The sequence below is a fragment of the Microvirga sp. TS319 genome, assembly GCF_041276405.1.
GTDB lineage: Bacteria > Pseudomonadota > Alphaproteobacteria > Rhizobiales > Beijerinckiaceae > Microvirga.
Map to the genome: position 1 here is coordinate 1,078,719 of NZ_JBGGGT010000001.1, position 230,686 is coordinate 1,309,404.

Here is a 230,686-nt window from a genome sequence, read left to right on the forward strand (position 1 = left end):
TCCGCAGACCGTCCAGAGTGCCGTGCATTTCTGGGCGATAGTCGCGCTGGTGAAGTTTCGAGGACACCATGTCAGCGCCCCTCCCCGGTCCGATCGGGATTGAATTGCTCGGCGAGGGCAACGACGGCCCGCGCACTGACGAGGAATGGTTCGTCGATCATCTGTCCGTCTACCACGAAGGCTCCGACGCCCTTTGCGGCGGCCTCCTCCCCGGCAGCCAGGATCCGGCGGGCCCTTTCGACCTCGGCCCGACGGGGCATGAAGCACTCGTTGGCAATGGGAATCTGCGTGGGATGGATGCAGCTCTTGCCCGAAAATCCGAGACTGCGCGCTTCCTCACATTCTTCGCGATACCTCTCCGGCTTGGCCACGACGGCATAAGCTCCGTCGTAAGCCGGAACCTTCGCCTCTGCCGCAGCCAACCGAATCGCCATTCGAACATAGCCCAAGGCCTTCGGATCAGATCGGTCGATGCCGCATGGCTCGAACAGATCCGCATAGCCGACCTGAAGTCCGACGATACGTGGGTCCGCGGTCGCGATGTCGGCGGCACGACGCAAGCCTTTCGGCGTCTCGATATTGGCGAGAATCCCGATGGGACGCTCCATGCCCGCAGCAGCCTCGAGACGGGCAAGCGCACGGGCAGCCTCCCGGACTTCGTCACTGCTCTCCACCATCGGCAGGTTCAGGACATCAAGGCCGGGTCCGACGATCACTTCGAGGTCGTCCTCGAACAATCCACTCGAAAGACCGTTCGAACGCACGACGACGATCTGGCGATCCTCCGCCAAGCGGCCTCGCAGGAACGATCCTACAGCGGTTCGCGCCTCGGCCTTGCAATCCGCTGCGACCGCATCCTCGAGGTCGAACGACAGTGCATCGGCTGCGGACGCGGCCGCCTTGGCGAAGAGTTCCGGGCGTGAGCCGGGCACGAAAAGCTTGCTCCGCATCAGACGTTGCATGGGTCTTTCCCGAGATCCGAATGGACGACATCACCACGTTGGCCGATGATGTCTTGGGTGCCGAACCTGAGGCGGGATGCGGTGGGTTTGCAACCGCGGCTGCCTGCCTCAGGTTTGTTTTCAATCGATCAGCAACCGCTATTTCAGGAGGCCGAGCTCTCCCAGCGCGGTCTTCATCATGGCCTGCTGCTCTTGCAGGAAGGCACCGAACCCTTCCCCGTTCCGATAGGCGCCGATCCAGCCGTTCCGCTCGAGGGCCGCCTTCCAGGTCGGGGTTTCAATCATCTTCTCGATTGCCGCGCTCAGTTCCCGCTTCTCGGCGTCACTGGCCTGCTTCCGGGCCAACAGCCCGCGCCAGGTTCCGATCTCGACATCGACGCCCTGCTCTTTCAGCGTCGGAACATCGAGGTCGGCGAGACGCTCACCGGATGACACCGCGAGAGCCCGCACCTTGCCGGACTTGATCTGCGATGCGAATTCCGGCACGCCACCGATGCCGGCCGTCACGTGACCGCCCAGAATGGCTGCAACCTGTTCGCCACCGCCGGCATAGTTGATCGCGTTGGTCTTGCTGGCGTCCCCCGCGACCGCTTTCGTGATCTGTCCTGCGATGACGTGATCGAGCCCGCCTGCGGATCCCACGGCCCATGTGACAGAGGCGGGATTGGCCTTCACCTTGGCGGTGAGATCGGCCAGCGTCTTGATATCGGAATTGGTCGGCACCACCACCACACTGTACTCGCGCAGAAGCAGGGCGAGAGGTGCGGCGTCCTCCAGCGTGACCGGTGGCTTGGTCGTCAGGATCGCCCCGACCGTGGTGACGCCGATCGTAAGAAGCCCGGGACCACGGTTCTGTCCGTTCACGAACTGAGCGAGCCCGATAGCCCCGCCGGCGCCGGGAACGTTCAAGACCTGGATGCCGGAAGCAAGGCCAGCCTCCATCAGAGCCTCTCTGACGGCTCGGGAGGTCTGGTCAAAGCCACTGCCCGGATTGGCCGGGGCGATAATCTCAAGACCTTTGATCTGCGCATGGGCTGGTGCAGTAGCTGCAATGGCCAGGGCAGCGAGGGCGAACAAAGCGGTTCGACGGCGAACGAACGTCATGATTTCTCTCCCATGTGGCTGAGGCCTTTCAAGTAGACCTCTTTACAGGCTGGCTCCGGAACGGACGATCCAACGGAGGAAGAATAACGATCGCCGATATGATGGGAAAAGCTGGCCTTTTCCAACTTAAGAAGATAGTTTTTCCATCTTATGGATACCGAATTTCTCAGGACCTTCGTGATTGTCGTCGAGGGCGGCTCGATCGCAGAGGCGGCTCGCCGCCTCAATCTGACGCCGGCCTCCGTAGCCCTGCGCATGCGCACGTTGGAAAAGGAGTTTGGAGCACGCCTTCTCGTCCGCTCCGGCCGGACCGTGACGCCAACGGAAGCCGGACGCGCCCTGACCGAACTGGGGCGCAACCTGCTGCGCGACGTCGGCAATCTCAAGTCGGCCCTGACGACCGAAACGCCCTCCGGAGAGATCCGGATCGGCGCAGTTCCAACTGCCATTACGGGATTGATGCCCAAAATCCTGACGGCCGTGCAGGACGCCTATCCGGGCCTGGAGATCCACATCGTTCCGGGCCAGTCGGCCGAGCTCCATTCCAAGGTGCTGAACGGCGAAGTCGATGGAGCCATCATCATCGAGCCCTATTTCGCACTGCCCAAGGCCTGCGGCTGGACGGTGCTGCGAGAGGAGCCCTTGCTGGTGATCGTGCCGTCGTCGATGGGTGGCCTGGACGCCCATACAGTCCTGGAGGCCGAACCGTTCATCCGCTATGGCCGCAGCTTATGGGGCGGCCGTCTGGTGGACAATTATCTCGCTCAGGCCAAGCTCCGGCCCCGCGAACGGTTCGAGCTTTCGACTCTCGATGCGATTGCAGTCATGGTGGATCGGGGACTGGGGGTTTCGCTCGTTCCCGACTGGTCTCCGCCTTGGCCCGAAGGCCTTTCGTTGGCGAAACTGCCGCTTCCCTTGCCGGCCGAGCCGAGGCGGCTCGGCTTTCTGTGGATGAAGGGTTCGGCACGGATCCGCCTGTTGCGGATCTTTCTCGAACAGGCCGTCGCATCGCTCTCATAGGCCTTTGGACCTTGCGCCATGGCCCGGGCGCGAGCATCGAACGCGGGAAGTGGGAACCGGTTTCGCGTGAAAAGATGCTCGAAACATGGACTCGATGAGCGCATCGTTCGAGCGGACCCGAAGGGCCGCACGATCCTGTTCTTGTCACTGCCTCTCTATTGTCCCATGAACGGGCCGAACCGCTCGTGTTCCCCAACTCCCCAGGAGACGAGAAGCGCATGGTATCAGCAGATCATGGCTCAGACCCGTCGGGCCAGGACGGCCCCTTCGATCCTGCCGCCCACGGATGGGAGGCACTTTCGGACGATGGATATATCGGCCTCGTAGGCCCAATCTGGCAAAAGCCCGACGGGAATGGAATGCGCTTCGCTTTCCTGGCGGATTCCAAGCACCGCAATCGTCTCGGAATCGTGCATGGCGGAATGATCATGACCTTCGCGGACCGTGTCCTGGGAATGACCGCCCACTCCGCGATCGGCGGCAAACCGCACGCGACGATACAACTCGATGTTCATTTCGTCGCTGCCATCCAGATCGGCCAGCTTGTCGAGGCCCGTGCCGACGTCGTGCGGCGGACACGCGACTTGATCTTCATGAAAGGCGATCTCGTGGTGGATGGTCGCATCGTTGCGACCGCCAACGGGATCTGGAAAATCCTGACAAGCGGATGACGTGACAAGGATCCGCCGCAGACTCGGTCGAGGAAATGGTGCCCGAGTGTTGACTTGCTGCGCCCTATGAAGCGCCCCGCCGCGAGCGGACCGAGACGTCCACTGCGCGTGCCTGGATGCGCGATTTCCTGGCGACGTGCGGCATCTCCCGACACCGGCCCCGCGGGCCCGCTCCTGCGGAAGCTTGGAAGCCCGCAGGGCACAGGCCGCGGGCAAGCGGCCGCTATCCGATCTGAGCGATCACGATTCTGCGGATCTCCTCGCGGGTGAGCGGGTTGGGCTGCGGAGCCCATGCCGCAACGACGGCCGCCTTGGCTTCGGTCGGACGCTCGATGCGCGGCTTTCTGGTGGTGGTCATCTTGTTTTCAGCTTTCATTTTTCTTCTCCTTGGCCGCTTTTGCGGCGTATTTTCGTTTTGGCTCAGGCAGGAATGCACCTGCCTTTACGTTAACCAAGACCGTCAGCAGACGATGACCGAGACAGGGTCACTGGCCGGGAAGGTCTCCATCAGAGCATCGTCCAGCCGGCGGTCGAGATCGGCCCGCGAATTGTCGTCCCCGTTTCCTGAACGATCGGGTGCCTTCGAGGCGCCCTCTGCGTCATCCGGCAGGAGCCTGAACCGGACATCCTCTACCACGACCTCGTGCCATGGCCCGCCCGGACTCGTCCGGAACGGCATGCGGTCGCCGACCCGAAGGCCGAGCAAGGCGATCCCCAGGGGAGTCGTCACGGACAATTCCGCACCCGGCCAGAGCAGGTCCTCAGGGTAGACCAGAACATGCGCCATCGACCGTCCGCTGCCATCGATCCGGTACGTGACCTTCGCGTTGGTGGAAACTACGTCCTCCGGCAACGCGTCGGGATGACAGAGGGAAGCCCGTCGCAGCTCCGACATCAGGAACTGCCTGTGGGGCTTCCGCCGGTTCTGGTCCATGGCCGCGACCGACATGAGACGGTTGAAATCATGGGTCGCGATGGTGACGTGCGGCAATTCAAAGATTGTGTTCATGAAATCCTCCGAGGCAGCGCCGATCCGGCTCGCACGCGAGCCGCACGGCGGCAGACACACCCGGTATCGGGTCTGCTGACTTCGATTTTTGCGCGATTGGTCATGACCCCGAACGACGGCGGCGCCATGCGCCCGCACGGGTTCGGGGTTCAGCTGCCTGCGAAGAGGCGGCCTCCGCGGAGGATGAGGATGTGACGCGATGTAATCATGACAGTATGCATATAAGTATCGAAAGAGAGGATTCAAGCCCGTGGACGCCAGAGAAGACCTTTGAGCTTGTTTTCCTCTCTGCCGAGTGCGCATCTGTCGGAACGAATGCCCTCGATCGTCGTGCGCTCGTCAATCGGTTCGAAGCCGGAAACTGTCCTGTCCGGCAATGCTCATGTGTTTGTCTCGAGATTGCACGCGGATCAATATGTCCTATCATGGTGGCAGAGCCGCTTTGAGGAGGCGGGTGCGCGTATCCGGCAGCCTTGCTCCAACCATGGACAGGCAATGTCATCTCCCGCTTCATTCCGTCAGGCGCAGTCGCAGCCTGACACGCCGACCTTCGCGAAGAGATCGAGACATGAAAGCACTGGTTCTTGAACGTAAGGATGAACTCACTCTGCGTGATCTCCCTCTCCAGGAGACGCTCGGACCACGGGATGTCCGGATTGCCCTGCGCACGGTCGGCGTATGTGGCAGCGACGTGCATTACTATACGCACGGCGCCATCGGCCCGTTCGTGGTTCGAGAGCCCATGATCCTCGGTCATGAGGCCGCCGGCGAGATCGTCGAGGTCGGATCGGCGGTGACCGAGTTCAAACCGGGCGACAGGGTCTGCATGGAACCAGGCATTCCCGATCCGACGAGCCGCGCGACGCGGCTCGGCAAGTACAACCTCGATCCGGCGGTGCAGTTCTGGGCAACCCCACCGGTGCACGGGGTGCTGCGCCCGACGGTGGTTCACCCGGCGGACTTCACGTTCAAATTGCCCGACCATGTCAGCTATGCCGAGGGCGCGATGGTCGAGCCGCTGGCCGTGGGCGTGCACGCCGCCACCAAGCTTCAGGTGCAGCCGGGCGATCTCGCCGTCGTGATCGGCGCCGGGCCCATCGGGATGGTGACGATCCTGGCGGCTCTTGCGGCAGGGTGCTCGCGTGTCATCGTCAGCGATGTCCACGAACCGAAACTAGAACTGGCGAGAAAGCTCGGACCCGTCCTGCCGGTCAATGTCAGAAGCCGGAAACTTCAGGATGTGGTCGCGCGCGAGACCGACGGATGGGGTGCGGATGTGCTCTTCGAGTGTTCAGGCTATGCGCCCGCCATGGCGGAGATGTTCGACCTCGTCTGCCCGGCCGGAAAAGTCGCGCTGGTGGGCATTCCGCTCGAACCGTTCGCCTATGATGTCAGCAAAGCGCAGATGAAGGAGGTTCGCGTCGAGAACGTCTTCCGCTACGCCCATGTCTATCCTCGCGCGGTGGCAATGATTGCTTCAGGCAAGATCGACGTGAAGCCGCTGATCACCGATCGCTTCGCGTTCGAGGACAGCATCGCGGCCTTCGACTTCGCCAAGGCCATGCCGCCGACCTCGGTCAAGGTGCAGATCGAAATGTCGACCTGATCGCATTACCGGATCGAGGCCGGAAATGTCGACCTCAGGTCGGCATAAAGGCGCCGATAAAGGATCTGCCGTGATTTGAGGACGTCCACCGACGCGGCCTCCGGTTCGATGACATGGGACAGCGGCGGTGGAGGGCAGGCCTCGTCCAGGCTGACGCCCGACGTGGCGATGCGGGCGAGGCGAGCCGCCCCGAGGGCGGGCCCGACTTCGCCCCCATGATGGTATTTGAGAGGGCGCTCGAGCGCAGCGGCCAGGATCCGGCCCCACAGCCTGGAACGCGCGCCTCCGCCGATGACCGAGAACGTCTCGATCCTGCCTCCTTCGGCCTCCAGCGCCTGCAATCCGTCGGCAAGGGCGAACGCCACCCCTTCGAGCACCGCACGCCCCAGATCCGCACGGCTCGCCGATGCATCGAGGCCGAAGACGACGCCCGTCGCAGTCGGATCGTTGTGGGGCGTGCGCTCGCCGCTCAGGTATGGGAGGAACACGAGACGGCTATGCTTCGGCGCCTGAATGCCGGCGCTCTCGATGTCCGACAGGAGTTCCGCCTCGCTGGCGGCACCGACGAGACGCGCTGCAAAGGAGAGAGCGCTCGCGGCGGACAGGATCACGGCCATGCGGTGCCACATGTCCGGGACGCAATGGCAGAACGCATGAACGCCTCGCTCCGGATCCTTCCGGAGTGTCGCGTCCGCAACGAAGATGACGCCCGAGGTGCCGAGCGACAGGAAAGCCATGCCGGGACGGATGACGCCGATGCCGACGGCTCCGGCCGCGTTGTCGCCGCCCCCTCCCGCCACCGGAACCCCTGGCCTCAGGCCCAGCGCGCCGGCGGCTTCGCGCGTGAGCCGACCGGACACGTCGGTTCCCTCGACAAGACGAGGCATGTGCCGTTCGTCCAGTCCTGTGGCCGCCAGCATTGCGGGCGACCAGTCTCGCTTCTCCACGTCGAGCCAGAGGGTACCGGCGGCATCGGACGGCTCGCTGACCGCCTCCCCGGTCAGGCGCAGCCTGATCCAGTCCTTCGGAAGCAGGATGCGGGCCGTGCGTGCGAAGATGTCGGGCTCGTGTTTGGCGACCCACAGAAGTTTCGGCGCCGTGAAGCCCGGCATCGCCATGTTGCCCGTGATGGCTCGGCTCGCAGGCTCCCTTTGTTCCAACTCGGCGCATTCCGCTCCGGCGCGGCCGTCGTTCCACAAGATCGCGGGACGCAGGACCTGTCCGCTTTCGTCGAGAAGGACGGCCCCGTGCATTTGGCCCGACAACCCGATGCCCTTGACCGCCTCAAGGGAATGCGCGGCTCCGAGCCTGCTCACGGCCGCCCTGGTCGCCTGCCACCACGCCTCAGGATCCTGTTCCGACCAGAGCGGATGAGGTCGGGACACCGCCAGCGGCGCCGTCGCTTCGCCGATGAGCGCGCCGTCCCCGTCGATGAGGACCGCCTTGACGCCTGACGTTCCCAGGTCGATTCCCACATACATCGATCAACCGCCTCGATCAGGTGGTCCTGGAGCATCGGACGTGAAAAATGGAATCCACTTTTGGGATTCATTCGGATGCTCCCCTATAGAACAGCGCATCGGTCTTGCGAAAAACCGGGGCCACTTTTTCGCAAGACCGATGCGCTTGTGTGACCTTCGGAAAGGCCCCGCCTCACAGAGCCCCCCCGTCCAGATAGCGCTGCAGCGTGACGCGGGTTCCTTCGCGCCAGAGACTTCTCAGCGCCGTCTCGAAGGATGCGCGGAACGATGGCGCATCCGCGACGTCGCCGAAGATGTCACGAAGACTTAAGAATGCGGCGGGATCGTCCTTTGCCGTGAGGGCCGCCGGCGTCAGGCGTGCGGCATTCGGATCGTTGAGGACGATGGGGGCCCCCGCATCGTCGGTAGCCGCGCAGTAACGGCACCACAACGCCGATTCCAGCGCCAGCCCCGTCACGTCCGCACCGGCCTTCAGACGATCGCGCGTCGACGGCAGAATGAATTTCGGCTGCCGGTTGGAGCCGTCCTGCGCCAGGCGCGGGATCGTGTCGCCAACATCCGGATTGGCGAAGCGCCTTGCGATGAGCTCGTAATACGCCATCAGATTGACGCCTGGCACCGGCGGCACCTGAGGGATGATCTCCCGGGTCTCGAGCTTGTCGAGAAAGCCTCGGACATGCGGGTCCGCCATGGCGTCGTGGACGAAATGAATGCCCAACAGGGCAGCCGGATAAGCGATGGCAGCATGCCCGCCGTTGAGGATACGCAGCTTCATCAGCTCGAAGGCGGCGACCTCGGACGTGAAGGTGACGCCCACCTCTTCCAACGCAGGGCGCCCTGCCGTGAAATTGTCTTCGAGCACCCATTGCCGGAACGGCTCGCAGAAGACGGGCCAGTTGTCCTGGATGCCGAAGCTGTCCCTCAGGATGGCGCGCTCTCTGTCGGTCGTAGCCGGCGTGATGCGGTCGACCATGCTGTTGGGGAACGCCACGCTCTCGCGGATATAGGCCGCGAGAGCCGGGTCGACGAGATCGGCCAAGCCCGCCACCGCATCCAGCGTGACATGGCCGTTATGGGGAATGTTGTCGCATGACATCACCGTGAAAGGGACCTGCCCCCGCTCGCGGCGGCGCTTGAGAGCAGCCACGAGCACGCCGAACACGCCCTTGGGCGCATCCGGATGCGCCGCGTCGTAGCGGATTTCAGGATGCTCCGGATTGAAGGCCCCCGTCGCGGGATCGATGCAGTAGCCGCCCTCCGTGACGGTCAGGGACACGATCCTCAGGGCCGGGTCATCGAGAGCCGCGACGATCGCGCGGGCATCCTCGCCGACCGGCACGAAATCCGCCATGGATCCGGACACGCGCGCCCTGTTGGCTCCGGGCTCCAGCTCCACCACGGTGGTGAGCCAGTCCTGAGGCGCGAGAGCACGCCGCATGGCTTCATCCCCTGACCGGACGCCGGCCCCCAGCAGCGCCCAATCCAGATCCTTGCCCGCGTTGAAGAGATCGTCGAGATAGATCGCCTGATGGGCACGGTGGAAGTTTCCCACGCCGATATGCAGGATGCCGGGAGACAAGGCCTCGCGCGCGTAGTTCGGCCGGTCGACCGCGGCAGGAAGGGCTCCGAGGGTTGCAAGGCTGAGAGGCTGGCTCATGGCAGTTGGACCTGATTGGCAGGGAGGATGGATTGTCTCGTCGGAGCGGGCTCTTGCGCATCGCCCGGCCGGACGTAGCCGGTCATGATGTCGACAGCCTTGTCGGCGATGGCGAGCACGGGAGCATTGGTGTTTCCGCTGGGAATCGCCGGCATGATCGAGGCGTCGACGATCCGCAGACCCGCAACGCCGCGCGTTCGCAGATCCGGGGTCACGACGGCATGCTCGTCGGTCTCGCGGCCCATCCGGCAGGTGCCGACGGGATGATAGTTCGTCTTGACGGTCCGCCGGCAATGGGCGGCGAGTGCCTCGTCGGAGGAACGATCGGATCCGGGGAAGATCTCCCGTGCGATCATGTCTCTGACCGGGCTCGTCGCCAGAACATCCCGGGCATAGCGCAATCCCGCGATGGTGAGCCGGAGATCGTCCGAATCCCCGAAGAATTGCGGATCGACCTGCGGCGCCTCCAGCGGGTCGGCCGATGCGAGCCGGACCGATCCCCGTGCCTTGGGACGCAGCAGGCAAGGATTGAGCGTCACACCATGCGTCGGCTCGACGCCGGAGACGTCGCGGTCGAGATAGACGGTCGGAACGCAATAGAGCTGGAGGGTCGGCCGCTCGCTTCCATTGGGGTCGACGAAGGCGCAGGCCTCCACGCCCGTCGTGGTGACCGCCCCCGATTTGAAGAGCATGTATTGCAACCCGTGGCTCAGCATGGCCAGGCCACGGTCCTGACCGAAATAGCCGAAGGCTCCGGTCGTCGTCGCTACGATGGGAACTTCGTGATGATCCTGCAGGTTCCGGCCGACGCCCGGCAGATCCACTTCGACCGCAATGTCGTGGCGGGACAGTTCTCCGGCCGGCCCGATCCCAGACAGCATCAGGAGCTTCGGCGTCATATAGGTGCCGGCGGCAAGAACCACTTCCGTGTCGGCATAAAAGGTTTCCGGCCCCGATCGCCCTTTCACCTCCACGCCCGTTGCCCGCCCCTTCTCGATCCGAATGCAGGTTACCACGGTATCCGTCAGAAGGGTCAACTTCGGGTTGCTCAGTACGGGCGGGAGGAATGCATCGACCGCACTGCACCGGCGCTGTGTCGTTCGGTCGATCGTATGCTGCATGAAGCCGACGCCCGCCTGACGCGCGCCGTTGAAATCCGGATTGTAGGGCACCCCTTTCTCCTGCAGCGCCTGTACGAAGGCGCGGCTCATCGCGGAGTGCTGCCCGAGATGGGATACCTTCAGGGGCCCGCTGAGCCCGTGATAGGGCCTGCCGAGATGGTCGTTTCCTTCCTGCCTGATGAAATAAGGCAGAAGGTCTTCATAGCTCCACCCTGCCCCGCCGAGCGCCGCATCCCAGGCATCGTAATCCTGTGCTTGCCCCCGGATGTAGACCATGGCGTTGACCGCGCTGCCTCCGCCGAGAACTTTGGCCTGCGGCACAACCGGGGCGCGACCGCCGAGCTGCGGCTGAGGGACGACATTGTGCATCGTGAGATAGGTATCCCGTGCGAGAAACTTCATATAGCCTGCGGGCATCGCAAGAATGCGGCTGGCCCTGCGCGGCCCGGCCTCGATCAGCAGGACTCGAGCGCCGTGTTCCGCCACCAGGCGGCTGGCGACGACACAACCGGCACTGCCTCCGCCGACGATGATAAAGTCGAACCGCTTTAAGGGCATGAGCCTTCCTCGCCTAAGGCTTCAGCTCGCTTTGCGGGTGGGCAATCGGCGCAGGTTAGCCAAGGGATGGCGCCGGATGCGCTCGACCGCGAGGCCCTCGGCATCGAACAGATGGCAGGTGACCGGATCGAGCTTGATCGCGATGCGCTCATGCACTCCGGTCGGGATCTCTCCATCAGCCTGGACAATCACGGTGGGGCCGCCCTGCAACTGAGTGTAGAGAAATGTCTCACCGCCGAGCCGCTCGACCACCATGACCTCTCCGGTCAACTCCCCCTCTCCCGCCAGATGCATGTGCTCGGGCCGGACGCCGAGGGTCACGGCATCGCCGACCTTTTGACGGCCGGGACGAACGGGGACCGTCAGACTGGCGCCATTGGCGAGTTGAACGGTGGTGCCGGCCTCGTCGACCGAAGCGACCTTGGCCGGAAGAAAGTTCATCTTCGGACTGCCGATGAAGCCCGCCACGAACAGGTTGCGGGGATGATGGTAGAGTTCGAGCGGTGAGCCCGCCTGCTCGACGAGGCCCGCTTGAAGCACCACGATCTTGTCGGCCATCGTCATCGCCTCGACCTGATCATGCGTCACATAGATCATGGTCGCCGCCAGTTCGTCGTGCAGCCGGGCAAGTTCGATGCGCATCTGGACGCGCAAAGCAGCGTCCAGGTTTGATAACGGCTCGTCGAACAGGAAGACTTTCGGCTTGCGCACGATGGCCCGACCGATGGCCACACGCTGCCTCTGCCCACCCGAGAGCTCCTTGGGCTTGCGGTCGAGCAACGCGTCGAGGTGCAGGATGCGTGCGGCCTCGGCGACCTTGGCGCGGCGTTCCTCCTTCGAAACGCCGGCGAGCCGAAGCGAGAAACCCATGTTGTCGGCAACGGACATATGGGGGTAAAGCGCATAGGATTGGAACACCATGGCCAATCCGCGCTCCGATGGTGGCACGTCGTTGACGCGCTGTCCGTCGATCATCAGTTCGCCGGCGGTGATCTCCTCGAGCCCGGCGATCATCCGCAGAAGTGTGGACTTGCCGCAGCCCGACGGGCCGACGAAGACGCAGAACTCGCGGTCGTCGATGGAGAGGTTGACTCCCTTGATGACCGGCACGGCACCGTAGTTCTTCTGAATATCCTTGAGCGTGACGGTCGCCATTGCGACTCTCCCTTTTACTTCACGGCGCCGAAGGTCAGGCCGCGCACCAGCTGGCGCTGGCTCATCCAGCCGAACACGAGGATCGGCGCGATGGCGATCGTCGAGGCGGCCGAGAGCTTGGCCCAGAACAGTCCTTCAGGGGCAGAGAACGAGGCGATAAACGTCGTCAGCGGCGCTGCCGCGGAGGTGGTGAGATTCAAGCTCCAGAACGCCTCGTTCCAGCACAGGATAATCGACAATAGAGCCGTGGACGCGATACCGGGCAGGGACAGAGGCATCAGGAGCATCCAGACTTCCTGCTTCGGCTTGGCGCCGTCCATTCGCCCTGCTTCGAGGATGTCCTTCGGGACCTCCTTGAAGAAGGTGTACAGCATCCACACCACGATCGGCAGGTTCATGAGCGTATAGACCACGATCAATCCCCAGCGGGTGTCGATCGCGCCGATATCCCGGAAGAGCAGGTAGATCGGGATCAGCACGCCCACGGCAGGCATCATCTTGGTGGAGAGCATCCACAGCAGCAGATCCTTGGTCTTCCGGCCCGGAAAGAAAGCCATGGCGTAGGCGGCCGGCACGGCGATCACCGTTGCCAGGAACGTGGCGCCGACCGAAATGATCACGCTGTTGAGCGCGAAGTGAACGTAATCGGCGCGCTCGCGCACGGTGATGTAGTTCTCCAATGTCGGCGTGAAGAAGAGCTTGGGCGGCGTCGCAATCGCTTCGACTTCGGGCTTGAAGCTCGTCAGGACCATCCAGAAGATCGGGAAGAAGATCAGCCCGGCGGCGATCCAGCCGACCAGCGTCATGATGAGCCTTTCGCGCGTTTTTGGGTGCATGGCCCTCTCCTCAATCGGCAATGTTCTTGGCGATCGACCGGACAAGGAAGATCGCGACGATGTTTGCCAGGATGACGGCGATCACACCCGCGGCTGAGGCTCCACCGACGTCGTATTCACGCAACGCACGCAGGTAGATCAGGAAGGCCAAGTTGGTCGAGGCTAGCCCCGGGCCACCCGAAGTAGTGACGTAGATCTCCGCGAAGACCGAGAGCAGGAAGATCGTCTCGATCATGATCACCACGCTGATCGCGCGGCCGAGATGCGGCAGGATGATGAAGAAGAACATGGCGAACGGCCCGGCGCCATCCATTCGCGCGGCTTCCTTCTGCTCGCCGTCGAGGGATTGAATGGCCGTCAGCAGGATGAGCAACGCGAAGGGGAGCCATTGCCACGCGACGATGATGATCACGGAGGTCAGCGGGAGGCTGCCGAAGAAATCGATCACGGGCAGACCCAGGGACCGCGAGAAGAAAGCAAACAGCCCGTTGACGGGGTGCATCAGCATGTTCTTCCAGATCAGCGCGCTCACTGTCGGCATGACGAAGAAGGGCGCGATGGCGAGCAGGCGGGCAACGCCGCGGCCGTAGAAGTCCTGATCGAACAGAACGGCCAGCAGCGTCCCGAACCCGACGGTGATGACCAGGACCCAAAAGACCAGAAAGATCGTGTTGGCCATAGCCGTCCAAAGGGACGGATCGGTCAGCAGATAGGTATAGTTCTCGATCCCGGCGAAGCCGCCGACCGACGGGTCGAGCAGATTGTAGTATTGGAACGAGAACCACAGCGTCATCGCCAGCGGCACGATCATCCATAAGAACAGGACGATGACGGACGGCGCGATCAGGGGAAGGGTTTTGACGTTGCGTTGACTGCGCCTGCCGACGACGGCCGTCGTCGTCGGGACAGGAGCGGTTGTGGTTGTGCCTACCATTGTACCGACTCACAATTGGAGTGAGCAGCCGGCGAGCTCGAAGGCTCGCCGGTTGCATGGCACTTGACTTACTTCGGATAGCCTGCCTGCTTCATCGTCCGCTCGGTGGAACGTTGCGCATTCTCGAGGGCCTGATCGACCGTTACCTGTCCTGCAAGGGCGGCGGCGATCTGCTGGCCGACGGCGGTGCCAATCCCCTGGAACTCCGGAATCGCCACATACTGGATTCCCACATAAGGAACGGGATCCTTCGTCGGCTTGGTGATGTCCGCATTGACGATCGCGTCATAGACAATCTTCGCGAAGGGCGCGGCCTTCTGGTATTCAGGATTGTCGTAGGTCGACTTGCGCGTCCCAGGCGGGACCGAAACCCAGCCGACCTCGTTGCCGACCAGCGTGATATAGTCCTTCGACGTCGCCCATTTCAAAAACGACTTGGCGGCGTCCACCTTCTTCGACGAAGCAGGGATGGCCAGAGCCCAGGACCAGAACCAGGCCGAACCGTTGCTGGTGACTTCGATTGGCGCCGGAGCGAAAGCCGTCTTGTCCGCGACCTGGCTTTCCTTCGGATTGTAGATATAGCCCGCCGCCGACGTGGCATCGACCCACAAGCCGCAGTGTCCGGTCGCGAACAGAGCGCGATTCTCGTTGTGGCCGTTGGCCGTGGCCCCGGGCGGGCCATAATCCCTCATGTTCTTGACGTAATAATTGATCGCATTCTTCCACGGCTCGGTGGTGAGCTGCGGTTCCCATTTCTCATTGAACCAGCGCCCGCCGAATGCATTCACCATGGGGCCAATGAAGGCCATGTTCTCGCCCCAACCGGGCTTGCCGCGCTGGCAGAAGCCATACTGCTCCTTGGACTTGTCAGTGAGCTTAGCGGCATATTCGGAGATCTGGTCGTAGGTCGGCTTATCCGGCATCTTGAGGCCTGCCTGATCGAACAGGTCCTTCCGGTAGTATGTAAACGAACTTTCGGCATAGAACGGCACGGAATAGAGCTTGCCATTGGCCGAAAGGGCGCTCTTCACCGTCGGAATGAGGTCGCCGTAGTCGTAATCAGCGCCAAGATCGTCGAGAGACACCAGCCAGTTCTGCTTGCCCCAGATCGGCGTCTCATAGGAACCGATGGTGATGATGTCGAACTGCCCGCCCTTGGTGGCGATATCGGTCGTCGCCCGCTGACGCAGAACGTTCTCCTCCAGTACGACCCAATTCAACTTGTTACCGGTCGCCTGCTCCCACTTGGGCGCCAGTCGCTGCATGATGATCATGTCGGCATTGTTGACGGTAGCAATCGTCAAGGTTTGACCTTGAGCAAAGGCATAACTTGTGCCAGCAACCAAGCAGGCTGCCGACAATAGGGCGATATTCCTGAACTGCATTGCTTCCTCCAAGATTGTAATTTGTTATTTTATGAATGCTCTCATGACCGATTTTCGGCGTCAATTGCAGCATATTTCATGCCGAAGCTTCTTTTTATGGGAGGATTTCTTGAAGCGTACCTTATTCTTTATAACCGTTACTTCTAACCGCGGGAGGTATTGCGACCCTCCCCGCACGCCCTAGATAACGACGCTCTCCATATCTTTGAACTTCGGTGCGCTCCTCCACTGGATCAACAGCGACGGAACTCGCGCCTGTCCTGAATTCGCGTTGAAGGCGAAGGATGGTCCGCGACAGAACGGACCGTCATGCGCAGAAGCGCAGAACCTCCGACGAGCAAGGACGGTGCTGGTCAGCGGGCTGTTGTCGTCCAGGCCGTGTTTGTGGATGTGCCGGCCTGATGGCGCAGTGAAAAGCCACGCCGGCCCAGTTGGCTGAAGCATCGTTCTTGCGAAAAACCGGGGCCACTTATTCGCCCGATGCGCTAGGCGGACTCATCCCCCGCCAGCCAGGATGGATCAAGCGTGAACAGCTCCTGCGGCCGGTTGACCCCTCTCAGGGCATAGCGGCCGACGGAGACCAGGCAGTCCTGCTCAGCCGTCGAAGCCGCCGCGAAGAATGTCGAGGAGACGAGAAGATCCCTCTCGACGGAGCGACAGAGGGCGGCGATCCGGCTCACCTCGTTCACGGCCGGGCCGACCACCGTGAAGTCGAGGCGGTCCTGACTGCCGATATTGCCGTAAAAGACCTCGCCGATGTGAAGGGCCAGATAGGCATCGGCGACAGGCACGTTCAAGTCTGCGCGGTCCCGGTTGAGGGCGCGGATCCGCGACCGCATCAATTGGTCGGCGCGAAGAGCGGATCGGCAAGCCAGGCTCGGATCCTCTTCCTTGAAGATTGCCAGGGTACCGTCCCCGATCAGCTTCAGCACGTCGCCGCCGGCGTCACAGATCGACGAGATGATGGCCTCGGAATAATCGTTCAGGAATGGAATGATCTGCTCCGGATCCGCAGTCTCGGTGATGTGGGTGAAGCTGCGCAGGTCGCTATACCAGAGAACAGCCTGGATCCGGTCGGTGACGCCCCGGGCGATCCGCCCTTTCAAGACGAGGCGGCCCGCATCACGGCCGAGATAAGTCTCGACGAGGGTCTTGGCGATGCGCGCGAGCGAGGCGCATTTCAGGGCCAGCATCAGGGACGATGCCAATTCGCGGACAAGGGAGATCTGCTCGTCCGTAAAGCCGGAATCGACGTCCGTCGTCCAGGATGAATAAAAGGAATCCATCTCTCCGATGATGCCTTCGGCCTCGAAGCGATGGATCAGGGCGAGATAATCCGTCTGCCCCTCTGCCCGAAGATCCGCAAGAACGGAAAAATCCTCGACATGCCCTGGGCCGATCCGCCGCCGCAGGAAATCCTCCCCGCTCATCAGAAGATGGTAATAGGTGCTCCGTCGCCAATTGGCGGCGGCCTCGCCCTCGACGTTGGTGCGACCATACTCGACCACATGATCGAGATCGCCCTGGTCGTCGCGGCGCCAGCGAAAGACGCGCCCCTCGTGGATCGGGTGCAGCGTATCGATGACGATGTTCACCCGCGCAATCGGAAGCCCCTCGGCCACAAGGCGATGGCAGAAGCCATGGAGAAGTTCCAGCTCCGTCATGCCCGTCAACCCGGCCTCCGTCACCCATCTGGCGGTGCCAGAGGCCTGCCTCCCATCCATGCTATCCCTCACGATCACGAATTCGCCGCCGATTGTTGGCCGTCGGCAGACGGAATCCATCATACCAGCCGCCGATCAATGGGCACACGCCCTTCCCTCGCGGTGGCGGAGAAAGAATGAGCGCCCCAGGCGCTGGGGCACGGCGTTCAGCCGGGAACCTTAGCAACCTGTCCGCGGGCCGTGAGGACAATCCCATTCCGTTGAGGCGATTTTGGGATCGCACCGCGGCGTCTAGGCAGCCCTGGGAAGAACGGCCCCGGCCGCCCTCTCGGCGTTGGAACATCGTCCCACGGACAGTGTTCTCTGTCCGACAGCCAGACGACCCAAAGCGGCTCAGAGAACCTCCGGCCTTAGGGAGGAGAACATGACGAACATTCTGAAATCCCTTGACGAACAGTTCTCGGACAATCTGGAACAGCATGGTCATTACCTGACGGATCCAGAGGCCCGCGACGAAGAGCAATTGGACATGGCGATCAGCCACCTCGCTCCCTTCATCCCCGAGGATCGATGGCCCCAGACCCGGGAAGAGCTGCTGCGCGTCGTCCGCGCCAGCCGGCAACCCCGCTGACAGGTCACAGGCGGTATCTCCGAGCCTCCGGCCCGTGTGGGCCCCTGCCATGGTGTGGCTTCAGGTCCGGTCACGCCTCGATCCATCGCGACGTTCAGGCGAGCGCCGTCGATGTGCCTTGAAACGGGATCGATGCGGCCGTGAGACTTCCCTTATGCGGTGGCGACATCGCTCTGGGGCACGTCGTCGAAGCGCCATTTCAGTCGGACGCCGCCGCTTGCCGTGGCTTCAAGGGCCGGAATCGCGGAAAGAAGCTTGACCGTGTAGGGATTCCGAGGCCGGTCGAAGATCGCGTCGCGATCACCCTCCTCCACGATCCGGCCGTCCTGCATGACGATGACCCTGTCCGCGATCTGCTCGACGACTCCGAGATCGTGACTGATGAAGAGGCAGGAGAACCCATGCCGGAGCTGTAGGTCCGCGAACAGGTCGAGGACCTGGGCCCGCACCGTGACGTCGAGGGCGGAGACAGGTTCGTCGGCGATGACGAAGGCGGGCCGGCGCACGAGAGCGCGCGCGATCGCAACGCGTTGGCGCTGGCCGCCGGACAGTTCGTGGGGATAACGCCTGGCGAAGGTATCGTCGAGACCGACATCATGCAGGATCTCGCGCACGCGATCCGTCTTTTCGCGATGCCCCATCGACGGCACCAGACGCAGGGCTTCACGCACGAGGTCGGCGATGGTCATACGGGGATCGAGAGACGAATACGGGTCCTGGAACACCATCTGACAGTTGAGGCGGTAATGCGTCCAACTCTCGGAGCCTCGACGAACGGGACGCCCGGCAAAGCGGATTTCTCCGTCCGAGGGATCGAGGAGACCAGCAATGGCGCGCCCCAGCGTCGTCTTGCCGGATCCTGATCCGCCGACAAGCGCAACGACCTCCCGTGGCCGAACCGTCAGGTTGACGCCGTGAAGCGCACGCTTGCCCGGCTCCTTACGGAAGAAGCCCTGGCGTCCGCGATACTCCACCATGAGGTCGCGCACGTCCACGATCGGTTCAGCGGATGTGGGGAGATCGCGCTTGGGCAGGCGCCGCGGCATCGCGGCCAGCAGCTTCTGCGTATAGGGATGCCGGGGATGACGCAGCAGATCCTGCGTGTTCCCCTGCTCGACGATTTCACCCCTGCACATGACGATGATGCGATCGGTGTAGCGGGCGACCATCGAAAGATCATGGCTGATCATGAGCACGGCCGTCCCGTGCTCCCGCGTAAGCTCCACCATGAGTTCGAGGACATCGCGTTGGACGACTGCATCGAGCGCCGTCGTCGGCTCGTCGGCGATGAGAAGAGCCGGCTGAAGGAGCATGACCGAAGCGAGCATGATCCGCTGGCGCATGCCGCCCGAGAATTGGTGCGGGTAGGACTCGAGCGCTCCCTCGGGATCCTTGATCCCGACACGGCGGAGCATGTCGAGGATGAGAGCGAGGCGTTTCTCGGCATTCAGGCTGCGATGAAGTGCCAGACCTTCGTCCAGCTGACGGCCGATGAGCATCGACGGGTTGAGCGACGTCATGGGCTCCTGGAACACCATCCCGATGCGCGAGCCTCTCAGCCGCCTCAACTCTCCCGGTGGGAGTTGAGCGATGTCTTTCCCGTCGAAGACGATGCTGCCGGAAGTTCTGCGGATCGCCGGCGGCTCAAGTGCCATGATGGACCGGGCTGCGAGCGTCTTTCCGCTTCCGGATTCGCCGACAATGCCGACGATTTCGCCCGGTGCGAGGGAGAAGTTCACGTTCTTGACGACTTCCAGATCCGTTCGCGAGACTACGAGGCGCAGTCCCTCAACCCGGAGCAGTTCGGTCCCGGCCATGATCAGACTCCTCGCATTCTCGGATCGAGCTTGTCGCGCAGGGCATCGCCGAGCAGGTTGATGCCGAGCAGGGTCAGCGAGATGCACAGGCCTGGAAAGATGCCGAGCCATACGGCCTGGGCGATGAAGGAACGGCTGCTTGCCAGCATGTTGCCCCATGTGGGCGCTGGCGGCGGCACCCCGAGGCCTAGAAAGCTCAGGGCGCTTTCCGCCAGGAGCACCCAGCCGAACATGGAGGTGGCGAGCACCGTCAGGGGAGCCATGCAGTTTGGCAGGATATGCCGTGCCATGGTATAGGCCTCGGAATTGCCCATCACCCTGGATGCATCGACATATTCCTTTTCCCGCAGGGACAGAACGGTGCCGCGGACGACGCGGGCCACGGAAGGCGTGTAGGCAAGCCCCAGGGCCAGGATGATGCCGTACTTGTTGGCGCCCATGACGGCCAGAAGGCCAAGAGCCAGCAGGATTCCCGGGAAGGCCAGCAGGGCATCGTTGAAGGTCATCAGAATCCGATCCGTCCAGCCGCGCAGATATCCCGTCAGAAGACCGATCGCGGTTCCGGCTGCGATCGCGGTCGTCACGGTGAGAAGGCTGATCCACACGCTGGTCGCGGCGGCCGCCATCAGTCGGCTGAGGACGTCCCGGCCGAATTCATCGGTCCCCAGCCAATAGACGGGCCCGGGTGGCTGGAGACGGGTTGCGAAGTTGATCTTCAAGGGGTCGAAAGGCGTCCAGATCGACCCGCACAGGGCGCAGAGGCCGAGAACGCCGACGATGAGGACGCCGAGAAGGGCGTTGGGGGCAATGGATTTCATTCTGCCGTCACTCTCGGATCGAAGACGGGGTAAAGCAGATCGACGACGATGTTCACGACCACATAGACGAAGGCGATGAAGAGGAGGCATCCCTGGATGACCGGGTAGTCGCGGGCGAAGATCGAATCCACGAGGAGGCGGCCGAGGCCGGGAATCGTGAAGACGGTTTCGACGACGGCTATTCCGCCGAGAAGATTTCCGAGCACCAGACCGATGAGCGTCCAGGTCGGGCCGAAGGCGTTCTTGAACGCGTGGTGCATCAGCACAGCGCCTTCGGAAAGGCCCTTCGCCCGGGCATGAGTGATGTAGTCGAGCCGCAGGACTTCGAGCGTGCTCGCACGCGACATCCGGATCAGCACGCCCATCTCGTGCAGGAACAGGGTCGCGACCGGCATGACGATGTAGAGCAGTGCCGCCGTGGGTTCCTCCGAGAACGAGACGTAGCCGACGATGGGAAGCCATTCGAGCTTGAGACCGAACAGGATCAGCAGCAGAAGCCCCAGCCAGAACGTCGGAATCGACAGCAGGATCGTCGCGGTCCCCACCAGAACCAGATCGAGCAGGCTGTTCTGGCGCCAGGCCGCGATCATCCCGGCCGGTACGGCGAACAGGGTGGCGAACAGGACTGCGATCAGCACGATCTTGGCGCTGATCCAGAAGCGGTCGACGACGAGAGGAAGGACGGGCTGGCTCGACGTGATCGATTGTCCGAGATCGCCCTGGAGGATGTTGCCGAACCAGATTGCGAACTGCACCGGCAAGCTGTGATCGAGCCCGAGCCGCTCCCGCAAGTCCGCAAGGCTCGCCGGATCGGCCATGTCGCCGAGCATCAATGCCGCGGGGTCGCCCGGGATCAGGCGGATGAGCACGAACACCGAGACCGCCATGATGAGGAGCGTCGGAACCGCCATGACAATCCGCTTGGCTATGAAGCGCAGCATTGCGTCGCTCTCCTCAGATCGGCCACGGCGAGGTCATGCCGAGGGCATTCCTGCCGAACGCCTGTTGTTCATAACGTCGGCGAAGAAGTCCTGCACCTGGGGCACGACCTGGTTTCCATCGTGCGGCACGTTCGGCACCACATCGAAGCGGACGCGGATGCCGGCGTCTTCGAAGGAGCGGCGAAGGCTTTCGAGCCGCTCCGGGCGCGTCCGGCCGGCATCGTTGGCGCCGGACATCCAATGCGGGCTGCCCTCATGATGGGTGATTTCCCAGGTTTCGAGGTCGGCAGCGCCGACGATCATCTGCACAGGCACCTGCCGCATGGCGGCGAGATCGACCGTAACCCCGAACCTTTCCTTGACGTCGCGGATGCCGACCCACCAGTCGCGTGTCGGATCCAGGAGCGTCACCGAGCCGGGAGCCCCGATGGATGCGGCCCACAGACGCTTCGGATGAAGGAGGAGGAAGCGGTGGGTGAAGTGACCGCCGCCGGAGAATCCGAACAGCGCGAAGCGGGCGACGTCCATCCCGTAGCGTTCGCCGACCTCCTCGACGATGGACAGCAGGACCCGGTCATAGCGGATCTCGGCCTCCTGAATGTACTTGAAACCATCACGATTGCCGTCGCCCCTGATCCCCACGGGGAAGAGCGGGCACAGGATGATGCAGTTGTTCCAGCGGCCGAACTCGGCGAACCCTTCGCAATACGTCATGAATGCCCGGCCGGTTCCGTGCATCGCAACTACGAGTTCGGGAGTCCCCCTGCGCCCCAGATCCGGGGGCACGTAGAGGCAATAGGAAAAGCGCGGATCGTGACGACTCGCGAAAACTGTGGTCAGACCGCGATCATAGATCTGCCGCCCGAGATCCTCGGGCCGGATATTGTCGGCTGGCGTGGGTGTATCGGCGCGATCCAACGAGAAACTCCGCATGAAACCTGAGTGATGCCATGGACCGGCCGACGCAGATGCCGGCCGGTCCGCTGCCGGAGCCGAATGCGATCAATCGGCGATGTGAACCTCCCAAGCCCGCGGCTTGGAGAGGACGGAGGCGGTGTAGCCCCGAACCTTCTTGCGGAAGGCGCTGGCCTCGATGCCGTTGTAGAGCATCACGAAGGGCACTTCGTTCAGGAAGCGGGCGTGCAGTTCGTCGAAGACTTTCTGACGCTCGGCTTTGTCGGAGATCAGCATCGACTTCTCGAGCAGAGCCTGCGCCTCGGGATTGTCCCAGACCTTCCGGGGCTGCTTGTCCTTCGGGCCCATGACGGAATCATAGCTCAGGGACGGGTCGAGACGAGCCGAGTACGGGAACGCCATGACCTGGTAATTGCCCTTGTTGTACCGGTCGAGCTGAGTGCCCCATTCCAGCACCTCCAGGTTGGCGTTGATGCCGACCGCCTGGAGCATGGCCTGGATGAGCACGGACGATGCGAAGGTCTGGGGATAGCGCTTGTTCGTCAGGATCGTGATCGGCTCGCCCTTGTAGCCCGCCTCCTTCAGGAGACTCTGCGCGGCTTGTGCGTCGTACGTATAGCCCTTGTCATGCGCGGCGGTGTGATACGAAGAGCTCAACGGCACAATGGAGTTGTTGTGCTTGGCGAGACCCTCCGTGACGGCGGCGGTGATCTGGGGCGTATCGAGCGCCGCCGCAATGGCCTGGCGCAGCTTGACGTTCGACAGAAGCGGATCCCGCGTCTGGATCAGCAGCGCGCTCAGACCCATGTTCTGTGCGATCGAAAGCTCCAGCGCCGGATTGGCCTTGATCTCCTTCACATCCGCATTGGTGATATCGGGCACGACGTCGATATCCCCCCGCAGCAGAGCCGCCTTCGCGGCCGCATTGTCAGGGACCACCACGAAGCGAACCTCGTTCACGAGAGGACGCTTCGAGCCGGCATAGCCATCGCTCTTGCCTTCGGCCGGGTTCGCATAGGCGTCGAACTTGGACAGCTTGACGAACTCGCCGCGCCGCCACTCCTCGAGCTTGAACGGACCGGTTCCGATCGGCTTGTCCCACGATCCGTCAGCCTTCACGGAATCCTTGTGGATGATCCCGGTCATGCCGCAATCGGTGCGCGCCAGGGTCGCGAGGAACAGGGCATCCGGCCTGTCGAGACGAAACACGACCGTCTGGGCGTCGGGCGTTTCGACCGCCTGTACTTTCGACCGCCCGCGGCCATCGAATTCGGAGAGGCAGCGCCATTCCGTCTTGGGGTCCGTGTAGCGCTTCCAGCTCCAGGCGACATCCTCAGGGGTCAGAGGTGCGCCATTGTGAAACGTGACTCCGCTGCGGAGCTTGAACGTGTAGGTGAGACCATCCTCGGAAACCGAGACCGACTGCGCCAGAAGCGGTTTGATGCTCGCATCCTCGCCATAGGCGACCAGCCCTTCGACCACATGCAGGACGACAGCGTCTGTGTTGTCGTCCCGGTTGACGCCCGGATTGGTGCTGCGGATGTCCGCATTGAGCGAAATCCGCAGCGGGGTCTGCTGGGCCAGCGCCGGAAGCGCCGCCGTCAAGGCTCCCGTCATGCAGCCCGCCAATAGAATCCTTGCCTTCACCTTCATCATTATCCTCCGACAATCGTCCTTGTTCCCACGCCGTCTTCTTTGTTGTCGCAGCTCGTGGCGGCTGCTTAGAGGGCCTTCACATACGGTGTCGCAGGGGCCGCTCCGGGCCCGGACTGAAAGGCCGGACGCTGAATCTCCATGTCGAGCCTATATGTGATGAACGTCCGGTCGAGCGCCGGAAGCATGGCAACCTCCATGAGGCCGCTCATCGGCTCCATCACGATCATCGCCACCGTCGCGCTCAGATTGCTGCTGAGATTCTTGCGCGGCGGGCGGCAGACCGACCACGGCGTCTCGAAGTCGTCGAATAGCGCGTTCTTGACCACGTCACGCGTCACGCTGCCGAGGTGAGGCTCGATCAGCGCTCGGACGCGCAGGTCCCGATAGAGGCTGTCCGGCGTGTTCGCGATACCGGTGTCCTTGAGCTTCGTGAGAGCGATCGGGCTCTGGAAGTGATTGGCATGAACGACGAGGCCGCGCTCCGGCAGCACCTGAAACGTTTCGTCGGGCGCACATTCGAAATCGATAGCGATGCCGTTGGCATGGCTGACGATCATGTTGTTCGCCGCCGACTTGCGGGTCGTGTAGACGGCCTGCATCGAGGCCGCCAGCTGCCTCTGCTCCAGAACCTTCCGGCGGATCAAGGCGAGCGGGACGCCGAGTCTTTGATAGTCGCGATCCGTCTCAAGGTAGTTCGCCGTGATTGCAATCCCGGCCGCGTTGAAACCCGACCGCGCGAGCGCTCCGGCCTCCGTGAAGGTCAGGATGTCAGGACCGTCTTCGCGCCTGATCTTGAGAACCACCGCCGTTTCCGCGCATTCCGCCTTCCAGTCCCAGTTCTGGGCGTGAATGAGGCGCCCCTCGGCCGTCATCTCGGGCAGGACGACGACGCCTGTGCATCCATCGGGCTCTTCGTCGAGCGCCTCCCACTCGGCGACAGGGCGGCGGGCCAGCTTCAGGATCTCGGTCCTGGCATTCAGGAGCACGACGGATTCCAGCGCCACCCCTGCGCCCTCGGCAATGCCACGCATCTCCTCGAGATAGGTTGGATCGAACCGGTCGATGGCGGGCAGAAACTTATCCACGAGCGCCGCGATGTCGTCCTTGAACGGCTTTTGACCGGCGATCTGTGACGAATAATGCTCGATTCCGAGCCGCACCCTGCCCGCCGCCTGCTCGCCATACTGGCGCCCGCGTTCACGAGGGGCGCCGGACACTTCAATGAGCGGACAAGGCGTGGCCATCTGGAAATTCTCTTTCGGTAACTCGGCTGTTCGACTGGACTAAGTGTATTTCATAGTGATAGAATACAATCAATAGGGAAGTTCGGAATGTTTCAACCCACTCGCCTGCAGCAGGAATTGGCCGATCGCATCGTTCGCCTCGTGAACGAAGATGGACTTCAGGTCGGCACGTTTCTGAATGAGAACAACCTGGCGAAGCGGCTGGAGGTCTCACGAACTCCCGTACGAGGAGCCCTTCAGTACCTCGAGCATCGGGGAATTGTCGTGCGGCGCCCGAATCGGGGGATGGAGCTCATTGCCCTCCCAGAACAGGCGCCCGCTGCAGCGTCAGTGAACACGGATGAGGAATGGCTGGTGCGGATTGCCCGCGATCATCGCAGGGGCGAGCTCTCCCAGGACTTCTCCGAGGTCGAGATCATGCGGCGCTACAGCCTGAACCGCCCGACGGTCCAACGCATCCTGTCGCGCCTCTCTGATCTCGAGATGGTGGAGCGCAAACCGGGTTACGGCTGGAGGTTTGCAACCGGATTCCGCGACCCTGCCGCCCGCGACGAAAGCTATCGTTTTCGTCTGCTCGTCGAGCCTATGGGACTCCTTGAACCAACCTTCCGGCTCGACCGGCACTGGATCGAGGAGATGCGCCGACGCCACGCCGAGACGCTCGAGCGTCCTTGGCAGGAAACCTCGAGCATCGCGTTCTTCGAGATGAATGCGGCCTTCCACGAGGGCCTGGCGGCAGCCTCCGGGAACCGGTTCATCCACTCCGCCATCCGACACCAGAACCAGCTCAGGCGCTTCTCCCAGTACGACTGGAAATTCGGCTTCGAGCGCGTGGTGATCAATTGCCGCGAGCATATGGAGATCCTCGACTATCTCGCCAAAGGCGAGCGCGAGGTCGCCTCGGTTCTGTTGCGCCGGCACCTTGAGAGGGCGAGCCAGGTCAGATCGCGCGACAATCCGGATCCGGGCTAGACCCAATCTGTATTTCATAGCGACAAAAATCTACAGCTCTGCCCAACGAGAGCCCATCCTTCCAGGAGCAAGCCGATGACTGCCTCGACACCGACCGCCAGCCGCCCGTTCACCAATGAGGGGGGCGCCTCCTTTTGGCTGCCCTTCACGGCGATGCGACAGTTTCGCTCGAATCCGATGATGTTCGTCGGCGCAGAAGGCATGCATTACATCGCGGAGGATGGCCGCCGGGTCCTTGATGCCATGGCGGGCCTCTGGTGCGTCAACGCGGGACATGCCCAGCCCCGGATCGTCGAGGCCATCCGTGAAGCTGCGGGCCGTCTAGATTTCGTCTCCTCGTTCAAGATGAGCCATCCGGGCGCATTCGAGCTTGCGGGCCGCCTCACGGGCATCGCTCCCGAAGGCTTCGAGCACGTGTTCTTCACAAATTCCGGCTCCGAGGCGGTGGACAGCGCGCTCAAGATCGCCCGCGCCTATCACCGCGCCCGCGGGGATTCGGGGCGCACGAAGTTCATCGGGCGCGCCAAGGGCTATCACGGCATGGGTTTCGGGGGCCTCTCGGTCGGCGGCATCGGCCGACATAAACGGGATTTCGGCCCTCTCCTCCCGGATGTGGCTCACCTGTCGCTGCCCTATGACCGCTCCGCGATGGGGTTCTCGCGCGGCTGTCCTGAAACGGGAGCCTATTATGCGAGCGAACTGGAGAGCCTTCTGCAGATTCAGGATCCTTCGACGGTTGCAGCCGTGATCGTCGAGCCTGTCATCGGCTCGGGGGGCGTCTATCCACCTCCTCTGCAATATCTCGAACGCCTGCGGTCGATTTGTACGCGACACGGCATCCTTCTTATCTTCGACGAGGTCATCACAGGCTTCGGCCGCCTCGGGACGGCTTTCGCGGCTCAGGCCCTGGGCGTCACGCCGGACATCATCACCTGTGCCAAAGGGATGACCAACGGTGCGGTCCCGATGGGCGGCGTTCTCCTGCGCGACTTCGTGTTCGATGCCTTCATGGCCGGGCCGCCGGAGGTGATCGAGCTCTTCCACGGCTATACCTATTCAGGGCACCCCCTCGCCTGTGCGGCCGGTCTCGCCGCGCTTGACGTGTATCAGGAACTCGGCCTGTTCGAGCGGGCCGCCGCGATCGCCCCTCTCTGGGAGGAGGCGCTGCACAGCCTGAAAGGCGAGCGCCACGTTGCAGATATTCGAAACATCGGGCTTCTCGGCGTGGTGGAGTTCGAACCTCGCGCGGGCGAGCCGGGAGCCCGCGGCACTCTTTGCGCGCAGGCATGTTACGAGGATGGCGTTCTCGTCCGGGCATCGGGCGATCTCATCGTCCTGTCTCCGCCCCTGATCGTCGAAGCCGAGCAGATCGACCAGATGGTCAACAGCATTCGCCGTGCTATCAAACAGATGAACTGACGTTTGCAGACCGCGCATCCGGAGAACGAGACGTGCCACATCACCATGAATTCTACATCGATAGCCAGTGGGTCGCCCCGGCGGGGCAAAATGTCATCGACGTGATCGATCCCGCCACGGAAGAAACGGTCGCGACCATTGCGGCCGGCGAAGCGGCTGACGTGGAACGGGCCGTCGCTGCCGCACGGCGGGCCTTCGCGAGCTATGGCCAGACGCGCCGTGAGGAGCGCCTGGACCTGCTCACGAAGATCATCGCCGTCTATCGCCGGCGCAGCGATGAGCTGGCCGAGGCGATCTCCACCGAGATGGGCGCGCCCCTCGCCTTCGCGCGCGAGCGCCATGTGCCGGCCGGCCTAGGTCATCTTCAGCGCACCGTCGAGGTTCTGAAAACTTACGAGTTCGACGAAGCAGTCAATGAAACATTGATCACCCGCGAGCCCATCGGCGTCTGCGGACTGATCACGCCCTGGAACTGGCCCCTGAACCAGATCGCCTGCAAGGTCGGCCCGGCCCTTGCGGCCGGATGCACGATGGTCCTGAAGCCCAGCGAGGTCGCTCCGCTCTCGGCATTGATCTTCACGGAAATCCTGCACGAGGCGGGCGTTCCGGCAGGAGTGTTCAATCTCGTCAACGGCGATGGGCCTCATGTCGGACAGGCTCTTGCAAGCCATCAGGACGTGGACATGATCTCGTTCACAGGCTCGACCCGAGCCGGAACCCTCGTCGCGAAAGCGGCCGCCGATACGGTCAAGCGCGTTCATCAGGAACTCGGCGGCAAGTCCCCGAACATCCTGCTCGACGACGCGGATGTGGAGGCAGCCGTCACGCACGGCGCTCGGGCCTGCTTTGCCAATAGCGGGCAATCGTGCAACGCGCCGACGCGCCTGCTCGTGCCGTTCGATCGCCAAGACCAGGCCGTGGCGATCGCCAGGCGCATCGCCGAAGAGACCGTCGTCGGGAATCCCCGCTCCGCCTCCACCACCATCGGCCCCGTCGTCAGCGAACTCCAGTTCGCTCGGATCCAGAGCCTGATCGAGGCTGGAATCGCGGAAGGGGCAACCCTCGTCACGGGAGGGTTGGGACGCCCGGCCGGTTTTGACCGCGGCTATTACGTGCGGCCGACCGTGTTCGCGAACGTGCGCAACGACATGAGCATCGCACGGGAGGAAATCTTCGGGCCGGTATTGTCGATTCTGCCCTACAAAGGCGAGGAGGACGCGATCCGGATCGCCAATGAGACGGTCTACGGATTGTCGAGCTATGTGACCTCGGGCGATCCAGAACGCGCCCGCCGGGTGGCCCGCCGCATTCGGGCCGGCATGGTTCATCTGAATGGCGCGCGCGGCGATAACGCGGCCGCTTTCGGCGGGTACAAGCGATCCGGCAACGGACGTGAATGGGGCCGGTTCGGGTTCGAGGAGTTTCTCGAAACCAAGTCGATGTTCGGCTACCTGGCGCAATCACACTAAGGAATGTGCCCCTTGAGCATCGGACCCATAAGTGGACTTGCACTCTTGGGATTGAATCCGATGCTCCCTTCTTGGAACGAGCGCATCGATTGAGCGGACCCGAAGGGCCGCGCCAGCGAATCCCGGGTCCACTTTTCGCGAGCGCGGCCCGCCAGGTCCGTCAGGTCCGCACGCTGCGCTAGAGCATCCGCCGTGAAAAGATGCTCGTGACCATAGACTGACTGCATCGGATGTGGGATCGATTTCACACCCGATGCTGTAGAGAGGCGCATCGTTCTTGCGGAAAGTCGGGTCCACTTCGCCGAAGAACGATCTCATGGGGCACCGGCCGATGTCAGGGTCCGGCGCCCCATCATGAAGGTCAAGCGACGAGGAATCCTGCTCCTACCGGGTCGTTGCGATCGATTACCCAGCGAGCCGTACCGAGGATGCTTGCCGTACCCTTGACGGTAGGTCGGACGGCGCGCGTGCCATTGAGGGTCGTCTCGCCGACCAAGCATCCCTCGAACGTCCCGCTGCCAAGGAGGCCTTCCGACTTGATCGGCTGATCGATCTTCAGCTGGCCTCTTGCCTCGAACATCGCCATCATGGCGCTGGTTCCCGTGCCGCCCGGCGAACGGTCGAGCTGCCCGGCGGAGAATACGTGCACGTTCTTGTAGAATGCGCCCTCGATCGTAGGCTCGTGCCAGAATGTCACGAAGTTGAAGTTGTTGATATGCTTCTCGGCGGGATGCTGGATCGCGACCTTCTCGCGCAGCTGCTCGCGGGCGATAATGCCGAGGCGCGAAAGTTCGGTTCCGTTTTCCGGAGAGATGCGAAGCGACGTGCCCCGAAGGTCGATGATGCCGAAATAGTTTCCGCCCCAGACGATGTCGGCCTTGAGCGGACCGACGCCAGGGAGTTCGAAGGGAACGTCTTGAGCGGCAACATAGGCCGGAACGTTCTCGAACCGCGTCCATCGCACATCCGGCCCGTCATTGGCGACTTCGGCCACCACGAGGCCTGCCGTCGTCTCAAAGCGGATTGTCGTGCGGCCGTTCTCTCCGCGGCGGACGAGGCCAAGCGAGACCATCGCCATTGCGACCGCAATGGTTCCGTGTCCGCACATGTGGGAGTATTGCGTTCCGTCGATATAGATGAGGCCTGCGTCATAGTCGGGGCTCGAGGGCGGTGTCAGGAAGACGCCGAACATGTCCTTGTGACCACGAGGCTCCCGCATGAGAGCGCAGCGCAGCCAATCATAGTTCTGCTCGAGAAAACGGCGCTTCTCCAGAATATCGGATCCTGCGGGATAGGGTATCCCACTATGGATGATGCATAGAGGCTCCCCCTCCGTGTGGGTGTAGATCACGTCGAAAACGTCTTGCTGGCGCATGATAAGGCTCCTTGTCGCTGCAGCTTCCCTCAGCGGCGCTCCGACAGGACGTCGAGACCGAGAGTGAGATCGAGAATGATGATGACGAGGGCCGCCACCAGGATCGTGATCGCCGATACCGCGGCGATGGTGGGGTCAATCGTGTATTGGACGTAGTTGAACAGCTTGACGGGAATCGTCGTCAGTTCGGCCGTCGTGTTGAAGATGCTCAACTCCACGTTGATCCACGAGGCGATGAAGGCAAAGATCGCCCCGCTGAGAACGCCACTCCGGATCTGCGGGAACGTGATCAGGAAGAACGTGACGACGGGCCCGCCTCCAAGATCCGCGGAGGCCTCTTCGAGGCTCTGCTGTTCATGGGTGAACTGAGGCAGCACGGCCCTCAGAACGAACGGCGTGATGATCACGATATGGCCGACCAGCAGTGCCAGGAAACTCCGGGTGAGACCGATCGCGGTTCCATATTGGAGGAGCGCGGCCCCCAGCACGACATGCGGAAGAATGAGGGGTGACATCAGAACGGCGGATAGAAGCCGCTTGCCCGGAAAGCTGTATCGCGCGATCGCCAGGGCAGACGGCACGGCGAAGAGAACCGCCACCGCCGTAGCGCAAGCGGCAAGCACGGTGCTCATCGCGAAGGCGGATAGGTAGGACGCATCCGCAATGACCTTGCCGAACCAGGACAGGGTGAGCCCCTGCGGCGGGAATGCAAGGAAGCTCGTGGTCGTCAGCGATGATCCGATGATCACCACCAGTGGGAGAACGAGATAGGCCAAGGCCATGAAGGACACGATGCGGACCACGAGTTTGATGACCATCTCATGCTCCTCTGGGCGTACCGATGCGCCCTGCGACGGCCACGAGAGCGAGGGTGAGAACGAGCATCGTGATGCTCAGCGCTCCGCCATAATTGAAATCGAAGACGGAGCTGTATTGCTGGAATATCAGCATTGAGAAGACCGTGATGCGTCCGCCGCTGAGCAGGGCCGGCGTCACATAGGCGCTGACCGCGAGCATGAAGACCATCACGGCACCCGCCATGAGACCGGGAAGGCACAATGGGAACGTCACGGTCCAGAAGGTCGTCGCAGGTCGCGCTCCCAGATCGGCCGAAGCCTGCTCCAAAGAGGGGTCAACATCCGCCACGGCATTGCCGACAGCCAGCACGATGAAGGGCAGCAGGATGTAGACCAGGCCGATCACGATGCCGAGTTCGCTTCCGAGGAACCGGACGGGGCGCTCGATGAGGCCCATGGCCTGAAGGCTATCGTTGACGAGACCGTTGCGCCCGAGCAGCACCATCCAGCCGAAGGATCGGACGATATTGCTGGTGAACAGAGGAACGATCAGCAAGATGACGCAGATCCGCCGCCAGGGCGCCCAATCGACGATGCGCACCAGATACCAGGCGAGCGGGTAACCAATCAGGACGCATGCAACGGTCGTCAGCACCCCGATCCGGAAGGTCACCCACAACACATCCCAGTGATACTGATCGAGCAAGATGCGCGTGTAGTTGGCAAGCGTCAGGCTTCCTCTCGAATCCATGATGCTGGCAATCGCCACGACAAACATCGGGAAGAGAAAGAACGCCAGGAAAAACAGGGTCGGAATGCCGACAAGCAGGCCAATTGTGCGAGCGGAAGCAATCATGGCACTATTCCGCGATCAGATGGCTGTCATCCGGTCGGAAGCCCACATGGACATGGGCTCCTTCCACGACCTCGGCAGGCAATTGGCCGCTGACGCGGCTTGTGATCACCGTGTCGCCAACTCGAGCATTGACGATCAGGTGGCTTCCGACATGAATGACATCCTCGACCACGGCCGGAGCGGTGGAGAGACCTTCCGCTGGGCCATTCGGCAGGATGACCACGTTCTCCGGACGAAGGACGGCAATGAGACGATCGCCTTTCGGCCGCATCTTCGGCCTGATCGGAAGGGAGCCGACACTCGTCATCAGGCTGCCATCCGGAAGGTTCGAGCAGAGGAGAAGATTGGCCTCTCCGATAAAGTCCGCCACAAAGCGGGTCGCCGGCGCACGATAGATGTCCTCGCCGCGTCCCACCTGCTCTATGCGCCCGTTACTCATGACGACCACCCGGTCCGCCATGGTCAGCGCCTCCTCCTGATCGTGAGTGACGAACACGAAGGTGATGCCGAGCTTTTCCTGGAGATGCTTAAGCTCGATCTGGACACGTTTGCGCAACTTGAGATCGAGTGCGCTCAGGGGCTCATCCAGCAAAAGGAGCTTGGGCCGATTGACGATCGCCCGGGCGAGAGCAACACGCTGCTGCTGGCCGCCGGAGAGCTGGCGTGGAAAACGATCCCCGAAGCCGGACAACCCAACCAGGTCAAGGGCTTCGACGGCTTGTGAGCGAGCATCTTTCTTATCGACCCCCTTCCGGCGAGGTCCGTATGCCACGTTGTCGGCCACGGACATGTGGGGGAACAGCGCGTAATTCTGAAAGACCGTGTTCAACGGCCGCCGGTAGGGAGGAAGCCGTGTGACGTCCTCTCCCGCAATCCGAATGGATCCGTCGTCCGGCGTCAGAAAACCCGCGATGCAGCGTAGGAGAGTTGTCTTGCCGCATCCCGACGGGCCGAGCAAGGCAATGAACTCGCCTTGCTCAATCTCAAGATTGATGTCCGATAGGGCCGCATGCCCCCCAAAGCGCTTCGAAAGCGTCGCGATGTTCAACAATGGAGCGGTCATGACGAACTCTGTACCCTGCCTCTTGGATCGGCCGTTACTTGCGCGCGATCTCGCGATTCCAAGTGTCGACGATCTTGCTCCGCTGTTCGTTTATCCGCATCCAGTCGAAGAGCTTCAGGCTCTCGACCGAGCCCTTCTCGCCCCATGGCAGCTTTCGCGCTATATCCGCCTTGACTTCGACGCCTTTTACCGACGGACCGAGATATAGCTTCTCGGCAAGGCATGCCGAGGCTTCTCGGGTCAGAGCCTGGTTGATAAACTTTTGGGCTGCTTCCTTCTTGGTGGTGCCCTTCACCAGATGAAGCCTGGCGTCAGTCGCCCAGACGCCCTCCTTCGGCACGACGAAGCCGATCGGCAGCCCTTTGTCGGCCATATCCCAGGCGCCAACGTTGAAGTGCGCGCCGATGACCGCCTCACCGCTCTGGAAGGCGTTGGTGGCGGCACCGGAGGAGTCGAAAAACAGGGCTGCCTTAAGATCCTTGATCTTCTTAAACGTGTCAGAGAGATCGTCGACCGGTCCATTCCACATCTGCGAGAGGAACATCACGAAGGGCACGCCCGCGGAGTTCGACGGGGACGGAATCGTCACCGTGTCCTCGAACTCCTTCTTCCAGAGGTCATTCCACGAGGTGGGCGCCTCCTTCACTTCCTTCGTATTGTAAGTCAGGCCGAGGGAGTAATAGCCGGTGCCGACCGCGTAGGTCGTCGAGCCCGACTTGTAGACGGCTTGAGGAAGAGCATTCGAGAAATTGCCGATCGCGCCGGCATCGAGGTTATCCACCACGTCGGCGGCGAGAGCGAGTTCGCTGATGCCTCCATCCATCCACGCGACATCGATGGTGGGAGACCCCTTCTGCTGCTGAAGCTTGGATAGGGTCACCGTCGAGGTCCCGATTTCCGCATTGACACCGATCCCGGTCGCCTTGGTGAAAGGCTCGGCGACACAAGCACGGAAGGCGTCGCCCCAGTTGCCCCCGTACCAAGCCACTGTGATAGATTGGGACTGCGCGAAGGCAGGCTGGACCAACGCCGTGGAGCAGAGCGCGACTGTTGCAAGATACCGACTGAGTTTCATGATCAACTCCTCTGGGAATGCCTTTTGCAGCTTTTCTGGTTGCCCCGAGATTGACCCAGTATGCAGTCGTTCACTAGAAAGATCTGGTCCAGCAATTGAATATTTCCGACATGCCCGATGATGCATACGAAATAACATGTCGATCACCATCCAAGGCGTCTCCCGGAAGCTTGAGCGAGCCGCGCTTACGCGTCGGATTTATATTGCTCCACCAATTCACGCTCGCTGCGTTCTCAGGTTTCATCGATGCGCTGCGCTTGGCGGCAGATCACGGAGGTCGCAGTCGCCAAGTTCATGCGGCCTGGAAGGTGATGAGTCTCGGCGGACTGCCCCGCCGGTCAAGTTGCGGCGTGGAGGTTCATCCCAGCAGCGACCTCGTCGACCCGGCATCGTTTGATTACATCGCGATATGCGGTGGAAATGACTATCTCAACGTGAAGATTCCGGAGGCTTTGCTGGACTATCTCCGAGAGGCGGCGGCAAACGGTGTCCGTCTCGTCGGGATCTGCACGGGCACTTTTCTCATTGCCCGGGCCAGGCTCGTTGGCGATCGCAAAGTGTGCGTGCACTGGAACGTCCTTGATGCCTTTCGAGAGCGCTTTCCACGAATCAAGGTGGCCGTGGATCGCTTGTTCATCGATGAGGGCGATCTGATCACCTGTGCCGGATCGACGGCTGCGATTGATCTCGGTCTGTACCTCATTGCGCGACATTGCGGGCGCGACAAGGCTCAACAGGCAGTGCGGCACATGATGTTGCAGGACATCAGGCCCGCCGCGATGCCTCAGGCACACTTCTATGCCAATCTCGTTGGGATTCACGACGTTCGTGTGCGACAGGCGGCCCAGTTCATCGAGCAGCGCCTCGATACGCCGCCTTCTATCGATGCTATCGCCCGGTACGTGGGCATCAGCAGCCGTCAGTTGGAAAGGATTTTCCATTCCGCACTGGGAATTGGCCCCGCTGCCTTCCAGCGAAGCCTGAGGCTGGAATATGGACGCTGGCTTCTCAGAAACAGCTCCCGCACCATCACGGAAGTCGCCATCGATACCGGCTTTGCCGACGGCGCGCATTTTTCCCGGGATTTCAAGTCTGCCTTTGGTTGCTCGCCACGGGAGTTCAGGCAAAATGGCACGGTTTGAGAAGCTGCACGCGGTGTCTTGATGGCCATTGAGCTGGTTCCACTGAGGTGGAGCCGGCACTTATCTTTGGGCCTCCGCTTTTTTGGACGACGGACCGGATCCACTTCGCCGAATAAGGCTCTAGCCACCTGACGATCTCCGGATCGTGAAGGCTTGTGCGGGTTCAGGCGATGGCTCGTACCGGGAGCTTTTTGCCCTGCCCGTTGGACTGGGCTCTTTCATGATCCGCAATGAACGACGCTATGGCATCGCGGGACATAGGCTTGGCAATAAGGTAGCCTTGGGCTTGTGAAGCGCCGGCGAGGCGCAGGGCATTGAGTTGCTCTTCTGTTTCGACACCTTCGGCCGTCGTGCTCATCTTGAGATCATTCGCAAGGCCGATCGTCGCTTTGATGATCGCACGACTATCGGGCGAACCCATCATGCCACGCACGAACGACTGATCGATCTTGATCTTGTCGAAGGGAAAGCTTCTCAGATAGCTCATGGACGCATAGCCGGTCCCGAAATCATCGAGTGCGATCGAAACCCCGAGAGCTTTAAGCCGCGTGAGCGTCGCAGTTGCCTCTTCGGTGAGTTTAACCGATTCTGTAATCTCCAGGACCAAGCGGCGGGCCGGCATGCCGGATGTGGCCAAGGCCCTCTTGACGCTGGCGAAAACGTCTCGCCGTTTGAACTGCACCGGGGAGAGATTGATCGCGACCTTCAGGGGACGGTCCCAGGTCATGGCCGCCGAGCAGGCCTCATCGAGAATCCAGTCACCGATCGGGCCGATGAGCCCCGATTCTTCAGCCGTTGGGATGAACTCGAGAGGCGCGACCATTCCTTTCACCGGATGGTTCCAGCGCACCAGGGCTTCACAGCCCCAAATCCGATTTGTCGCCAGATCGAGGATCGGTTGATAAAACAACACGAATTCCTTGTTTTCATGAGCGTTCCTCAGCGCTCCCTCAAGGGCTCGACGCTCCGCCCGAGAATCTTTTATGCCCGTGTCATAGAACCGATAATTGCTGTCGGGATCTGACTTCGCTGCATAGAGGGCGACATCGGCACACTTCATGAGTTCGGTTGAGGTCTTGCCGTCGGAGGGCGCCACCGCAACACCAATGGCAAGCGCGACCTCGACATCCGTGTTGCCGGCTGCGCATGGAACCCTCATGGCAGCCTGGATGGCCGTGATGAGATCTACGGCCTGCTGCCGGCCCACCAATGGCCTTTGAATGACGGCGAACTCATCGCCGCCGATACGAGCGATGAAATCACTCTTTCTGAGGCGCCCCCGCAGGCGCCGCGCCACGGTTTGGATGACCTCGTCCCCCACCGCATGTCCATGATTGTCATTGATGTCCTTGAACCGTCCGAGGTCGAGGAGGTGCAATGCGAAATCCGTGCCGGATCTGTGGGAAGTCAGGAACGTCCGCTTCAATTCCTCGGCGAAGAGAAGCCTGTTGGGAAGCCTGGTCAGGATATCGTGGCGCGACAGGTAGCTCTCGCTCGCGGCCCTGAGAATACCGGTCTTGACATGCCTCAAGCCCAACAGGCTCGTTGTGTCGATGGCGATATCCATGAGATAGGCGATGAACCTGATCACGCGAGCTTCAAGGCGACGTCCGGCCATGATATCCGCGATGGCTCGGCTGACGGCTATTCCCCCCGAATAATGAGCGAGAGGATGAAGAGCGATCAACTGCTCTTTCCCGTCGATCCAGCTGACATCGCGGATGAGCGTCGCGCTGTTCTTCGCAATCATCCGCTGCAGAGGGGTGTCGGGCGTCCAAATCCTGCGCCCGAGCGCTCTCTCGGGCTTTGGACTATGAAGAAGGATGATACCATCGCGCCTGTAGAGGGTCGCTGCCAATGAGCGTGTCTTGAGCTGCTTCTCGTAAATCCCCTCGAGATGACCGAGGTCGATCATGGATACGATGATGCCGAGGAAGTTTCCCTCAGCGTCTTTGATCTTCAGGGCAAGGGAAAAGATCTTCCTGCCGGTCGCTCGGATCCTTCTGGGTTCGCTGAGATACGATATCAGTGACGGATCCGTCGAGAGATCCTGGTAATAGGACGTATCCGTCAGATAAATAGGATCCGACATCGGGTGCGGATTCGATGTCCCGACGATACGACCCCGGGCATTGACGAGATCAATGCGGATAATCTGAGAAAGGGAGTGGGATGCCCCTACCAGGACGGCCTTCGTCGCTTGCGACGCGGCGAACCCATCGAACTCGTTGGCAGTGAGGCAGGCTTGCGGAATTCGGCCGACCACGTCCTGTAGAACGCCCTCGATGGATTGAAGAAAGCCATCCGTCTGCTCCTGAAGGGCAAGTGCGAGGCTGGACAGATCCCCCTCGGCTTTTGCCAGATCGTCACCGTACCCGCGCACGAAAAGGACGGCCGCGCCGAGGACTGCAGCAGCTGCGGCGAAGAGGCTTAGCGAAAGAATCAAATACGCTGACACAGCGAAGTACCGGCTCGGCTCTTCAGGACGATCTCCAGCAGCATGCACCCATAGTTGTCGTTATTTCGTTAATCTCAGCCGCTGAACCCGCGGATCAGGTCGCTGGGCACGAACTTCCTGGGTTCTGAATGGGGCTGTGTGCCCCTCGCACGAGACATTCTGCGGCTCACTCGTGGATAAGGGGCGAAACGACATCGTCTGGAAGGAGCAAGATGTGCCCGTGACGTCCTGGTCCTAGGCAAATTGGAGCAAAGGTGAAGGAGGAGCCGGAGCGGAGGCTGTACAATTGGCCCACCGCGAAACTTCCGACCAGACTATGGAAATCCCGCCGAATACTTCGTATCTTAATGATATCCCGTTTCGATGAGCATCCCCTCGGAACTTGCGACTTGATCTCACTGGCTGGACTTTGTGCACAAAAAGCAGCACACGTCCTGAGGACCAATCGATCGTAAAAACCCTGCTCCTACGGGACTATCGCCTGCGTCAGAGGAAGGCCCATGGTGGTGGCTTACGTTATTGTGGGGCTTATCGGTGCGCTGATCACGATCCCGATCCTCTGGCGGCTTTACGGCCCCCTCCCGGCACTCCTTGGAGCACCATTGGGAGCGAGCCTGCTGGTCCTGGTTGTGGCCCTTCTAGTGGCTTCGCAATCCGATTGCCGCAGCCGTGATGGGGGCGGCGATGAATCATAGGCCGGGGGCCTTGGGCCATCGATAGGGTGGCGCACAATTCGCAGCGGCAACATCGCCCTGAATAGCGGCAGCCTACAATTCCTTGGCAGAAGCGGAATAGCGCGCAAGATGCCATCCGCGGCTAAGGACCGGGCCCCCTCGTCTCATGGCCCGCCTTCTGAAACATCTCAGATCACCCTGAGGCCTATTCCATAAAGAACGAACCAACATTCACGTGGCCGTCACGAAGAGTTGAGCGTGACGCCGCATAGGACTTCTGGTTTATCTCCCGGAATGCAGAAATTCGTTTTCCTGGCCGCCGCCATCGTCGCCGAGGTCATCGCCACCACGGCCTTGCGAGCCTCTCAAGGATTCACGCAGCTTGTCCCGTCCGTGCTTGTGGTTGTTGGCTATGGAGTGGCCTTCTATTTCCTCTCGCTCACACTGAAGGTGATGCCGATCGGCATTGCTTATGCGATCTGGTCGGGACTGGGGATCGTGCTGATTTCGGCGATGGCCTGGGCGCTGTATGGACAGAAGCTCGACCTGCCTGCCGTCATCGGCATGGCCTTGATCGTGGCCGGCGTGCTGGTCATCAATCTTCTGTCGAAGTCTGCGGCCCATTGAAGGCTATCCGATCGACACCCTTATTCGCTGTGAGCGGCAGTCGCGCCTGCAGCCGTACGGCCCCGCGACCGCCGCATCCATCCTCAAGCGCCATCAAAGGGAACCAGGGTGCGCACGACAGTATTTCCGGACCAGCAGGGAATCTTGGTTCAGGATCGTGCACGAGCATCCGGCGCAATGGTGGAGCGAGAGTGAGGAGCGCCTTCGAGCCTTCATCGAACATGCTCCCCGGAAAATGTGGATCAGCCGGACCGATGGTACGGTCGAGTTCTTCAACCGCAAATGGCGCAGCTATACCGGACAAACGGTCGAGAGCAGCGCACGGATCTGGCGCGACGTCGTTCATCCGGAGGACCGTCCGAAGCTGGAGGAAATCCGAACCGGGGCCGTTGCCCGGAACGAGCCCTACGACGTCCAAGTCCGGCTGAGACGCGCCAGCGATGGAGCTTATCGCTGGCATATCGGCCGGGTCGCCCCTGTCCATCTTCATGGCCGGCTCATCGCTTGGATCGGGGCCGCGACCGATATCGACGGGCGGATCCGCGCCGAAACTGCACTGCGGGAGAGCGAGGCCAATTTCCGGACCATGATCGATGCCATCCCCCAGCTGGCTTGGATGCGCGATCCCAACGATCAGACGGCCTGGTTCAATCAACGCTGGTATGCCTACACGGGGACATCCTGGGAGCAGATGCAGGACGACGGGTGGCGCACCGTGATCCATCCGGATCATGTCAAAGCCATGATGGACGTGGTCCAGAGTGCCCGCGCAGGTGGGGAGGGCTGGGAATACACAACCCAGCTGCGCCGCAAGGATGGCAGCTATCGATGGTTTCTCTTTCGTGAAGTTCCGATCCGCGAAGAGGCAAGAGGCACGGTTGCCCGCTGGTTCGGCACCGGTACGGACATCCATGAGCAGCAGAAGGCTCAGGAGCGCCAGCGCCTGATGACGCAAGAGGTCAGCCACCGCGTCAAGAACAGCCTCGCCCTGGTAGCCAGCCAGCTTGCGCTTCAGGCGCGGGCTGCCGACGATGATGCGGCCCGGGATGTCCTGATGGATGCCTATGCCAGGGTCCAGACCATTGCCAGCGTCCATGATCATCTATGGCGCCAGTACGATGCCCGGGTCACCGAGATCAGCGGTTTCCTCCGCGGCCTGTGCCAGAAGCTCCAGGAGACTGCGCCCGAGCATGACGTCATCTTCACCGGCAGCCGGTTCATCGTCCCCACCGATAAGGCGGTTCCCATCGGCCTGCTCGTGAACGAGCTTGTGACCAACGCGCTCAAATATGCCTATCCCGAGGGACGGGGAGGTTCGATCCGGGTCAATCTTCACGGAGCCGAGGATGGCCTCATCCTTGAGGTCATCGATGCCGGTGTCGGGGTGCCGGAGAGCTTCGATCTGTTTGCGCCCACCAAGAGCCTCGGTATGCGGCTCCTCGTGAACACCATCCGCCAACTCGATGCCACAGCGTCGGTGATCCGCACGGAGCCCGGAACCAAGTTCGAGATCCGGATTCCCGTGCAAGGCGGCTGAATATACGTCGTCGGGCCGATCCTGCAGAGTTGATCCGGATCGAGATCGGTATCGTCGTCCGGCACCGCGGGCTCCGATGCTCCCTTCTAGCGCATCGTGCGGACCCAGCGGGCCGCGCCAGCGAAAAGTCGACCAGAAGGGCCGCGTCAGCGACCCAAAAGGCTACGCAGGTGAAAACCGGGTCCACTTTTCGCACGATGCGCGAGCCGGCCTTCCCGAAACTTTTGGACAATTTTCCTCTGTGAATGACACTGCTAAGGAAGTTCAGATGTAAACGATTGCACGGTGAATTGTGCCCCGCCACAGCCCGAACCTGGACGATCAGGGCCGTAAGGCGAGGGAGGCTCTTAACCGCCTCGCCCGACACGAAAGGCATAGCCAGATCGCTCTTGCCCTGCTCATTGTTCTTAACCTTACCCTGCTCGCTCTCGTCGTGAGCTATCTTTCGGAGCACCCCTGGGTGCGGGAAAGCGTCCGACGCGTCACTCCCTAAAGCAGCAGCCGACCTAGCGCATCGTGCGGAAGAGTGGACCCGGTTTTCCGCATCGAACGATGCGCCATTGAAGGAGTGGAGCATCGGATTGGATCCCAAAAGTGGGTCCACTTTTGGGATCCAATCCGATGCTCTAGAGAGCGCATGAAGCGGCAATCGAGCCCGGAACCCGGCAAGGCCCGGCTCAACGGCACCGCCGGCAGGGAACCGATATTCCGGACCTCTGTTGGTCCGTTGCGGTTTCACGGGAGAGTCTCGATGGTCCACTGGCGCAAAGTTCTGCAGGTCACGATTCTTGTTCTTACGGTCCCTGCCGTCGACTCTATATCGGCCATCGCTCAGCAGAGGGACGAGCCGTCGTGCACCGGGACGATGACCCAGCAGTTGAGGCGTTTCAGCGAGCAGTGCCTGTCCGACGTGGTAACCTTCGTGGAATCGCAGCCCGGCATGACGGCCAAGATCTACGGTGAGCAGGAGAAGTATTTCATCACCCTCACCCGAACCGATCAGGGCCTGCTGGCCGAGGCCGTCAGCAAATATAACTATCCTCTCATGAAGCCGGATACGCCCGACATCCTCAAGCAGCTCGGATGGGCGCCGCCGGAGAACGAATCCGACAACTGGACGAAGACGATAGGCCTCGGTCGAGGCGCAAGCGGCGACGCGGCCCAGGAAGTCAGTCGCGCTTTGAGCGCATACGGCCTGAAGCACGGTGAAGCGATCTCTCTCACCGTCGGGCCCAAAATCGCCGACTAGAGCATCGGACGCGGGAAGTGGACTCCACTTTTGGGATTGAATCCGATGCTCCCTTCTTAGGTGAGCGCATCGTCCTTGCGAAAAACCGGGACCACTTTTTCGCACGATGCGCTAGTCGACGAGCGGGTAGCTCGTGCCCCCGCCCCTGCCCTCCAGTGTCATTCCCTCTTGCCGTTCAGGGACGAACCGCAGGAGTCTCGACGAGCATGCCCTTGGCGCGGGTCATGAGAAAGAGTTCAAGATTGATGTATTCGGGTGCCCCGTAGGGATAGGGCTCGGCCCGCACGCCCACCATGCAGTTCCGGAACCGTCGCTGGAGAGAGCCCATGTCCTGCCATTCCAGGCGATAGAGCGGATAGCCGGTCGGATGCGCCTGCGGGATCACGCTGCTCCCGAGCCTGCGCCCCCAATTGTCGTCGTGGCAATTGGCGCAGGAGAAGTTCAATTGTCCCTGCCGCTGCTCGTAGAAAGCCTGCCCCTGCGCGCGAAACGGCTCAAGGCGCGCATCGGTGCCGGGAGTGATCGGCATGCCGCGCGACTGCTTCCCGATGAAGGCCGCAAGCGCCAGAAGCTCGCGACTTTCATAAGGCAGAGCCGTGGTCTTCTGGCGGGCCTGCCGACAGATATTGATGCGGCCCTGAAGATCCACCGGGCGATGCTCCTCCTCGAAATAGGCCGGGTAGCGCGCGGCGACGCCCTTCATGCTCACGGCCGCGTCTCCGTGGCAATCGGCACAGGAACGGTTGTCCGGACCGACTTTCGTGGTCCAGAGCGTCTCGCCCTCGGCAACCCACAGCATGGCCGGATTGGCGGCGTCGTCCATCTGGATGGCCTGGGATTCCGGGCTCATGAATGCGAACCCGGATTTGCGCTCCGATGCGGGAGGAGCCGTCTGAGCGATCGCGAGGGAGACGCCAAGGCCGAGCGCAAGAACCGCTGCGGCTCCCCAACGGGCCCTTGGCGGCGATCTCCTCATTCGACGGTGATCTTTGCGGTTTCCAGCTGCGCCGTCCCGCGGTCGTCGATCCACCGGAACGCGATGGTCCCGCTTTCCGTCGCGATGGTCGTGAAGGAAAAGAACGGGTTGGCCGCAATGGCCGGAAAGAGGTCGGCGCTGAAGATCTCCTCGCCGTTATAAGTGCACAGGAAACGATTGATGATGTCGCGCGGCACCAGCGCCCCGTCGGGCCCGGTCCTGTAGCCGGTCTCCATCGGATGCGCGATGAGAGCCTTGATCTCGATGATGTCGCCGCGTTTGGCGGTGGCCGGAACATTGATGAGGGCGCGTCCCATGGTCAGCTCTCCACGCAGGCAGGCAGGGTCACGACGAGCTCGGCGGAGCCGGACCAGAAGGTGCCGTCGCTCAGTTCGGCGATGGCCACGATGGTTTGGGAATCGCCCAGGCGGATGCGGGTCGACACCACGGCCCGTCCGGCGCGAGGGCTCAGATAAAAATGTGCGATATTGGGCTGCGGATTGCGTTCGTTGAAGACGGCGATCGTCTTCACGAAGTCCTGCGCCGTCATCGGGCTCTCGACCGTGATCTTGAGCGGGACGGAATTGCCGTTCTCCACCAGCGGAGGAATATCGAGCGCAACCTTGCCCTTCTGCACCTTCGCCTCGCCGACGAAAGCCCTGATCGCCGCCGCCATGCTCTCAGACGTCGCCCTGACCGGGCGGGCGACCATGAGCGACAGAGCGCCGGCGCCAGCCGCGAGGACATCGCGCCGCGTGGCACTGATAGGTCCTGATCTCCTGCTCATGGAGCCTCCGTCAACGTCGTGAGGAACGCCACCACATCCTCGATCTGCTCTGCGCTCAACACGGGCTTACCCTGCCAGTTCCGTCCGACCCGGACGAGATCGTCGATAGCATAATAGGGCGGCATGATCGTGGCCGGGTTGAGCTGTCTGCTGTCGACGAGCCGGAGCCTCAGCTCGCCCTCGGAGAGGCGGTTGCCGACGCCCCCCAGATCCGGTGCGAGGTTCCCCTGGAAGCGCTGCTCCGGAAATGGGCCCGTATGGCAGAGCAGGCAGAGGCCCTTCTGCCGATCCACGATGATCGCACGGCCCCGCCCAGGGTCTCCTCTGACACCCGTCAGCGGTTCCGGAATGGCATTCCCGACGACCCTGTAGGAGCGCATATCCTGTGCCCGGACCTGGCCTGGCAGGACCATCGCCAGCGCAAGCACAAGCGCCACCATGGCCCTGCGACCATCACCCGAAGACTTCGGTCGTGATAGTCCGAAACCATGCTTCGGCATAGGCTGCTTCCTGCTCTCGGAAAGAAGGTGGTGCTTTTGCCGGGCTTACTCCGCCGGCGCCCTCCACGTCCGCCAGAACCCCATTCACCGGATGATACACTCCGGCGACCGAGATCCCGTATTCGGGCGCAACCAGGCTGTAGCAGGTGTTGATGAGCTTCGGTGCCGCCGGTGTCTGCCCTCTCAGAAGGCTCGTGACCGCGGCGGCGCAGACCTTGCCCTGAGCGTTTGCGGAAAACGCCGACTTCGGCATGCCGCCGGCGATCGCGGCATCGCCGATCACATGAATGTTCGGCTGCAGGCGCGACTCGAAGGTCACCGGATCGATGGGGCACCACCCGCTCCGATCGGCCACCCCTGCAGCCTGGGCGATCGCGCCGGCCCGCTGCGGAGGGATGACGTTGACGACATCGCCGGTGTGACGGTCGAAATCCGTTATCAGCGTCCTGCTCTTCGCATCGACCTCGATCACCTTGCCGCCGAGCGACAGCGACACCCATTCGATCATGCCCGGATAGAGTTCCTGCCACGCAGCCTGGAACAGGCTCTGCTTGGAGAACGTGTCCTTCGCGTCCAGGATCAGGATCTTGGAGCGGGGCTTGCGTGTCTTGAGGTAGTACGCGATCAGGCTGGCGCGCTCGTAGGGCCCCGGCGGGCATCGGAACGGGTTCGCGGGCGCCGCGATGATGACCGTTCCGCCATCGTCCATCGCCTCGATCTGGCGACGGAGCAGAGTCGTCTGCTCCCCCGCCTTCCAGGCATGAGGCAGCGTTGCGGATGCAGCCTCGTCGTATCCGGGCAGGCCATCGAACCGAATGTCGATGCCGGGCGAGAGCACGAGCCGGTCGTAAGCCAGGGTCGAGCCGTCCGCGAGGACGACATGCCGGGCCTGGGAATCCACGCGGGTCGCCTGTTGGCGGACGATGTCGACCCCCTCCCTCCCGACCGCATCCAACTTGAACTGCTGATCTTCGATCGGACGCAGGCCGGCGATGACGGCATTGCTGAAGGGGCATGCCGTATAGATCTGGCTCGCCTCGACAAGGGTCACGTCGAAGCCGCTGCGCCTCAGCTCGCGGGCGCAGGTCGCACCTCCGAAGCCGCCTCCGACGACGACCACCCGGGGTGAAGTCTGCGCCACGACGCGACGGGAGACGGCGGCAGCGGTCGCTCCGAGCACCGCCGATCCCAAGAACGTCCTGCGGTTCAGCACTCCAGCCATGCCGTCACCTCAGTGCTGCTGACTGACCCAGGCCGCGATGGCGCGGGTCTCGTCGTCGGTGAACCCCTTGGCGATGCGATCCATCACCGTCGCCGGGCGCTGCCCCGTGCGGAAAGCCTGCATCGCCGCCACGATCTCCTCCGCCGACTGTCCCTGAAGCGGGGGAACGACGGCGCCGGACACGGTCGGCGGCGGATGACATCCGGAACAGGCGGCGGCGCCCGGAGGCGCGACGGATTGCGCAGCCGCCGGGAGGACCGCGAGCAGAGCACCGGCTGCGACGATGGACGCGATGCCGCCCCGGCGCACGGCACAGGCCCTATGGGCGCTCTCCACGGCCTCACGCCTTGCTGAGATCCGCATTCGTCAGCGGGCCGGAGCGGATACGTTTTCCGGTCGCTGCGAAAATAGCGTTGAGCACTGCGGGCGCCGCCACGAAGATCGTCGGCTCGCCGACGCCGCCCCAGAAGTCTCCGGACGGCATCACAATGGACTCGACCGCAGGCATCTCGGTCATGCGCATCATAGGATAGGTGTCGAAGTTTTCCTGCTCCACGCGGCCGTTCTTCAGCGTGATCTCACCGTAAAGCAGAGCCGTGAGGCCGAAGACGAAAGAGCCTTCGATCTGCGCGGCGATCTGCTGGGGATTGACCGCATGGCCGCAATCCGTCGCCGCCACGATGCGGTGGATCTTCAGCGCTCCGTCGTCACTGACCGACACCTCCGCGCAGGCCGCGACGTAGCTGCCATAGCCCATATGCTGGGCAAGGCCGCGGTAAACCCCTTGCGGCGCTTGGGTGCCCCAGCCCGCCTTCTCGGCGACGGCGTCAAGCACGGCGAGATGCTTGGGATGGTTCACGAGCAGCTTGCGCCGGAACTCGAGCGGATCCTGGCCCGCCGCATGGGCGAGTTCGTCCATGAAGCATTCGAGATAAAGGGCGTTCTGGTTGTTGTTCACGCCGCGCCAGAAACCCGGCGGAACGGGCGGGTTCCGCATGGCGTGATCGATGAGCAGGTTCGGGACGGTGTAGCCGAAGACGCCCTCCGCCCCGCTCGGGTTCAGGCCCTGAAAGGTCGCGGGATCGCGTCCGTTCTGAAGGCCCTGCGGATTCAGGCCCGCCAGGATCGATTGGCCGGAGATGCGCATGTGCAGTCCGGTCAGATTGCCTTGATCGTCGAGTGCGCCGACCATCCTGGCCTGGGTGATCGGGTGATAGCGGCCGTGAAGCATGTCCTCCTCACGGGACCAGATCAGCTTCACCGGCGTGCCGGGCATCTGCTTGGCGATGAGCACCGCCTGGCGTACGAAATCGTGGCTCGTGGCGCGCCGGCCGAACCCGCCGCCGAGATTGAGGCGATATACATCGCATTTCTCGATGGGCAGGCCTGCGGCATCGACGGCGGTCGCAAGGGCGGCCTCCGCGTTCTGCGTCGCCGTCCAGACCTCGCAGCGGTCGCTGGTCCAGAGAGCGGTCGCGTTCATCGGCTCCATGGTCGCATGGTGCTGATAGGGGAAGCCGTAGACCGCCTCGACCGTCTTGGCTGCATTCGCGATGGCGGCTTTGACGTCACCGGCCCGGTTGCCGACGAAGGCCTGTTCCGCCGTCAGTCCCTCCTTCAGCATCTGGGCGATGACCTCGCTGGAGAGCTGCGCGTTCGGCCCCTCGTCCCATTCGATCGGGAGGGCATCGAGCGCCGATTTCGCGCGCCACCAGGTATCGGCCACGACCGCAACCGCATCGTCGCCGACCCGGACGATCTTCTTGACGCCCGGCATGCCCTCGACGGTGGCGGCATCGAAGCCCTTGAGCTTCCCGCCGAAGACCGGACAGGCCTTGATCGCCGCGTTGAGCATTCCCGGCCGTTTGACATCCATGCTGTAGATCTGCGAGCCGTTGAGCTTGGCGGCCGTATCGAGCCGCTTCACGGGCTTGCCGGCGACCGTCCAGTCCTTCGGGTCCTTGAGCGGGACATCCTTCGGAGGCTCGAGCTTTGACGCTGCATCGGCGACCTTGCCGTAGGTCGTCGTGCGGCCGGACGCGCCGTGGGTGATCACGCCCTTCGCGACCGTGCACTCACCGACCGGCACCCCCCATTGATTGGCGGCGGCCTGGATCAGCATCTGCCGCGCGGCGGCTCCGCCCTTGCGCATGTAATCGTGGGAGTCACGAACGCCCCGGCTGCCCGCGGTCTGGAAATTGCCCCAGACGCGGCTGCGGGCGACGTTCTGGCCCGGCGTCGGGTATTCGGTCGTCACCTTGCTCCAATCGCATTCCAGCTCCTCGGCGACGAGCTGAGCAAGGCCCGTGAGCGTGCCCTGCCCCATCTCGACACGCCCGACCCGGACGACCACAGTGTCGTCCGGCCTCACCACGACCCAGGCGTTGATCTCCGGAGCGCCTTGGGCGAACGCTTCTCCACCGAAGGGAATGTTGAAACCGAGGGCCAGGCCGCCGGCCGCGGCCGCGGAGCCGACGAGAAACGAGCGGCGAGATACGTCGAGTGCAGCAGTCATGGTTTCCTCCCCCCTCGGTCAGCCGTGATTGCTTCCGGCCGCGAGCTTGATGGCGGTCTTGATGCGGTTATAGGTCCCGCACCGGCAGATGTTTGTCATCTCGGCCGCGATTTCGTCATCGGTCGGGTTGGGGTTGGACTGGAGGAGAGCCGCGGCGGCCATGATCTGGCCCGTCTGGCAATAGCCGCATTGCGGGACGTCGATTTCGAGCCAGGCCTTTTGCACGGGATGCGATGCATCGGGCGACAATCCCTCGATGGTCACGATCTTCTGCTCGGGCGTGAAGGACGAGACGGGCAAGCTGCAGGAGCGCGTGGCGGCTCCATCGACGATGACGGTGCAGGCTCCACATTGAGCGATACCGCATCCGTACTTGGTGCCGGTCAGTCCGAGTTGCTCACGGATCACCCACAGGAGAGGCGTATCCGGTTCCGCATCGACTTCGCGAACGACTCCATTCACCGTCAGACTGACCATCCGTTTCCTCCAAGTTTTATTGTATCGGCAACGCTTCGGGCGCCGCACTTGAGTATGAATCCTAGACTTGCTTGACCTCCAGTCAACCATTCGTGATTTCGCAATTGAGTGGCAGGTCGCGTGTGAAGCCGGGATGACCGGTTCCTGAATCCGGTCTCGGTCCTTCTGCCGAGGGGCTTCGTGGCCTGGAACACCACCAGCCGGACGAAGCCACAAAGCGCAGAGCTCGCCCGGAATATGAACCCAACACGATGCCCTTCGTTCTTAGCTGGGAGGCTCTAGCGTCGTTATCTCCCGGGACGAAGCAATCATGGTGAAATACTGGATCGTGGCCGCAGGCACGCTCGCAGCAATCCTGACAGGCTGCCAGGAGCCGGCGCCGCCCGCCCCCGACATTCGACCGGTCCGGACCGTCACCGTCCAGCACAGTGCCGGAGGCGAGCCTGTCTCGCTCACGGGCCAGATCCGGGCGCAGGACGAGGTCAGCCTCGCCTTTCGCCTTGACGGGCGCCTGATCGAGCGGCGCGTCAATGTCGGCGACACCATCAAGCCGGGACAGGTCGTCGGACGCCTCGACCCCCAAATTCAGCAGAACTCTCTCCATCAGGCGCAGGCGGGCCTGTCGGCCGCTCAGGGCCAGCTCACCCAGGCGCGCAACACCTTCGACCGGCAGCAGGAGCTTCTCAACAAGGGCTTCACCACCCGTGCCCAATTCGATCAGGCCCAGCAGGCCCTCCAATCCGCCCAGGCCCAGGTCGATTCCTCCCAGGCGCAGCTTCGCAATGCTCAGGAACAACTGAGCTATACGGAACTCCAGGCCGACGCCGCCGGGACGGTCACGGCGACCGGGGCCGAACCCGGCGAGGTGGTCCGCGCCGGGCAGATGATCGCCCAGGTCGCGCGCCAGGGCGGACGCGACGCCGTCTTCGACGTGCCGGCGCAGCTCATTCGGACGGCACCCCGCGACCCCGTGGTGGAAATCGCCCTCACGGACGAGCCGAATGTGAAGGCGACGGGCCGCGTCCGCGAGGTTTCCCCTCAGGCGGATCCCGCGACCCGCACATTCCAGGTCAAGGTCGGCCTGACCGATCCACCGCCCGCCATGCGGCTCGGGGCGACCGTCGTCGGGCGCATTCGGCTCACGGCGCCTCCCGGGGTGGAGATTCCCGCGAGCGCTCTCACGGAGGCGAACAAACGCCCGGCCGTATGGGTGGTCGACCCGCAGAACCAGACGGTATCCTTGCGCAACGTGGACATCCTGCGGCAAGACCCGGCCAGCATCGTCGTCTCGCAGGGGCTGGAGACCGGCGAGATCGTCGTGACGGCCGGCGTGCAGGTACTCCGCCCAGGCCAGAAGGTCCGCCTGCTCGGGAGCGCCTCGTGAAGGGCTTCAATCTCTCCGAATGGGCGATCCGGCATCGCTCTCTGGTGGCCTATTTCATGCTCGTACTCGTGATTGCCGGCATCGGGTCGTATTTCCGGCTCGGACGCAGCGAGGACCCTGCTTTCACGATCAAGACCATGGTCGTGCAGGCGCTGTGGCCCGGCGCAACGATCGACGACACGCTCCTGCAGGTCACGGAACGTCTCGAGCGCAAGCTCCAGGAAACTCCGAACCTCGATTACCTGCGCAGCTATACGACGGCGGGCCAGACGACGATCTTCGTCAACCTGAAGGGCGCCACGCCGGCCGCTCAGGTGCCCGACATCTGGTACCAGGTGCGCAAGAAGATCGGCGATATCCGCAACACGCTGCCGCAAGGCATCGTCGGCCCGGGGTTCAACGACGAGTTCGGCGACACCTACGGCATCGTCTACGGCTTCACGGCGGACGGTTTCACGCACCGCGAGCTGAGGGACTACGTCGAGGATGTCCGATCCCGACTGCTTCAGGTTCCCGATGTCTCGAAGATCGACGTGATCGGCGCCCAGGACGAACGGATCTATGTCGAGTTCTCGACCGCGCAGCTCGCGGGCCTCGGGATCAACCGGTCCGCGCTCATCACCGCCCTCCAGGCTCAGAACGCCGTGGCGCCGGCGGGCGTGGTGCAGACCGGCGACGAAAAGATCCTCCTGCGGATCTCGGGGGCCTTCCGGTCCGAGCAGGACATTCTGGCCGTCAACTTCGCCGCCAATGGACGTCTCATTCGTCTCGGTGACATCGCGCGCGTGACCCGCGGTCCCGCGGATCCGCCGCAGCCGATCTTCCGGGTGAACGGGCAGGACGCCATCGGGCTCGCCATTGCCATGCGGGAGGGCGGCGACATCCTGGCTCTCGGGCGCAATGTCGGGCAGGCCATGGCCGAGATCACCGCGGACCTGCCGATCGGGATAGAGCCGAAACTCGTGGCCGAGCAGCCGGTGACGGTCGAGAACGCGGTCGACGAATTCATGGAGGCCCTGTGGGAGGCCATCGCCATCGTCCTGGCCGTCAGCTTCATCAGCCTCGGCCTGCGCGCGGGCGCCGTTGTGGCGCTTTCGATCCCGCTGGTTCTCGCCATCGTGTTCGTGGCGATGGAGTTCCTCGGGATCGACCTCCAGCGCGTGTCGCTGGGCGCTCTGATCATCGCTCTCGGCCTCCTGGTCGACGACGCCATGATCACGGTCGAGACCATGATCACGCGGCTGGAGCACGGCGACGACAAGGAGCATGCCGCCACCTTCGCCTATACGTCGACCGCCTTCCCGATGCTCACGGGCACTCTCGTGACGGTCGCCGGATTCGTGCCTATCGGCTTCGCCCGAAGCGCCGCCGGCGAGTACACCTTCTCGATCTTCGCCGTTGTGGCCATCGCCCTGATCGTGTCCTGGATCGTGGCCGTCCTGTTCGCGCCTCTGCTCGGCGTCTGGATTCTCAAGAAGCCCAAGACGATCCATTCCGGCGAGCCCGGCCCGATCATGCGGGCGTTTCGCCGCCTTCTCATCCTCGCGATGCGGGCGCGCTGGGTCACGATCCTTGCCACTCTCGCGCTGTTCGCGGCGGCACTGTACGGCACGCGCTTCGTCCCGCAGCAGTTCTTCCCGTCCTCCGACCGGCCGGAGTTGCTCGCCGACCTGAAGCTCCCCCAGAACGCCTCGATCTATGCCACCCAGTCCGTCTCCGCACGGCTGGACGAAGTGCTGAGGGGCGACGAGGACGTGGAGCGCTGGAGCACCTATGTCGGCCGGGGCGCGGTCCGGTTCTACCTGCCGCTCAACGTGCAGCTCCCGAACGATTTCTTCGCCCAGGCAGTGATCGTCACCAAGGGCCTGGAGCAGCGGGAGCGTCTGAAGGCCAGGCTCGAAAAGCTGATCGAGAACGAGTTTCCCGGCGTCGTCGGGCGTGTCTATCCATTGGAGCTCGGCCCGCCGGTCGGGTGGCCGATCCAGTATCGCATCAGCGGACCGGATGTGGATCAGGTCCGCGATATCGCCTTCAGGCTCGCGCAGGTCATGGCGACGGACAATCGCGTCCAGAAGATCAACTACGACTGGATCGAGCCGGCGCGTACGGTCCAGATCCGCGTCGATCAGGATCAGGCCCGCCTCCTGGGCTTGAGCTCGCAGGATCTCGCTCAAGCTCTCAACACGGTCGTGTCCGGCGCCACGGTGACGCAGATGCGCGACGGGATCTATCTCGTCGACGTGGTGATCCGCGCTTCCGCCGAGCAGCGCGCATCGCTCGCGACGATCCGGACCCTGCAGGTCCCGCTGCCGAACGGCCGGACCGTTCCCTTGAGCCAGATCGCTTCCATCGCGTACGGTCAGGAATATCCGCTGGTCTGGCGCCGCGACCGGAAACCGACGTTGACGGTGCAGGCCGACGTCGCGCCAGGCACTCTGCCCGCCACGGTCGTCCGGGCGCTGTCACCGAAGATCGACGAGCTGAATGCAGGCCTGCCGGCCGGCTACCGGGTCGCGGTCGGCGGGACGGAGGAGGAAAGCGGCAAGTCGCAGGCCTCCGTGATCGCCGTCGTTCCGGTGATGCTGTTCCTGATGCTGACGATCCTGATGATCCAGCTCCAGAGCTTCCACCGCCTGTTCCTGGTGCTCAGCGTCGCCCCCTTGGGCCTCATCGGCGTCGTCGCGGCTCTCCTCGTCTCGGGAAAACCGCTCGGCTTCGTGGCGATCCTCGGCGTTTTGGCCTTGACCGGAATGATCGCCCGCAACTCGGTGATCCTGATCGATCAGGTGGAGACCGAGAAGTCCAAGGGACGCGATCCCTGGAATGCCGTGGTCGAGGCGACGGCGCACCGTTTCAGGCCGATCCTGCTCACGGCCGCCGCCGCGATCCTCGGGATGGTCCCGATTGCGCCGACGATCTTCTGGGGGCCGATGGCCTATGCCATCATGGGCGGACTTGCTGTCGCGACTCTCTTGACCCTGGTGTTTCTGCCTGCGCTCTACGTCGCCTGGTTTCGGATCAGGAGGCCGACTGAAGACGAGCAGATGCCACAGGCATAGCCCTCTCAATCCCTTTGGAGCATCGAGCCTGCGTTCGATGGCGCGTTCGACGTTTGGACGGGGACATCGGCGGAACGGCACGCCCCGATCACTATGAAACCGGACGGAGCAGCGCCTCGCGTATGATCCTCCAGCTGTCCTCGTCAGGAGCGCAGATCATGCCACCCTCGCGAAGGATCGGCCGATAGGACGAACCGTCGAAGCGGGCGGAATAGCCGCCCGCCTCCCGATGGAGCAGCCAGCCTGCCGCATGGTCCCAAGGCATCAGCTTCGCGTAGACAAGGAAGTGGCAATGGCCGGACGCCGCCATTCGGTACTCGTGGGCCGCGCAGCGGTAACATGCAGCGGAACCGAAGCCCGTCAGGTTTGTCGCCACGGTGGACCGCAAGGGTTCGGACATATGGTGCCAGGATGCGCAGCCCGACATGTCGCGGACGGAAGCCGAAGGCGCGACCCGGAGATCGACACGGCCGCCGGCGGAGCGCTCGATCCAGGCCCCCTCCCCGCGAACGGCCATCGCCGTGTCGTTTCCGACAGGATCGTGAATCCAGCCGGCCACGACCTCGCCCCGGATGACGGCCGCCACCATCACCCCGAATAACGGAAGACCCGAGGCGAAATTCTTGGTCCCGTCCACGGGGTCTATCAGGAATGCAAGATCTGCATCCGCCACTCTATCGAGCAGGGACGGATCACGTTCGGTCGCCTCCTCGCCGATCAGGACAGCATGCGGGAAGATCTCTCCCAGCCCCTTGGCGATCACCCGCTCGGCGGCCTCATCGGCATCCGTCACGAGATCGGTGGCCGAAGACTTCTGGCGAACCTCATGGGCCGACAAGTTTCGGAAGCGAGGCATGATCTCGGCTCTCGCGGCCTCCCGAAGAATCCGATCGACAGCTTCGGCGTGACGGGAAGAGAACAGCATAGGGAAACGCTTTCGAAGAATAGAAGGAGTGCAAGCTCCCGCCGCGAGGAATTCGGCCGGTCCATGCAGCCGGTCGGGATCACTCACCCAGGCGAGATCACCCCATCCCGACCAGTCGGCTGAGAGGGGTTTTCAACCCCGATGTGCAGCCAAGCACGAGGTTGCCCTCGCGCAGTCCCGACTGGGCGAGAAAGTCGTTGACCCAGCCTCCCGCCTCCTCGATCAGCAGCAATCCGGCAAGGGCATCCCATGAGTTCATGTGCAGCTCGCAATAGCCGTCGATCCGGCCTGCCGCCACATAGGCGAGGGCCAGGGCACCCGACCCTCCGCGGCGCACGCCCGCTCCGTCCTCCAGGATCCGGCCGACGAGATCGACATAGTGGCTGAGCGGAAGCCGGTTCGACCAGCCCGCCTCGATGGTGGCGGATTGCATGTCGCTCAGCCCACTGACCCGGATCGGCTCGCCGTTCAGGGTCGCGCCCTTGCCGCGCTCCGCCGCGTACAATTCATCGTGCATCGGGTCGTAGATGATCCCGATCTGCGTCCGGCCGTCGCGCACATAGGCGATGGAGATGCAGAATTGCGAGATCCCGCGCACGAAATTCGCGGTGCCGTCGATCGGATCGACCACCCATACGTTGTTGTCGAACGATCCCCCGCCCTCTTCACCGAAGAAAGAATCCTCCGGAAAGCTCTCCAGCAACCGGCCGCGCACCAGTCTCTCGACTTCGGCGTCGACGGCCGAGAGGTAATCCTGGTGGCCCTTGAGGTTGATGCCGGTTGCGCCGGGCCGCCCGTCGAACCGGCGGCGCGCCAAGGCACCGGCCTCCCTGGCGATCGCGCTCGCGACCGACAATCTCAGATCGTGATTCTCCGCTGGAGCCACGGAGGCGGGCTTCGTAAGTCCCGCAAGGCTGGTGACTGGCATGGGAATGTCCTGTTTACTGACTGGAAGAAACGGATTGCGCCACCGGATGCTTCTCGCGCTCTATCCGTTGGATCCACGCGGCGGCGTGTCGCGCCGCTTCGATCAGCATCGGCTTCGGCGTCTCCATCCATTCATCCGGATGGAGTTCGCGCGTGAGGCGCAGATGGGCGATGGCCGCCTCGAGGGTCGGGAAGCGATCAGGCAATTGGACATGGATATACAGGGCAGCCAGGATGACCGATCGGCTGCGCCCGCCACGGCAATGCAGCAGGATGTTGCCCTGACGCCGATGCGGATAGGTGTAACGATCCGGGAGCTTCTGGTGCAGAGCCCCGTCGAGCAGATAATAGCCTGCCAGCAACATCATGTCCGGATTGCCGGCATCGTCGATGAGACCGAGCTTGTAGTTGCGGACGGGCCCGTGGGGCGACGCGATGTCGGAGGCCCCGACGCCGGCCGTATAATCGATGTCGAGATTGACGGCGCAGTTCACCACGATGGCGATGTCATGGCTCTCGAGCATGGCCTTGTCCGATGCCGCATTGGCATCTCCGACGAAGAGCTTCACGCCAAAGGGCGGAAGATCATCGACGATCAGGCTCATGGGAGGGCGTGGAAAGTTGAACTGTGTCGCCATCGATCTGTGGGTCCTGCATTCATGGTTGTGCTGTTGCGGCACACTCGCCGAGTGGCCGCCAGATTCTCTTGCTGGGTTCCTGCGGGCGCGCTTCAGGCCGCGTGGGAGGCTCCGAGACCAGGTTGCGCCAACGGAATCCGCTTTCCGTTGGCCCTGTCGAAGAAGGTCAGCTGGTTGGCGGGGAACTCGATCCAGATGTTCCTCTTCGACAGAGAGGTTTCGAAGCGCGGGATGAGCGCGGTGACGGGATGCCCTTTCACCGACAGCGAGATGATCGTCTGCGATCCGGTGGGCTGAACGATGTCGACTTCCGCCGGAAGACTCGAGGAACTCTGCCGTTCGACGATGGAGATGTTCTCGGGGCGGATTGCGAAGGTCACCGGTCCGTCCACAGCCTGCAGGCCGGCAGGGGCAGGAATGTCCATGTCGTCGAAGCGAAGAACCCGCTCGCCTCCCACCGTGCTCAGGATCCCGTCAAGAAGGTTGATCCTGGGGTCGCCGATGAACTCCGCCACGAACAGATTGGCGGGATTGTGATAGATCTCGTAAGGTGAGCCCTGCTGCTGAATGGCGCCGTCCTTCATGACCACGATGACGTCCGACATGGTCAGAGCCTCGACCTGATCGTGCGTGACGTAGACGGTGGTGGCCTGCAATTCGCGGTGCAGGCGCTTCAGCTCCGTGCGCATCTCCGTTCGAAGTTTCGCGTCCAGGTTGGACAGCGGCTCGTCCATCAGCAGGATCGAGTTGCGCGCCGCGATCAGACGGGCCACCGCCACCCGCTGCTGCTGACCTCCCGAAAGTTCGGACGGATAGCGGCCCGCAAGTCCAGCCAGCTGGACCTTCGCGAGCGCCTCGGCAAGGCGCTCATGGATCACATGCGAGGGCTGCTTCGCCTCGGACAGCGCCAGGGTGATGTTTCGGTCGACCTTCATGTTGGGCCACAGGGCGTAGCTCTGGAAAATGAATCCGAGGCCCCGCCGCTCGGGCGGGACGAAGATTCCGGTCCCGCTCGAATAGACCGTCTTGCCGCCGAGCACGACCTCGCCCGTCGTCGCCTGCTCGAGGCCGGCAATGACCCGCAGGGTCGTGGTCTTGCCGCAGCCCGAGGGCCCGAGCAGGGTCACGAAGCTGCCCTTTGGAATGTCGAGGTCGAGGCTCGGAAGGGCCACATGGCTTCCGTACGACTTCGTGATGTTTCTGAGGGTGATTTCAGACATGGGCACTCTCTCGTGCGGAAGCCATTCAGGGTCGGGTCAGCGGCTCGTCTCGGCCAGCCAGAAGTCGCTGATCTTCGCGATATTGTCCTTCACGAATTCAGGCGATGCGGTGAGTTTATTCGCCTTGGGCCACATCTCGCTGTAGGGCGGAGGCGGAACGTCGGTACGCGGCGAGAAGGTGCCGATCTGGTAGAAGGCGGCCATCCCCTGCAGGAGTTCCAGAGACTTCCCGGACCGGAAGGGCGCCTTCAGCTCCGAATTGCCGTTCAGCTCCTTGCTGCCCATCAGGAACGACACGAAGAGCTTCGCGGCATTCGGATGCGGCGCCTGACCGGCAACCGCCACATAGGTCGGATAGGAGAAGAGAGCCGCAGGCTGCAGGTCGTAGGGAATCGCGTTCGCGTAGTTGTCGCTCTGGTTCTTGGTCAGGTAGTGGATGACCGAAAACGCCATTGGGGGCTTGGCCTGGCCGCGAAGACCCACTGCGGTCGCGATCTTCGAGCTGTTGTCGGAGATGACGATGTCGTTGCCGATCAACCGGTGCAGGAACTCGTAGCCCGCATTCTCGACTCCCGGCGAGAGCTCGAGCTTCTTGCCGTAATGCTGTTCGTAGGCTTTCTGCATCTCGTCGGAATGTTCGACGATGGCCGCCAGCATCATCAGGGTCGTGAGCGAGCCGGCCGGCGACTTCATGGAGAAGCGGCCCTTCCATTGCGGCTCGGTGAGTTCCCAGATCGTCTTGATCGGCGGTTGCGGGTGGGCCTCCGAGTTGTACAAGACGCCATAGGCTTCGATCACATGCGTCAGGAGCGGCTCGCGGTGCTCGGCGGGAATCTTGTCCGTCAGATAGGCCGGAACGTAGTTGACGATCCGATGATTGGGGAGAAGATCGAATACCATCTGCTCGGTGCCGCCCGAATAGATCACGTCGGCCGCGTAGACGCCGGCCTGGTGTTCGCGCACGACCTTCTCGATGGTCTTCTCCGAGCCGAGATCATAGGCCTTGACCTTGATCTCCGGGTAGAACTTCGCGAAATCCTCAGCCACCTTCAGCATCGTGCCGGTGGAGGAATAGACGACGACCTCGCCCTCCTTCTTCGCGTTGGCGACCACCTCGTCCCAGTTCTCGTTCTTCTGGTAGGGGCCGAGCTGGCTTTTCTGAAGCCAGGCATCCCACTTGGGATCGGCCTGCTGCGCCAAGGCCGGCCCCGCCAGGGCGAGGGTCACGGCTCCGGCCGCGAGCCATCCTTTGGCGCCGCGGAAAGTCGATGTCATCATGGGCTTCCTCCTTTGTTTCTCTTTATAGTGACCTGGACGGAGCGGTCAGGCCGCCCCGATCCGGGCCTTCGTCGACAAGGCACGAACGACCAGGTTGACCGCGATCACGATGGCGACGAGCAGCACTGTCGCGACACCGACGAGCTGCGGCATGTCCTGGTTCTGATAGTTGTAGATGACGCCGGCGAGCACGTTGGTCGAAGGCGTGACGAGCAGGATGATGAGCGACAGCTCCCGCATGATGCTGATGAAGCTGAGGAGCATGCCCGAGAGAAGCCCGCCGGCAGCAATCGGCACGATGATCCGCATCATGCGGCGGAACCAGCCGATGCCCTGGACGCGAGCCGCCTCTTCCAACGACTTGTCGATCTGCAGGAGCGCCGCAATGCCGGTGCGCGACGTGAAGGGCAAGGTCTTGACCGAGCAGATCAGGACGAGCAACGCGAAGGTGCCGTAGAGCGCCGGGATCGGCCCGAACGGGCGGGCGAACATGCCGATATAGATCGCCCCGAAGGCCAGGGCCGGGAAAATATACGGCAGGAAAGCCACCATCTCCAGGGCCCGCGAGGTGAGCGAGCCGCGGGTCCTGACCACGACATAGCCGATGAGGAAACCGAAGACTCCGGTCGTCATGGCCGTGAGGAACGCCAGCTTGAGGCTGTTCCAGGTGGCGTCGATGATGTTGCCGTTATCGACGAGCGCCGCCTGCAACTGGTCGACGCCTTCGCCGCCGCCGCCGATCCAGTAGTGCAGTGTCAGATTGCTGAGGCTGTAATTGCCCGCCGTCTTGATCAGCGATTGCAGGACCAGCAGCACGAGCGGGAAGGCGACGGCCGCCGTCATGAGCAGCATCACGAGGATGAAGAGCGGCCAGCGCCAGCCTCCGAGATCGATCTCCTTGCTGCGAAATCCCTTGCCGGAGAGGGTCACGAAGCTCTTGCGGACACCGATGAGGCGTTGATTGATGACGATGAACAGGCAGGCGAGGACCACGAGCACCAGAGCGAGCAGGAAGCCATCGCCCGCATTGCGCGTGCCCATGGCGGCATAGATCTGGGTCGGCAGCACGAAATAGCGCACTGGCATGCCGAGCACGGCGGGCGTCCCGAACGATCCCACCACGCGAATGAAGGTCATTACGACGGCAGACCCGATGGCAGGCAGCAGAAGCGGCGCTGTGATCCACAGGAACTGCTTGATGCGCGAGAGGCCCGCCATCGCGCCCGCCTCCTCGAGCTGACTGTCGACGCTCGTGATCGAGCTCGACACCGAGAGATAGGTGTAGACGTAGTAGTGAAGGGACAGGCAGATGATGATCGGCAAGGGCCCGTAGGCGATCCAGTCCGGCGGCTGCACGCCGAAAAAATACGCGAAAGCGCCCGCTGCCCCGCCGATGCGGTCGTTCTTGAAGAACGTGATCCAGGCCAGCGCCATCACCCAGGACGGCAGCATGTAGGGGATCATCACCAGCGTATGCAGGAAGTTGCGGAAAGGGATGTTCGTGCGCACGATCAGCCATGCAAGACCGGCGCCAAGGACGAGGCAGATGATGGTGGCGGCAAAAGCCGTCACGAGCGAGTTGAGGAAGGGCTTGTAGAACAGCGCCCAGGAAAGGCGGCCGGCAAAGACGCGCTCATAGTGGAAGAGCGTGAGGTCGCCCGGCTGAGCGTTGGGCAAATAGGCGCGATCGTAAGGCTGGACGGTCAGGGTTTCCCGGATCAGCTCGAACAGCGGCACGAGGACCAACGCGCCCAGCAGGACGGCCAGAGCGATCCCGAGAATACGCTCGGGCCGTGTCAGGGTGTGCCAGAGACGGCCCAGGACGGCTCTTCCGGACAATCTGGTGGATGCAGTTTGCACTGGCGCTGCCGAACTCGTCATTCCGTCACGTGCTCCCATGAGCCAGGCATCGGCTCAAAAGCGTTTCCCTCTGCGACCGACACTTTGAATGCTCTCGTCCGGCTCGGCCGGAGGGCTGTCAGTGCGCGCATTCACCCCATCTCGCTGCGGCACGTCTTGCCGTTCGCGGGTCCGTAGGAGCGATGTACAGAGAGCTTTGCACACGTGTGCAAAGCTTGCAAGAGGTATTCTGGGCCGGAAATGGATGATCGGATCAGGCCAGATTGCGGACGGTCGACCGCTCGACGAGTTCGATGGGAAGGACCTCATGCACAAGATCCTTCCCTTTCCCGTGCATTTCCCGGTCAATAGCCGCCAGAACGGAGCCGGTCAGGTCGCTCATCGACTGCCTGACCGTCGTCAGGCGGTAAGGATCCCAGGCCGATTGCGGGATGTCATCGAATCCGATGACCGAGAGGTCCTCGGGGATACGCCGTCCCGTCCCGCGGGCGCCATCGAGGAAGCCGAGAGCCAGAAGATCGGTGACGCAGAAAACGCCATCAAGATCATGGGAGGCGAGAAGCTCTCTCCCCGCCACCAAGCCGGTCTCGTAGGTTGTCTCGCCCGAGGCCCAGGCGATGGGCTCGATCCCTTCTTCGCGAATACAGTCCATGAACGCGACGCGCCGTCGAATCTGGGTCGGCGTGCGGGCGCCGCTGCCGACGACGCCAATTCGCCGGCACCCGGCCGCAATGAGCCGCCGGGCTGCGATGTGGGCGCCGCCGATATCATCGCTAATGATGGTATCCGCTTCGATGTCGTCGTCCTGCCGGTTGACCAGGATCACCCGGACGCCATTGGCGACGCATTCGTCGATGATCGACGAGGGCGGCGAGCCCGACATTACCACGATGGCCCTGACGCGGAACTCCAGAATGAGTTCGATCAACGGTGCGATCCCCTGCTCGGCCTCGGCGGCGTTCAGAAGCAGGCATTGCAGCCCGCGCCTGAGAAGAGCACGGCTCAACTCGTCGAGTTGGCGGGCCATGAAAGGCAAGGAAAGATTGGCGCCAACGACGCCGACGAGGTTGGACTGGTCGCTGATGAGGCTGCTGGCCAGGCGATTGACCCGGTATCCCAGGGTCTTGGCGGCCTCCTGAACCCGATGCCTCACATCGGCCGAAACGCTGGCGCCGGGCGTAAAGGTGCGCGACACGGCCGACCGGGAAACGCCGGCGAGCTTGGCCACGTCTTCCGCCGTCACAAAATTGCGTGTCGCGCGGTCACGTTTCAGATGGTCCTCACGATCCGAAGACGTTGCCATAGGAGCTTGCTCCGCGTCCATTGATGCTCTGCGCGAGTTCGACGGGCTGTGTGCGGACAAGAGGAACCTGCCTCGAACTTGACTCAGGAAGTCTATGCACACGCGTTCAGCTTAAGCAAGCAGCGGGTGACGACTGTCTCGCACCCGAAAGTTCGTCGACCATGACCACAAGGGTGACGGCAAGCCAGTGACGTGGCCGGCGTTCTGAGTGAGATGGATTGAGAGCCTTATGCAGGAGCCGTCGTCAAGCCACACCCGGGAACGAGACCGCCTCCTCGAGGATCTGCTTCTCCAGGAAAAGGTCAGCCACGAGCCGGCGCAAGCGGGCGTTCTCCCGCCCCAGATCCTTCAGGCCGTTGGACTTCTCGATCTGACGGCCGCCCTACACCTTGCGCCGGGGCAAGGAGTTCTGCTCCGAGACAGCGGCGTCCTTGCAGGCGAGCGCGATGTCCTTGCCTTGGGCGAGTTGCACCTCGATCGGGCGCAGAGACAGGCTCTCGGGGCGCTCCGAAGGAGTTCTATTGGCGCTTGATGAGCTGAATGACTCTTCGGCTTTCCGGCTCTACGATCGCAATCTGGTCGCCGGCAATTACGTAATTGTAGCTCGTCACCGTCGGAACAGCGGTGGCGGCATCCTGGGGCAGCTCAAGGAGTTCGACCTCTGGCGGAATGACCATGCCGATCCGGAGGGGCTCCTTCAGATCGGCTTGCGGCAAGTCCGGAGAGGTCCTGACCTGGTCGAGGATCATCGTCTGCTTGTCTGGGGAGAGCTGGATTGGCTCGCCGGTCTCGACAGGGCTCCCTTGCGCCGACTGAGACAGCACAGGGGAGCCAAAGCCGACGGCGGTCATCCCGACCAGGAAAAAAGGCACTGTCGATCTCATCATCACCTCCTAGCGCTCGTGCGAAAAGTGGACCCGGTTTTTCGCCAGAGCGATGCGCTCATCTCAGAAGGGTGCATCGGACCTAAAAGTGGATTCCACTTCCCGCATCCGATGCTTTAGGCTGCCAGGGAACGGCGGGTGTGAGGCCCAGTTGCATATCCTCAGTCGCAGATCCTGATGCGCCGCTCGATCACCTCGCCCCACGGGTTTATCCGGCGCTTGATGATCAGGCGGCAATCCTCGCCGCCCCACCAGGGCCGGACCGCCACGGGATACCCCGGCCGATGCCATCGTGGTCCTGGCCGGCCATAAACCTGCTCTTCCTCGACATACCGCGGCCCGCGCTCGAACCGCTCCTCGCGAAAGCGCTCGCTGAACACAGGCGGCCGGACCTCATAGATCTCTCCCCGGCTCTCGGCCTCCGGTCCCTCGTAGGGCGCAATTCCGTAATCGGCTGCGTCGGCTATGGCGGGCAGGCACAGACCGGCCAGCACTCCCATAACAATTGCCGTGCGTGTTTGCATCGATCCCTCCATCCGGTCAGGTTGCACTCCGAGCCAACCATGACCAGCACAATGACGGAGACAGTGTGACCCTCGTCCGAATGTCTCCTTCAGCTGGGATTCATTTGCGTGAGAGCGGCCCATCGGGGCGATCAGATGCGGGCATGATGCTCAATTCGAGCCAGAATCGTGCTGGGGCCGGGAACTTTATGGGAAGCTTGGCGTTATGTGGGCTCGACCTGAGGCATCAGGCGTCGAGCCACAACGTAGAGCGGCTGCTCCGGCAGCCCATCAAGAACCTGCAAGGGCCTTCATGCACGCGTATCCTCAAACCACCCGGGGCGGAACATCGGGAGCCTTTAGCATCATCCTCGAGCGCCTTTACGCCATGGCGCGACAGACGGATCCCTCGCTCGGCGATCCCGCGGATCTGGAAGCCTCCCTCAGCGCCTTGCCCGCCGAGAACCGCGGTCAGGTCATGCTGGTGCTCGAGAGCGTCGAGAGCCGAGCGGAAGCGCGAGCCGACGGGGAGCTCGCAGAGGCTGCACGGATGGTCCGACATGCGGCCAAGCAGGTCTGGTCTCATGAGGGCTGTGGCAGCTTGCGCTGAGCCTTAGGCGGAGGATACCAAGGCGGGAGTTCAGACCACCTGAGGCCGCACGGGGCGTCTCCTCAAAGGCAATGTCCCGCCTGCCCCCTGAAGTCGGGCCGGCTTGCAGCATTGAAACCATGCTGCACAAGAGAGGTCCCTATGCCCCGTTTCATGATCACGCTCGCGGGACTGGCATGCAGCGCCATGCCGGCCAGTCCCCTTACGACGGAAACCTTGCTCGGGTTCGGCGACGAGCGTTTTACTCCCCGTCCCGATACCCCTCGATTAGAGCGATCTTGATTTCAACGGGATCCGCGAGAATGCTGTTAGGAGTAAGAGCCCGAAGATCCAAGGCGAATTCCTCGAGCCCGGTCAGGGTGGCGCCTTCGGTCAGGTTCCGTTCAGCTATGGGTAAAGCCTCCGTGAATTCCATCGCTACACGCTCCATGTGAATCAGTCAGGAGATGAATGCCCGAATAGGGCAATCATGCGCTCGCAGATGAGCCCTTCGGTGATATTTCGGTTATGCATCGGCAGTCGTAATCGACTGTCGATGCAACGCGACAGATGCAAGACTCCCGCGCATTCTGTTCGTGGCGAGAGATGCTTCGCTGATGAAGAGCAGTGAAGGCCGAATGCCCATGCATGGTGACGGAGTCCAAACAAGCACCGGCACAGACTATAGCTGCCCCTCGACGCGGCGCGGATGACAGCCGGATCGTGTCACAACGATCCAATCACATGGGAATGTTGGATCGAGAGGTTATCCCGATGGAAGGACGTCGCGTCTGCGCTGAGGAGCCGTACGCTGGGCGGGATGACGCACCGGGCGATCACTTCTTCCGGAGCCGATATAAAGGGGCTTCCGATAATGCCGGTATGCTCGAGAGTGTCGGCGGCTGGTCTTCGCCCCGATAACCCGCAGATCACGCCGCCGACTGCGGCTCTGACAGGGCCCCCGACAATGGCGCCCGCCATCGCACCAGCCCCAACGCCAACCATTGTGCGGTTCTATGCCATGGCGAAAGTTGGAAAGATCATGAGCATCGTTAGTGAAGCAAACGCGATGGTGGCCTACCGCACGCAATGAACCCCTTGTTTTTTAACGCCGAACCCAACCCCGAACGGAGTGCATGGTTCCGGCGCATCAAGCTGTCGAGTGGAATACTGACGTGACCGACTGACACCATGCGGCGTGGCTTCGTGTTCATCAGGGAGCTCAAAGCTCAAATCATCACGTCCCATGGGATCATGTCCCAGTCGACCAGAAGCGGCTATTTATCAATAGACCGAACGCAACATTGCACCAATCTAGTGCCGGACGGGACGCTCGGAGGTATTGGAGACTCAGGCCTGCCGTGCCCACCAGACACAAGCGTGCTGAAGGGTGTCGACGAAAGCCTTCGCATTCCAGCCCGTTCATAGCGAGCTTGTTGCTGGGAGCGGCAATTCGTCCGCAACCAAAATATTCAGAAGAGAATACCGAATGTGTACGCGTCGACAAAGCCAACATGCGCCATAGAGTTGCCGCATTCCTTAACCGAAACTTAAGTGGACTGGACAATAAATGGGGAAAGCGAATGGGCAGGCTGTTCACGACGCTCGGGATATCAGTTGTTGCGCTCGGGGCCTTGATGGGAAGCGTGCAGGCGAAAACCGTCTTCTACGAGATCAATGGCGAGCGGTATTCGTACGATACGGGCAACCGCAAGCAGGCAGCGGCAGCCCGCAAACAGATGGATGCCGCGAAGGCTGCTGAGGCCGCTCAAGCCAAGGCGGCAGCAGAACGTGCGAGCAATCCTTTGGTGTCGCTCTTCGGCTCGCAGATCCAACGGGAGGCTGCAGAGGCCCAGGCACAGCTCGAGAAGGTCTTCTCGGATCAGCAAGCTGCGGCTGCGAGCAAAGACCAACGCAATTCCCAAGCCGCCAAGGACGAGACCCTCGCAAGGGCCCCAAAGGACAATTCCAGCGAGCCGACGGGAGCGACCAGGGGCCAACAGAGTGTTGCCGCAGCAGCATCTCCACTAGCGGGACCAGTCGTTCGAGCCTCAGCTGAGACAGCTCGCACCGATAATGCCCCCGTTGCAGCGATCAAGTCGGTTTCCCTCGATGCCGAGACCGGAATTAAAACGATTATCAGGATGGACGGATCGATGCAGGAGGAGTTGTTCGACCCTGGCATTCTCTCCAGGCTCGATCCAGAGCAGCGCTCTGCGCACTCTGTCAGCAGCGTGGTTGGTACCGACCAGTCAGCGACGACCGCGCCGGAGGACACGACCGGATCCACGGGATTGCGGGGAGCGACGCTGGAGGCGCGTTCGCGCTCTGAGGGACGCGGTCCATCTCTGACCAACTAACGCATCGTGCAGACCCGGCGGGCCGCGCGAGCGACAAGTGAACCCGGTTTTCACAAACATGGCCCTTCGGGTCCGCTCAAACGATGCGCTCTTTTCAAGAAGAGAGCATTGGACCCAAAAGTGGAATCCACTTTTGGGTCCAATGCGCCAGCCTGATATTCGACTCAAGGGCCCGGCGGACGTGAACGGGTTCACCTCCGACTTATCGTCTCAGATCGCGAAGGGGCGTCGTGCGCTGCTGCATCAGTAACCGCGTCACCCGCGATCTATGAGCATGACCCGATCCGCCAATCCGGAAGTGGAGGATGGCTGAACATCAACCCTGCCGGAACGCAGTCTGATCGGGTCGCGTCCATCCTCGAGACAGCCTGGGAAGCGATAGACCCGGTCGTTTCCGGATCGGAGATGGTGTCGAATTTCTGGGACCAGAGGTGATGCTGCCATGATGTATCGAGGATAGCGTCCTCTGATCCTGCGCTCTCGGCCGCGGCGACGGAGAGGGTAAGTCCCGCCAGGAATATTGCTGTTGCAGGAAGAATTCTGATGCCTATCATCATAGTCTCCATCATTGGACCAGAGAATAATTCACCTCCATTCAACGGCGTTCCCATCGACAAGAGATATCTCCCGGTCGTGCCGCTTCCCCGCCCAGCAATCTGCCGTCGATGCCCATGCCGCACCGACGTGGAGCTGAGGCAACGCAAGCGTATCGACGAGCACCACCGGTCCAATATGCTCCCATACGGCCAGAGCATCGGACGTGAAAAGTGGAATCCACTTTTGGGATCAATTCGATGCTCCCTTCTTGGAAAGAGCGCATCGTTCTGGCGAAAAACCGGATCCACTTTTCGCTCGCGCGGCCCGCTGGGTCCGCACGATGCTCTAACGTTGCGCCAAAAGTCGTTACCGACGATCAGGTCCAATCCTCTTGGCCCGTGTCGCCGTTGGATGCAGTGGCCTCTCCTCGACGAGCACCGTGTCTTGAAGCGCATCGTCAGCCGAATGGCCCTGGAACGGCATGGCGGCCCATATCTTTGCAGCCTTCAGGTGAAAGAAATTGGCTGCCCGCTGAACCTCGGGATCGGGCGAGAAGGCTTGCAGGCTCTGGAGAGTCAAGATCAAGCGGCGGCGAAATGGCCACGGAAGAGCAGCGAGCGTATCGTCCACGGTCAGGCGCGCGACTCCCTTGACGTCAGCCTGGTCGGCAATGTCATCGATCAGGCTCTGGACCGCACTCAGGCTCGCAGGGGTGGGAACATCGTTCATTGAAACAAGACACGGGTACGCTGGGAACTGACTCGGCAACGGCCGCAGAACCGGATCGGTTCCTAGAACTCGGCTGTTAGGGAGAGCCTCACCCGGCGTAAAACCTCAGCAGGAGCTTAGCACAAAAGGCAAAACGGTTCGGCCAAGCCTGAAAAGCCAAGCTGATCTTGGAAAGGACCGGGCAGTTATCTCGTCGCGATCTGCTTTTAACCAGTCATTAACCATGTTTTTACATCCTCATGCCCGATGAAATTGGGAGATGCCATGACTGATGACAGACGGGATTTTGGAAAAGGACAACTTGGCAGAGCCGCTCAGGTCCGGATCGGCCGCAGGCTGCGACAGGTCTATCGTTCCTTTATTGGCGAGCCGATTCCGGACGACTGCGTTGATCTGCTGCTGGCCCTTCGCCGGAAGGAACGGGAGCACGGTCGGTCGCCATAGAGGTGCATCGGGCGCAGGAGCGGCCTGATCCGATCGAGAGTCGAGAGCCAAAGAACGCAACCGATCTGGTGCAGAACCGCAATGCTCGAAACAGCCCCGCTGAAACCAACCGTGCCAAGCACTGTTAGCTCCGCTGAGTGTTGTCCCATTCTGTAGGAGTAAGATCATGCGTAAACTGGCAGTTCTCTCGGCGGTAGCTCTGGTAGGGCTGGGTTCCATGGCGGCTACGACGGATGCGGAGGCGCGCTCGCGCCGCAATACCGGCGCAGTGGTCGCGGCAGGTGTAGCGGGCCTCGCCGTCGGTGGCTTGGTTGGCGCTGCCACCTCCAACGCCTATGCGGCTGCAGCCTATGGCTACAGCTATCCGGCCTATGGCTATGCGCCTGTGACCACGACCCGTGTGGTGCGGACCTACGATGACTACGACTATATCCCAGCCCCGGTTTATCGCACCACGCGGGTGGTCCGATACGCTGCACCGGCCACGTACGGCTATGCGCCGGTGCGGTATGGTTACCCCTGGGGCGGTTCCGCCTATGGCTACTATGGCTGGTAGAAGCGCAGTCATGCGTGCCGGATGGCAGCGGGCTGTCGGGCCGACAATGCCATCGACAGCCAAAAAGACAGCCGATCTCTTGCGAGGAATGCGGCGCTCATTTGCCTCCTCACTGTAGTCCGCGCGTGAGAAAGGCCCCATCACCGGGGCCTTTCTTTTTAAGAACGGCACCAAGATCTGCGTCAGAGCCGCGACGGCTGATTCCTTTTACAGTGCTACACTCCGCACGGAATCCCAGAACATTCCGCGGACCGCCGACAGGCGCTGAAGCAGATCATCGATGGGGGCGTCACGTTAACGGAGATCGGGCGCATTGAGGCAATCGAGGTCGCCTGACGGGCTGACGCGCATCTGCAGGCTGCAGCCTCCCACGCGGCTATGGCGGTGAAGCGGTGAAGATGGGGGCAAGGGCGGAGCAGCGGGAACGTGGCGGAACGAAGAGGTTGCCGACAGCAGAGAACACGCTGACAAATCTCCGCAGGCCTCCCGGCGATCGACAGCCCTGCATCGCCCGCTCTCGCTTTCGCAACGGGACATGCGAATTCCCGGCCCTGTTATTCAGGCCCGTTAGCGACCAGTGATCGCCCCTTGGCATGACCTCCCGCTTGGCGGCTCCGTAAGCGGCGAGTTTATCGGTGATGATGCGCTTGGGGGCCAGGCCCTGATCCTTCAGCAGGCGCCGCAGCAAGCGCTTAGCCGCCTTGGTGTCGCGGCGTGTCTGGACGATCGCGTCGAGTACAGAGCCATCCTGATCTCCTCGATCAGCCGCAACCTTAGAGGAAAGCGAAAATACAACCAGGCCGCATAGGCAATGATCCGGGGTGGGAACCGATCGACGCCACTGATCGGCACGGATTTTGCCGTATGCTTTGAGAAGGAACCTCTTGCATAAATATATGTCTCCGTATACGAACAGGTATATCGGCGTGTCGATGGCGAGGAGGAGCTCTTTAGGGGCTCACCAAGAGAAGCTCGTTTTACCCTTCCCGCTTTCGGCCCCGATTGGAATCGGTCGTGACACTAGACTGCTGGAGCAACACAAGCAGTCCAGTCCGGCACCTATTGGGACATCAAGGAGAAATACATGTACTATTTCGGTTACTGCACCTGGCTCGACGATCCCGAGCTGCGCCGTTTTATGCCCCAAGCCGAGCTAGTGACGAAGGGCTATGCAACCAACCATAAGCTCCGGTTCCACGCCGCAGCGGATAGGACAGACCGTGGTTGGTGCCACCTATCGGACACCCCAGACGCTTACGGCAATCGCGCGCTCGGCGTCGTGTTCAAGCACGATCCGAAGCACTTCGAAGAAGACTATGACGACTTCGAGCGCTGTCTGCTGACCATCTACGGCGATGATGGTAAAATGTACGACTGCTGGACCTATCGTCTGATTACCCCTGGTATCGCCATGCGGCCACCGAACTTCTATTGGGAACACATCCCGGCTGGCCTGAAGCAGTGGGATTTCCCTGAGGAGTACATCCAGGAGGTTCTCAAGACCTACGAGGAAGCCGCAGAGTGCCCGCGAGCTGACCGCCCGAACCCGTCCGCGATCCCGGGCAAGTCAGCGGCTTCCCGCTAAGCCAATCTGCTCAAGAGACAACCAGAGGGAAATCACAATGTCCGAACGAGTAGTTTCGCGCACGGTTCTCGGAGCCGTTCTGGGGTGCGCCGCCTTCCTGTCGGCAACAACAATGGCGTCTGCGCAAGCGCAATCCGACACCCAAAGCCTCGTGCCTAAGTCAATTCGTGATCGTGGGACCATCCGAGTGGGGTCGCAACAGACCTTCCCGCCCGTAGAGTTCCGGGAGCCCGGAAAAAACGAGGTGGTCGGCGTCAGCGCTGACCTCCTGCACGAAATCGCCAGACGTCTCAACCTCAAGATCGAGTATGTTCATGGTGAGTACGCCGCTCTGATTCCCGGTATTGACGCAGAGCGATTTGACGTTGCGTCCGGCGGCATCAGCGATACGGAAGAACGTGAGCAGGTCCTCGACTTCATCAATTACATGATGTCCGGCGGCAGCATCCTCGTTCGCTCCGAGAATGCCTCCCAATACAAGGCGATTGACGACTTCTGCGGTAAATCGGTCGCAACTCTTCTCGGCAGCCGGGTCATCATGGCGGCTGTCGAAAGCGCATCGAAGAAGTGCACGGACGGCGGAAAGCAGCCTATTCAGGCCGCACAGCTTCCTAATGCACCGGATGCCCGCATGCAGCTCGACCTCAAGCGGGTTGAGGGGTATTTGGGCGACTTTCCGGCGCTTGTCTACATGTCCACCCAGTTTCCGGGTCGCTACGCGATTGCCGGTGGCAACTACATCCTGACTCCTTATGTTACATCATGGGGATTCAGCAAAAAGAATACCCAATTACGTGATGCCATGCACAAGGCGGCTCAAAGCATGCTTGAGGATGGCACCTATAAAAAGATCCTTGCCAAATGGGGTGTCGACGGGGCGGCCCTGCCGTCCATCAGCATCAATCTTCCGTCGAGCAAGAGGAGCTCGTAGCGTGATCAGTGAGGCGCTCACGGAAGGCCAAAACCTTCGGATCGTTCACCGCCGGAACTGGGGGGCGTGGCTCCTCGGTTCCGCCACCCTCCTGATCGTGGCGGTGATCATCCTCGCCGCGATCCGAGCTCAGATCATGGATCTGACGGTGTTTGCAGAGTATCTGTTCAACGGGCAGATCCTCATCGGCGCCTGGAATGCCCTTGTTCTCGGCACACTGGCGTTGTTGATTGCAGGTGTGATCGGATTGATTGCCGCTCTGATGCGCGTGAGCGGCAATCCCATTCTTGTCTCTGTATCGGCGGCTTACGTTTACCTGTTCCGTGGCACGCCAATGCTGATCCAGCTTCTGTTCTGGTTCAACGCCCTGCCGACGATGTTCTCCCGTGTCTACATCGCGCTCCCATTCATGGATGCGCCCCTGGTCGATCTGCCAATGACGGCAGTGGTCACGCCATTTGTGGCAGCCCTGTTCGGGCTAAGCCTGGCCGAAGGCGCCTACATGTCGGAAGTCATCCGCGGCGGCATCCTGGCTGTTGATCAGGGTCAGCGGGCAGCGGCCCGAGCGATCGGGATGACCGGCACTCAAGTACTTCGCCATGTAGTGATCCCCCAGGCAGGGCGCATCATCATCCCGGCGACAGGCAACCAGTATATCATGCTGCTAAAGTCAACGTCTCTGGCATCGACCATCGGCTATCTGGAGATCTTGCGGATCGCAACTGACGTCTACTCAGCGAATTTCCGCGTGGTTGAACTTCTGGCTGTGGCAGCCTTCTGGTATCTGGTGCTGACGGCGTTCGCGACCGGCATCCAGACCACCCTCGAAAAACTCTTCCCACAGAGGTAATGCCATGTATCAAAACCCTGGTGCGTCGGCGGTAATTGCAGCAAACGTCTCGAAGTCCTTCGGGGTGGTGCCGGTACTCAACAATGTTTCCTTCAGCGTCAAGACCGGTGAGGTCATTGCGCTCCTTGGGCCGTCCGGCGCTGGCAAATCAACGCTGCTGCGCTGCATCAATCATCTAGAGAAAATCAACAGTGGCAGGATTTTCGTCAACGGTGAGCTGATCGGCTACGAGGAGCGTGCCGGCGTTCTTTATGAGTTGCCCGATGCGCGGATCAGCGCACAGCGTACCGCAGTCGGCATGGTCTTCCAGAGCTTCAACCTGTTCAAGCATATGACGGTCTTACAGAACGTGATGTCAGGACCTATTCACGTGCTGAAGCGGCCGAAGCAGGAAGCGGAGGCATTGGCGTTTACCCTGCTGGAAAAGGTCGGGTTGCCCGACAAGGCGAATGCCTATCCGTCCCAATTGTCAGGCGGTCAGCAGCAGCGGATTGCAATTGCCCGCGCCTTGGCCATGAAGCCCCGGGTGATGCTGTTGGACGAACCGACCAGCGCTCTTGATCCGGAACTTTCACAGGAGGTCATCGCCACGATTAGGAATCTTGCTGAGCAAGGCCAAACCATGCTGATCGCAACGCATGAGATGGAAATCGCCCGCGAGTTTTCAGATCGGATCATCTTCATGGTCAAAGGCGAGATCGTCGAGGATGTCCCAGCTAAAACCTTCTTCACCTCGCCGCAACATGAGCGCAGCCGCCAGTTTGTTGCCCGTCATGCAAGCTGAAGTGATAATAGAAAGATTGGGGACACAATTTAGCGCCACGAAGCGAGATGATTCATGAAGGTTGCAACGAAACGTTCTGGTACCGATGTGGCTGCGGCGGATGTTCACGACCGGCTGCGCACTAAGATCATTACCCTGGAGCTGAAGCCGGGCACGCGTTTGGTTGAGGATGATATCTCGGCAATGCTAAATGTCGGCCGGACGCCCGTGCGGGAGGCCCTCCTACGCCTGCAGGGAGAAGGGCTGGTCAACCGGGAAAAGGGCTGGGTTGTCGAGAGTGTCGATCCATCGAACGTGACGACTATATTTGAGAGCCGACAGGCCATCGAGGGCTTCGCCACACGGCTGGCCGCAGCGCGGGTCGGCAAGGCGGAGCTCAACGAGCTTCGGGCTCTCGTGGACGAGATGGATCGCGCGGACGAGATTCCTCGTTCGCAGGTCAATCGGCTCAACCGGGCCTTCCACGAGAAGATCGTCGCCCTGTCGGGAAATCCGTTCTTCCTTGAAATGCATGAGAAGACCCAGTTCCACTACTGGAACCTGAGGCTCCCGGTGGTCTTCACGCGAGAACAGACGAAGATGGCCAACGATCAGCACAGAAGGATCCTGGAGGCCCTTGCCAAGGGCAACCTTGATGATGCCGAAGCCGCAGCCCGCGAGCATATCGAGACGACATTTGCGATCGTGAAAGACGCTCTGGACAGCTTCTGATGCAAATTATTTTGGAGGCGCCGGGATCGCACCTGTTCCCGGGCTCCAGAGGAAGGATCGATACTCAGGGCAAGGTCTTCCCTCTGAAAGAGCCAGTGCCCTGCATCGTCGCATTCTCTGATGGATCGGTCGTGAACGGAACCTTGCAGCCTCACGATACGGCGATCTTTGATCTCAACCTTGCCAGCTACACCACAGTGCGGCGGACGCGGATCGCCGCCAGGTCCTGGGTCCTTGAGATCACCGAGCAAATGGATCGTTCGGTTACCTTCCGCGTGAAGGCTCGGGGTCCTGCCCCCTAATTCTTCGCCGCCTCGAGGCGGCCCTTCCACCAAGGATAATCATCATGCACACGAACACGCATGTCGTCCCCCTAGCTGTCGAGCATGGCTATGCTCGGCCGCCAGCTCCAGGAAACGAGCCCGTCAGGGACTACGCCCCGGGCTCGCCGGAGCGGGCTTCTCTCGCCCGCACATTGAGTCAGCTCTCAGGTGAGCGAATTGGTCTACCACTGGTCATCGGGGGGCGCGCGGTCGAAACGGGCCGGCTTGCACCAGTTGTCATGCCGCACAACTACCACCATGTCCTGGCTGATGCTCATATGGGCGGCTCGGCCGAAGTTGATGCCTCAATCCAGGCTGCTCTCAAGGCTGCGCCAGAGTGGTCGCGGCGGAGTCCGACAGAGCGTGCCGCCGTGTTCTTGAAGGCGGCAGATCTGCTGGCTGGCCCATGGCGTAACCGCCTCAATGCCGCGACCATGCTGGGTCAGTCTAAGACTGTGCATCAGGCCGAGATCGACTCGGCGGCAGAGCTAATTGACTTCTGGCGCTGGAATGTCGAGTTCATGTATCGCATCTACGCTGAGCAGTCAGTTTCCCCTTCAGGTGTCTGGAACCGGATCGATTACCGGCCGCTGGAGGGTTTCGTCTTCGCGATTACGCCTTTCAACTTTACGGCCATCGCCGGAAACCTCCCGAGCGCGCCGGCCCTGATGGGCAACACCGTTGTGTGGAAGCCTGCTGCGACCGCCATGTATTCGGCGCACTTCGTCATGGAGCTCCTGCGGGAAGCCGGCCTCCCGGATGGGGTGATCAATCTCGTCTATGGCGATGGGGCTGAAATCGCCAATGTTGTTTTGTCCAGCCCGCATCTTGCCGGGGTCCATTTCACTGGATCCACGGGCGTCTTCAACAATATCGTCCAGACGATCGGCGAACGGACCGGGATCTACCGGACCTATCCACGTGTGGTTGGTGAGACCGGTGGCAAGAACTTCGTGCTCGCCCATGCCAGCGCCGACCGCGATGCTCTTGCAGCGGCCATTATCCGCGGCGGCTTTGAGTATCAGGGGCAGAAATGCTCCGCAGCATCGCGGATCTACATTCCTGAGTCCCTGTGGCCTTCGCTAAGGGAGCGCCTGTGCGATGAGATCGCAACTATTCGGGTGGGCGATATCGCCAATTTTAGCAACTTCATGGGCGCGGTCATCGACGAGAAAGCCTGGAGTAAGCACGCCGTTGCTATCGACGAGGCCCGGTCGCGGCCAGACACAACAATCCTGACGGGAGGCGGGCTCGACAAGGATCATGGGTACTTTGTGGAGCCCACGCTTGTTGTCACGACAGATCCGCGCTCCCGCCTCCTGCGAGACGAACTGTTCGGCCCGATTGTCACGGCCTTTGTTTATCCGGACAACGGCTTCCGGGACATGATCACGGCGATCGATGAGTCCAGCCTCTATGGGCTGACGGGCGCCTTGTTTGCGCGGGATCGGAGCGTGATTGCCGAGGCGTCCGACGAGCTTCGAAATGCAGCAGGCAACTTCTACATCAACGACAAGCCGACTGGCGCGGTGGTGGGCCAGCAGCCGTTCGGAGGCGCCCGCGCGTCCGGCACCAACGACAAGGCGGGGTCCATGTGGAACCTGATCCGCTGGGTGTCACCACGAGCGATCAAGGAAACGTTCGCTCCCCCAACAGATTACCGCTATCCGTTCCTCGTAGCGGAGTAGATCTAGGAGAGCTGGCTTACAACGTCTGGTTCGTTCATTTTAGGAAGTCGGGGACGAACCAGACGGGCGAGAATTTACCTGAGTATCGTGAAGATACCCGATGATGGCGCCAATTGCGTGCGTGGTATCGGGCTCTGCGATGGGTTGCAGGAAACCGCTCGCAGGAGCTGACATCTCAGTCGTGACCTTATCGGTTTCCACCATGAGCAAGAGCTCGCCTTCGAGGACATAATCCCCTGCGCGTTTGGCCCATTCGACGACGGTGCCGCCCTGCATTGTCGGTCCAAACTTCGGCATGAAGATCGGAAAACGCATTGGAATAGGCTCCAGAATTGGATCAAGGAGGAAGAGCGCCAGCAGGGCAGAGCTAACTTGGCAAGGCTAGCGAATAGTGCTGCCCGGAGAGGCTTATTTGCTTGTCTTCGTATATGAAGATGTATATGAATGTCCATACGCAATGCTGTCACGGACCCAGAGGTTCTTTGAACGAGCTCGGACTTTCGAATTCCAGTTGAGATCTCCGGCTCATATCCAGCGCTAAACTTGAGCAATCAGCCGTCACCATCAATTAGAGAGGGGCCCCAGTGTCGAAACTCTTCAATACCCTTCACCACGTTTGCATCCTCGTCCACGATCTCGAAAAGACCGTCGCCTATTATGAAAAGATCGGCGTTGGACCATGGTACGACTACCCCAAGTCAGGCGCCTACATCGACTTTGACGTGCCGAACCCTGCCGCTTCGGCTGCCATGCGCTACAAGTGCTGTGATCTCGAGAATGTCCAGATTCAGCTCTGCCATCCAGGCGAGCTTGACTCGCCCCAGCGGCGTTTTCTGGAGGAGCGTGGTGAGGGCGTATACCATCTCGGCTTCGAAGTCCCGGACCGTGACAAGGCGGAGGATGAGGGGAGAGCGCTGGGTCTTCGAGTGACGGCGCGAGGGAGGCGGATCGACAAGTCCGGGTTCTGCTACTTCGATACCCGTGCCGAAGCGGGTATCGTCCTCGAGATCCGCAAAACTGCTCAAGGATGAAATCGGGATCAGAGCAAGTCATGATGACTGCGATCCGGGATCTCTCTCATCATCACCTCGGCCTGCATGAAGGCAACGCTCCGATATTGGTGGATACCAAGGCAGGCTGAGCCTCGGACCCTCTGGCCACGCACCGGATTGTCAGGCAGGCCGGCTAAGTGCGCATGCGGCGACGAGACTGCCATTACCATGAATTCTCAACCCGCATCGCCGCTCATGAGACCAACAGGACGACCCACACATGCGAGAGCAAGCGCAAGCAGCAAAACCGCGCAATATTTTCCTGTGCCTCCTGGCCATGGCGTTCTTCAGTACGTCCGACATCCTCGCGAAAATGTTGTCCGTCACCCTCCACCCGCTGCAGATAGCCTGGTTTCGCTACATGGTGGCCATCATAGCGGCCGCTCCCCTGCTGACAGCATTCCGCGGCAGGATCAGGTCACAGCATCACTCCGTCCAGCTTGTGCGTGGCGCTGCAATGCTCAGTTCGACGCTCTTCTTGATCGCGGCCCTGAGACTGCTGCCTGTGGCAGAGGCGACTGCTCTTGTGTTCGTCTCACCACTGATCATCACTACTCTATCCGTGCTCCTGCTCCGGGAGGTCGTTTCGCCACTGCGGTGGCTCATCGTTCTCCTTGGCTTCTTAGGCGTCTTGATCATCATTAGGCCAGGAAATGAAGGCTTCGCCTGGACGGCATTCCTTCCCTTATGCTCCTCTTTGTGCTGGGCGCTTGGAGTGATCTATACGCGCAAGGTTGTGGCAGTCGATACACCACTCACCACCTTGGTTTACTCCGCTGTGACAGGCTTTGTTGCTATCAGCGCCCTGGTTCCTTTCAACTTCATCAGCCCCACGATGGACCAGCTCTTGTTAGGCACAGCAATGGGATTGCTGTGGGTCGCGGCGCACATATGTATCACGTTGGCATATTCCTCGGCACCCGCTTCACAGCTCGCGCCATATTCCTTCACACAGATCATCTGGGCAGCACTGTTGGGTTATCTTGTCTTCTCTCATACTCCGGACGCCTTGGCGATTTTGGGATGTGGCGTCATTATTGCGAGTGGGATGCTTTCAATCTCCACGAGGCTGGCGGCTGAGAGGTGCCAAGGAAATAGGAGTTCCGATTGAGGCTCCATCGCCAACAGTTCAGTAACTCAGTTCGATCTACGCCTCCGGCAAACTCCAGAGGTGCACAATGTTCAAAGGCCGTCATTTCGATCGCTCAGTGACCCTGCCGTGCGTCCGGTGGTACCTGGCTTACAATCTGAGCCTGCGGAACCTTGAGGAGATGATGGCCGAGCGCGGTATCTCGGTCGATCACGCGACCATTCACAGATGGGTTATCCGGTACTCGCCCGAACCCCTGAAGCGCTTCAATCCACGCAAGCGAGCCGTTACTGCCAAGTGGCACGTTGATGAGACTTACATCAAAGTCCGAGGCCAATGGAAATATCTCTATCGGGCCATCGGCAGCAATGGCGACACAGTCGAGTTCTGGTTCAGCGAACGACGCAATCTCGCCGTCGCCAAGTGCTTCCTACGCAAGGCGCTCAAACGGCATGGCTGGCCCGAGAGGATTTTGATCGACAGCAGCCAAACCAATCGGGAGGCGACCCTCTCCTGTGAGACGCAAAGCCTGCTCCAGGATCCGTCACGGCGAAAACTGGAGTCGATCCGCATTCATCAGAGCCGCTACTTGAACAATCGGATTGAGCAGGATCATCGGGCTGTCAAGCGGCGGATCCGCTCGATGATGGGGTTCAAGTCCGCAAACAGCGCTCGCGCGATCCTGGGCGGCATCGGAATGGTACCCATGATGCGAAAGGGACAGGCGAAAAATGCCTGCGCCCAGCAGCCCTCCCTCGCTGAGCAGTTCGAGCGGCTCGCCGCATAAGTGAATACGAACGGTCCCTAGGTCCCTCCGCCCGCAGTCGGAAATTGCGACAGAACCAGTTCCTCGCGCTCTTTCTGCGCAGGGAGCCTGAGCCGACCATGCTTTAGGTTTTGTCCTGAAGTTATAGCAACTCCGGACGTTGCGTGCTTTCGCGCATGCATCCGGCCTCTGGCTGGATCACAGCCACCAAGAGAGATTTCATTCCCGCGTCGGGACAACTTTTGTCCCATTTAGCCGCCCCTTTTTGCGGCCCAGACACGTCCCTTAATCATGTTCCGGAGCCCGCAAGGAGAGAGCGCCAATTACTCGCGGCACTCTAGTGGTGAAGATCTGACACTTGGTACCCATGGACACATTGTCGGCTCCCGGCCCAATCGCGGACATCAACGCTCTTAGAGAAGCCACGAAAAGGCGCGCCGCAGGAAGGACTCGCCACCCGTCCTGACAACCTCACCGTGCGCCACGACAACATGCTCGGGACGCTCTGCGATTAATTCACGAATCTTGGGCCGCGCGCTTGCACGGTTGCGAAAACTGATCCGGTAATCGATAGGCGGATAACCCCATCCCTCGACCATTTTTGAAAGCCTCGCGACCGAGTGCATCCACCAGGGCCAGTGGTGTTTCAAAAATGCCTCGCTGAAGGTCTGCGAGAGGTCGGCAATAATGGCGGTGCGGGATCTGCGGTGAAAGAAGATCAACTCGTCTACAAAAGGCGAATTGGTGAAATAGAATTGGTCGATCTGTCCTTCCCAGTCAGCCGGCGGCTCGTCGACCAGCGCCCCGGAAAAACGGAGATCACTGCACTTGGCGATTGTCGCCGCCGTCCCCCACAATTTGGCGTCGGGGAATGCAGCCTGCCACTCGCCTAGAAACAGATAGTGCAGGTTGTTGGGGCTGACGACATGGCGGACTGGTCCCAGCGCCCGGACCTCGTCCTCAATCGCGGCAGTCTTTTCGACCGGTGACCACAGCCACAGCCCGCCATCGGCGAGGCGCACAATGGCCATCCGCGTCGGATAGGCGAAGCCGTGGAACGAGACAATTCCACCATCCGCAAACCATAGGTCCAATCCCAGGGGCTCCAGCATAATTGCGGAGTCTAGTCCGCCGAATGGCCGCTTTCCACCGTCAATCAGCGTTCAATTTGAATCCCTCGGTACCCTCGGGCGAGCGCAGCTCGCGATCCTTCGCACCTGCGCTGAGCGGATCGCGAGCTGTCTCAGGCTTCGGCAGGATGGCCCGTTGGGCAGTCAGGCGCCGCGCAAGATCGTTGGCGATGAGCGCCCTCGACCAGAAGGACACGGCAGCACGTCAGGTTCTGCACCGATGCGTCCATGCCGCTCCTTCGCTTTGCCACCGGGATGCCCGCTTGGTCCTGCAGCGGCAAGCTCCGGCGACCAAGCCCCTAGGCGTGACCCAGCCACTGGCCGATCGCGCGCGACTACGGGCAGCCCTCGCGCTAACCTGAGGAACCTTGCGGCCTCATGTGTGACATCCGATGAGTGACGAAACGCTAGCGGGAATGGCGGCATGGTCGCCCGGTGAGGGTGGGATGGCCGGGCGCGTCCGGTGCCATGACTGGGCGGCGACCCTGCTCGCCGCGCAGCCTGGCCAGAGCAGGATCGGCGCAAGCTCTGTCCTCATAGATACTCTAGGGTAGGATAGATGGTTGTGTCGGGGGCGTCACGTTAACGGAGATCGGGCGCATTGAGGCAATCGAGGTTGCCTGACGGGCTGACGCGCATCTGCAGGCTGCAGCCTCCCACGCGGCTATGGCGGTGAAGCGGTGAAGATGGGGGCAAGGGCGGAGCAGCGGGAACGTGGCGGAACGAAGAGGTTGCCGACAGCAGAGAACACGCTGACAAATCTCCGCAAGCCTCCCCGGCGATCGAAAGCCCTGCATCGCCCGCTCTCGCTTTCGCAACGGGACATGCGAATTCCCGGCCCTGTTATTCAGGCCCGTTAGCGACCAGTGATCCCCCCTTGGCATGACCTCCCGCTTGGCGGCTCCGTAAGCGGCGAGTTTATGGGTGATGATGCGCTTGGGGGCCAGGCCCTGATCCTTCAGCAGGCGCCGCAGCAAGCGCTTAGCCGCCTTGGTGTCGCGGCGTGTCTGGACGATCGCGTCGAGTACAGAGCCATCCTGATCTCCTCGATCAGCCGCAACCTTAGAGGAAAGCGAAAATACAACCAGGCCGCATGGGCGATGATCCGGGGTGGGAACCATGGCGTTTGTAGCTGACGGGCTGCCTCATGCCAGTCCGTCGACACAGCGCGCGATCGTACCCAGATCAACGTGACGACGCCGACCAACAAGCCGATCCCGGAGGGCAATCCGATCGACAATAGTAACGTTCCAAGCTACACCGTATCATGCCGGCATCAGGAGCATCGGTCTCGACCAACGGCCATGGTCGTCCTACGCTGATGACCGACGCACGCGGGCAGCCTGACGCTGGCCGACCGCTTGGCCCAGGCTGTGTCTGCCGTGAATTCAATCGACAGCTCATCGAATGGTGGGCACAATTGAGGGCTCCGCCCTTTCGAAGGTATGCGATGCTCAATGTTCCCGGGCGCGATCTCTCATCCAAGGAGCCGCCCCCGTCCCGACAGGCAGGGAACCAAACTTCTGGGCTCACAACAACGACGCAGGTGCTCGCTGCCGTTGCCCTGCTCGGTGCGCTCAAGGTTGGCCTGCTCACCTCTTTGCTGGCTGGCTTGCTGGTCCATGAACTGGTGCATGCCTTGGCCCCGCGCCCCAGCACCCTCGTAACCCGCCGGGCCGGCAAGATTTTGGTTGTATCGCTGCTCGCGACGGTCGTGGTCGTCGTCATCGGGGCGGCGATCCTGGGGCTGGTGTCCTTGCTGTCCGGTGGGCCGGACAGCCTGGCCATTCTGCTGCAGCGCATGGCCGAGGTGATCGAGAGTGCCCGTCCCCTTCTGCCCGACTGGCTCAGCAGCTATGTTCCGGCCGATCCTCAGGAGCTGAAGGGTGCCGCCTCGGCTTGGCTGCGTGAGAACGCAGGTCAGCTCCGGCTGGTGGGCCAGGACGTCTGGTGGGCCCTGGTCCACATCATTGTCGGCATGGTCATCGGGGCCATGATCGCGGTCAGCCACGAGGCCGGCGAGACCGCGCCCGGTCCCCTGGCACAAGCGCTACGGGAGCGGGCGCGCCTGCTCGGTGAGGCCTTCCGCAGCGTCGTGTTCGCGCAGGTGCGGATTTCGGCTCTGAACACCGCCCTTACGGGTTTGTACTTGTTGGGCGTCGTTCCCCTGCTGGGGAGCCCGCTGCCTCTGACGAAAACTCTCATTGCCGTGACCTTCATCGCGGGGCTTCTGCCCGTGATCGGCAACCTGATCTCCAACACCGCGATCGTGATTGTCAGTCTCAGCGTGTCTCCGCTGCTGGCCGTGAGCTCGCTTCTGTTCCTGATCGCGATTCACAAGCTGGAGTATTTTGTGAACGCTCACGTGATGGGAACTCACATCAGCGCGCGTGCCTGGGAGCTTCTCGTGGCTATGCTGGTCATGGAAGCTGTGTTCGGGATCGCCGGCCTGGTGGCCGCCCCGATCTATTATGCGTATCTGAAGAACGAACTCGCGGCGCGCGAACTCATCTGAGCTGCGACGTTCCAGGCTTAAGCGCGAAGGTGACGGAGGGGGTGTAAGAGCGAGAGCATCGGACGCGGGAAGTTGAATCCACTGTCGGGTCCGATGCTCTCGGCTCACGCTCAGTGTCCGGAGGTCTGCATTCCGCGGCTCGTCTCGTATAGGAACCAGACGCGCTTCTCCGTCTGGTCGATGAGCTCCTCAAGAAGGCTCTCGGTGGCGACATCGTCATGATCGTCGCACAAATCGTGCGTCTGCCGCATGAAGGCGGCGAGCTGCTTGTTGTCGTCCATCAGCTCGGCGAGCATGTCGGCGGGCTCGACATAGCTGGCGTCATTGTCGAGAAGGCGCTGCAGGCGTCCGATGTGGCCGGTCGATCGCAAGGTTGTTCCGCCGACCTTGCGCGCCCGCTCCGCCAGGGGATCGGTCATGGCGAAGATCTCGTCCGCCTGATCGTCGAACATGAGGTGATAGTCATGGAAATGGGGCCCGCTCACATGCCAGTGAAAGTTCTTGGTCTTGAGGTAAAGAGCGAAGGTGTCCGCAAGAAGCGCGGTCAGCGCCGCCGCGATTTCCTCACTGGCTTGTGACGACAGAAAGGTTGGAGTTTCAAGTCGAGGTGCGGGGCGGCTCTTGCGCTCTGCCGCGGTATTGGTCGCGCTCTTTGTCTTGGTGGATTTACGTGAAGAGAGGGCCCTGGCCATGCGCAATCTCCGATGTTGGACTGACGCTCCGACTGCCGGCATCTGCTGGCGACAGGACGATGGAGCACAGCAAGCTGAACCCTTGCGAACCTGACAAGTTCCCAGGAATGGGAACAGGATCCGCCTACCGGAATGGGCTGAACGAAACGCACACGCCCAAAGCGCGTCCTCGCCTCACACCATGCAGGCTCGCCGACTCGGCAACCGATCGGTTCCCATAAGGGCTTGTCAGCGACGAACCTGCGAGGATCCCGCCCGCTTTACATCGCCACCGGTGGCGACCGTCGTCCCCATCACAGGCTCCTCTCGACCGCACTTGCGACGACGCAGGTCCGTACCCGGCGCGAGCGCCTCGGCCTTTACCGTGCTCAGATGGCCGAGGGACCCTGTCGTTCCCGACAGGCCTGTATCGAGGAGTTCCCGCATGATCCGCGTTCGCGCTGCCGCACTGGGAGAGCCGAGGACCACGCCGACAACCCGCCGGCCTCCGCGGACGGCCGAGACGGCCGCATTAAACCCGGAGGCACAGACGTAGCCGGTTTTCGTCGCCTCGAGGCCGGAATAGTCCTCGACCAGCTTGTTGGTGTTCTTCAGAGTCCGGCCGTCGACCGTGACGGCCGACGTCCGAAAAAGTTCGGCATGGTCCCCGTGATAGCTCAGAATCGCCAGCATCAGAACGGCCACGTCCCGCGCGTTGGTCACCTGGCGGTCATGATGCAGGCCGCTGGCATTCACGAAGTAAGTCCCGCTCATACCGAGACGCCTCGCCTCCGCGTTCATCGCGGTGACGAACGATCCCTCCGTTCCACTGATTGCCTCTGCGATGGCGACTGCCACGTCGTTGGCGCTTTTGACCATCATGACGAGGAGTGCATCCTCCAACCGGAGCGAGGTGCCTGGTGGGACGCCCAGTTTGGACGGGGCCTGAGCCGCGGCGCGGGCACTCAGGACGATGGAGCTGTCCATGGTGAGGCGGCCCGATTGAACTGCCGTAAGGGCAAGATGGGCCGTCATCAGCTTGGTGAGCGAGGCCGGATGCCAGGAACGGGTCGCCTCCTGGGCGGCGAGGATATCGCCCGTGGAGGCATCCACCAGCAACAGGGGCGAGGCGCCGGTTGGCGCGGCCGCCAGGATCAGTCCAGCGGCGAGCAGGAGCGAGGGCAGTTTCATGAACCGATGGTTGACCGAAGCGCGGCCGCGCGCAAGCCTCCGATCGCGAGGCCCTCCGGCCTCGGTACTCCTACCGGGTCGCTGGCGCCGAACCGCCGCGAGGGCTACGATCGCCTCATACCGTTCAACGACGTGACCGGGCAGGAGAAGAATGGCCCGTGCCGGTACGCGGCCCCTGCTGATCTCGACGGCGATCCAGAGCAAGTCCCGGGATCATGCTCCCGGCCGCCGAGGCCAGAAGTCCCTGGCGAGGCGGAAGTCAGTCATCCCTGCAGGTTGCTCATCCGACAGGAGTTGGAACGTCGGCCGGGATGAGCCCCTCCCGCTTCAAGTCCTCCCAGAGGGTCTGCGGAATCTCCGCCACCATCAACCGGGCGTTCTCGCGCACTTTATCGGCGTGCTTGGCACCGGGAATGATGGCGGCGACGACGGGATGGGCAGCACAGAACTGAAGGGCCGCCGACCGTAAATCGACGCCATGGCGGCCGCAGATTTCCGCCAGGCGATCCCGCTTCCGGATCATCTCGGCCGGCGCCTCCCGGTATTCGAAGTTCCGCCCTCCCGCGAGCAGGCCGGAATTGTAAGGGCCACCGACGACCACATGCACTCCCCGCTCCGCACACATCGGGAAGAGCCGGTCCAGCGCCGGCTGGTTGAGGAGACTGTAGCGTCCGGCGAGGAGGAATACGTCCGGGTCGGACATCTCGAGGGCTCGTTCACAGGGTTCGGTCAGATTGACCCCCATGCCCCATCCCTTGATCATACCCTCGTCGCGGAGACGTATGAGGGCCCTGGCGGCGCCTTTCATCGCCACGTCGAACAACTCCTTCCATCCATCGCCGTGGTGATCGGCGGCGAGATCGTGGATGTAGACAATGTCGATCTGGGCCAAGCCAAGGCGCTGATAGCTGTCCTCGACCGAGCGCATCGTCCCGTCATAGGTGTAATCGTATTCGCCTCGGAACGGCAGGCCCCTGACAAAAGGCGGATTCTCCGGCGCGCTGGGGTCAGGCTGCATGATCCGACCCACCTTCGTGGAAATAACGAACTCCTCACGCGGATACCGACGCAGCACATTGCCGAAGCGGTGCTCGGACAGGCCACTGCCGTAATGAGGCGCGGTGTCGAAGTACCGCACCCCTGTGTCCCAGGCAGCACTGAGCGCAGCCTCCGCTGTTTCCTCTGACACCACGTCGAACATGTTGCCGAGAGGGGCGCCACCGAAACCTAAGGGGCCAGGTGGCGCAAAGTGAGACCGGGACATCATCTCTTCCTTCCGATCCAGGGTCATCCGTCACGGTGCGTCAAGCACCGGATGCAGGGAAAAGCGGCCCAACTGAATTGGTTGCCAAAATGTTGCGCCATGCCCTTATTCCCGACGGCGCTGCGACTCGCGATGAAGCGTAGCTCCAGGGCGCGCTTCATCAAGGTCTGCCCTGAATCTGGGCCTGGGGTCGATTACAGAACCGTAGGTTGATCCCCAGGCGGCTCATCCAGCCGTCGTGGGTGAAGCGGTACACGGCCTGATCACCGGCGCGCGTCAGCGTCTCGTCGGCGACAGGTTCGGCGCAGGCCGACGGGTGGGCGTTCATTGTCCCATTCGCGGATCATGAGCGGGCTGCCGCAGGGTCCCTTCGATCGGGCGAAGTCGTGGCCTTGCCTCACGTCCAGAATCTGGCACAGGCAGCTCTCAGGAAGGCCCTCCTCTGCCAGGTCGATGAGCCGGAGCCTCATCGGTTTCCCTCCCTGGCGAGAAAAGCTGAAGCAAGGTCATGGATCGTCTGCGCGGATTGCGGGTCCTCACGCCTTCATCCGGGATCCAGGGCGTTTGCTACCGGCTTCCGCCTTCTGAGCCGAACTCTCTTCGACGGTTGGATAGACGCCCGCCAGGACCTGGTCGAAATGGCGGCGCAATGCGTTGTTGCAGCCGCAGGACAAGGTATCAAGCCTCTCAAGATCCCGCACGCGCACGCCACCTCTGCGGGTCTCCAGCAGATGGCGGCGTTTCAAGGACTGAATGACCCGGCTCACGTAACTGCGGCCGACACCCATCATGCTGGCCAACTGCTCCTGGGTCAGGGGAACGTCGTGATCGCCCGTTCGATCGATGGCGGCCAGCAGCCATTTCACCGTTCGCTGCTCGATCGTGTGCGCCGCATTGCAGGCCACCGATTGGAACACCTGCGCCAGCATGCAATCCGCATAGCGGGCGAACAGGTGCCGCAGGCTCGGCGATCGGGTTTCGAATTCCTCGAGATCCGCGGTCGAGAGGCGCAGGAACGGACCTGGAAACTGAATCTCGGAACGAGCAAAGGCCGGGAGGCGTCCTTGGCTCACGATCCCGCCGACGGCGCCCTCGCGTCCGATCAGAGCCGTCTCCACCGTGAGGCCATCCTCGAGTTCGACGACAAACGAGACGAGACTTGGACCACAGGGAAAGTAAACGAATCTGACCTCATCTCCCGGTTGATAGAGCTTAACCCCGGCTTCGCCCTCCCACTCCTGCAGCGAAGGCGCCACGATGGTGAGATCTTCCGGCCTGAGAGCACTCAGCAGGTTATTGCTGGAAATCCTGTTCCTGAGGTGTGACGAGATCATTGCGGGATGCATCAGGCGTCTTTCCTCCAGCGCTTCGCCAGTCCCAACGCACCAGGACAACTTACGTTCAATTGTGAACACAACCCGGATCATATGTTCACATGTGGACAGACAGACCCGTCGCTCCTGTCTACAAGGACACACGAGCGTCCCCTCCGTGAGGGACACACCCGAGACAAGAGCCCGATGTCGACCCGATGCGTCGGATGAAGATCGGGCGCCGCCTCGGCCTTCGTCGAAACCGTCCACCCGTTGAGGATTGCCATGACGCTTCAGACGCATTCCGATGCGGCCCCGATCCCACCAGGCATTCCTGGGCTCGACGACATTCTCGCCGGAGGATATGCCGGGAACCGCGCCCACCTCATCGAGGGGCGACCCGGCTCCGGAAAGACGACGGCGGGAATGCAGTTCCTTCTCGTGGGCGCCGAGCAGGGAGAGACCTGTCTCTACATCGCCCTGTCCGAGAGCGAGCGGGAACTCCTGTCCGTAGCCTCCCGCCGCGGCTGGTCCCTTGAGGGTATCGAGATCTTCGAACGGGTGCCTTCGGAGCTCAGTCTCGATCCGCAACAGCAACAGAGTCCTGTTCACGCGTCCGATCTGGAACTCGGCGAGACGGTCCACATGGCGCCGGCGGAGATCGAACGTGTCGAGCCCAGCCGGGTCGTGGTCGACAGCCTGACCGGGTATCTGAACGCCATGCCGGAGCAGCCCTTCATCGTGCTCCAGATGCACGAACTGCTCACCTATCTGAACCAGCAAAGCGTCGTGACGATCCTGATCCTGGCGCAGCACGGGATGGTCGGCCAGATGGTTTCGCCGGTCGATCTGACATATCTGAGCGATGCGGTCGTATTGCTTCGTTTTTTCGAGGCCGACCGGCGGATCCGAAGGGCCTTGTCGGTCGTCAAGCGACGCACAGGCCCGCACGAGGAAACGATCCGGGAGTTCCGGATCGACAGCCAGGGTTTGCGCGTTGGTCCCCCACTGGAGCAATTCCGGGGCGTGTTGACAGACGTACGGACATTCGAGGGCCAGCGCGCCTCTCTTCTCGAGGAGCGTGAGACCGACAATGACGCGGGCCGATGACGTGTCCGTGCTGATCTTCGCCCCGAACGGGCGAGATTGCGCGGTAGCGAGGGCCATCCTTGGCGAAGTCGGGATCAAGGCCGAGATCTGCCCCAGTCTCCAGACGCTTGTCGGAGGATTGGATGCGGCAGCCTGCGCGGTGATCACGGAGGAGGCGCTTGTCAGCGCCGACCGGCGGGAGCTTGCCGGGTGGGTCGAACGGCAGCCGCCCTGGTCCGATTTTCCCTTTATCCTTCTCACCCATCGCGGCGGATCACCGATCGAGCGCCTGACCGAGCTGCTTGGGAACGTGACGGTGCTGGAGCGTCCGTTCCATCCGGCCGTGCTGGTCAATGCCGCCAGGTCGGCCCTACGGGCGAGGCAGCGGCAACGAGAGGTGGAGGCGCATATCAAGGACCGCCAGCGAACGCATGAGCGCCAAGCCCTGTTGATCCGCGAACTGCATCATCGGGTGAAGAATACCCTTGCGACCGTGCAGGGACTGCTCGGGGCCACGGCCCGCTCGACACATTCCGTCGATGAATTCTACCGCTCGTTCGCCGACCGGATCGTTTCCCTGTCCAATACGCACAACCTCCTCACGGAGGACTACTGGCAGACGGCACCGCTGATCGAAATGTTCAGGAATGAGCTGTCGCATTATGACGATGGCGCCCAGCGGCGGATCACCCTTGACGGGCCACCCGTGGAGCTCTCGGCCGATCTAGCCGTTCCGATCGGCATGGCGGTGCATGAGCTCACCACGAACGCTGCCAAACACGGGGCGCTATCGGTTCCAGGCGGACAGATCTCGGTGGTCTGGAAGGTCCGGGAACTGGAAGCAGAGCGTCGGCTCGTCATCGCGTGGGTAGAGCGCGGTGGCCCGCCTGTCGTGACGCCCCGACGGAAGGGTTTCGGCTCGACGCTGTTGCATCGGGTTTTGACCCATCAATGCCATGCGGCGATCAATATCTCGTACGAGCACGAGGGATTGACCTGCCATATGGACATTCCCCTCGTCGAGGAGCGCCTTGTGCCCGAATATTGATCGTGGAGGGAGCCTGAATATCTCGACTGAACTTGTTCGGCCGAGACGGTGGCCTGCTGGGAACAGAGACATCCTGGGCAACCCGGTTCCAGCCGCCAGGTCTCTTCCTTGCATCCACCCTGAAGGAGAGCCCCACACAAGACACCGGGCGTTTCACCCCTTGGCGGACAAATGATTGCAGGATCCTGCCGATCATTATGGGAACGGAAGCTGTCAAGCTCCGTTAGACAGTTCTTGATTGGAATTGATCTAAAGGAGCATGTTCGATGCGTTCAACCCTGCTTTCGACCGCTGCCGCCGTAGCGTTGGTCCTTGGGACCGCTCCGGTCCTCGCGCAGGCCGCAGCCCCCGGCTCGTCGGGCACCTCGCGTGCTCAGATTACGCCACCGGCGTCGTCATCGGAAGCATCCGGCACTGCGGAAGGCGCTTCGGGTCGGGATCGCCCCAGTTCCGTGACCACTGACTCGCAGCGCAGCCAGAACTCGGCTCAAACCGGATCATCGACCGGTCAGGTGCAATCGCGTCAGGGTTCATCCTCGCAAGATACGTCCAGCACCGGTTCGACGACTTCGCCCGAGCGGACCCAGCGCCCGACCGCCTCCGGCAGTCCGCAAGGTGCGACCCAGTCTTCGGATAGCCAGAAGCGTCCGCAGCAAGAAGGCTCGTCTCAATCGACGAGCACTTCGCAAGGCGCTACGACAGGCTCCGGCGCCACGTCGCAGGCCCCCCGGGAAAGCCAGCAGCGCTCGACCAACGGTTCCTCGCAGCAGCAGAGCACCCAGTCCGGTTCGAATGCGACCGCGCAGCCCGCGGGCTCTGCCGCCCGGCAGAGCAACACGTCATCCAGTTCCGCCTCGTCGAATACCTCGACGAATGCAGTTGCAAGCCTGAACACGGAGCAGCGCACCGAGGTGACGCAGGCATTCAGCAGAACCAACATCAACACGGTTTCGAACGTGCGCTTCAACGTGTCGGTCGGCACCACCATCACCGAGGAGGTGCGTCTGTCGCCCCTGCCGCCGGAAGTCGTGCGAATCGTGCCGCAGTACCGGAACTATCAGTACGTGGTGGTGCGCGATGAGATCGTGATCGTCGAGCCGAAGACGAAGAAGATCGTCGAGGTGATCCATAAGTCGGGCAGCTCGCGCAAGTCTGCCTCGGTGAGCCTGAACAGCGAGCAGCGCAAGAAGTTCAAGAGCACCGTTGAGACCACGGGTTCGATTCGGCCGTCCACGTCGACCAGGATCGAGATCCGCGAAGGCGCGACGCTTCCGCAGGACGTCGAAATCATGGAGGTGCCGGAAGCCGTCATCAGCGAAATGCCGGAACTCCGGACCTATCGTTATGTGGTGATCGGTGACGAAGTCGCGCTGGTCGAGCCTGAGACCCGCCGCGTGATCGAGGTCATTGAATAAGCCATTTGGTTGGAGGGAGGCCCTCCCTCCAACCCCTCCGTTCAAGCGGCGGAATCGACAAACCGGCATGGATCGAGTGGCGAAGCCTCCGGCAGCCATCGTGGCTCCTTCGAAACGCGGCTCTATGAATGCGCCTCGAAAATATGGAGTTACAGATCACGGCCAGAACCATCTCCGACACTCGGCAAGATACGTGAGATGTTAATTCAGCATTCATCTTCATGAATATTACGCGAACACGCTAAAATATACCGATGATTGCGAAACTATTCTATTGAATAGGCGTTAAGTGAACAGCGGGCCAAAACCCGAGCTAGAAATTCAGGAGAAAATCCATGTCGAAGAAGCTTCTTCTTGCTGGTGCCGTCCTTGCGTCCCTCGCCCCCGCGGCAGCTTTCGCCCAGTCCGGCGGCGCCGCGGCCGGTGCGGCAACCGGTGCGGTCGGTGGCGCCATCGTGGGTGGTCCTGTCGGTGCCGCGGTGGGCGGCGTGACGGGCGCCATCGTGGGCGGCATCGCCGACCAGCAGCAGCCGGAGTTCCGCCAGTACGTAACCACCCAGCACGTTCCCTCCTACGCCTACAAGGAAGAGGTGCGCGTGGGTGCAGTTCTTCCGGAATCCGGTGTGACCCTCCACGAGGTTCCCACCCAGTACAAGGTGAAGGGTTACCGCTACACGGTGGTGAACGACACTCCCGTGCTGGTCGAGCCGGGCACCCGCAAGATCGTGCAGGTCATCCGGTAAGCCACATCCGTGGACAATCGAGTGGGCGGCCCGGTGTGCCGCCCTCTTCGTGTTTGATCTCGACACCACGAGCGTGTCTTCGGACCGTGATTGCGATCGCCATGTTGGCTCCCGCCTTCACATGAAAACGATCGAGATCATGGACGCTGGCGGATGCGTCCGCGTCGGCGTTTCCCCCCGGGACCGAGTCGCCTCAAACCGGATAGCCAGCCTGCCCCATCGATCGGCCACCTCGACCATTGGCTGCCCGCCGTGGCCTCCGGTTCCCTTGGAAGGCCTCGGGGGGCCTGGTCGCGTTAAAGATGCTTTGAAGCGAGATATCGACGGCAGCTCGTGAAGTCCATTCTGCGCGATCGGCTTACCGCTGTTTCGCCACGCTTCCCAAATTGACGCGGGAGCCCTCCCGAGCGAAGCTTGACTGACAAGGCGGGAGGAAATGCTGATGCTCGAACGCTGGCTCCTAGCGAGCACCCTGGCCCTGAGTGCCGGTCCTGCAGTGGCGGACATCATCGTGGAACAGGCCATGATCACGGCAGGCGAGTTGCGGGTCGTCGGCCGGCTGAACAAACCGCGTCAGACGGAGGTCACCCTCGACGGCGACCACCAGACGAAAACCGACGCGAATGGACGCTTCGCGTTCCGGGTGATCTACCATCCGGCCGATTGCATCGTCACGCTCCGGGCCGACGAGGAGCAGCGCAAAGCGGTGGTCGGGTTCTGCGGCCAGAGAGGCCCCGAGGGGCCGCGCACCGAGGCGATGCCGCAGCAGGCGTCGATCGAGCAGCCTGTGGCAGGCCCGCCCGGGCCAGCCGGCACTCCAGGGCCAGAGGGGCCGCTCGGCCCCCAAGGACTTGCCGGTCCGGCTGGAGCCGATGGCTCCCAGGGCCTACCCGGACCTCCGGGCCCGCTCGGACCTCCAGGCCCTCCTGGGCCAGAGGGATCTGCCGGACCGACGGGACCACAGGGACCACAAGGGGTCGCGGGCCTCCAGGGACCGCAGGGACCACAGGGTGCCCCTGGCCCGAGAGGGGACGCTGGCGCGGTGGGGCCACTTGGACCGGAAGGTCCGCCTGGTCCAAGCGGGCCGGCTGGACCTCAGGGAGAAGCCGGTCCGCCTGGCCCTCCGGGCCCAGCAGGTCCCGCCGGAGCGGCTGGCCCCTCGGGACCGCCTGGTCCCCCAGGGCCAGAAGGGAAACCCGGAATGGCTGGAACGATCCTTCGGGTGCTTGTGCAGCAATGCGCGCCAGGAGGACGATGCGCTGCTCGCTGCAACGATGACGAATTTCCGATCGGCGGGACATGCAACCGCAACGACCATTTCGCCATGGATGAGAACAGCGTCTATTGTTTCTCCGTGCACGAGGATGAAAGCAGCACGCGGGCCAGGGCGATCTGCGCCAAAAAGTGATGAACTGGCCTCCTTGAGGTTGGCCTCGCATTTGACCTCGACCGTTTAGCCGGGGCGATCATTTGCGGCATCGGACGTGAAGTCGAACCCACATCCGATGCTGTCAGTCTATGTCGTCGAGCATCTTTTCACGCAAAACCGGTGCCTATATTGGCGTTCGATGCTCCCTCCTAGAGGAGCGCATCGTGCGGAAAACCGGGGCCGCATTTCCGCACGATGCGCTAGCGCGGCCCGCCGGGTCCGCACGATGCGTTAGAATGGCTTCCAGCCCTGCAGAGAACGTGAGATCAGACGTGCTGTTTGCATGACGATCGGAGCAAGCTTCTCGCGCGCCGCGGCAGCCGTCCAATCCGCCGTTGATGTCGAAACGCCGACCGCTGCCAGCGGGCGCCCGCTTCCATCCAGAATCGGCGCCGCGAGCGCAATCTCACCGTGATTGACCTCTTCCTCCACCAGAGCGAAGCCATCACGTCGCGCAGCTGTCAGGCGTTGCTCCACTTCTGCGCGGTCGATAAGCGTATGTTGGGTTCGTGGCTGGAAATTCGTCTTGTCGAGAATGACCTTTGCCTCCTCCGCCGGTAGCCAGGCAAGCTGCGCCCGCCCCCCGGCCGTGCAGAAGGCAGGCAGCCTGCGCCCGATCGTCGACGTCGGATTCATCAAGCGGCGGCTCGGCATGCGGATGACGGCAACGACCTCCGGACCATCCAGTTCAGCGACGTTGATCGTCTCTCGACAATCGTCCCGCGCTGAGGCCACGAACGGGATTGCGACCTCGTACAGCGGGCTGGCGTGAAAATAATGGTATGCGAAATCGAGCATGCGCACCGCCAAGCGGTAGCGGCGCGTCCTTTCATCCTTGTGCAGATAGCCGAGACGGACCAGCGTATGCGTGATGCGCTGGGCGGCTCCCATGCTGATTCCCGATCGCCCTGCGATCTCGCGCAGGCCAAGAGCATCCCAACCGCCATCAAAGGCCTTCAGCACCCCTAGGCCCTTCGCGAGGGAGTTGATGAACAGCGGGTCTTCCCGAGACATCCCGCTTTCCACGCCCTCAGCACGCAGAATTTCCGGCATCTCTGCCGGATCGTTGGTTGCAACGGACCGTCTCGGCGCCATGGCGGCTCCCTCCATGCATTCAGCCAGGCTCCGCTTCGCGGCAGATCCCTTGACAAGCTCGGCAATTATATCTGAGATAATCGCGCTGCGCTACAGTCGTATCGCATTGCGATAACGAATTTCTGTTTCCTAATAACAAAGGCTCCAAGCCAACCGGCTCAAGAGCGACCATCAGAGAGAGACCATGAAACAGCCAATAAGCGTCCTTGCCGGCGTCCTCGCCTCGTCGCTCCTCGTCAGCCACGCATCGGCGGCCGAGATCAAGATCGGCACCGCTTCTGAGCCGAGCTCCCTCGATCCGCACTATCATAACCTCACACCCAACAATACGGTGCGCCGGCACATCTTCGAGTCGCTCGTTGATCAGGACGCCAAGCAGCGCCTGATCCCGGCACTGGCGGAATCCTGGCGGACGGTCGATGACAGGACCTGGGAATTCAAGCTGCGCAAGGGCGTAAAATTCCACAACGGCACGGAGTTCACGGCACAGGACTTCGTCTATTCGGTCTGCCGCATCCCGAACGTGGCCAACAGCCCGTCGTCGTTCACCCTCTACACCAAGGGCATCGACGCCATCGAGACGCCGGACCCTTACACCATCATCATCAAGACAGCGGCCCCCTATCCGCTTCTTCCCGTGGAACTGACCACCTTCGGCATCATCTCGGCCAAGGCCGCCGGCGGCGAGAAGGTCACCTTCGACAAGGCGGGCTGCAAAGCCGATTCCTGGCCGACGACGCAAGCATTCAACGATGGAACGCTCGCCATCGGCACCGGCCCCTTCAAGCTGTCCGAGTACGTCAAGGGCGAGCGGATCGTGCTTGCTCGCAACCCCGATTACTGGGGCCAGAAGCCCGAGTGGGAGAAGGTGACGTTCCGCCCGATCACCAGCGACGGTCCGCGTGTGGCGGCGCTGCTCGCAGGTGACGTCGACTTGGTCGACGAGCCGCCGCTGCAGGACCTGGAGCGGCTGCGCAAGGATCCCAAAGTTTCGGTCGTCGAAACCATGTCGAACCGCGTGGTCTATCTCGCTCTCGATCAGGCCGAACCGACACCGACGATCAAGGGCACCGACGGCAAGAACCCGCTGCGCGACATCCGCGTTCGCCAGGCGCTTTCGCTGGCCATCGACCGCAAGGCCATCGTTCAGCGCATCATGAACAATACGGCGGAACCCGCAGCTCAGCTCCTGGCGCCGGGCCTGTTCGGCACGAACCCGGACCTGAAAGTCGTCAGCGATGCAAAGAAGGCCAAGGAGCTGCTGGCCGAGGCCGGCTACCCCAATGGCTTCGAACTGACGATCGGCACGCCGAACGATCGTTATATCAACGACGAGAAGATCGCCCAGGCTGTCGCCCAGATGTACAGCCGGATCGGCATCAAGACGCAAGTGGATGCCTCGACCGTCAACGTCTTCTTCTCACGGCGCAACAAGGGCGAGTTCAGCGTGTATCTCGCGGGCTGGAGCGCCGCGACCGGCGAGGCGTCTTCACCCCTGAAGTCCCTGGTCGCCACGAAGATCAAGGAGAAGGGCTTCGGGCCGACGAACTACACGGGATACTCCAACCCGAAGCTCGACGAGTTGCTCACCAAGGCCCTTGCCACCGTCGACGACAAGGAACGGGAGAAGCTCCTGGCCGAGACGATGAAGGTCGCGATGGACGACTACGCCGTCCTGCCCCTGCACTACGAGGTCACCTCGTGGGCCATGCGCAAGGGACTGAGCTACGAGCCCCGGGCCGACCAGTACACCCTGGCGGCAGCAATCCACGCGGCCAAGTAAGGGCACCCGCGATTCGCCCGTCGGGGGCGGCATCGGCCGTCCCCGACCCATTTTCCCGTCCGCCATGTGGAACTCGACATGCTGGTTTTTCTGATCCGGCGCATCGCCCAGAGCGCGATCGTGGTTGCGATCATGTCCGTCCTGGTGTTCGCGGGCATCTTCGCGATCGGCAATCCCATCGACGTGCTGATCAGCCCGGAGGCCGACGAAGTCGAGCGAGCCGCCGCCATTGCGCGCCTCGGCCTCGACCGCCCTATGCACGAGCAATTCCTGACCTTCGCCAAGAATGCTCTTTCGGGTGATCTCGGAACCTCGTTCGTTCACGGCGTACCCGCCCTCAACCTGGTCCTCGAGCGTTTTCCGGCAACCCTTGAACTGGCGCTGTTCGCCATGGTCATCGCCGTGCTGACTGGCATTCCGCTGGGCATGTGGGCAGGACTTCGTCCGGACTCCCGCGCGGGCCGCATCATCATGGCCGGATCCATCCTGGGCTTCAGTCTTCCCACTTTCTGGGTCGGCATGCTCCTCATCATGGCTTTCGCCGTCTCCCTCGGCTGGCTCCCGGCCAGCGGCCGGGGATCGACCGTGAGCGTGTTTGGCATCCCGTTCAGCTTTCTGACGCTCGACGGTCTCAAGCACCTGCTTCTCCCCGCGCTGAACCTGGCTCTGTTCAAGGTGTCTCTCGTGATCCGCCTCGCCCGCGCAGGAACCCGCGAGGTGGCGCTGCAGGATTACGTCCGTTTCGCTCGCGCCAAGGGCCTGCCGATGCGCCGCGTCATTGGGGTCCATATTCTCAAGAACATCATGATCCCGGTGGTTACCGTTCTCGGCCTTGAACTGGGCTCCGTCATCGCCTTTTCGGTCGTCACCGAGTCGGTCTTCGCATGGCCCGGAATGGGTAAGCTCCTGATCGACAGCATTCTGGTGCTCGACCGCCCCGTGGTGGTGGCCTACCTGCTGGTCACCGTGCTCCTCTTCATCGTCATCAACCTCGTGGTCGATCTGATCTATTCGCTGCTCGATCCGCGCATTCGCCTGGGAGGCGGCAAGGCATGACCACGGCAACTTCGCTTCCCACACATGCCAAGGTGCAGACGCCCCTGAGGCGGTTCGTCTCCCAGTTTCTGGAAAGCCGCACTGCGCTTCTCGGCCTGATCGCCCTGGCTCTGGTCGTCTCGTCGGCCCTGTTCGCTCCCCTGATCGCGCCGCAGGATCCTTACGATCTCAGCACGCTGAACATCATGGACGGCATGCTGCACCCAGGCGGAGAGAGCTTTGATGGGATCACCTTCTGGCTCGGCTCGGACGAGCAGGGTCGGGACCTGTTGAGTGCGATTCTCTACGGCCTACGCACCTCTCTCCTGGTAGCCTTCTCGTCGACGGCCATGGCGCTCGCCATCGGCCTGATCGTCGGCATGGTCGCAGCCTATGCCGGAGGCGGCACGGATTCCGCGATCATGCGGCTCGTGGATATCCAGCTGTCCTTCCCGGCGATTCTGATTGCGCTGATTCTCCTGGCCGTGCTCGGCAAAGGTGTCGACAAGGTGATCGTGGCGCTCACTGCCGTGCAATGGGCCTATTATGCTCGCACCGTACGCAGCGCCGCGTTGGTCGAACGCCGCAAGGAATACGTGGAGGCCGCGCAATGTCTGGCATTGCCGAGCCGCAGTATCGTGCTGCGTCATTTGCTGCCGAACTGCCTGCCCCCGCTGATTGTCGTCGCCACCGTGCAGGTAGCCCATGCGATCACGCTGGAGGCGACGCTCTCCTTCCTGGGCGTCGGCGTTCCGGTGACCGAGCCGTCACTCGGCATGCTCATCGCGTCCGGTTTCGACTACATGCTGAGCGGCGAGTACTGGGTCAGCGTTTTCCCCGGCCTTGCCCTGCTGATCACCATCGTCAGCATCAATCTGGTGGGCGATCAGATGCGCGATGTCCTCAACCCGCGCCTGCAGCACTGAGGAGGCGAACGTGACTCAACAGATACCAGTGCTCGAAGTCGAGGATCTGCGCACCCACTTCTTCACGCGCGGTGGCGTTGCAAAGGCGGTGGACGGAGTCAGCTTCACCCTCAACCGCGGTGAGATCCTGGGGCTCGTCGGAGAATCGGGCTCTGGCAAGTCGGTCACCGGCATGTCGATCATCGGCCTCATCGATCCGCCCGGCCGCATCGTCGGAGGCTCGGTCCGCTATCGGGGAGAGGATCTCGTGACGGCGGACGAAAAACGCCTGCGCCAGTTGCGGGGCACCCGGATCGCCATGATCTTCCAGGACCCCATGATGACGCTCAATCCGGTGCTCAGCGTCGAGACGCAGATGGTGGAGACCGTTCTCGCCCACGAGCGTGTGTCTCGCCGCGCAGCCCGCGACCGAGCCCGAGAGGCGCTCGCGCGTGTCGGCATCCCGTCTCCCGAAGAGCGGCTCTCGTCCTATCCGCATCAGTTCTCGGGCGGCATGCGCCAGCGCGTTGCCATCGCCATCGCCCTGCTCCACCAGCCCGACGTCATCATCGCGGACGAACCGACCACCGCGCTCGACGTTACGATCCAGGCCCAGATTCTCTTCGAGATTCAGAAGCTGTGCCGTGAAACCGGAACCGCGCTGGTCTGGGTCACGCACGACCTTGCCATCGTGTCGGCGTTGGCCGACCGGATCGCCGTGATGTATGCCGGACGTGTCGTTGAGACCGGCACCACGCAAGAGGTGATCGACCGGGCCCGCCACCCTTATACCCATGGCCTTCTCGGCTCCGTTCCGAGCCGCAACAAGCGTGGCCAACCGCTCGCCCAGATTCCCGGGATGACGCCGTCCCTGCTCCACCTGCCTGAAGGATGCGCCTTCCGTTCACGCTGCCCGCGCGCCACCGATGCCTGTCTCGCCCTGCCCTCCCTCGCGGGAGACGGCGGCCATGGCTGGCGCTGTTTTCATCCCCATGGGGCCGCCGCATGACCATCGCTCTATCGTCACAAGCCAATCCCGAAGCGCCTCGGGCAACGACCGGCGCAGGCCAGCCGATCCTGGAACTCGCGCATCTGACCAAGCGCTTTTCCAGCAAGCTCGATTTCGCCGAGCGGCTGGCGAAGCGGCTCGGCGCCAAGGTGCAGGAATATGACGTCCATGCCGTCGACGACGTGAGCCTGAGCATTGCTCCGGGCGAGGTGGTGGGCCTCGTCGGCGAATCGGGGTGCGGCAAGACCACCCTGGGCCGCATGGTGGCAGGTATCACCCATCCCAGCAGCGGCCAGCTGCTCTATAACGGACAAGCGATGGCGGCCTTGTCGCCCGAACAGGCACGACAGGCCAAGCTGAAGATCCAGATGGTATTCCAGGATCCCATGGCTTCGCTCAATCCACGCATGCGTGTCTCCGAGATCATCGGCGAAGCGCCGCGCGTTCACGGCATCGTCTCACGGCGGGAGCAGGCCGATCACGTCGCCACCATCATGAAGAAAGTGGGTCTCGACCCGACCTATGCGGCACGGTTCCCGCATCAGTTCTCCGGCGGTCAACGGCAGCGAATCGGCATCGCTCGCGCCTTGGCGGTCAGACCGGATTTCCTCGTCTGTGACGAATCCGTTGCGGCGCTCGACGTCTCGATTCAGGCGCAGATCATCAACCTGTTCATGGAACTGCGTCGCGATCTCGGCCTGACCTACCTGTTCATCAGCCACGATCTCGGGGTCGTCGAGCACATCGCCGACCGCACAGTGATCATGTATCTGGGCCGGGTCGTCGAGATCGCACCGACGCCTGAGCTGTTTTCGCAGCCGAACCATCCCTATAGCCGCGCGCTCCTTGACGAGGCGCCGCGGGTCGACACGCGCAAGCGGATCTTCGCTCCGATCAAGGGCGAAATCCCGTCGCCTCTGGACCCACCGTCCGGTTGCGCCTTCCACCCACGCTGCCCGCATGCTTTGCCGCGCTGCACGATGGAACGCCCCGAGATGCGCGAAGTCGCGCCCGGGCGTTTCTCGGCCTGCCACCTGAATGACGCTCGCTAAGCGGATTGCGGGCGAGCCTGGAGCAATGATGAATACGGATACCCTCGTCAGCCTCGAACTGCTCCGGGACCTCGTCGGCTTCGACACGACGAGCCGGAATTCCAACCTGGAACTGATCGGCTATATCCGCGACTATCTGGACCGGATCGGCATCGAGAGCACGCTCGTGTTCGATGAAACCGGCCAGAAGGCCAATCTCTACGCCACCATCGGCCCGCGTGACCGGGGCGGCATCCTGCTGTCCGGCCATACCGACACCGTGCCCGTGGACGGGCAGGATTGGACGAGCGATCCATTCACGCTCACCCGGCGCGGCGACCGGCTCTATGGGCGGGGCACCGCGGACATGAAAGGTTTCGTGGCCATCGCGCTCGCCTTCGCGCCGGCCTTCGCTCAGGCCGATCTGAAAACACCGATTCACTATGCCTTTTCCTACGACGAAGAAGTCGGCTGCGTCGGCGTTCGAAGATTGATCGCCCATCTCAACGACTTGTCCGTGCGACCGGGCATGGCGATCATCGGCGAGCCGACCGGGATGCAGGTCATCAGCGCCCACAAGGGCAAGCTGGGAATGCGCTGCCGGGTCAGCGGCCATTCCTGTCACTCCTCCCTGGCCCCGCAGGGCGTCAATGCGGTGGAATACGCGGCCGAGGTGGTCTCCTATCTGCGCGGCATGGCGCGGCGGATCGCCAAAGTGGGACCGTTCGATATCGATTTCGACATCCCCCACACAACGGTCCATACCGGCGTGATCCGCGGCGGCACAGCGCTCAACATCGTGCCTTCGGAATGCGAGTTCGTGTTCGAGTTCCGTCATCTCCCGGAACAGGATCCACAAGAGTTGCTGGCCGAGGTGAAGCGCTTCGCCCATGAGGTCCTTGAACCGGCCATGAAGGCCATCGCCCCTGACGCAGGCTTCTCCTGGCAGCAACTGTCCTCGACTCCCGGCCTCGCTTCGGAGCCGGAGGACGACGTCGTCATTCTGGCAAAGGCCCTGGCCGGACAGAACGGTCACGCCAAGGTCGCCTTTGCGACGGAAGCCGGTCCATTCCAAAAGCTGGGCGGCATCCCAGCCGTGGTGTGCGGCCCCGGCAATATCGCCCAGGCTCACAAGCCTGACGAATACATCGAACTCAGCGAGGTCGCCAAATGCGAGGCCTTCATGCGCCGCCTGCTCGACAGGGCGACCAACTGACCGGGCCATCGCCTCGGGCGTGACGGCTCCGCTGCAGCAACGTGGCATGGGCAGCGAGAGCCAATGCCCGCCTGCCCCTTTCCCCATCGCGACGCGCGCAAGCCATACACCTGCGAGATAGGTCCCGGTTCGGTTTACCGAAGAACGCTCTCAGATCGGATGCTCTGCGGGCCGCAGCCTCGCCCTAGCGCATCGTGCGAAAAAGTGGATCCGGTTTTTCGCAAGAACGATGCGCTGCCTGATAGAGGGAGCATCGGATTGGATCCCAAAAGTGCAAATCCACTTTTGGGTCCGATGCTCTAAGGCAAGCGGCTGCGTTCGGTGGACTGGCGGTGCGCCTCCTGGGCAGCCTTCAACTGCGCACGGGTGTACATCAGGGCGTGGGATGCGAGATCGTGACCGTCGTCCCAGAGATTCCGCCAGATACCGAGGATACCCTCCAGCGGCTGGCCGACGACACGGGACGAAAAGGACTCGAAGGTGATCGGCCCTTGATAGCCGGACCGGACGAGGGCGCGGAATGCGCCGGTGAGATCGATGGTTCCAGAGCCGAGATAGCCCCGATGGGAATCGCCGGTGTGGAAATAGCCGAGATAATCGCCCGTATCGATGATGGCGGATGCGACGTCCGATTCCTCGATGTTCATGTGATACACATCGAGGTGGACCTTCACGTTGCTCGCGCCGATGCGCTTGCACATCTCCACGCCCTGAGCGGCGGTGTTGAGGACATTCGTCTCGTAGCGGTTCACCACCTCCAGCACGAGCGTGATGTCGCTCCGCGCCGCGATCTCCGCTACCTCGCGCAGGACGTCCACCGCCTGAGCGACGCCTTCGGGTGTGGCCGGTTTGGTATACTTGCCGAAAGCCGAGTAGAGGATGCCGCCGATGTACTGGCCTCCGCAGTCCCGGCAGACCGCGATGGCCTGTTCGAGCTTCGCCTTGCCCCGGCGCACCTTCTCAGGATCGCCGCTGGAAATATCGGTGTCGAATTCAAGGCCGAGGGAGAAGTTGATCCCGATACCGTTCTTCTCGAGCTCCCGCCTCGTGAAATCCGGATCGATGGAGCCGGGATCGAGCGCGGGAGCCTCGATGAAGTCGTAGCCGACTTCCGCTGACTTCGCGATGGCTCGCGCGCACTGGTCGTGGCTCCATCCTGCCTCCCAGACCAAGGCATGGACCCCAAGCCTATTCATGGATTACCTCCCTAGTATAGTTTTCGCGCACGCGAAAACGTTTTGATTTGCAGGAATATCTACACAATCGGCAACTTTGGAACGTAATTGACACTGGTTTACTTAAGACTTAGCGTAATTTTAAACGTTTTACTAGGCGCTACGCCATGAAAAACACGCCCGCCCCGCGCCCTTCCATTCCCTCGATCCGCACGGTGGCGGGCCGGGCTGGCGTTTCGGTGGCGACCGTTTCCAATGTGATCAACGGAAAGCCGAACGTGTCTGCCGACGTGGCGGACCGCGTCAACGAGGCGGTGCGGGAATTAGGCTATACGGTCGATATGGCGGCTTCCCGCCTGCGCTCGCGCAAGTCGATGCTGGCCGGTGTCGTGGTGCCGGATCTCACCAATCCCCTCTTCGCGACCTTCGTGTCGACGCTCGAGCATCTGGCGCGTCTCGATAAGTTCGATCTCGTCGTCGTCTCTTCGCGCAACGACTGCTCGGAAGAAGCCGCCCGTCTCGCCGACATGCAATCCTGGCGCCCCGCCGGCCTGATCGTCATTCCCTGCGACGGCGCCTTCAAATCGCGCCGGCCTGCGGGCTTCGCGATTCCGACTGTTCTCGCGGACCGCATCCCCGACGAGCCCGATTTCGATCTCGTCGCCGTGGACAATGCCGCCGCCGCAGGCGCGGTCGCCCGCCACCTCGACCGGCACGGCTACGAAACCTGCATGGTGATCGGATCGGCGCTGTCGATCAGCAACGTGCGCGAGCGCTGGGAAGGCGTGCGCGCCAAGGCGAAACGCATGCAGGTGGATATGATCGAGATCGGAATCGATGATCCGGCCGGCATGGATCGTCTCGAACGGTATCTGCGATCCGGTCGCCTGGCGCAGGCGATCTTCGCCCTCGACCATACGACCTCGCTCCTCACATACCGCTTGATGGCCGACATCGGGATCAGGATGCCGGACGACGTTGCCTTCGCCAGCTTCGACGAGATGGAGTGGATGCGGCTGGTATCGCCGCCCCTCACCGCCGTGCGCCAGCCAGTGGAGGAGATGGCGGAGCAATCCTGGGCGCTCCTGAACCGACGCTTCCGCAGTCCGACGAGCGGTCCGGTGACCAGGCGCCTCAAATGCATCGTCGAGATCCGCGCTTCAACACCGCGGTACCATGCCTCGCCGAAGGGCGAGATCGCAGCAACGACAACGGGAGGGTAGTTATGAGAGTCTCAAGGCGCCTTACCATGATGGCACTGGCGACAGGCCTTGTCGCCGGTGCGCTCGGCACAACGACGCAGAACGCCTGGGCGGCCGACCCAAAACTCGGCGTCGTGGTCAAGATCGGCGGCATTCCCTGGTTCAACGCCATGGAGGCTGGAATCAAGAAAGCCGCGCTGGACGCGAAGGTCGATGCATGGATGGTCGGCCCGACCCAAGCCGATGCGGCGCAGCAGGTGCGCGCCATCGAGGATCTCATCGCCCGGAAGGTCGACGTCATCGGTATCGTGCCGAACGACTCCGCCGCGCTCGAACCCGTCCTCGCCCGCGCCCGCGCGGCCGGCATCAAGGTGCTGGCGCACGAGGGTCCGGACCAGAAGGAGAAGGACTGGGACTTCGAGCTCACCACGACCGAGGCCTATGGCCGCGCGCATATGGATCTGCTCGCCAAGCAGATGGGCGAGCAGGGCAAGTACATCGTCTATGTCGGATCCCTGACCGTGCCACTGCATAACGCCTGGGCGGATGCCGCGATCGCGTACCAGAAGGAGAAGTACCCCAAGATGCAGATGGTGGGCGACCGCTTCGGCGTGGCCGAGAGCGTGGACGAAAGCATCAAGACCACGCAGGATCAGATCCGTGCCAATCCCGACCTGAAGGGCATTCTCACCTTCGGGTCGCAGGGTCCCATCGGGGCGGCGCGCGTGCTGGAGGACCGCGGCAAGGCTCAGTCGATCGCCCTCGTCGGCGGCTTCTCTCCGGGCCAGGGTGTCAAATACGTGAAGTCCGGCACCATTCGCGGCGGCTATATCTGGAATCCGATGACGGCGGGCGAAATCTTCGTCCAGCTCGCCGCGATGCTGGCGGCCGGCAAGGAGCCGACCGACAACATGGAGCTGACCGGCGTGGGTCCCGTCCATGTCGATCCCGGCAAGAAGCTGATCCAGGCGCAGAAGCTCGAATCGCTCGACAAGGAGAACATCGACCGTCTCGTCGCGCTGGGGCTTTGAGCGAAAGCCTGCGACCGGCCCGAACACGTCGGACCGGTCGCTTTCAAGGTTCCTGGGAGTTTCCGGAGTCTGCGACATGCGCGATGCCGCCCCCTTCCTGCGCCTGACCGGCCTTTCCAAGCATTTCGGAGGCGTGCGCGCGCTCGACGAGATCGATTGGGACGTGCGCGCGGGCGAGATCCACTGCCTGGTCGGCGAGAACGGTTGCGGCAAGTCCACCCTCATCAAGACCGTCGCAGGCGTGCACCAGCCGAGCGCGGGCACCATCGAGATCGATGGCCAAAATGTTTCGCCGCTCGATCCGGCGCGCGCCAAAGCCCTCGGGATTCAGGTGATCTTCCAGGATCTCTCGCTGTTTCCGAACCTGTCGGTGGCGGAGAACATCGCCATCGAGAGCCACATGGATCACGCGCTGAAGCCCGTTCGCAAGAGACCCATGCGCCGGATCGCAGAGGGGGTGTTGAACCGCCTCGATTTCGACCTTGAGCTTGATACCGTAGTCTCCGACCTGAGCGTGGCCGAGCGCCAGATCGTTGCGATCGCCCGCGGCCTCGCGGCGCAGGCCCGGCTGATCTTCATGGATGAACCGACCGCCTCCCTCACCCGCGCCGAGGTGAACCGGCTGCTCGACATCGTGTCGCGGCTGAAGGCCGACGGCATCGCGGTGGTGTTCGTCTCGCATCGCCTGGACGAGGTCGTCGAGATCGCCGAGCGCGTGACGGTGATGCGCGACGGGCGAAAGGTGGGAACCTGGAATGCGGCCGACGTCGATCAGCGCAAGATCGCCCATCTGATGACCGGTCTCGACATCTCTCACGCGGTCGTCGCCCGCGACATGTCGAGCGCGCCGCCCCTCCTGAAGGTCGAGGGCCTTTCGCGACGCGGCGAGTTTGCGGATGTGGACTTCGTCCTGCGGCGCGGCGAAGTGCTCGGCATCGTCGGCCTGCTCGGGTCGGGCCGCACGGAAATGGCCCTGACGCTGTTCGGCATGCACCGGGCCGATTCCGGCACGCTCACTCTCGCCGGAAGGAGGCTCACGCTGCGCTCCAATCGCGACGCTGTCAGGGCCGGCATCGCCTATGTGTCAGAGGACCGGCTCGGGCTCGGTGTCGTGCTGCCTCAGTCCATCGGCGACAACATCATTCTCGCCGTAATGCGGAGCATGGCCGGGCCCTTCGGCCTGCTCGGCAACCGAAGCCGCCGCGAGCTCGCCGGCACGTGGGTGAAGCGCCTCGCCATCAAGGTGCCCGGCATGGACCGTCCAGTCCAGACGCTGTCCGGCGGAAACCAGCAGCGCGTGGTGCTCGCCAAGTGGCTGGCGACATCCCCGAAGGTGCTGATCCTCGACTCGCCAACGGTCGGAGTCGATATCAAGAACAAGCAGGGGATCTACGAGGTCGTCGCGGACCTGGCGCATCAAGGGGTCGGGATCATTCTGATCTCGGACGAAGTATCGGAGGTTCTGGCGACCTGCGACCGAGTTCTGCACATGCGGGCCGGACGGATCGCCGGCGAGGTCGTGCCGGGCCGCATCAGCGAACACGAACTGGAGGAGCGCATCTATGCCTGAAGGCGCCCATGCCGCCAATGCTTCCTCGGCTTTTTTGCGCAGGCTGCGCCGGAGACCGGAATTCTGGCTCATGGCCGTGATCCTCGTCGTCGGTGCGGTGCTCGGCGCCACAGCGCGGGATTTCCTGTCGCTCCCCAACATCATCGATCTCCTCGACACCTATTCGGTCCAGGCGATCATGGCCATGGGCCTGTTCGTGGTGCTCGTATCGGGCGGCATCGACATTTCCTTCGCGGCGACGGCCTCGGTCGCGCAATACGTGGCCGCCAAGCTCGCCACGCAGTTCGGCCTGCCGGCGCCGCTCGTGATCGCGGCCGGCCTGTCCATCGGCATTCTTTTGGGCTGCGTGAACGCGGCACTCATTCACTACGTGCGGATCACGTCCATCATCGCCACCATTGCGACCATGAGCATCAGCTTCTCTCTGCTGATGTACTTCTCCGGCGGGCGCTCGATCTACAGTCTTCCCGACTGGTGGATGGACCGCATCGTCTTCTACCAGACCGAGTCCGCTTCGGGCGATCTCGCGCGGATCACGCTTCCGATCGTCCTGATGGCGGCCGTCGCCCTGTTCACCTGGGCCTGGATGACGCGCTCGTCCCTCGGGCGCCAGCTCTATGCCATGGGCGGCAACCCGGAAGCCGCGCGCCGGATCGGCATGCATATCGGGCGGCTTCAGTTCGTCGCCTACGGCTATCTCGGTCTCACGGCGGCCCTGGCGGGCCTGCTGCAGGCGCACCGCGTCGGCGAGAGCGTCCCCAACGCGATGGTCAATACCGAACTGACGGTTCTCTCCGCGGCCGTTCTGGGCGGCGCGAGCCTGACCGGGGGGATCGGTACCGTTCCGGGCGTCCTGCTCGGCATCGTGCTGCTCGCAATCCTTCAGAACGGGCTCAACCTGCTGGGCGTGTCGTCCTATTTCTTCCAGATCGTCATCGGCGCCACCATCCTGATCTCCACGTCGATCACGGTCATCAGCTCGCGGCGCGGGCGACGCCATCGCATCCTTGCGGGAGCGCCCACCCATGGCTGATCCTCCCCTGTCCCGGAACTACCCCGACAAAGGCGGTCTCGCCCATCTGATGGCGCGGCTGCGGCCCGGGCTGCCAGGGGGGCATGCGGGCCTTGCCGCCTTGCTGATCCTGCTGCTCGTCGCATTCACGGCCTTCGTGCCGAACTTTCTGAGCGCCAGTACCCTGCAGTCCTTCATGTATCAGCTGCCGCTCCTGGGTCTTCTATCCCTTGCGATGGTCGTGCCGCTGATCAGCGGCGGCCTGAACCTTGCCATCATCGCCACGACGAACCAATGCGCTCTCCTGATGGTCTGGGTCATGAGATCCATGATCGCGGCCGATTCCGGCGGGGCCACGACGCTCGGCATCATCTGCCTTGCCATGGCGGTGGGCTTTCTCCTGTGCCTGGTCATCGGGTTCGCCACGGGAGCCCTCGTGGCCTATACGGGCGTCCACCCGATCCTCGTGACATTGGGCACGAAATCGCTGATTGACGGCATCAGCATCTATCTGACGCGCGGCATGGCATTGTCCGGACTGCCGGAGATGTTTACCCGGGCGAGCTCCTCAACCCTCTTCGGGATCCCGCTCGTCTTCCTCCTGATGATCGGGGTCGCGGTCCTGATCGGGACGATTCTGAGGCATACGGTGTTCGGCGTGGCCTGCGCCATGATCGGATCGAACCCCGAAGCCACACGCTACTCGGCGGTCGATACACGCCGGGTTCTCGTGGGCGTTTACGTGATGTCGTCCCTGACGTGCTTCGTGGCGGCCCTGGTCATGCTCGCGACCTTCAACACGGCGAGTGCGGATTACGCGCAATCCTACCTTCTGGTCACGATTCTGGCGGCCGTGCTCGGGGGCGTCGATCCCTTCGGGGGCTTCGGAACCGTGACCGGGCTGATGCTTGCGCTGTCGATCCTGCAGGTGATCTCGTCGGGGTTCAATCAGTTCGGGGTGAGCAACTATCTCACCGTGGCGATCTGGGGCGCCATCCTCATCTTCGTGGTGATGGTTCAGACGGCGCGGCCCTATCTCGTGGATGTCTTGGCCGGCATATGGAGATCGACCAATGGGCATGGTGGCAGTCTTCGACGTCGGCAAGACGAACGTTAAGCTCTCGGCCGCGTCGGCGGACGGCGTCATCGTCGAGACCCTGTCGGCGCCGAACGTCGTGCGGGACGGTCCGCCCTATCGGCACCACGACCTGGCGGCGCTGGAGGAATGGCTGATCGACGGCCTCTCCTCCTTGGCGGGTCGTTTCGACATCGATGCAATCGCTCCCTGCGCCCACGGATCGGGCGGCGTTCTGGTTGATCCGGACGGGGCCGCCATGCCGATGATCGACTATGAGCAATCGCTCCCGGCCGACGTCGAGAAGGCCTATCCGGCTCTCGCCGGCCCTTTCTCCGACCGCGGCAGCGGGATCATGCTCGGGGCCGCTCACCTCGCCCGCCAGATGCTCTGGATCGAGATGCACTGGCCGGAGCGATTTCACCGGGCCCACGCGTTCCTCGCCACCCCGCAATACTGGGCCTGGCGGCTGTGCGGGGTACCGGCGAGCGAGGTGACGAGCCTATCCGCGCAATCGCACCTCTGGTCTCCAGCGGGGGGATGCCCGGCCGCCCTCGTGGCGAAGAGGAAGTGGCAGCGCCTGATACCGCCGCTTCGCCCGGCATGGGACACGCTTGGGCGGCTCAAGCCGGACATCGCCGCTCGCACCGGGCTTGCGCCCGGAACGCGCGTCCTGTGTGGAATTCACGATTCATCGGCGAATTTCTATCGCTACCAGGCGGCAGGTCTCTCCGATCTGACCGTCGTCTCGACGGGCACCTGGATCGTCGCGCTCACCGACCGGGAAGCCCCCGACCCCCACGTGGAGAAGCCCGGACGCACATGCAATGCCGACGTGTTTGGACGGCCGGTGCCGGGCATGCTGACGATGGGTGGGCGGGAGTTCTCGGCGATCACCGCCGGCAGTAACGGACCGGCGTCACGCCAGGTCCTGGAGGGCCTCGTGCGATCCAGGGCACTTGCGGTCCCGTTCTTCGGCTCGGATGACGGTCTGTTCCCGGGCGCCGCGCGGCGTGGCCGCATCGAGGGCCTTTCCGCGGAGGATCCGGGCGCGCGCTTCACGCTGGGCGTGCTGTCGGTGGCGTTGCTGACGGCCGAATGCATCGAGGCCCTGCCGCCTGCGGAAACCGTGGTTCTCGACGGGAGCTTCGTCCAGGACCCGCTTTACGGTGCGTGCGTGGCGGCCCTGCTGCCCCACATGCGGGTTCTCGTGAGCCGAAGCACGACCGGGACGGCAACCGGCGCCGCCCTCCTCGCCTCCCACACCATCCGCCGCGAGCCCGCGCCGTTGGAGCTGGAGAGGCCAGAGCCGCTCCACCTGCCTGAACTGACGGAGTACCGTGCGTGCTGGCGCGCACGGGCGAAAACCATGGAGACGCATCTTGACCGCGTATGACGACGACGCCACCCGCAGAGAGATGGTGGCGACCTGCCGCCGGATGAACGAAACCGGCATCAATCAGGGCACCGCCGGAAACATTTCCCTGCGCAACCCGATGGGCTTTCTCATCACTCCCACCTCGCTTCCCTACGATCAGATGCAGCCGGGAGACCTGGTGCAGATGGATTTCGACGGCCGTTACGAAGGAGAGCGCCGCCCCTCGTCGGAATGGCGGTTCCATCGCGACATTCTCCGGTCCCGCACGGACATCGATTGCGTGCTTCACTGCCACTCGGTCTATGCGACGACGCTTGCGGTGCATCACAAGACCATCCCGAGCTTTCACTACATGACGGCCGTCGCCGGCGGCACCACGATCCGCTGCGCCCGCTATGCGACCTTCGGCACGCAGGCGCTCTCCGACGCCGCTCTCGAGGCCCTGGAAGACCGGCTCGCCTGCCTTCTCGGCCAGCACGGCCAGATCTCCCTTGGCAGGACCCTGTCCTCGGCGCTCGCTCTGGCCGTCGAGGTCGAGACCCTGTCCCGCCTCTACGTCCAGGCACTCACCCTCGGGGACCCGCCCATCCTTCCCGACGACGAGATGGCCCGGGTCATTCAGCAGATGAAGAACATGAGCTACGGGCAGGCTCCGGATCTCGACGGCGTCAACGACACGGCCCGCCCTAGAACATAGGACCCAAATGTGGACTCCGCTTTTGAGATCGATCCGATGCTCCCTTCTTAGAATAAGCGCATCGTTCTTGCGAAAAACCGGATCCACTTTTTCGCACGAGGCGCTAGCCGAGCAAGCGCCGAGCCATCGCGTTGATTGTGAGGTCGATCGCAGCGCCCTCGTCGTCGCCGTCATCGATGAACCAGGCCGCTGACAGCCCCGTCCATGCAACGATCCAGCGAAGGAGCCGCTCGGGTTCGAGCTTCGTCGCGCTGATCACGATCTCCAGCCGAGTCTCCAGCCGACCCGGCAGGGTAGCGAGCGGCCGGCTCGGATCACTGAGATCGGGGTTCGTGAAGATGTTGGCGTAGTCGAAGGTTTGCTCGCCCAGCAGCCCATGGGGGTCGATCGCCAGCCATCCTCGCTCACCGAAGTCGAGCACGTTGTCGTGGTGGAGGTCGCCGTGGAGCGGACCGACCGCGCACGGAGCGGCTAGCAACTGGCGCGCGGTCTCGGCCGCAGGTGCAAGCGCCGCGTGCTTCGACGCGAGGTGAAAAAGCGGCTGGAACCAGGATTCCAGCGGGTGCAGTTCCGGAAACGGATTGCGCCGCGGTGCGTGCAGCCGGGCCGCAGTGCCGCACAGGATCCGGCAGGCCTCGTCGTCCTGGTCGGCCCGGGCCATCTCTGCGAGATCGCGGGCGCCTGCAGCCCGCTCCATCAGCAGGGCGTCCGCGAACGAAGCGGCGACCTTGGCGGCGCCCCGACCATCCCACCACGTCATGAGACGGTAACCCGCCCGCTCATCGGGAATGCGGGCGACCTTCAGCATCGCGGGCGCACCTTCGTGCAGGACCGGAAGGACCCAACTGGAGCGTGTGGTCAGCAGAGAACCGTCAGGGACCAGGCGCCACGCCTCCAGGCACTCTCCAATCTTCGACGGGAGGGCAGCATGCATACCCACGGGATCCCTCCTCGATTGATCCGGCACCTGGCGCTTCCTGCGAAAAAGCGGACCCGGTTTTTCGCAGGAAGCGATGCGCTGTTCTATCGTGGGAGCATCGGAGGGAAGCCCAAAAGGGTGAATCCACCTCGCGCATCCGATGCTCACCATGAACGACAGGCATCTTACCAGGCTGTCGGAGATACGTTCCTATTGCCCTGAAGGTACGACAGCGGTTGCCTCAATTTCGACGAGTGCTTTCCGTTCCACCAGCCGCACGACTTGGACCAGAGCCATCGCCGGGTAATGCGCTCCAAAGACAGCCTGGTAGGCCCGACCCAGGTCACGCTGGTTGGCTAGATAATCATCGATATCGACCACATACCAGGTAAGCCGGATGAGATGCTGGGGCTTTGCTCCGCCCTCCGCGAGGATGGCACGGATGTTCTCCAACACTTGGCGCACCTGCGCGACGAGGCCTTCAGGGAACTCGCCAGCCTCGTTCCAACCGACAACTCCGCCGGTAACGACAATCCGCCCCTCTGCCATCATTCCGTTCGAATAGCCCTTGGGAACCGGCCAGTTCTTCGGCTGCAGAATCTCGACCCCATTGTCCGGGGCCGACGTGATGGGAGAGCCTCTAGAGGCCGTCATGGGCATTTCTCCTGATAGAGTTCCAAGGCTGCGCGAATATCGTCGGGGAGCGGAATAGATCGATGGGTTTCTAGCGACGTTGCGACAATGACGAGTTCCGCCAGAAGCACCGGCTCGGATCCGCGCGAGGCATGGATACGAAGCCTGAAGGATGAGCGTCCGATATCACGAACCACGACTGCAAAGTCCAGCTCATCTCCCATGAAGCCGGGCTTTGCAAACTCTGCATTGGCGTTCACATATCCCAGCCCGACCCTGCGCCTGCCGATCACTTCATGATAGTCGATTTGCAGTTCCTGGCAGAACCAGTCCTCAATGACGCCATTGAGGATGTCGAAATAGCGCGCAAAATAGACTATCCCGGCCGGATCACAGTGAGAAAACCGAATGGGAACGGTGGTGCGCCAAACCGTTTCGCCAAGCGCCGGATCCTGGAGTTTCGGCAAGCGGCTATCCAATGGGCTATCCATGCCGCACTCTGGTTGTAAGCGGGGTGCCAGAAACGGATCCATCGAGCGCTTTCAGAAGTTCGCGCGCGATCACGACCTTCTGCACTTCCGTTGCGCCCTCATAGATGCGCAGCGCGCGATTCTCACGGTAGAGCTCCTCGACCTTCACGCCCTTGGTGACCCCAAGGCCCCCGAAGATCTGGACGGCTTTGTCGATGACACTTTGAGCAGCCTCGGTAGCGTGCATCTTGGCCATCGCCGCCTCCCGCGTCACCCGAGGCGCGCCCTGGTCCTTCGTCCACGCCGCGCGGTAGACGAGGAGCGCTGCGGTATCGACATTTGTCGCCATATCCGCCAAGGCCGCCTGCGTCATCTGGAGATCAGCCAGGGGGGCCCCGAAAAGGTGACGCGACGATGCGTGACGCAAGGCCTCATCCAAGGCTCGCCGGGCAAATCCGAGCGATGCGGCTCCCACGGTCGCACGAAAAACGTCCAGGGTTGCCATGGCGACCTTGAACCCTTCTCCCGGAGCACCGATCCGTTTCGTCAAGGGGATCCTGCAACCTTCGAAACGCAGCGTTGCGAGCGGGTGCGGCGCGATTACATCGATACGCTCTTCGATGCTCAAGCCGGGTGTGTCGGCATCGACCACATAGGCAGACAATCCCTTCGCACCCGGCGCCTCGCCGGACCGTGCGAACACGATATAGTAATCTGCAATTCCCCCGTTGGAGATCCACGTCTTCAGGCCATCGATCCGTACGTGATCGGGGCCATCCGGAGTAGCGGCGGTGCTCATGGCGGCGACGTCCGAGCCGGCCTCGGGCTCTGACAGAGCAAAGGCCGCGATGGCTTCGCCGCGAGCCACTTTCGGAAGGTATTGTCGCTTCACATCCTCGGAACCAAAAAGGCTGATGGGGCCGGAGCCGAGGCCTTGCATCGCGAAGGCGAAATCCGCAAGTCCGTCCTGGTAGGCCAGTGTCTCGCGCGACAGGCATAGCGTCCGCACGTCGAGGGTCGAAGAGAGGCCGCCATAGGTTTCCGGGACAACGGCCCTCAGCCATCCATCGCCGCCAAGCTTACGCACGAGGCGCCGACACGATTCATCTACGTCGCTATGGTCGACGAGACCATGCGTTTCGGATTCGGCCCAACTTCTCAGCGCCTCTGCATAGCCGCGGTGACGATCATCGAAGAAGGGCCATTTCAGGAAAGTGGTGTCGATCATGTCAGTCTCCCTGGAAGACTGGTTTTTCCTTCGCCGCAAAGGCTCTGTAGGCGCGAGCGAAGTCCTCCGTCGTCATGCACAGGGCCTGCGCGACAGCTTCCGCCTCGATCGCCTCCTCTACGGACATTGCCCATTCCATCGCGAGCATACGTTTGGTCATCGTGTTGGCATAAGTCGGCCCCGACCCGATCTCATGAGCCAAGGCCTTCGCTTCACGGAGCAAGTCCGCCTCGTCGATAATACGGCTGAAAAACCCCCAGCGCTCGCCCTCCTCAGCCTTCATGAAACGGCCCGTATAGAGAAGCTCCGAGGCCCGGCCCTGTCCGATCAGACGTGGCAGGATGGCACAGGCGCCCATATCGCAGCCGGCGAGCCCGACCTTGTTGAAAAGGAAAGCGACCTTCGCGCTTGGTGCCGCGAGCCGTAAATCGGATGCCATGGCGACGATGGCCCCCGCACCGGCGCAGATCCCCTCGACAGCCGCGATCACCGGCTGGGGAGCCGCGCGCATGGCTTTCACCAACTCGCCGGTCATGCGCGTGAAGGCCGTCAGGCCTTTCGTATCCATCCCGACCAACGGGCCGATGATCTCGTGCACGTCGCCACCGGAGGAGAAGTTGCCGCCGGCCCCCGTTACGACGATAGCTTTGACGCTATCGTCCTTGGTACAGGCCTGAAAGAAGTCTGTCAGTTCGCGATAGCTTTCGAACGTCAGGGGGTTCTTCCTGTCGGGGCGGTTGAATGTCACCGTCGCGATCGGACCTTCGACCGACAGAAGAAAGTGACGGGGCGTATACTCGACCAGGGGCAGCCTGACTGGATTGGCGAACTGCGTCACGGAACCTCTCCCACGATGACATTTCTGGCGGAAAGTTTTGTCTTGGCGAGCAGGCGCATCAGATCCTTCTGCTCCCGCTGCGTGAGGCCTCCGAAGATCTCGGCGATCCACGCCTCGTGCTCTGCAGCCATCGCGCGGAACTCCGCCCGGCCGGCCGACGTCAGGTTGATGATCTGAGCCCTCCGGTCTGTTGCGGAGACGCGGCGTTCGAGATGCCCGGAGGCAACGAGCCGGTCGACCAAGCTGGTGAGGTTGCCGTTCGACACCATCATCCGCTTCGAGAGGTCCGAGAGCGTCATCCCCTCCGGAGCCTTGTCGAGCTGAGCCATCAGATCGAAGCGGGGAAGTGTCACGTCGAACCGGTCGCGCAGACGACGACGGACCTCGCCTTCGATCAGCGTGGAGCACGTCAAGAGCCGTAGCCAGAGCCGAAGCTCGTCACGGTGGTCGTCCGGCATCTCGATGGCTTTCGTCTCGGCATCGAGCGGGATCGTCTGATGGGTCATTTCAAATCTCTCCCCCAGCCACGGCGATGGCTTGGCCTGTCACGGAGCGAGCGCCCTCTCCACACAGCCACAAGACTGCATCGGCAATCTCCACCGGATCGATCAGTCTTTGCTGAGGATTGTGCTTTACCAGGTCGCTCAAAGCCTGTTCGCGGTCTCTGCCGGTCTTCGCCACGATGCGATCGAGGCTGTCGGCGACGAGATCCGTATCGGTGAAGCCGGGACAGACGGCATTGACAGTCACGCCTGTCGTGGCCGTTTCTAGTGCAAGCGCTCGTATGAAGCCGATCACCGCGTGCTTCGCCGCACAATAGGCGCTTACATAAGGGTATCCTTTCAGACCCGCCGTCGAAGCCACTGCCACGATGCGCCCGAACCGCCGCTCGATCATGGAACCGAGGACGGCATGCGTGACATTGGTCACGCCGAGCAAATTGACGTCCAGCATCTGTCTGAACACATCGGGAGTGGACTTCAGGAACGGAGCCGAAACCGCCGATCCGGCATTGGCGATCATGATATCGACGGGGCCATGCCCGGAAATCGCGGCCTGAACGGCAGATCGAGCGACATCCGGATCGGTGACGTCGGCGGCAAAGGCAGCGTGAGCGTCACCTTCTGCAACGGCGCGATCCAGCGTCGCCTGATTCCGACCAAGGATGGTGACTTTGGCGCCTTCCCGCGCAAGCGCCTTGGCAATAGCTCGACCGATGCCGCGCCCACCGCCCGTGACAATCGCGTGACGGCCCTGAAGTGGGTTCATGTTCATATCATTCCGCGGCGAGGGGCTTCCCGCCGGCCTCCATCTTCAATTCGGCTCGGGTCTTCGGCTTGGCCTTGATCCTCAGCTCATCCAGGTCCTGCCGATCGCGAATGCTGTTGCGGAAGATCTGGTCCCTCCCGGCGAGGTATTGCGGCGGGCAGAATGTGTCCTTCGCGCCGTACCACGCGGCCGCCTTCATGGTGAAGAACGGGTCCGTCAGATGGGGACGTGCCAGCGCGACCAGATCGGCCCGTCCTGCCGCCAGGATGGTGTTGACCTGATCGCCTGTCGTGATGTTGCCGACGCACATGGTGGCGACCTGCGCCTCATTGCGCACCTGATCGGAGAAAGGCGTCTGGAACATGCGCCCATAGATCGGCCGCGCCTCCCGCACAGTTTGCCCCGCTGAGACATCGACGAGGTCGACACCATGCTCGGCAAAGGCGCGCGCGATCTCGACAGCATCTGCGCCTGTAATGCCACCCTCGGCCCAGTCGGTCGCGGAAATGCGGACCGACATGGGCTTGTGCGCCGGCCAGACCTCTCGCATGGCATCAAAGACTTCCAGCGGATAGCGCAGGCGGTTCACCAGGGAGCCGCCATACTCATCCGTGCGTCGATTGGTGAGCGGAGAGATGAAGCTCGCCAGCAGGTAGCCGTGGGCGCAATGGAGCTCGAGCATGTCGAAACCTGCCCGGTCGCCTCTCCTCGTCGCATCGACGAACTGAGTCTTGATGACGTCCATGTCGGCGCGGGTCAGCTCTCGCGGGACCTGGCTGTCCGGAAAATACGGAATCGGAGAGGCCGAGCAGATATCCCAAGCCCCGCTCTCGAGGGGGCGGTCGATTCCTTCCCACATGAGCTTCGTGGCGCCCTTGCGACCTGCGTGCCCAAGCTGCAGACAGAACTTGGCGGCGGAATTGCCATGGACGAAGTCGACGACGCGTTTCCAGGCGGCCTCCTGATCATCGTTCCACAAACCTGCGCAGCCGAGGGTGATACGAGATTCCGGCGAGACGCATGTCATCTCAGTGAAGATCAGCCCCGCACCTCCCGTCGCGCGCGAGCCGTAGTGAACGAGGTGCCAGTCGCCAGGAATGCCATCTTCGGCCGAATACATATCCATCGGAGAGACGACCACGCGATTTTCGAGGATCATGTCACGAAGCCGGAACGGCTGGAACATCGGCACGCTCGGTTTCTCGACCGATACGTCGAAACCCTTTCTCCTCACCTGCTGCGCGAATGTGCGATCCACGGCAGCCACGAAATCCGGCGCGCGCAGACGCAGGTTGTCGTAAGTGATCGCTTTGGCGCGGGTCATCACCCCGAAGGCGAACTGCACCGGTTCGAAGTCCCAGAAGCGGGCGACATGCTCGAACCAGACGAGGGACACATCGGCGGCGTGCTGGGTCTTCTCGACCTCCTCGCGCCGACCGGTTTCGTAGAACGACAAGGCCCGTTCGACATTCGAGTCACGGCGGAAGGCTTCGTAAAGAGCGATGGCGTCCTCCATGGCGAGCTTGGTGCCCGACCCGATGGAGAAGTGGGCCGAGCCCTTCGCATCGCCGATCAGGACCTTGTTCCCCAAGACCCAGCGCTTGTTGCGGATCATCGGGAAATTGCGCCACAGGGAACGATTGGTGAGAATCTTGTGCCCGTTCAGGAACCAGCCGAAGATCTGCTCCATGAGGGCCGCGGATTCCTCCTCCGTTTTCTGCCCGAGCCCGGCGCGGTCGAACGTTTCGGGATCCGTCTCGAAAACCCAGGTGGAACGGTCAGCCTCGTACTGGTAGGCATGGGCGATGAACGGTCCCCATTCAGTCTCCTGGAAGATGAAGGTGAAGGCGTCGAGCGGCCTGGTCGATCCCATCCAGGCGAACTTGTTGGGCCTCAGATCCACCTCAGGCTGGAAGTGATCGGCATAGCGCTCCCGGAAGCGGCTGTTGATGCCATCGGCGACGACAACGAGGTCCGCATCGGCGAACAGGCTCTCGTCGTCGACATCCACCTGATAGAGCAGCCTGACGCCGAGCTCCTCTGCGCGATCCTGCAGGATCAGCAGCAGCGTGCGGCGCGAGCAGCCGCAAAACCCGTTACCCCCGATGCGGTGCTCGGTCCCCTTGAAATGGATTGCGATATCGTCCCAATAGGCAAACTCGCGCGTGATCCTCTGATAGCTCGGCAGATCGTATTTCTCGAAACCGTCGAGGGTCGCATCGGAAAAGACCACGCCGAATCCGAAGGTATCGTCCGCGCGATTGCGCTCATAGACCGTGATATCCGCTCCCGGCTGGAGCTTCTTCATCAGAATGGCGAAATAGAGACCCGCAGGCCCCCCGCCGATGATCGCCGTTTTCATGCGAAGACGTCTCCAAGGGAAGATGGATTTATTTTAAGCATAAAATAATTGCGAGGCAACTCCGGATCGGGATAAACCCGATGGACGGTGCCGAATTGAACGTTTGCGCTACCATTGTTCCTTCTAGGAACCATGGTGAAGTCGTGTTCATGTTCAGACGCTTGTCTGACGCGTCGTCACTATGACCCGGATAGGAGAACATGAGAGACGGCCCTCCCGCTCGGCCTGATCCCCTCACGAGATAATGGTCTCGTGGGATTGCTGCGCGGCCAACTGGCGAAGCTGGAACCGCTGGAGCTTCCCGGTCTGCGTACGGGGAAGGGCATCGACGTATTCGATGAGGCGCGGATATTTGTAAGGCGCGATCTCCGCCTTCACGTGATCCTGCAGCGCCTTCGTCAGTTCGGCGCTTGGCCTGGCGTCGGAGCGCAGGACCACATAGGCCTTCACGACAGCTCCACGCCCGTCGTCGGGAGCCCCGACAACGCCGCATTCGGCGATCGCCGGATGGGTGAGGAGCGCCGCCTCGACCTCTGGCCCCGCGATGTTGTAGCCCGCCGAGATGATCATGTCGTCGGAGCGAGCCTGGTACCAGAAGAAGCCATCCTCATCCATGAGGTAGGTGTCGCCGGTGACGTTCCACCCATTCTGCACATATTTGCGCTGCCGCTCGTCGGCGAGATATCGGCACCCGGTCGGACCCCGGACCGCGAGGCGGCCGATGCTGCCGGGAGGAAGGGGGCGCCCCTCATCGTCGATGATCCTCGCCTCGTAACCGGGAACAGGCCTTCCGGTTGCGCCCGGGCGGATCTCCTCCTCCGTCGCGGCGATGAAGATGTGGAGCATCTCCGTCGCGCCGATCCCGTCCATCAGCTTGAGGCCCGTTGCATTCCTCCAGCTGTCGAATGTGTCCTTGGGGAGCGGCTCTCCCGCGGACACGCATCTCCGCAGCGAAGAGAAATCGTGGTTTTCCAACTTGGCCAGCATGGCGCGATAGGCGGTCGGCGCCGTGAAGCAGATCGTGGCCCCATATTGCGCGATCGCCGGAAGGAGATCATCGGGCCCCGCCCTTTCCAGAAGAACCGTCGAGGCCCCTACCCTCATGGGAAACAGGACGAGCCCGCCGAGCCCGAAGGTGAAGGCCAGGGGCGGCGAGCCGATGAAGCGGTCGGTCGGCTCGGGGCGAAGCACGTTGCCGGAATAGGCATCGCAGATCGCCAGCATGTCCCGATGGACATGCATGGTGCCCTTCGGCTCGCCGGTCGTACCGGACGTGAAGGCGATGAGGCACACATCGTCCGCCGCCGTGTCGACCGCATCGAATTCGGGCGAAGCCTCGGCGATCAGCGCCTCGAGCCCGTCGGGCCGGTCCGAACCCCAATACGCCACATGCCGCAGTTCCGGCGCCATGACCCTCGCCCGCTCCATCTCGTCCGAGAGGCGATGATCGCACAGCGCGATGCCGATCCCGGCCTTGTTCAGCGGAAAGGCGATTTCCCTGGCGCGCAGCAACGGCATCGTGGCGACGACCACGCCGCCCGCCTTCAGCACGGCCAGATAGGCTGCAACCATCATCGGGTTGTTGGCGGAGCGGAGCAGAACACGATTGCCCGGCACGAGGCCGAACCGGTGCACGAGGACGTTGCAGATCCGGTTCACGCGCTCCTGGAGTTCGCGGTAGGTGAGCGTCTCGGCAGGGCTGATGAGACAGGGCTCATTGCCCCTGCCCTCATCGACCCATCGGTCGAGGAAGGCCACGGCGCAGTTGAGCCGTTCCGGATACTGAAGCTCCGGACGGTTCAGCAGGAAAGCCGGCCATTGATCCCGCGGCGGAAGATTGTCCCGTGTGAAGGTATCGACATGTGCCGTGTGCGCCATCGTTGTGTTTCCTCTGGTTCCGCCTGACAGACGACGAACCGCGAGGAGTGATGTGGCTGGAATCGACCTCTTTCGGGACAATGCGCAGCTTCACAATCACCAGAGCCTCGGCCGGGGTCCGCCGTTCAAGCCCCTCCTGCCACCTGCTTGTTGACCGAAGAATTCGGGTGGCTCTATTGCCGATTTATTTAAAGCCTAAAATATTTCTTGGCAATCCCGGAGATCGAATCTAACATTCCTTCATTGTCGAAAACGGAGTATTCGACAGGGGCGTTTTACGGCAGTATAGCGCCGACCTTCCGTCGAGGCGTCTGAACGTCCCGTCGGGAACAACGATGCAGCACGGCAAACGTGCGCAGGGAACAGCGACTCGGGAGACCATGATGAACGTGACGATCAAGACCCTTGGCCTGGCAGCGGCCGTGACACTGGCGGCGGCTCCGGCCATGGCGCAGGAGAAGCTGAAGATCGGCCTGCTCCTGACCCTCTCCGGCCCTTCGGCCGTTCTCGGGCAGCATGCGCGGGACGGATTCCAGCTCGCCGTGAAGGATCATGGCGGCAAGCTGGGTGGACGGGATGTCGAAGTGATCGTCGTCGACGACGAGCTGAAGCCCGATGTGGCGGTCACGAAGGTCAAAGGTCTTCTGGAGCGCGACAAGGTCGACTTCGTCGTCGGTCCGATCTTCTCGAACGTGGCGGTCGCCACCCACAAGCCGATCGTCGATTCGAAGACGTTCTACATCAGCGTGAACGCCGGCCCCTCGAATCTCGCCGGCAAGAGCTGCAATCCTTACTTCTTCGCCACCTCCTACCAGAACGACCAGAACCACGAGGTCCTCGGCAAGGTGGCCCAGGACCGCGGCTACAAGAAAGTTTATCTGCTCGCTCCGAACTATCAGGCCGGCAAGGATGCCCTCGCGGGCTTCAAGCGCCACTACAAGGGCGAGATCGTCGAGGAATCCTATGTTCCTCTCAACACCCTGGATTTCCAGTCGGAGCTTGCGAAGATCGCTTCCATGCAGCCCGACGCGATCTTCACCTTCATGCCGGGCGGCATGGGCGTGAACCTCGTCAAGCAGTATCGCGCCGCAGGCCTTGCCGACCGCATTCCGTTCCTGTCCGCCTTCACGGTCGACGAGACCAACCTGCCCGCTCAGCAGGACGCCGCCATTGGCATGCTCAGCGGCTCGAACTGGGCTCCCAACATGGACACCCCAGAAAACAAGAAGTTCGTCGCGGCCTATGAGGCGGCCTACAACACGGTGCCTGCCTCCTACGCCATGCACGCCTATGACGCCGCCCTTCTCATCGACAGCGCCCTCAGGGCGACGGGCGGCAAGACCGATGACAAGGAAGCCCTGCGCGCAGCCCTCCAGAAGGCGGATTTCAAATCCCTGCGCGGTGACTTCAAGTTCGGAGTGAACGGCTTCCCGATCCAGGACTTCTATCTCGTGAAGGCCGCCAAGCGCCCGGACGGCAAGCTCGAGACGGAAGTGGTGGACAAGGTGTTCGACGACTACACGGACGCCTATGCCAAGGAATGCGCCCCCACGAACTGAGGTGTGAAGAGATGGGCCTGTCTGCTCCCGGCACGGTCTCGGGCAGACAGGTTCCCGCCTTTCACCGCATGAGCGTTCCTCTCTTGCGTGAGTGCCCGGGCGGGCACTCGCCCGATCCAGGCCTGCTGCCGATGATGTGCCTATGACTGCGACATTCTTTGCGATTCAGGCTCTGAACGGCCTTCAGTTTGGCCTCATTCTCTTTCTCATCGCGGCCGGATTGACCCTCGTCTTCGGAGTGATGGACTTCATCAACCTGGCGCATGGCGTTCAGTACATGGTCGGCGCCTATCTGGTCGCCGCCTTCAGCGCCTGGACGGGGAGCTTCGGCTGGGGCCTTCTTCTCGCGCTCCCGACCGCCCTCGCCTTCGGCCTTCTGCTCGAAGTGCTCATCTTCCGCCATCTCTACGACCGGAGCCATCTCGACCAGGTTCTCGCGACCTTCGGGGTGATCCTGTTCCTGAACCAGGCCGTGAAATTCGTCTGGGGGGCGGCTCCGTTGAGCGTGCCCGTGCCGGAGATCCTGTCGGGTTCGGTGGAGATCATGGACGGTCTTCTCTATCCGGTTTACCGCATCGCCATCATCGCGGCGGGCCTTCTCGTGGCGGCGCTCCTCTATGTCCTCGTCAGCCACACACGCGTCGGGATGCTGGTACGCGCGGGGGCCACGAATGCCGCGATGGTGTCGGCTCTCGGCGTCAATATCCGGCGACTTTTCATGATCGTTTTCGGCTTCGGGGCCATGCTCGCCGGCTTTGCCGGGGCCATGGTGGCGCCGATCCTTTCCGTGCAGCCCGGCATGGGCGACAACATCCTCATCCTGGCCTTCGTGGTGATCGTGATCGGCGGCATCGGTTCGATCCGCGGGGCCTTCCTGGCGGCACTCCTGATCGGTCTCGTGGACACGCTCGGACGCTCGTTCGCGCCCAACCTGCTGCGCCTCGTCCTCGACCCGTCGGCCGCGAGCCAGACCGGGCGGGCGATCGCCCCGATGCTGATCTACATCTTCATGGCCGCCGTGCTGTTCTTCCGCCCCTCCGGTCTGTTCCCGGCGAAGCGATAAAGGCGGAGCAATGACAGAACTGACTCACATCCGGTCTGCCTCCGTACCGTCCGCGGCTGCGCGGATCGACCTTCTGCCCGTCCTCATCTTCGCCCTGTTCGCGGCAGCGCCCTTCCTGGCACCGGCATCCGGAGCGGAAGGTTATGTGCTGTCGCTCCTCACCCGCGTGATGATCTTCGGCATTGCGGCCATGTCGCTCGATCTCATCCTCGGCTACGGCGCACTCGTGAGCTTCGGCCACGCGGCCTTCTTCGGCATCGGGGCCTATTCGGTGGGAATCCTGGCGAGCCACGGCATCGAGGATGCGCTCATTCAGGTTCCCGTCGCCCTCGCGGCATCGGCCCTCTTCGCCGCGGTGACGGGCGCGATCTCGCTGCGGACGAAGGGGGTGTACTTCATCATGATTACCCTCGCCTTCGCACAGATGCTCTACTTCCTCGCCTCGTCGCTGGCCGCCTATGGCGGAGACGACGGCCTGACGCTTCCATCGCGCAGCCTCGTGGCTGGCTTGAGCCTTCTGAAGAACGACTTCGGGCTCTACGGCGTGACCCTCGCGTGCCTTCTCGGCGTCTATATCCTGTTGAGGTCGGTCGTGAACTCCCGCTTCGGACGCGTCCTGCGGGGAACGAAGGAGAACGTCACCCGCATGGAAGCCATCGGTTTCCAGCCCTTCTCCTTTCAGCTCATGGCCTATGTGATCAGCGGCATGATCGCGGGCTTGGCCGGATGCCTCCTGGCCAATCAGGCGGAATTCGTCAGCCCGGCCTTCATGACATGGCAGCGCTCGGGCGAACTGATCTTCATGGTCGTACTCGGCGGGCTCGGCTCGCTTCATGGCGCGATCATCGGCGCGGCCGCCTATCTCCTCATGGAGGAATTCCTGCCGGAGATCCTTCATGCGGCCGGCTTCTTCCTGAACGACGAATTCCGCTGGCGGCTGACGGAAAACTGGCAGATGGTCTTCGGCCCTCTCCTGATCCTGACCGTGCTGTTCGCCCGCGGCGGCATCACGGGTCTCCTGCGGCGGGGCCACCATGGCTGAACCTCTCCTGCAACTGCACGGCCTCCGGAAGACCTATGGCGCCTTCGTCGTCACCGACGATGTGAACCTCTCCGTTCGCCCCGGCGAGCTGCACGCCATCATCGGCCCCAACGGCGCGGGCAAAACGACGCTCATTCATCAGATCTCGGGCACTCTGAGCCCCGATTCGGGACAGGTCCTGTTTGACGGCGAGGACGTCACCCATCTGCCCATGCACCAGCGGGTCCGGCGGGGGCTTGCCCGCTCATTCCAGATCACGTCGATTTTGCCCGCGTTCTCGGCTCTCGAAAACGTGGCGCTCGCCATTCAGGCCCGCTCGGGATCGAGCTTCCGCTTCTTCGGCGACGCGGCCCGGGAGAGAGCGCTCAACGACGCCGCCATGGACTATCTGAGCATGGTCGGGATCGCCCCCCGCGCCCGGATCGCCGCGGGTCTCCTGTCCCATGGGGAAAAGCGGCAGCTCGAACTTGCGATTGGACTTGCGACGCAACCGAAGCTGCTCCTCCTCGACGAGCCGCTGGCGGGCACGGGTCACGAGGAATCGCTGCGCGTGGTCGAAACCCTGCAGCGCCTCAAGAGCCGCATCACCATCATGCTGATCGAACACGACATGGATGCGGTCTTCTCCCTCGCGGACCGCGTCAGCGTCCTCGTCTACGGGCGCGTGATCGCCACCGACACGCCGGAGCGCATCAGGGCGAACGAGGAGGTCCGGGCCGCCTATCTGGGTGAGGGGGAGGTTGTCTAGTGCTGTCCGTCCGACATCTGCAGGCATCCTACGGTGCGGCCCAGGTCCTGTTCGACGTCTCCCTCGATGTGGGTGCCGGCGAAGTGGTGACGCTGCTCGGGCGCAACGGCATGGGCAAGACCACGACCATCAAGTCCATCATGGGCCTGTTGCGCCCACGGGGCGGCGAGATCCGGTTCGGCGGAGCGGTCGTGACGGGTCTCGCACCCTACAGGGTCGCGCAGACCGGCATCGGCCTCGTTCCGGAGGGGCGGCAGATCTTCCCGACCCTGACGGTCGAGGAAAATCTCGTTGCGACCGCCGCCTCACGGGCGGGGGCGCGTCGCTGGAACCTGAACGAGGTCTATGCGCTTTTTCCGCGATTGAAGGAGCGCCGGAGCAATCTCGGGACGCAACTGTCCGGCGGCGAGCAGCAGATGCTGGCGGTGGGCCGGGCGCTCATGACCAACCCGAAGCTCCTCATCCTCGACGAGGCGACCGAAGGGCTCGCTCCCCTGATCCGCGCGGAGATCTGGTCGTGCCTCAAGCGCCTGCGGGACGAGCGCCAGTCGATCCTGGTGATCGACAAGAACGTGGACGTGCTGGCAAGTTTCGCCGACCGGCACGTCATCATCGAGAAGGGCCGCTCGGTCTGGACGGGCACAAGTGCGGAACTCGTGGCTGATCCCGCGATCAAGGAACGGTATCTCCACGTCTGAGGCGACGATGTGCGTCGGAATGGACATCGACAGGCACGAATACGGCTCCGACACTGAAGGGTGGATCAATGCTCTATCGTGGAATGGACCAGGCCGCGCTGGATGCGGCCTACGACAATCCCCGCGCGGTCGGACTGTCGACCCTGCAGGCCATGATGGCCGACTGGATCGCCCGCGGCCAGGAGATAGCATCATCCGGCCGCCTCACGGAGATCCGCTATGGCGAAGGAGAGCGGAATCGCATCGATGTTTTCGCGGCGCCCCGCGATGCAAGCTTCCAGGGCCGAGCGACGCTCGCCTTCATCCATGGCGGCTATTGGAGAAGCCAGGAGAAGGAGACCTATCGCTTTCTCGCGAAGGGGGCTCTCGCGCGCGGACTGAACTTCGCGAATATCGAATACACCCTCGCGCCCCAAAAGACCCTCGGCGGAATCGTTCTGGAGATCAGGGATGCGATCGCCTGCCTGAACAGGCACCTTGCCCAGGTCACGCCCGATCATGCGACCCTTCACATCTCCGGCCACTCGGCCGGGGGCCATCTCGTGGCGATGAACCTCGATGAGAAGGGCGTCGGGAGCGGCACGTCCATCAGCGGGATCTTCGATCTGGAGCCGATCCGCCTGAGCTATCTCGACGAGGCGCTGAGGCTGACGCCCGAGGATGTGGTTCGCTACAGCCCGCAGCGTCACATCCCCGCCTCCTCCCCTCCTCTCATCATCGCCTACGGCGAGGAGGAACTTCCGGAGCTCCGCCGGCAGTCGGAAGAGTTCCACTCCGCCCGGAAGGCCAACAAGCTCGTTTCCCCCTTTGTCCCTCTTTCCGGACACAATCATTTCAGCATCCTCGAGGAGCTGGCGAACCCGGAAGGTCTGATCCTGAAGGAGATCGTCACCCAGATGGCAGGGCGGTCTCCTACGCGATAAGGCCAGAGCACGGACCTATCTCAGATCCAGCCTGCGCGTGACGCCAATCGCCTCCAGGAATCTCTCGTCGTGACTGACGATGAGCAGCGCACCGTCATAGCCCCGCAATCCGGCCTCGACCGCTTCGATGGAATCGATGTCGAGATGGTTCGTCGGCTCGTCGAGGATCAGGAGAGAGGGCGGCCGCGGCCCGCCCAGAACGCAGGCCAGACCGGCACGAAGCATCTGCCCTCCGCTGAGGCTGGAAACGACCTGGAGCGCGGCATCGGCCCGGAACATGAACCGGGCGAGAGTGGCCCGGCAGGCATTCTCATGAGCGCCCGGATTGATGCGCCGGAAGTTGTCTCGGATCGACGCCAACGGGTCCAGAAGGCTCACGCGCTGGTCGAACGTCGCGAAGTCGGTCATGACCTGCACGGACCCGGTCCAGGGCCGCAGCCGTCCGGTGACAAGGGACAGAAGGGTCGTCTTGCCGGATCCGTTGGGCCCCATGATGGCCACACGTTCGGGCCCGCTGACGGTCAGCGAAAGATCTTTGAGGATCGGCCGCTCAGGCTCGTAACCCGCGCTCGCGCCGTCGATCCTCAGCACCGTCTTGCCGGCCGGCAGATGGGTCGGCGGGAGTACGAACGAGAGGGGTTGCAGCACCTCGATGCGGTCGCGGGCGGAGGCTGCCGCCTCGAGGGCCTGCCCCCGGCGCCGTTCGGCCAAGCGCGTGGCCTCTCCGGCCGTGTCCTCGCTCCGGTCCTTTCGAAGCCCCATGAGGATCTTGGGCATATCGCCCTTCGCGCTCTTCTTCCGGCCCGCTCCGTCCTTGCGCGCCTTCCTCTCCGCCGTCTCCTGCGCCTTCCGGTCGATCTCCGAGACACGCTTCTCGGCATCCGCCAGATCACGCCTGGCAGCTGCGAGCTCGAAGGCCTTGCGCTCACGGTATCGGCTCCAGTTGCCGCCATAACGCGTGGCGCCCAGCGAGGTCAGTTCGACGATGGCGTCCATGGCGTCGAGCAGCTCCCGGTCGTGGCTCACGACGACCGCTCCGCCCCGCCAAGCGGCGAGCAGGTCGATCACGGCCTGACGCCCCTCCCGGTCGAGATTGTTCGTCGGCTCGTCGAGAAGCAGGAAGTCCGGCTCCGCGAAGATGAGGGCGGCAAGACGGGCCCGTGTGTTCTGGCCGCCCGACAACGCAGCGAGGCGCGTTTCCGGCTCCGCGGACAGGCCGACGCGGCCGAGAGCCGCCGCGACGCGGGCCTCCAGCATCCAGTCGGCACGTGCGAGCTCATCAGCCGTGGCTTCGCCGCGGTCCGCACGCCGGAGAACGGCCAGCGCTTCGGCGATGCCGAACAGGCCGGCGACGGTTTCATCCGGATCGGCCTGAACGGTCTGGCGCAGAACACCTAGGCTGCCGTTGACGGTGACCGTGCCTGAATGAGGGCGCATGTCACCGGCGATCAACTTGAGAAGCGTCGTCTTTCCCACACCGTTGCGGCCGACAAGTCCCGTCCGCTCGGCGCTGAATTTCAGATCGACATGGGACAGAAGGGTTTGATGGTCAGGCGTGGACCAGGACAGATGGGAGAGCGAAATTGAGGCAGGCATGGCGACGGAAATCCCCGGTGGCAAGGCAAAGCGGCGTTGCGGTGGGGTTGAAATCCATTGCTGTGTACATCCTGTCAGAACCGATGCCGCTCCCGGTCGGGGGCATCCACGGCCAGATATAGAAGGGCCATCTGCCGGCCGCAAGGGCCTTGACCGGGCTACTGGGCATTCCGTCTGCCCGGCCGCATTCCCGAGCGGCCGGCTCCGTCCGGCCAAGGACGAAACGAAACCAACATCCCCTTCGAGCGTTCCCTAACCGTAACAGTTCGAGTGCGTGAGGTTGGGCGTATGCGGCGGTTCCTGCGTGACAACGGGCTATCGATAGCCTTGTTCAGCTTGTTTCTGATCTCCCTCGCCGGTCAGGCGCTGACCGGATGGAGGGCCCATATCGAGGACCTGCGTCTCCACGAACGACCCGCTATCGACTTCCTGACCTATCTCGGGAGCGGCCACTTCATCTCGGCCGTGTTCGAGAACTGGGAGAGCGAGTTCCTCCAGATGGCGGCTTACGTGCTGCTCACGATTTTTCTGTTCCAGAAAGGCGCTTCGGAATCCAAGAAGCCGGACGAGGCGAACGCGGAGGATGAGCCGCCCTCCGCCCATCGCAACGATCCGGATGCGCCCTGGCCCGTTCATCGCGGCGGCCTGGTGCTGAAACTTTACTCGCACTCTTTGAGCCTCGCTCTGGTCGGACTTTTCCTCGTCTCCTTCTGGCTGCATCTGGCGGGCAGCACGCGCCGGATGAACCAGGAGGCGCTCGAGCATCACCAGCCTCCGCACACGATGGTCGAGACCCTCGGGAACCCGGAATTCTGGTATGAGAGCTTCCAGAACTGGCAGAGCGAGTTCCTGTCCATCGGCGTGCTGCTGCTCCTCGGCATCGCCCTGCGCGAGAGGGGATCTCCCGAGTCGAAACCCGTGGCGGCGCCGCATACGATGACGGGGCATTAGAGCAGCGGACGCGAAAGTGGGAACCGGTTTTGCGCTCGCGACGATGCGCCATTTAAGGAGTGGAGCATCGGATGCAAAAGTGGGAACCGGTTTTGCGTGAAAGGAAGTTCCAGAACTGAGACTGGCAGCATCGGATGTGAGTTAGATGTCATGTCCGATGCCGTAGGACGGCTTTCGGCTGATCCGGTCGACTTCCCCGACACAGATCCAATCACACCACCGAGCCCAAGGCATATCCGCCTGCCGTGCATGCTATCGATGGTCTGAGAGAAAGGTGGAGGACGGTTTGATCTCAGCGGACAGGAGGCGGCCATGGAAATGCCGCCAGATAAGGGGTTGTCGTCGCGTATGGCCGTCGCCGCTCGCTCGCGCCGCGCGCGAGGAACTTTTCGATACAGATGCCGTATACGGCTGAAGCAGCAGTAGATTGACTCATTGTCCGGTTCCGTATCACGTCAGGCCCGCTTGCCGAACACATAGACACACGGGTAGAGAACCGAGTCGAGCTGGGTCAACTTCATCCAAGTCGCGAACTTCCCATAGAGCTTGGAATAATACTCGCTCGAAACGGCGATAGGATTGCGCCCGAACGCCGTCGAGCACATGTCGAACAGTTCCTGCTGCGTAAAGCCCGCATGGGCGCCGGCCTCATTACTCCACTTGCCCTTCAGACGCTGCTTGTAGTCGTCGAGGTTCCACTGAAACTTCTCCTTGAACGAGGCTGCAGATCCGACATAGCCGACCAATCGGCTTTTATTGGGTGTTCCGATCAGATAGCTTCCGCCAGGTTTGAGAACGCGCGCCATTTCGGCAAGGGCCTGTTCCGGGCGAGGAATGTGCTCAAGTGCGTGAAACGAGAAGATGAAATCAAACGACCTCGCAGGAAAGTGGAGTTCCCTGGCGTCCATGATCATCAACTCCGCAGGCTTCGACCCAGCATAGTCAAAGTCGAAGTCTCCTCCGATGTCGATCCCAACGGTATTGGCCTCGAGACCTCGTGCGATGAGACCGGCTTCGCGGCCGGAACCGCAGCCGACGACGAGAGCCTTTGTGACAGGCGCATTCGTACAGGCTTTGATGACGTCGATCAGGGCCAGGCTCTTGTCGGCCTCTGTCGTCCGATAGGCTGGATCTATGTCTCTTTCCCGCATACCGACTATCTCCTCTCGAAGAGAACTAGAAAACTCGCTTGATCTTTCCTATTGCAAATCTGGATTAGGACTTGGCCGGCTTCATTGATATGGCACGTCACTCGAGCCGTTAAAGCGCAATCCCGGGAAATGAAGCTCGCTTCCGTGATGCGATGATACCGACCGGAGGTCGTTGCGCGAGAGAACACATCGACCCATCGCTGGCACAAGGTGCCCAGGACTCGAAATCGAAAGGTCAGACAAACTAATGCTGAGCCAGGACATCCTGCACCTGTGCGTAAAGATCTTCCCCTTCGAAAAGCCCTCCCTTCACTCCCGATCGTCGCGCAGCCTCCAGGACGACAGCTTGTTTTGCGGGAGAGGGCATTCACGCTCCTTGGCGGTCTGCTGCGGAAATCGATCTCGCTCGACCAAGGCGCAAATGATGTGGACGGCCACGATGTGCATCTGCTGGACGATGGGGGTAGAGTGCAACGGAACGGCGACAACGTAATCGCACATGTTCTGCATGGGAGAGACCGCCCAGGTATTGCGCCACGATCCTCTGCATCATTCTGGCATGGAGCTGAAACCCTGGGTCCAACAGGCTCTTGCCAATGATAGCGAACGCCTCCTCCATTTCGGCGTCTCGCGCCTGGTAATGAATGTGACCATCCGACGATGGATCGGTCGAAGCGAATGCATCCCGGTCGATCGTTGCATTCAGGACGGCCCGTCCATACGGGTCACAGGAGGCACTGATCTCAGTCTCTCCTCCGGCGAGTTCCAGATGGAGCGGAGTTATCGACCGCGTTAACTTGTCGCTATCCATCGAGCGCATCCGAACTACCTTTGACCCCTAAATAGAAGCGTACACGGATCAGTACAGAGGCATCTGGAAGGAACATTCCGGCCGTTTATCGTTTCTATTTTCTCTGCCTAGTCCGTGAGGCAGACGAATTATGGCCGGTCCTAAAGTCAAATGGTAGAAGGCCCCGGTGCATCAGAGGGAGTACTCCCAATTCGCGATTCCGGGTCAGCCATTGGAGGATCCATCGGGGTTACGACCCTCGACCCTCGCCGTTTGCCAAGAACGCACTCAGTGCCGAGCGTTATGATGACCCTTTGATCGACGGGGAAACAAGGTCTGCGGCCTGAATTTCAGGAAAGATTCCAGAACTCGGCTAGCCCCTTTGTATCCTTTCTTCCAAAGAGCCGCGCATATAGACTTGCAAAATCTTCGCAGCCAGTATCCATCGATGAGGAGCCTTCATGAGGGTAGTCGTTTCCCCGGCGAACCAGCTCCCTGACAAACTAGCCATTCGCTGGGCGGAGATTCAAGAGAATAACCCCGGCCTTGCCAGCCCATTCTTCCGACCGGAGTTCACACAGGCCGTCGCAAGAGTTCGAGACGATGTCCTCGTTGCCTGCATTGAAGACGGCGCTGCGTTTCTGCCTTTTCAACGGAGCTCGTTCGGACTAGGGCGGCCGGTAGGCGGCGCGATGTCCGACTATCACGGTCTGATTGCACCGCCAGCCTACAGTTGCGACATGGCCGAGGTCCTCCGAGCGTGCAGGCTGCAGCGCTGGATATTTGATCACGTTCCCGCGGAACAGGCGGTTTTCGCGCCCTGGCAAACCGTTAGCACCTCATCGCCCATCCTGGACATTTCAGAGGCGGATCATGCCGGCTCTACCAGTCTGCACTCGAACCACAGACGCAAGTGGCGCCGTCTCGAGGAGGCACACGGCCCAATTCAGGTCGACCTGGACGTGCAGGACCCCGCACTTCTCGCGACCTGCATCAAGTGGAAATCGGAACAATATCGACGCACTGGCAATCTCGACCTTTTCTCACGCCCGTGGACGCGAGCCCTTGCTGACATCATCTCCACGTACCGTGAGCCGCATTTTGCCGGAATGCTATCGGTGCTGCGGGTCGACGGCCGGCCGATCGCCGTCCATTTCGGAATGCGCTCGCTCAAGTTCTGGCACTACTGGTTTCCTGCATACGATCCGGAGTTCCAGCGCTTCTCCCCCGGGATACTCCTACTCCTGAAAATGATTAAAGACGCACCGACGCTTGGAATTGAAGCGATCGACTTCGGCAAAGGAGAAAATCATTATAAGCTACGACTGTTCAACCGCCGGGTTCCGCTTCTGGAAGGTTGCGTTACCATCAACCACCCTCTCTGGATGGTCACGCAGACGCAGACGAAATTGAAGCAGCTTGCGAAGAATTCGCCAGCCTCTGATTACATCATCCCGCCGATGAGAAGGCTCATACAGTGGGCTAGATTTAGGTAGATCCTTTCGCTGATGACGTGAGGGGAGAGCCTTCATGGCATGTGCGAATGGCGAATGTCGTAGAGCCAAGTTGTCGGCTTTTTCCCTTTACCCGGTACTCTCGCCTGAAGCTTTTCAATGTCCGTTCATGAAACGAAAAGCCTTCGGCGACGGAAAGTTGGTCGGTTCATATCTCGATGATCAGAAACAGGAAACTTCGAATAGGGATTTTATCGAGGAGCACGGCTTTATCGGTCTATCATGCCGATTTTCTCAAGTGGTGCCTTTCCCACCCGAACATTGATCTGTCTCACCTGATCATCATGCGGGAACGCGTTGCCGATGTGAAAGGCTCGAATGATCATGATCAGTACCCGCCTTCCGAGCACTTCAAAAGGAGGACTGCCCGGTCGCTGTCCCTAACACTTGTGCGTATACTGGGTTTGGCCGAAGAAGCGGTCCTACGGGCGTCGACCCAGCACAGGAAATACGTCAGCCAGTTCGACATCTCCGAACTCATTCCGTTTACGATCTGCACGACCACGTCGCTGTCGTCGCCGGACCTTACGCATCGTTTCAGATCGGATGACGTCACAAAGATCAGGGAACTGGATCTTGATCTTCTGATCATGCCCGTTGGGGTCAATTTGAGCGGCGATATTCTCAAGGCGGCTCGGCTCGGCATCATTGCGGTTCAGTACTCCGACAACAGGGGGGGCCACGACTCTCCTCCCGGCTTCTGGGATGTCTACCATCGGAACGAGACAAGCGGCTTTTCTTTCACCTTATTCTCTAAAGAAGCCAATAGCGGGGTTCCCCTGCGCCGTGGCCGCTATTCGACCAAGTTTTTCTGGAAATACAACGAGGCCAGTATCTTTCAGCGCGCAATGTACCATCTCAAGGGCCTCGTCGAGGAGATCGCGGAAAGGGACAGCCTTCCGGCTGCGCTATCCCAGCTGCCGTATCCGGGCCCCCCGGCTCAGTATCCGACACTTCCTCAGTTTCTCCGGTATGGTGGGAATATCACCCGCCATATTGCGAGAAAGGTCGCAACGAAGCTCATGCGCCGCCTTGGGTGGGACTTTCGGTGGAGAGTCGCTTACGTTCCAACCAATTGGGCCGACGCCGTCCTGTGGCGTGGCATCGAAATCAAGAATCCTCCCGCCCGTTTCCTCGCGGACCCATTCGTGATCACCAGGGAGGGAAAGCACTACTGCTTTGTCGAGGACTTCAGCTACAAGACGGGCAAAGCCGACATTGCCGTATATGAGCTTGCAGCTGAAGGCGCCACACGACTAGGAACGGTCATTACGGAACCTTTTCACCTTTCGTTCCCGTATCTGTTCACCTACAACGGCGAACTCTACATGTGCCCTGAATCCGCGAACAACAAGGATATCCGAGTATACCGTTGCATCTCGTTCCCGCTGCAGTGGCGTTTGGAGAAGATCATTCTTACCGGCGTCCATGCCGCGGATACGATGCTGTTCGAGCAGGATGGCCGATGGTGGATGCTGACCAATGTCGACCCCTTTGGAACTCACGATCACGGGTCGGAGCTTTCGATTTTTTATGCGGATTCGCCTCTCTCCACCGACTGGACGCCCCACGAGCAGAACCCGGTGCTTATTGACGCATCATGTGCAAGGAATGGCGGCCTCGTTCGGCAAGGCGGGAAACTGTATCGTGTCAGCCAATGCCAAGGCTTCGACTTCTACGGACGGCGAAGCCGCATCAACGAGATCATCGAGCTTACGAGCACGACTTATGTCGAGGAATGCGCTTTGACTATCAAACCGGAATTCAAGCCAAAGGCCAAAGGTACCCATCACTTGCACAGCAATGGGTCCGTTACTGCATTCGACTATATCGCATACGACAACTTCAAGCTGTGAACCTGATCGCCCGGCAGCCTACCGAGATCGCATGTCCGTGAGCCCGCAGTTCCAAATCCAGGATCTGCTCGGACGCTTGATCCTAAAATCGGCAACTATCTAGAAGTGGCACACCGGAAGATGAGGAAGGCATGTATTGAGCATTGCGGTTCCAGAACACATAGTTCCTTGAATGCTGCGGCAGTTCCTGAGCTCTGCAGTGGGCCGGAGCAGCACCTTTCTGGCTGGCCTGGAACACCGTTCGCAGAAGCGACACAGGGTTACTTCGAAAAAAGGCGCTGAGGCCAAGGGCTCTCTAACACCGTGAGCGAGGGACATGCGGATATTAGTCTTTACTCCTTTGGGCCGTGGGGGCGAAGGAGGAGTCGACCGAATGATGGATGGCTTGCATGATGAGTTAGCACGGCAGGGCCTTGAAGACGTATGCGTGAACTTCATCGCGACCCGAGGCCGGACCACGTTATGGCCGCTGAGGTATATCCTATGCCTGGTGCGAGCTCTCCTGTTGGGCCTTGGGCGCACATACGACGTTTGGCATATCAACCTCGGATCCTTCGGAAGTACAGTACGAAAGCTCATCTTGGTTCTCATCGCCCGTTCGACGGGTCAAGCCTATGTCGTCCACTTACATGGCGGACATTTTCGCGAATACTGGGAGTCGCGACCGAAATTCTATAGAGATATGATCCGAAGCATGTTCTTACATGCCAGTGCAGTGGTTGTTTTAGGGGCGATCTGGAAGGACCTGATCCTTGAACATGTCCCCGAGTGCGCGGACCGTATCGTGGTTCTCCCGAACGCAACTCGCGCTCCCCAATACCGCCAAAAGTGCCCGTCTCGCGATGAACGGGTGAGAATTCTTTTTCTGGGACGATTGGGGCCGGAGAAAGGGACTCCAGAACTCCTTGAGGCCCTATCCGACCTCTCGCGGCTGCCAGAATGGGATTGTGCGCTCGCAGGAGACGGAATGGTACAGGAGACGAGAGCGCTGGCAGACGCAAAACTCCCTGGACGCGTCTCGGTACTGGGCTGGGTGGATTCCGCAGAAGTCGAGAGACTTCTCAACGCTTCGGACGTTCTCGTACTTCCGTCGCATGTTGAGAATCTCCCGATGTCGGTCGTGGAGGCCTTCGCTCACGGGCTTGCGGTTGCCGCAACGCCAGTTGGATCGATTCCTGACATACTGGAGCACGAAGAAAACGGCCTGCTCGTACCAGTCAGGGACGCTACAGCTTTGGCGGCAGCGCTTGAACGCCTGATTGTTGACCGCTCTCTTCGGGAGCGCCTGGGCCGAAACGCAAAGGTGACATATCAGCGATCCCTGACAATCGAGTCGTATGTGGATCGGCTTCTCGGGATCTGGAAGGATGCCGCCCCGACGTCAAGGGCGGCCGAGATGTCTTAGAGCTTTGTGCACTCCGGGTGATCGATGAGCCGATGAGCCGATGAGCCGGCAGATCTTTAAGACCTATGTGGAAACCCAACCCGCCCCGACCCTGTCGCAAGGCGACGTGGTGATCCTCGACAACCTGGCGTCGCACAGGCGTGAGAAGGCCGCACAGTGTCTCAAGCAAAGGGGCGCCTGGCTCCCTTCCTACCACCCTACAGTCCGGATCTGCGCCCGATTGGACAGGCCTTCTCCCAGATGAAAGCGCACTCGCGCAAAGCCTAGGACTGAGCGCTCGGCGCGCTCGGCGCATCACCGGCGCTTCAACATTTTGATCTTGCGCATCTTTGCACGCGAAACCGGTTCCCACTTTTGAGATCCAACCCGATGCTCCACTCCTTCATTGGCGCATCGTTTGGAGCGGACCCGAAGCGCCACGCTCGTGAAAACCGGGTCCAGTTTTCGCTGGCACGGCCCGCCAAGTCCGAACGATGCGCCGGGAGACCGAGACCGGTGTGGCGGCTCTGGAGGCCGACCGGGAGAAGACGGGAGGCGCTATTGTGCTCGCACTACTTTCTTGCGCTAATCGGAACCTGCTGCGGAACCGCAAGTTGCAGGCTCTTCGTGTGACTGGCTCGTTGCACGACGCTTGCTGTCGTTGCCGATCGTGACACTGCTACCAGTATATATGCAATCGCGAAGATCACGCCGTGGATCGACGAATACGCCAGGAAGAATGACTCTGTTATGTTGGAGCAAAGAACTCCGACGTAGATTGCAACGGCGAAAGGCAGCAACAATCGCTCGTAGGGAGACTGGCGCTGGAGAAGGTAGACCACATTGCGTACGAATGAGATGAGTACCGCCGCTAGAATAGCCAAACCCAAGTACCCAAAACTAATGAACGTTTCTAGATAACCACTATGTGCATTAACTAACTTCTCCCCGGTCAGAGCAAAATAGCGCGGCAGCATTGCCTGTTCGAAGCTTGAGAAGCCAAATCCAAGCAATGGCCTCTCGAGAGCCCACGGCAAGAGAGTGCTCCAAATCGGCACGCGGCCTGTGAGATTCGGCTCCTTGCCTAAAAGCTCGAAGACGACGCTTAGGGTCGGGATTGCAGCTACGACAGCGAGCACAATAAAAAAGAACGCACTTCCCAGGATCAAGGGCCTTGTGCCCCTTCGCGCGTTGAGAAGCAGCGAAAAGCCGATCGACGTGGCAACCATGACCAGCGCAACGATAAGGCCTGTACTAGAGGCGGCTCCGAAGAGGCACATGCCTACAGCTATAAGGGTCACCCTTCTAAAAACCGTGCTCTTGACTACGTACTTGGAAAAAATCGCAAACATGAGGAGAGCAAAGCTGGCTGTATTTCCGAGCGAATTCTTATGAGTGTAGATACCTCGCCAATAGCCAACCCAACGCGGTTCTCCCCAGCCACCTGGTTGGTGCACTCCGAAGCTCGGCAGGAAGAGTGAGAAGATCACACTGAGTATCATTGCCCAGCCTAGAGCAAGACAGAGCGATCTAATCACGCGCGCAGGCGGGAGGAGCGCAACTAAGCAGGCAGCAGCAAGGAAGCTGAATGAGAGCGCATAAGCCCGTCGAAAGGTGATTGCGAAGTCATCTGCCCAAATACAGGATAGGAACGCAACGACTGGAAAAATAAACAACGGCCACGATGCACGGATAGCCACATTGACAGCCTTGTAATTTCTTAAGTAAATCCAGAATGTTATTATGGAAATTGCAAGATTATTTATACGACCGAGATTAGATGCCGGCTCCTCCGTGAAATCTTGTGAAGGATCCCAGCCAGTTAGCAAGAATATGAATCCACCCGTAGAGATTAGGATAGAATATATGAAGAAATATTCTAACCATCTTTGATCCGGCGCGCGCCTTGAATTGGCTCTATTGGGGTGCATGCGAAGCGTATTTCTGCTGAACGTTAGATGACTGACATTTCAAGGTAAAATATAGAGTGTGTTTTTCTCTCGATAATTCGCCCTCTGGCTATTGCAGGCATTCCCATATTGAGGCCTCTGGAGAGATACAACTGTGAGAAATATTCCGGCAGCGGATGCTGTGGCGAACGAGTTCCCACTGCATCAGGATTCGATCTCATGCGCCATGTAGCTCACGCTGTTGTCCGAAAGCCACTCCAAAGCTGACCGGGAGCGCGGCAGAGTGCTTCCACGTAGAGGAGACAATTCAATACTAGCCCCGAATTGCCATGATGGACTTCGGCATCCAGCCTGAACGTTCTAGGATGAGCTTTGCCTCGGGAAACAGATGCTGCATCTGCGACGGGACAAGTAAGTTCCAGTCTGGTTCTGTTTGCTTTGGCCAGAAGCGATTGAAAAAAGATATTGTTCGAATCTGCAATGGCCGAGGGAGGAGAACGATTACGATTGGAAGCCAAGTATGGCTTTCGATTATAAAATAACGATGGGGTGTTTGCACGTAATAGCGCTTTCCAACACGCCTTATCTCAGCGGCAAATTTCTGCTGGAAGTGGAAAGCTGTATCATAAAACTCTCGGCCGTTGGTCATCTTTACAATCATGTCTTTTGGGCCGGTCACGTGCTCGATTACAGAGGAGCAAAAAACCAGATCGAACTCACCGTCGGCAAAAGGCAAGCGATCGCTCCCGTCTGCCTGAACCGTTGCATACCCGAACCGATCTCTTGCTATAGCTAAATCGGGAGCGGAGTAATCACATACGGTTATATTTCGACAGTTCGGAAAGACACGCTGGATGTGCTCGCCGGTGCCGCCGCCGAGATCCAAAATGCGCCATTCTGGCTCGGGCTTGATGAAGCTGGCCAGAGTAGCAGCCCTTCGTTGGCGAGAGCGTTTGGAGAACCAGTCGAAGCTCCTCTGAAACACCATTATTTTTACCTCTAGGATAAGAGCGAATTTACGTCACTGTCCATTTTGTTAGGCATCGGTTGTGGAATTCTACGCCTCTGCACGCTCTATCCAAGCTGTGGCGCAAAGCCCTCCCCCTTAAGAGCCGCCCGATCCCACCGATGGTGCTCCAGAGCGCACCGAGCGTTCAGGCCTCGGCTTTGCGTGACGCACAGGAGAGCGGCAAGCAAACTCCTGCGCATGGGACCGAAGCATGGAACGCCTGCCCCCGGAGAAGCTGCTTACAGAGCAGGTACCTTGATTGCGACTTCCACGACATCGCCCGGCAGGAGGCCCATCGACTCATTGGCGTCTATCTTGTTCTCGACCCCACTTTCGTCACGCCTGTATAGGGTAATTACGATTGCGTCTGGACCCTGTGTCCACACAGATTTCATTGCACCTGCGATCGCCAGCTTCTGCTGTGCGGCCGATAGCTGCGCCGTGATCCTCGTGCGCCGGGACATGGCATCCTGCAGTTCGGTCAGGAGCCGAATCCTGTTTTGATCCTGCAATTGCTGAGAGCTTCGGGTCGCTTCTTCAGATTCTCTCTGCGCACGGGTCGCCTCGACGGCCGTTTGGAGCGCCCTCGTGGAAGATAGAAGCATGGCTCGGCGCGCATCGCTCACGCGTTGTGTCGACACCGTACCTTTTTCGAATAGACTTCTCGATCGTTCGAAATCCTCGATATCGGCCTTGCTTCCCTCTTCTTCCTTCGACTTTTGCTCCGTCAGGACCGCCGCTCGGGATGAGGCGAATGCGGCCGAAGCAAGAATATAATGCAACTGCTTCGTGAAATCCTGCTGCTGCATTCTAAGCCGCTCGGCAAGAATATTCGCCTCGTTCGAAGCAGATCCCATCGGTTGAGTACTAGCTTCCGCCTCAGCGCCAGACGGCCGTTGCAACTGAGCCTGCAGCTGCTTGATCCGCTCTATCTCCACGGCGAGCTCCTGGGCGAGCGTCGTGCCTTGCGCTTGGTATTCGACCGTATCGACATACGGGTTACTCATTCTCAGGCGCGCGACATCGAAACCGCCCGCATGCGCGATCGCCTGTCTGATCGACATTCCCGGCCGATACGGCACCTCGCCCGCCCGAGCAATGTCGCCATGGAGATAGACAGGCCGATACTCGGCGATTCTGACCGCAACGTCCTCCGGAGCCACGGACGTCAGGGAGGTTCTGCCATCGGGCGCACGAATTGGGATTTGACGCTTCATGAACTCCGACTGGAGATTTGCCCGCAAGACATCGAGAGAGAGGCCTCTCGCCGGAAAATTTCCGATGATCGGAACGTTCACCGAGCCGTCGAGGTCGACAGACACTCGAGCCGTTAACTCGGAGGCGCCTGCAATCGAGAGTTCAATCACGTCTCCTGTACCGAGCTTGTAATCGGCCCTTGCGGATGGGGTGTAGCCAAGAACCGAGACAGCAAGCGAGACAAGGAATGTCGGAAAAGCGATAATCTTGCGACTGGGCGGAAAGAACATAAGCAGCATGGCCATCAACTTCGCTTCAATGATCAGGAATTCCGTGGAGCCCGGTTCAAAATGATCCCTAAGATCTTTCCGTTCATGTAGGACCATGACGCGAGGGTATTCATGACCTGTGATTTGCGCGCCTCGGCGGAGTTCAACAGTATCAGAACACCATCCGACGAACTGAGCGATGGGAGGACATCCAGGCCGTTCTCCAAGGGTGGAGCATCGATAATTACATAGTCAAAGGCATTCCGAGCCGTATTGATGAGCTTTTCAAGATCCGGAGCATCTGGGTCCATCTTAGCCGTCGTGACGACAAGGCCCGGCTGACTTCTACAGGTTTTTGCATCGTCGGTCCGGTTAACGGCTCCGGCTGCAGCAGGCATGGCTTCTGTCGTGCCCGTTGGTGAGTGTGCTGAATCTGACCCGCTCAAAGGAGCGCCAATCAAGGATACCTTCTTGCCTAATCGGGAAAGATTGTACGCCAGTGCGGTTGCTATGCTTGTCACACCCTCCCCTTTTTTCAAGGATGTGACCGTGAGCACCCTTCTGTCGAGAGGCTTCGTCTCTGCCAGCACCGCTAGGGTCAGATGCGCCAATCCGCTTTGCATTTTTACCTGGCTGGACGCTGCCTTTTCTGAGAGCTGCTGCCCGTCGGCCCTATATAAGGAGAGAGGCTCAAGCTTCCCAACGTCCGGGATGATGCCCAAGCACGGAAGCTCAAGCGCTGAGAGAACATCATCGGCCGAACGCAACCTGCGGAACAAGCGCTCCCGAATGAGACCTGCGATGAGCCCAAGCACTCCTCCGAGTGCGATTCCAGCTCCCAAGATCAGGATCGATTTCGGCTCACTCTTGTTCTGTGGCGGCGTTGCGCGCGTGATCACACGGGCACTCTGAGTAGGCGAAGACATCTGCTGCTCGACCGTGATATGACGATCAAGGAACGCTTCGTAAAGTCTTCGATAGGATTGGGCCTGCGCTTCAAGATCCAGGAGCGTCGCACTCGATTGCCCACTGCGATTTTTGGCTTTGAAGTCCTGAAGAGCATCCTCGGCATTCTGCGCTTCTGCACGCAACGCCACGAGGCGCTCGTCGAGCCACTTGCTTGCCTTGTCGATTGCCTCAGTTCGCGCTCGGGCCTGATCTGCCAAGTACTCGTCCGCGATTGTGTTGGCTATTTCAGAAGCCTTGAGCCGATCCCGGGAGAGAACGTCAATCCCAAGGATGTTGGTTGCTCCCACTCGGCGGACGGTCAGCGCGCGCTGCAGCTTCTCGCTCGCTGCCTGAACCTCGTCCTGCACTGCATCACCATTCGCCTGACCCTGAGCGCCTGGATTGACGAAGCCGAGAAGCTGCTCCTTCAGCTTTCGCAACGATCGCAGCGCGGAACCGGACTCCTCCTGAGAGGCTCCGAACTCGGGATCATCGACCAAGTTCAGCCTTTTCACCACCTCTCGCAGCACGTTTCCGGATCTGCTCACCTCCACCTGACTTTCAATGGTGAGCGCGTCGAGCTGCCTGTCGGGACCGCTTGTGTTCGGAGAGGCCTCTATACGCGCAGGATCGATCATGACTTGCGCAGTTGCAAGGTAGCGAACCGGCCATAGGACCAGAGCGCAGATTGAGAGGAGAAGGCAAAGCACCAGACAGCTGGCGATAATCATCCACTGCCGTTTCAGAACAGTAAGGAGTTCACGAGCTCCAAACTGCGGTTGCGGTTTATCCCAGCCGGCAGGAACTGCTTCATAGTCGCTTTCGATCGGCCACTTGACTCTATCAAGCATAGTTGAACTTAACCTCACTGATCGAGAGCCAATATTGCCGCTTTGGGTGATACTTGTGTTTTGATCAGAATTTTTATTGCTTTTCAAACAGTCCAGACACGGCCAATTTTGCATCGTAAATCCAGAACGATCTGCAAATTCTTGTTCGCCTCAACAAGTATCCTTGCAATGATGATAGAGTTGGGCCCTTTGGAACGCAACCTGGGTTGCGTCACATAAGTATAGTTTGTGCTACTCCCTCGGGATAACTCATTCGGGTTTAGAAGCGATTGAACGATTACAAAATGCTTGGCCGGCGCCATGCGGGCGCTAGAGCATCGGAGGTGAACAGTGGACCCACTTTTGGGATTCAATCCGATGCTCCACCCTTTCAATGGCGCATCGTTCGGCGCGGACCCGAAGGGCCACGGTCGTGAAAACCGGGTCCACTCTTCCGCACTATGCGCTAATGGGAGCGCCTCATATACCGAACCAGTGTCGATGATGGTCTAAGCATCCGGCCGCGCGCAAAAGACCTGCCCTTTCGGCGCGCCACCAGCGGGGTTGAGCCACAACTCTCGCCGCTGCTCTTCTCGATAAGCCCGATACGATCCAAATCGATCCGGTCGCCGCTGCATGCTCCGTTCGTGGAGCACTTTGGCAGGATCAGCAGGGCCTTTTCAGAGCCCGAGCATGGCTTCTTGCACTGCGCAGGACGTATGCGTCCGAATGAGGCGTCGATCCGATCGAACCGTAAAGTGTCCGGTCCAATTGAAGGATTGCCATTCGCGCACGACCTGCCGGTGAAGTTGAACATGCGGAACCTGCACTCATTACCGAGCAGTTCTCACTGCGGTCCCAGGAACAGGCAGTCCCGGATCGACCGGAATAACGGATGCGAAGCCCAGCAGGCCAAGTCGTTGATTTTACTAGAAATTAGGAATTATACGCAAAAGTAGGAAGATATTGTTGCCTAAACTTCGCCTTATTTGATAATTAATCCCGATTTGCCAGTAAAACGGCAGATAAAAAATCAATCGTGAACATATAATGGGCAGACAATCTATGTTTATATTCACATTATCCAAGCAATTTACGCTTGGTCACACGAGCGGCGAGCATCCTTTTCACAGCTCATCCATCTGCCGCTAATTTTTAATCAATACTTTCTCTCCGTTCATCCGAACGCTCACCCTCAATCTTGGAATTGCAGCGGCTCGCCGGACCGTTGTTTGGCTCTTCTGTTCCCGTGTTGTCCGCGTGCTCAGACGCCGAAAAACAGCGACCTAGCGGAGCAATAGCCGGAAACCAATTGGTCCTTTGACGGACCAAGCGGACGCCCGGCTGCCCTTGCAAGACCTACTCCCACCTTGGAGGCGCCTTCTGCGCTTCCTGAGCGTGTCTCCGCACGCACACAGTAACAAGAATCGGAAAAATACGTATGGCAAACCAATTGTTTTCGACCGGCTTTGAAGGCTCGGTGTCCCTGGCCCCGATGCAGGTGAACAGCAACACCGAGGCGCTGCAGGGCCTGCAGAACGCCGGCAATGTCTGGGGTCGCGCCCCGACCATCCAGATGCTCTCGGGCGCCGGCAACTACAACAGCGTGTTCTCCAACGCCATCACCACCACCACCGGCCATGACGGCGCTCAGACCCGGGCCCTGCATCTCGACGTCAACTCGCGTCCGGCCGACTTCACCCAGTCGCCGCTGCTGTTCCAGCCCACCTCCGAGCCTGGCGACTTCTATATGAGCGCCTGGATGAAGCTGCCCGCCAATCTCTGGTCCACGCTCGGCGCCGGCGGCTGGACGGCGCCCCTGCCCGAATGGAAGTCCGATGGCGACTTCCGCGTGGTCAACACCATCCAGGCGTTGGGCAACGGTCAGCTCGCCTGGAACATGAAGTGGGACACCAACGCCAACGGCAACGTGCCGCTGCAGACCTTCTGGGAGGGCACCAACACCAGCGTGGCGGTGCCGCAGGGCGAGTGGTTCAAGGTCGAGATGTTCACCCACCGCGACAACACCGATGGCCGCGTCTGGCTGAAGGTCAACGGCCAGACCGTGTTCGACCATACCGGCGACAACATCGGCGTCAACAACGCTCCGATCAACCGCATCTTCATGGGCAACCCTTACTCCAACAAGCCAATCGATGTCTGGCTCGATGACGTCCAGATCTGGGACGGCGTCCCCTCCGGAAACACAGGCACCCCGACGCCCACGCCGACCCCCACGCCGACCCCGACTCCCACTCCTACGCCGACGCCTACTCCGACCCCCACACCTACACCGACGACCGGCAAGACGATCAACGGTACGGCTCGAAACGACTCGCTCATCGGCACCGCCGGCAACGATGTCATCAAGGGTAATGCCGGCAACGACGCCCTTTACGGCCGCGATGGCAACGACACTCTGACCGGCGGCAGCGGGCGCGACACTTTCGTGTTCGACAGCAAAACGGTCAAAGCGGGCGGGATCGACACGATCACGGACTTCACCCCGGGTCAGGACATCATCGATCTCGGCTTCGCATTCTCGTCATTGACGAGCGGCACGCTGAAGGCCAGCGAGTTCCGGATCGGCACGAAGGCGCTGGATCGCGACGACCACATTATCTACAATAAGACAACGGGCGCGCTGTACTACGATTCCGACGGAAGCGGATCGGCCGCGCAAATCCAGTTTGCGAAGCTCGCCCCTAACCTCAATCTCGCCCACAACGACTTCTTCGTCTACTGAGGGCATTCAGGGCGGGAACTTGCTGAGGTCAGGCGAAATGGGTCCGCGGAGTGGCGTATCCGGACTCTCGCCGGGCCTCTGCGGGCCCCGCCTTCCCCATTCACGAATTCTGCCGGCGCGGAGAAGAATTCATCGCGCCGGCACAAAGCATCGCGTCTCGCGGACATATCCCCTACTTCCGCCCCAAGAGCCGCAAGCGACGACCTGAAGAACCCGTGGCCTACATGCGGCTGAACTGGCGAGCGCTCAAGGCTGAACCGGCGACGCGGCGGACGAGGGAGGCATAGCTCCCACCGATCGCAGTCCAACCCAGTTGTCGAAGCAGGGCACCGCGTGCTGCGCGGGCTTCCCGCTCCCAGTCCTCCAGAGGTCGCTTCTGGAAGAGCTGCAGTGCATCTGCAATTGCGTCGACGGACGGGTCGTCCTGGATCCTGACCCCTGCAATTCCCATCTCGAACAGATCCGCTAAACCGCCGGCTTCGCTTGCGATGACCGGCCGCGCGCTCAGGCCTGCAAGGACAGCGACACCGCTTTGCGAATTGAAATCTCGATAGGGAAGCAGGACGGCATCGACCTCTGCGATGATCGATGAAATCTCCTCTTCCGGAACGAAACGCACATCGACTTCAGTGCCCGTCGGATCGCATTTCGCCAGCTCCAGACATTCGGCCGTGTAGGCCGCGGGACCGCTTGATCCAACAACCAGGAGCTGTAGTTGTCCGCCTCCGCGGCGATATTGCTGAACGGCAAGAATCGATTCCTTGACGAGCTTATTCGGCCGTATGAAGCCGAACACGAGAATTTTTCCATTCCTTGGCAGCGGACTGGGCGCGCCCAAATCATAGGCACCATGTGGGATGACCGTCACGCGCCCAGGAGCCAGGCGATATTCTTTGAGCAAAACGTTCCGTGACGCGTTCGACAAACACACGATATGAGTCGCCAGTGAAAAATCGAGCTTATAGGCCAATCGCTCCAGGAACCGCGCCCAACTTGGGAGCACCCACATATGTGGCATTGGATCATGCACCACAAGGACAAGGCGCTGGCCCCACAAGCGTACCAAGAGAGAGACGGGCAGCTCGAAGCCAGCATGCCCAACGAAGTTGAAGAGATAAACCTGCTCCTTCCCTCGAGCTCTCCAGAGTTCCCGAATATTCGCAGCGAGACGCTTGAGCGTAGCCATTCGCCTCTTGAACAAGCTCGCATCAGCTGACTCGACCCGCGGCGTCTGCCGTCTGTCGATCCCTTTGCCGATAGCCTCCTTCGAGGGTGGGAGCATTGGAGGCGCGATGAGGGTCACCCGGAGACCTGCTTTCGCGATAGAACTCGCAAGTTCGTGCGTGAACCACCCGCTTCCGCCTCTCCAAGAATTCGACAGAATGCATACCTCGGTCCCTCCAGGGCTGCCTGTTTCCATCCTCGGTCTATCCTCGACGCTGTTCTTCTTGGAGATTGCGGTGGTCAGCCTATGATTTCGGAAAGGGTAAAGCGTTCGCATGGCAGCGATCAAAACTCCAAGATGCTGTCGAGAGTCTGTCGCGCCAGCCGATGAATGATCCGTCAAAAGCCTCCCGCATCAAACTACCCATTAGGTATGAAATACGAAAGTTTATCACAGACACAGCACAATCTTCCTGCACGCGGAGCCAAGAACGATTCTGCTTCTGGCGTTCTGAACAAAAAGCCTTTTTGTTCCCCAGGTCTGCATGTCGCGGAGACGAAATCGAAAGGGCTGGCGACGATGCGGCGTGGCAGCGATCCTGTTCAACGGCCGATACATCATGTCGACGGTCATCCTGCGGATCGTGCCTAGAGCATCGGACGCACATTTGGGTCCGATGCTCCCTTCTTAGATCAGCGCATCGTCGCGATCGGAACCGAAGGGCCACGTCCATGAAAACCGGGTCCGCTTCATCGCATGATGCGCTCGGCGATCGCAATCTCTGGTCAGCAGGCGCGATTCCAGGTCTCACCTCGAAACGCCGCCGCCATGCTCCATTCGGCCGAAACGGTAAAAGCCAGTTCTCGAAGCTATTTTGCAAGGAGACCAACCATATTTCCGACCTTGACGGTATTCCTTGGCGAAAAACCATCGATGAGTTGGTGCTCCTGACGGCGGAACGGCCTTGACAGAAGGAGTGTCAGCATGAATGTCACGCCGGCCAATAAACTCAGGCAAATCCTTCCGAATTCATCAAGGCCGAACCGCCAAATGAGTGCCTCCGTCGCAAGAATTAGGATGATGGCAGGTGCAATTACCACGTTGAGGCGGGCGACATCAAAGATCTTTGCAGCCCCGCGCGCTCTCAATGCATAGATCATTATCGCAAGCTTCGCGGCTGTATCGGCGCAGGGCCAGATCAACAGTGCTGCCGGACCCAGGGACGAGCTGGTGAGATATACAAGCACAAGGGAGAGCAAACTGATTGGCAGCATCGCGACGAAAGTCACATGGACCTGGAGAATGCTGCCCAATATCTCCGCCGCCCTGAAATAGCTCGTTCCAAGCGACTGCACCAGCAGGATGGGCAGAATGAACCCATAAGGAGCGAAATCCGGCTTTCCCAATGTGGTTATGAGCAAGGGCCCAAGAGGAGCAGCAACCACGATGGCGCCCATGACGATGATGGTCTCCAACTTGATCAAAACGCTCAGGGTCGTCTCCGCCGCCGGCCGATCCCCATTGACGATGATTTTCCCAACGAGGAGAGGCTCGACGATAGGAGATAGCAGATGGACCGGAAGCCCGCGCAACGCCGAGGATGCCAAGGCCTGCACGAACGATATTGCAGCGAGTGGGGCCGGAGGCAGACCAGTAGCGCTCACCAAGCGCACGGAGAACGGGCTGGCGGCGAGCCACGACAAAGCCGATATATATATGCTGATCGAGAACTTGAGCTGCTGACCAAAGGACGGGATCAGACTGCGGTCAGCTGGGTTGAAGTCCGCCCTGACAGAATTCTTGTTCTTGATGAACAGGATCAGGATAACGATAAAAATTTGTGCGGCTGAGGTGCTCCCCCAGACAAACATGACGTCGTCCGGATGGAGCCGGCCAAATCCCGCAATGAACAAACATATACAGGATCTGGATGCTACTTCGAGAAATGCGGTGACAGCCCAAGCACGATAGGCTTTCAGAGCTTGCGCGAGAGCCTCGATATCCAGCTGGAAGGACAGGATAAGGATCCAGATGATCAGTATGCGCTGATCGGGTGAATGCCCGCTCCACAGCGTCGGAATGTCGAGCACTCCAAGCTGCAACATAGAACCAATGATGATCCCCAGGCCGATCGCCTTGAGGAAAAGGTAGAAGGCAAGCGTGCGAACCAAGTCGGGACCCGCACCATAGGCAATGACAAGAGGAAGGAAGCGGGACAGAGAGCGCGCAATCCCCAGGCCCGAAAGAGTTCCGACTACAACAGAAATGGCTAATGCGACTGAATACGAAGCGTATTCGCCCGTCATCATCGCCTTGGCCACAAGGATCTGGAATCCAATGCCTAGAAAGAGGCTCCCCAATCGCGTTACGGCAGCCAACGCGACTCCACCTGACCGGCCGGATGTCGAGCTCATGCCATGTCCCCGGATCACGAGATACCTATCCTGCTGACGTCAACCCGGAAGACCGCGAAACCCACATTGTGGAAACCTACGGCGACGAAGCCGAGCTGGATCTTCATGAAGCGGGCGAGCCTGCACCACGTGTGTGATTCACGCCTCATGTATGAACTTCCCGAATCCCGAGAAAGCATGCGAACAATCGACCTACGTGGTGCAACGTTTCTTGTATGCTACCCTCATGCGAACAGGGTAGAAATAGCCTATCCGTATATCTCAAGGGTTGCTCCGGAATTTCAGGGGGTAGACGACGAGCTACTACCAGAGATCGGGTCTCTCCGGGCACTTGGGAGTTCCCTCAGAATGCTTCATGCCTCCTCAATATCTGAATCGCCGTCATGACGATGATCTTCAAGTCGAGCATCACCGTCCAATGTTTTACATACCAAAGATCCAGCTCGACGCGGCGTTTCATCTGACCGAGTTCGGGAGTCTCGCCCCGAGCGCCGTTGACCTGAGCCCAGCCCGTTATGCCAGGCTTCACTAGCTGCCGGGCAGTGTAATCCCCAATCAGTTGCGAGTAATAATTGTCATGCGCAAGTGCGTGGGGACGAGGCCCGACGAGAGACATTTCACCCCGAAGTACATTCACGAGTTGAGGGAGTTCATCGATGCTGGAGCTCCGGAGCCAGCGGCCCGTTCTTGTGACGCGGCTGTCTCCACGCGTTGCCTGCTGTACCACGTCCCCATCCTCGAGAACGGACATCGTCCGGAATTTGATGATTCTGAAAGGTTTTCCATGTAACCCTCGCCGCGTCTGCCAGAAGAACACCGGCCCCGGTGTGTCGATCTTGACCATAAGAGCAACAGTAAGGAAGAGCGGGAGGAGAAGCAGCAGCGCACATGTCGAAACGATGAGATCGATCACCCTCTTTGCTACCGAGGCATAACTGCGCCATCCGACGGAACTGCGCGGCCTATGGGGTGCAGGATCGCCATGAAGGAGGAGTTGCTTAGCAGGTGCATTCATGACGTGATTCTTCCGGTTGTATGGAGTGGTCTTTGACGATCTTTCCGTGAAAAGCCGCCTCCAATAGCGAGATGTCCGCCGCTTCGATTTCGTGGCCGCTCGCCATACCTGTGCACTTTGAGTGGAGGAGATTGTAGCCAGTCACGTGTCCAGCTTGTTTATGAGACTTAGTCTGTCATGCCATAAGGCAGCATTGCGCCCTCCTAAACTGCGCAACCAAGACATTGTTATAATCTGTAGTATAAAGATACCCATGCCTACGCCGAGACTTATTTTGGAGAGTTTCCGTATACATAAGGGTTATAGGGCTCAATCAGCGGTGGTTCCCGCGCACTTCGGACAGGGATGTCGGACCACCAGATCGCGATAAAAGCCGGCGGAGCGTATTTCGTCCACTCACGTATCCTCCCAAAGGAGGCGAAGCAGTTTCAAGGAGTGCTCCACCGCATGTCCTGGATCCCCCCCTCTGAGATGGTTCCCCGAAGCAGCCTTCTCAGGGACGTCTGTTCATATCACCCTGAGGGCTCAACTTTTGGGTTACCGCGTGAGGGTGTTCAGAGCCTGGTCCATCTTGGCGCATTGGAAAAGATGATGGGTAGCTCCCAGCAACGGATACACAGGCCCATGTCCGATCCCCTCGATGCTCGCCATGGGATACGGCGACGCATCGACCGAGCATACGGCTACGCAAACTCTATTCTTGCCTTGATTGTATCGCTCGGGCGCGACCTTACCCGGACATCAATCCGCGAGGTCGATGTCAACTGATTGAATTGCGGCGAGAACGGTACCGTGGACAGGGAAATGCTCTCTGTGCGGGCAGGAGGGCCGGAGAATATGATCCGACCAAGGACGCTCCCTCTCCGTCTCAGCACGACCGTGCGATCACTCTTGAGTTCGGGAACCACGCTTGAATCCAGAAGATAGCTGATGCACGTGTCGACATGGTGGAAAGATCCCGTCAACCGATCAACGATCTCGATGGCTTCGCCGTCGTAGGAAACTCGCCGTCGATGGACGGCGCCATAACGTCTCACGTATCCGTCGTGTTCCCCTTCGACTTCCCAGGCCGTTCCTGAACGGGTCGAGCAGTTGATACGGCCCATGGCCTTCCTCTTCCAGTTGAACGCACCTGCCATTTCACTCTGACTATCCAGTCCGACTTGAAGAGTGCTGTGAGATCCTGTTGCCCTGAACACATCCCTGAAAGGACCGATAGAGTAATACAAATATGTGCCGCAATCTGCGAGGACCGGATCACCATCGACAGAAAGCCAAAGCGCCAATGCATCGGCATGACCGTGCGCGGCAATGGTTCCGAACCCTAATGGACCATGGTCGAAGACAAGATGAATATGGCGCCGTGAAGAGCTTTCCTGGTACGTTGTGTACCCCCCGTCTACGAATGTCGCCAAGCCTGTTTCCGGAAGGCGGCATGCATTGCTGCTCCCGAAGATGAGGTCGCGGAGATGCGCATCGTGTGGTGGCGGGACCTCCTTGCTTTCGGAAAGTCCCAAGACTGCGGCGATGATAGATGAAACATACCTTGGTTCACGCCCAAGTGGCCCTGAAACGACGCGGGTTTCATCATTATCGCCAATATTCGGAGAGATCCCTTTCTCGTTCAGAAAGCGGCGCAGTGCCGTTGCCGGCTTTACCAGCAAGGCTGGGTTCAGTTGCATGGCCTCAGGCGCATCTTTTAGTACGAGAGCCGCGAATGCGAGCATTTCAAGCGTGAACGCTGTGTACGACGGAGATTGCTCGACCCCAATTCCATCGACGAAAAACTGTGTCTGCACCGCATCCTGAAGGATCGTGACCGCTGCGCGATAGCGTTGCGACGATTCCGGCAGGTCGGGTGTAAGTTGAGCGGCTAGGAGGAGGCCCAGACCTTCCGCGACGCGATGATTGTTCGCAGAGGAGAAAAGGGACGGATTGCGCTGAAGCCAGAACCCATGTGCCGCGACGAACGTGCGGATCTGACGCCTTTGATCAGGCGTCAAGTACTCGCCGATGCAGGCAACGATAATGGCAATCGAGACCATACGCAGGCCCAACTCAATCCCGGATGACCAGTTGACCCCACGGAATGGTGGATTTGCCTGCATCCATGAGGTGATGACCTTCATGATCCAGGCAACGTCGCTCCGGTCACCTCGAATGCGGGCGAGCATCGCGACCGGATGAAGCATTTGGAGCCGGTTCAACTCCCATACAAACTTGACGTCGCTATGCTCTGAAGCGCTTCGATAATTGATATCGAAGCAGAACGTTTCCTTCCCTGGCCATTGCTTCTTGGTGACTGGATCCTGCAGCCATAGATCGGGACTGAGAGTTGTCAGCGCGTCTGAAGGCCACTCCACCCCCAGCAAGGTCACACCCCGTGCTCGAACATTCTCGACCTCACGAGTCAGGAGGTCGAGATGATCCGCGCTGATCGGTGACGCAAGTGCCCCCATCAGGTTCCGGTTTGCTACGAGATCGCCGTCGGGTGCGTCGAATCTACGCCATCCGAAGCGCTTGAATCTCCATCCAAAGCGTCGTCCCTGCTCCGAGACCCGATGAAGCACTTCAGGAGGGGACATCGAACTGGCACGCTGCCAATACCAATAGTAGATGCCGGCTCGCAGTTTCAGACTCTTGTAGATCTTGTTCATTGCAGGACGCCGGAAAGTTCTCTCTCGATGCTCTATTGGATCAACAGTCCCGCACGGCGGATAGCGATTGATACGCGTGCAGGAGTTTAGGTGCTTCGTGCGGCCAAGAAAGCTCCTGGCTCACACGTCGCCTCCCCTCTGCGGCCATCGTGGCTCTCCGGCCGGGATCATCGAGAAGCTCCAGTATTTTGTCGCCAAAGTCTTTATGATCGGTGTTGCGCGCGTAAAGCGAGGCATTCTGAGCAGACACCCGCCCTTCAGTAAGATCATACTGCACAATCGGGCGGCCGAGTGCCATGTACTCCATGATCTTGTTCATCGTCGACTTATCGTTCATCTGGTTCGGACGATCGGGATTTACACAGACCTCGGCCGTGGACAACACCGTAAAGAGCGTCTTGTCGTCGACTCTTCCGGGAAACTCCAACCATTCAGTAAGACCCATATCCACCGCCTGCTGGATTGTAGCGCTCAGTGAGGGACCGGATCCCATGATGACGAACTGCACATCCTTGCGGCCACGCGTATTTACGATGTAATCGACGGAAGCAAGAAGAAGGTCCATGCCTTCCTGCTCGCCGATCACGCCGATATATGCGACGAGATAAGGCTTCCCCTTTTTCCAACGGGAATCGGGCGGAAGCTCCTTGATTCGACTAAGATTAGGGCCCGACCGAACCGTGAAAACCCGTTCCGGTCTCATCATCCCTCTTTGTATCGCAACGCGCCGGAAGGAATCGTTGGTAGCAATCGAGATATCGGCGATCCCGAATGTCAGCCGCTCTAGCCAAACCAGCACGCGCCAGAGAAGCCCCCGGCGCCCAAACTTTGCTTCGAAAAGTTCGGGATTGAGATCATGGTGGTCGAAAACGAATTTCACACCGAACAGGAATTTCCAGAATGCCCCTACGAGAAAGATCAGATCCGGAGGATTGCAAGCATGAATAATGTCGAAGCCGCGTTCTCGATATATTTTGGCTGACATCGTAAACTGCCAGAACAACGCGTTGGCATACTCCCAAATGTACCCGAGCTTTCTTGAGGCCTCTGGAAGCGGGTGCCGGTAGATATGGATGCCTTCCAGAACCTCATGTTTAGCAGAGTAGTTATCGCGCTGAGGGCAGATTACGGATACCTCGTAGCCTGCCGCCTGGAGCGTCGTCGCCTCGGACCACACTCTTCGATCAAAGGGAACCGGCAGATTCTCCACGATAAACAGCACACGGTTAGCTGTCTTGGAGCGGCTCCTTTGAACGAGCACTCCACTTGTCGACGTCATTGCTGCGTCTCCTGCTGCTCCTTGCCAGGAATTGTGGGGTTGATGTGGTGGGAGGTTTTCAGCATCGAGCACGATGTTATCGCATGGCGTTTGTCGAAACCTCGCGAAGCTAAAGCGAAACTCTTTGGCGGGACAGACCTATTCTGCCGCTTTTAGACGCTTTACGCGGCAAGTTCGAGTTACCGCCGAAGCAACAGTCGAGAACCTGCTCACATTTCGGTGTAGACCTTTGGTCGAGGCAGGTCTGGTCATCACAATGGTTCGATCGATTTTTCCGGACCAGATCATATAGGTCGCCCATGGAAGATGAGAGTTCTGCGCACATCTACAGCATCAGATTGACCGGTTCCATGGATGCGCACGCGTCGTCGTGCACTCGCCCCTCCAAACGGAACAAGCAATTGTCTATGCAAATGCCGTATATTAATATGATGTCTCGCAGGGAGACAAAATCAAGAAAGCGTCGTATGCGTCTACTTTAGCAATACGACTCCTCCTATCCGAAATAGGTACTCATAAAGTATAGATAAAAGCGCCTGGCATAGTCCCTCCACGGAAAGCGAAGCAAGTCATGTGCGGAATATTTGGTTGGTGCACCCGTCCAGCTCTGGGACCTCACCACGGTTTCATAAACGACGTTCATGCTGCTCTTGAGCATCGAGGGCCTGACTCGCTGGGGCATTACTTCCATGAGAATAGCGACTGGCATATCGGCCTTGCCCATACTCGGCTTGCGATTATCGAGTGCTCGGAAGCGGGAAGTCAGCCTATGGCTCTTCAGCCGGGCCGGGTTCTCTCATTCAACGGCGAGATCTATAATTATATCGAGCTTAGAAATGAGCTTCCGCACATAAATTTTCGCGGAGGTTCCGATACGGAGGTCTTGTGGCACCTTCTGAATCAATTCGGAACAGATGCATTGTCCCGCTTGCGTGGAATGTTTTCGTTCGCCTTCTGGGACCAGGAAAAATCAGAGCTCTTACTGGCGAGAGATCATTTTGGGAAGAAGCCTCTGTTCTATAGCGAACTCCCGGACGGCGGAATTGTATTCGGGTCTGAGATTGCGGCATTGCTCCGATATCCGGGCATCCAGCGCGAGATAGATGCGGACTCCACCTCCGAGTACTTTCGCTACCGGTATGTCCCGGGTCCTAACACATTTTTCAAAGGCATTAAGAAGCTTCCGCCGGGCTCCTTTGCCCGATGGCGCAACGGGAAGCTCAGCATAACCAGGTTCTACACTCCCCCATTTCAAACGGCCAAAGACCGGGAGATTTCCATCGAGGAGGCGGATGAGAGATTTCGGAGCACCTTTGAAACAGCCGTGAAAATACGCCTCAGGTCTGACGCTCCCTACGGGGTGTTCCTCTCTGGCGGCATCGACTCTGCCGCCGTCCTTTCCGAGGTCTCCCGGGCCGTCACGCGCCCTGTAAGGACATTCACCGCCGTGTTTTCAGGCTCGAACCTATCGGAACTGTCTGCCGCCCGGGAAACGGCCCAGTTCTATGGATCCGAGCATAACGAGCACGTCATCGAATCGGGCGATATTTCGGATCATCTGGTTTCTGCGACGAGGTTCCGAGGAGCTCCGGTATCCGAACCCTCCGATATTCCGATTTACCTTCTGTCGCGGATGGCCTCTCGCACAGTAAAGATGGTTCTGACCGGGGAAGGAAGCGATGAGCTCTTGGGCGGCTATCCCAAGCATAGAGCCGAGCCTTATGTGAAGGCGTTGCAAGGGCTGCTGCCGGCAGCTCTGGATCCTTTTCTCGCTGCGCTTGTACAGATGACGCCATACAAGAACCGCGGGCGTATCTCCGTTCTCGCGCGAGCACTTTCGCACCGGGACCCCATGCAGCAGCTCCCGAGCTGGTTCGGCGCTCTCAGTAGCGATGAGTGTCGGATCATGATCAACGCGCCGGACCGTCGAAGCAGTTCCGACTTTCCGTTTTCGGCTCAAACATCTCGACTCAAGCGCCACTTGTTCTTCGATCAGACATCATGGTTGCCGGACAACCTCCTTGAAAGGGGCGACAGGATGATGATGGCCCATTCTATCGAGGGGCGAATGCCCTTCATGGATGTTGAGCTCGCCCGGTGCGTGGCCGATCTCCCTACCCATCATTTCATCAGCGCAGGTCAGGGGAAGCGGATCCTGAGGCGGGCTTTGGGACAGAGACTGCCCCCGGCAGTCCTCGATCGGCGGAAGATTGGATTCAAGGTCCCTGTCGATGAATGGTTTCGAGGCCCCCTCAAGAGCCTGGTCCATGACACGCTGTGTTCGCCGACAGCCGTAACGCGTCCCTTCTATAAACGAGGTCACGTGGCAAAGATCGTTGATGAGCATGAGAAGCGGCGGCGAAACCACGAGAAGCTTCTGTGGACGATGTTGACGCTCGAGATCTTCTGCCGGGAATATCAGATGGCTATCTAGCCGTCCGGTATTGAAAGAATCGTTGTCGATGCGATGGACGTTCTGAGCTGTCCTTGATTTGTCACCAGAATATGAAGACCGACCCGACCGAAAGGGAAGAAGATGGCAAGCCTTTTGTTCTCGACCGGGTTTGAAGGCCCGGTGTTCCTGGCCCCGATGCAGGTGAACAGCAACACCGAGGCCCTGCAGGGCCTGCAGAACACTGGCAATGTCTGGGGCCGGGCCCCGACCATCCAGATGCTCTCCGGCGCCGGCAACTACAACAGCGTGTTCTCCATCGCCATTACCACCACCACCGGCCATGACGGCAACCAGACCCGTGCCCTGCATCTCGACGTCAACTCGCGTCCAGCCGACTACACCCAATCGCCGCTGCTGTTCCAGCCCACCTCCGAGCCCGGCGACTTCTACATGAGCGCCTGGATGAAGCTGCCCGCCAATCTCTGGTCCAAGCTCGGCGCCGGCGGCTGGACGGCGCCCCTGCCCGAATGGAAGACCGCCGGCGACTTCCGCGTGGTCAACACCATCACGGCAATGGACAACGGTCAGCTCGCCTGGAACATGGTGTGGGACACCAACGCCAACGGCAACGTGCCGCTGCAGACCTTCTGGCGCGGCGTCAATACCAACGTTCCCGTGCCGCAGGGCGAGTGGTTCAAGGTCGAGTTCTTCTCGCACCGCGGCAAAACCGACGGCGAGACCTGGCTGAAGATCAACGGCGAGACCGTGCTCGACCACACCGGCGACAACATCGGCGTCAACAACGCTCCGATCAACCGCATCTTTCTGGGCAATCCTTACTCCAACAACCCCATCGATGTCTGGCTCGATGACGTCCAGATCTGGGACGGCGTCCCCTCCGGAAAAACGGGCACCCCAGCTCCGACACCACACTCGACCAACACGGCCGACACGCAGGTGCCAAAACCCGTGCGCTGATCTTCGTACGGAGCGATCACAGTCAAGTTTGCAGCTTCATGCTTCACTGGATCCAGGGAAGATCTCGGATCGGATCGGCGCGCGATAGTGCTGGGATTTGCCGAATATGTCAGCTACAGCATCGGACGCAAAAGTGGGAACCGGTTTTGCGTGAAAAGATGCTCAAGGCCATAGACTTATAGCGTCGGACGTGAGTTCGATTTCACGTCCGATGCTGTTGAGCATCGGACGCGGGAAGTGGATCTGCACTTTTAGGTCCGATGCCCCCTTCTTGGAAAGACCGCATCGTTCTTGCTGAAAACCGGGGCCTCTTCTTTCGCACGATGCGCTGACGCATATCACTTCATACGCTCCCGATGCGCGATGAGTGTTGTGAGCGTCACTCCGAGAAAGGCCCCCAACGCCTTCAACAGGCCATCGGAAAGACGGCCATGGCGACCCGGGACATAATTTTGAGCGATCTCAAGGAAAGCGGTCAGCCCAATAAGGGAAATCAGGATCGCGTAACGGTGCTTCGGGTAGGCGTAGCAAAATGCCGCCCCAATGAGCGCGAACGCCCCAAGGCGCTCCAGACTAACGGGCGCCTGTGTCACGGGTCGCATCCCGATCGGAGAGAGAGTAACGACTCCAACAGCGCCAAGAAGCAGCCAAGCCGCTGCACGAGAGACATTCTGAGGCGGCATCTTGATCCGCTTGGCCAGTTTCCAGGTATTCATACGTGTTTTGCACCACAATGGTAATGAATGACGATGCTACAGAATGCTACGCGGTTCGATGTGCCGAAGTCTCTCCCTTTATGCTGTTTCTATAGAATCGATCCGGGCGGTTCACTGATGACCCCCATATGGGGTCGCTTACTATAGAAAGCCGCCCCTTCTCCCCGAATTCGATACCTTGCTACCACTATCGGCTAGGCCTGCTCACGAAGCCGATATCGTAGAATTTGGTCCAAGAGGTGGACAATCAAATTGCGATCTTCACATTGTGAACCGAAGCATCCCCTCATTGAGGCCCATCATCGTATCGCCGGGACGGGAAGCACTCCCCATCCCGCGCGGACAGTACCTGCCCCCCTAAGCTTAGCTTTGTACCCTCGCCATCTTATCGAATAGCCAAGAGCAATAGCGTATCCGCGTCTGCCTTTGCTCATATCTTTCGATGTAGAGTGTACATACATCCAAATATCCGGGAGTCCTTGCTTGCTTCCGCTGTACCTTGAATGTTTCATTGGGAAGCTTCGCATGAATGACGATACCGTTCACTAGGATGGACTGCATTCGCGCATACCAGCATCCCCTAATAGACGGGATCCATCTATGACTTTGGCTGCAGACCCTAGGTCCGGGACCGCGATGCGGGTCTTCGAGAATGACGGCTTAGAGGTGATAGCCTGCATGCTCGATGAAAGACCCGAATTCGTCCGCGAGATGGGCACTTGCCTGACCGAGGACGAACGCCGGCGCGCAAATAACCTGACATGGGAACGAGATCGTCGCCGGTTCGTGGTTACCCGAGGGCGGTTGCGCCACTTCCTCGGTTCCAGATTGGGGATTCCGCCGTCAGATATCGAATTGGAGTATGGTCCCCATGGCAAGCCTCGCCTCTCGCGCCGCATGCCAGCGCAGGGATTGCACTTTGGAGTCTCCCGATCCGGCGATCTCGCCGTCATTGCCCTCTCGGATGCACGAGAGGTGGGAGTGGACATCGAAGAGGTACGTCCTGTCGCCGAAGCAGACGATATCGCAGCTCTCTGCTTTTCCGTGGCTGAGCAAGAATCCTATCATACTCTTCCTCCAGGGGAACGTCCGGATGGCTTCATGCGGCGTTGGACTCGCCTCGAAGCCATATCCAAAGCCCTGGGGTGCGGTCTGGGGGATCCGATCCCCCCCGGTGTCCGGGACTGGTCTCTCCACACTTTCATTCCGAAAGTGGGCTACATCGGGACCGTGGTCGTCCAGAGTTGAAGTGCCCGCGATGACATCCTTCGCCTATACATCGACGCCGATGAACGGAAGCTCAGGCTCTTCCATCCAGAAACATGCACGTTCATCCAAACCGCAGGTGTTTTCCATTCCCACCATAAATCGAGCGCGCCGGATGGCTCCAGCGCGACCATGGGGCGCCCGCACAAATCGGTCGTACCTGGATAAATGGCGCGCGAGAGTTTGCCGCGTCTCCGCTGTCAATCATGAAGGAGTGATGGGGACGCTCTCATGAACACGCACGTTCTGAAGATCCCGGACCTTCTCGCAGACTTCGCGAGCAAAGACATCACAGTCTGGGTGGACGGCGACCGCCTGCGTTGCAACGCGCCCGCGGGCGCGCTCACGCCGGAGTTTCGCGACCAGTTGCGGGACCGCAAAAGCGAGATCATCGCGTTCCTGAATATGGCCGCAGCGACGGTCCGGCAACAGCCCGCCATCGTGCCGCTCCAGCCCCACGGGACGCAGACACCCATCTATGCCGTGCCCGGGCACATCGGAGCCGTCATTTCGTTCTCCGATATCTCGAAGCATCTCGGTGATGATCAGCCATTCTTCGCGCTCGAACCGCCGGGCCTCGACGGGCGGACCGAGCCTATGGATCGCGTCGAGGACATCGCTGAGTACTTCGCCGACCAAATCCTCGCGTTCCAGCCGCAAGGCCCGTATGTCATTGCTGGCTATTGCTCCGGTGCCGCGACGGCCTACGAACTGGCACGGCTTCTTGATCAGCGCGGAGCGGACGTCCGATGCGCGGCCCTCTTCGGCCCTCTTCATCCCAGTACCTACCAGGCATTGCCCCGGCTGCTGTTCTTCTATGCCAGGCGCCAGGCTGGCGCGGTTGTCATGCACCTGCGACACCTGGCGAAGCTACCGTCGCTTGAAGCGCGCGTCCGATATATCACCGATCGCATTCGAAAGCGTCGCGAGGAAGCCAGATCGCTTCTGACCAAGGGTCCCAACCGCGAGGAGCCGGCAAAGGACGATGCGGTGCTCGAGCGTAGAGCTCGACTCAAGGATACGGCCATTACGGCCCTGCGGCGGTACATTCCCGCCCCATACCCTGGCCGTGTCTGCATATTCCTTCCAAACAAGGCCTGGGTTCGATCGGGCGCGGCGCCGCTCCGGTGGTTGCGGGCAGCACCTCATGCTGAGCTCTATTTCGGGCCCAAGGATTGCTACGGCCCCCATATGCTCCAGGAACCGGACGCGCCGGCCATTGCCGAGCTATATCGTTATTCTGCCCGAAAAGCCGCAGGAGGCATTTGAGTTGATCCCCACATTCCGAGACGGAGAGCGAGTCCTATGAATGAACTCCTGCCTTTGACCACAGAGAGCGTGCCTCTCGCTCACCTGCACGATCTCGATCATCAAGCATTGGTCGTCGAGTACAACGCCACAGCCGCGCCCTATCCGTCACATCAGACTGTTGTGGATCTCTTCCGCGCGCAAGCCACCCAGACCCCCAATGCCGAAGCAGTTCGGCTCGGGGTCGAAAGTCTGACATACCGGCAGCTGAATGAGCGTTCCAACCAGATGGCCGCCCGGTTGGTCTCGAACGGCGTAGAGCCTGGGCGGATCGTCGTCGTGTTCATGGAACACTCCATCGAGGTTCTCGTCGCGATTTTGGGCATCCTCAAAGCCGGCGCAGCCTACGTTCCGGTGGATGCAGCGACACCGAAGGGACGCCTTGCCACGATCCTGAAGGACATCGCCAATGGAATGGGAGGGCAGATCCCGATTGCGGTTACACAACCGAACCTGCAACCTGTCATTCCCCTTGGCCTTGCCAACCCGCTCGTGCTCGATGCGGATTTCCGGTCGATTTCGGGTGAGCCTGTGTCCGACCTGCCGTCTGCAGCCTCTCCGGACGGTCTCGCCTATATCATCTTCACCTCCGGATCGACGGGCACGCCCAAAGGCGTCATGATCGAGCATCGGAGTCTGGTGAATTACATCTGGTGGGCAGCCCGGATGTATAGCCCCGGCGAACGCCTCGCGTGGCCCTTGTTCTCATCCCTGGCCTTCGACCTGACCGTCACCACACTCTTTACCCCCCTCATCACCGGCGGTCGCATCGTGGTGTATCGCGGGGATCCCGGCGTGCAAAGCCTGGTCGTGTTCAAGGTCGTCGACGACAATGCCGTCGATATCGTGAAGCTGACGCCTGCGCATCTCGCGATGATCCGCGACCGCGATCTCAGCACCACGCGGCTGCGCAAGTTCATCGTCGGGGGCGAGGACTTCAAGACCGAATTGGCTCGCGATATCACGAAAGCCATTCCCCATCCGATCGAGATCTACAATGAATATGGCCCCACCGAAGCAACGGTAGGTTGCATGATCCATAGGTTCGATTTCGAACGGGATCAGTCGCCATCTGTACCGATCGGTGCTCCGGCGGCCAACGCCGGAATCTACGTCCTCGACGAGCGACATCGGCCAGTTCCCGCGGGGATTGTCGGCGAGATGTATATTTCCGGTGACGGTCTTGCGAAGGGCTATTTCAATCAACCTGCGATGACCGCTCAGCGGTTCCTGACGACGGCCGATCCCCGGGATCCGGTCTCGACGCTGCGCCTGTACAAGACAGGCGATCTTGCCCGTTGGAACTCGGAAAAGCGCTTGGACTTCCTCGGCCGTGCGGACCATCAAGTGCAGATTGGGGGTGCTCGCGTGGAGCTGGGCGAGATCGAGGCCCAACTCCTGAGGCATCCGCACATCCAGGAATGTGCGGTCACCCTCGCCACCACCACGGCGAAGAAACCACATACGCAACTGCGCTATTGCGAGCGATGCGGCCTCGCGTCCGACATGCCCGGCACAACCTACGACACGGCCGGTGTTTGCAATCTGTGTCGAGCCTTCGACACATATGTCGACAAGGCGCAAGGCTACTTCAAAACACCGGATGATCTTGAGGTTCTTATCAGGGAGATGCAGGAGAACCGGAAAGGTCCCTACGATTGCATCGTTCTTCTGAGCGGCGGTAAAGACAGCAGCTTCATGCTGAGCAAACTCTGCGCAATGGGAGTGAAGCCTCTCGTCTTCACGTTGGATAACGGATTCATCTCGGAAGAGGCCAAGACGAACATCAGAAGGCTAGTGAACACACTCGGCGTAGACCTCCATTGGGGGAGTACGCCGCATATGAATGAGATCTTCGTCGACAGCCTGAAGCGGTTCGCAAATGTCTGCAACGGGTGCTTCAAGACGATCTATACGCTTGCTACCAACCTCGCCCGCGAGAAGGGCATCAGGTATATCGTCACCGGCTTATCGCGAGGTCAATTCTTCGAGACGCGGCTGACCGAAGAAGTCTTCAAGCGCGATGACTACGCTCCAGAGCGCCTCGACGGGCTCGTCGTTGAGGCGCGCAAGGAATATCACCGCCGCGATGACGCAGTGTCGCGCTATCTCGACGTAGACATCTTCCGGAGTGACTCCGTCTTTGAAGAAGTGAAATTCATTGACTTCTATCGCTACTGGAGCGTTCCACTGGAGGATATGCTGGAATTCCTGAAGACGCAGGTTGGATGGAGCCGCCCCTCGGACACCGGACGCTCGACGAATTGCCTCATCAACGATCTGGGCATCTATGTTCACAAGAAGCAACGCGGATATCACAACTACTCCCTACCCTATAGCTGGGATGTGCGGCTGGGCCAGAAGACGCGCGATGAGGCCATTGACGAACTGAACGATGAGATAGACGTGCATCGTATCAAGGAGATCATGGCTGAAATCGGCTACGTCGAACCCGCCGCGACTGATGACGGCATCGCGCGTCTTGTCGCCTATTATGTCCCGTCGAAGAACGTGAGCGTGGCGGACCTGCGTGCTTATCTGACCGAACACTTACCCGAAGCTATGATGCCGACCCATTTCGTCAGCCTGGAGCGAATGCCGCTCACGACCAACGGCAAAATTGATCGCACGGCGCTTCCCGACCCGACTGCGGAGAACATTCAGACCGAGCAAGACTTCATGGCCCCGGAAACAGCGACAGAGAAGACGCTAGCCGCTCTGTGGTGTGACCTCCTTAAGGTCGATTCGATCGGTCGCAACGACAACTTCTTCAATCTGGGAGGGCACTCACTGCTGGTGATGCGAGCGGTATCTCGTCTACGGGAAACGTTCGGCGTCGATGTGCAGCTCCGCAATCTCTTCGAGCGCCCGACGGTGGCAGGACTGGCGGAGGTCATCGACGGTATGCTCTGGATGGCAGGGGCACGAGCTTCCTCGCCATCCCAGGGACCGAGAGAGGAAATCGAACTCTAAATATCGTACGGAACTGACGGGCCGCATGAGTGAAGAGTTGCCCTGGTTTCCAGCAAGAACGATGCGCTCTTCACGAGTGGAGAAAACGATGAGCGGAGCCGGGGGAGAAGCACGGGGTCTGAGGCTGCCCTGGGCGTCGGGGGAGTACGAGATCCTGCGACACCAGGTGCGGCGCTTCGCCGAACAGGAGATCAAACCTCATGCGGATCGCTGGGAAGAGGAAGGGTTCATACCCCGCCCTGTCCTGCGCCGCATGGGCGAACTTGGCTTCTTAGGCATTCGGTATCCAGAAGAATATGGTGGATCCGGGATGGATGCGATCGCATCCGCAATTTTTGCCGAGGAACTCGGGCGTTCGACGTATGGCGGCATCGGCATAGCGACGTTGGTGCATACCGACATGGCCTCCGTACACCTCTTCCATGATGGAACAAGGACGCAGCGGGAGCGCTGGATGCCCGGCATCGTTTCCGGTGAGGTGATCACGGCCGTTGCCATCACGGAACCGGATGCCGGCTCGGACGTGAAGGGTATCCGCACGCGAGCCCGCCGGGACGGAGGATCCTATGTTATCGACGGCGAGAAGGTCTATATAACGAACGGCGCCCATGCGGATCTCATCTTCGTCGCCGCCAAGACTGACCCATCGGCCGGGAGCAACGGAATCACGATGTTCATTGTCGAGAAGGACACGCCGGGGTTCCGGGTCGCCCGCGTGCTCGACAAGCACGGCTGGCGCTCGTCCGATACGGCGGAGCTCGTTTTCGACGGCTGTCGCATTCCCGCCGAAAATGTCCTCGGCGCAGAGGGGCAAGGCTTCTACTCAATTATGGGCAACTTCCAGAACGAGCGCCTCGTTCTCAGCGCCATGGCGATGGGGGCGGCTCAAGCCGCGATCGAACTGACGCTCGCCTGGCTGAAAACCCGCCGCATATACGGGGCAACCCTGTGGGATATGCAGGCCATCCGACAGCGTCTTGCGATGTTGTCCGCGAAGGTGGAGGCGAACCGCCAGTTCGTCTACGCCACGGCTTACCGCATGGCAGCGGACGAGGACTGCATGCGCGAGGTTTCGATGGTGAAAGCCGTTTGCGGGGAACTCGTCAATGAAGTCATGTATGCCTGCGTGCAGTTCCACGGTGGCATGGGCTTCATGCGCGAGAGCCCGATTGAACGCATGGCGCGCGATGCCCGCGTTCTGTCGATCGGCGGCGGCGCGACGGAGGTAATGCTGGACGTGGTCGCGTCGATGTCCTGACCTGCGTCGGATGGCGGTGACGGCGTCGACTTCCGTTCGTCCTCCGGGACGGGCATCGATTTCCGCGATCCCTAAACCCGCCCGATACGGTTAGAGGAATTTTTCGGTGAAATGGATCCGGTTCAACGTCAAAAATGCGACCGGGCTGAAGAAAAGGGATGATTCCACGCAAGTGGAAAGAGCATCGGATTCAGTCCCAAAAGTGGATTCCACTTTGGGGTCCGATGCTCTAGCGCGGCCCGCCGAGTCCGCACGATGCGCTAGAGCAAGTATTCTGACCGGATCAGAATGCTTTCTATATCTTTTAGATGAAGGATCGCTCTTCGCGAAGAAATGGCTCCCAGAGAGGGCCTCGAACCCCCACGCCTTTCGGCCGCGCGTCAACAGCACGCTGCGTCTTCCAATTCCGCCACCTGGGATTATACGTTGTCAGTACTCGATGAGCTGACGGACCATTCTGGAGAAAGCTCTGCATCTCCTTATGTCGCCATCCGCATAATTGTAGCTGAATCCTGCATAGACAGACCATATCTAGAAAGACGGAGTTATTGCGACCGCGAATTACTCCAAATGATCGTTGCCGTGCGCGGTGCCTGCAGGACGATCAACTGCCGTACGGCACCCACTTTCCGGCCGCCGGCTTTGTCATGGGAGATCGGATCCGAGGCAAGAGACTTGGGTCGTTAAGAGGCTTCGATGATTGCAGTCTCCGCACGCCATTGAATGATTGCATCCGACCCGAACAAGCGTAGTTCCTGTGGCGGCAGGGGTACAGAGAAAGCGCTACAGTATCAAATGTTGGAAGTGGACTTGCACTTGTGGGCTTCCGGGCGGACGGCAGCGTTGCACCTGCCGAGCGGCCTCTCGTCCAACGGGCTGTTGTGAAAACTGAGGTTTCGGGGGATGGCAAATGAACCCTTGCCACCCCCGCAGGCCGTCCCTCGATTGTCGCGACGTCCTGCTGCCGCTTTGGGCAGCTCTCTCCCTAAACCGTAGGCCTGGGTCACGGCCTGCCATTAACCGAGGTTAGTTTTGGGGCCCTACAGACGCCAGTCGGACAACACCTACGGATTGTTCCGCAAGCGTTCGGTTCGAACGAACGTCGACCTTCAACCAAGAAGCCTCGAATCCAGAAAGTCTCGAAAGGGTTACGTAAAAACCCGTCGTAATCCTACCCGTGCCACCACGCTTGTTAATCTAAGTTAATTCCGCCATCTCTTGGGTCCAAGCAGCAATAACAACAAGCAATAACAACAAGAGGAAATAATGCTTCACAGACCCCGTCAGACCTACCATAGGCACTCACTCAGCCTTACTGCCACCATGCGGGAGGTTACTCATACTCTCGGTGACATTGACTTCGCTGCCGAGCTTGAATTGGAAAATACCGAGGCGAGAGCGATCGACCCAGAGCTGAAAGCGTACATCAAGGACAGGATAAGGGTCGCTCATTGGGAGCGACGTCAGCCTTATCTCGACCTCCTTGAGACGTTGCGGTGGCAACAGCATCGCCGCCCCTTCGCATCATGAAGACGTCAAGGTTTCAATGACCAATCCTCAACCCGAGTCACTGAACAGCCCAGCTGCACGAAGCATATGGGCCGCCATGGATCGCATCCGAAATCACGCGGGAACCGGCAGGACTATCGTTAGAGGCACATAGTGGCGTGCATGAAAGCAGAACCTCAATCCACTCTTCTGATGCGCATAGCCTGGCTTGAGCGCGAGCTTGCGGCCTTGGAAGCAGAGATCGTACGAATTCAATGGATCAAGAGCTTGAACCGGGCCGACACGATGACCTTGCTCTTGGAGGGCGCGCGTACTTCCCAAGAGGCTTGTACTCTGAAAAGGGGCATTAGGCAGGCTTTGCTGTACGCCTTCAACATTCAATACCGGGAGGAACGACCATGATCGACAATCGTTACGAACTGGACTCTCTTATCAGAGCTTACGAGTCCGAGGCTCAGACGCACATTGCCTATGCGCGGCGGGCACATACCGAGTTTCAACGCTCCTTCCACGAGCGGCGAGCCACTGAGGCACTTCAGAAAGCCCAGAAATATCGTCAGGAATTGCAACATCCCTTTCATGACGGGTGAGTGTAGCACCGGAACGGCGGGTATCACCGACGGCTGTTCTCAAGCTCGGCCGATCGAAAGATGAGCATAGGTGGAAAAGTGAGGAACGTCTCGGGGTAGTCGGCGCGTTGTATTGCCGACGTCCAAGACAGCAAGGGGGACTCACGCAAGCGCCGCCATCGTTTCTGCTTTTGCGAGGTCCCGCCGCTGCGGCCGACGCCAGATTGCGTAATTCCGTTTCAGACACCAGATCAGTCCCTTATTATTGCCAGGGAGAGACAATGTCCGCCACCCAACGCTTCAGCCAGGCGCCGCCGGATAGGGCGAATGAGCTCTTTGAAAAGCTTCTTGCGACTTCCGATAGCGCAATCAAGACTCGTGAGCGTCTGTTCGCCAGCCTGAAGGAAGAACTGGAACTTTTGGCCTCCTTGCAGGAGGAATATCTGTTTCCTGTTCTCCGGCAGCACGGAATGCAGGAACTCGCGCGCGAGGCCAACAACGACAATGAGCAAACCAGTGCTCTCTTGGGCGATCTCGACACGATGCCGAAGAACAGCACCGAGTTTCTCGCCAAGGTCGGCGAGCTAAGACGCATTTTTCAACAACACATTCGGGACGACAGAAAAGAGCTGCTTCCAGCCGTGCTCAAGGTTCTGAGCAACGAAGAGGTCGAGGCCGTTGTCGAGAAAGTGGAGGATGATATGGCAAGTATCGATGAGGCAAAACGCGCAGAGGCCCGCCGATCGCGCGAGCAGGTTGCGACCGTTCAGCGGGTGACGGAAGATGTGGCCGACACGCTGCGGGCCAGTGTCGAAAGTGCCCAAACCTTGGCTCAAGCCCTGCAGGAGGCCATGGAGACCGGTTTCGGAGCGCTCTCCGAACTGACCCGTCACTCGACGGGCCATGGCCTGGTGCTCGCGGGGCACCACGACAACGGAGCGCTGGGCCTGAGCGAAGACGCAGCGCACAATTTGCGTGCGGTTGCTCAGTCAAGCACGGCACTCGCCCGAGGCCTGCAGGAGGTCTCTCGCGAGGTGGTCGACCGCAGTCAGAAGCGCCTGCAACGAAACCTTGATGGCCTGCAGGTATTGGCCCGCTCCCGGACGATGACGGACTTCGTTGAGGCGCACACGACGCTCCTTCGAGATAACCTGGAGCAGACGATGGAGAACAGCCGGCGTATCGCCGAGATCACGATCCAGATGGCTGAGGAGGCTACACGGGTCGTGACCATGCAGGCTGAAAAAACCGCTGAGCGGGTCGGTCGCGCAGCGTAAGCCTCTCGGTTCAAGAGAAACGCTCCCGGATCAGGGACTGGGAGCGTTGATCCAGAGCAGCCAGACATCGAGGGTGGGCTTCCGGATGCCTCATCTGCCGACTTAGCGCATCGCTCTTGCGAAAAACCGGGTCCACTTTTTCGCACGATGCGCTAGCAGGTGGTCAGCTTTGTCGATCCTGTGATTTTGCCTGTAAGCCTGCCATAACCGCGATCTGTACCAATTCAGGAAGGCTATGAGCGCCCAGCCGTTCCATGATGCGGGCCCGATGCGCTTCGACTGTCCGCGGGCTCAGCCCAAGATCTCGTGCGATGGTCTTGTTGGTGCCTCCGGCCAGCAATCCATCCAACACCTCCCGCTCCCGTACTGGCAGCGCTGTAATGAGCCCCTTGACCCGTTCGGTGGCCTGATCGCGCTCGGCCCGCTCACGGATAGTCGTCTGAGCGGAGGCGAGCGCCTCCAGAAGCTGCCCGGGCCGATACGGCACGTCGAGATAATCCGCTGCGCCCGCCTTCATCGCCTGGACCCCAACCGTAACATCCCCAAGCGCCTCGCCGATCACGATCACGGGCAGGCCGCTACGTCGAGCCTTCAACTCTTTCGGGATCAGCAAGTCGCCAGCCTCGGGATTGCGGATATCGAGCACCACGCAGCCGGGCACCAACACTGGCGCGATCTCCAGGAAAGATTGAGCCGAGGCAAACGCCTTCACCACATAGCCGGCTTCCTGGAGCAGCAGGCACAGATCCCGGCGGGACGCGTGGTCGCAATCGACCACGTAGACCGCGGTCCCATCATGAAGCGTAACGTCCTTGGCGATGCCGCCGATCCGCCGGATCCTCCCTTGCTCATCAAGGATCGGGAAGCTGGTGGAGTGAATGTGACGCATGCTCCCGTCCGGCCGAACGATGCGGTACTCGTAAACGACGGTTTCGCCCTTCATGACACGTTCGGTGGTCTGGATCGCACGCGCTCGATCCTCTGGATGGGCAGTCTCGGCCCATTGGTCACGGTACTGGAAATTCTCCGGAGACTGGCCCCAGATCCGCTCCACGGCCGGGCTGATGTACTCGATCCGTAAGGTTTGGGCATTCAGGATCCAGAGCATGTCGGTCGAGTGCTCGGCAAACTGCCGGAAGCGCTCCTCGCTCTCCCGAAGGGCCGTTTCGGCCCGCGCTCTGAGGATCGAAGTCCAGGTGCGCTCGGCCACCTCCTGCACCAGCGTCACCTCATCGTCGCGCCAATGACGAAGCTGGGCCTGATGGACGTAGAGGGCCGCGACGAGGCGATTGTCCCGAAGGAGCGGCGCGATGATGCTGGCACGCTTGCCGGCGCGGAGGAACGCACCGGCAGAACCCTCCTCCGCCGTGCGTGCGTCCGTCAAGGCATCATCGATCTGCACCGTATGCCCAGCCTTCAATTCATCCTCGAGGAGCGTTCCGAAGTCACGGACCAGGTATCGTCCCGCAAAGGTCGGGGCTTCTCCCTCGCTCCATTCGCGCTCGACGGTGAAGAACTCACCGGATTCGCTGAACTCGGCATATCCAACGCGACTTGCCTTCAGATGCCGACCGAGCATTGCGGCGGCCGTGACCGTGACATCTCGCACCTCGGCTATGCCGCGCAAGCGGGTGCTCAGGTCGATCAGGAACCGGAGCCGCTGCTCTCCAAGGACCCGCTCCGTGGTCTCATGGACAATGATGAGAACGCCCCCCACATCGCCAGTCTCGATCGTAACCGGGCTGAACGAGGCATTCCACCATGTCGCCTCAGGATAACCCTTGCGCTGCACAATCCAGACAGGCACGTCGGGGATGTATATCGCTTCGCCGCGATACGCGCGCGCGACAAGCAGCGAGGCGACATCCCAGATTTCGGCCCAGGCTTTCGGTAGGGGCTGTCCAAGTGCCTCTGGTCTGATGCCTCGCAACGGAAGACAGGCGTCATTGTAGAAGGTGGTCAGTTCCGCCCCCCAGAGCAGATAGGTGGGCATCTTGGATCGGAGCAGGTTGCCGAGCGTGATTCGGAGTGAGGGTGGCCAAGTCTCGATCGGGCCGAGCGGGGAGGATGACCAGTCATAGGCCTGGATACGGGCGCCCATGGTGCCGTCACTCGTCAGGAGCTGCATGGTGTTCAAGCCGCGAACCTCCTTCCTCAGGTGACTATGCCCGGTCAATCTTGTCCATATCGCATTGCCACTTTTGCATCCGAAATATATGCCTTGCTCGTCGGACGCGGGAGATCGCGTTCAGGATGCGTCGCCGATCAACCCAGCCCCGGTTGAGTCCGTATTCCTACGTCGTAGTGTCCCGACATGACGGATTGAATATTCCTGGCTATCTAGAGCTCCCGACCCTGTGAGTTTTGCCCCTTCGGGCCGGACCCTGAAGCGCCCCTTACGACAACGGGCGCTTTCTTTTTACGATCCCAGGAACACTACGAGCGAGCCGACCCTGTCGATCATTCCCGACCGGGTGAGGCTTTGAAGGAAATGCGGGAGGCCTCACTCCTCATTCGCCTCAGATCGAGTTTGCCTGTATTTGAAGGCCCGACCTTCCATCATTCAACTCGTTTCTCACCAAGATGACATCCGACCTCTTCTCGAAAGCCCAGGAACGGCGTCCTAAGCCCCTCGCCGCCGAGATTCGCCCGCACACACTCGATGAGCTTATCGGACAGCGGCACATCCTTGGTCCAAACGGGCCGTTGCGCCGACGCGTCCAGGCAGGACGTCTCGGAACGGTCATCCTCTTCGGCCCGCCAGGGGTTGGAAAGACGACGATCGCCCGAGCAATCGGGCAGGAAATGCGGAAGGAGTTCCGCTCCCTTCACCCGGCCAGCAGCAACGTCTCCGACATCAAGGCGGTGGCTCAGGAAGCTCGTGCCAAGGACGTCCTGGTCTTCATCGACGAGATCCATCGATTCAGCAGTGCGCAACAGGACTATCTGCTCGACCTCACCGAAACCGGCACGTTCGACCTGATTGCGGCCACGACCGGCAATCCCTATCACGTGCTCACGCCTGCGCTGGTCTCCCGGGCCTCGATTTTCCAGCTTGAACCCCACTCTCTGGACGACCTGAAGAACGTCGTCGAGCGAGCCGTGGACTTTCTCGCGCAGCAAAAAGGTCTGGATGTCCGTCTCGACGGCGAGGCGCTGAAGCAGCTCACCGGACGAGCGGGAGGGGACGCCCGCCGGGTTCTGAATGCCCTCGAGACACTGGTGCTCGGATCGCCCCCCGGCACGACCGTCCCGATCACCGGGTCTATGGTGGACGAGGTCTATCAAGCCTCACCCCTCCCCTTCGACAGAAAGGGTGACTTTCACTACGATACGATCTCGGCTTTCATCAAATCGATGCGCGGATCCGACCCTGATGCTACGCTTTATTGGTTGGCCCGCCTCATTCATTCGGGTGAGGATCCCCGTTTCATCGCGCGCCGCATCCTCATCCATGCCTCGGAAGATGTCGGACTTGCTGACAACACAGCCCTTCAAACAGCTGCTGCCGCTCTCACGGCCGTCCAGCACGTCGGCTACCCGGAGGCCCAGATCGTCCTCGCCCATGCCGCCTTGCATATCGCGCGCGCTCCGAAATCGAATTCGGCGTGCCGCGGCATTGGCGCGGCGATGTCTTATGTCAAATCCCAGCCGATGATCTCCGTGCCACCGCACCTGCGGGACGGACATTATGCTGGAGCAGCTAAACTGGGCCATATCGGTTACCAATTCCCGCATGACGATCCACGAGGATGGGTCGATCAGACCTACGCTCCTGGAATCCGGTCCGGCCAGTTCTATCAGAGCGACGGCCGCGGCGGTCACACGTTCGAGGCACGAGCCGATGCCTGGTGGGAGCGCGTGACAGGCCAGCCGCAGCCACAATATGGGCAGGACGATCCAGATCCGGACGACTAGAGCATCGGACGTGAAAAGTGGACTCCACTTTTCACGTCCGATGCTCTCGCGACACTGCAGCCCGACGCCAATGTGGCGCCGCCACACGCAACAAGACGCTGGCGCAAGCCCTAAGGCGGAGGAGCGGCCTTTTGTCAGGGACACAGGTTGGTCGAATCCGTGCAGCCTCAAAATGCTCCAAGAGTCTCGGGGGCCGCATTGCCGTCTCTACTCGGGTGTCGTCACTTTCCCGTTGGGATCAGCTGGTGTGATTGGGCTGAGTATGCGGGTCCTGCTGCAAGCAGCGACGTCTTGGAGCGCGCATGAACTCGCGTTATCCGGAAAGGGAGCGGCTGCTGGCTACTCCGAAATAGCACAGTCCGTCGCCCGGCCTTGCCGTGCTGTTCGGAAAGATGATGAAGCCATCCTTCGAAGCCGTTATCGCCTGCCCATCGGTGCGGCGGACGATCACCTGTCCGGCAGCGATCGCATCTCCGGTTCTCCAATCGCCCTCCAGGCGATCGCCTTCGGCCTCACAGACGAAGATATCCGTCACTTGAATCACGGTCTCGGCCGCAACCTTCGGCGGCGGAGCATCGATCAGCCCGAGATGTGCGAGAGCATTGACGATTGCCGTATACCCGACCTCGGCGGCATGGGGATCGTCATGCGAGCCACATTCCAGAGTGACGCCGTAGCCGCCCGCAAAACGCATATATTCGGTGGTGCCGACGCCCTCCGAAATCACCCTGCTCGCATGGCCGAGCCGCTTGCGCTCCTTGAGAAAGCGGCCATAGACGTCAAGCCAGCCGTGGATGACGACGGCGGTACCGAGCCTTGCCGCAAAGGCGCCCTCGGCCGCGGCATACCGGAACGGCTCGGTGGGTCCGATATTGTCGAGAGGACCAGCGAAAATGAACGGCTCGCCCTCGCCTCGGAATGAATGGAGGTCGAGCAGGACATCGTGCTCCCGCAACAGCGCACAGATATGATTGCTGACCCGGTCCTCGTAATCCTCCGGGATCGTCTTCTCGCGCAGATCCCTGTTCAGGTTGCGGTCTCCCTCCCGTGTGCCTTGGCGATAGGCTTTCATGTTGGCGACAGGCAGGAAGGTGACCTCGCCCCGCCGAATCGCAAGACGGTCCGCGCGGCAATCGTCGATTGCGCGCAGAATGGCCTGCGGACCGCAAGTTTCGTTGCCGTGGACGGCCCCGATGACGATCAGCTTCGGCCCCCGGTCGAGTCCGGTGAAGCGCACCGTCTCGACGGGAGTCTTCGGATCAAGCCGTTCGCGATCATCGGCATGCGCGTAGCCGATATCGATCAGCATTCCGGGCCTCAGGCGCCGGACCAGGTCGGACATCCGCTCCTTTGGAATCCCGATGCACCCGGCGGTGCCGCTCATATCGGCCCGCGCGGCATGGATGAAGATGGCGCTGCCGCGACCGATCTCGGGAACAGAATCGTTGAACCCGATCGGAATGATCACATCGAAGAGGCGTTCCGGGCGGGGTCTCGACAGCCTCTCGGCGGAGCGCTCGTCGTTCTCGGAGAAGACCAATCGGTTGTACTCGCTCCCCTCTTCCTCCCAGATCATGTCGTCCGAGAGCGGAACAAACGGAAATGCAAGATCGCGCGGGAAGTCCGGAAGGGCGGCGCGATCGAAGAAGCCATAGCGCAATGGAAAAACCCCTATCGGGGTCCGCGTGTCCCCCTCGCGCTTGAAGGACGCCTGAACAAGTCCGCCTGCCCCGACGGTGCACGGGATCGTCCAGTCGCCCATCGTCAACTGACCAAGATGGGAGCCTCCCTCACGGGGTACGCGAACGATGATCTTCGGAACGCTGGTCATGGCGGTATGCTGCTCCCGGGCTGTCACTCAAAATGAATCGGAGGAAGGTCTCGTGAAGATCCCCTCAGCCCGACGAGATCAGCATTTCGTCCGGAACGGTGATCTCGTGAGCTCGGCGGCATCGGACGAAATGGGCTTCCCCGATCCCCTCCAGCTCTGGTACTGGCGGAATGCGACAGATCTCACGCGCTTCGGGACAACGCGGGTGAAAGCCGCATCCAGCCGGCACGTTGAGCGGGTTGGGAATCTCGCCACTGATCTTTTCGCCGCGGCTACGGCTGAAAGGATCAGGAATTGCCGAGATGAGCGCCCGGGTATATGGGTGCCGCGGCTTCGTGAAGATCGATTCCCAGCCTCCGGTTTCGACAATGCGGCCGAGATACATGACGGCGACCCGGTCGCTCATATGTTCGACGACGCCGAGATCGTGGCTGATCATGATGTAGGAGAGGCCGAGCGTCTCCTTGATCTCCAGGAGCAGATTGATGATCTGCGCCCGGATAGAGACATCGAGGGCCGAGACCGGCTCATCGAGGATGATGATCTTCGGTTCCAGAATGAGTGCGCGCGCAATGCCGATCCGCTGGCGCTGACCACCGGAGAATTCATGCGGATAACGCTCGGCATGATCCGGCCTCAGGCCGACACGCCCAAGGATCTCGGCAATACGCCCCTCGATCTCGCTCCGTGTCGTGATTCCATGGAGGCGAAGCGGTGCTTCGAGGGTCTTACGGACGGTCTGACGCGGATTGAGCGACGAATACGGATCCTGAAACACCATCTGGGCGATGCGCGCGCGTGTCTTCCGGTCCATCCCCTCGCTTGAGACCTCATGCCCGTCGAGAACGATCCGTCCGCGGGTCGGCTCCTGAAGGCCGAGAAGCGTGAGTGCCAGGGTCGACTTTCCGCAGCCCGACTCGCCCACGAGGCCGAGACATTCGCCACGCTTCAATTCGAGATCGACGCCATCCACCGCGTGGAGGAAGCGGCGCTGGCCGCTGAAAAGCCCACCTCCCATCGGGAAATGAACGGCGAGGTCCTCGACCTTGAGGATCGTGTCGATAGGGGAACTATTCATGGTAGTGACACCGTACGAAGCCTCCGCTGGCAAGCGCCGTTATGCCGGGATCTTCCGCTTGGCAGCGCTCGGTGGCGGCATAGCAGCGAGGATTGAAGCGACACCCGGTCGGGAAGGCTGAGACAGGCGGGACAACGCCGGTAATCTCCTTGAGGCGCTGGCGGCCATGGCGCGCACGGGCTCCGAGCAATGGCAACGAGGCCACGAGGCCGCTCGTATAAGGATGGCTCGGCGAACGAAATACATCCTCCGCCGGGCGCTCCTCGACGAGCTTCCCTGCATACATGACGCCGACGCGGCGGCACATATTGGCGATGAGGCCGAGATCGTGGCTGATCATCAGAACAGCGGTGCCCTTGGCGGCCGAGAGCTCCCGGATGAGATCGAGGATTTCGGCCTGTACAGTCACGTCGAGCGCGGTCGTCGGCTCATCGGCCAGGAGCAGGTCCGGACCGCAGGCCAGGGCGATTGCGATCATGACACGCTGGCGCATCCCCCCCGACAGCTGGTGCGGATAATCCTTGACCCGGCGTTCGGGCGCCGGAACACGCACGCTGGCGAGCGCCTCCACGGCCAGGTTCTCGGCCTCCTTCCAGCTCGCCCTCTTGTGCAGCACGAACATCTCGGCGATTTGACGGCCGACCGGTGACAAAGGATTGAGGGCCGTCATCGGCTCTTGGAAGATCATGGAGATGCGGTTGCCGCGCAGCTTGCGCATCTCCGAGGCCGGCAGCCCCTGGATCTCGCGACCGTCGAAACGGATTTTTCCACCCCCGACCAGCAGAGGGTCCCGCAGAAGGCCAATCAGCGAGAGGGCCGTGATGCTCTTGCCACAGCCGGATTCACCCACGAGGCCGAGCGTCTCGCCGCGGTTGATGGTGAAGGAAACATCCTGCACGGCAGCGAAGCGCTTGCTGCCGAGTACCAGATCGATCCTGAGATTTTCGACCTCGAGAAGCGGCTGTCCCGTCATGCGCGCCGTGTCCGTGCTTGGGGATCAAGGATGTCGCGCAAGCCGTCTCCAAGCAGGTTCAGGCCCAGAACCGTCATGAAGATCGCGAGCCCGGGAAAGATCGAAATCCATGGCGCTGTGGTGATTTGATCGCGGGCATCCGACAACATGCTGCCCCAGCTCGGATAAGGCGGCCGAATGCCGAGCCCGAGGAACGAGAGAGCGGCCTCGGCCAGGACGGCGCCACCCATGCCGAGGGTACCGATAACGATGATCGGCCCCAGCATGTTCGGCAGGAGCTGTGTCAGCATGATCCGGATATCGCCGTATCCGAGCACTTTGGCTGCCTGGACATAGCCCTGGCTCTTCAGTGACAACGCCGAGGCCCGCGCCAGTCGGCACGTGAAAGACCAGTTGGTGAGTCCGAGCGCGATCAGCAGGCTGGTCAGGCCCGGATTGAGGATCGCCATGATGGCCAGTGCGAAGACGAGAGATGGGATCGCCAGCATCATGTTGGTCAGGCCGCTGACGAAATCGTCCCACCAGCCGCCCCAGTAGCCTGCCGATAGCCCCAAACACACCCCGATGACCGTGTTGATGAGCTGCGACACGATGCCGACGGTCAGCGAGATCCGGGCACCATAGAGAACGCGGCTGTAGATGTCGCGCCCTTGCCCGTCGGTGCCAAACCAGAATTCACTGCCGGGAGGCTCCTCCGCATACATCAGATTGGCACCCATGACCGGGTCGGTGTGCGCCAAGAGGGGAGCGCAGAGGCCCGCGATGATCACGCCGGCGAACAGCACGCCTCCAATCACGAGATTGGCTCTGAACTTCATGTCATGGCCTCACGTGTACTTGATGCGCGGATCAATGATTGCGCAGAGAACATCGACAAGCATGTTGATGAAAAGGAACAGGAGAACGATCACCAGGATCGAGCCCTGAACCACGGGAATGTCGCGCAAGGTCACGCTGTCGACCAGAAGCGACCCGAGCCCCGGCCACGAAAACAGTTTCTCGATCACCACAGCCTGGCCGATCACGGTGCCGAATTGCAGGCCGATGGTCGTGAGGATGATGACGAGAGCATTGCGGGTCAGATGCCAGCGAACGACCCTGCCCTCGCTCATGCCCTTCGAGCGGGCCGTGCGAACGAAATCGGCATTCATGATTTCGAGCACGGCGGCTCTGGTGGTTCGAGCCATCAGAGCCAACGGTGCGACACCGAGCGCGACGGCCGGCAGGATGAGATAGCGCGGGCTCCCGCCGCCATAGCCGAAACTCGGAAGCCAGCCGAGCAGCAGCGCGAACACGTACATCAGCATCAGGCCGAGCCAGAACTTCGGCAATGACAGTCCCGATACCGCGCCGATCATGGAGACGGTGTCGATCCAGCTTCCCGGTCTCAAGGCGGCGATGAAGCCCAATGGCACTCCGACGATGATGGCGAACAGCATCGCGGCCATCGCGAGCTGCGCCGTCGGCCACAAGCGATCGGCTATGACATGTGTGACGGGCTGCCTTGTTCGGAAGGAGTTACCGAGATCGAAGGTTGCGAGCTGAGCGACATATTTCCCGAACCGGACATGGACCGGGTCATTCAGACCGAACTCTTCGTTCATGCGCTGCATGACTTCAGCGTCCAGCACGCTGCGCCCATCGTCGCTCATGCTCGACGCAAAGGAGCCCGGAATGACGCTGAACATGACGAAGATCAGAGCCGAGACGGCCAGGATGATAGGCAATGTCTGCAGCAAGCGCCGCACGATGAATGAAAGCATTCAAGGCTCCTGACCACCACCCCAGACATAGACCCGGGGTGGCGGGATCTGCATTCATGGAATTGTGCGCTTGTTCGAACTCAGCCTATTTCGCGGCAGGCGAAGAGGTATCGACCCACATGTCCTCATAGTTCTGAATCGCCAGCTCGGTGGCATTCGGCTGCAGCCCCTTGAGCCAAGGCTGGTAAGCCATGATGGCCTTATTGTAGTTGAACCACCACATCGGCACCTCCTCGCGGAGGATGGCGTTCGCCTTTTTCAGGCTCTCGAGTTTCTTGGCCGGATCGTCGGTTGCCGTCGCCTCATCCAGGATCTTGTCGAACTCGGCGTTCTTGAACTGAGTATAGTTACAGGCCGATTGCGGCGTCGCCGAGTGGAAACATTTGAGCGATGTCAACGGGTCGGGCCCGGAAGTCAGAGACCAGTTGAATGCCTGATAATCACCATTGCGGGCGACCTCGGACAGCACCGTACCTTCGACAGGCTTGATCTTGACCTTGATTCCAACCTTCTCAAGCATCGGAATGGCAGCCTCGGCGATGGGAATGCCCCAGCTTTCGTTGGAGGTCGCCGTCCACTCGAACTCGAACCCATTGGGGTAGCCAGCCTCGGCCAGGAGCTTCTTCGCCTTCTCCGGGTCGTATGGATACGGCTTCATGTCCTTGTCGTAAGCGGGAGACGAAATCGGAAGCCAGCTCGTCGCGCGATAAGCCTTGTCCTTTAAAAGCCTTTTGATGATGAGATCAGAATCGACCGCATAGTTGATGGCCTGCCGAACGCGCTTGTCGGCGAAGGGCTTGAAATTCGGATTGAAACCGGTGACGCGAGTATAGACCTCGGCGACTTCGAGCAACCCTTTCGAAAGATCCGGATCGGACTTGTAGGCGACGTACTGTGTCGGGCCGAGGATGGAAGCGTCGATCTCCTTGTTGCGGAAAGCGACATCGCGGGCCGCGGCCTCGCCCATGATCGAGACCGTAACGCGGTCAGCATAGGGCTTGCCGGGCTGATAGAATTTCTCCCAGCGCTCCGCAACGAGGCGCGAGCCGGGCACATACTCGACGAACTTGAACGGCCCAAGACCGATGGGTTTCGTCGCGAAGGAATCCTTCGCCGCCTCGTCTGCCGGGTAGATCGACGTCAGGGCGGCATAGAAATTGAAGCCGGGATCGACTTTCTCGGAGAGAGTCATCTCAAGGGTGAAGTCATCGATCTTCTTCAGACCGGAGATTTCCTTTGCCTGTCCCTTTTCGACGTCGATCGCACCCTTGATGATGCGCACGTAGCGTGCGCCCGGATAGGCCTTCGTGCCGTCCATCAGGCGGGTAAAGGTCCAGATTATGTCGTCGGCCGTCATCTTGCGACCGTTGTGGAAATAGGCGTCGTCCCGCAACTTGTAAGTATACACCAAGCCGTCACCCGAAACCTCAACCTCCTTCGCCAGATCAAGGACCGGCTTGTTGGCGTTCGAATCCCAGTTATAGAGCGCGCGGTGAATGGCTTTGGCCCAAATCTCGTCTTGGGCTCGGTTCGAGGTGTGAATGTCGAGATTCGCAAAACTCGATCCGTAAGGCGCGGTGAAGCGGATCGTACCGCCCGTCCTCGGGGTTTCCGCATAGGCGCCTGCGCTCATGGTGAGAGCGAGCGCAGTCGTGATAGCAAACTTCTTGAGCACGGCTGATCCTCCAAGCTGTGGTAGTCGCGGACGCGCCGGCTGGGTGCCGGCCCGCAAGATACGAACCCTCGTCGATGCAGTTCTATGTCAAGGCGCGTTCCCTTTATGGTTTTAGCTGACGCCAAGACGATCGTGAACGATCGAACCTCCCAGGATCGTAAGATCACATTGTGTCTTGTCAAGAATATCCTCTGGCGTAGCGCTCAGAAGATCGCGGGAAAAAACAGCGATATCCGCGAGTTGCCCGGGAACAATGCGCCCCTTCACATTCTCCATCTTCTGCGAGAAGGCCCCAAATTCCGTGTAGGCTTGAAGAGCCTCCTCGATGGATACCCGTTCGCTCGCATCCATCACCGTGCCTTTCCACGTCTTGCGGGTCAGCATGGCATAGAAATTCGGAAACGGGTTCGGCTCGCAGACCGGTGCGTCACTGCCCGTGGCAGGCTTGAGGCCGAGATCCATCCAAGTCTTGAATGGATAGCTTTTAAGGCCCCGCTCCTCTCCCAGAACCGATACATAGGCGTCGCCGAAGTCGTAGATAAAGACCTGCTGCGGGCAGGGATAGATGCCGGACTTGATCATGCGCTCGTGCTGCGCGGGCGTCGAGAAGCCGCAATGCTCAATGCGATGCCGCCGGTCCGGATCGGGCATAACCGAGAGCGCGCGCTCGTAGGCCGAAATGAGTTGCTCGATGGCCGCATCGCCGATTGCATGGCAGATCAGCTGATATCCCTTTGCGTGAGCGTCCATGACGAGATCGTTCAACACGTCGTCCGGCATCATTTGCACGCCGGTCGTATCGTCGTCGCCGAGATAGGGCTTGGACATCCAGGCAGTGCGTCCGCCCGCCGATCCATCGAGGAAATACTTGATTCCTCCGATCATGAGCATGTCGTCCCCTGTGCCTGAGACAAGACCGGCTTCGTAGCATTGGGGAACGATGGATGTGTCGGGATCGCCCAGGAGAGCAAGCCAGGTTCGTACCGGCAGCCGGCCCTCTCGCTTCGCCCGGTGATAGGCCGCAATCTCGCCGAATCCGCCGCGCTGTCCGACGGCGGCATCCATGCAGCTGGTGATGCCGTATGAGAGCAAATGGCGCCCGCCGCGATCGATGGCGTTGACGAGGTCGTCCTCCGTGGGCGGTGGGATAACGGCCCAGACCGGCGCGCGGGCGTTTTCGGCCAGCAGCCCTGTCAGGCGCCCGTCCCTCTGCTCGATGAGCCCGCCGGGCGGTGTCGGCGAGGCTTCGTTAATTCCTGCCAGTTCCAGAGCGCGCGAATTGCACACGGAGACATGCCCGCAGGTTCGCACCAGCATCACGGGATTGTCGGGACTGACCCTGTCGAGCTCATCCCGGTGCGGATGCCGCTTCACGTCGAGCTTGGTTTGGTCGTAGCCACGCGCCAGGATCCACTCGCCGGGTTTAGCCTTTGCCGCTCTCTCGCCGATCGCCGCAAGGAGAGCTTCGAGCGTCGCAGCCGAGGAAGGCTTGGCATTGACCCAGTCCATCATGAGCCCAAGGGAAATCAGGTGCAGATGAGAGTCGTTGAGACCCGGCGTCGCGAGCCGCCCTCCGAGGTCGATGGTGCGTGTCGACGGACCGACGAGTGTTGCGATATCGGCTTCGCGGCCTGTGGCGAGAATACGATCCTGCCAGATCGCAACGGCCTCGACGACACCCTCTTCCCGACCGCACCAGATCGGACCATTCCTTAGGATGATATCGGCCTTGGGCCACGTCGTGCCCGGCTCCATCGAACCGGTGCTACGCGACCGATCACCAGAAATGCTCATTCCCTGTCCCCATGTGTGGCCTGATGTCCCAGGCGGTCTTCCTCGATTGAAAGGCGAAACTCTCGGATCAAACCACAGGGCTCAGATCTCATCCAGAGGCCATATCGGGCGCCTGACCTTCTTATAGGGACGCTCCCTGAAGTTGCGTGTCGACAAGGCACCCGTGTCCACCTCGAGAACCTCGCGCGCGATCGGCTCGAAGGCCGCGCGGAAATGCTGCATGGACTTGACGATGAGGGTCGATTTCCGCGTCGGATCTACGCCCAATGAGGTGAATTGCCCGAGATCGGTCGCTTGCCCGTTGTGGCTGATCACGATGATCTCTACGCCGCCGACCCGCAAGAGCAGACTCAGGCCATAGTTGCGCCGGGCACCGCCTCCCATTGGACCATAGGCAATAAACGAGCCATCCGTGATCGCGACCACATGGCCGGTGACCTCAAGAGGCCCACCGCCCATGGTCGGATCGACCTTCCCGCCGAGCTGAAGCGTCACGCGATGACCAACCCCGGCCGCCTGTGCCTGCAGAACGGCTTCAGGGTCGCAGATCGCATGGAATCCGACGTTCTGAAGATCAGCCTCCAATACGGCCTTGAGAAGGTTGGTCGCGTCCCCATAGGCACCAGAGCCGGGATTGTCGGAGTAATCTGCAATAATGAGGGGCTTGGTCGCGTTGGCCTCGCCCGACCTCGCCCGAGCGATGGCCTCGTCCAGTGGGGCGAAATGAATCGAAGAGAACTTCCGCTGATCCCACACGTAATCCATGAGCTCATCGGCGATGGCTTGGGCGGAGGAGCGATCGTTGCCCGTCACGGCGATCGAGGGACCGATGTCTTGGACGTCGGCAGACGAAAACCCCGCCTGAATGCTGACCACGAGGGCTCGGCCCGCAGCCTCGATCTGGTCGCCCCGGCGCAGAAGCTCCATCATGGGTGGTGAAGTGGTGCGCCCACCATCCAGAGCATACAGGATCGGGCGGCGGGCGACTGCGACTTGCGGCGTAGCCTGTTTCGACATGGCTTTTTCGAGAAGTTCCGCAGCCTGCCAGGTCCGCTCATACTGATCGATATGCGGGTAGGTCCGGTATGAGATGAGCGAGTTGGCGTTGTCCGCCATCTTTTGTGTCACCGTCGCATGCAGATCCAGCACCGCTATGACCGGGATATCAGCGCCAACCCGCGAGCGGATGCGGGCGAGAAGCTCCCCCTCCCCGTCATCGTGGGACTGTGTCGACATGGATCCGTGCAGGTGCAGCAAAATGCCGTCGACCCCATCGCAGGCGTTCAGGATCCGCTCGGACATGGCATCGAAAAAGACATCGGTCACACGACCTGACGGGTTGGCGGACGCTACGATGGGGTGGACCGCTCTCCAGCCGAATTCGTGCGCCGCCTCGAATGCGGCGCCCATCGAAGTGCGCGTACCGGTAAACGCGCCGGGAATGTCGTCATCAAGATAGTAACAACTGTTCCTGAAGGCGCCTTCATCCGTGACCTGCACACTGAACGTATTCGTCTCGTGCATGAATTCGGCCACAAGAACGCACTTCGTCATTTTGATTCACTCCCCACGGGCCCGGAGCTTTTACCCGTTGATTCCGGCCCGCCCTGCTGTCCCAGAAGGCCTGATGCAGCCCGTTGGGAAGGATGGTGACAAAGGCGAAATAATTCTTCAAATATCAACTTCTGCTCAATATATTCATTCTTGATATGGAAACGAACAAGTGTGACAATATCCGCTCGCCACATTGAAATTTTTCACGCTGTCATGTCATCAGGCAGTGTCACGCAAGCTGCCGCGGTCCTGCGCACCTCGCAGCCGACCGTGAGTCGAGAGCTCAAGGAGTTCGAGCGGCATCTCGGGTTTTCGCTATTTGCCAGGAAAGGCAGGTCTCTCGTTCCGACAGAGGCCGCGATTTCGTTGCACGGGGAAGTGCGCCGCTCGTTTATCGGGCTGGAGGAGATCGAGAGAACCGCCGAAGCCATCCGTGCAAACGCGTCCGTACAGATCAAGATCGTGTGCATGCCCGCTTACAGCACGACTCTTCTTCCCCCTCTATGCCGAGACTTTCTCCAGACGAACGAGTCCATCCGCTTGAGCATCTTCGCCCTTGGCAACGCAGTGACGACCACCGGCGTATCGGCCCAGCATTATGATCTTTGCATTGTGGAGGCCGATCTCGGTTTTACAGGCTGGACATCGGTCAGCATCAACGCCGGAGAGCAGGTCTGCATTCTGCCGACGGGACATCCGCTCACCCGCAAGTCCGTTCTTTCTCCCGCCGATTTTGAAGGCGTCAGCTTCATCTACTTCTCAGCCGACGATACATATCGGCGGAACCTTGACAACGTATTCAGGGAGCATGGGGTCACCCGTCACCTCACAATGGAAGTATCGACGGCGGCCGCGGTCTGCTCCCTCGTATCGCAAGGCATTGGAGTGTCGATCATCAACCCGATCAGTGCCATGCATTGCCTGGGTCAAGGTGTGGAGATGCGCCGCCTTTCGTTCGCTGTCCCCTATATGGTGCGCTTGCACCGGAACCAGCGTGCGGTCAGCCCACAGCCTCTGAACGCCTTTGCGGAGAACTGCATAGAGGCAATCAAGGACGGGAAACGTCAACTGGAGGACAATCTCGAGAGAGTAGCTGCCCGCTTCGCTTCAAAACACGGTGGTGGCCCTCTACATCTGATCAGGTGACAGCACCGAATGCCCGGAGCGCGTTCGAGTGCTGAAAGGATCGACGAATCCAAAGGGGCGCCGGGCCAGTCCTGCGAGTTGCCATCATCTCGCCAACCGTGCTCTGAGGATATGTAGCATCCGGCCGGGGTTCAGCAGCGCCGGTCGCACGGCGGTTTCATGTTCGGACAGATCACATCATTCAAGCACCGAAATCAGTCTATCGACACGTCAGCGGGTCCCGCTTGGCGGGGATGACGATAAAAAATATGTTTCCTTCCGGAGCGTCTTCAGCTAGTGGCAAGGAACAGCACGCGCCCGTAGCTCAGCTGGATAGAGCACCAGACTACGAATCTGGGGGTCAGAGGTTCGAATCCTTTCGGGCGCGCCATTTCCTGCATGAAAATCGAGCTTTTCCAGGCTCTCGACGCGAGCGCATCGTGCGAAAAAGCGGCCCCGGTTTTTCGCTCAAACGATGCGCTGTTCTATAGTCGGAGCTTCGAATTGCAATCTGACGGGATCAGAATGCGTGCTCCCTCTTTGATGAAGCATCGTTCTTCGCGAAGAACCGGGTCCCACTTTTGCGTTCGATGCTCCCGTTCTGGCTCACCCTTCGGATTGTCCTGTAGTGGGCGGGTGTCCATGACGGGCACCCGCCTTACGTAACGCCCCAGGCCTGCGAGGCAGGTCGCTAGTCGCTCGCGTGGCTGGCGTTGGCCTTTTTGACCTCAGCCAGAATGCCGCTGAGATTGTAGCTCTCGGGAGCCTGCAAGGGCGGGAACTTCTCATAAGTCGTGAGATGTTGCAGCCAGAGCTGCTGTCCGATCGGCAACATATTCCAGTCGTACTGGAACGCGGTCGACGGGGCGCCCAGGGCACCGCCGAGGCTCATCGCCGACTTCTGATCGAGGCCGACCGCCTGCTCGAAAGGATCGCGCTTGATATTCTGCACCAGCGTGAAGTGGAACGGGACGAGCGGCATGATCCAGCCCGCCGGCCCAGGCTGCGACATGGTGTAGTACATCTTCCAGTTCTTGTAGCGTACCGCCGATGGCGTCGCGCCCGAGTAATAGAAGAAGTGGTCGCGAGCCGACTTGTCGGTCTTGCCCTCGAGGAAGTCGCGCTGATCGAAGCCGTCGAGCGTGGTCTTGACGATGCCAGGATATTGCCCGGCCTCGATCTGCTGCTTCAGCCCGTCGCCCTTCGGCCCGCCGGCGATATCGACCAGGGTCGGCAGCCAGTCGAGCGCGGCGAAAAGCTGGTTCCTGACAGTCCCGGGCTTGATGACACCCGGCCAGCGGATCACCATCGGGGCGCGATAACCACCCTCCCAGGCCTCGCCCTTCTGACCCTTGAACGGGGTGACGCCGCCATCCGGGAAGCTGATCGCCTCGGCGCCGTTGTCGGTGGTGAACACGACGATGGTGTTGTCGAGCTGGCCCATGTCCTCCAGCTTCTTGAGCACCACGCCGACATTATCGTCGAGCTGCTTCATGCCGGCTTCGTTGACACCCCAGTCCTTGCCGCCGCGCTCGCCCACCATGGCCTCGTATTTCGGCGACAGAACCGTCACGACGTGCATGCGGGCAGGGTTGTACCAGACGAAGAACGGTTTGTTGGTCTTCTTTGGATCGTTGCGGTCGAGGAAGTCGACGACCTTGTCCGAGATTTCCTCATCCACGGTCTTCGAACGCTCCAGCGTCAACGGCCCTTCGTCGGAGCACATCTGGTTCCGCTCCGTGCCGTCGGAGGATTTGCAGGCAAGGACATTGCGCGGCGGCGTGAGACAGACTGTCGTCTTGGGATCCACCGCGCCGGGAACCTCCGCGATGCCGGGGATCGGCGTGTTGCGGCAAGGGGGAGCGACAGTCTGGGTGTTGGCGTTCTTGTTGATGTCGGGGAAGCTCACCTGCTGCATGGCATCGAGGTGGTAGAGATAACCCCAATATTCCTGGAAACCATGCGCGGTCGGAAGCGCCGCCGTGTGGTCGCCCAGATGATTCTTTCCGAACTCGCCGGTCGTGTAGCCGAGATCGAGCAGGAACTTGGCCAACGCTGGAGTGCCGGGCTGGAGGTATGACGGGCTGCCGGGCAGTTGCGGCGGGATCATGCCGGTGCGCAAGGGGTACATGCCTGTGAAAAAGGCATTACGGCCGGACGTGCAGCTCTGCATGGCCACATAATCCGTGAACATGGCGCCATCCCGGCCGATCCGATCGATATTGGGCGTTTCCCCGACCATCACGCCACGGTGGTAGATGCTCGGCTGCATCCAGCCAATGTCGTCGCCCATAATGAACAGGATATTGGGCTTTTGCTGCTGCGGTGACTGCGGCTGCGGCTGTTGCGGTGCCTGGGCGAGGGCCGGAACAGCCATCGCCGCCGAAACCAGCGCCGTGGCCGCGATCAGAATGGCCCTCGTCGGGATGCGCGACAGGTGGTGTCTGCCGCCTGTCGTCGCTGAGAACGCACGATCGTGACTCATCGGGTGCTCCTCTCTCTGATGATGCAGCGGAGGCCGACATGGCTCATCGAGCTGTCGACCGGCTGCGGGTGGCGCGCCGCCGGCCGGTAGCGACGGCAGTAGCTCGGGGCGCACAGGTGCGAGCCCCCCTTGACGACCTTGCGGGGAATCCGGGTCTCCAGCTGGCAGGGATCGTAGCTCTCGCCCTCCTGCCCGCCACGCGGGTTGGCAGGAATGCAACAGGACTTGGCGGCATCCGCGGGATGCTTGGGGACGTACCAGTCCGACGTCCACTCCCAGACATTGCCGATCATGTCGTAGAGGTCATAGCCATTAGGCGGGTACGTCGCGACCGGTGAAGTTCGCTCAAATCCATCCTCGCGCGTGTTTTGGAACGGGAATGCGCCCTGCCAGGTATTGGCCATGTGCCGCCCACCAGGCGTGAACTCGTCGCCCCAGGCGAACTCGGCCCCATCCAGCCCGCCACGGGCTGCGAACTCCCATTCGGCCTCCGTCGGCACATCCTTGCCGGCCCACGCTGCATAAGTCTCGGCATCCAGGTAGGCGACATGCACCACCGGATGATCCTCCAGGCCCTTGATCGAGGAGCCTGGCCCATGGGGCCGGCGCCAACTGGCGCCGAAGATGTACGCCCACCACTGGCCCCAATCGCGCAGATTCACCGGATAGTTTGGCGGGCTGAACACCAACGAACCGGGCTTGAGCATATGCGGCAAGGCCCGTGGATAATCCTTCGGATTCGGCTGCCTCTCGGCAACTGTGACGTAGCCGGTTGCGCGAACGAATTCGCGGAACTGCCGGTTGGTGACTGGTATCCGGTCGATCCAGAATCCATCGACGGTCACCCAATGGGCAGGAGCCTCCTCGGGGTAATGCCGATCGGAGCCCATGCGAAACCTGCCGCCGGGAATCCACACCATCCCGCGATGCAAGGGGTCCGTCCAATGAGGGATCGAGGCGGATCCAGAGTTGGTCAGCGTCATGTCGGCGATGCTTTCGGCGACGGGCAAGGGAATGGACTTGCCCGCGTCCCAAGATACTTAAAGCCGGGGCTCGTGCTTGACCTAACAGGACAGCGGAATGAAAATTCGGGTTACTCAGCAAGTCTGTCGACTCACGAACGGAGGCGATGCAGCTCACCGCACTCCCGTTATTAACAAATCCAGAGAAACCGGGCTCAATAGCCTCCAACTGAAACACCTCTGCCACATGGTATGCAGCGTATAGGCGCAGCCGTTTCACGGAGTTCGCTGGTGCTCGGGTGTTTGCGTCCGTTGACGAAGGCCTGGAGGCAGCACTTTCCGGATGCGGGCCGAACCTCGGTGTCCGCTGCGAGGCTGTGTGGAACCGCGAGAATCGGCACGCTCCGATGATCACTGCGATGGTGCGCAGGCGGGCCGCGGTGTGATCGTCACCCTCCGATCCTCAAAACCGGGTCCACATTTTCGCACGACGCGCTCGTCTACTCCGTGGCGCCAGCACATTCGAGCAGACGGCACCGAGCCAGTGGTGCGGAGCCATACTGCTCATCCGGCCCCCTCTACGATAGCGCCCCTGCCACCGGCGCTATCGCACCGTGAACCTCCGGGCGCGGATCAAGGAGTGGCAGGCGGTGGCCATCCGCCCTGATAAAGACGGCGACAAGCCATCTCGGCTCTCTACGTCGCCGCCGCCACCGACTGGTTGCGTAACAGGCCTTAGAGCATTTTTTCGGTGAAGTGAATCCGGTTCACCGTCAAAAATGCGGCCGCCCGAAGAAAAGAGCTGTTTTCCCTTGCATGGAAACAGCTCTAGCCCTTCGGCGTCACGTCAACCTTGAACCACTTCATCGACAGGTTTCTGGCAGTTCCATCCGTGATGGCAGCATGGATGGCCTCGTCGAATTTCGCCTTCAACTCGGTGTCGTCTTTCCGCAAGCCGATACCGATACCGCCCCCGAGCACCCCTCCAGTGAGAGAGGGGCCGACAAGCGCGTAACCGGTCTTGAAGTCGGGTTTTTCAAGGGTGCCCATGATTTGCGTTGCGCCCGCAAAGACGGCATCCAGGCGGCCAGCCGCGAGGTCGAGATCGTGCTGTTCGACGGTCTTGTACTCGCGGATATCCGCACTGTCCTTGAGGTACTTGTCAACGAAGGCCGACTGGATAGTCGAGACCTGCACGCCTATGGTCTTGCCTTTTAGCAAAGGCTTGATGGCTTCGATGGCCTTCTCAGCCTCGGCAGGTTGGCTGGAGAGATTGTATGCTTGTCCCGTCCCCGGCATCTTGGCGAGCGGAGAGTCCCTGGCGACAAGGAAGCCGTTGGGAGAGTCGGCATAGCGGTCGCTGAAGGCGATGCTCTTCCGGCGCTCATCCGTGATCGTCATTGCATCCATGATAGCGTCGAATTTCTTGGCATTCAGCGCCGGGATCATACCATCCCAATCCTGAGCAACGATTTCGCACTTCATTTTCATGCGCGCGCAGAGATCGTTGGCAAGATCAATCTCGAAGCCTTCGAGTTTTCCGCCGGCCCCCGTGAAATTCCATGGGGCATAAGCCCCTTCAACAGCAATCTTTACCGTTCGGTCTTGAGCCGTTGCAGGGCCGCCGGCGAATGCTGTGGAGAGTAGGGCAATACTGAGTATCGTCGTACATTTCATTGTAATTTTCCCGGGTCGAAAACAAATCGTAGAGTAGAAGCTGTCTCGGACCATCGATCTCCATACGCGTGGTACTCGGATCACATATGCCTTGCTCTGTCCTCCACTACGTGCCAGGGCATCAGACCATCGGCCGAAAAGGGGAATACACTCTTGGGGTTAGGCGCATCAACTTGGCCGGGGCGCAACGAACTCAGTCGATGGGACTGCTCAGGCGGCGATGCCGAGGCCGGCCGCCATTTTAGCCCCTGTAGAATCAAGCCCCTCTTCTCTGAGACGATAATCCTACGGCGCGACTGCGGCGCGGGCTCTCGCTTCCGAGGAGCAGGATCGACGTGGATATTCGCCGCCTTGCTCCTCGATAGGTATATGCCTGAGACTGCTGGAAGACCGGTCAGGTGGCCTCGATGGCTCCGACCTCGCGCCCCTTGCGGCCCTCCACAATGGCGACTCGGACCGTTTGTCCCTGCGCCAGCGCCCCAAGCCCTGCCCGCTCCACGACGGAGATGTGCAGGAATAGATCCTTACTCTCACCTTCAACGGTGACGAACCCATACCCCTTCGCAGGGTCGAACCATTTTACCGTACCCGGTACTGTCGCGGCATTTGGTTCGGGACGGCTGGCACCCTGCCGTGGGATCCCACCCGATTGACCTGCTCTGCTCGGAGTTGCACGTCGAGGCGGTTCAACTGTGGCCGTGCTGGCGTCGACACTGAGGACGTTCGTCACCTGCGGACCCTTTTGGCCTGTACCAACGGTCACCAGCAGCGTCGTTCCAGGCTCCAGAGCCGAATGGCCGGCGGCCTCGACCTGCCTGATGTGCAGGAATGCCTCACCGGAGCCATCCGTCAGCTCGACAAAGCCAAAGCCCTTATCGGAATTGAACCATTTGACTCGAGCTTCAGCTTCACTGCCGTAGCCGAAGGAGCTTGCTTCCTGATGCGGCGGTTGTGCATACGATGGGGAAAGACCGTTGTCGCCCCAGGAATCTGTAGATCGAGCGCCGAACTGACGTCGACGATCACGATGTTCATTGCCCCGACCCATCAGGAGCATCCTCTGTCTTTGTAAGCGGGAACACGTTAACGTGCGGAACACAGACGTATCGCTCATATCCCTTCAACGCAAGAAGACGATAGCTTCTGATGGAGCATTTGGCGCGCTCATCATGGTTACCACCAGATGAAACACTATTTCCGTTCCGGCAAAACATGCCCGGTCCCCGGCCATTAGCCGGGACAGCACAGCCCAAGAGTCGGAGCCAAGCCGCTCGAACCCCGTGCCCCCGATAAGGTATCCACAGGCTGATTGCCGATGTCCTCAGCAGGGGTGCGATGGCAGGTAGAGGGAGTGAGGGAACGTCTTCATTCCTCGCCTGTACCTGATGCTAGTGCATCGTGCGAAAAAGTGGACCCGGTTTTTCGCACGATGCGCCAAAGATCCGTCATGAAGAGCTCCTCATGGAGTGAGAGTTGCTCTCCAGTCCGCCGCCACTCAGGAAGCCGCGATAGGCAGGATTATCCGTCTCGTCCCAATAAGGATAACCGAGCTGATCCAGGCTGCGTTTCAACAATGGCCGTTCTGCGAACGGGACCTGAATACCGGCCAGAACCCGTCCATAATCGGCTCCATGGTTACGGTAATGGAACAGTGAGATATTCCAAGCGCCGGAGAGTCCATTGAGGAACTTGAGCAGAGCGCCGGGCCGCTCGGGGAATTGGAACCGGAGGATCAATTCGTCTTCCAGTCCAGGGGCCCGCCCGCCAACCATGTAGCGCACATGCAATTTGGCCATCTCATTATCGCTCATGTCGAGCACAGGGTAACCCTGCTCCCGCAGCAACCCAATGATCTGGTGCTTTTCCAGATCTCCTTCCGCAAGCTGTACGCCAACGAAGATCTGTGCCGCACCAGGGTCGGCGTAGCGATAGTTGAACTCGGTGATTGAACGCTTGCCCAGCAGCTGGATAAACCGACGATAGCTGCCCGGCTGCTCGGGAATACTGACCGCCAGCAAAGCCTCCCGATGCTCGCCGAGCTCCGCTCGCTCCGCGATGTGCCGGAGTCGGTCGAAGTTCATGTTAGCGCCACTGTTAATGGCGACGAGTCCGTGTGTCCGCGTGCCCTCGCGCTCCACATATTTCTTCAACCCAGCGAGGCTGACGGCACCGGAGGGCTCGGCAATGGCTCGGGTATCCTCGAAGATATCCTTCACGGCCGCGCAGATCTCGTCTGTACTGACGGTGATCACCTCATCGAGCAGTTCACGGCAGAGTCGGAAGGTTTCCTCGCCGACTTGCCGTACGGCGACTCCATCGGCAAACAGGCCGACCTGGTTCAGGATGACCCTGTCCCCCGATGCCAGCGCCGCCGCCATGCTGGCAGCGTCCTCGGGCTCAACCCCGATCACCTTCACCTCGGGGCGCAAAAACTTGGTATAGACGGCAATACCTGCGGCCAGCCCCCCTCCTCCGATCGGCACGAACACAGCCTCAAGCGGACCGGGATGCTGGCGCAAAATCTCCATCCCGATCGTGCCCTGTCCGGCGATGACATCCGGATCGTCGTAGGGGTGAATGAAGGTCAGGCCCTTCTCACTCTCGAGCTGGCGGGCATGGGTATAGGCCTCATCGAAGCTCTCGCCATAGAGCACCGTGCGGCCGCCCAGTCCTTTAACGGCCTGAACCTTGATGGCCGGCGTGGTACGCGGCATGACGATCGTCGCCTTGGCACTCAACTTCTGAGCCGCCAATGCAACTCCCTGGGCATGATTGCCGGCTGAGGCACAGATGACTCCGCGCTCAAGAGCCTCTCGCGCCAAACTCACCATCCGGTTGTAAGCACCGCGGAGCTTGAACGAAAAGACCGGCTGGAGATCCTCGCGCTTGAGGCAGACTGGGCTGCCGAGCCGTTGCGACAGGCGCCTCATAGGATCAAGGGGGCTCTCGATCGCCACATCATAAACCCGGGCAGCCAAAATTTTACGAATATAGTCCTGCACGTCTGATAAGCTCCCGCGACTTGAACCTGCCACTGCCCTTACTATGAGGCGATACAGACCAGAACAAGAGCCTCCAACGCTTCCCGGCAAAGCAGATCCTGAAGCGAATACAAAGCATTATAGGAATCGAATTCCCGCCAATCTCCCACGGCGAGCCCGCACACTTCGAGCGCACCCGACCTAAATGCGCCGGCGAGGTCGCAATAACTGCCTGCCACGAGATGGTAAGGTCCGTCTGGCGGCACGCCCAGTCCCATCGTCAACGACTGAAATCCGCGCTTTCCTCTCGCCCGCGTGAGGACATCAGGATGCTGCCCCAGATGCGATCCGCGCAACGATCCCACGGCCATACGGATGACACCAGCCCCACGCTTGACTGGCAAACCCTGGTATGTATTGTGGTCTGACCACGGTAATATAAAGATATGTCCGCTGATCTTGAAATCACGCGGCTTAGGGAGAGCGGTGGCAAAGGGTTTGAGAAGGTGTTTGCCTTCTTGCGCGAGCGTTTGCTTGCAGGCTCCTTGCGACCGGGTGATCGGCTTATCCCTGAACGCGATCTAGCTGCGCAGCTCGGCGTGAGCCGGCCGATCCTGCGCGAGGCTTTGCGTGCCTTGACGGTTCTCGGGGTTGTGGAAATCCGCGACCGCGTCGGGACGATCGTTCGCCGCCCTGACCTTTCCGTTCTCAACGATTTCTTTACATTCGCGTTCGCACAGCAGTCCGAGGTCATCGATGATGTGATGCAGGCGCGCATCGCGATTGAATGCCAAGCTGTCCGACTTGCCGCGGAGCGGGCCACTGTCGCGGATTTTGAGAAGCTCCAGCAAGCGCTCGCGCGGATCACTGAAACCATTGATGACGCTGATGCCGGCGGCGTAGCCGACTTCGAATTCCATCGCACCGTAGTGATGGCGGGCAAATCCGAGACGCTCACCGTCCTGCATGATTCCATGTCCGGGATCCTGATGCGCTCCCACCAGGGGCGACGAGAACTCCTTCAGGTTTTCGATACGATGAAGACCTACCTGATCGAGGATCATCGCCGCATCTTCGACGCTATCGTCGGACGCGATCCGGAGCATGCAGAGAAGGTCATGCGCGAGCATTTCGCCATTGGCGACGACTTCCGGCGCCGAGCGGCTATCGGTGAACCGGGATCCCGGAACCCTCTATCATAACACGACGAGAGCAAGACGCCATGATGGAACAAAGAGGCCATAGGGGAACAGTCGGGTTTGTCGGCCTGGGGACGATGGGGCGCGAGATGGCCCTTAATCTGCTCAAGGCGGACTATGCCGTGTGTGCCTATGACGTCCGCCGGGATGCTGTCGATGACCTGCGCTCCCACGGCGCGGCGGCAGCCGAAACCTTGATGGACGCCACGCGGGACGCGGACATCGTCATTTCCATGCTCCCGGACACGCCGCAGGTCGAAGAAATCGTCTACGGCGAAGGTGGGCTCCTGACATCGCCGCCACGAGGCCACCTCTTCGTCGACATGAGCACGATCTCGCCCGTTGCAGTCCGGCGCATGCACGCCGACCTCAGGGCTGCAGGCGTAGCGCTCCTCGACGCGCCTGTATCAGGCGGCCCCGTTGGCGCAAAGAACGCCTCTCTCTCGATCATGGTCGGAGGAGACAAGAACGCCTTTCAGCGCGCCGAACCGTATTTTCAAGCCATGGGGACGACAATTACCCATGTGGGCGAAGCCGGGGCCGGACAGACGGTTAAGCTCTGCAACCAGCTCGTGTGCGCGATCAATCTCCAGGCTATCTGCGAAGCGCTAGCGCTTGGCCGCGCCTCCGGTGTCGACCTTGATCAGCTCCGAAATGTGCTTCTCGGCGGTTCGGCTGCGTCTTGGATGCTCGATAAACTCGGTCCCGCGATGATCGCCGGCGATGCTTCCGCCGGCTTTCGGATCGATTTGATGCTCAAGGACCTGCGTCTCGTCCAGGAGCAGGCTCTATCGCTTTCCGTCCCACTGCCAGGAACGGCGCTTGTGACCTCCCAATATGTCGAGGCCCGCGCCCACGGCGAGGGCGCAAACGGAAACCAGGCTCTTTTCCGGGTTTACGACCGTATGACCGGTCAATCGGCAACCTGACGAGGCATCGGCAGGAATGAACCTCAATCTGGACTTTGCGACCATTATCGAGCGATGGCCGGCCTTCCTCGATGGGGCGCTGCTCACCCTTCAACTCGCCTTGATTGCAACCGTACTGGGAACCGCCATCGGCGTTCTCGGCGCCATTGGGCGACGCAGTCGGAATCCGATCGCGTCAAGGATCTGCGACATCTATGTCGAGGCAATCCGTAACACACCGCTTCTGGTCCAGATCTTCCTTGTCTATTTCGGTTTGGCCAGCCTTGGATTGAAGTTTTCCGCGTTCGCCGTTGCGGCAGCCGCCCTCACCATCAATGTCGGCGCATACACGACCGAAATCATCCGGGCAGGATTCGACTCCATACCCCGCGGGCAGATCGAGGCGGCCGAAGGCCTCGCCCTGTCCCGCACTCAGATCTACTGGCACGTGGTCATGTGGCCGGCGATCGAGAAGGTCTATCCGTCCCTGACGAGCCAATTCGTGCTTCTGATGCTTGCCTCATCGGTCACGTCCCAGATCTCGGCGGAGGAACTGACGGCGGTTGCAAATTACGTCCAGTCCGACACGTACCGTGCTTTCGAGACCTACATCCTGGTTGCACTGGTTTACATCGTTCTGTCGCTGATCATGCGTGCCGGGTTCTGGCTGCTCGGACTTGTCATCTTCCCGCGTCGCCGGCGCCTTGGCACCCCGTTGTAAGGAGGAAACATGAGCGGCTCGCTGAATGCCAATCACCTCATATTCCTGGGTTACGGAGCATTGTGGACGGTCGGCTTATCTCTCATCGGCCTGCTGGGTGGCGGCGGCGCAGGGTTCATCATCGCTCTGTGCCGTATCTCACCGAACAAGGCCATCCGGCTTCTCAGCGCGGGCTACGTCCAGCTCATTCAGGGGACACCGCTTCTCGTCATCATGTTCCTGACTTACTTCGGGCTGCCGACGCTGGGCTTGACTGTTTCTCCCCTAACGGCCGCGGGCGCGTCGCTCACCATTTATGTCGGAGCATATCTGGGTGAGATCTGGCGCGGCAGCATTCAATCCGTACCGAGACCCCAGTGGGAAGCGGCCGAAGGCCTTGCCCTAAGCCGCACCCAGCGGATGCTGAAGGTCATCCTGCCACAGGCGATCCGAATCGCAACGCCTCCGACTGTAGGATTCATGGTGCAGATCATCAAGAACACCTCCCTGGCGTCAGTGGTAGGCTTCGTCGAGCTCGCGCGATCCGGGCAGATCATCAACAACTCGCTGTTCGAGCCATTCCTGATCTACACCATCATCGCTGTGATCTATTTCGCCCTTTGCTATCCGATCTCGCGCATCAGCCGTCGCCTGGAAACGCGCGGCAGCTCTACCCGCATCTCACTCGGGACTGTCTGACATGCACAGAATTTCGAACGAAGCGACACAACTGCCCGTCGTTTCCCTCAGGAGCGTGCACAAGAGCTTCGGCACGCTCAAAGTGCTCGACGGTGTCAGTTTCGATGTCGGGCGCGGCGAGGTCCTCGTCCTGATCGGACGCAGCGGCTCCGGCAAGAGCACCGCATTGCGGTGCATTGACCGCTTCGAAACGATCGACAGCGGCGAGATCCTCGTATGCGGTCATCGCGTCAGTGACCCGAAGCTCGACCTGAGAGCTCTGCGTCAGGATGTCGGCATCGTCTTCCAGAGCTACAATCTGTTTCCTCACCTCACGATTGAAGAGAACATCACGCTGGCCCCGTGTTCCGTAAAAGGCATCTCGAAGGCCCAGGCGAAAGAACAGGCGCGGCAAGTCCTGACTCAGGTCGGCCTGGAAGACAAGCTCCACCAATATCCCGAACAGCTTTCCGGAGGGCAGCAGCAACGCGCGGCAATCGCCCGCTCGCTTGCCATGCAGCCCAAGGTGATGTTGTTCGACGAGGTGACCTCAGCGCTCGACCCGGAGCTGACCGGTGAGGTTCTGAAAGTCATCGAGGCGCTCGCTGCGGATGGCATGACCATGGTGATGGTCACGCACGAGATGGGATTTGCCAGAGGTATCGCCAATCGGGTCGTGTTCATGCACCACGGCAAGGTCCACGAGACGGGACCTGCTTCGATCCTGACCACGCCCGCAACTCCGGAACTCGCCCAGTTCGTTGGCACAGGGCTCTGAACGACAACCAGGACTTAGGGAGACAACGATAATGATGAAACGCCCACTATCCGCTGCGGCGGTTGCAATGACCTGCATGGTGGCTCTCGGCACGACGGCTGCACGTGCCGACCTTCTTGACGACATCATGAATGAGAAGAAGATTCGCATCGCAACCGACATGGCGATTCCGCCCTCCGGCATGATGGACGCCAATCTCAAGCCAACGGGATCGGATGTGGAAACCGCTCAGCTTCTCGCAAAGGATCTGGGGCTTGAGCTCGAGTTCGTGCAGACCACGGGCGCGACCCGTATTCCGAACGTCCAGACCAACAAGGCGGACATCATCATCTCGACCCTGTCCGTTACGCCGGAGCGCGCAAAGGTCATCGATTTCACCAAGGCCTACGCAGCGCTGCAATCCGTCGTCGCATGCCTGAAGAGCGTTGAAGTAAAGGACTGGGAAGGCCTGAAGGGCAAGACGATTGCCGTTTCCCGCGGCACGACCCAGGATACCGAGCTTTCGAACATGAAGGATCGGAATCTCACCCTTGCCCGCTTCGACGATGACGCCACGATGGTAACGGCCGCTGTCTCCGGACAGGCGGATTGTGTTGCGACTTCAGCGACGATTGCCAACCAGATCGGCGTCAAAAACCCGGCCCGCACGTTCGAGCCGAAGGTCCTCATTCGCACCTTCGATCTTGCCATCGGCGTGCGCAAGGGCGAGCCGCGCCTGATCGAGAAACTCAATGAATGGATTTCGATCAACTTGAAGAATGGCAAGCTGAACGAGATCTACAAGAAGTTCCACGGCAGCGAGCTTCCACCGGAAATGCGGACGTAAACCCTAAGAATTCGAGTGGTGCTTGGGCACCACTCACCCTTCAATGATAAGTGAAAGGCTCTTCAATGCGCGTCGTAATCGGGTCGGATCATGCCGGATGGTCCCTCAAGAATTCGGTGATCGATCACGTCCGCACACTCGGACATGAGGTCATCGACGTCGGGTCGTTCGATGATAAACCTGTCGATTTCCCGGATATCGCTCGCGCGCTGACTCAAAAGGTGAAGTCCGGCGAAGCCGAGCGCGGCATCATGGTCTGCGGCACGGGTGTCGGCGCGTCGATCGCGGCTAACAAAGTCAAAGGGATACGCGCGGCTGTTTGCCACGATATCCACTCGGCACACCAGTCGGTCGAGCACGACGACGTCAACGTGATGTGCATCGGCGCCAAGATTGTCGGATCCTGGCTCGCGCAAGATCTCGTCTCATCCTATCTTTCTGCGACCTTCTCCACGGATGAGGACTGCCGCCGCCGAGTGGAGAAGCTCCACGCCATGGATGCCGAAGGCTGACAGTAACCACCATCCAATTTTTCAAAGGGAGCGCGTGTAAACATGATCCTTGTTTTTGGCTCTGTTAATATCGATCTTGTTGCGCGCGTTGCTGCGATCCCACGCCCGGGCGAAACTGTCCTCTCTCCCAGCTACCAAATCGTGTTCGGTGGGAAGGGCGCGAATCAGGCAATCGCAGCCGCGCGCGCTTCCTTACCCCATCGTGTGGCGATGGCAGCTCGCGTCGGCGACGACTCTTTTGGCCAATCTGCGCGGGACAACCTTGTTCGCAATGGTGTCGCAGCTGATCTTGTTGCCATCAGTTCTGAACCGACCGGATGTGCATTCATCACCGTCGACGAACACGGCGAGAACGCAATTACCGTCGCCAGTGGGGCGAATACTTCTTTGACGGAGGACCAGATCCGCGGGTTCCGGATCGATGCGTCTACGATCGCGGTTCTTCAAATGGAGGTCCCCTTCTCGGAATCCCTCAATGTCGCTCGCCAGGTGAGAGAAGCTGGCGGCCGTGTGATCTGGAACTTCGCGCCGGCCCCGCCGACATTCCCAGCGCGAGACCTCTCCGATCTGATCGGCGAAACCGATATCTTCGTCGTCAACGAGCATGAGGCCATCACAGCATCGGAGCTTCTCGGCCGCACGGCCGGCACCTTAGAGGAGGCAGGGGCTTTCCTGTCGAAAAGCGGCTGCATTTGCGTTGTTACGGCAGGTGCGCGCGGAGCTTTCGCGTTTCATCCTGACGGGCAACGTGACAGGATCGAAGCGAAACCGATCCAGCCTGTCGATACAACTGGAGCCGGCGACACCTTCGTCGGCATCTTGGCCAGCGCTCTCGACGAGGCTCTTCCCCTCACGACGGCTCTTGAGCGAGCTTGCCACGGTGCAGCGCTGACTTGCCTTGCCCATGGCGCTCAGGCCGGCATGCCGACGCGTGAGCAAATCGGAACCGCTTGAGCGAAATATGAGCCCTGACGATACCGGCTCGACTTACAGCATCGGATCTGGGTTCGATATCACGTCCGGTGCTCTAGAGAAATCGCCCGGCCGATATTCCTTGCCGCGCCGGTAACGACAGCGACCTTCTCTTCGGGGGATCTGTTCATGTCCGTTTCTCTCGGTAGGTGAGCAGTGCCGGGGTGGAAGCCGCCCCGCCGAGGCCAAAGTCCGAAGGTCGGATCGACATACGAGCGGCAGAGCATCGGACGTGAAAAGTGGCATCCACTTTTAAGATCAATTCGACGCCCCTATAGAAGAGCGGATCGCTCCAACGAGGAACCGCGGCCACTTTTTCGCACGATGCGCTAGAATTCCTCTCTTGGATATACCGGAGGAATAGGCTCCGCGGCATTGATGAGCGGCTTGAGCTCGGCCTCGACATCCTCCATCGCGGTGAGCCACGGTGACGAGGGCGAGCAGTAACCGCTTCCTGATGGACCTTGCATTATCCTCCATAGCGAACAAGCCGCAACCGTTCTTCGAGACACAGCATGTCTCGACTCTCGTCGCCCTCGTCGAAGCAGGAGTCGGCATTGCGGCCGTTCCCAGCATTTGCATGCCGAGCGCCGCCCATCCAAACCTGGTGAGTATTCCCCTGGTCGAGCCTGTCGTGTCGCGTAAAATCGGTTTGATCCGGAGAGCGGGATCGAAGCTCTCGCCGGCAGCACAGAAGCTCTCTGACGAGATATTGGCCGCGAGCGATACCAAGGGCGGCCTGGAATCAAGGCCGTTACCGCACCGCTGGAAGCAATCAAGGCCGCTTGTACAGAAGGGTAATAGCACATCGTGATAGCCGCGCTCAAGCGTTGGGCGTGCCATCGAACTCACGTCCGATGCTCTAGCTAGTTCGTACGGTAGTCATTACGGGGCCTTTCTGCGACAACCACATCTTTGGGGGTGTCGGGCAGATGCCGCCGCAACACTCGATGCCGGGCAGCAGATAGCGCAGGCAGCACACCTTGCGACGCCTGATCGTCTGCCCATCCTGCGGCAGGTACTTGACCAGACCGAACATGGGATTGGGCTGGCCGCCCCCGTCCGACTTGCTCTGCAGCAAGGTCTGTCCTTCGGCGAGTGCGCCTGGATTGGCCCTGTCGTCCACGGCAGCCTGTTGAAGCGTCCACTCGAAGATATCTGCGGCGTTACTCCACAGCAGCCGGGGTGAGACGCCGAACTGGCCTGCCAAATGGCGGACGAGGGGTCCAACATGCCTCGCGAAAAGGCGCGTGAATCGATCGGTTCCTCGAGGCGGCAGCGATGCCCCATCGTCTGGCACGATGATCGCAGCCGTCTGTCCGCCCTCGTGCAGTGCAATGCTGACCTGATCGAGCTCTACTGGGAGATCCCGGCCGAGGAAAACGATCGCCGCAGTGGTCGGGATAATAAGTGCTCCGAAATGCCATTGAGCCCACATGGACACGAGTGCCCGCCGATCGCCGCCAGGATACACCTCTGCGAACCGGACCATGAGACGCTCAATGACGTCTGTTTCGAGCAGATCGCGGCCTGAAACGGCTGAAGCGTGCTCGCCGGGGAGTGCAAGCCCGTCCTTGAACCGGATAAAGGTGCCGCTGAAGCACGGTGCGAGCGAGGGGATCATGTCGATCAGGACGCCTGCTGTCGGAAAGGGAAACGATCCTGCGACGGACGGGGCTTGCTCGAGCGACCGCTCAGGACGATTCCTGCAGGCACTGCCATAACGGCCAGGAACCCGGCGATTCCAAAGAAAGCCACATAGCCGAAGGACTGAGCGATCCAACCCGCCCCGATCCCCCCGACCATGCTGGCACCTGCATCCGTGCATTGCAGCAGCGTGAAGTCGATCCCGGCCTGGCGCGGATCAGACAGCGCCATGAAGTGGGCGTAGAGGGCCACATATCCGAGCGCCATCACGGCGGAGGAGCTTGCAAGTGCCAGAGTGAGCAGAAGCGCCTTCGGGACTTCATCCGACCGAGCGGCTATGGCGAGCCCCGCCAGTGCGCCGGCCTGCAGCACGAGCGCGATCACCAGAATGGGGCGCGCACTCCATGCCCGAACCAATACACCTCCGAGGAGCGCGCAGGCGAAGCCGACGCCCAAGCCTCCAACGCCGTTGACAACCCCGAGGCAGCTCAGGTCCAGACCCTTGTCGACCAGAAAAGGACCGATCATGCTCAATCCCCACTTCTGGGTCAGGGTGTAGACGGCAGCAAGCGCAAGGCCCTTATGCATCTCGACGCGCCTGAGTGCATCACGGAGCGAAGGCCGATGGGTGCGTGGCACATCCGGGGTGGATACCGGCGACAGGACGAACGGCAGTCCCAGAAGCACGACCAGAGCGGCCATGATGAGCGTCGCCTGCGTCCAATCAAGCCGATCGACGAGGACGAGAAACAAACCCGAGCCGATCGCTGCGCCGATATACGCGCCGCCGACCTGTGCGGCATTGCCCCAACCGTGATGGCGCTCGGACAGGCTCTCGACAGCATGCCCGTCGCAGGCGATGTCCACAGTGGAGGCTGCAAAGGCGAGAATCATGAGAGCCGCCATGAGCGGCAACAGCCTCTCAGGACCGATCAGCCCTGCGGAAACGAGGCACACGGCAGAGACCATGCCTCCGACGAGCACAATGCGCCGCGACCGGCTCGAGCCGATCGTCGGAAGCCGATACCGTTCGATGGCCGGAGCCCAGAGGAACTTCAGGACCCACGGGAGAACCGCCAGGTAAGTCAGGCCGATCCGGTCGAGCGACATGCCCTGATCGCGCAGCACACTCGGGAGGGCGCTGAAAGTGATGCCCGAGATGACACTCTGCCCCACATAGAGCCCACCGACGCCCAGGACGATGGCGGCGGGCGAGCCAAGGCGGCTCATGGCCGATGCCGTTCTCACCAGCGATACCGCAAGCTCGCGATGACCTTGCGGCCCTCGTCGAAATAGCAATAATTGGATGAACAGACCTGCCCCCTCTCGTCGAGCAGGTTGGTTGCACTCACCTGAAAGCGCATGCCCTTCAGGCTCGGATCGAAATTCTCCAGATCATAGCGGATCGCTGCATCCAAATAGGTACGCGGCTCGTTCTCAAGGATCGGCCGATTGAGGCTGTCGCCAAGGCTTGAGCCGACATAGCGAACGCCTCCTGCAACGCCGAGGCCTTTGGCGGCCCCTTCCTGCACCGTGTAGTCGAGCCAGAGCGATGCCATGTGGTACGGTACGCTCGTGAGCCGGTTGCCTTCGGTGTCCGGGGTCAGGCGCAGGATGCGCGCGTCGGTGTAGGAATAGGACGCCTGGATGTTGAGCCCGTCCGCCAGCGACGCGACGCCTTCGAGCTCGAAGCCCTGAGAACGGATATCCAGTTGGATCTGCTGGTTCGTGGCGTCGACCACTTGATAGACGACCGCGTTGTCCTGACGTAGATCGAAGATCGCTGCACGCAGCGACGCATTCACGCCTGGCACATCGTATTTCACGCCGACTTCCACCTGTCCGCCGGTCGTGGGCTCCGCCACGCTGCCGCTGAGAAGCGTGCCTGGATTGGGTGTGAACGACGTGCCGTAACTGACATAGGGCGCGAAGCCGAAATCGGTCACGTACCCGAGAGCGGCGCGGCCCGTGAACTTGGCGTCGTCACGATCGAACTCGAAACCGGCGGTGTTATACTCGCTCGACAACCAGTCTTGGCGGCCGCCCAGGGTCAAGCGCCAGTTCTGCCACGTGAGCTGGTCCTGAACATAGAGGCCCGTCAGGGTCTGAGTCTGTTCCTCCCGATAGCTGAGAGCCGGATCGGTTCCGATCGGCACCACGCCGAAGCCTTGCTTGGACACATAGCTGAAGCGGCTGACATCCAGTCCGGTCAGGATCGTATGCTCCACAGGGCCGGTGTTCACGCGGCTTTCGAGATAGGTATCGCTGACGATGCCCCAGTTGTTCTCCCGTGTGAGACCAGATCCGCCGTAATAGTATTCCTGGTTGGTCCCCAGCGCCGAGAACCGCGTGCGCTGATGCAGGGTGAACATATCGTTGAAGCGGTGCTCGAACTCGTAGCCGATACGTCCCTGCTTCTGGCGAAAATCGTTGTAGCGGGCATCGCCGGCGAAGATTCTCGTCGCTCCGATCGACAAGCTCGTGGGGTTCCCGGCAGCATCGATCGCATAGTCGTTGATGTAGGCGGCCGTGCCACCCGTGGTCGCATCCATGTACTCGCCGAGGATCGTCAGTGTTGTCGCATCCGTCGGTTTCCAAGTGAAAGCCGGCGCAATAAAGATCCGATCGTCCTTGACGGCGTCGATCTCGGTTCCAGCATCGCGCAACAAGCCCGTCATTCGATAGAACAGGGTGTTGTTCGCGGTGAGGGGCCCGGAGAGGTCGAAACTGCCCTGCAGACGCCCATAGGAGCCGGTCTGCACCTCGACCTCGTGGAAGGGCAGAAAGGTCGGCCGCTTCGAAATCAGGTCCACGATACCGCCGGTGCTGCTCGCGCCGTAGATCGAAGCCGCGGGACCACGCAAAACGGCAATGCCTTCGAGGCCATAAGGCTCGAGCCTGAACAGACCATTCGGGCTGTTGACCTGGCGCAGACCGTCTCGGAACACGCCCGTATAGGTGACGTCGATGCCGCGAATCGTAAAAGCGTCGTAACGCGGGTCGAAGCCATAGCCCCCCACTCGCGTGCCCGGCGTGTAGGAAACCGCATCGAGCAAGGTTTGCGGCTTGCGATCCTCAAGTTGCTGCTGCGTCACCGTAGAGATCGATTGCGGTATTTCGAGAAGCGGCGTGTCGGTCTTGGTCGCGCTTCGGGACGAGATGGCCACGTAGCGATCGGCCGTGATCGGACCCGTCTGATCGTCGGCACGGCCTTGAACCGTAATCTCCTCGAGCTCGATGGCTCGGGCCTCGTTCGCCTGAGCGAGCACAGGGGACGAGGCAAGAACAAGGGCGGATGACGCCAACAGCGCAAGCGGGATCTTCACAGCACTAACCTTCGGTTCGTAGCGATGTGACCCGCCTAGCGGTCAGTTGATAATGAGTCAAATACTATAGTTTTGAACTATTTCAATTAAAATAACTGCAGATTAAAAACATTCTACTTTATCTATCGGCAATGACAACCTTCCAATGGACCAGAAATTTTTACTCTTATTTGGTGGATGGCGACAAGCCATCACGCATCACTGATGCCTGGGTTAGCCCACCATGGGCATAGTGGCGCTCGTTCAAATGCCATAGCTGGGTTCGATACCTCGATCTCACCGCGCCTTGGCTCGACCCCTCGAGGCTGATGACACCGTTCGTTTGATTGGGTCCAAACCCCTTCAGGTCAATCCCTGGGTCGTGCACCGACCCTGCGCCTCTGTCGCGGCGGCAAACGCCCCTATGTCGTCCTACCGGTCCCTCTGCCAGGGGTACAACGATGGGGAACAAGGCCTTTCAACTCCTGGCGGATAGGGACGCGTTCGAAAAACTTATGCCATCCGAATGGTATTTGCCTCGGCTGCATCGGCCGCTAGATAGCGCTTATCCGAGGCGGGTGGCGCCTCCTAGATGTCGGTCTCGATGCTACGTTCGTCCTTATCGTTCTTGTTCTGGCTTACTATAGTCTTGGCGTTAGGCATTGGAGGCCTACTGGCCTATATCTATTCCGGCGTGTATGACGTATCCGCGATCAAGCAGCATACGCCACTCACTTACTGGGTATTGAGCACAGCACGGCGCCAGTCGATCAAGGCGCATACCACCGGAGAATCGCCACTGGACTTGGCTGATGCGGATGTCCGGGCCAGAGGGCTTCTCCTGTTCGACCGGCATTGTCGACAATGTCACGGAGCACCGGGGGTTGCACCGGATGCGATCGGTCTCGGGATGAATCCTTCCCCGCCGAATTTCGCCCAAATGGGTCGGGATCTGCCGGCGTCGGAGATCTACTGGGCCGTCTCGAACGGGATCAAGCTGACCGGAATGCCTGCGTGGGAGTTCCGCCTGAACGAGAGCGAACGCTGGGCCATCGTAGCGTTTCTGAAAAGCTCTCCGACACTGGCCCCCGCTGAGTACAAGGACCGACGAACCCGACTGCTGTCCACGACCTTGAATGAAACGACGCCTCACAGCCCCGACGCCTTCTGGAAGCCAGAAGATGCGACGCGGCGAGGGCAAGTCGCGGTTCAGCAATACGCATGTCCTACCTGTCACGTTATTCCGGGAATAAGGGGACCGGATGCACAGGTTGGCCCTCCCTTGGAGGGCATTGCGACGCGGATCTATCTTGCCGGAGTTTTGTTGAACACGCCTGCCAATATGATCGAGTGGGTCCGCAACCCACAGGCGATCAAACCGCTCTCCGCCATGCCGAATCTGGGCGTGACCGAGCGCGATGCCCGCGACATCGCAGCCTACCTTTATACATTGCGTTAGAGGGCTGTTGCAGCCGCTATCCACGATTGACGGCACACATTCTCGCTGGCGCGTCAAGTCGCATACTCCAGCATCGGATGTGGGTTCGATTCCACGTCCGATGCTGGTGCGCCTTAGCGCATCGTGCGAAAATGTGGACCCGGTTTTTCGCAGCAAGCGATGCATTCCTCTAGAAGGAAGCATCGGACGCGAAGGCGAGCCCGCATCCGGTGCCTCAGTTCTTGATGTGAACATCGTCCCACGTGAAACCGGCACCGGCGAAGTGGCGAAAATGCTCTTCAGTTCACTCATGAGCGGGAAGAAAATCCGTTCTTCGGTGCAAACCGTTTACTTTGGGCCTTCAAGATCCGGCCCAAAGTCCCGGTGTCCAAAGGTCACATGTTTAAGGACGGACAGTTCGGCCGCTCGGCTGCTCTTGGAATACGGTGTCGCACGCCTGGAATCTGAGCGCGAGACGTTTCGACCAGGTGATTGACCCATGAGGTGCAGCGGGACTTTATCTCACCCATCCCTGGACAGTCCGCCATATCACCGATGACGAGTCGTCCCGGCTGCTTGTGGCACGCACGGAGGTTCGAGCTTCATACCCTTGCCGAGGCACGCCTGATTGAAAGGCGAACACCGGCGGCCCTCTCCTTGCCTTGAGATTGCCCGAGTTGCCGTGTCACCTTCAAGCAACAAAACCTTAACGGCACAAGGACGGGGGTAATGGGACAACCATTCTGCGGGCCTCTGAAAGCTCGCCCTTTTCTCAAAAGCTTACTTCGGCCGATACCGCTGATCCTCGTTGCGATGCTGGTCGGCCGCGGGTCCGAAGCTCAAACTCTTTCGTCTCTCCCGTCCCGATCGGGTGCGATCGTCACGAAGCGCAACGCGGTCGCTCAAGTCCCGGGCTGGGCTCGCTTCTGCAGGCAATGGCCCAAGGAATGCGCAATAGATCCCTCAGAACCGGCAAAAATCGCTCTCACACCGCAGGTTTGGGAGACCCTCGTCGGAATCAACCGACAGGTAAACGCCGCGATCAAACCCCTGACCGATTTGGAACATTGGGGTGTCGACGATCGCTGGGACTTTGCCGAGGACGGCTACGGCGACTGCGAGGATTATCAGCTCCTCAAGCGCAAGCGCCTCGTTGCGGCTGGCGTGCCCCGGCGCGCATTGCGTATGACGGCAGTGATTGACGAAAACGGCGCGCCGCACGCAGTCATGATGGTGCGAACAGACCGCGGTGACTTCATCCTCGACAACAAGCGCAGCGCGGTCCTGCCATGGCGCGAGACCGGATACGTTTACTTGCAGCGGGAAGGCGACACGGGGTCGGCCTGGGTCTCGCTGGGCAGAGCCGTTGCGTCACCCGTTGCTACGGCGGGTCGCTGATATAGCCGGCGCAGTCCGCTAGCGCATCGTGCGAAAGAGTGGCCCCGGTTTTTCGCAGCCAATGATGCACTGTTCTATCGTGGAAGAATCGGATCAAGCCCCAAAAGTGGACTCCACCTTTCACGTCCGATGCTCTGGCGAGCGGCAATGCCCTGCACGACGGCTCGGCGAGCACATAAAAAGGAGGCAGACATCTGCCTCCTTTGAGCGACACGTCATGCGCGCCGCACTATCTACGCTTTCGGCTCAATCCTCAACGGATCGGAGGAGCGAACTGAATGCCTCCTTTGGTCCAGAGATTGTTCACACCTCTCGGAAGGCCGATCTTGCTCTTCGAGCCGAGATTGCGCTCGAAGGACTCGCCATAGTTTCCGACATGGCGGACGATACGTGCCACCCAATCGGTCGTCAGTCCCAAACCCTCGCCGAATTCGCCTTCGGTTCCCAGAAGGCGGCGGACTTCGGGATTCTCCGATTTCAGCATCTGATCGACATTCGCCTGCTCTACCCCGAGCTCTTCCGCATTGACCAACGCGAAGACTGTCCAGCGGACAATGTCGAACCACTGATCGTCACCCTGACGCACATATGGCCCAATCGGCTCCTTCGAGATCACCTCCGATAGAAGCATATGCTCGTCCGGGTTGGACATTTTCAGGCGGTACGAGACGAGCTGTGACATATCGGTGGAGAGCGCATCACAGCGCCCACTCTCATAGGCCTTCACGGTGTCGTCGATCCCCTGAAAAGTGACGACATCATACTTCAGCTTGTTCGTGCGAAAATAATCCGCAAGATTAAGTTCGTTCGTCGTCCCCTGCACGGTGCAGATGGTCGCTCCATCGAGTTCCTTGACGGTCCTGATATTGGCGCTCTTGCGGACCTGGAAGCCCTGCCCGTCGTAGTAATTCACCGCCGTGAAGTTCAGACCTTGGCCTGCATCTCGGCTCAACGTCCACGTGGTGGTTCTTGGGAGCACATCGATCTCGCCGCTCTGAAGGGCCGTCAGGCGATCCTTGCTCGCCAAGGGAATGAAACTGACCTTAGCCGGATCATTGAAAATCGCTGCCGCCAATGCACGACATATGTCGACGTCGAGTCCGGCCCAGTTGCCCTGGCTATCCGCCAGGCTGAAGCCCGCAATGCCCGTGCTCGTGCCACATATGAGGTGGTCACGCTCCTTGACTTTCTGCAGCGTACCCTGTGCCGACGCAGCGGAGCTCAATAAGATCGATCCTGCCAGTGCGAACAAGGCGGTCTTCACGGTCAGTGGCATGTTGTTTCCTCCTGCAAGAATCATTGCGGCTGTGATCCGCCAGACAATCTTTGACGCGACGCATCCATGATGCTCGAAAGCGGCCTCTCCAGCATCTAACGTGAGATCGAGCTCACGCCTGATGCAGTATGTCTCTGTTCTCGGGCATCTTTTCCCGCAAAACCGGTTCCCACTTTTGCGCTCGATGCTCTCCTCGCTAGAGCATCTTTTCCCGCAAAACCGGTTCCCACTTTTGCGCTCGATGCTCTAAAGATCCATCTGCTCGTAGCGCCGATGAGCCGTGGGCTTGGGGGCCGGATCTTCGCTGATCGCGATGATCTCGGCCGGGCGACTGACCGGCGTCTCCAGCCCTTCGTGCCAAATCCAGTAGTGGTTCTCCGGCAGGCCATTCACAGCAACGACCTTATGCCCGCCCGCTGTATCGATTGCGTGAATGGTCACACGTCCGATCAAGCCGCCCTTGAGCGCGCGCATGTCCGTGACGGCTTCGTAAACCGCCTCTTCGACGCTCATGCCCATCTTCATGTAAAGGACGACGGCTCGTGCCGTTCCGGCGCGAATGCTCATCTCTCCAACGCCCGTGCAGGCACACGCACCGTACCGCGTGTCAGCGTAGGAGCCTGCCCCAATGACGGGGCTATCGCCAAGGCGGCCAGGATACTTCCAGCCCCACCCCGAGGTGCTCGTTCCGGCGGCGATGTCTCCATTCCTGTCCTGACCGATGAAAACCGTCGTGTCGCGACCGATCTCAGGATCAATGGCGTGCCGGCATAAGTCGGTCATCGGCACGTTAGGCCATTGCCCGCGCTCTCTCTCGCTGACTTCATCGTTGAACCACCGCTGCCAGGCAGTCCGGGCATGCGGCATGAGGAGATCGCCCGCCTCGGCACCGATCTCAGTCGCAAAGCGCTTCGCGCCCTCGCCGACCAGGAGCTCATGCGGAAGCCTCTCAAGAACCTGACGCGCCACGCTCACCGGATGCAGGAAGCCCTTGAGGGCGCCGACAGCCCCCGTCCGAAGGGTTGTTCCGTCCATCACCGAGGCGTCGAGTTCGACGTCGCCGAGGAGATTGGGCCAGCCGCCGCGACCGACCGTGCGAACGGTCTCATCGGCCTCGACCAAGCGGACACCGGCTTCGATCGCATCGAGGCCGGCAAGGCCCTGCGCAAGGAGCTTCGCCGTAGCCATGATCCCGGATCGGCCTTCGTTATTCGTTACAATGATCATGAGAGTCGCGTCGGCAATGTCCCTGTCAGTCGCTATATTATGCTGGTGTGAATTTACAATGCAAGACATATTCAAATATGAATATACATGGCATGATCCGGCCGAGCGTCACCTTGCGCAGAGCGGGTCGGCACTGACATAGAGGCTTTTCCGATCCATGAACCTCAAGAACGTCAGTTTGCCATGATCGACTTCCGCCACATCGACGCGTTCCGCGCGGTGATGAAATCCGAGACCATGGTTCAAGCCGCCAAATTGACCGGGATCTCCCAACCCGGCATCAGCAGGCTCATTGCAGACCTCGAGAGACTGAGCGAGCTCAAGCTCTTCGACCGGAGCCGCGGAAGGCTCCATCCAACAACGGAAGCTCACGTCTTGTTGGAAGAAGTTGAACGCCGCTACGCGGGACTACAGGCAATCCGGGAGTTCGCGCGTAGCCTGAAGGACAGCGCCGCGTCTCCTGTCCGGTTCGGGACCGTCATGTCGTTCGGCATCGGGTTCGCGGCTCGGGCCATTGCCGCCTTCAAGGCGGAACACCCGCAAATTCCAATCTCACACACCACGGGATCATCGGCCCTCATCGCCGATCAGGTCACGATGAGGACCTGTGATCTTGGTCTTGTCACGGACAATGCTGATGTCTCGTCGGTCTCCAGTTCGGTGTTTGCCTCGATGGATCTGATTTGCGCGCTCCCAAGTGACAGCCCTCTCGCAAAGAACCGGATCATTACGGCAGCCATGCTGCGGGATCAGGCAATCATCGCCTATCCGCGTGAGGACATGATCCGATGGGGGTTGACGAACGTGCTGGAGGAGGTCGGGATCAGCTATTCACGCGCTTCGGTGGAGACACCGTATTCCGTCAACATCTGCGCCCTGGTGCGTGAAGGCGCTGGGGTCGGCTTTGTCCATCCCATCGCAGCATACGACTTCCTCGGCCATGGTGTATCCCTGCGAAAGTTCGAGCGGTCGCTGCCGGTTCGAACCTTGTTCGTCAAAGGGATCGGATCACCGCTTTCAGCCGGGGCTGAGCGGCTCGGCGAAATTTTGACCAAGACGCTCGCGTCGACGGAGAAAATTGTCGCCAGTTCTCTGATGGCCTGATTGGCCACCCTTCACCACGACCGAGACGAAGGCAGAAATCCCGCGACAAGGTGCGGCCTTAAAATGGCACACGCGGACGCGTGAAGACGCTCCAGTAGGCCAGCGCGAAGCCGACGAATGCGACAGACCACGGCCCTGCGCACCGGATATATGCATAAAATCCAAATCGGTACTCGCAATCCACGGAGAGGCGCGCGCCGGCGACGTTCCCTCCCCTCTGGCGGCATTATAGACGGCTACCCTCGGGCAGCCCGTCGCCGGGTGAGGAACAGGCCGACAGTGATCGCTACTAAAAGGGCAGCGTCTCGGGTCCTGCAGAACAGCTTGAACAAGGGGGACAGTCAATCCAAGCGGGAGGCCTGGGTTAATTGGAACATTGGCAAGCGCGAGGGCAGGCAGGGCCTCCGGACAATTATAGAGAGCTGAAAACCGTTGTGTCCTCCTAAGGATGAGAAACCATTAGGTCTGCCATGAGCCCGCCGAGGGCTTGCGAGATCTCGCCGAGAGCCGGGCCCCAGGCTTGCGTCGAGGGCACTGTCGTCGATGCGACCGGTCAGGTCGGAGAAGGCTTCGTCCAGCTTACGGATCCCCTGGCGCAGACTCCGAACTCCCCATCGCGAACAGCTTGCCCCAAGGGTAATGCACGCAGGGTCTTCGTTCTTCCCCCAATGGGGGAGACCGGATTGACCCAGGTGCGACAGCGCACATGCCGGATCATGTCGGATTCGCCGCAGGTCCATCTCCACCATCTGGGGGACGATCGTTCGCCGTTCGGCTGCAATCCTTGTGCTCGTTCAGCATTGATGGAGTTCGCAAGAATGACCTCTTCCAAGGGGACTGCCATCACCCGCTGCTCGTCGCCCATGTTCTCAATGGAGAAACGCCATGCGCATGCTTACCCATATCGTCGGTGCCGCAGCCATGATGTTGATTGGCCAGGGACCCACTCTGGCTGGCTGCCACCCCTCGGATCCTGCCATACCGGTCGGGATCATCACTGGTGACGCGGATAAGGATACTTTCGGGCTGGCCTGCATCAGTGCCGAGATGGACCGAACCGGCTCCACGACCATGATGTCTCCCCGGCACGTCATGCAAGTTGGGCCCGGAACCGGCGATGCCGAGAAAGACAGCTTGGGGTATGTCCAAGTTACTGGCGCCCAGTAGAACAAGCAGGCGCGAACCAGCGGGGGATCCTGCCCCGAAGGTTTGAGCGCGATTGCTGATCTTGGTGCTCGGAGCGCATGTAGGCGGCTCTGGGCACTGAGCATGAGGGCATGGTAGTATCGGTGCCATCGCTCCGGTACTCCCTTGGGATAATGCTGATCCCGTCTACCCTTGGTGACGTCAGCCAGTACACTGATGCGGCCGCCGTTGGGGCGCGGTGACTGGAAGGCTGGGGTCATGCGGATTCGGTTCGGCTTTCAACTCTCCGTCACGACACTGTTCGTAGCGGTGGTGCTTGCCGTCGGCCTCGCCCTGGTCTTCCTAAGCTTCGACCGCGCCCGCTCGATCACCCGGTCGGCGGCGTTGAGATTCATCGATCGGGTCGCCGACCACACGGCCGACCGCGTAAACGGACAATTCAAGGACGTACTCGACATCTTGGAAGTGCTGCGGCAACTCCAACCCGTCGAGTCCGGCACGATCCTCGGCAATCCATCCCTCTATGCAACGCTCGCAGCGCTCCTGCGTCGGCATGGGCAGCTTTACAACCTCTATGTCGGCTACGAGGACGGTGGGTTCCTCGAACTCGACGTACTGGACCGGGCAGGACCTGCGGTCCGCGCCGAGCTCCAAGCACCGGTCGACGCCGCCTTCAGGCTGACTGTCATGGAGATACCGGCCGGAGAATCGACCCGGGTCCGCTTTACGTCCTATCTCTCTTCCGACCTCACCGTCCTCGCCCGGGACTATCGCGCAGCCGATTACGATCCACGCGAAAGGCCATGGTATCGGGATGCCTTCCGACCCGGAGCCGGTCCGATTACTGAGCCCTATGTCTTCAAGATCGCCAACCTGATCGGCTACACGGTACGGGCACCGTTCCCCCAAGGGCGCCGTGGCGTCGTGGCCGGAGACATTCTTCTCGCCGAGACAGATGCTTTTCTGCGTTCGCAGAAGCTCGGTTCCTCCGGCGTCGTGTTCATCTTCGATGACAGGGGACGAGTCGTCGGCCATCCGCGCATGGCGGAGGTTCTGCGTGCCCAGGCGGCAGGCGCGGCGCTCGACCTGCCACGCCTCGGCCAGCTTGTGACCGTCGACATTGCTCAGCCATTGAACGCCTGGCGGCGGGGCGGGGCCTCACAGCAGATCTTCGAGGCGCCAGACGGGCGAACCTACGTGGCTGCATTCCGTTCGATCGGGACGGCCGGATCCTCGGGCCTGCGTCTTGCCGTCATAGCGCCGCTCGACGAGTTCTTCGCGGAGATCGAGGCAGGACGGCGTCAGCTGTTCCTCCTGGCGCTTAGTTTCGTCCTCGCGGCAATTCCCATTGTGTGGTGGATCGGATCGATGTTGTCGCGATCCATGAAGGCGCTGGCGCTTGAGACGGACCGCATCCAGAAGTTCGAGACCCGCGGGTCAGCGAGGCGGATCCGCTCTATCATCCGTGAGATCGATGACCTTGGACGATCCGTCGCCACGATGCAAACGGTGGTGCGAACCTTCGCCAGCTTCGTGCCCAAGCGCCTCGTCGAGCAACTCGTCGCTACGGGTGACGCCCTCGAGCCCGGCGGGACGCGTCGCGAGGTCACAATCCTGTTCACCGACATCGCTGGCTTTACGGCCATTGCCGAGAAGGCCGATCCCGAGCAAGTCATGCTTCGCACCTCACGATATCTCGCCGCTCTGTCGGCAGTCATCATGGAGCACGGCGGTACGGTCGACAAATTCGTCGGGGATGCCATCATGGCCATCTGGAACGCACCGGCTGACGATCCCGATCATGTCGCCCATGCCTGTGCGGCCGTACTGGCCTGCCGTGAGGCCAACAGGAACCTCAACGTGGAGTTCGAGAACGAGGGCTGGCCCGCCTACCGGACCCGGTTCGGGCTCCACACTGGGGAAGCGGTGGTCGGTACGATTGGGTCCGATGACCGCATGGCGTACACGGTCCTCGGCGCGGCCGTGAACCTGGCGGCCCGGCTTGAACCGCTCAACAAGGAATACGGCACCGAAATCCTGGTCAGCGAATCGATCCAATGCCAAGTGTCTGACCGTTTTGCGTTCCGAACCGTCGACACGATCCAGCCGAAGGGTTTTGAGGCGAGGATCCAAGTGTACGAACTTTGCGGTGAACGCAATGGACATTCCCACGGGAAAGATCGAGCCTGAGGAGTTTGTCCTCGATCCCGGTGGTTACCTCGGTCGCCTCTCCGTAAACTACACGATGCTACAGGCGGGCCATCGCGGACGCTTGCTAACGTGATGTCTGGATACGCCCCGTTCCCACAGGCGGCCTGCGGCAGTCCCAAGCCGCGAAGTGCCGCCCTGCAGCATGGCGTGTTCGAAAACTGACGTCCGTGATCGGCTCGAAGCCGGCAAAGGAGGGATCACTATGAAGAGAGCATCTTCGAAAGCCATTCGGGTAGCCGCCGTCCTGACCATCCTGTGCGCTAGCGCGCAGGCCCAGGACGCCATCCGGCAGCCGGGTCAGAAGCAGATCGGCAAGGTGAAGCCGGAAGTCGAACCGGCGCTGATCGTCATGAATTCCGGAGGAGCGAGACTCGAGGGCAACAAGCTCGTTCTCACAGGCGTCGCTCCAAACTCCATCATCTTCGCCGACCGGCCCGTGCGGGCGGCAGGCCACGCCCTGACGGCCCACCTCCTCGAGGAATGGGCCGTCGGCTCCGACAGCTTCGCCAAGGACCCGCCGAATGCAACCGTGTCGGTGTTCGACAAGGCCGGATCCACCGTGAAGGATGCTGTCGTCACCCTGAAGAACCCGAGGATGGAAGGCAGCCAACTCACCTTTGACGTGGCGGTGCTGGAAGGCGATCTGGTCAATGCCGACGGACCGGCGTCGGTGTTCATCGACATCATCGGCATGCCGTTCACGCCACTGTCGTTCGCCGGCATGGCCCGCCGGACCGCCTATCGGGGTGCGTTCTACGCCGGAGCGGCCGCCGCTGCGGCCGGTGCCTACGGCTACTACCATCCCTACGCACCTCCCTACGCCTACCCGCCCTATCCCTATCGCCCCTTCTAGCGAATCGTGCGGACCCGGCGGGCATGACGCGCCTTCACGTAAGCCTCCTACCTGCTGCGGTCCAGTTCGGCCTCGATCTCGGCCGCAAGCTCTCTTACCAATTCTCGGTACTCGGCACAGCGCGCCTCCCTCACGGGTGAGGAGGATTGTTCCCAGTGCACGAGGGCGGCCTGCGCCGCGGCGAAATCCTCGCACAGCGACTGGAAGTCTTCGTCCGTCCAGGCCAAATCCTCGATGGCATGTCCCCGGTCGGGAAAGCGGGCGATTGCGGCCTGGACGGCGTGCTGCATGGCGTATCCCCGTTGCCGGGCTCGGGCGGCGCGGGTGCACCGTCCCACGGGCGCCAGCATCGCCCCATACCGCACGCACAGGGAGTATGTTACGGTAGGTTACGTGACGAGGCGTCTCGTACGCCCGCGGACAACGGACCGACCCATGCTCGGTGGAAGCGACGGCACTGTCGGTGCCTCGCCGCAGGCGCAGTCGCCGCCTGCGGCGGTAGACGTGCGCGCCCAGCTCGAGATACTCCTTGCCAGCCCCGACCTCGACGCGCCCGCGCGGGCCCGCAGGTTTCTGCGCTACGTCGTCGAGGAGACGCTCGCTGGCCGCGCCGATCGCATCAAGGCTTATGCGATCGGCACTGAGGTGTTCGAGCGCGGCACGGACTTCGATGCCCAGAGCGACCCGGTCGTGCGCATCGAGGCCGGACGGCTGCGCCGGGCGCTGGAGCGCTACTATCTCTCCGATGGCTTGGCGGATACGGTGATCATCACCATCCCCAAGGGTGCCTACGTCCCGCACTTCGCCTGGCGCACGCCGCAGGCCGCGGAAGCGCATCCTGCCCCGGCCACCGTGTCGTCGCCCGGTCCCCCGGTCGATTCGCGGCCTCGGCGCTGGACGCCCTGGCCCGTCGCGATTCCCGTCGCGGTCGCTTTCCTTGTCCTCCTTGGCGGGCTTGTCTTTTGGGCCTTATGGCGCGGCGATGCGCCCCGTACGCTCCAAACTCCGGCCCACTTGTCCCACGGCGGGCCAACCCTCGTCGTGATGCCGTTCGCGGCCCTGGGCGAGGATCCGGCAGCCAGGACTTACGCAGACGGCCTGACGGAGGAGGTCCTCAGCCAGTTCGCCCGCTTCAAGGAGATCACCGTCCTCGGACGGGAGACGTCGCGCAGCATCCAGCCAGGTGCGGATGCGGCGCGCATCCACCGTGACCTCGGCGTCCGCTACGTGCTGGAGGGCAGCGTCCGGGCAGCCGTGCACCGCCTGCGCATCGCGGGCCGGCTCCTCGATGCACAGTCCGGTGCCGTCCTATGGTCGCAGACCTACGACGAGGACTTGCAGGTCCGTGATCTCTTCACGATCCAGGATGACGTCGCACGCAGGGTCGCGACTGCCGTGGCGCAGCCCTACGGCGTCATCCAGCGAGCCTATCAGGCTCGAACAGGCGCCCGTCCGCCCGACGACCTCGAAGCCTATGGCTGCACGCTGCGATTCTACGAGTACCGGGCTGCGCTGTCGGAGGAGAGCCACTCCGCCATCCGGGCCTGCCTGGAGCAGGCTGTGGCGTTCCATCCGGATTATGCGACCGCCTGGGCGATGCTGTCCGTTCTGTATCTCGACGAGGACAGGTTCGGGTTCAATCCAAGGGCGGGGGCCAGCACTCCGATCGAACGTTCGCTCGATGCTGCGCGCCGTGCGATCCGCCTCGATCCGGAGAACGTGCGGTCGCTCCAGGCTCTGATGATGGCGCTGTTCTTCGCCCAGCAGCCCGCTGAGGCGCTGGAGGTCGGCGAGCGGGCGGTGGCGCTCAACCCGAACGACACCGAGCTGCTCGGCGAGTTCGGAACCCGTCTCGGCCAGGCGGGAGCCTGGCAGCGCGGCGCGGAACTGCTGGAGCAGGCGCTCGTCCGAAACCCGGGCCACTCCGGCTACTACAGTGGCACGCTGGCGGTCTACGCCTACATGCAGCATGACTACGCGCGCGCCGAAGTTCTGATCCGGCAGGCGGCTCTGGAGAAGTTCCCGCTCTATCATTTCGTTGCCGCCGTCATCTACGCCCAACTCGGCAAGGTGCCAGAAGCCACCGAAGCCCGCGACGAGTTCCTGCGCATGCGCCCGACCATCTTCGCGCACTGGGACGACGAGATGGCCAAGCGGAACTACCGACCGGAGGACGCGGCCCATTTTGCCGAAGGAGCCCGCAAGGCCGGCTTTCCGGTGCCGGCTTGGACAGCGGCGGAAGCCGTCCTTCAGGCGGCCACTCACCAGCGCTGACATCGCCACCACCACGTAACCTACACGATGCTACAGGCGCGAACGCTCCGCCGTTGCTAGCGTCCGGGCAGTGGGCATGGCGATTCCGAAGAGTTCGCTCGCGGGTACCGCCGGGGCGAGGAGCCGCGGGTCAGGACCGTCCGCCGTGCCGGGTAAGTGTCGCGCAGTTCCCAGAATCCACACGCAACGGAGATTTGTCATGACGATGAAACTGACCCGCCGCCAGGCGACGATCGGTGCCCTGAGCCTGCTCGCCGGGACCACGATGAGCACTGTCAGTGAGGCTCATCTGGGCGAACTCTTGGGCATCGACGAAGGCCTCGAGGATTTCTGGCTGGCAACCGACGCCTACGTCTACGGCTATCCGCTGGTCACCATGGAGATGACGCGCCGGGTCATCACCAACGTGGCCGCCCCCGAGGGCACTCGGGCCCCGATGGGCCAAGTCATCAAGCTTCGACACTATCCGGATGCCGCGTTCCGGGACGTGACCGCCCCCAATGCCGACACGCTCTATACGACCGCGTTCTTCGACGTCGGCAAGGAGCCCTGGGTGTTGAGCCTGCCGGACATGAAGGACCGCTACTATCTCATGCCGATGCTCGACGGCTGGACGACGGTGTTCCAGGTTCCCGGCAAGCGCACCACGGGCACCGGCGCCCAGACCTATGCCATCACCGGCCCCGGCTGGAGCGGCACGCTTCCGGCGGGCGTCAAGGAGTACAAGGCGCCCACAAACATCGTCTGGCTCCTCGGTCGTATCTACTGCACCGGCACACCGGAGGATTATGCCGAGGTGCACGCGCTCCAGGACCAGGTCAAGCTGGTGCCGCTCAGCGCCTATGGCAAGCCGTACACCCCGCCCGCCGGCAAGGTCGATCCCTCGATCGACATGAAGACCGCCGTCCGCGACCAGGTGAATCGCATGGACGCGGTGGCGTACTTCACCCTGCTGGCGGAGCTGATTAAGACAAATCCGCCGTCGGCGGCCGATGCCCCTGCCCTTGCGAAGTTCGCCCGGATCGGGCTCGTGCCCGGCCAGGACTTCGATGCGAGCAAGCTGCGCGCCGACTTCGCCAAGCGCATCCCGGAGATCGCCAACGACCGGATCATGATCCAGTTCAAGATCAACAAGGACGTCCACGACATCGATGGCTGGGGCTTCACGACGAAGACCGGCATCTATGGTACCGACTACCTGATGCGGGCTCTCGTCACGGCGATCGGCCTCGGGGCCAACCGCCCGCAGGATGCGGTCTATCCGACCTCGCAGAAGGACGGCGACGGCCAAGCCTATGACGGAGCCAACAAGTACGTCATGCGCTTTGCCAAGGGCCAGTTGCCGCCGGTGGAAGGCTTCTGGTCGCTGACGATGTACGACGGCGCCTACTTCTTCGTGCCCAACCCGATCAACCGCTACTCGATCAGCGCGCGTCAGGACCTGAAGACCAATCCGGACGGCTCGGTCGACCTCTACATCCAGAAGGACTCGCCCGGAGCGGACAAGGAGTCGAACTGGTTGCCTGCACCTGCCGGCAAGTTCATCCTCATGCTGCGGATGTACTGGCCGAACGAAAGCAGTCCATCGATCATCGACGGCACCTGGACGATCCCGCCTGTCAGGAAAGTCGGCGATCGGGCGTAGGCGCACGCGACCGCTTCGCGCAACGTCGAGGAATCTGTTCTGGTATCGAAACGGGAGCGCCGGACCATGCGGCGCCTCACCAGCAGGAGGCTATGGCAACGGAAAGCGGCCCTTGCTGGGTGGTCCGGTCATCGCGTCGCGACAGCCATGATCTGAAACCGCTCCATCCCGGGCCCGCCCCACAGGTCCTCATGCGCCCCTTCTAGAAGGGGCGCATGAATGGTGGCGGTTCATAGCTCGTCACCGGTGGCGGACATTCATGATAGGCTTGGACCTCGACAAGACAGGAATGCGCACTCGGCCCTTGGGCTAGAGCGGATGTGCCCCGGTCGGGCGTCAAAACATTCGGGTTGCCGTGTTTGTCCAGCGAGCCGGGCGTGCCCGGCTCGAGAGGATCAAACCACGCTCCCGTCGACAGTTGGACGACACCAGGACGCACCGCATCCGAAAGGCACACCCCGGCCAGGCAAGCGCCACGATCGTTGAAGACGCGCACGATATCGCCATCCGAAAGGCCGCGGCGTGCCGCATCGTGCGGGTTGATTCGGATCGGCTCGCGTCCGGCGATCTTAGCGTCTCGCGCATGACTTCCATTGTCATACTGGCTGTGTAGCTTTGTGACAGGCTGGTTCGAGATCAGATGAAGCGGATAGCGGGCTGCCGCAGGCGCACCGAGCCATTCCTGCGATGGAAGCCAGGCGGCGTGACCCGGACAGTCCGTATAGCCGAAGCTCGCGATCCGCTCCGAGAACAGCTCGATCAAACCGGACGGGGTGGCAAGTGGGGACTGCGCCGGATCGGCGCGGAAGTCGGCAAGGAGTGGCTTGACCTCTGCGGGTTCCGGCAACAGGGTGACCCCTTCACGCCAGAAGCTATCGAAGTCCGGAATTTCCATGTCGGAGGCGGCAATGCGCTGGCGTGCCAATCCATAGAGATGCCGGAGCCAGCTCTCCTCGTCCCGTCCCTCCGTGAAAGCGTCCTCGGTCCTCAGCCGCGAGGCAAGAGCGGAAAAGATCGTGAAGTCATCACGGGCTTCGCCGGCCGGCTCCGCCAGCCGGTGAGAGGCTGCAAGCATCCGGTCTCGATTGGCACAGACGAGATCGTTCCGTTCGAGCTGCGTGGTAACAGGCAGAACAATATCCGCGTGCCGGGCGGTCGCGGTCCACCATGGCTCATGGACGATGATCGTCTCAGGTCGCTTCCAGGCCTGGACCAAGCGGTTCAGGTCCTGATGATGATGAAACGGATTGCCGCCTGCCCAATAGACGAGCCTGATGTCGGGGTAGACGCGCCGCTCACCATTGAAATCGTAGCTTTCGCCCGGACCCAACAGCATGTCGGCGATACGGGCCACAGGAATGAAATCGTCCACCGCATTCCTGCCCTGCGGCAGCGAGGGCCAAGGAATTCCAGGGTCAGCGTTGCCGATCCCATTGACCGACCCATACCCGAAGCCGAATCCGCCACCGGGCAACCCGATCTGCCCCAGCATGGCGGCGAGCGTGATGGCCATCCAGTAGGGTTGCTCGCCATGATCGGCCCGCTGCAGCGACCATGACATCATGATGAAGGTCCGTCCGTCTGCCATCCGACGGGCAAGTGCGCGGATCTCGTCAGCGGGAATCTCACAGAGGTCGGCCGCCCAATCCGCCGTTTTGACGATACCGTCCTCGGCACCGGTCAGATAGGCTTCGACCTGAGCGAAGCCGGTCGTGTAACGCGTTAGAAACGCCCGATCGTGGAGGTTCTCACTCAGCAAGGTGTGGCAAAGCCCGAGCATCAACGCGACATCCGAGTTCGGGCGGGGTGCCCACCACTCGGCCCCCAAGTCGGCATGGGTGTCGTTGCGGATCGGACTGATTGAGATCAGTTTCGCCCCGGCATCGCGGCACGCACGAAGCCCCTCTCGCAGGGTATGCCGACTGAGCCCGCCGGAGCTGACCTGAGCGTTCTTGTGAGAGGCGCCCCCGAACATCACGATCAGATCGGAATGGCCGGCGAGCAGGCGCCACGGCGTGTGCCCGGCCGCCAGCCCCCGTCGGTCTCCGATCACATGCGGCAGGATCGTATCGGCAGCGGCAAAACTGTAATTCTGCACGGAGCGCGTGTAGCCTCCAATCGTATTCAGGAACCGGTGGATTTGGCTCTGCGCATGATGGAATCTGCCGGCACTCGCCCAGCCATAGGAGCCACCGTAAATCGCCTGGTTGCCATGATCCCGCCGGACGCGGTCGAGCTCGCGCGCGACAAGCCCGAGCGCCTCGTCCCAGTCCACCTCGACGAAAGGCTCCGCGCCGCGTCCTTCGCCTCCCGCTGCCGCACCTTTGTTCAGGAAGGAGCGCCGCACTGCCGGTCGCAAGATACGCGCGGGGCTGGTTCTGGCAGCGATCATCGCGCTGGCGATCGGCGACGGGTCCGGGTCCCCCTCGTAGGGGGCAAGAGACACCGGTACACCTTCTTCAAGCTGCACGCGGTAGGTGCCCCAGTGTGTCGCCAGCGTGGGTTTGTCGGGTAATGGTAGCATTGATCGTCCTCTTTGGAGACTGCCGCCTGTCCTGCCCTCCTGTCAGGCGAGCGATCGGGCCGGAGTCTTCTGATCGTCTGGTATGCCCGCAGCCTCCAAGGTCGCGATCGCCCGCCAGGCACCGGAGAGATGCTCGACGAGGAGACGCGATAGCAACGGTCCGTCGCGCCGATCGATGGCGGCAAGAATGGCTTCGTGCTGGCTGCTGACGAAGGTCCAATCCTGCTGCTGCATGATGGCAAGGTAGCGGACCCGGTATAGCCGCAGATTGAGCTGCGCATGGACCTCGATGAGCGAAGCGTTGCGTGAGGCCTTGATGATGCTGAGATGGAACGCCTGATTGGCCCGGAAGTAGCGGCGACGGTCGTTCCGATCGAATGCGGCCAGCATCTCGTTCTGCCAACCATGAATGGCTCTGATATCGGCCGGCTGAGCCCGCTCGCAAGCCATTTGGGCGCCCAATGCCTCCAGCGAGGAATAGACCCGCAGCAGATCGCGCATCTCCTCGATACTCAGGGCCGTGACGACAGCACCGCGATTGGGAGCAAGATCGACCAGGCGCTCGACGGCAAGGATCTTCAGGGCATCGCGCAAGGGGGTCCGGGAAACATTGAGTTCCGCCGCAAGCGGCACTTCGCGGATGCGCTCTCCTGGCTTGAGCACATCATGAATGATCAGGTCGCGCAGATGCGCCGCGATCTGTTGGGGGAGCGGCTGAGCCGCAACCCGCACGGCACCCACATCGGATCCAGCATGGGCAAACGACAATGGTTCCTCGTTCCTGATCATTGCAAGCGCCTGCCCTTCTCGTCTCTGCCGCATCCTCACCAAGCCTCCAGGGGCACTTCACCCAGGACCCGTTCCTCGCACAGCAGAAAAACACAGAGAAGGGCTTGATTGTACCATTATGTTCGTTTTAAAGTACGAATCGTTCGCTATTTAGAAGCGTCTCTCGCCAAAGCGCCCCTTCTCGGAAACGACTGGGTCAGTCTACACGGACTTGATCATTGTATGCAATCAACATTCGTAGCGGAAGGCGTCCATGGGTCGGACGTATCGGAGCCGCTCGTTAGGAGAACAAACCCATGAAGCTCAGGATCCTTCAAAGCGTTGCCGCAGCCGCTCTGATTGCGCTAAGCACTGTATCGTATGCGGCCGATGGTGCTCTTCGGGTCGGAGCATCCCCAGGGCCGTTCGCCGACTTCCTGAAGGAGGCTGCCAAAAAGGCCAATGCCGACGGCTTCAATGTGGAAGTGACCGAATTCACCGAGCCGACCCAGATCAACGAAGCCACGCAGGCGGGCGACATCGACGTCAGCAACTTCCAGCACGTGCCCTATATGCAGAGGCAGAACGAGTCGCGTGGGTACAAGATCGTCGCGATCAAGCCTGCCTACGTCGCGCCCGGCGGCATTTACTCGGCGAAATACAAGTCGATTGCCGAGATCCCGAACGGAGCCAAGATCGGCATCCCCAATGATCCCGCAAACGAGTCCCGTGCGTTGGCTCTGCTTCAAAAGGCGGGGCTGATCAAGCTCAAGGATCCGGCCTCCATCAGCGCCAGCGTCCGTGACATTTCTGAGAATCCCAAGAACCTCGATATCGTCCTGCTTGATGAGATCATGCTGCCGCGCTCGTTGGGTGACCTCGGAGCTGCATTTGTAACCCTCAACAAGGGCGTCCTGGCTGGCCTCGATCCTAAGGCAGCCATCATGCTGGAGGATAAGACTTCGCCGTGGGCCATCGTCTGGAGCGCACGCAGCGACAAAGTCGATGATCCCCGCATCAAGCGCTTTATCGCCGTCTTCGAATCCGATCCGGTCAAGACCTACATCATTCAAAGGTTCAACGGGACTGTAATTCCCGCCTGGTAGCCGCCCTGGTCAACAGTCAGACGATCAAGCGAATAAGATCATCATGTCATGAACATACGAGGTCAGAATGAGCAGGGTTAGTGTTGTCGAACCTGGGCTTGGGAGCCCCGAACAGGATGCCGCATACAGTGACGAGATCGCCCGTGTGGGACAAGTCACGAATATGAAGAAGGCGATCCTGCATTCCCTCCCCGCCTATAGAACCTACAAAGGCTTCTACGACCTGCAGAAAGCAGCGAGGGACCTTGTTGGAGTCCGCGCCTTCAATATTTTCGCCTATGCCATCTCGACGGGCTCGGATTGCGTCCTGTGCGCTACATTCTTCCGCCGCCTGTTGAAGGAGGAAGGAATTGAACCGCGGGATTTCACCCCAACCGAGATTGAGGCCATCCTTCTCAAGGTTGGTCGAACCATTGGGGAAAGGCGCGGTAAACTCTCCGACAGTGTCTGGCGGGAACTCAGGCAACACTTTGATGACACCGGAGTCGTTACGCTGATTGGCTTTGCCGGAACGATGGTCGCCACCAACATCTTCAACTCAGTTCTTGAGGTTGATTTGGATGAATACCTTGAGCCGTTCGTCGTGGAGCCGGAACCTGCCTAAGGTTTCCCTTCTGCGGCAGGGACATCATCACTTCCCATCATTGGACAACATATGCGCAACAAGACCTTCTATGGCGTGACCATCGGTATCCTGATGGTCAACACGAGCTTTCAACGCTACCTCGGCGATATCGGCAATGCCGAAACGTGGGATTTTCCGGTCCAGTACAAGATTGTCCAGGATGCCGTCCCCACGGGCATGACAGACCTTCACAATGTCAGCCTGCTCGAACCCTTCAAGAATGCGGCGCAAGAGTTGATCGATTCGGGGGTGGACGGGATCACCACGACATGTGGGTTCCTTTCGATCTACCAACGAGAGCTCGCTGACTTTTGCTCTGTTCCGGTTGCCACCAGCAGCCTGCTTCAAGTGCCGATGGTCCAGCAACTGATCCCGACAGGCAAGCGCGTCGGCGTGCTGACCTACAACGGCGACGTCCTGAATGGGCGATACTTCGATGCTGTCGGCATTCCGCAGGACACGCCGGTCGCGGGTATGCCCCAAGACTCGGAGTTCGTCCGGTGGATCAAGCATGGAGACACCAGCGTGCCCTATGAGACGCTCAGGTCTGAGGTTCTGGCTGTCGCCAAACGCTTCGTATCAGAACATCCGGAAATCGGGGCACTTGTGTCGGAATGCACGAACTTGGCTCCATTCACGGCGGACATCAGTGATGCGATTGGGCTTCCGGTCTACGACACCGTTTCGCTCGTGAACTGGTTCCATGCGGGACTTCGGCCACGCCGGTATGCGAGGTTCTAGCGCATCGTGCGGACCCAGCGGGCCGCGCTACAGCGTCGGGCGTGAAATCGAACTCACGTCCGACGCTATAAGTCCATGGTCTTGAGCATCTTTCCACGCAAAACCGGTTCCCACTTTTGCGTTCGATGCTCTAGCGAAAAGAGGACCCGGTTTTCACTGACGCGGCCCTTCGGGTCCGCACGATGCGCTGTCCTATAGCGGGAGGATCGGATCGATCCCAAAAGTGCAAATCCACTTCCCACGTCCGAGGCTCTAACTACGCCGTTATGGCCAGGCCAGGAAAGAAGGGCACCCGATGCGTCAATGGGTACACGCTCGACTGCGTCGGTTTCTCCGACTGGTACTCCAGACACAATGGGAAACGAGGATGAACGGAACGGATCTTCAGACTCGCCGGTCATTCCGCTGACCTGTCGGCAGCAGTACGTGACCGTTGTCACGGCTATTCGTCTCGTCACTCGAGCAAGAAGGAAGGGCATGTGTCCCGACAATCGATAATCATCATCGGTGCAGGTGTGCTTGGGGCCTCCCTCGCTTTCCGGCTTGCACAAGGTGGAGCAAAGGTCACAATCATCGAGGCCGGTGAGATTGGTGGTGGAACGTCCTCGACCAGTTTCGCTTGGGTCAATGCACATGACAAAAATCCACGCGGGTATCACGACCTCAACGTCGCCGGTATGGCCGCCCACAGGCTCTTGGCCAAAGAGCTCGACGGTGATTGGTATCACGAGTCCGGCTGCCTGGAGTGGCGCGATGCAGGCGGCCGGGATGCCCATGTCGCTAACGTCGATCGTCTTCAAAGTTGGGGCTACGATGCACGGTGGATTTCCGCCGATCAGGCACTCGGTCTCGCTCCCTCCATCAACTCGACAGCAATAGGAGATGCTCCTGTTGCGTTGTTCCCTGATGAGGGATGGCTCGACACCGGCTCATACGTGCGTGGTCTGCTTGCGGCGGCTTCGGCGCTCGACACGACGGTGGTGACGAATGCAAGAGTTTCGGGCGTCGAGTGGGCCGGCCGTAAAGTTGAGGGTGTCAGGGCAGAGGCAGGAATCCTCTATCAGGCTGATACCGTTGTGAATTGTATGGGCCGGTGGGCCGATGATCCTGTCCTCCCGGAGGAACTTCGTGTTCCTATGAGCCCGAGCTATGGCTTGCTCGTGTATGTAGAGCTCCCGGGCATCCACCTGGACCATGTGCTGTTTACACCACGGTGTCACATCAGGCCTGACTCGTCAGGCAGGCTTCTGATCTGCAAGAATGACGCGATCCACGCCCTCGGCCCAGACTCCATCCTCGATCCGGCAATGCCAGAGGCCGACGCTCTCATCCAGGAAGCGAGCCACGTTATCCCGGCGCTGACGTCCACAAAGGCCAGCGAAGTCAAACTTGGGATACGAGCTGTTCCGGCGGACGGCTTACCAGCAATTGGGCCAATCCCAGGCATCGATGGCTACTATGTTTCCGTTATGCACAGTGGGATTACTCTCGCACCTGTGATTGGCTCCATGGTTGCAGCAGAGTTACTCGACGGGCATCGGGAAGCGGCACTTGCTCCGTTTCGACCCGACCGCATTCTATTCCCGGGGCGGAAGCGTAAACACGCGTAACACTCAGATCGCACGGCCGCACTTTTGTGTGGCAGCAGGTTGTCCAGGATCAACTCGTGGCCGGCCGAAGCCTCGGCACTACGATCCGATCGCTATAAGCGGCAGACCACGGGCCGGTCATCGGCCCGTCGAACATCATGGGTGCGCTCGCCCGCGCGTGGAAGAAGCGCCAGAGCGTGCCGATGCCAGCCGAGACGCCGGCTCCTCACGCAAGCGGACCTGCATCTCGTAAAGTCTGATAGGTCAGGAGGCCTCGATCAGCCCCAGGAAAAGGCGAGATGCGCATCGAGCGTAGAGCCCCCGGACTGGACCTGGCGGCGCACCGTCACTTCATTGGATCGGGCACGGCGCCCCGCGCAGAATGGCGGTTGAGATGCCAGCCCCATAGCAAGCCGCTGCCTACTGCACTGAGACGCCACTCAAGGCTGTCCTGATCACGCGGTCCCGCAGGCCTTGACTGAAGGTGCGTACCATGGCGTGCCTCCATGTCAGGACGCCGGCAGACCACGTCATGGCTCAGAGTGGAATTCCTCTCGCTGGGAGTAGCCAGGAAAGACTCTTGGACTTTGAAGTTAACAGTCAGAACGGCGGGACTTGGACCCGCGCCCCGCATCCACGCAGGGTTAGGTCACTGGCATAACAGGACTTCTCCGCAAGGAGTCCGGTTCTTCACATAAGTACAAAACGATAGTTTGCACGCGGATGTCAAAACGATCCCCGCCTGATTTATGGACCTTAACCGACACACAACCCTAATCCCTTGGTAGTACCCCGTTGGACATGGAATATGAATATATATCATGAAAGCAACTAGATATATTCGCATTGTATAACTGCCGTTTTCTGGGCCCGATTAAGGACAACAGGCATAGAAAAATACAATCTTGTCGATACGCTCCATAATCTCGCCACATACCCAAATATTACTTCTTGCGCTTTCGAGCGTCGTCTGTTGCGTAATCTCCAACTTCATATCAATACATCACCATACACAGGTTTTGCTGCGTGGTGGGGATGCCGTTGCGCAGCCGCTTGGGTTCTTTGCATGAGCCAAGCGGATAATCGCGGCCGCCCTCATGACCGCGATCGCTTGAGGATCCATTCCCCTGGCTCCTGACGGTCTCTCCGCGCACAGACATCAACCAAAGGCGGAATATGAATGGCAAATCGTCTGTATTCGACCGATTTTGAAGGCTCGGTGTCCCTGGCCTCACTGCAGGTGAACAGCAACACCGAGGCGCTGCAGGGCCTGCAGAACGCCGGCAATGTCTGGGGTCGCGCCCCGACCATCCAGATGCTCTCCGGCGCCGGCAACTACAACAGCGTGTTCTCCAACGCCATCACCGCCACCACCGGCCATGACGGCAACCAGACCCGGGCCCTGCATCTCGACGTCAACTCGCGTCCGGCCGACTACACCCAGTCGCCGCTGCTGTTCCAGCCCACCTCCGAGCCCGGCGACTTCTACGTGAGCGCCTGGATCAAGCTGCCCGACAACCTCTGGTCCACGCTCGGCAATGGCGGCTGGTTTGCGCCCCTGCCCGAATGGAAGACCGCCGGCGACTTCCGCGTGGTCAACACCATCCAGGCGATGAGCAACGGCAAGCTCGCCTGGAACATGGTGTGGGATACCAACGCCAACGGCAATGTTCCCATGCAGACTTTCTGGAAAGGCACCAACACCAGCGTGGCGGTGCCGCAGGGCGAGTGGTTCAAGGTCGAGATGTTCACCCACCGTGACAACACCGATGGCCGCGTCTGGCTGAAGGTCAACGGCGAGACCGTGTTCGACCATACCGGTGACAACATCGGCGTCAACAACGCTCCGATCAACCGCATCCTCATGGGCAACCCTTACTCCAACAAGCCCATCGATGTCTGGCTCGATGACGTCCAGATCTGGGACGGGGTTCCGAGCGCTACGGTGTCAACGCCCCCATCACCCACCGACCCGAGCGGCGTGGACACGACGACGGGCACTTCCGGCAACAACATCATCTATGCCCGCGGCGCAAATAGCATTCTGACTGGAGGGGCTGGACGCGATACCTTTGTCTTCAATGCAGCCGTGATCCGAGAGGGGGGAGCCGACACGATCACCGACTTCGACCCGAATGACGACACCATCGACCTTGGATTCGCGTTCACGTCGCCGGCGAATGGCAGCCTGAGCGCCAGCGAGTTCCGGATTGGCGCGCGCGCGCAGGACAGAAACGACTACGTGATCTACGACAAATCGACGGGTGCACTGTACTACGATCCCGACGGGAATGGAGCGGCAGCCCAAATTCAGATCGCGAAACTCGCTCCCAATCTCAACATCACTCCTAGCGATTTCTACGTCTATTGAGCCTTCCATGAAGACGGGAGCATTTACAGATCCCTGGACATGACCGTCCGGATTATGTGCCGTGCCGTCATTCAAACAGACACGGTAGCAAGGGCTGTAGCGTGCTACAGCCCTCTCGTGCTACAGCCCTCTATTGAATGCATCAAACAGATGTCGAACACGTGAGCGAGCAGCCGTTGCGTGGAAGAGGGATAGTTGATTCCATGGGCATGGCTATGGCTCGCCGGAGGCGATCCAAGCTGTTTGGACGAGCCCTCCGTCTGTTGAACGTTCGTGCCGAAAGGCGACGCTTCCCATCTGGCACCGCCTATCGGGGCTTCCAGCAAACCTAAGCGCAGTACGGTTACGCGGCTGTGCCGAGATGCGGAGCCTTGGCGAGGCTTTGCATAATGAGCTCTCGGGCTTGGCTTTGCGTGATCTGACGAATTGCCGCTATCTCCCGGCTCATGAAGTCCATTGCGGTTTCGACGATCTGCTGTTCACTGTACGAAGCGTCGTCTTGATTGGGGCTTCGGTTAAGGTCTCGCAGAACCTCGGCGATTGCCGTCAGCTGGCCGGTTCCAAGACGCTCATTGTATTCGGCAGCACGTCGGTTCCACATCCCACGTTTGGCCTTCCCTCGGGTGGCGAGAACCGCGAGGGCCTGCTCTACCGTGGAAGGCTCAGAGAGCTTCCTGAGACCGCTCCCCTTGGCCTTGGCCAGAGGAATGCGAATGGTAAGGCGGTCTTTGTCGAAGGTAATCACGAAGAGTTTGAGTTTGAAGCCGGCCACTTCCTGCTCTTCGATCGCCATGATTACACCAACCCCATGGGCAGGATATACGACGGTTTCCCCGGGTTGAAAGGCAAGAGTGTTGTCCTGCGTCGTCATTCAGATCGGATCTCCTTGAGGCATAAACCCTCGCCCCGGGCCAAGGCGAATAGCGCCGTTCGCTCCGAGATTATCAGGACTGTGTTAGCGGACCGTAAGGGCGGGAACGTGAGACTTTCATGGGGTCCCTGCATATCGGCCGCTCGGCGGAGGTCTTCAAGAGGGACCACCAGAAGAGACCGGGCAAACGCGATGACGATTGGGGGGCCCTTCCCGGTACTGCCCCGGAATTTGCATGAAATCGAATAGGACCTGACTACACTCTTTCTCAAGCTGCTGTCGCGCGCTGCCATTGATCGGCTATCCGTTTCCTCAGGAGGCGCAGAGTTCGGCAGGAGATCAGGTCGCGCCGAAGAGTGAACGTATTGTAACCTGCCGAGGGAACCGAGAGGAAACGCCGAGCTGATCCGACCGACTTGAGACCGTGCATCTGCCGTTCTCGTCGCTGGGCCGCTCGATGCGAGTTCTCGGCACGATTATTCTTGCGCAACCCTTGCTCGCGGCAAGCTGAGGGCCCCTACTCTCGCACCGCATAGCCCAATATTTCCCCTGGAACCGCCATTGCTCCAACCTGAAAGGCCAGGGCATTTGCCAGCACTGAGGGGTCGATCCGATACCGACAACGCCATTTCAGGATAAGATAAATTTCGATGACTTCATGCATACCTCGCAATATACTATTCTATATGGAAGTTTATTTTCGAGCTTCTTCAGAAATTTTCCGCTAATTACAAGATTATCACGTCACATATCACAAACTATAAGGAATTTCAACTTAGCTATATGCTGACACAAAATCATCATAACTTTTGCTGACTGCCACGCTTGAACCAATTGCTATCAGTCTGGTTATCAGTACTCCCAACAGGGACATTTGAAGGAGAACTGATTATGGCTCAGAACAATGGCTCTTCGAACCGTGGCTTTGCGTCGATGGATGACAACAAGCAGCGGGAGATTTCAAAGAAGGGCGGCGAAGCCAGTGGGGGCAACTTCAAGAATGATCCCCAGAGAGCATCGGAAGCCGGCCGTAAGGGCGGTGAGCATTCCCATGGCGGCAACAACGGCCGCTAAGCGATAGCGTGACCGGAAAGGGCTGCTCTCGGGCAGCCCTTTCTGCGCACCTTCCACCCATCAGTCTTGCGGGCAAAACTCATGAATCATCAGGACACTACGAATACCGGCACAATTCGCCACCGGGCTGAAGATGACCTGTTTCACTACGATCGGTCGACAGCAGGTCGCGGCCTTGAATGCGATACAGGCCTGTTTCGATCTAAAGCCTCAGCACGGGATTGGGTGAAAGGGATGCGTCCGCGCTGGCTGACAGGATCGTCTCAGCCGCTGGCCCGCCCTCGCTTCGAGGGATGATAGCGTGTGCTACTCGCAAGGACAGAGGTGAAAGTGTGCTACGCTGACCAAAACCCCATCCGGGGTAGAGCGAACAGGGCGTCATGCGGAGCAAACCACGACGCAGGACGCACAATGAACTTTGTCTCGCAGCAGTGGCAAACGGCGGTTTGGCCGGGCCGAACCATGCCACCTCAAAGGAGGAGCTGAGCGGGCGCACCCACTCCTACATGGTCCGGCTCGCCAGGGAGGCTCCTACCGGGATTGCCCTGCAATGATCGAGGCAGACAGCCCGCAACAGGCCGCTTGCGGCGCATGATCCCGCGGATCAGATCGGCTCGATCGCGCAAGGCCGAAGGTGCCATACGCCAATTCACACAACCAGCACGCGTCCGCCGAACCCGGAACGAAATAGAGCCTCGTGAGCGGCCTGATCCGGATCATAGCAGCAGTCCTGAACGAGGCGCAGGTCGTAGTCCGCATCGCTGGCCCAGGCGACGCTTGAAAGAACAACGCCCGTGGTGCTTATCCCTGCCATGACAAGCGTGCTGACGCCGCGTGACCGAAGGTCGGAATCGATCGAGGTGCCGTGAAAGACGCTGGCCCGCGAGCATGCATAGAAAAGGTCGCCCCGTTCGATCGCAAGTCCTTCGACAGGCAGACCGGTACGAAATCGTCCACTCGGCAGATACGGTGTGATTTGGCGATTCGTCGCCGGAGGGGCATGCTCATACTCTTCGCCCAAAGAGAAATTGGGGAACAGCACCGGTCGGCCAGTAGCGCGCCAGCGTCGGATCAGAGCGTTACACCGGTCTAGCAATGACGATGCCTGCCCCGCAAAGAGGATGTCGAACACGTCGACCTGGTAGTGCATAATGACGAGAGCCGCTCTATCGATGTAACTCGCCTGAATATCGATCGACATCACTATCCTCCAAAATTTTATTTGAACTCGAGCTGCGTATTTGTGGCGGCTCGGGCGGGTCCGCCAGGACCACTTGCAAAGATATAATCTGCTTAGATCACACCAGCTCTGCTGGCAGGATCAAGAAAACCATTGGCTGGCACGGGCTTGAGCGGAATTCATGAGCCAACCGCCCCGGGGGGAGCGAATGAAGTTTATGAGATCCTTGTTCAGTCGCTCCTTGCGGGTGAAGGAGAGTCCGTGTGGAGCACCCTCGTACACCACCAGTCGACTGCCCCGGATCAGGGTTGCAGCCGGGCACCCGGTCAGGTCGAGCGGCGCCGAGGCATCCCGGTCGCCATGAATGATCAGCACCGGCACATCGACCTGTTTGAGCTCAGGTCTGAAATCCGTCGCCACCATGATGCGGTTGAGTTCACCGGCCGCTTGCAGTGAAGTCTGGGTCATCATCCGAATGGTCCAGTCGATCATGGCCTGTGACGTGCCGGGCACGAAGAACGGCTCGGCGTTCTCCGCGGCCCAGCCTGCAAAGTCGCTCAAGAAGACATTACGTGCCTGCGCGAACACCGCCTCCGGAACCCTGATCGGGTTGTCGTCCGTCTTTAGGAGGAAGGGAATCGCAGCCGGCGCAACCAGTGCCACTCGGGCAACACGGTCTGAACCATGCCGCATCAGGTAACGCACGATCTCGCCGCTGGCGAGGGAGTGGGCCACGAAGGTCACGTTCTCCAGCTCCAGCCCCGGACGACGTCCGCGAGGTCGTCCGCCAGGGTGTCGTAATCGTAGCCCCGGCCCGGGTCGCTCGAACGGCCGTGCCCCCGTCGGTCATAGGCGATGCAGCGGAAGCCCTGTCGGGACCGGAACTCCATCTGGCAGGCCCACATGTCCGAACTGAGGGTCCAGCCGGCCAGGAACAGGACGGGGACGCCCGTGCCCCAGTCGCGATAGAACAGGGCTGCGCCTTGTGCGGTCATGACGGTGTTCGGGCCCAGGATGTGGGCCTCTCTGGTGGCGGCATTCATCGTTTCACCCTCCATCATCCTGTCGCGTGAACACCCGGATCATGCAACCGTCGGCACTTGGTCGAGAAACCCGGTCACGGTGGCGAGGCGGCCGTTCTCGAGCGTGGCGAAGTCGGTGCCCTTGATGGGGCCGTCACCGCCCTCAGGGCCGAGTTGCCAGGAGAAGCGGACCTGATTGCCATAGCCGTCCGGCTGCCCCACGAGGGCGAAGCGAAAGCCGGGGAATTGCCTGTGCACCCCCTCAATCAGATCAAGGATCTGGTCATGGCCGTGTCCTTGCATGAGCGGATCGAGGTACGTACCGTTCTCGCTCCAAAGCTCGGTCAGCCGGGCCTTGCGACATTGGGAATCAGACTCGTTCCAGAGAGAGATGTACCGGGTGGCGATGGCGGCAGCGTCGGTCATAGGTGGTCTCCTGGTGGCGACGGGATCAGTCCCGGCGTGAGCACCATGGCCGACGCCCAGTATGGCGTCGATTACGTCGCAGGTCATGAGATCATCTGCCCGATTTCAGATCAGGGCTTAACATACCAGAACTCCGAAGCGCCCTCCGGCAGCAGCGTGAGCGTGCGATCAAGGGCCCCCTCATCAATGTGCCTTCGTAAGGCACGGGCAACGTCCTTGATGGCTGTGTCAGGCGCGAAGTTGTGGTCTGCCCGCAGCGCCTGCACCTCCTTGGTCATGATCCAGCGGCCCCCGAACGGCTGCCTCGGCTCATCAATATCCCAGTCCGCTACAAAGATAGCCCTCAGAATGGGAGGAAGCACATTAGCGAAGGTGATCGCTTCTTTGACATCCAGTCGCCGGCGAAAGACCTGCAGGACAGCTTGCACCATCGTGTACACCTGATTGCGTGTCGCCAAACCGGAGAAATCTCGCGCATCCACGAGAAACCTCTCGAAGTCTTCTGAAGCATGCTGAAGATCCATTGGCATGGTCATGCTGGTTCCCTGGTTTGTGGCCCACTGAAAACTGAAGGGTAATGTCGGGCTCAAGACTGCGCGAGTTCTTTGAAGCCCCCGGAGGTCATGAGCCACGGTATCAGGCCGGTCAGGCATCAGCCCCATGAAACGCCGGGATCGGGTCAAGGCAGTGCCAAAAGGCGGATCGTGATCCACTGGGAACTCGCCTGTGGTCTCCTGAATTCGCGCCGGCGGGAACCTTCCTGGCGTCTTCCAATCCAATAGTCATCGACCAAGGCCCTGTCAGGCACGGGTGAGGGTGCCATGATCCGTTCGGTTGCCTATTCAAAGGCGGCTCTCGCCGGCATGGCGGGTGCGGTTGCCTGGGAAGCCACCGCCCGGGTGCTGATCTGGGCAGGCATACCGTTCTTTGATCTCGTCATGACGCTCGGGACCTTGATCCTCCCCCACGCGCCGGCATGGGAGGCTTGGCTGGCCGGCATGGCGGTTCACCTGCTCGTCGGCGCGATCTGGGCCGTGTTCTACGCCTATTTCTTCTGGTCCGTCCTGCCGCTCCGCCCTGCCCTACAGGGTCTGGTGTTTGCCTTCGTGCCGATGCCCCTCGCGATCTTCATCATGCACCCTCAGTTCGACCTGATGAACCCGCTCGTCGAGAGCGGCCAATTGCCGTCTTCCGGGTTGTTCGGCTTGAGCGCCGGAGCATACGAGCCGCTCTCCATCGGAGCCGGACACCTGATCTGGGGCACCGTGCTGGGCCTGCTCTATACGCGGCCTGTCGGTTTCCCGGCGAACCGTTCTCCACGCCTGACCCACCAGCTTGGCGGCTCACACGCTTCCTCCAATTCGGCTCCCGAGTCGACCGGCCACAGGTTCATGTTTGCGACAGGCATCGAGTGCAGCTACCCCACCCTCGAGGGTGGGCGCTGGCGCATGGACCAGATGGCGGCCTGCGGCCACTACCGCTATTGGCGCACCGACCTTCAACTCGTGCGAGATCTCGGTCTCCGCTATCTGCGATACGGCCC

Annotated in this window: 194 protein-coding genes, 2 tRNA genes and 4 pseudogenes (2 of these 200 only partly in view); 93 read left to right on the forward strand and 107 right to left on the reverse strand. The window is 60.9% G+C overall.

Annotated features, from left to right (window positions below; all coding sequences use genetic code 11):
- The 3 genes from AB8841_RS04910 to AB8841_RS04920 form a co-directional block, all read right to left on the reverse strand.
- A protein-coding gene (locus AB8841_RS04910) for a CaiB/BaiF CoA transferase family protein (RefSeq protein ID WP_370434717.1) crosses the window boundary here: on the reverse strand, window positions 1-70 show its beginning. 1,166 nt of this gene lie to the left of the window's left edge; 70 of the gene's 1,236 nt are visible here — the first part of the coding sequence; its start codon is at window positions 68-70; its stop codon lies beyond the left edge, outside the window.
- Between the two features lies 1 nt (window position 71).
- Entirely contained in the window at window positions 72-962 is an 891-nt protein-coding gene (locus AB8841_RS04915; RefSeq protein WP_370434718.1) for a CoA ester lyase, read from the reverse strand.
- A 138-nt stretch (window positions 963-1,100) separates the two neighbouring features.
- On the reverse strand, window positions 1,101-2,066 hold the full coding sequence (locus tag AB8841_RS04920) for a Bug family tripartite tricarboxylate transporter substrate binding protein (RefSeq protein WP_370434719.1): 966 nt from the start codon (window positions 2,064-2,066) through the stop codon (window positions 1,101-1,103).
- 150 nt (window positions 2,067-2,216) lie between these two features.
- Here AB8841_RS04920 and AB8841_RS04925 point away from each other — a divergent pair, with 150 nt between their 5' ends.
- Together AB8841_RS04925 and AB8841_RS04930 are read left to right on the forward strand one after the other, a co-directional pair.
- On the forward strand, window positions 2,217-3,086 hold the full coding sequence (locus tag AB8841_RS04925) for a LysR family transcriptional regulator (RefSeq protein ID WP_370434720.1): 870 nt from the start codon (window positions 2,217-2,219) through the stop codon (window positions 3,084-3,086).
- Window positions 3,087-3,304: 218 nt separating this feature from the next.
- Window positions 3,305-3,757, forward strand: coding sequence for a PaaI family thioesterase (locus AB8841_RS04930; RefSeq protein ID WP_370434721.1), 453 nt, complete (start codon window positions 3,305-3,307; stop codon window positions 3,755-3,757).
- Window positions 3,758-3,980: 223 nt separating this feature from the next.
- Here AB8841_RS04930 and AB8841_RS04935 read toward each other — a convergent pair whose 3' ends face one another.
- Both AB8841_RS04935 and AB8841_RS04940 read right to left on the reverse strand, forming a co-directional pair.
- Window positions 3,981-4,133, reverse strand: coding sequence for a hypothetical protein (locus tag AB8841_RS04935; protein ID WP_370434722.1), 153 nt, complete (start codon window positions 4,131-4,133; stop codon window positions 3,981-3,983).
- An 84-nt stretch (window positions 4,134-4,217) separates the two neighbouring features.
- Window positions 4,218-4,766 carry a GreA/GreB family elongation factor gene (locus AB8841_RS04940; RefSeq protein WP_370434723.1) on the reverse strand — a complete coding sequence of 183 codons (549 nt, stop codon included), beginning with the start codon at window positions 4,764-4,766 and terminating at the stop codon, window positions 4,218-4,220.
- Window positions 4,767-5,334: 568 nt separating this feature from the next.
- Between AB8841_RS04940 and AB8841_RS04945 the strand changes: the two genes are divergently transcribed.
- Window positions 5,335-6,372 carry an NAD(P)-dependent alcohol dehydrogenase gene (locus AB8841_RS04945; protein ID WP_370434724.1) on the forward strand — a complete coding sequence of 346 codons (1,038 nt, stop codon included), beginning with the start codon at window positions 5,335-5,337 and terminating at the stop codon, window positions 6,370-6,372.
- A 5-nt stretch (window positions 6,373-6,377) separates the two neighbouring features.
- Here AB8841_RS04945 and xylB read toward each other — a convergent pair whose 3' ends face one another.
- The 8 genes from xylB to AB8841_RS04985 all read right to left on the reverse strand — a co-directional run bounded on the left by xylB (window position 6,378) and on the right by AB8841_RS04985 (window position 17,223).
- Window positions 6,378-7,853 carry a xylulokinase gene (gene xylB, locus AB8841_RS04950; protein ID WP_370434725.1) on the reverse strand — a complete coding sequence of 492 codons (1,476 nt, stop codon included), beginning with the start codon at window positions 7,851-7,853 and terminating at the stop codon, window positions 6,378-6,380.
- Window positions 7,854-8,025: 172 nt separating this feature from the next.
- Window positions 8,026-9,510 (reverse strand): mannitol dehydrogenase family protein, encoded by a 1,485-nt coding sequence (locus AB8841_RS04955; RefSeq protein ID WP_370434726.1) that lies wholly within the window; start codon window positions 9,508-9,510, stop codon window positions 8,026-8,028.
- Entirely contained in the window at window positions 9,507-11,189 is a 1,683-nt protein-coding gene (locus tag AB8841_RS04960) for a GMC family oxidoreductase (RefSeq protein ID WP_370434727.1), read from the reverse strand. The genes AB8841_RS04955 and AB8841_RS04960 overlap by 4 nt, the downstream gene beginning before the upstream one ends.
- 21 nt (window positions 11,190-11,210) lie before the next feature.
- Window positions 11,211-12,344 carry an ABC transporter ATP-binding protein gene (locus AB8841_RS04965; RefSeq protein ID WP_370434728.1) on the reverse strand — a complete coding sequence of 378 codons (1,134 nt, stop codon included), beginning with the start codon at window positions 12,342-12,344 and terminating at the stop codon, window positions 11,211-11,213.
- A gap of 14 nt (window positions 12,345-12,358) precedes the next feature.
- Complete coding sequence (locus AB8841_RS04970) at window positions 12,359-13,180, reverse strand: carbohydrate ABC transporter permease (protein WP_370434729.1); 822 nt, start codon at window positions 13,178-13,180, stop codon at window positions 12,359-12,361.
- Window positions 13,181-13,190: 10 nt separating this feature from the next.
- Window positions 13,191-14,114, reverse strand: a complete 924-nt coding sequence (locus AB8841_RS04975; RefSeq protein WP_370434730.1) for a carbohydrate ABC transporter permease — start codon at window positions 14,112-14,114, stop codon at window positions 13,191-13,193.
- Between the two features lie 68 nt (window positions 14,115-14,182).
- The gene (locus AB8841_RS04980; RefSeq protein WP_370434731.1) at window positions 14,183-15,499 is read right to left on the reverse strand and encodes a sugar ABC transporter substrate-binding protein; all 1,317 of its coding nucleotides are present in this window, start codon (window positions 15,497-15,499) and stop codon (window positions 14,183-14,185) included.
- A gap of 485 nt (window positions 15,500-15,984) precedes the next feature.
- Window positions 15,985-17,223: an adenylate/guanylate cyclase domain-containing protein gene (locus AB8841_RS04985; protein ID WP_370434732.1), complete on the reverse strand. Its 1,239-nt coding sequence runs from the start codon at window positions 17,221-17,223 to the stop codon at window positions 15,985-15,987.
- 364 nt (window positions 17,224-17,587) lie between these two features.
- Here AB8841_RS04985 and AB8841_RS04990 point away from each other — a divergent pair, with 364 nt between their 5' ends.
- A complete protein-coding gene (locus AB8841_RS04990) occupies window positions 17,588-17,794 on the forward strand; it encodes a hypothetical protein (protein ID WP_370434733.1) in 207 nt (68 codons plus the stop codon).
- A gap of 152 nt (window positions 17,795-17,946) precedes the next feature.
- Here the strand turns inward: AB8841_RS04990 and AB8841_RS04995 are convergent, their stop codons facing one another.
- From AB8841_RS04995 to AB8841_RS05020, 6 genes are all read right to left on the reverse strand, one after another.
- Window positions 17,947-19,611 carry an ABC transporter ATP-binding protein gene (locus AB8841_RS04995; protein WP_370434734.1) on the reverse strand — a complete coding sequence of 555 codons (1,665 nt, stop codon included), beginning with the start codon at window positions 19,609-19,611 and terminating at the stop codon, window positions 17,947-17,949.
- Between the two features lie 2 nt (window positions 19,612-19,613).
- Window positions 19,614-20,429: an ABC transporter permease gene (locus AB8841_RS05000; RefSeq protein WP_370434735.1), complete on the reverse strand. Its 816-nt coding sequence runs from the start codon at window positions 20,427-20,429 to the stop codon at window positions 19,614-19,616.
- Window positions 20,426-21,370 carry an ABC transporter permease gene (locus AB8841_RS05005; protein ID WP_370434736.1) on the reverse strand — a complete coding sequence of 315 codons (945 nt, stop codon included), beginning with the start codon at window positions 21,368-21,370 and terminating at the stop codon, window positions 20,426-20,428. The genes AB8841_RS05000 and AB8841_RS05005 overlap by 4 nt, the downstream gene beginning before the upstream one ends.
- A 33-nt stretch (window positions 21,371-21,403) precedes the next feature.
- Window positions 21,404-22,288, reverse strand: coding sequence for an alpha/beta hydrolase (locus AB8841_RS05010; protein ID WP_370434737.1), 885 nt, complete (start codon window positions 22,286-22,288; stop codon window positions 21,404-21,406).
- Between the two features lie 84 nt (window positions 22,289-22,372).
- Window positions 22,373-23,938 carry an ABC transporter substrate-binding protein gene (locus tag AB8841_RS05015; RefSeq protein WP_370435541.1) on the reverse strand — a complete coding sequence of 522 codons (1,566 nt, stop codon included), beginning with the start codon at window positions 23,936-23,938 and terminating at the stop codon, window positions 22,373-22,375.
- Window positions 23,939-24,006: 68 nt separating this feature from the next.
- Window positions 24,007-25,185 carry a C45 family autoproteolytic acyltransferase/hydolase gene (locus AB8841_RS05020; RefSeq protein WP_370434738.1) on the reverse strand — a complete coding sequence of 393 codons (1,179 nt, stop codon included), beginning with the start codon at window positions 25,183-25,185 and terminating at the stop codon, window positions 24,007-24,009.
- 87 nt (window positions 25,186-25,272) lie between these two features.
- Here AB8841_RS05020 and AB8841_RS05025 point away from each other — a divergent pair, with 87 nt between their 5' ends.
- The 3 genes from AB8841_RS05025 (at window position 25,273) to AB8841_RS05035 (ending at window position 29,045) form a co-directional block, all read left to right on the forward strand.
- Window positions 25,273-26,157 carry a GntR family transcriptional regulator gene (locus AB8841_RS05025; RefSeq protein ID WP_370434739.1) on the forward strand — a complete coding sequence of 295 codons (885 nt, stop codon included), beginning with the start codon at window positions 25,273-25,275 and terminating at the stop codon, window positions 26,155-26,157.
- Between the two features lie 75 nt (window positions 26,158-26,232).
- Window positions 26,233-27,576 carry an aminotransferase class III-fold pyridoxal phosphate-dependent enzyme gene (locus AB8841_RS05030; RefSeq protein ID WP_370434740.1) on the forward strand — a complete coding sequence of 448 codons (1,344 nt, stop codon included), beginning with the start codon at window positions 26,233-26,235 and terminating at the stop codon, window positions 27,574-27,576.
- Between the two features lie 32 nt (window positions 27,577-27,608).
- Complete coding sequence (locus tag AB8841_RS05035; RefSeq protein ID WP_370434741.1) at window positions 27,609-29,045, forward strand: aldehyde dehydrogenase family protein; 1,437 nt, start codon at window positions 27,609-27,611, stop codon at window positions 29,043-29,045.
- 361 nt (window positions 29,046-29,406) lie between these two features.
- On the opposite strand, the gene AB8841_RS05040 is transcribed toward AB8841_RS05035, so the two are convergent.
- Genes AB8841_RS05040 through AB8841_RS05060 form a run of 5 tightly spaced genes read right to left on the reverse strand, consistent with a single transcriptional unit; the run spans window position 29,407 to window position 34,361 of the window.
- A complete protein-coding gene (locus tag AB8841_RS05040) occupies window positions 29,407-30,420 on the reverse strand; it encodes a proline racemase family protein (protein ID WP_370434742.1) in 1,014 nt (337 codons plus the stop codon).
- Window positions 30,421-30,449: 29 nt separating this feature from the next.
- Window positions 30,450-31,238, reverse strand: coding sequence for an ABC transporter permease (locus AB8841_RS05045; RefSeq protein ID WP_370434743.1), 789 nt, complete (start codon window positions 31,236-31,238; stop codon window positions 30,450-30,452).
- A 1-nt stretch (window position 31,239) separates the two neighbouring features.
- Window positions 31,240-32,073, reverse strand: coding sequence for an ABC transporter permease (locus AB8841_RS05050; protein WP_370434744.1), 834 nt, complete (start codon window positions 32,071-32,073; stop codon window positions 31,240-31,242).
- 4 nt (window positions 32,074-32,077) lie between these two features.
- Window positions 32,078-33,136, reverse strand: a complete 1,059-nt coding sequence (locus AB8841_RS05055; RefSeq protein WP_370434745.1) for an ABC transporter ATP-binding protein — start codon at window positions 33,134-33,136, stop codon at window positions 32,078-32,080.
- A 34-nt stretch (window positions 33,137-33,170) separates the two neighbouring features.
- Window positions 33,171-34,361, reverse strand: a complete 1,191-nt coding sequence (locus AB8841_RS05060; RefSeq protein WP_370434746.1) for an ABC transporter substrate-binding protein — start codon at window positions 34,359-34,361, stop codon at window positions 33,171-33,173.
- Between the two features lie 53 nt (window positions 34,362-34,414).
- Between AB8841_RS05060 and AB8841_RS05065 the strand changes: the two genes are divergently transcribed.
- Complete coding sequence (locus AB8841_RS05065) at window positions 34,415-35,353, forward strand: GlxA family transcriptional regulator (protein ID WP_370434747.1); 939 nt, start codon at window positions 34,415-34,417, stop codon at window positions 35,351-35,353.
- A gap of 163 nt (window positions 35,354-35,516) precedes the next feature.
- On the opposite strand, the gene AB8841_RS05070 is transcribed toward AB8841_RS05065, so the two are convergent.
- A complete protein-coding gene (locus AB8841_RS05070) occupies window positions 35,517-36,920 on the reverse strand; it encodes a putative bifunctional diguanylate cyclase/phosphodiesterase (RefSeq protein ID WP_370435542.1) in 1,404 nt (467 codons plus the stop codon).
- 111 nt (window positions 36,921-37,031) lie between these two features.
- Window positions 37,032-37,859 (reverse strand): annotated as a pseudogene (locus tag AB8841_RS05075) (cache domain-containing protein); the annotation flags it as partial.
- A 920-nt stretch (window positions 37,860-38,779) separates the two neighbouring features.
- On the opposite strand from AB8841_RS05075, the gene AB8841_RS05080 reads away from it, so the two are divergent.
- From AB8841_RS05080 to AB8841_RS05090, 3 genes are all read left to right on the forward strand, one after another.
- Complete coding sequence (locus tag AB8841_RS05080; RefSeq protein ID WP_370434748.1) at window positions 38,780-39,112, forward strand: SMR family transporter; 333 nt, start codon at window positions 38,780-38,782, stop codon at window positions 39,110-39,112.
- Window positions 39,113-39,269: 157 nt separating this feature from the next.
- Window positions 39,270-40,649, forward strand: coding sequence for a sensor histidine kinase (locus AB8841_RS05085; protein ID WP_370434749.1), 1,380 nt, complete (start codon window positions 39,270-39,272; stop codon window positions 40,647-40,649).
- Window positions 40,650-41,400: 751 nt separating this feature from the next.
- Window positions 41,401-41,898 (forward strand): hypothetical protein, encoded by a 498-nt coding sequence (locus AB8841_RS05090; RefSeq protein WP_370434750.1) that lies wholly within the window; start codon window positions 41,401-41,403, stop codon window positions 41,896-41,898.
- A 175-nt stretch (window positions 41,899-42,073) separates the two neighbouring features.
- Here AB8841_RS05090 and soxA read toward each other — a convergent pair whose 3' ends face one another.
- The 8 genes from soxA to AB8841_RS05130 are packed head-to-tail and all read right to left on the reverse strand — an operon-like array spanning window position 42,074 to window position 48,375.
- The gene (soxA, locus tag AB8841_RS05095; RefSeq protein WP_370434751.1) at window positions 42,074-42,874 is read right to left on the reverse strand and encodes a sulfur oxidation c-type cytochrome SoxA; all 801 of its coding nucleotides are present in this window, start codon (window positions 42,872-42,874) and stop codon (window positions 42,074-42,076) included.
- A complete protein-coding gene (gene soxZ / locus AB8841_RS05100) occupies window positions 42,871-43,191 on the reverse strand; it encodes a thiosulfate oxidation carrier complex protein SoxZ (RefSeq protein ID WP_370434752.1) in 321 nt (106 codons plus the stop codon). Before soxZ ends, soxA begins: the two co-directional genes overlap by 4 nt.
- Window positions 43,192-43,193: 2 nt before the next feature.
- Window positions 43,194-43,661, reverse strand: coding sequence for a SoxY-related AACIE arm protein (locus AB8841_RS05105; protein ID WP_370434753.1), 468 nt, complete (start codon window positions 43,659-43,661; stop codon window positions 43,194-43,196).
- Window positions 43,658-44,101 (reverse strand): sulfur oxidation c-type cytochrome SoxX, encoded by a 444-nt coding sequence (gene soxX, locus AB8841_RS05110; protein ID WP_370434754.1) that lies wholly within the window; start codon window positions 44,099-44,101, stop codon window positions 43,658-43,660. Before soxX ends, AB8841_RS05105 begins: the two co-directional genes overlap by 4 nt.
- A 13-nt stretch (window positions 44,102-44,114) precedes the next feature.
- Window positions 44,115-45,383, reverse strand: coding sequence for an FAD-dependent oxidoreductase (locus AB8841_RS05115; RefSeq protein ID WP_370434755.1), 1,269 nt, complete (start codon window positions 45,381-45,383; stop codon window positions 44,115-44,117).
- 9 nt (window positions 45,384-45,392) lie between these two features.
- Complete coding sequence (locus tag AB8841_RS05120; protein ID WP_370434756.1) at window positions 45,393-45,719, reverse strand: cytochrome c; 327 nt, start codon at window positions 45,717-45,719, stop codon at window positions 45,393-45,395.
- Between the two features lie 4 nt (window positions 45,720-45,723).
- On the reverse strand, window positions 45,724-47,898 hold the full coding sequence (locus tag AB8841_RS05125; protein WP_370434757.1) for a molybdopterin cofactor-binding domain-containing protein: 2,175 nt from the start codon (window positions 47,896-47,898) through the stop codon (window positions 45,724-45,726).
- An 18-nt stretch (window positions 47,899-47,916) separates the two neighbouring features.
- Complete coding sequence (locus AB8841_RS05130) at window positions 47,917-48,375, reverse strand: (2Fe-2S)-binding protein (RefSeq protein ID WP_370434758.1); 459 nt, start codon at window positions 48,373-48,375, stop codon at window positions 47,917-47,919.
- 310 nt (window positions 48,376-48,685) lie between these two features.
- On the opposite strand from AB8841_RS05130, the gene AB8841_RS05135 reads away from it, so the two are divergent.
- Both AB8841_RS05135 and AB8841_RS05140 read left to right on the forward strand, forming a co-directional pair.
- Window positions 48,686-49,759: an efflux RND transporter periplasmic adaptor subunit gene (locus tag AB8841_RS05135; RefSeq protein ID WP_370434759.1), complete on the forward strand. Its 1,074-nt coding sequence runs from the start codon at window positions 48,686-48,688 to the stop codon at window positions 49,757-49,759.
- Window positions 49,756-52,818 (forward strand): efflux RND transporter permease subunit, encoded by a 3,063-nt coding sequence (locus tag AB8841_RS05140; RefSeq protein WP_370434760.1) that lies wholly within the window; start codon window positions 49,756-49,758, stop codon window positions 52,816-52,818. Before AB8841_RS05135 ends, AB8841_RS05140 begins: the two co-directional genes overlap by 4 nt.
- A 91-nt stretch (window positions 52,819-52,909) precedes the next feature.
- On the opposite strand, the gene AB8841_RS05145 is transcribed toward AB8841_RS05140, so the two are convergent.
- The 10 genes and pseudogenes from AB8841_RS05145 to AB8841_RS05190 all read right to left on the reverse strand — a co-directional run bounded on the left by AB8841_RS05145 (window position 52,910) and on the right by AB8841_RS05190 (window position 62,377).
- Window positions 52,910-53,743 (reverse strand): inositol monophosphatase family protein, encoded by an 834-nt coding sequence (locus tag AB8841_RS05145; protein ID WP_370434761.1) that lies wholly within the window; start codon window positions 53,741-53,743, stop codon window positions 52,910-52,912.
- A gap of 97 nt (window positions 53,744-53,840) precedes the next feature.
- Window positions 53,841-54,671, reverse strand: a complete 831-nt coding sequence (locus AB8841_RS05150) for an inositol monophosphatase (RefSeq protein ID WP_370434762.1) — start codon at window positions 54,669-54,671, stop codon at window positions 53,841-53,843.
- A 13-nt stretch (window positions 54,672-54,684) separates the two neighbouring features.
- Window positions 54,685-55,308, reverse strand: a complete 624-nt coding sequence (locus AB8841_RS05155; protein ID WP_370434763.1) for a protein phosphatase — start codon at window positions 55,306-55,308, stop codon at window positions 54,685-54,687.
- 92 nt (window positions 55,309-55,400) lie between these two features.
- Window positions 55,401-56,528, reverse strand: coding sequence for an ABC transporter ATP-binding protein (locus AB8841_RS05160; protein ID WP_370434764.1), 1,128 nt, complete (start codon window positions 56,526-56,528; stop codon window positions 55,401-55,403).
- Between the two features lie 36 nt (window positions 56,529-56,564).
- Complete coding sequence (locus AB8841_RS05165; protein WP_370434765.1) at window positions 56,565-57,806, reverse strand: ABC transporter substrate-binding protein; 1,242 nt, start codon at window positions 57,804-57,806, stop codon at window positions 56,565-56,567.
- 45 nt (window positions 57,807-57,851) lie between these two features.
- Complete coding sequence (locus AB8841_RS05170; RefSeq protein WP_370434766.1) at window positions 57,852-59,645, reverse strand: ABC transporter permease; 1,794 nt, start codon at window positions 59,643-59,645, stop codon at window positions 57,852-57,854.
- Between the two features lie 274 nt (window positions 59,646-59,919).
- Window positions 59,920-60,969 (reverse strand): LacI family DNA-binding transcriptional regulator, encoded by a 1,050-nt coding sequence (locus AB8841_RS05175; protein ID WP_370434767.1) that lies wholly within the window; start codon window positions 60,967-60,969, stop codon window positions 59,920-59,922.
- A gap of 262 nt (window positions 60,970-61,231) precedes the next feature.
- Window positions 61,232-61,462 (reverse strand): annotated as a pseudogene (locus tag AB8841_RS05180) (IS3 family transposase); the annotation flags it as partial.
- A 25-nt stretch (window positions 61,463-61,487) separates the two neighbouring features.
- Window positions 61,488-61,856 carry a DUF1236 domain-containing protein gene (locus AB8841_RS05185; RefSeq protein ID WP_370434768.1) on the reverse strand — a complete coding sequence of 123 codons (369 nt, stop codon included), beginning with the start codon at window positions 61,854-61,856 and terminating at the stop codon, window positions 61,488-61,490.
- A gap of 158 nt (window positions 61,857-62,014) precedes the next feature.
- Entirely contained in the window at window positions 62,015-62,377 is a 363-nt protein-coding gene (locus tag AB8841_RS05190) for a hypothetical protein (RefSeq protein ID WP_370434769.1), read from the reverse strand.
- 292 nt (window positions 62,378-62,669) lie between these two features.
- Between AB8841_RS05190 and AB8841_RS05195 the strand changes: the two genes are divergently transcribed.
- Window positions 62,670-62,966 carry a hypothetical protein gene (locus tag AB8841_RS05195; RefSeq protein ID WP_370434770.1) on the forward strand — a complete coding sequence of 99 codons (297 nt, stop codon included), beginning with the start codon at window positions 62,670-62,672 and terminating at the stop codon, window positions 62,964-62,966.
- Window positions 62,967-63,207: 241 nt separating this feature from the next.
- Here AB8841_RS05195 and AB8841_RS05200 read toward each other — a convergent pair whose 3' ends face one another.
- Window positions 63,208-63,381: a hypothetical protein gene (locus AB8841_RS05200; RefSeq protein ID WP_370434771.1), complete on the reverse strand. Its 174-nt coding sequence runs from the start codon at window positions 63,379-63,381 to the stop codon at window positions 63,208-63,210.
- Between the two features lie 1,147 nt (window positions 63,382-64,528).
- Here AB8841_RS05200 and AB8841_RS05205 point away from each other — a divergent pair.
- From AB8841_RS05205 to AB8841_RS05220, 4 genes are all read left to right on the forward strand, one after another.
- Window positions 64,529-65,305 carry a hypothetical protein gene (locus AB8841_RS05205; protein WP_370434772.1) on the forward strand — a complete coding sequence of 259 codons (777 nt, stop codon included), beginning with the start codon at window positions 64,529-64,531 and terminating at the stop codon, window positions 65,303-65,305.
- Window positions 65,306-66,286: 981 nt separating this feature from the next.
- Window positions 66,287-66,574, forward strand: a complete 288-nt coding sequence (locus AB8841_RS05210; RefSeq protein WP_370434773.1) for a hypothetical protein — start codon at window positions 66,287-66,289, stop codon at window positions 66,572-66,574.
- Window positions 66,575-66,835: 261 nt separating this feature from the next.
- Window positions 66,836-67,015 (forward strand): NepR family anti-sigma factor, encoded by a 180-nt coding sequence (locus AB8841_RS05215; protein ID WP_370434774.1) that lies wholly within the window; start codon window positions 66,836-66,838, stop codon window positions 67,013-67,015.
- A 166-nt stretch (window positions 67,016-67,181) separates the two neighbouring features.
- Window positions 67,182-67,571, forward strand: a complete 390-nt coding sequence (locus AB8841_RS05220) for a hypothetical protein (protein ID WP_370434775.1) — start codon at window positions 67,182-67,184, stop codon at window positions 67,569-67,571.
- A 362-nt stretch (window positions 67,572-67,933) separates the two neighbouring features.
- Here the strand turns inward: AB8841_RS05220 and AB8841_RS05225 are convergent.
- A pseudogene (locus AB8841_RS05225) lies at window positions 67,934-68,465 on the reverse strand (transposase); the annotation flags it as partial.
- Window positions 68,466-68,655: 190 nt separating this feature from the next.
- Between AB8841_RS05225 and AB8841_RS05230 the strand changes: the two are divergent.
- From AB8841_RS05230 to pruA, 6 genes are all read left to right on the forward strand, one after another.
- Window positions 68,656-69,156: a gamma-glutamylcyclotransferase family protein gene (locus tag AB8841_RS05230; protein WP_370434776.1), complete on the forward strand. Its 501-nt coding sequence runs from the start codon at window positions 68,656-68,658 to the stop codon at window positions 69,154-69,156.
- A gap of 37 nt (window positions 69,157-69,193) precedes the next feature.
- Complete coding sequence (locus AB8841_RS05235; RefSeq protein WP_370434777.1) at window positions 69,194-70,087, forward strand: ABC transporter substrate-binding protein; 894 nt, start codon at window positions 69,194-69,196, stop codon at window positions 70,085-70,087.
- Between the two features lies 1 nt (window position 70,088).
- A complete protein-coding gene (locus tag AB8841_RS05240; protein ID WP_370434778.1) occupies window positions 70,089-70,937 on the forward strand; it encodes an amino acid ABC transporter permease in 849 nt (282 codons plus the stop codon).
- Between the two features lie 4 nt (window positions 70,938-70,941).
- Window positions 70,942-71,721, forward strand: coding sequence for an amino acid ABC transporter ATP-binding protein (locus tag AB8841_RS05245; protein WP_370434779.1), 780 nt, complete (start codon window positions 70,942-70,944; stop codon window positions 71,719-71,721).
- A 54-nt stretch (window positions 71,722-71,775) separates the two neighbouring features.
- Window positions 71,776-72,432, forward strand: coding sequence for a GntR family transcriptional regulator (locus AB8841_RS05250; RefSeq protein ID WP_370434780.1), 657 nt, complete (start codon window positions 71,776-71,778; stop codon window positions 72,430-72,432).
- 346 nt (window positions 72,433-72,778) lie between these two features.
- Window positions 72,779-74,443, forward strand: a complete 1,665-nt coding sequence (gene pruA / locus AB8841_RS05255; protein ID WP_370434781.1) for an L-glutamate gamma-semialdehyde dehydrogenase — start codon at window positions 72,779-72,781, stop codon at window positions 74,441-74,443.
- Between the two features lie 39 nt (window positions 74,444-74,482).
- Here the strand turns inward: pruA and AB8841_RS05260 are convergent, their stop codons facing one another.
- On the reverse strand, window positions 74,483-74,758 hold the full coding sequence (locus AB8841_RS05260; RefSeq protein WP_370434782.1) for a lipoyl domain-containing protein: 276 nt from the start codon (window positions 74,756-74,758) through the stop codon (window positions 74,483-74,485).
- Between the two features lie 269 nt (window positions 74,759-75,027).
- Here AB8841_RS05260 and AB8841_RS05265 point away from each other — a divergent pair, with 269 nt between their 5' ends.
- The 3 genes from AB8841_RS05265 (at window position 75,028) to AB8841_RS05275 (ending at window position 77,372) form a co-directional block, all read left to right on the forward strand.
- Entirely contained in the window at window positions 75,028-75,474 is a 447-nt protein-coding gene (locus tag AB8841_RS05265; protein WP_370434783.1) for a VOC family protein, read from the forward strand.
- 241 nt (window positions 75,475-75,715) lie between these two features.
- Entirely contained in the window at window positions 75,716-76,606 is an 891-nt protein-coding gene (locus AB8841_RS05270) for a DMT family transporter (protein WP_370434784.1), read from the forward strand.
- Between the two features lie 67 nt (window positions 76,607-76,673).
- Window positions 76,674-77,372, forward strand: a complete 699-nt coding sequence (locus tag AB8841_RS05275) for an IS6 family transposase (RefSeq protein WP_370434785.1) — start codon at window positions 76,674-76,676, stop codon at window positions 77,370-77,372.
- Between the two features lie 392 nt (window positions 77,373-77,764).
- Here the strand turns inward: AB8841_RS05275 and AB8841_RS05280 are convergent, their stop codons facing one another.
- On the reverse strand, window positions 77,765-78,463 hold the full coding sequence (locus AB8841_RS05280) for a DUF4336 domain-containing protein (protein ID WP_370434786.1): 699 nt from the start codon (window positions 78,461-78,463) through the stop codon (window positions 77,765-77,767).
- Between the two features lie 668 nt (window positions 78,464-79,131).
- Window positions 79,132-79,670 (reverse strand): annotated as a pseudogene (locus tag AB8841_RS05285) (transposase); the annotation flags it as partial.
- A gap of 261 nt (window positions 79,671-79,931) precedes the next feature.
- Between AB8841_RS05285 and AB8841_RS05290 the strand changes: the two are divergent.
- The gene (locus AB8841_RS05290; protein ID WP_370434787.1) at window positions 79,932-80,996 is read left to right on the forward strand and encodes an AI-2E family transporter; all 1,065 of its coding nucleotides are present in this window, start codon (window positions 79,932-79,934) and stop codon (window positions 80,994-80,996) included.
- A gap of 110 nt (window positions 80,997-81,106) precedes the next feature.
- Here the strand turns inward: AB8841_RS05290 and AB8841_RS05295 are convergent, their stop codons facing one another.
- The 5 genes from AB8841_RS05295 to AB8841_RS05315 all read right to left on the reverse strand — a co-directional run bounded on the left by AB8841_RS05295 (window position 81,107) and on the right by AB8841_RS05315 (window position 85,468).
- Window positions 81,107-81,688 (reverse strand): Dps family protein, encoded by a 582-nt coding sequence (locus AB8841_RS05295; protein ID WP_370434788.1) that lies wholly within the window; start codon window positions 81,686-81,688, stop codon window positions 81,107-81,109.
- 228 nt (window positions 81,689-81,916) lie between these two features.
- Complete coding sequence (locus AB8841_RS05300) at window positions 81,917-82,858, reverse strand: D-alanyl-D-alanine carboxypeptidase family protein (protein ID WP_370434789.1); 942 nt, start codon at window positions 82,856-82,858, stop codon at window positions 81,917-81,919.
- Between the two features lie 280 nt (window positions 82,859-83,138).
- Window positions 83,139-84,125 (reverse strand): aldo/keto reductase, encoded by a 987-nt coding sequence (locus tag AB8841_RS05305; RefSeq protein ID WP_370434790.1) that lies wholly within the window; start codon window positions 84,123-84,125, stop codon window positions 83,139-83,141.
- A 157-nt stretch (window positions 84,126-84,282) separates the two neighbouring features.
- The gene (locus AB8841_RS05310) at window positions 84,283-84,450 is read right to left on the reverse strand and encodes a hypothetical protein (protein WP_370434791.1); all 168 of its coding nucleotides are present in this window, start codon (window positions 84,448-84,450) and stop codon (window positions 84,283-84,285) included.
- A gap of 208 nt (window positions 84,451-84,658) precedes the next feature.
- Complete coding sequence (locus tag AB8841_RS05315) at window positions 84,659-85,468, reverse strand: Crp/Fnr family transcriptional regulator (protein WP_370434792.1); 810 nt, start codon at window positions 85,466-85,468, stop codon at window positions 84,659-84,661.
- 252 nt (window positions 85,469-85,720) lie between these two features.
- On the opposite strand from AB8841_RS05315, the gene AB8841_RS05320 reads away from it, so the two are divergent.
- From AB8841_RS05320 to AB8841_RS05340, 5 genes are all read left to right on the forward strand, one after another.
- Window positions 85,721-86,545 carry an ATPase domain-containing protein gene (locus AB8841_RS05320; protein ID WP_370434793.1) on the forward strand — a complete coding sequence of 275 codons (825 nt, stop codon included), beginning with the start codon at window positions 85,721-85,723 and terminating at the stop codon, window positions 86,543-86,545.
- Window positions 86,529-87,572, forward strand: a complete 1,044-nt coding sequence (locus AB8841_RS05325; RefSeq protein WP_370434794.1) for a sensor histidine kinase — start codon at window positions 86,529-86,531, stop codon at window positions 87,570-87,572. Before AB8841_RS05320 ends, AB8841_RS05325 begins: the two co-directional genes overlap by 17 nt.
- Before the next feature lie 266 nt (window positions 87,573-87,838).
- Window positions 87,839-88,987: a DUF1236 domain-containing protein gene (locus AB8841_RS05330; RefSeq protein ID WP_370434795.1), complete on the forward strand. Its 1,149-nt coding sequence runs from the start codon at window positions 87,839-87,841 to the stop codon at window positions 88,985-88,987.
- Between the two features lie 335 nt (window positions 88,988-89,322).
- Window positions 89,323-89,730 (forward strand): DUF1236 domain-containing protein, encoded by a 408-nt coding sequence (locus AB8841_RS05335; protein WP_370434796.1) that lies wholly within the window; start codon window positions 89,323-89,325, stop codon window positions 89,728-89,730.
- A 442-nt stretch (window positions 89,731-90,172) separates the two neighbouring features.
- Window positions 90,173-91,138 (forward strand): hypothetical protein, encoded by a 966-nt coding sequence (locus tag AB8841_RS05340; RefSeq protein ID WP_370434797.1) that lies wholly within the window; start codon window positions 90,173-90,175, stop codon window positions 91,136-91,138.
- A 252-nt stretch (window positions 91,139-91,390) separates the two neighbouring features.
- Here the strand turns inward: AB8841_RS05340 and AB8841_RS05345 are convergent, their stop codons facing one another.
- Window positions 91,391-92,212, reverse strand: a complete 822-nt coding sequence (locus tag AB8841_RS05345) for an IclR family transcriptional regulator (RefSeq protein WP_370434798.1) — start codon at window positions 92,210-92,212, stop codon at window positions 91,391-91,393.
- Between the two features lie 226 nt (window positions 92,213-92,438).
- Between AB8841_RS05345 and AB8841_RS05350 the strand changes: the two genes are divergently transcribed.
- From AB8841_RS05350 to argE, 6 genes are all read left to right on the forward strand, one after another.
- Window positions 92,439-94,037 carry an ABC transporter substrate-binding protein gene (locus tag AB8841_RS05350; RefSeq protein ID WP_370434799.1) on the forward strand — a complete coding sequence of 533 codons (1,599 nt, stop codon included), beginning with the start codon at window positions 92,439-92,441 and terminating at the stop codon, window positions 94,035-94,037.
- Window positions 94,038-94,115: 78 nt separating this feature from the next.
- On the forward strand, window positions 94,116-95,093 hold the full coding sequence (locus AB8841_RS05355) for an ABC transporter permease (protein ID WP_370434800.1): 978 nt from the start codon (window positions 94,116-94,118) through the stop codon (window positions 95,091-95,093).
- Window positions 95,090-95,998, forward strand: coding sequence for an ABC transporter permease (locus tag AB8841_RS05360; RefSeq protein WP_370434801.1), 909 nt, complete (start codon window positions 95,090-95,092; stop codon window positions 95,996-95,998). Before AB8841_RS05355 ends, AB8841_RS05360 begins: the two co-directional genes overlap by 4 nt.
- Window positions 95,970-96,986 carry an ABC transporter ATP-binding protein gene (locus tag AB8841_RS05365; RefSeq protein WP_370434802.1) on the forward strand — a complete coding sequence of 339 codons (1,017 nt, stop codon included), beginning with the start codon at window positions 95,970-95,972 and terminating at the stop codon, window positions 96,984-96,986. Before AB8841_RS05360 ends, AB8841_RS05365 begins: the two co-directional genes overlap by 29 nt.
- The gene (locus AB8841_RS05370; RefSeq protein ID WP_370434803.1) at window positions 96,983-98,038 is read left to right on the forward strand and encodes an ABC transporter ATP-binding protein; all 1,056 of its coding nucleotides are present in this window, start codon (window positions 96,983-96,985) and stop codon (window positions 98,036-98,038) included. The genes AB8841_RS05365 and AB8841_RS05370 overlap by 4 nt, the downstream gene beginning before the upstream one ends.
- A gap of 25 nt (window positions 98,039-98,063) precedes the next feature.
- Complete coding sequence (argE, locus tag AB8841_RS05375; RefSeq protein WP_370434804.1) at window positions 98,064-99,233, forward strand: acetylornithine deacetylase; 1,170 nt, start codon at window positions 98,064-98,066, stop codon at window positions 99,231-99,233.
- Window positions 99,234-99,532: 299 nt separating this feature from the next.
- Here the strand turns inward: argE and AB8841_RS05380 are convergent, their stop codons facing one another.
- Entirely contained in the window at window positions 99,533-100,429 is an 897-nt protein-coding gene (locus AB8841_RS05380) for a sugar phosphate isomerase/epimerase family protein (protein ID WP_370434805.1), read from the reverse strand.
- 146 nt (window positions 100,430-100,575) lie between these two features.
- On the opposite strand from AB8841_RS05380, the gene AB8841_RS05385 reads away from it, so the two are divergent.
- From AB8841_RS05385 to AB8841_RS05415, 7 genes are all read left to right on the forward strand, one after another.
- The gene (locus tag AB8841_RS05385) at window positions 100,576-101,631 is read left to right on the forward strand and encodes a LacI family DNA-binding transcriptional regulator (protein WP_370434806.1); all 1,056 of its coding nucleotides are present in this window, start codon (window positions 100,576-100,578) and stop codon (window positions 101,629-101,631) included.
- A gap of 26 nt (window positions 101,632-101,657) precedes the next feature.
- On the forward strand, window positions 101,658-102,641 hold the full coding sequence (locus tag AB8841_RS05390; protein ID WP_370434807.1) for a substrate-binding domain-containing protein: 984 nt from the start codon (window positions 101,658-101,660) through the stop codon (window positions 102,639-102,641).
- Window positions 102,642-102,717: 76 nt separating this feature from the next.
- On the forward strand, window positions 102,718-104,211 hold the full coding sequence (locus AB8841_RS05395) for a sugar ABC transporter ATP-binding protein (RefSeq protein WP_370434808.1): 1,494 nt from the start codon (window positions 102,718-102,720) through the stop codon (window positions 104,209-104,211).
- 70 nt (window positions 104,212-104,281) lie between these two features.
- A complete protein-coding gene (locus AB8841_RS05400; RefSeq protein ID WP_370435543.1) occupies window positions 104,282-105,244 on the forward strand; it encodes an ABC transporter permease in 963 nt (320 codons plus the stop codon).
- Window positions 105,237-106,340 (forward strand): ABC transporter permease, encoded by a 1,104-nt coding sequence (locus AB8841_RS05405; RefSeq protein WP_370434809.1) that lies wholly within the window; start codon window positions 105,237-105,239, stop codon window positions 106,338-106,340. The genes AB8841_RS05400 and AB8841_RS05405 overlap by 8 nt, the downstream gene beginning before the upstream one ends.
- Complete coding sequence (locus AB8841_RS05410; protein WP_370434810.1) at window positions 106,297-107,694, forward strand: FGGY-family carbohydrate kinase; 1,398 nt, start codon at window positions 106,297-106,299, stop codon at window positions 107,692-107,694. The genes AB8841_RS05405 and AB8841_RS05410 overlap by 44 nt, the downstream gene beginning before the upstream one ends.
- 22 nt (window positions 107,695-107,716) lie before the next feature.
- Entirely contained in the window at window positions 107,717-108,373 is a 657-nt protein-coding gene (locus AB8841_RS05415; RefSeq protein WP_370435544.1) for a class II aldolase/adducin family protein, read from the forward strand.
- Window positions 108,374-108,476: 103 nt separating this feature from the next.
- Here AB8841_RS05415 and AB8841_RS05420 read toward each other — a convergent pair whose 3' ends face one another.
- The 9 genes from AB8841_RS05420 to AB8841_RS05460 form a co-directional block, all read right to left on the reverse strand.
- Window positions 108,477-109,307 carry an APH(6)-I family aminoglycoside O-phosphotransferase gene (locus tag AB8841_RS05420; protein WP_370434811.1) on the reverse strand — a complete coding sequence of 277 codons (831 nt, stop codon included), beginning with the start codon at window positions 109,305-109,307 and terminating at the stop codon, window positions 108,477-108,479.
- 195 nt (window positions 109,308-109,502) lie between these two features.
- Window positions 109,503-109,946, reverse strand: a complete 444-nt coding sequence (locus AB8841_RS05425; protein ID WP_370434812.1) for a RidA family protein — start codon at window positions 109,944-109,946, stop codon at window positions 109,503-109,505.
- Complete coding sequence (locus tag AB8841_RS05430) at window positions 109,943-110,416, reverse strand: acyl-CoA thioesterase (RefSeq protein ID WP_370434813.1); 474 nt, start codon at window positions 110,414-110,416, stop codon at window positions 109,943-109,945. The genes AB8841_RS05425 and AB8841_RS05430 overlap by 4 nt, the downstream gene beginning before the upstream one ends.
- A complete protein-coding gene (locus AB8841_RS05435; protein WP_370434814.1) occupies window positions 110,409-111,623 on the reverse strand; it encodes an acyl-CoA dehydrogenase family protein in 1,215 nt (404 codons plus the stop codon). The genes AB8841_RS05430 and AB8841_RS05435 overlap by 8 nt, the downstream gene beginning before the upstream one ends.
- 1 nt (window position 111,624) lies before the next feature.
- A complete protein-coding gene (locus AB8841_RS05440) occupies window positions 111,625-112,461 on the reverse strand; it encodes an enoyl-CoA hydratase family protein (RefSeq protein ID WP_370434815.1) in 837 nt (278 codons plus the stop codon).
- Window positions 112,458-112,967 (reverse strand): MarR family winged helix-turn-helix transcriptional regulator, encoded by a 510-nt coding sequence (locus tag AB8841_RS05445; protein WP_370434816.1) that lies wholly within the window; start codon window positions 112,965-112,967, stop codon window positions 112,458-112,460. Before AB8841_RS05445 ends, AB8841_RS05440 begins: the two co-directional genes overlap by 4 nt.
- A gap of 1 nt (window position 112,968) precedes the next feature.
- A complete protein-coding gene (locus AB8841_RS05450; protein WP_370434817.1) occupies window positions 112,969-113,730 on the reverse strand; it encodes an SDR family NAD(P)-dependent oxidoreductase in 762 nt (253 codons plus the stop codon).
- 7 nt (window positions 113,731-113,737) lie between these two features.
- A complete protein-coding gene (locus tag AB8841_RS05455) occupies window positions 113,738-116,092 on the reverse strand; it encodes a bifunctional salicylyl-CoA 5-hydroxylase/oxidoreductase (protein ID WP_370434818.1) in 2,355 nt (784 codons plus the stop codon).
- Between the two features lie 234 nt (window positions 116,093-116,326).
- On the reverse strand, window positions 116,327-117,970 hold the full coding sequence (locus tag AB8841_RS05460) for a benzoate-CoA ligase family protein (RefSeq protein WP_370434819.1): 1,644 nt from the start codon (window positions 117,968-117,970) through the stop codon (window positions 116,327-116,329).
- Window positions 117,971-118,353: 383 nt separating this feature from the next.
- Here AB8841_RS05460 and AB8841_RS05465 point away from each other — a divergent pair, with 383 nt between their 5' ends.
- The 6 genes from AB8841_RS05465 to AB8841_RS05490 all read left to right on the forward strand — a co-directional run bounded on the left by AB8841_RS05465 (window position 118,354) and on the right by AB8841_RS05490 (window position 124,003).
- Window positions 118,354-119,529 (forward strand): ABC transporter substrate-binding protein, encoded by a 1,176-nt coding sequence (locus AB8841_RS05465; protein WP_370435545.1) that lies wholly within the window; start codon window positions 118,354-118,356, stop codon window positions 119,527-119,529.
- A gap of 142 nt (window positions 119,530-119,671) precedes the next feature.
- A complete protein-coding gene (locus AB8841_RS05470) occupies window positions 119,672-120,592 on the forward strand; it encodes a branched-chain amino acid ABC transporter permease (RefSeq protein WP_370434820.1) in 921 nt (306 codons plus the stop codon).
- A gap of 10 nt (window positions 120,593-120,602) precedes the next feature.
- Entirely contained in the window at window positions 120,603-121,634 is a 1,032-nt protein-coding gene (locus AB8841_RS05475; protein ID WP_370434821.1) for a branched-chain amino acid ABC transporter permease, read from the forward strand.
- Entirely contained in the window at window positions 121,627-122,382 is a 756-nt protein-coding gene (locus tag AB8841_RS05480; RefSeq protein WP_370434822.1) for an ABC transporter ATP-binding protein, read from the forward strand. Before AB8841_RS05475 ends, AB8841_RS05480 begins: the two co-directional genes overlap by 8 nt.
- The gene (locus tag AB8841_RS05485) at window positions 122,382-123,080 is read left to right on the forward strand and encodes an ABC transporter ATP-binding protein (RefSeq protein ID WP_370434823.1); all 699 of its coding nucleotides are present in this window, start codon (window positions 122,382-122,384) and stop codon (window positions 123,078-123,080) included. Before AB8841_RS05480 ends, AB8841_RS05485 begins: the two co-directional genes overlap by 1 nt.
- A 68-nt stretch (window positions 123,081-123,148) precedes the next feature.
- Entirely contained in the window at window positions 123,149-124,003 is an 855-nt protein-coding gene (locus AB8841_RS05490; RefSeq protein WP_370434824.1) for an alpha/beta hydrolase, read from the forward strand.
- Window positions 124,004-124,018: 15 nt separating this feature from the next.
- On the opposite strand, the gene AB8841_RS05495 is transcribed toward AB8841_RS05490, so the two are convergent.
- Window positions 124,019-125,599, reverse strand: a complete 1,581-nt coding sequence (locus tag AB8841_RS05495; protein ID WP_370434825.1) for an ABC-F family ATP-binding cassette domain-containing protein — start codon at window positions 125,597-125,599, stop codon at window positions 124,019-124,021.
- 288 nt (window positions 125,600-125,887) lie between these two features.
- On the opposite strand from AB8841_RS05495, the gene AB8841_RS05500 reads away from it, so the two are divergent.
- Window positions 125,888-126,550 (forward strand): DUF6766 family protein, encoded by a 663-nt coding sequence (locus AB8841_RS05500; RefSeq protein WP_370434826.1) that lies wholly within the window; start codon window positions 125,888-125,890, stop codon window positions 126,548-126,550.
- A 455-nt stretch (window positions 126,551-127,005) separates the two neighbouring features.
- On the opposite strand, the gene AB8841_RS05505 is transcribed toward AB8841_RS05500, so the two are convergent.
- On the reverse strand, window positions 127,006-127,701 hold the full coding sequence (locus AB8841_RS05505; RefSeq protein ID WP_370434827.1) for a class I SAM-dependent methyltransferase: 696 nt from the start codon (window positions 127,699-127,701) through the stop codon (window positions 127,006-127,008).
- A 1,251-nt stretch (window positions 127,702-128,952) separates the two neighbouring features.
- Here AB8841_RS05505 and AB8841_RS05510 point away from each other — a divergent pair.
- The 3 genes from AB8841_RS05510 to AB8841_RS05520 all read left to right on the forward strand — a co-directional run bounded on the left by AB8841_RS05510 (window position 128,953) and on the right by AB8841_RS05520 (window position 133,266).
- The gene (locus AB8841_RS05510) at window positions 128,953-129,987 is read left to right on the forward strand and encodes a GNAT family N-acetyltransferase (RefSeq protein ID WP_370434828.1); all 1,035 of its coding nucleotides are present in this window, start codon (window positions 128,953-128,955) and stop codon (window positions 129,985-129,987) included.
- A 176-nt stretch (window positions 129,988-130,163) separates the two neighbouring features.
- Window positions 130,164-131,861: a hypothetical protein gene (locus AB8841_RS05515; protein ID WP_370434829.1), complete on the forward strand. Its 1,698-nt coding sequence runs from the start codon at window positions 130,164-130,166 to the stop codon at window positions 131,859-131,861.
- A 316-nt stretch (window positions 131,862-132,177) separates the two neighbouring features.
- Window positions 132,178-133,266, forward strand: coding sequence for a glycosyltransferase family 4 protein (locus AB8841_RS05520; RefSeq protein ID WP_370434830.1), 1,089 nt, complete (start codon window positions 132,178-132,180; stop codon window positions 133,264-133,266).
- A 551-nt stretch (window positions 133,267-133,817) separates the two neighbouring features.
- Here the strand turns inward: AB8841_RS05520 and AB8841_RS05525 are convergent.
- The 4 genes from AB8841_RS05525 to AB8841_RS05540 form a co-directional block, all read right to left on the reverse strand.
- Window positions 133,818-134,735 (reverse strand): O-antigen ligase family protein, encoded by a 918-nt coding sequence (locus AB8841_RS05525; RefSeq protein WP_370434831.1) that lies wholly within the window; start codon window positions 134,733-134,735, stop codon window positions 133,818-133,820.
- Between the two features lie 733 nt (window positions 134,736-135,468).
- Window positions 135,469-136,143, reverse strand: coding sequence for a class I SAM-dependent methyltransferase (locus tag AB8841_RS05530; RefSeq protein WP_370434832.1), 675 nt, complete (start codon window positions 136,141-136,143; stop codon window positions 135,469-135,471).
- A 260-nt stretch (window positions 136,144-136,403) separates the two neighbouring features.
- Complete coding sequence (locus AB8841_RS05535; RefSeq protein WP_370434833.1) at window positions 136,404-137,666, reverse strand: polysaccharide biosynthesis/export family protein; 1,263 nt, start codon at window positions 137,664-137,666, stop codon at window positions 136,404-136,406.
- A gap of 17 nt (window positions 137,667-137,683) precedes the next feature.
- Entirely contained in the window at window positions 137,684-139,429 is a 1,746-nt protein-coding gene (locus tag AB8841_RS05540) for a GumC family protein (protein WP_370434834.1), read from the reverse strand.
- Window positions 139,430-140,849: 1,420 nt separating this feature from the next.
- Between AB8841_RS05540 and AB8841_RS05545 the strand changes: the two genes are divergently transcribed.
- Window positions 140,850-142,154, forward strand: coding sequence for a calcium-binding protein (locus tag AB8841_RS05545; protein ID WP_370434835.1), 1,305 nt, complete (start codon window positions 140,850-140,852; stop codon window positions 142,152-142,154).
- A gap of 220 nt (window positions 142,155-142,374) precedes the next feature.
- Here AB8841_RS05545 and AB8841_RS05550 read toward each other — a convergent pair whose 3' ends face one another.
- The 6 genes from AB8841_RS05550 to AB8841_RS05575 all read right to left on the reverse strand — a co-directional run bounded on the left by AB8841_RS05550 (window position 142,375) and on the right by AB8841_RS05575 (window position 150,684).
- On the reverse strand, window positions 142,375-143,655 hold the full coding sequence (locus AB8841_RS05550; protein ID WP_370435546.1) for a glycosyltransferase family 4 protein: 1,281 nt from the start codon (window positions 143,653-143,655) through the stop codon (window positions 142,375-142,377).
- 533 nt (window positions 143,656-144,188) lie between these two features.
- On the reverse strand, window positions 144,189-145,733 hold the full coding sequence (locus tag AB8841_RS05555; protein WP_370434836.1) for a hypothetical protein: 1,545 nt from the start codon (window positions 145,731-145,733) through the stop codon (window positions 144,189-144,191).
- A 14-nt stretch (window positions 145,734-145,747) separates the two neighbouring features.
- Window positions 145,748-145,882 (reverse strand): hypothetical protein, encoded by a 135-nt coding sequence (locus AB8841_RS05560; RefSeq protein ID WP_370434837.1) that lies wholly within the window; start codon window positions 145,880-145,882, stop codon window positions 145,748-145,750.
- A gap of 194 nt (window positions 145,883-146,076) precedes the next feature.
- On the reverse strand, window positions 146,077-146,748 hold the full coding sequence (locus AB8841_RS05565; protein WP_370434838.1) for an exopolysaccharide biosynthesis polyprenyl glycosylphosphotransferase: 672 nt from the start codon (window positions 146,746-146,748) through the stop codon (window positions 146,077-146,079).
- A gap of 683 nt (window positions 146,749-147,431) precedes the next feature.
- Window positions 147,432-149,405 carry an alginate lyase family protein gene (locus AB8841_RS05570; protein WP_370434839.1) on the reverse strand — a complete coding sequence of 658 codons (1,974 nt, stop codon included), beginning with the start codon at window positions 149,403-149,405 and terminating at the stop codon, window positions 147,432-147,434.
- A 40-nt stretch (window positions 149,406-149,445) separates the two neighbouring features.
- Window positions 149,446-150,684 (reverse strand): glycosyltransferase family 4 protein, encoded by a 1,239-nt coding sequence (locus AB8841_RS05575; protein WP_370434840.1) that lies wholly within the window; start codon window positions 150,682-150,684, stop codon window positions 149,446-149,448.
- A 571-nt stretch (window positions 150,685-151,255) separates the two neighbouring features.
- On the opposite strand from AB8841_RS05575, the gene asnB reads away from it, so the two are divergent.
- Window positions 151,256-153,118 (forward strand): asparagine synthase (glutamine-hydrolyzing), encoded by a 1,863-nt coding sequence (asnB, locus tag AB8841_RS05580; protein WP_370434841.1) that lies wholly within the window; start codon window positions 151,256-151,258, stop codon window positions 153,116-153,118.
- A gap of 102 nt (window positions 153,119-153,220) precedes the next feature.
- Window positions 153,221-154,057 carry a hypothetical protein gene (locus tag AB8841_RS05585; protein ID WP_370434842.1) on the forward strand — a complete coding sequence of 279 codons (837 nt, stop codon included), beginning with the start codon at window positions 153,221-153,223 and terminating at the stop codon, window positions 154,055-154,057.
- A gap of 338 nt (window positions 154,058-154,395) precedes the next feature.
- Here the strand turns inward: AB8841_RS05585 and AB8841_RS05590 are convergent, their stop codons facing one another.
- On the reverse strand, window positions 154,396-154,650 hold the full coding sequence (locus AB8841_RS05590) for a VanZ family protein (RefSeq protein WP_370434843.1): 255 nt from the start codon (window positions 154,648-154,650) through the stop codon (window positions 154,396-154,398).
- Between the two features lie 801 nt (window positions 154,651-155,451).
- Here AB8841_RS05590 and AB8841_RS05595 point away from each other — a divergent pair.
- From AB8841_RS05595 to AB8841_RS05610, 4 genes are all read left to right on the forward strand, one after another.
- A complete protein-coding gene (locus AB8841_RS05595) occupies window positions 155,452-156,021 on the forward strand; it encodes a 4'-phosphopantetheinyl transferase superfamily protein (protein ID WP_370434844.1) in 570 nt (189 codons plus the stop codon).
- Window positions 156,022-156,270: 249 nt separating this feature from the next.
- The gene (locus AB8841_RS05600) at window positions 156,271-157,308 is read left to right on the forward strand and encodes a thioesterase domain-containing protein (RefSeq protein WP_370434845.1); all 1,038 of its coding nucleotides are present in this window, start codon (window positions 156,271-156,273) and stop codon (window positions 157,306-157,308) included.
- Between the two features lie 36 nt (window positions 157,309-157,344).
- Entirely contained in the window at window positions 157,345-160,320 is a 2,976-nt protein-coding gene (locus AB8841_RS05605; RefSeq protein ID WP_370434846.1) for an amino acid adenylation domain-containing protein, read from the forward strand.
- A gap of 88 nt (window positions 160,321-160,408) precedes the next feature.
- Complete coding sequence (locus AB8841_RS05610) at window positions 160,409-161,578, forward strand: acyl-CoA dehydrogenase family protein (RefSeq protein ID WP_370434847.1); 1,170 nt, start codon at window positions 160,409-160,411, stop codon at window positions 161,576-161,578.
- Between the two features lie 334 nt (window positions 161,579-161,912).
- Here the strand turns inward: AB8841_RS05610 and AB8841_RS05615 are convergent.
- A tRNA-Asn gene (locus tag AB8841_RS05615) sits at window positions 161,913-161,997 on the reverse strand.
- Window positions 161,998-163,249: 1,252 nt separating this feature from the next.
- On the opposite strand from AB8841_RS05615, the gene AB8841_RS05620 reads away from it, so the two are divergent.
- From AB8841_RS05620 to AB8841_RS05630, 3 genes are all read left to right on the forward strand, one after another.
- Window positions 163,250-163,489, forward strand: coding sequence for a hypothetical protein (locus AB8841_RS05620; RefSeq protein WP_370434848.1), 240 nt, complete (start codon window positions 163,250-163,252; stop codon window positions 163,487-163,489).
- Entirely contained in the window at window positions 163,486-163,677 is a 192-nt protein-coding gene (locus AB8841_RS05625) for a hypothetical protein (protein ID WP_370434849.1), read from the forward strand. Before AB8841_RS05620 ends, AB8841_RS05625 begins: the two co-directional genes overlap by 4 nt.
- Window positions 163,678-163,937: 260 nt before the next feature.
- Window positions 163,938-164,933, forward strand: a complete 996-nt coding sequence (locus tag AB8841_RS05630) for a phasin family protein (RefSeq protein WP_370434850.1) — start codon at window positions 163,938-163,940, stop codon at window positions 164,931-164,933.
- A gap of 163 nt (window positions 164,934-165,096) precedes the next feature.
- On the opposite strand, the gene AB8841_RS05635 is transcribed toward AB8841_RS05630, so the two are convergent.
- On the reverse strand, window positions 165,097-167,061 hold the full coding sequence (locus AB8841_RS05635) for a PAS domain-containing protein (RefSeq protein WP_370435547.1): 1,965 nt from the start codon (window positions 167,059-167,061) through the stop codon (window positions 165,097-165,099).
- Window positions 167,062-167,516: 455 nt separating this feature from the next.
- On the opposite strand from AB8841_RS05635, the gene AB8841_RS05640 reads away from it, so the two are divergent.
- Window positions 167,517-168,851 (forward strand): replication-associated recombination protein A, encoded by a 1,335-nt coding sequence (locus tag AB8841_RS05640; RefSeq protein ID WP_370434851.1) that lies wholly within the window; start codon window positions 167,517-167,519, stop codon window positions 168,849-168,851.
- A gap of 313 nt (window positions 168,852-169,164) precedes the next feature.
- Here AB8841_RS05640 and AB8841_RS05645 read toward each other — a convergent pair whose 3' ends face one another.
- The 8 genes from AB8841_RS05645 to AB8841_RS05680 all read right to left on the reverse strand — a co-directional run bounded on the left by AB8841_RS05645 (window position 169,165) and on the right by AB8841_RS05680 (window position 179,519).
- Window positions 169,165-170,682: a succinylglutamate desuccinylase/aspartoacylase family protein gene (locus tag AB8841_RS05645; protein WP_370434852.1), complete on the reverse strand. Its 1,518-nt coding sequence runs from the start codon at window positions 170,680-170,682 to the stop codon at window positions 169,165-169,167.
- A gap of 64 nt (window positions 170,683-170,746) precedes the next feature.
- On the reverse strand, window positions 170,747-171,760 hold the full coding sequence (locus AB8841_RS05650) for an ABC transporter ATP-binding protein (protein ID WP_370434853.1): 1,014 nt from the start codon (window positions 171,758-171,760) through the stop codon (window positions 170,747-170,749).
- Entirely contained in the window at window positions 171,753-172,733 is a 981-nt protein-coding gene (locus AB8841_RS05655) for an ABC transporter ATP-binding protein (RefSeq protein WP_370434854.1), read from the reverse strand. The genes AB8841_RS05650 and AB8841_RS05655 overlap by 8 nt, the downstream gene beginning before the upstream one ends.
- On the reverse strand, window positions 172,730-173,551 hold the full coding sequence (locus AB8841_RS05660) for an ABC transporter permease (protein WP_370434855.1): 822 nt from the start codon (window positions 173,549-173,551) through the stop codon (window positions 172,730-172,732). The genes AB8841_RS05655 and AB8841_RS05660 overlap by 4 nt, the downstream gene beginning before the upstream one ends.
- Window positions 173,552-173,560: 9 nt before the next feature.
- On the reverse strand, window positions 173,561-174,496 hold the full coding sequence (locus AB8841_RS05665) for an ABC transporter permease (RefSeq protein ID WP_370434856.1): 936 nt from the start codon (window positions 174,494-174,496) through the stop codon (window positions 173,561-173,563).
- An 85-nt stretch (window positions 174,497-174,581) separates the two neighbouring features.
- Complete coding sequence (locus AB8841_RS05670) at window positions 174,582-176,129, reverse strand: ABC transporter substrate-binding protein (protein WP_370435548.1); 1,548 nt, start codon at window positions 176,127-176,129, stop codon at window positions 174,582-174,584.
- 153 nt (window positions 176,130-176,282) lie between these two features.
- A complete protein-coding gene (locus tag AB8841_RS05675; protein ID WP_370435549.1) occupies window positions 176,283-177,926 on the reverse strand; it encodes an amidohydrolase in 1,644 nt (547 codons plus the stop codon).
- Between the two features lie 120 nt (window positions 177,927-178,046).
- Complete coding sequence (locus tag AB8841_RS05680; RefSeq protein ID WP_370434857.1) at window positions 178,047-179,519, reverse strand: M81 family metallopeptidase; 1,473 nt, start codon at window positions 179,517-179,519, stop codon at window positions 178,047-178,049.
- A 171-nt stretch (window positions 179,520-179,690) separates the two neighbouring features.
- Between AB8841_RS05680 and AB8841_RS05685 the strand changes: the two genes are divergently transcribed.
- Both AB8841_RS05685 and AB8841_RS05690 read left to right on the forward strand, forming a co-directional pair.
- Window positions 179,691-180,665 (forward strand): LysR family transcriptional regulator, encoded by a 975-nt coding sequence (locus tag AB8841_RS05685; RefSeq protein WP_370434858.1) that lies wholly within the window; start codon window positions 179,691-179,693, stop codon window positions 180,663-180,665.
- 293 nt (window positions 180,666-180,958) lie between these two features.
- Window positions 180,959-181,035 (forward strand) — tRNA-Arg (locus AB8841_RS05690).
- Window positions 181,036-181,335: 300 nt separating this feature from the next.
- Here the strand turns inward: AB8841_RS05690 and AB8841_RS05695 are convergent.
- The 5 genes from AB8841_RS05695 to ilvA all read right to left on the reverse strand — a co-directional run bounded on the left by AB8841_RS05695 (window position 181,336) and on the right by ilvA (window position 188,770).
- Window positions 181,336-183,021 carry an arylsulfatase gene (locus AB8841_RS05695; protein ID WP_370435550.1) on the reverse strand — a complete coding sequence of 562 codons (1,686 nt, stop codon included), beginning with the start codon at window positions 183,019-183,021 and terminating at the stop codon, window positions 181,336-181,338.
- A gap of 104 nt (window positions 183,022-183,125) precedes the next feature.
- Complete coding sequence (locus tag AB8841_RS05700; protein ID WP_370434859.1) at window positions 183,126-184,112, reverse strand: formylglycine-generating enzyme family protein; 987 nt, start codon at window positions 184,110-184,112, stop codon at window positions 183,126-183,128.
- Window positions 184,113-184,919: 807 nt separating this feature from the next.
- Entirely contained in the window at window positions 184,920-185,768 is an 849-nt protein-coding gene (locus AB8841_RS05705; protein WP_370434860.1) for a lysine/arginine/ornithine ABC transporter substrate-binding protein, read from the reverse strand.
- A 394-nt stretch (window positions 185,769-186,162) separates the two neighbouring features.
- Window positions 186,163-186,816, reverse strand: coding sequence for a cold-shock protein (locus tag AB8841_RS05710; protein ID WP_370434861.1), 654 nt, complete (start codon window positions 186,814-186,816; stop codon window positions 186,163-186,165).
- 397 nt (window positions 186,817-187,213) lie between these two features.
- Complete coding sequence (gene ilvA / locus AB8841_RS05715; RefSeq protein ID WP_370434862.1) at window positions 187,214-188,770, reverse strand: threonine ammonia-lyase, biosynthetic; 1,557 nt, start codon at window positions 188,768-188,770, stop codon at window positions 187,214-187,216.
- 425 nt (window positions 188,771-189,195) lie between these two features.
- Here ilvA and AB8841_RS05720 point away from each other — a divergent pair, with 425 nt between their 5' ends.
- The 9 genes from AB8841_RS05720 (at window position 189,196) to AB8841_RS05760 (ending at window position 196,136) form a co-directional block, all read left to right on the forward strand.
- Window positions 189,196-189,951, forward strand: coding sequence for a FadR/GntR family transcriptional regulator (locus tag AB8841_RS05720; RefSeq protein ID WP_370434863.1), 756 nt, complete (start codon window positions 189,196-189,198; stop codon window positions 189,949-189,951).
- Window positions 189,952-189,971: 20 nt separating this feature from the next.
- Window positions 189,972-190,877: an NAD(P)-dependent oxidoreductase gene (locus tag AB8841_RS05725; RefSeq protein WP_370434864.1), complete on the forward strand. Its 906-nt coding sequence runs from the start codon at window positions 189,972-189,974 to the stop codon at window positions 190,875-190,877.
- A gap of 16 nt (window positions 190,878-190,893) precedes the next feature.
- Window positions 190,894-191,577 carry an amino acid ABC transporter permease gene (locus AB8841_RS05730; protein WP_370434865.1) on the forward strand — a complete coding sequence of 228 codons (684 nt, stop codon included), beginning with the start codon at window positions 190,894-190,896 and terminating at the stop codon, window positions 191,575-191,577.
- Between the two features lie 9 nt (window positions 191,578-191,586).
- Complete coding sequence (locus AB8841_RS05735) at window positions 191,587-192,255, forward strand: amino acid ABC transporter permease (RefSeq protein WP_370434866.1); 669 nt, start codon at window positions 191,587-191,589, stop codon at window positions 192,253-192,255.
- Window position 192,256: 1 nt separating this feature from the next.
- Window positions 192,257-193,012 (forward strand): amino acid ABC transporter ATP-binding protein, encoded by a 756-nt coding sequence (locus AB8841_RS05740; protein ID WP_370434867.1) that lies wholly within the window; start codon window positions 192,257-192,259, stop codon window positions 193,010-193,012.
- Between the two features lie 34 nt (window positions 193,013-193,046).
- Window positions 193,047-193,838: a transporter substrate-binding domain-containing protein gene (locus AB8841_RS05745; protein WP_370435551.1), complete on the forward strand. Its 792-nt coding sequence runs from the start codon at window positions 193,047-193,049 to the stop codon at window positions 193,836-193,838.
- Between the two features lie 65 nt (window positions 193,839-193,903).
- Window positions 193,904-194,350 carry a ribose 5-phosphate isomerase B gene (rpiB, locus tag AB8841_RS05750; protein WP_370434868.1) on the forward strand — a complete coding sequence of 149 codons (447 nt, stop codon included), beginning with the start codon at window positions 193,904-193,906 and terminating at the stop codon, window positions 194,348-194,350.
- Window positions 194,351-194,392: 42 nt separating this feature from the next.
- Window positions 194,393-195,304, forward strand: coding sequence for a ribokinase (locus AB8841_RS05755; RefSeq protein ID WP_370434869.1), 912 nt, complete (start codon window positions 194,393-194,395; stop codon window positions 195,302-195,304).
- A gap of 445 nt (window positions 195,305-195,749) precedes the next feature.
- Window positions 195,750-196,136, forward strand: coding sequence for a LysR substrate-binding domain-containing protein (locus AB8841_RS05760; RefSeq protein ID WP_370434870.1), 387 nt, complete (start codon window positions 195,750-195,752; stop codon window positions 196,134-196,136).
- 48 nt (window positions 196,137-196,184) lie between these two features.
- Here the strand turns inward: AB8841_RS05760 and fhuF are convergent, their stop codons facing one another.
- The 3 genes from fhuF to AB8841_RS05775 are packed head-to-tail and all read right to left on the reverse strand — an operon-like array spanning window position 196,185 to window position 200,295.
- Complete coding sequence (gene fhuF, locus AB8841_RS05765; RefSeq protein ID WP_370434871.1) at window positions 196,185-196,946, reverse strand: siderophore-iron reductase FhuF; 762 nt, start codon at window positions 196,944-196,946, stop codon at window positions 196,185-196,187.
- 5 nt (window positions 196,947-196,951) lie between these two features.
- Entirely contained in the window at window positions 196,952-198,199 is a 1,248-nt protein-coding gene (locus AB8841_RS05770) for an MFS transporter (protein WP_370434872.1), read from the reverse strand.
- A 14-nt stretch (window positions 198,200-198,213) separates the two neighbouring features.
- A complete protein-coding gene (locus tag AB8841_RS05775) occupies window positions 198,214-200,295 on the reverse strand; it encodes a TonB-dependent siderophore receptor (RefSeq protein ID WP_370434873.1) in 2,082 nt (693 codons plus the stop codon).
- Between the two features lie 571 nt (window positions 200,296-200,866).
- Between AB8841_RS05775 and AB8841_RS05780 the strand changes: the two genes are divergently transcribed.
- Window positions 200,867-201,733 (forward strand): c-type cytochrome, encoded by an 867-nt coding sequence (locus AB8841_RS05780; RefSeq protein WP_370434874.1) that lies wholly within the window; start codon window positions 200,867-200,869, stop codon window positions 201,731-201,733.
- A gap of 708 nt (window positions 201,734-202,441) precedes the next feature.
- Window positions 202,442-203,110 carry a transglutaminase-like cysteine peptidase gene (locus tag AB8841_RS05785; RefSeq protein ID WP_370434875.1) on the forward strand — a complete coding sequence of 223 codons (669 nt, stop codon included), beginning with the start codon at window positions 202,442-202,444 and terminating at the stop codon, window positions 203,108-203,110.
- Between the two features lie 253 nt (window positions 203,111-203,363).
- On the opposite strand, the gene AB8841_RS05790 is transcribed toward AB8841_RS05785, so the two are convergent.
- On the reverse strand, window positions 203,364-204,386 hold the full coding sequence (locus AB8841_RS05790; protein ID WP_370434876.1) for an amino acid ABC transporter substrate-binding protein: 1,023 nt from the start codon (window positions 204,384-204,386) through the stop codon (window positions 203,364-203,366).
- A 246-nt stretch (window positions 204,387-204,632) separates the two neighbouring features.
- Window positions 204,633-205,613 (reverse strand): N(4)-(beta-N-acetylglucosaminyl)-L-asparaginase, encoded by a 981-nt coding sequence (locus AB8841_RS05795; RefSeq protein ID WP_370434877.1) that lies wholly within the window; start codon window positions 205,611-205,613, stop codon window positions 204,633-204,635.
- A 183-nt stretch (window positions 205,614-205,796) separates the two neighbouring features.
- On the opposite strand from AB8841_RS05795, the gene AB8841_RS05800 reads away from it, so the two are divergent.
- The 4 genes from AB8841_RS05800 to AB8841_RS05815 all read left to right on the forward strand — a co-directional run bounded on the left by AB8841_RS05800 (window position 205,797) and on the right by AB8841_RS05815 (window position 210,927).
- Entirely contained in the window at window positions 205,797-206,717 is a 921-nt protein-coding gene (locus AB8841_RS05800; protein WP_370434878.1) for a LysR substrate-binding domain-containing protein, read from the forward strand.
- Window positions 206,718-207,602: 885 nt separating this feature from the next.
- Window positions 207,603-207,884, forward strand: a complete 282-nt coding sequence (locus AB8841_RS05805) for a hypothetical protein (RefSeq protein ID WP_370434879.1) — start codon at window positions 207,603-207,605, stop codon at window positions 207,882-207,884.
- 237 nt (window positions 207,885-208,121) lie between these two features.
- Window positions 208,122-210,053, forward strand: coding sequence for an adenylate/guanylate cyclase domain-containing protein (locus AB8841_RS05810; protein WP_370434880.1), 1,932 nt, complete (start codon window positions 208,122-208,124; stop codon window positions 210,051-210,053).
- A 223-nt stretch (window positions 210,054-210,276) separates the two neighbouring features.
- Window positions 210,277-210,927, forward strand: coding sequence for a hypothetical protein (locus AB8841_RS05815; protein ID WP_370434881.1), 651 nt, complete (start codon window positions 210,277-210,279; stop codon window positions 210,925-210,927).
- Between the two features lie 47 nt (window positions 210,928-210,974).
- Here the strand turns inward: AB8841_RS05815 and AB8841_RS05820 are convergent, their stop codons facing one another.
- Entirely contained in the window at window positions 210,975-211,217 is a 243-nt protein-coding gene (locus AB8841_RS05820; protein ID WP_370434882.1) for a hypothetical protein, read from the reverse strand.
- A 145-nt stretch (window positions 211,218-211,362) separates the two neighbouring features.
- On the opposite strand from AB8841_RS05820, the gene AB8841_RS05825 reads away from it, so the two are divergent.
- On the forward strand, window positions 211,363-213,201 hold the full coding sequence (locus AB8841_RS05825) for an adenylate cyclase (protein WP_370434883.1): 1,839 nt from the start codon (window positions 211,363-211,365) through the stop codon (window positions 213,199-213,201).
- A gap of 205 nt (window positions 213,202-213,406) precedes the next feature.
- Complete coding sequence (locus tag AB8841_RS05830; protein WP_370435552.1) at window positions 213,407-214,846, forward strand: DUF1254 domain-containing protein; 1,440 nt, start codon at window positions 213,407-213,409, stop codon at window positions 214,844-214,846.
- Window positions 214,847-215,048: 202 nt separating this feature from the next.
- Here the strand turns inward: AB8841_RS05830 and AB8841_RS05835 are convergent, their stop codons facing one another.
- Window positions 215,049-217,370 carry a molybdopterin-dependent oxidoreductase gene (locus AB8841_RS05835; RefSeq protein WP_370434884.1) on the reverse strand — a complete coding sequence of 774 codons (2,322 nt, stop codon included), beginning with the start codon at window positions 217,368-217,370 and terminating at the stop codon, window positions 215,049-215,051.
- Window positions 217,371-217,412: 42 nt separating this feature from the next.
- A complete protein-coding gene (locus AB8841_RS05840) occupies window positions 217,413-218,159 on the reverse strand; it encodes a GntR family transcriptional regulator (RefSeq protein ID WP_370434885.1) in 747 nt (248 codons plus the stop codon).
- Between the two features lie 296 nt (window positions 218,160-218,455).
- On the opposite strand from AB8841_RS05840, the gene AB8841_RS05845 reads away from it, so the two are divergent.
- The 5 genes from AB8841_RS05845 (at window position 218,456) to AB8841_RS05865 (ending at window position 224,570) form a co-directional block, all read left to right on the forward strand.
- Entirely contained in the window at window positions 218,456-219,244 is a 789-nt protein-coding gene (locus AB8841_RS05845; protein ID WP_370434886.1) for a MetQ/NlpA family ABC transporter substrate-binding protein, read from the forward strand.
- A gap of 67 nt (window positions 219,245-219,311) precedes the next feature.
- A complete protein-coding gene (locus AB8841_RS05850; RefSeq protein WP_370434887.1) occupies window positions 219,312-219,848 on the forward strand; it encodes a hypothetical protein in 537 nt (178 codons plus the stop codon).
- Window positions 219,849-219,899: 51 nt separating this feature from the next.
- A complete protein-coding gene (locus AB8841_RS05855; protein WP_370434888.1) occupies window positions 219,900-220,610 on the forward strand; it encodes an aspartate/glutamate racemase family protein in 711 nt (236 codons plus the stop codon).
- A 479-nt stretch (window positions 220,611-221,089) separates the two neighbouring features.
- A complete protein-coding gene (locus AB8841_RS05860) occupies window positions 221,090-222,220 on the forward strand; it encodes an NAD(P)/FAD-dependent oxidoreductase (RefSeq protein ID WP_370434889.1) in 1,131 nt (376 codons plus the stop codon).
- A gap of 1,159 nt (window positions 222,221-223,379) precedes the next feature.
- The gene (locus AB8841_RS05865; protein WP_370434890.1) at window positions 223,380-224,570 is read left to right on the forward strand and encodes a hypothetical protein; all 1,191 of its coding nucleotides are present in this window, start codon (window positions 223,380-223,382) and stop codon (window positions 224,568-224,570) included.
- A 343-nt stretch (window positions 224,571-224,913) separates the two neighbouring features.
- Here AB8841_RS05865 and AB8841_RS05870 read toward each other — a convergent pair whose 3' ends face one another.
- Window positions 224,914-225,441, reverse strand: a complete 528-nt coding sequence (locus tag AB8841_RS05870; protein WP_370434891.1) for a CarD family transcriptional regulator — start codon at window positions 225,439-225,441, stop codon at window positions 224,914-224,916.
- Between the two features lie 891 nt (window positions 225,442-226,332).
- On the opposite strand from AB8841_RS05870, the gene AB8841_RS05875 reads away from it, so the two are divergent.
- Window positions 226,333-226,515, forward strand: a complete 183-nt coding sequence (locus AB8841_RS05875) for a general stress protein (protein ID WP_370434892.1) — start codon at window positions 226,333-226,335, stop codon at window positions 226,513-226,515.
- A gap of 649 nt (window positions 226,516-227,164) precedes the next feature.
- On the opposite strand, the gene AB8841_RS05880 is transcribed toward AB8841_RS05875, so the two are convergent.
- The 5 genes from AB8841_RS05880 to AB8841_RS05900 all read right to left on the reverse strand — a co-directional run bounded on the left by AB8841_RS05880 (window position 227,165) and on the right by AB8841_RS05900 (window position 229,679).
- On the reverse strand, window positions 227,165-227,716 hold the full coding sequence (locus AB8841_RS05880) for a cysteine hydrolase family protein (protein ID WP_370434893.1): 552 nt from the start codon (window positions 227,714-227,716) through the stop codon (window positions 227,165-227,167).
- Window positions 227,717-227,836: 120 nt separating this feature from the next.
- On the reverse strand, window positions 227,837-228,439 hold the full coding sequence (locus tag AB8841_RS05885) for an alpha/beta fold hydrolase (RefSeq protein WP_370434894.1): 603 nt from the start codon (window positions 228,437-228,439) through the stop codon (window positions 227,837-227,839).
- Window positions 228,436-228,738, reverse strand: coding sequence for an alpha/beta fold hydrolase (locus AB8841_RS05890; RefSeq protein WP_370434895.1), 303 nt, complete (start codon window positions 228,736-228,738; stop codon window positions 228,436-228,438). Before AB8841_RS05890 ends, AB8841_RS05885 begins: the two co-directional genes overlap by 4 nt.
- Before the next feature lie 39 nt (window positions 228,739-228,777).
- Window positions 228,778-229,143, reverse strand: coding sequence for a nuclear transport factor 2 family protein (locus AB8841_RS05895; protein ID WP_370434896.1), 366 nt, complete (start codon window positions 229,141-229,143; stop codon window positions 228,778-228,780).
- A gap of 110 nt (window positions 229,144-229,253) precedes the next feature.
- Window positions 229,254-229,679, reverse strand: coding sequence for a DUF2267 domain-containing protein (locus AB8841_RS05900; RefSeq protein ID WP_370434897.1), 426 nt, complete (start codon window positions 229,677-229,679; stop codon window positions 229,254-229,256).
- A gap of 285 nt (window positions 229,680-229,964) precedes the next feature.
- Between AB8841_RS05900 and AB8841_RS05905 the strand changes: the two genes are divergently transcribed.
- Window positions 229,965-230,686: the 5' end (the start) of a family 1 glycosylhydrolase gene (locus AB8841_RS05905; protein ID WP_370434898.1), read on the forward strand. Its footprint extends 1,081 nt past the window's final position; the window shows 722 of its 1,803 coding nt (coding positions 1-722); it begins with the start codon at window positions 229,965-229,967; the stop codon falls past the right edge of the window.

What these genes read in the sequence shown, in the direction of transcription:
- AB8841_RS04915 (WP_370434718.1), bottom strand. Translation starts at nt 962, where the DNA reads ATGCAACGTCTGATGCGGAGCAAGCTTTTCGTGCCCGGCTCACGCCCG.
- AB8841_RS04920 (WP_370434719.1), bottom strand. Translation starts at nt 2,066, where the DNA reads ATGACGTTCGTTCGCCGTCGAACCGCTTTGTTCGCCCTCGCTGCCCTG.
- AB8841_RS04925 (WP_370434720.1), top strand. Translation starts at nt 2,217, where the DNA reads ATGGATACCGAATTTCTCAGGACCTTCGTGATTGTCGTCGAGGGCGGC.
- AB8841_RS04930 (WP_370434721.1), top strand. Translation starts at nt 3,305, where the DNA reads ATGGTATCAGCAGATCATGGCTCAGACCCGTCGGGCCAGGACGGCCCC.
- AB8841_RS04935 (WP_370434722.1), bottom strand. Translation starts at nt 4,133, where the DNA reads ATGAAAGCTGAAAACAAGATGACCACCACCAGAAAGCCGCGCATCGAG.
- AB8841_RS04940 (WP_370434723.1), bottom strand. Translation starts at nt 4,766, where the DNA reads ATGAACACAATCTTTGAATTGCCGCACGTCACCATCGCGACCCATGAT.
- AB8841_RS04945 (WP_370434724.1), top strand. Translation starts at nt 5,335, where the DNA reads ATGAAAGCACTGGTTCTTGAACGTAAGGATGAACTCACTCTGCGTGAT.
- xylB (WP_370434725.1), bottom strand. Translation starts at nt 7,853, where the DNA reads ATGTATGTGGGAATCGACCTGGGAACGTCAGGCGTCAAGGCGGTCCTC.
- AB8841_RS04955 (WP_370434726.1), bottom strand. Translation starts at nt 9,510, where the DNA reads ATGAGCCAGCCTCTCAGCCTTGCAACCCTCGGAGCCCTTCCTGCCGCG.
- AB8841_RS04960 (WP_370434727.1), bottom strand. Translation starts at nt 11,189, where the DNA reads ATGCCCTTAAAGCGGTTCGACTTTATCATCGTCGGCGGAGGCAGTGCC.
- AB8841_RS04965 (WP_370434728.1), bottom strand. Translation starts at nt 12,344, where the DNA reads ATGGCGACCGTCACGCTCAAGGATATTCAGAAGAACTACGGTGCCGTG.
- AB8841_RS04970 (WP_370434729.1), bottom strand. Translation starts at nt 13,180, where the DNA reads ATGCACCCAAAAACGCGCGAAAGGCTCATCATGACGCTGGTCGGCTGG.
- AB8841_RS04975 (WP_370434730.1), bottom strand. Translation starts at nt 14,114, where the DNA reads ATGGTAGGCACAACCACAACCGCTCCTGTCCCGACGACGACGGCCGTC.
- AB8841_RS04980 (WP_370434731.1), bottom strand. Translation starts at nt 15,499, where the DNA reads ATGCAGTTCAGGAATATCGCCCTATTGTCGGCAGCCTGCTTGGTTGCT.
- AB8841_RS04985 (WP_370434732.1), bottom strand. Translation starts at nt 17,223, where the DNA reads ATGGATGGGAGGCAGGCCTCTGGCACCGCCAGATGGGTGACGGAGGCC.
- AB8841_RS04990 (WP_370434733.1), top strand. Translation starts at nt 17,588, where the DNA reads ATGACGAACATTCTGAAATCCCTTGACGAACAGTTCTCGGACAATCTG.
- AB8841_RS04995 (WP_370434734.1), bottom strand. Translation starts at nt 19,611, where the DNA reads ATGGCCGGGACCGAACTGCTCCGGGTTGAGGGACTGCGCCTCGTAGTC.
- AB8841_RS05000 (WP_370434735.1), bottom strand. Translation starts at nt 20,429, where the DNA reads ATGAAATCCATTGCCCCCAACGCCCTTCTCGGCGTCCTCATCGTCGGC.
- AB8841_RS05005 (WP_370434736.1), bottom strand. Translation starts at nt 21,370, where the DNA reads ATGCTGCGCTTCATAGCCAAGCGGATTGTCATGGCGGTTCCGACGCTC.
- AB8841_RS05015 (WP_370435541.1), bottom strand. Translation starts at nt 23,938, where the DNA reads ATGAAGGTGAAGGCAAGGATTCTATTGGCGGGCTGCATGACGGGAGCC.
- AB8841_RS05020 (WP_370434738.1), bottom strand. Translation starts at nt 25,185, where the DNA reads ATGGCCACGCCTTGTCCGCTCATTGAAGTGTCCGGCGCCCCTCGTGAA.
- AB8841_RS05025 (WP_370434739.1), top strand. Translation starts at nt 25,273, where the DNA reads ATGTTTCAACCCACTCGCCTGCAGCAGGAATTGGCCGATCGCATCGTT.
- AB8841_RS05030 (WP_370434740.1), top strand. Translation starts at nt 26,233, where the DNA reads ATGACTGCCTCGACACCGACCGCCAGCCGCCCGTTCACCAATGAGGGG.
- AB8841_RS05040 (WP_370434742.1), bottom strand. Translation starts at nt 30,420, where the DNA reads ATGCGCCAGCAAGACGTTTTCGACGTGATCTACACCCACACGGAGGGG.
- AB8841_RS05045 (WP_370434743.1), bottom strand. Translation starts at nt 31,238, where the DNA reads ATGGTCATCAAACTCGTGGTCCGCATCGTGTCCTTCATGGCCTTGGCC.
- AB8841_RS05050 (WP_370434744.1), bottom strand. Translation starts at nt 32,073, where the DNA reads ATGATTGCTTCCGCTCGCACAATTGGCCTGCTTGTCGGCATTCCGACC.
- AB8841_RS05055 (WP_370434745.1), bottom strand. Translation starts at nt 33,136, where the DNA reads ATGACCGCTCCATTGTTGAACATCGCGACGCTTTCGAAGCGCTTTGGG.
- AB8841_RS05060 (WP_370434746.1), bottom strand. Translation starts at nt 34,361, where the DNA reads ATGGTGATCGACATGTTATTTCGTATGCATCATCGGGCATGTCGGAAA.
- AB8841_RS05070 (WP_370435542.1), bottom strand. Translation starts at nt 36,920, where the DNA reads ATGGATATCGCCATCGACACAACGAGCCTGTTGGGCTTGAGGCATGTC.
- AB8841_RS05080 (WP_370434748.1), top strand. Translation starts at nt 38,780, where the DNA reads ATGCAGAAATTCGTTTTCCTGGCCGCCGCCATCGTCGCCGAGGTCATC.
- AB8841_RS05090 (WP_370434750.1), top strand. Translation starts at nt 41,401, where the DNA reads ATGGTCCACTGGCGCAAAGTTCTGCAGGTCACGATTCTTGTTCTTACG.
- soxA (WP_370434751.1), bottom strand. Translation starts at nt 42,874, where the DNA reads ATGAGGAGATCGCCGCCAAGGGCCCGTTGGGGAGCCGCAGCGGTTCTT.
- soxZ (WP_370434752.1), bottom strand. Translation starts at nt 43,191, where the DNA reads ATGGGACGCGCCCTCATCAATGTTCCGGCCACCGCCAAACGCGGCGAC.
- AB8841_RS05105 (WP_370434753.1), bottom strand. Translation starts at nt 43,661, where the DNA reads ATGAGCAGGAGATCAGGACCTATCAGTGCCACGCGGCGCGATGTCCTC.
- soxX (WP_370434754.1), bottom strand. Translation starts at nt 44,101, where the DNA reads ATGGTGGCGCTTGTGCTTGCGCTGGCGATGGTCCTGCCAGGCCAGGTC.
- AB8841_RS05115 (WP_370434755.1), bottom strand. Translation starts at nt 45,383, where the DNA reads ATGGCTGGAGTGCTGAACCGCAGGACGTTCTTGGGATCGGCGGTGCTC.
- AB8841_RS05125 (WP_370434757.1), bottom strand. Translation starts at nt 47,898, where the DNA reads ATGACTGCTGCACTCGACGTATCTCGCCGCTCGTTTCTCGTCGGCTCC.
- AB8841_RS05130 (WP_370434758.1), bottom strand. Translation starts at nt 48,375, where the DNA reads ATGGTCAGTCTGACGGTGAATGGAGTCGTTCGCGAAGTCGATGCGGAA.
- AB8841_RS05135 (WP_370434759.1), top strand. Translation starts at nt 48,686, where the DNA reads ATGGTGAAATACTGGATCGTGGCCGCAGGCACGCTCGCAGCAATCCTG.
- AB8841_RS05145 (WP_370434761.1), bottom strand. Translation starts at nt 53,743, where the DNA reads ATGCTGTTCTCTTCCCGTCACGCCGAAGCTGTCGATCGGATTCTTCGG.
- AB8841_RS05150 (WP_370434762.1), bottom strand. Translation starts at nt 54,671, where the DNA reads ATGCCAGTCACCAGCCTTGCGGGACTTACGAAGCCCGCCTCCGTGGCT.
- AB8841_RS05155 (WP_370434763.1), bottom strand. Translation starts at nt 55,308, where the DNA reads ATGGCGACACAGTTCAACTTTCCACGCCCTCCCATGAGCCTGATCGTC.
- AB8841_RS05160 (WP_370434764.1), bottom strand. Translation starts at nt 56,528, where the DNA reads ATGTCTGAAATCACCCTCAGAAACATCACGAAGTCGTACGGAAGCCAT.
- AB8841_RS05165 (WP_370434765.1), bottom strand. Translation starts at nt 57,806, where the DNA reads ATGATGACATCGACTTTCCGCGGCGCCAAAGGATGGCTCGCGGCCGGA.
- AB8841_RS05175 (WP_370434767.1), bottom strand. Translation starts at nt 60,969, where the DNA reads ATGGCAACGTCTTCGGATCGTGAGGACCATCTGAAACGTGACCGCGCG.
- AB8841_RS05185 (WP_370434768.1), bottom strand. Translation starts at nt 61,856, where the DNA reads ATGATGAGATCGACAGTGCCTTTTTTCCTGGTCGGGATGACCGCCGTC.
- AB8841_RS05190 (WP_370434769.1), bottom strand. Translation starts at nt 62,377, where the DNA reads ATGCAAACACGCACGGCAATTGTTATGGGAGTGCTGGCCGGTCTGTGC.
- AB8841_RS05195 (WP_370434770.1), top strand. Translation starts at nt 62,670, where the DNA reads ATGCACGCGTATCCTCAAACCACCCGGGGCGGAACATCGGGAGCCTTT.
- AB8841_RS05200 (WP_370434771.1), bottom strand. Translation starts at nt 63,381, where the DNA reads ATGGAATTCACGGAGGCTTTACCCATAGCTGAACGGAACCTGACCGAA.
- AB8841_RS05205 (WP_370434772.1), top strand. Translation starts at nt 64,529, where the DNA reads ATGGGCAGGCTGTTCACGACGCTCGGGATATCAGTTGTTGCGCTCGGG.
- AB8841_RS05215 (WP_370434774.1), top strand. Translation starts at nt 66,836, where the DNA reads ATGACTGATGACAGACGGGATTTTGGAAAAGGACAACTTGGCAGAGCC.
- AB8841_RS05220 (WP_370434775.1), top strand. Translation starts at nt 67,182, where the DNA reads ATGCGTAAACTGGCAGTTCTCTCGGCGGTAGCTCTGGTAGGGCTGGGT.
- AB8841_RS05230 (WP_370434776.1), top strand. Translation starts at nt 68,656, where the DNA reads ATGTACTATTTCGGTTACTGCACCTGGCTCGACGATCCCGAGCTGCGC.
- AB8841_RS05235 (WP_370434777.1), top strand. Translation starts at nt 69,194, where the DNA reads ATGTCCGAACGAGTAGTTTCGCGCACGGTTCTCGGAGCCGTTCTGGGG.
- AB8841_RS05245 (WP_370434779.1), top strand. Translation starts at nt 70,942, where the DNA reads ATGTATCAAAACCCTGGTGCGTCGGCGGTAATTGCAGCAAACGTCTCG.
- AB8841_RS05250 (WP_370434780.1), top strand. Translation starts at nt 71,776, where the DNA reads ATGAAGGTTGCAACGAAACGTTCTGGTACCGATGTGGCTGCGGCGGAT.
- pruA (WP_370434781.1), top strand. Translation starts at nt 72,779, where the DNA reads ATGCACACGAACACGCATGTCGTCCCCCTAGCTGTCGAGCATGGCTAT.
- AB8841_RS05260 (WP_370434782.1), bottom strand. Translation starts at nt 74,758, where the DNA reads ATGCGTTTTCCGATCTTCATGCCGAAGTTTGGACCGACAATGCAGGGC.
- AB8841_RS05270 (WP_370434784.1), top strand. Translation starts at nt 75,716, where the DNA reads ATGCGAGAGCAAGCGCAAGCAGCAAAACCGCGCAATATTTTCCTGTGC.
- AB8841_RS05275 (WP_370434785.1), top strand. Translation starts at nt 76,674, where the DNA reads ATGTTCAAAGGCCGTCATTTCGATCGCTCAGTGACCCTGCCGTGCGTC.
- AB8841_RS05280 (WP_370434786.1), bottom strand. Translation starts at nt 78,463, where the DNA reads ATGCTGGAGCCCCTGGGATTGGACCTATGGTTTGCGGATGGTGGAATT.
- AB8841_RS05290 (WP_370434787.1), top strand. Translation starts at nt 79,932, where the DNA reads ATGCTCAATGTTCCCGGGCGCGATCTCTCATCCAAGGAGCCGCCCCCG.
- AB8841_RS05295 (WP_370434788.1), bottom strand. Translation starts at nt 81,688, where the DNA reads ATGGCCAGGGCCCTCTCTTCACGTAAATCCACCAAGACAAAGAGCGCG.
- AB8841_RS05300 (WP_370434789.1), bottom strand. Translation starts at nt 82,858, where the DNA reads ATGAAACTGCCCTCGCTCCTGCTCGCCGCTGGACTGATCCTGGCGGCC.
- AB8841_RS05305 (WP_370434790.1), bottom strand. Translation starts at nt 84,125, where the DNA reads ATGATGTCCCGGTCTCACTTTGCGCCACCTGGCCCCTTAGGTTTCGGT.
- AB8841_RS05310 (WP_370434791.1), bottom strand. Translation starts at nt 84,450, where the DNA reads ATGAACGCCCACCCGTCGGCCTGCGCCGAACCTGTCGCCGACGAGACG.
- AB8841_RS05315 (WP_370434792.1), bottom strand. Translation starts at nt 85,468, where the DNA reads ATGCATCCCGCAATGATCTCGTCACACCTCAGGAACAGGATTTCCAGC.
- AB8841_RS05320 (WP_370434793.1), top strand. Translation starts at nt 85,721, where the DNA reads ATGACGCTTCAGACGCATTCCGATGCGGCCCCGATCCCACCAGGCATT.
- AB8841_RS05325 (WP_370434794.1), top strand. Translation starts at nt 86,529, where the DNA reads ATGACGCGGGCCGATGACGTGTCCGTGCTGATCTTCGCCCCGAACGGG.
- AB8841_RS05330 (WP_370434795.1), top strand. Translation starts at nt 87,839, where the DNA reads ATGCGTTCAACCCTGCTTTCGACCGCTGCCGCCGTAGCGTTGGTCCTT.
- AB8841_RS05335 (WP_370434796.1), top strand. Translation starts at nt 89,323, where the DNA reads ATGTCGAAGAAGCTTCTTCTTGCTGGTGCCGTCCTTGCGTCCCTCGCC.
- AB8841_RS05340 (WP_370434797.1), top strand. Translation starts at nt 90,173, where the DNA reads ATGCTCGAACGCTGGCTCCTAGCGAGCACCCTGGCCCTGAGTGCCGGT.
- AB8841_RS05345 (WP_370434798.1), bottom strand. Translation starts at nt 92,212, where the DNA reads ATGCCGGAAATTCTGCGTGCTGAGGGCGTGGAAAGCGGGATGTCTCGG.
- AB8841_RS05350 (WP_370434799.1), top strand. Translation starts at nt 92,439, where the DNA reads ATGAAACAGCCAATAAGCGTCCTTGCCGGCGTCCTCGCCTCGTCGCTC.
- AB8841_RS05355 (WP_370434800.1), top strand. Translation starts at nt 94,116, where the DNA reads ATGCTGGTTTTTCTGATCCGGCGCATCGCCCAGAGCGCGATCGTGGTT.
- AB8841_RS05360 (WP_370434801.1), top strand. Translation starts at nt 95,090, where the DNA reads ATGACCACGGCAACTTCGCTTCCCACACATGCCAAGGTGCAGACGCCC.
- AB8841_RS05365 (WP_370434802.1), top strand. Translation starts at nt 95,970, where the DNA reads ATGTCCTCAACCCGCGCCTGCAGCACTGAGGAGGCGAACGTGACTCAA.
- AB8841_RS05370 (WP_370434803.1), top strand. Translation starts at nt 96,983, where the DNA reads ATGACCATCGCTCTATCGTCACAAGCCAATCCCGAAGCGCCTCGGGCA.
- argE (WP_370434804.1), top strand. Translation starts at nt 98,064, where the DNA reads ATGATGAATACGGATACCCTCGTCAGCCTCGAACTGCTCCGGGACCTC.
- AB8841_RS05380 (WP_370434805.1), bottom strand. Translation starts at nt 100,429, where the DNA reads ATGAATAGGCTTGGGGTCCATGCCTTGGTCTGGGAGGCAGGATGGAGC.
- AB8841_RS05385 (WP_370434806.1), top strand. Translation starts at nt 100,576, where the DNA reads ATGAAAAACACGCCCGCCCCGCGCCCTTCCATTCCCTCGATCCGCACG.
- AB8841_RS05390 (WP_370434807.1), top strand. Translation starts at nt 101,658, where the DNA reads ATGATGGCACTGGCGACAGGCCTTGTCGCCGGTGCGCTCGGCACAACG.
- AB8841_RS05395 (WP_370434808.1), top strand. Translation starts at nt 102,718, where the DNA reads ATGCGCGATGCCGCCCCCTTCCTGCGCCTGACCGGCCTTTCCAAGCAT.
- AB8841_RS05400 (WP_370435543.1), top strand. Translation starts at nt 104,282, where the DNA reads ATGGCCGTGATCCTCGTCGTCGGTGCGGTGCTCGGCGCCACAGCGCGG.
- AB8841_RS05405 (WP_370434809.1), top strand. Translation starts at nt 105,237, where the DNA reads ATGGCTGATCCTCCCCTGTCCCGGAACTACCCCGACAAAGGCGGTCTC.
- AB8841_RS05410 (WP_370434810.1), top strand. Translation starts at nt 106,297, where the DNA reads ATGGGCATGGTGGCAGTCTTCGACGTCGGCAAGACGAACGTTAAGCTC.
- AB8841_RS05415 (WP_370435544.1), top strand. Translation starts at nt 107,717, where the DNA reads ATGGTGGCGACCTGCCGCCGGATGAACGAAACCGGCATCAATCAGGGC.
- AB8841_RS05420 (WP_370434811.1), bottom strand. Translation starts at nt 109,307, where the DNA reads ATGCATGCTGCCCTCCCGTCGAAGATTGGAGAGTGCCTGGAGGCGTGG.
- AB8841_RS05425 (WP_370434812.1), bottom strand. Translation starts at nt 109,946, where the DNA reads ATGACGGCCTCTAGAGGCTCTCCCATCACGTCGGCCCCGGACAATGGG.
- AB8841_RS05430 (WP_370434813.1), bottom strand. Translation starts at nt 110,416, where the DNA reads ATGGATAGCCCATTGGATAGCCGCTTGCCGAAACTCCAGGATCCGGCG.
- AB8841_RS05435 (WP_370434814.1), bottom strand. Translation starts at nt 111,623, where the DNA reads ATGATCGACACCACTTTCCTGAAATGGCCCTTCTTCGATGATCGTCAC.
- AB8841_RS05445 (WP_370434816.1), bottom strand. Translation starts at nt 112,967, where the DNA reads ATGACCCATCAGACGATCCCGCTCGATGCCGAGACGAAAGCCATCGAG.
- AB8841_RS05450 (WP_370434817.1), bottom strand. Translation starts at nt 113,730, where the DNA reads ATGAACCCACTTCAGGGCCGTCACGCGATTGTCACGGGCGGTGGGCGC.
- AB8841_RS05455 (WP_370434818.1), bottom strand. Translation starts at nt 116,092, where the DNA reads ATGAAAACGGCGATCATCGGCGGGGGGCCTGCGGGTCTCTATTTCGCC.
- AB8841_RS05460 (WP_370434819.1), bottom strand. Translation starts at nt 117,970, where the DNA reads ATGGCGCACACGGCACATGTCGATACCTTCACACGGGACAATCTTCCG.
- AB8841_RS05465 (WP_370435545.1), top strand. Translation starts at nt 118,354, where the DNA reads ATGAACGTGACGATCAAGACCCTTGGCCTGGCAGCGGCCGTGACACTG.
- AB8841_RS05470 (WP_370434820.1), top strand. Translation starts at nt 119,672, where the DNA reads ATGACTGCGACATTCTTTGCGATTCAGGCTCTGAACGGCCTTCAGTTT.
- AB8841_RS05475 (WP_370434821.1), top strand. Translation starts at nt 120,603, where the DNA reads ATGACAGAACTGACTCACATCCGGTCTGCCTCCGTACCGTCCGCGGCT.
- AB8841_RS05480 (WP_370434822.1), top strand. Translation starts at nt 121,627, where the DNA reads ATGGCTGAACCTCTCCTGCAACTGCACGGCCTCCGGAAGACCTATGGC.
- AB8841_RS05490 (WP_370434824.1), top strand. Translation starts at nt 123,149, where the DNA reads ATGCTCTATCGTGGAATGGACCAGGCCGCGCTGGATGCGGCCTACGAC.
- AB8841_RS05495 (WP_370434825.1), bottom strand. Translation starts at nt 125,599, where the DNA reads ATGCCTGCCTCAATTTCGCTCTCCCATCTGTCCTGGTCCACGCCTGAC.
- AB8841_RS05500 (WP_370434826.1), top strand. Translation starts at nt 125,888, where the DNA reads ATGCGGCGGTTCCTGCGTGACAACGGGCTATCGATAGCCTTGTTCAGC.
- AB8841_RS05505 (WP_370434827.1), bottom strand. Translation starts at nt 127,701, where the DNA reads ATGCGGGAAAGAGACATAGATCCAGCCTATCGGACGACAGAGGCCGAC.
- AB8841_RS05510 (WP_370434828.1), top strand. Translation starts at nt 128,953, where the DNA reads ATGAGGGTAGTCGTTTCCCCGGCGAACCAGCTCCCTGACAAACTAGCC.
- AB8841_RS05515 (WP_370434829.1), top strand. Translation starts at nt 130,164, where the DNA reads ATGATCAGAAACAGGAAACTTCGAATAGGGATTTTATCGAGGAGCACG.
- AB8841_RS05520 (WP_370434830.1), top strand. Translation starts at nt 132,178, where the DNA reads ATGCGGATATTAGTCTTTACTCCTTTGGGCCGTGGGGGCGAAGGAGGA.
- AB8841_RS05530 (WP_370434832.1), bottom strand. Translation starts at nt 136,143, where the DNA reads ATGGTGTTTCAGAGGAGCTTCGACTGGTTCTCCAAACGCTCTCGCCAA.
- AB8841_RS05535 (WP_370434833.1), bottom strand. Translation starts at nt 137,666, where the DNA reads ATGGCCATGCTGCTTATGTTCTTTCCGCCCAGTCGCAAGATTATCGCT.
- AB8841_RS05540 (WP_370434834.1), bottom strand. Translation starts at nt 139,429, where the DNA reads ATGCTTGATAGAGTCAAGTGGCCGATCGAAAGCGACTATGAAGCAGTT.
- AB8841_RS05545 (WP_370434835.1), top strand. Translation starts at nt 140,850, where the DNA reads ATGGCAAACCAATTGTTTTCGACCGGCTTTGAAGGCTCGGTGTCCCTG.
- AB8841_RS05550 (WP_370435546.1), bottom strand. Translation starts at nt 143,655, where the DNA reads ATGCGAACGCTTTACCCTTTCCGAAATCATAGGCTGACCACCGCAATC.
- AB8841_RS05555 (WP_370434836.1), bottom strand. Translation starts at nt 145,733, where the DNA reads ATGAGCTCGACATCCGGCCGGTCAGGTGGAGTCGCGTTGGCTGCCGTA.
- AB8841_RS05560 (WP_370434837.1), bottom strand. Translation starts at nt 145,882, where the DNA reads ATGAGGCGTGAATCACACACGTGGTGCAGGCTCGCCCGCTTCATGAAG.
- AB8841_RS05565 (WP_370434838.1), bottom strand. Translation starts at nt 146,748, where the DNA reads ATGAATGCACCTGCTAAGCAACTCCTCCTTCATGGCGATCCTGCACCC.
- AB8841_RS05570 (WP_370434839.1), bottom strand. Translation starts at nt 149,405, where the DNA reads ATGAACAAGATCTACAAGAGTCTGAAACTGCGAGCCGGCATCTACTAT.
- AB8841_RS05575 (WP_370434840.1), bottom strand. Translation starts at nt 150,684, where the DNA reads ATGACGTCGACAAGTGGAGTGCTCGTTCAAAGGAGCCGCTCCAAGACA.
- asnB (WP_370434841.1), top strand. Translation starts at nt 151,256, where the DNA reads ATGTGCGGAATATTTGGTTGGTGCACCCGTCCAGCTCTGGGACCTCAC.
- AB8841_RS05585 (WP_370434842.1), top strand. Translation starts at nt 153,221, where the DNA reads ATGGCAAGCCTTTTGTTCTCGACCGGGTTTGAAGGCCCGGTGTTCCTG.
- AB8841_RS05595 (WP_370434844.1), top strand. Translation starts at nt 155,452, where the DNA reads ATGCTCGATGAAAGACCCGAATTCGTCCGCGAGATGGGCACTTGCCTG.
- AB8841_RS05600 (WP_370434845.1), top strand. Translation starts at nt 156,271, where the DNA reads ATGAACACGCACGTTCTGAAGATCCCGGACCTTCTCGCAGACTTCGCG.
- AB8841_RS05605 (WP_370434846.1), top strand. Translation starts at nt 157,345, where the DNA reads ATGAATGAACTCCTGCCTTTGACCACAGAGAGCGTGCCTCTCGCTCAC.
- AB8841_RS05610 (WP_370434847.1), top strand. Translation starts at nt 160,409, where the DNA reads ATGAGCGGAGCCGGGGGAGAAGCACGGGGTCTGAGGCTGCCCTGGGCG.
- AB8841_RS05620 (WP_370434848.1), top strand. Translation starts at nt 163,250, where the DNA reads ATGAAAGCAGAACCTCAATCCACTCTTCTGATGCGCATAGCCTGGCTT.
- AB8841_RS05625 (WP_370434849.1), top strand. Translation starts at nt 163,486, where the DNA reads ATGATCGACAATCGTTACGAACTGGACTCTCTTATCAGAGCTTACGAG.
- AB8841_RS05630 (WP_370434850.1), top strand. Translation starts at nt 163,938, where the DNA reads ATGTCCGCCACCCAACGCTTCAGCCAGGCGCCGCCGGATAGGGCGAAT.
- AB8841_RS05635 (WP_370435547.1), bottom strand. Translation starts at nt 167,061, where the DNA reads ATGCAGCTCCTGACGAGTGACGGCACCATGGGCGCCCGTATCCAGGCC.
- AB8841_RS05640 (WP_370434851.1), top strand. Translation starts at nt 167,517, where the DNA reads ATGACATCCGACCTCTTCTCGAAAGCCCAGGAACGGCGTCCTAAGCCC.
- AB8841_RS05645 (WP_370434852.1), bottom strand. Translation starts at nt 170,682, where the DNA reads ATGACCAGCGTTCCGAAGATCATCGTTCGCGTACCCCGTGAGGGAGGC.
- AB8841_RS05650 (WP_370434853.1), bottom strand. Translation starts at nt 171,760, where the DNA reads ATGAATAGTTCCCCTATCGACACGATCCTCAAGGTCGAGGACCTCGCC.
- AB8841_RS05655 (WP_370434854.1), bottom strand. Translation starts at nt 172,733, where the DNA reads ATGACGGGACAGCCGCTTCTCGAGGTCGAAAATCTCAGGATCGATCTG.
- AB8841_RS05660 (WP_370434855.1), bottom strand. Translation starts at nt 173,551, where the DNA reads ATGAAGTTCAGAGCCAATCTCGTGATTGGAGGCGTGCTGTTCGCCGGC.
- AB8841_RS05665 (WP_370434856.1), bottom strand. Translation starts at nt 174,496, where the DNA reads ATGCTTTCATTCATCGTGCGGCGCTTGCTGCAGACATTGCCTATCATC.
- AB8841_RS05670 (WP_370435548.1), bottom strand. Translation starts at nt 176,129, where the DNA reads ATGAGCGCAGGCGCCTATGCGGAAACCCCGAGGACGGGCGGTACGATC.
- AB8841_RS05675 (WP_370435549.1), bottom strand. Translation starts at nt 177,926, where the DNA reads ATGGAGCCGGGCACGACGTGGCCCAAGGCCGATATCATCCTAAGGAAT.
- AB8841_RS05680 (WP_370434857.1), bottom strand. Translation starts at nt 179,519, where the DNA reads ATGACGAAGTGCGTTCTTGTGGCCGAATTCATGCACGAGACGAATACG.
- AB8841_RS05695 (WP_370435550.1), bottom strand. Translation starts at nt 183,021, where the DNA reads ATGGCTGTTCCGGCCCTCGCCCAGGCACCGCAACAGCCGCAGCCGCAG.
- AB8841_RS05700 (WP_370434859.1), bottom strand. Translation starts at nt 184,112, where the DNA reads ATGACGCTGACCAACTCTGGATCCGCCTCGATCCCTCATTGGACGGAC.
- AB8841_RS05705 (WP_370434860.1), bottom strand. Translation starts at nt 185,768, where the DNA reads ATGAAATGTACGACGATACTCAGTATTGCCCTACTCTCCACAGCATTC.
- AB8841_RS05710 (WP_370434861.1), bottom strand. Translation starts at nt 186,816, where the DNA reads ATGGGTCGGGGCAATGAACATCGTGATCGTCGACGTCAGTTCGGCGCT.
- AB8841_RS05720 (WP_370434863.1), top strand. Translation starts at nt 189,196, where the DNA reads ATGTCCGCTGATCTTGAAATCACGCGGCTTAGGGAGAGCGGTGGCAAA.
- AB8841_RS05725 (WP_370434864.1), top strand. Translation starts at nt 189,972, where the DNA reads ATGATGGAACAAAGAGGCCATAGGGGAACAGTCGGGTTTGTCGGCCTG.
- AB8841_RS05730 (WP_370434865.1), top strand. Translation starts at nt 190,894, where the DNA reads ATGAACCTCAATCTGGACTTTGCGACCATTATCGAGCGATGGCCGGCC.
- AB8841_RS05735 (WP_370434866.1), top strand. Translation starts at nt 191,587, where the DNA reads ATGAGCGGCTCGCTGAATGCCAATCACCTCATATTCCTGGGTTACGGA.
- AB8841_RS05740 (WP_370434867.1), top strand. Translation starts at nt 192,257, where the DNA reads ATGCACAGAATTTCGAACGAAGCGACACAACTGCCCGTCGTTTCCCTC.
- AB8841_RS05745 (WP_370435551.1), top strand. Translation starts at nt 193,047, where the DNA reads ATGAAACGCCCACTATCCGCTGCGGCGGTTGCAATGACCTGCATGGTG.
- rpiB (WP_370434868.1), top strand. Translation starts at nt 193,904, where the DNA reads ATGCGCGTCGTAATCGGGTCGGATCATGCCGGATGGTCCCTCAAGAAT.
- AB8841_RS05755 (WP_370434869.1), top strand. Translation starts at nt 194,393, where the DNA reads ATGATCCTTGTTTTTGGCTCTGTTAATATCGATCTTGTTGCGCGCGTT.
- fhuF (WP_370434871.1), bottom strand. Translation starts at nt 196,946, where the DNA reads ATGATCCCCTCGCTCGCACCGTGCTTCAGCGGCACCTTTATCCGGTTC.
- AB8841_RS05770 (WP_370434872.1), bottom strand. Translation starts at nt 198,199, where the DNA reads ATGAGCCGCCTTGGCTCGCCCGCCGCCATCGTCCTGGGCGTCGGTGGG.
- AB8841_RS05780 (WP_370434874.1), top strand. Translation starts at nt 200,867, where the DNA reads ATGTCGGTCTCGATGCTACGTTCGTCCTTATCGTTCTTGTTCTGGCTT.
- AB8841_RS05785 (WP_370434875.1), top strand. Translation starts at nt 202,442, where the DNA reads ATGGGACAACCATTCTGCGGGCCTCTGAAAGCTCGCCCTTTTCTCAAA.
- AB8841_RS05790 (WP_370434876.1), bottom strand. Translation starts at nt 204,386, where the DNA reads ATGCCACTGACCGTGAAGACCGCCTTGTTCGCACTGGCAGGATCGATC.
- AB8841_RS05795 (WP_370434877.1), bottom strand. Translation starts at nt 205,613, where the DNA reads ATGATCATTGTAACGAATAACGAAGGCCGATCCGGGATCATGGCTACG.
- AB8841_RS05800 (WP_370434878.1), top strand. Translation starts at nt 205,797, where the DNA reads ATGATCGACTTCCGCCACATCGACGCGTTCCGCGCGGTGATGAAATCC.
- AB8841_RS05805 (WP_370434879.1), top strand. Translation starts at nt 207,603, where the DNA reads ATGCGCATGCTTACCCATATCGTCGGTGCCGCAGCCATGATGTTGATT.
- AB8841_RS05810 (WP_370434880.1), top strand. Translation starts at nt 208,122, where the DNA reads ATGCGGATTCGGTTCGGCTTTCAACTCTCCGTCACGACACTGTTCGTA.
- AB8841_RS05815 (WP_370434881.1), top strand. Translation starts at nt 210,277, where the DNA reads ATGAAGAGAGCATCTTCGAAAGCCATTCGGGTAGCCGCCGTCCTGACC.
- AB8841_RS05820 (WP_370434882.1), bottom strand. Translation starts at nt 211,217, where the DNA reads ATGCAGCACGCCGTCCAGGCCGCAATCGCCCGCTTTCCCGACCGGGGA.
- AB8841_RS05825 (WP_370434883.1), top strand. Translation starts at nt 211,363, where the DNA reads ATGCTCGGTGGAAGCGACGGCACTGTCGGTGCCTCGCCGCAGGCGCAG.
- AB8841_RS05830 (WP_370435552.1), top strand. Translation starts at nt 213,407, where the DNA reads ATGAAACTGACCCGCCGCCAGGCGACGATCGGTGCCCTGAGCCTGCTC.
- AB8841_RS05835 (WP_370434884.1), bottom strand. Translation starts at nt 217,370, where the DNA reads ATGCTACCATTACCCGACAAACCCACGCTGGCGACACACTGGGGCACC.
- AB8841_RS05840 (WP_370434885.1), bottom strand. Translation starts at nt 218,159, where the DNA reads ATGATCAGGAACGAGGAACCATTGTCGTTTGCCCATGCTGGATCCGAT.
- AB8841_RS05845 (WP_370434886.1), top strand. Translation starts at nt 218,456, where the DNA reads ATGAAGCTCAGGATCCTTCAAAGCGTTGCCGCAGCCGCTCTGATTGCG.
- AB8841_RS05850 (WP_370434887.1), top strand. Translation starts at nt 219,312, where the DNA reads ATGAGCAGGGTTAGTGTTGTCGAACCTGGGCTTGGGAGCCCCGAACAG.
- AB8841_RS05855 (WP_370434888.1), top strand. Translation starts at nt 219,900, where the DNA reads ATGCGCAACAAGACCTTCTATGGCGTGACCATCGGTATCCTGATGGTC.
- AB8841_RS05865 (WP_370434890.1), top strand. Translation starts at nt 223,380, where the DNA reads ATGGCAAATCGTCTGTATTCGACCGATTTTGAAGGCTCGGTGTCCCTG.
- AB8841_RS05870 (WP_370434891.1), bottom strand. Translation starts at nt 225,441, where the DNA reads ATGACGACGCAGGACAACACTCTTGCCTTTCAACCCGGGGAAACCGTC.
- AB8841_RS05875 (WP_370434892.1), top strand. Translation starts at nt 226,333, where the DNA reads ATGGCTCAGAACAATGGCTCTTCGAACCGTGGCTTTGCGTCGATGGAT.
- AB8841_RS05880 (WP_370434893.1), bottom strand. Translation starts at nt 227,716, where the DNA reads ATGTCGATCGATATTCAGGCGAGTTACATCGATAGAGCGGCTCTCGTC.
- AB8841_RS05890 (WP_370434895.1), bottom strand. Translation starts at nt 228,738, where the DNA reads ATGAATGCCGCCACCAGAGAGGCCCACATCCTGGGCCCGAACACCGTC.
- AB8841_RS05895 (WP_370434896.1), bottom strand. Translation starts at nt 229,143, where the DNA reads ATGACCGACGCTGCCGCCATCGCCACCCGGTACATCTCTCTCTGGAAC.
- AB8841_RS05900 (WP_370434897.1), bottom strand. Translation starts at nt 229,679, where the DNA reads ATGACCATGCCAATGGATCTTCAGCATGCTTCAGAAGACTTCGAGAGG.